The organism is Pseudomonas sp. FDAARGOS_380 (genome assembly GCF_002591235.1).
Classification (GTDB): Bacteria; Pseudomonadota; Gammaproteobacteria; order Pseudomonadales; family Pseudomonadaceae; genus Aquipseudomonas; species Aquipseudomonas salmasensis.
The window spans coordinates 396,658-627,343 of record NZ_CP023969.1 but is presented as its reverse complement, the minus strand read 5'-3'; the positions used below and the strand labels follow the sequence as shown (position 1 = coordinate 627,343).

Annotated in this window: 177 protein-coding genes, 1 other RNA gene and 2 pseudogenes (2 of these 180 running past the window's edge); 93 read left to right on the top strand and 87 right to left on the bottom strand. The window is 60.7% G+C overall.

The genetic code is table 11. The annotated features are described in order from the left end of the window. Positions 1-343, bottom strand: the 5' portion of a protein-coding gene (locus tag CRN80_RS03015) for a YraN family protein (protein WP_003188656.1). The gene continues 29 nt to the left of window position 1, outside the view; 343 of the gene's 372 nt are visible here — the first part of the coding sequence; its start codon is at positions 341-343; its stop codon lies off the left edge, out of view. Beyond that, complete coding sequence (locus CRN80_RS03010; RefSeq protein WP_098949548.1) at positions 343-2,154, bottom strand: penicillin-binding protein activator; 1,812 nt, start codon at positions 2,152-2,154, stop codon at positions 343-345. Before CRN80_RS03010 ends, CRN80_RS03015 begins: the two co-directional genes overlap by 1 nt. A 176-nt stretch (positions 2,155-2,330) precedes the next feature. On the opposite strand from CRN80_RS03010, the gene rsmI reads away from it, so the two are divergent. The 18 genes from rsmI to lpxC all read left to right on the top strand — a co-directional run bounded on the left by rsmI (position 2,331) and on the right by lpxC (position 21,852). Next, on the top strand, positions 2,331-3,236 hold the full coding sequence (rsmI, locus tag CRN80_RS03005; protein WP_098949547.1) for a 16S rRNA (cytidine(1402)-2'-O)-methyltransferase: 906 nt from the start codon (positions 2,331-2,333) through the stop codon (positions 3,234-3,236). 96 nt (positions 3,237-3,332) lie between these two features. Next, positions 3,333-3,686, top strand: an RNA gene (gene rnpB / locus CRN80_RS03000) — RNase P RNA component class A. Between the two features lie 354 nt (positions 3,687-4,040). After that, positions 4,041-4,496 (top strand): division/cell wall cluster transcriptional repressor MraZ, encoded by a 456-nt coding sequence (gene mraZ / locus CRN80_RS02995; RefSeq protein WP_003171868.1) that lies wholly within the window; start codon positions 4,041-4,043, stop codon positions 4,494-4,496. Further along, positions 4,493-5,440, top strand: coding sequence for a 16S rRNA (cytosine(1402)-N(4))-methyltransferase RsmH (gene rsmH / locus CRN80_RS02990; protein ID WP_371861790.1), 948 nt, complete (start codon positions 4,493-4,495; stop codon positions 5,438-5,440). Before mraZ ends, rsmH begins: the two co-directional genes overlap by 4 nt. Further along, a complete protein-coding gene (gene ftsL / locus CRN80_RS02985; protein ID WP_003188663.1) occupies positions 5,437-5,730 on the top strand; it encodes a cell division protein FtsL in 294 nt (97 codons plus the stop codon). Before rsmH ends, ftsL begins: the two co-directional genes overlap by 4 nt. After that, positions 5,730-7,472 carry a penicillin-binding protein 2 gene (locus CRN80_RS02980; RefSeq protein ID WP_169918656.1) on the top strand — a complete coding sequence of 581 codons (1,743 nt, stop codon included), beginning with the start codon at positions 5,730-5,732 and terminating at the stop codon, positions 7,470-7,472. The genes ftsL and CRN80_RS02980 overlap by 1 nt, the downstream gene beginning before the upstream one ends. Beyond that, positions 7,472-8,935 carry a UDP-N-acetylmuramoyl-L-alanyl-D-glutamate--2,6-diaminopimelate ligase gene (locus CRN80_RS02975; RefSeq protein ID WP_032893523.1) on the top strand — a complete coding sequence of 488 codons (1,464 nt, stop codon included), beginning with the start codon at positions 7,472-7,474 and terminating at the stop codon, positions 8,933-8,935. The genes CRN80_RS02980 and CRN80_RS02975 overlap by 1 nt, the downstream gene beginning before the upstream one ends. Next, entirely contained in the window at positions 8,928-10,298 is a 1,371-nt protein-coding gene (gene murF, locus CRN80_RS02970; protein WP_098949546.1) for a UDP-N-acetylmuramoyl-tripeptide--D-alanyl-D-alanine ligase, read from the top strand. The genes CRN80_RS02975 and murF overlap by 8 nt, the downstream gene beginning before the upstream one ends. Continuing rightward, positions 10,298-11,380: a phospho-N-acetylmuramoyl-pentapeptide-transferase gene (gene mraY, locus CRN80_RS02965; protein WP_003188670.1), complete on the top strand. Its 1,083-nt coding sequence runs from the start codon at positions 10,298-10,300 to the stop codon at positions 11,378-11,380. Before murF ends, mraY begins: the two co-directional genes overlap by 1 nt. 6 nt (positions 11,381-11,386) lie before the next feature. Next, positions 11,387-12,733 (top strand): UDP-N-acetylmuramoyl-L-alanine--D-glutamate ligase, encoded by a 1,347-nt coding sequence (gene murD / locus CRN80_RS02960; protein ID WP_032893520.1) that lies wholly within the window; start codon positions 11,387-11,389, stop codon positions 12,731-12,733. Next, on the top strand, positions 12,730-13,953 hold the full coding sequence (gene ftsW / locus CRN80_RS02955; RefSeq protein WP_098949545.1) for a putative lipid II flippase FtsW: 1,224 nt from the start codon (positions 12,730-12,732) through the stop codon (positions 13,951-13,953). Before murD ends, ftsW begins: the two co-directional genes overlap by 4 nt. After that, positions 13,943-15,013, top strand: coding sequence for an undecaprenyldiphospho-muramoylpentapeptide beta-N-acetylglucosaminyltransferase (gene murG, locus CRN80_RS02950; RefSeq protein ID WP_003188675.1), 1,071 nt, complete (start codon positions 13,943-13,945; stop codon positions 15,011-15,013). Before ftsW ends, murG begins: the two co-directional genes overlap by 11 nt. Next, positions 15,006-16,451, top strand: a complete 1,446-nt coding sequence (gene murC, locus CRN80_RS02945) for a UDP-N-acetylmuramate--L-alanine ligase (protein WP_032893517.1) — start codon at positions 15,006-15,008, stop codon at positions 16,449-16,451. The genes murG and murC overlap by 8 nt, the downstream gene beginning before the upstream one ends. Beyond that, positions 16,448-17,404, top strand: coding sequence for a D-alanine--D-alanine ligase (locus CRN80_RS02940; protein ID WP_014716974.1), 957 nt, complete (start codon positions 16,448-16,450; stop codon positions 17,402-17,404). Before murC ends, CRN80_RS02940 begins: the two co-directional genes overlap by 4 nt. 4 nt (positions 17,405-17,408) lie before the next feature. After that, on the top strand, positions 17,409-18,278 hold the full coding sequence (locus CRN80_RS02935; protein ID WP_032893516.1) for a cell division protein FtsQ/DivIB: 870 nt from the start codon (positions 17,409-17,411) through the stop codon (positions 18,276-18,278). A 15-nt stretch (positions 18,279-18,293) separates the two neighbouring features. After that, positions 18,294-19,556: a cell division protein FtsA gene (gene ftsA / locus CRN80_RS02930; RefSeq protein WP_003188682.1), complete on the top strand. Its 1,263-nt coding sequence runs from the start codon at positions 18,294-18,296 to the stop codon at positions 19,554-19,556. A 75-nt stretch (positions 19,557-19,631) separates the two neighbouring features. Beyond that, complete coding sequence (ftsZ, locus tag CRN80_RS02925; protein ID WP_032893515.1) at positions 19,632-20,828, top strand: cell division protein FtsZ; 1,197 nt, start codon at positions 19,632-19,634, stop codon at positions 20,826-20,828. Between the two features lie 112 nt (positions 20,829-20,940). Further along, the gene (gene lpxC, locus CRN80_RS02920; RefSeq protein ID WP_003171886.1) at positions 20,941-21,852 is read left to right on the top strand and encodes a UDP-3-O-acyl-N-acetylglucosamine deacetylase; all 912 of its coding nucleotides are present in this window, start codon (positions 20,941-20,943) and stop codon (positions 21,850-21,852) included. A gap of 73 nt (positions 21,853-21,925) precedes the next feature. On the opposite strand, the pseudogene CRN80_RS31455 reads toward lpxC, so the two are convergent. The 7 genes and pseudogenes from CRN80_RS31455 to CRN80_RS02885 form a co-directional block, all read right to left on the bottom strand. Beyond that, a pseudogene (locus tag CRN80_RS31455) lies at positions 21,926-22,012 on the bottom strand (outer membrane lipoprotein carrier protein LolA); the annotation flags it as partial. An 8-nt stretch (positions 22,013-22,020) separates the two neighbouring features. Beyond that, entirely contained in the window at positions 22,021-23,517 is a 1,497-nt protein-coding gene (locus tag CRN80_RS02910; RefSeq protein ID WP_098949544.1) for a sensor domain-containing diguanylate cyclase, read from the bottom strand. Between the two features lie 162 nt (positions 23,518-23,679). Then, the gene (locus CRN80_RS02905) at positions 23,680-25,002 is read right to left on the bottom strand and encodes an OprD family porin (protein ID WP_032893513.1); all 1,323 of its coding nucleotides are present in this window, start codon (positions 25,000-25,002) and stop codon (positions 23,680-23,682) included. 396 nt (positions 25,003-25,398) lie between these two features. Further along, the gene (locus CRN80_RS02900) at positions 25,399-26,763 is read right to left on the bottom strand and encodes a heavy metal sensor histidine kinase (RefSeq protein WP_098949543.1); all 1,365 of its coding nucleotides are present in this window, start codon (positions 26,761-26,763) and stop codon (positions 25,399-25,401) included. Continuing rightward, positions 26,753-27,445: a heavy metal response regulator transcription factor gene (locus CRN80_RS02895; protein WP_098949542.1), complete on the bottom strand. Its 693-nt coding sequence runs from the start codon at positions 27,443-27,445 to the stop codon at positions 26,753-26,755. Before CRN80_RS02895 ends, CRN80_RS02900 begins: the two co-directional genes overlap by 11 nt. Positions 27,446-27,452: 7 nt before the next feature. Next, positions 27,453-30,548, bottom strand: coding sequence for a multidrug efflux RND transporter permease subunit (locus tag CRN80_RS02890; RefSeq protein WP_098949541.1), 3,096 nt, complete (start codon positions 30,546-30,548; stop codon positions 27,453-27,455). After that, positions 30,545-31,711 (bottom strand): efflux RND transporter periplasmic adaptor subunit, encoded by a 1,167-nt coding sequence (locus tag CRN80_RS02885; RefSeq protein ID WP_098949540.1) that lies wholly within the window; start codon positions 31,709-31,711, stop codon positions 30,545-30,547. The genes CRN80_RS02890 and CRN80_RS02885 overlap by 4 nt, the downstream gene beginning before the upstream one ends. 193 nt (positions 31,712-31,904) lie before the next feature. On the opposite strand from CRN80_RS02885, the gene CRN80_RS02880 reads away from it, so the two are divergent. After that, a complete protein-coding gene (locus CRN80_RS02880; protein WP_098949539.1) occupies positions 31,905-32,138 on the top strand; it encodes a hypothetical protein in 234 nt (77 codons plus the stop codon). Positions 32,139-32,299: 161 nt separating this feature from the next. After that, the gene (locus tag CRN80_RS02875) at positions 32,300-33,082 is read left to right on the top strand and encodes a transporter substrate-binding domain-containing protein (RefSeq protein ID WP_098952573.1); all 783 of its coding nucleotides are present in this window, start codon (positions 32,300-32,302) and stop codon (positions 33,080-33,082) included. Positions 33,083-33,584: 502 nt separating this feature from the next. Here CRN80_RS02875 and CRN80_RS02865 read toward each other — a convergent pair. The 5 genes from CRN80_RS02865 to CRN80_RS02845 form a co-directional block, all read right to left on the bottom strand. Next, the gene (locus tag CRN80_RS02865; RefSeq protein WP_098949537.1) at positions 33,585-34,328 is read right to left on the bottom strand and encodes a YkgJ family cysteine cluster protein; all 744 of its coding nucleotides are present in this window, start codon (positions 34,326-34,328) and stop codon (positions 33,585-33,587) included. Between the two features lie 108 nt (positions 34,329-34,436). Further along, positions 34,437-34,919 (bottom strand): N-acetyltransferase, encoded by a 483-nt coding sequence (locus CRN80_RS02860; protein WP_098949536.1) that lies wholly within the window; start codon positions 34,917-34,919, stop codon positions 34,437-34,439. 4 nt (positions 34,920-34,923) lie between these two features. Then, positions 34,924-35,826, bottom strand: coding sequence for a chemotaxis protein CheV (locus tag CRN80_RS02855; RefSeq protein ID WP_098949535.1), 903 nt, complete (start codon positions 35,824-35,826; stop codon positions 34,924-34,926). Positions 35,827-36,275: 449 nt separating this feature from the next. Beyond that, positions 36,276-37,250 carry a D-glycerate dehydrogenase gene (locus tag CRN80_RS02850; RefSeq protein WP_098949534.1) on the bottom strand — a complete coding sequence of 325 codons (975 nt, stop codon included), beginning with the start codon at positions 37,248-37,250 and terminating at the stop codon, positions 36,276-36,278. Positions 37,251-37,437: 187 nt separating this feature from the next. Beyond that, the gene (locus tag CRN80_RS02845) at positions 37,438-38,406 is read right to left on the bottom strand and encodes a LysR family transcriptional regulator (protein WP_032893503.1); all 969 of its coding nucleotides are present in this window, start codon (positions 38,404-38,406) and stop codon (positions 37,438-37,440) included. Positions 38,407-38,587: 181 nt separating this feature from the next. Here CRN80_RS02845 and CRN80_RS02840 point away from each other — a divergent pair, with 181 nt between their 5' ends. The 5 genes from CRN80_RS02840 (at position 38,588) to CRN80_RS02820 (ending at position 44,935) form a co-directional block, all read left to right on the top strand. Further along, entirely contained in the window at positions 38,588-40,099 is a 1,512-nt protein-coding gene (locus CRN80_RS02840; RefSeq protein WP_098949533.1) for an efflux transporter outer membrane subunit, read from the top strand. A 10-nt stretch (positions 40,100-40,109) separates the two neighbouring features. Next, entirely contained in the window at positions 40,110-42,287 is a 2,178-nt protein-coding gene (locus tag CRN80_RS02835; protein ID WP_098949532.1) for an FUSC family protein, read from the top strand. Beyond that, positions 42,277-42,477: a DUF1656 domain-containing protein gene (locus CRN80_RS02830; RefSeq protein WP_003188711.1), complete on the top strand. Its 201-nt coding sequence runs from the start codon at positions 42,277-42,279 to the stop codon at positions 42,475-42,477. The genes CRN80_RS02835 and CRN80_RS02830 overlap by 11 nt, the downstream gene beginning before the upstream one ends. Positions 42,478-42,487: 10 nt before the next feature. Continuing rightward, complete coding sequence (locus CRN80_RS02825) at positions 42,488-43,348, top strand: HlyD family secretion protein (RefSeq protein WP_098949531.1); 861 nt, start codon at positions 42,488-42,490, stop codon at positions 43,346-43,348. A gap of 285 nt (positions 43,349-43,633) precedes the next feature. Further along, complete coding sequence (locus tag CRN80_RS02820; RefSeq protein WP_098952559.1) at positions 43,634-44,935, top strand: IS4 family transposase; 1,302 nt, start codon at positions 43,634-43,636, stop codon at positions 44,933-44,935. A gap of 325 nt (positions 44,936-45,260) precedes the next feature. On the opposite strand, the gene CRN80_RS02810 is transcribed toward CRN80_RS02820, so the two are convergent. After that, positions 45,261-45,662, bottom strand: coding sequence for a nuclear transport factor 2 family protein (locus CRN80_RS02810; protein WP_098949529.1), 402 nt, complete (start codon positions 45,660-45,662; stop codon positions 45,261-45,263). After that, positions 45,655-46,842 (bottom strand): MFS transporter, encoded by a 1,188-nt coding sequence (locus CRN80_RS02805; RefSeq protein WP_098949528.1) that lies wholly within the window; start codon positions 46,840-46,842, stop codon positions 45,655-45,657. Before CRN80_RS02805 ends, CRN80_RS02810 begins: the two co-directional genes overlap by 8 nt. A gap of 111 nt (positions 46,843-46,953) precedes the next feature. On the opposite strand from CRN80_RS02805, the gene CRN80_RS02800 reads away from it, so the two are divergent. After that, the gene (locus tag CRN80_RS02800) at positions 46,954-47,811 is read left to right on the top strand and encodes a LysR family transcriptional regulator (RefSeq protein WP_098949527.1); all 858 of its coding nucleotides are present in this window, start codon (positions 46,954-46,956) and stop codon (positions 47,809-47,811) included. On the opposite strand, the gene CRN80_RS02795 is transcribed toward CRN80_RS02800, so the two are convergent. The 23 genes from CRN80_RS02795 to CRN80_RS02670 form a co-directional block, all read right to left on the bottom strand. Next, positions 47,808-48,620, bottom strand: coding sequence for an SDR family oxidoreductase (locus CRN80_RS02795; RefSeq protein WP_098949526.1), 813 nt, complete (start codon positions 48,618-48,620; stop codon positions 47,808-47,810). The two genes, CRN80_RS02800 and CRN80_RS02795, sit on opposite strands and share 4 nt — an antisense overlap. 14 nt (positions 48,621-48,634) lie before the next feature. After that, positions 48,635-49,099, bottom strand: a complete 465-nt coding sequence (locus tag CRN80_RS02790; protein ID WP_032893495.1) for a hypothetical protein — start codon at positions 49,097-49,099, stop codon at positions 48,635-48,637. 723 nt (positions 49,100-49,822) lie between these two features. Beyond that, on the bottom strand, positions 49,823-51,274 hold the full coding sequence (locus tag CRN80_RS02780; protein WP_032893494.1) for a mannose-1-phosphate guanylyltransferase/mannose-6-phosphate isomerase: 1,452 nt from the start codon (positions 51,272-51,274) through the stop codon (positions 49,823-49,825). Between the two features lie 223 nt (positions 51,275-51,497). Then, entirely contained in the window at positions 51,498-52,154 is a 657-nt protein-coding gene (locus CRN80_RS02775; RefSeq protein ID WP_003188726.1) for an alginate O-acetyltransferase AlgF, read from the bottom strand. A gap of 17 nt (positions 52,155-52,171) precedes the next feature. Continuing rightward, positions 52,172-53,344: an alginate O-acetyltransferase gene (locus tag CRN80_RS02770; RefSeq protein ID WP_032893492.1), complete on the bottom strand. Its 1,173-nt coding sequence runs from the start codon at positions 53,342-53,344 to the stop codon at positions 52,172-52,174. Between the two features lie 11 nt (positions 53,345-53,355). After that, a complete protein-coding gene (locus tag CRN80_RS02765) occupies positions 53,356-54,888 on the bottom strand; it encodes an MBOAT family protein (RefSeq protein WP_032893491.1) in 1,533 nt (510 codons plus the stop codon). Positions 54,889-55,104: 216 nt separating this feature from the next. Then, the gene (locus CRN80_RS02755) at positions 55,105-56,214 is read right to left on the bottom strand and encodes a mannuronate-specific alginate lyase (protein ID WP_032893490.1); all 1,110 of its coding nucleotides are present in this window, start codon (positions 56,212-56,214) and stop codon (positions 55,105-55,107) included. A gap of 8 nt (positions 56,215-56,222) precedes the next feature. After that, positions 56,223-57,671, bottom strand: coding sequence for an alginate O-acetyltransferase (locus tag CRN80_RS02750; RefSeq protein ID WP_098952571.1), 1,449 nt, complete (start codon positions 57,669-57,671; stop codon positions 56,223-56,225). Positions 57,672-57,682: 11 nt separating this feature from the next. Beyond that, on the bottom strand, positions 57,683-59,251 hold the full coding sequence (algG, locus tag CRN80_RS02745; RefSeq protein ID WP_078802514.1) for a mannuronan 5-epimerase AlgG: 1,569 nt from the start codon (positions 59,249-59,251) through the stop codon (positions 57,683-57,685). Next, entirely contained in the window at positions 59,251-60,741 is a 1,491-nt protein-coding gene (locus CRN80_RS02740; RefSeq protein WP_032893487.1) for an alginate export family protein, read from the bottom strand. Before CRN80_RS02740 ends, algG begins: the two co-directional genes overlap by 1 nt. Then, positions 60,738-62,258, bottom strand: coding sequence for an alginate biosynthesis TPR repeat lipoprotein AlgK (gene algK / locus CRN80_RS02735; protein ID WP_371861789.1), 1,521 nt, complete (start codon positions 62,256-62,258; stop codon positions 60,738-60,740). The genes CRN80_RS02740 and algK overlap by 4 nt, the downstream gene beginning before the upstream one ends. 8 nt (positions 62,259-62,266) lie before the next feature. Continuing rightward, a complete protein-coding gene (locus CRN80_RS02730; protein ID WP_032893484.1) occupies positions 62,267-63,433 on the bottom strand; it encodes an alginate biosynthesis protein Alg44 in 1,167 nt (388 codons plus the stop codon). A 37-nt stretch (positions 63,434-63,470) separates the two neighbouring features. Continuing rightward, positions 63,471-64,952 (bottom strand): mannuronan synthase, encoded by a 1,482-nt coding sequence (alg8, locus tag CRN80_RS02720; RefSeq protein WP_003188740.1) that lies wholly within the window; start codon positions 64,950-64,952, stop codon positions 63,471-63,473. A gap of 83 nt (positions 64,953-65,035) precedes the next feature. Beyond that, complete coding sequence (locus CRN80_RS02715; protein WP_032893483.1) at positions 65,036-66,352, bottom strand: nucleotide sugar dehydrogenase; 1,317 nt, start codon at positions 66,350-66,352, stop codon at positions 65,036-65,038. Between the two features lie 877 nt (positions 66,353-67,229). Then, complete coding sequence (gene yaaA, locus CRN80_RS02710) at positions 67,230-68,009, bottom strand: peroxide stress protein YaaA (RefSeq protein WP_044271969.1); 780 nt, start codon at positions 68,007-68,009, stop codon at positions 67,230-67,232. Positions 68,010-68,143: 134 nt separating this feature from the next. Further along, a complete protein-coding gene (gene icmH, locus CRN80_RS02705; RefSeq protein ID WP_098949525.1) occupies positions 68,144-68,992 on the bottom strand; it encodes a type IVB secretion system protein IcmH/DotU in 849 nt (282 codons plus the stop codon). A gap of 136 nt (positions 68,993-69,128) precedes the next feature. Beyond that, complete coding sequence (locus tag CRN80_RS02700) at positions 69,129-70,235, bottom strand: type VI immunity family protein (protein ID WP_098949524.1); 1,107 nt, start codon at positions 70,233-70,235, stop codon at positions 69,129-69,131. 70 nt (positions 70,236-70,305) lie between these two features. Beyond that, positions 70,306-71,286: a hypothetical protein gene (locus tag CRN80_RS02695; protein ID WP_098949523.1), complete on the bottom strand. Its 981-nt coding sequence runs from the start codon at positions 71,284-71,286 to the stop codon at positions 70,306-70,308. Between the two features lie 415 nt (positions 71,287-71,701). Continuing rightward, positions 71,702-72,604, bottom strand: a complete 903-nt coding sequence (locus CRN80_RS02690; protein ID WP_057710963.1) for a hypothetical protein — start codon at positions 72,602-72,604, stop codon at positions 71,702-71,704. 26 nt (positions 72,605-72,630) lie between these two features. Further along, complete coding sequence (locus CRN80_RS02685) at positions 72,631-73,827, bottom strand: hypothetical protein (RefSeq protein WP_098949522.1); 1,197 nt, start codon at positions 73,825-73,827, stop codon at positions 72,631-72,633. 3 nt (positions 73,828-73,830) lie between these two features. Beyond that, positions 73,831-74,187 carry a DUF4150 domain-containing protein gene (locus CRN80_RS02680; RefSeq protein ID WP_098949521.1) on the bottom strand — a complete coding sequence of 119 codons (357 nt, stop codon included), beginning with the start codon at positions 74,185-74,187 and terminating at the stop codon, positions 73,831-73,833. A 1-nt stretch (position 74,188) separates the two neighbouring features. Further along, positions 74,189-75,538, bottom strand: coding sequence for a DUF2169 domain-containing protein (locus CRN80_RS02675; RefSeq protein ID WP_098949520.1), 1,350 nt, complete (start codon positions 75,536-75,538; stop codon positions 74,189-74,191). Positions 75,539-75,546: 8 nt separating this feature from the next. Continuing rightward, positions 75,547-77,559: a type VI secretion system Vgr family protein gene (locus tag CRN80_RS02670; protein WP_098949519.1), complete on the bottom strand. Its 2,013-nt coding sequence runs from the start codon at positions 77,557-77,559 to the stop codon at positions 75,547-75,549. 287 nt (positions 77,560-77,846) lie between these two features. Here CRN80_RS02670 and CRN80_RS02665 point away from each other — a divergent pair, with 287 nt between their 5' ends. The 8 genes from CRN80_RS02665 (at position 77,847) to CRN80_RS02625 (ending at position 93,101) form a co-directional block, all read left to right on the top strand. After that, on the top strand, positions 77,847-78,971 hold the full coding sequence (locus CRN80_RS02665) for a polysaccharide deacetylase family protein (RefSeq protein ID WP_098949518.1): 1,125 nt from the start codon (positions 77,847-77,849) through the stop codon (positions 78,969-78,971). A gap of 340 nt (positions 78,972-79,311) precedes the next feature. After that, entirely contained in the window at positions 79,312-80,706 is a 1,395-nt protein-coding gene (locus tag CRN80_RS02660) for a PhoH family protein (RefSeq protein ID WP_003188745.1), read from the top strand. Between the two features lie 296 nt (positions 80,707-81,002). Then, positions 81,003-84,731 (top strand): autotransporter domain-containing protein, encoded by a 3,729-nt coding sequence (locus CRN80_RS02655; RefSeq protein WP_098949517.1) that lies wholly within the window; start codon positions 81,003-81,005, stop codon positions 84,729-84,731. Between the two features lie 181 nt (positions 84,732-84,912). Then, positions 84,913-85,386, top strand: coding sequence for a cyclic pyranopterin monophosphate synthase MoaC (gene moaC, locus CRN80_RS02650; protein ID WP_032893473.1), 474 nt, complete (start codon positions 84,913-84,915; stop codon positions 85,384-85,386). After that, entirely contained in the window at positions 85,383-85,625 is a 243-nt protein-coding gene (moaD, locus tag CRN80_RS02645; RefSeq protein WP_014717016.1) for a molybdopterin converting factor subunit 1, read from the top strand. The genes moaC and moaD overlap by 4 nt, the downstream gene beginning before the upstream one ends. Before the next feature lie 2 nt (positions 85,626-85,627). Further along, positions 85,628-86,080 (top strand): molybdopterin synthase catalytic subunit MoaE, encoded by a 453-nt coding sequence (gene moaE, locus CRN80_RS02640; protein ID WP_098949516.1) that lies wholly within the window; start codon positions 85,628-85,630, stop codon positions 86,078-86,080. 304 nt (positions 86,081-86,384) lie between these two features. Then, entirely contained in the window at positions 86,385-88,310 is a 1,926-nt protein-coding gene (locus CRN80_RS02630) for a hypothetical protein (RefSeq protein WP_138183490.1), read from the top strand. 57 nt (positions 88,311-88,367) lie between these two features. Continuing rightward, positions 88,368-93,101 (top strand): RHS repeat domain-containing protein, encoded by a 4,734-nt coding sequence (locus tag CRN80_RS02625; RefSeq protein WP_098949513.1) that lies wholly within the window; start codon positions 88,368-88,370, stop codon positions 93,099-93,101. A 64-nt stretch (positions 93,102-93,165) separates the two neighbouring features. On the opposite strand, the gene rhlB is transcribed toward CRN80_RS02625, so the two are convergent. Together rhlB and CRN80_RS02615 are read right to left on the bottom strand one after the other, a co-directional pair. After that, entirely contained in the window at positions 93,166-94,632 is a 1,467-nt protein-coding gene (gene rhlB, locus CRN80_RS02620; protein ID WP_098949512.1) for an ATP-dependent RNA helicase RhlB, read from the bottom strand. A gap of 95 nt (positions 94,633-94,727) precedes the next feature. Further along, positions 94,728-95,384, bottom strand: a complete 657-nt coding sequence (locus CRN80_RS02615) for an alpha/beta hydrolase (RefSeq protein ID WP_098949511.1) — start codon at positions 95,382-95,384, stop codon at positions 94,728-94,730. A gap of 346 nt (positions 95,385-95,730) precedes the next feature. Here CRN80_RS02615 and CRN80_RS02610 point away from each other — a divergent pair, with 346 nt between their 5' ends. The 6 genes from CRN80_RS02610 (at position 95,731) to CRN80_RS02585 (ending at position 102,179) form a co-directional block, all read left to right on the top strand. Then, a complete protein-coding gene (locus CRN80_RS02610; RefSeq protein WP_057701502.1) occupies positions 95,731-96,762 on the top strand; it encodes an amino acid ABC transporter substrate-binding protein in 1,032 nt (343 codons plus the stop codon). A gap of 72 nt (positions 96,763-96,834) precedes the next feature. Further along, positions 96,835-98,016, top strand: coding sequence for an amino acid ABC transporter permease (locus CRN80_RS02605; RefSeq protein WP_098949510.1), 1,182 nt, complete (start codon positions 96,835-96,837; stop codon positions 98,014-98,016). A gap of 10 nt (positions 98,017-98,026) precedes the next feature. Beyond that, positions 98,027-99,124, top strand: coding sequence for an amino acid ABC transporter permease (locus CRN80_RS02600; RefSeq protein WP_003188758.1), 1,098 nt, complete (start codon positions 98,027-98,029; stop codon positions 99,122-99,124). 10 nt (positions 99,125-99,134) lie between these two features. Next, positions 99,135-99,899, top strand: coding sequence for an amino acid ABC transporter ATP-binding protein (locus CRN80_RS02595; RefSeq protein WP_003188759.1), 765 nt, complete (start codon positions 99,135-99,137; stop codon positions 99,897-99,899). A 365-nt stretch (positions 99,900-100,264) separates the two neighbouring features. Beyond that, entirely contained in the window at positions 100,265-100,924 is a 660-nt protein-coding gene (locus CRN80_RS02590; RefSeq protein ID WP_098949509.1) for a FadR/GntR family transcriptional regulator, read from the top strand. Next, on the top strand, positions 100,914-102,179 hold the full coding sequence (locus CRN80_RS02585) for a CynX/NimT family MFS transporter (protein ID WP_098949508.1): 1,266 nt from the start codon (positions 100,914-100,916) through the stop codon (positions 102,177-102,179). The genes CRN80_RS02590 and CRN80_RS02585 overlap by 11 nt, the downstream gene beginning before the upstream one ends. On the opposite strand, the gene CRN80_RS02580 is transcribed toward CRN80_RS02585, so the two are convergent. The 9 genes from CRN80_RS02580 to CRN80_RS02540 all read right to left on the bottom strand — a co-directional run bounded on the left by CRN80_RS02580 (position 102,176) and on the right by CRN80_RS02540 (position 110,524). Continuing rightward, complete coding sequence (locus CRN80_RS02580; RefSeq protein WP_032893461.1) at positions 102,176-102,820, bottom strand: DUF1120 domain-containing protein; 645 nt, start codon at positions 102,818-102,820, stop codon at positions 102,176-102,178. The two genes, CRN80_RS02585 and CRN80_RS02580, sit on opposite strands and share 4 nt — an antisense overlap. Before the next feature lie 23 nt (positions 102,821-102,843). After that, positions 102,844-103,983: a DUF1120 domain-containing protein gene (locus CRN80_RS02575; protein WP_169918528.1), complete on the bottom strand. Its 1,140-nt coding sequence runs from the start codon at positions 103,981-103,983 to the stop codon at positions 102,844-102,846. An 11-nt stretch (positions 103,984-103,994) separates the two neighbouring features. Continuing rightward, positions 103,995-106,430 carry a fimbria/pilus outer membrane usher protein gene (locus CRN80_RS02570; RefSeq protein WP_178081017.1) on the bottom strand — a complete coding sequence of 812 codons (2,436 nt, stop codon included), beginning with the start codon at positions 106,428-106,430 and terminating at the stop codon, positions 103,995-103,997. A 119-nt stretch (positions 106,431-106,549) separates the two neighbouring features. Then, positions 106,550-107,254: a fimbria/pilus chaperone family protein gene (locus CRN80_RS02565; protein WP_044271993.1), complete on the bottom strand. Its 705-nt coding sequence runs from the start codon at positions 107,252-107,254 to the stop codon at positions 106,550-106,552. A 33-nt stretch (positions 107,255-107,287) separates the two neighbouring features. Then, entirely contained in the window at positions 107,288-107,971 is a 684-nt protein-coding gene (locus CRN80_RS02560; RefSeq protein ID WP_098949506.1) for a DUF1120 domain-containing protein, read from the bottom strand. Between the two features lie 3 nt (positions 107,972-107,974). Next, positions 107,975-108,595 carry a DUF1120 domain-containing protein gene (locus CRN80_RS02555; protein ID WP_098949505.1) on the bottom strand — a complete coding sequence of 207 codons (621 nt, stop codon included), beginning with the start codon at positions 108,593-108,595 and terminating at the stop codon, positions 107,975-107,977. A gap of 11 nt (positions 108,596-108,606) precedes the next feature. After that, positions 108,607-109,227: a DUF1120 domain-containing protein gene (locus CRN80_RS02550; RefSeq protein ID WP_098949504.1), complete on the bottom strand. Its 621-nt coding sequence runs from the start codon at positions 109,225-109,227 to the stop codon at positions 108,607-108,609. 28 nt (positions 109,228-109,255) lie between these two features. Beyond that, positions 109,256-109,885 (bottom strand): DUF1120 domain-containing protein, encoded by a 630-nt coding sequence (locus CRN80_RS02545; protein ID WP_098949503.1) that lies wholly within the window; start codon positions 109,883-109,885, stop codon positions 109,256-109,258. A gap of 15 nt (positions 109,886-109,900) precedes the next feature. Next, entirely contained in the window at positions 109,901-110,524 is a 624-nt protein-coding gene (locus CRN80_RS02540) for a DUF1120 domain-containing protein (protein WP_032893448.1), read from the bottom strand. Between the two features lie 384 nt (positions 110,525-110,908). Between CRN80_RS02540 and CRN80_RS02535 the strand changes: the two genes are divergently transcribed. The 7 genes from CRN80_RS02535 to dacB all read left to right on the top strand — a co-directional run bounded on the left by CRN80_RS02535 (position 110,909) and on the right by dacB (position 119,595). Next, positions 110,909-111,727 (top strand): response regulator, encoded by an 819-nt coding sequence (locus tag CRN80_RS02535; RefSeq protein WP_098949502.1) that lies wholly within the window; start codon positions 110,909-110,911, stop codon positions 111,725-111,727. 198 nt (positions 111,728-111,925) lie between these two features. Then, a complete protein-coding gene (locus tag CRN80_RS02530) occupies positions 111,926-112,561 on the top strand; it encodes a response regulator transcription factor (protein ID WP_032893444.1) in 636 nt (211 codons plus the stop codon). 90 nt (positions 112,562-112,651) lie between these two features. Continuing rightward, entirely contained in the window at positions 112,652-113,122 is a 471-nt protein-coding gene (locus tag CRN80_RS02525; protein ID WP_003188784.1) for a nuclear transport factor 2 family protein, read from the top strand. 36 nt (positions 113,123-113,158) lie between these two features. Beyond that, positions 113,159-113,431 (top strand): GIY-YIG nuclease family protein, encoded by a 273-nt coding sequence (locus CRN80_RS02520; protein WP_032897605.1) that lies wholly within the window; start codon positions 113,159-113,161, stop codon positions 113,429-113,431. Between the two features lie 75 nt (positions 113,432-113,506). Beyond that, the gene (locus CRN80_RS02515) at positions 113,507-114,448 is read left to right on the top strand and encodes a glutathione S-transferase family protein (protein WP_098949501.1); all 942 of its coding nucleotides are present in this window, start codon (positions 113,507-113,509) and stop codon (positions 114,446-114,448) included. A gap of 663 nt (positions 114,449-115,111) precedes the next feature. Beyond that, the gene (locus CRN80_RS02510; protein WP_098949500.1) at positions 115,112-117,526 is read left to right on the top strand and encodes a TonB-dependent receptor; all 2,415 of its coding nucleotides are present in this window, start codon (positions 115,112-115,114) and stop codon (positions 117,524-117,526) included. A gap of 611 nt (positions 117,527-118,137) precedes the next feature. Further along, on the top strand, positions 118,138-119,595 hold the full coding sequence (dacB, locus tag CRN80_RS02505) for a D-alanyl-D-alanine carboxypeptidase/D-alanyl-D-alanine-endopeptidase (RefSeq protein WP_098949499.1): 1,458 nt from the start codon (positions 118,138-118,140) through the stop codon (positions 119,593-119,595). A 1-nt stretch (position 119,596) separates the two neighbouring features. On the opposite strand, the gene CRN80_RS02500 is transcribed toward dacB, so the two are convergent. Further along, entirely contained in the window at positions 119,597-120,376 is a 780-nt protein-coding gene (locus CRN80_RS02500) for an IclR family transcriptional regulator (RefSeq protein ID WP_098949498.1), read from the bottom strand. 120 nt (positions 120,377-120,496) lie between these two features. Between CRN80_RS02500 and hmgA the strand changes: the two genes are divergently transcribed. The 4 genes from hmgA to CRN80_RS02480 all read left to right on the top strand — a co-directional run bounded on the left by hmgA (position 120,497) and on the right by CRN80_RS02480 (position 125,219). Next, on the top strand, positions 120,497-121,780 hold the full coding sequence (hmgA, locus tag CRN80_RS02495) for a homogentisate 1,2-dioxygenase (protein ID WP_098949497.1): 1,284 nt from the start codon (positions 120,497-120,499) through the stop codon (positions 121,778-121,780). A 3-nt stretch (positions 121,781-121,783) separates the two neighbouring features. After that, positions 121,784-123,070: a fumarylacetoacetase gene (gene fahA / locus CRN80_RS02490; protein WP_098949496.1), complete on the top strand. Its 1,287-nt coding sequence runs from the start codon at positions 121,784-121,786 to the stop codon at positions 123,068-123,070. Positions 123,071-123,082: 12 nt separating this feature from the next. Further along, positions 123,083-123,718 carry a maleylacetoacetate isomerase gene (gene maiA / locus CRN80_RS02485; RefSeq protein ID WP_032893438.1) on the top strand — a complete coding sequence of 212 codons (636 nt, stop codon included), beginning with the start codon at positions 123,083-123,085 and terminating at the stop codon, positions 123,716-123,718. Between the two features lie 148 nt (positions 123,719-123,866). Next, a complete protein-coding gene (locus CRN80_RS02480; RefSeq protein WP_098949495.1) occupies positions 123,867-125,219 on the top strand; it encodes an aromatic acid/H+ symport family MFS transporter in 1,353 nt (450 codons plus the stop codon). A gap of 108 nt (positions 125,220-125,327) precedes the next feature. On the opposite strand, the gene CRN80_RS02475 is transcribed toward CRN80_RS02480, so the two are convergent. Beyond that, positions 125,328-126,131 (bottom strand): SirB1 family protein, encoded by an 804-nt coding sequence (locus tag CRN80_RS02475; RefSeq protein WP_032893436.1) that lies wholly within the window; start codon positions 126,129-126,131, stop codon positions 125,328-125,330. 187 nt (positions 126,132-126,318) lie between these two features. On the opposite strand from CRN80_RS02475, the gene CRN80_RS02470 reads away from it, so the two are divergent. Continuing rightward, a complete protein-coding gene (locus CRN80_RS02470) occupies positions 126,319-127,338 on the top strand; it encodes a Glu/Leu/Phe/Val dehydrogenase dimerization domain-containing protein (RefSeq protein ID WP_098949494.1) in 1,020 nt (339 codons plus the stop codon). Positions 127,339-127,393: 55 nt separating this feature from the next. On the opposite strand, the gene CRN80_RS02465 is transcribed toward CRN80_RS02470, so the two are convergent. Continuing rightward, positions 127,394-127,654 (bottom strand): YebG family protein, encoded by a 261-nt coding sequence (locus CRN80_RS02465; RefSeq protein ID WP_003188807.1) that lies wholly within the window; start codon positions 127,652-127,654, stop codon positions 127,394-127,396. 402 nt (positions 127,655-128,056) lie between these two features. Here CRN80_RS02465 and CRN80_RS02460 point away from each other — a divergent pair, with 402 nt between their 5' ends. Next, on the top strand, positions 128,057-128,545 hold the full coding sequence (locus CRN80_RS02460; RefSeq protein ID WP_014717052.1) for a phosphate-starvation-inducible protein PsiE: 489 nt from the start codon (positions 128,057-128,059) through the stop codon (positions 128,543-128,545). Here the strand turns inward: CRN80_RS02460 and CRN80_RS02455 are convergent. The 3 genes from CRN80_RS02455 to CRN80_RS02445 all read right to left on the bottom strand — a co-directional run bounded on the left by CRN80_RS02455 (position 128,542) and on the right by CRN80_RS02445 (position 131,864). Next, complete coding sequence (locus CRN80_RS02455; RefSeq protein WP_078466754.1) at positions 128,542-128,859, bottom strand: DUF3509 domain-containing protein; 318 nt, start codon at positions 128,857-128,859, stop codon at positions 128,542-128,544. The two genes, CRN80_RS02460 and CRN80_RS02455, sit on opposite strands and share 4 nt — an antisense overlap. 277 nt (positions 128,860-129,136) lie before the next feature. Continuing rightward, entirely contained in the window at positions 129,137-130,426 is a 1,290-nt protein-coding gene (locus CRN80_RS02450) for a serine/threonine transporter (RefSeq protein WP_098949493.1), read from the bottom strand. A gap of 61 nt (positions 130,427-130,487) precedes the next feature. Further along, positions 130,488-131,864, bottom strand: a complete 1,377-nt coding sequence (locus CRN80_RS02445; protein ID WP_098949492.1) for an L-serine ammonia-lyase — start codon at positions 131,862-131,864, stop codon at positions 130,488-130,490. A 137-nt stretch (positions 131,865-132,001) separates the two neighbouring features. Between CRN80_RS02445 and CRN80_RS02440 the strand changes: the two genes are divergently transcribed. Continuing rightward, entirely contained in the window at positions 132,002-132,949 is a 948-nt protein-coding gene (locus CRN80_RS02440) for a LysR substrate-binding domain-containing protein (protein ID WP_032893426.1), read from the top strand. A gap of 213 nt (positions 132,950-133,162) precedes the next feature. Further along, positions 133,163-133,573 (top strand): HPF/RaiA family ribosome-associated protein, encoded by a 411-nt coding sequence (locus CRN80_RS02435; RefSeq protein WP_003188815.1) that lies wholly within the window; start codon positions 133,163-133,165, stop codon positions 133,571-133,573. A 56-nt stretch (positions 133,574-133,629) separates the two neighbouring features. Here CRN80_RS02435 and CRN80_RS02430 read toward each other — a convergent pair whose 3' ends face one another. Next, on the bottom strand, positions 133,630-135,141 hold the full coding sequence (locus CRN80_RS02430) for an MFS transporter (RefSeq protein WP_098949491.1): 1,512 nt from the start codon (positions 135,139-135,141) through the stop codon (positions 133,630-133,632). Between the two features lie 104 nt (positions 135,142-135,245). Here CRN80_RS02430 and CRN80_RS02425 point away from each other — a divergent pair, with 104 nt between their 5' ends. Beyond that, on the top strand, positions 135,246-136,118 hold the full coding sequence (locus CRN80_RS02425; RefSeq protein WP_098949490.1) for a LysR family transcriptional regulator: 873 nt from the start codon (positions 135,246-135,248) through the stop codon (positions 136,116-136,118). Between the two features lie 132 nt (positions 136,119-136,250). Here CRN80_RS02425 and fecA read toward each other — a convergent pair whose 3' ends face one another. From fecA to CRN80_RS02405, 3 genes are all read right to left on the bottom strand, one after another. Continuing rightward, positions 136,251-138,587, bottom strand: coding sequence for a TonB-dependent Fe(3+) dicitrate receptor FecA (gene fecA / locus CRN80_RS02415; protein ID WP_098949489.1), 2,337 nt, complete (start codon positions 138,585-138,587; stop codon positions 136,251-136,253). Between the two features lie 203 nt (positions 138,588-138,790). Further along, on the bottom strand, positions 138,791-139,732 hold the full coding sequence (locus CRN80_RS02410; RefSeq protein ID WP_098949488.1) for a FecR domain-containing protein: 942 nt from the start codon (positions 139,730-139,732) through the stop codon (positions 138,791-138,793). Next, complete coding sequence (locus CRN80_RS02405) at positions 139,729-140,217, bottom strand: sigma-70 family RNA polymerase sigma factor (protein ID WP_032897602.1); 489 nt, start codon at positions 140,215-140,217, stop codon at positions 139,729-139,731. The genes CRN80_RS02410 and CRN80_RS02405 overlap by 4 nt, the downstream gene beginning before the upstream one ends. A gap of 171 nt (positions 140,218-140,388) precedes the next feature. Here CRN80_RS02405 and CRN80_RS02400 point away from each other — a divergent pair, with 171 nt between their 5' ends. The 5 genes from CRN80_RS02400 to CRN80_RS02380 are packed head-to-tail and all read left to right on the top strand — an operon-like array spanning position 140,389 to position 144,151. Then, the gene (locus tag CRN80_RS02400; protein WP_032893419.1) at positions 140,389-140,691 is read left to right on the top strand and encodes a DUF3649 domain-containing protein; all 303 of its coding nucleotides are present in this window, start codon (positions 140,389-140,391) and stop codon (positions 140,689-140,691) included. Continuing rightward, positions 140,688-142,262, top strand: a complete 1,575-nt coding sequence (locus tag CRN80_RS02395; RefSeq protein ID WP_098949487.1) for a PepSY domain-containing protein — start codon at positions 140,688-140,690, stop codon at positions 142,260-142,262. The genes CRN80_RS02400 and CRN80_RS02395 overlap by 4 nt, the downstream gene beginning before the upstream one ends. Continuing rightward, positions 142,262-142,588 (top strand): DUF3325 domain-containing protein, encoded by a 327-nt coding sequence (locus CRN80_RS02390; protein ID WP_098949486.1) that lies wholly within the window; start codon positions 142,262-142,264, stop codon positions 142,586-142,588. The genes CRN80_RS02395 and CRN80_RS02390 overlap by 1 nt, the downstream gene beginning before the upstream one ends. A gap of 10 nt (positions 142,589-142,598) precedes the next feature. Continuing rightward, positions 142,599-143,177: an RNA polymerase sigma factor gene (locus CRN80_RS02385; protein ID WP_032897601.1), complete on the top strand. Its 579-nt coding sequence runs from the start codon at positions 142,599-142,601 to the stop codon at positions 143,175-143,177. Beyond that, positions 143,174-144,151 carry a FecR family protein gene (locus CRN80_RS02380; RefSeq protein ID WP_098949485.1) on the top strand — a complete coding sequence of 326 codons (978 nt, stop codon included), beginning with the start codon at positions 143,174-143,176 and terminating at the stop codon, positions 144,149-144,151. Before CRN80_RS02385 ends, CRN80_RS02380 begins: the two co-directional genes overlap by 4 nt. 773 nt (positions 144,152-144,924) lie before the next feature. Here CRN80_RS02380 and CRN80_RS02370 read toward each other — a convergent pair. Beyond that, a complete protein-coding gene (locus tag CRN80_RS02370; protein WP_032893414.1) occupies positions 144,925-145,275 on the bottom strand; it encodes a glutaredoxin family protein in 351 nt (116 codons plus the stop codon). Further along, positions 145,275-146,279, bottom strand: a complete 1,005-nt coding sequence (gene yejK / locus CRN80_RS02365) for a nucleoid-associated protein YejK (protein WP_032893412.1) — start codon at positions 146,277-146,279, stop codon at positions 145,275-145,277. Before yejK ends, CRN80_RS02370 begins: the two co-directional genes overlap by 1 nt. 397 nt (positions 146,280-146,676) lie before the next feature. On the opposite strand from yejK, the gene CRN80_RS02360 reads away from it, so the two are divergent. Further along, positions 146,677-146,958 (top strand): HU family DNA-binding protein, encoded by a 282-nt coding sequence (locus CRN80_RS02360; protein ID WP_003188840.1) that lies wholly within the window; start codon positions 146,677-146,679, stop codon positions 146,956-146,958. Positions 146,959-147,036: 78 nt separating this feature from the next. Here CRN80_RS02360 and rlmF read toward each other — a convergent pair whose 3' ends face one another. The 5 genes from rlmF to CRN80_RS02335 form a co-directional block, all read right to left on the bottom strand. Next, on the bottom strand, positions 147,037-148,053 hold the full coding sequence (gene rlmF, locus CRN80_RS02355) for a 23S rRNA (adenine(1618)-N(6))-methyltransferase RlmF (RefSeq protein ID WP_098949483.1): 1,017 nt from the start codon (positions 148,051-148,053) through the stop codon (positions 147,037-147,039). Between the two features lie 228 nt (positions 148,054-148,281). Then, positions 148,282-151,128, bottom strand: coding sequence for a valine--tRNA ligase (locus CRN80_RS02350; protein WP_032893408.1), 2,847 nt, complete (start codon positions 151,126-151,128; stop codon positions 148,282-148,284). Between the two features lie 214 nt (positions 151,129-151,342). Beyond that, a complete protein-coding gene (locus tag CRN80_RS02345; protein WP_098949482.1) occupies positions 151,343-151,717 on the bottom strand; it encodes a DNA polymerase III subunit chi in 375 nt (124 codons plus the stop codon). 7 nt (positions 151,718-151,724) lie between these two features. Next, positions 151,725-152,153, bottom strand: coding sequence for a DNA polymerase III subunit chi (locus CRN80_RS02340; RefSeq protein WP_003188845.1), 429 nt, complete (start codon positions 152,151-152,153; stop codon positions 151,725-151,727). A 147-nt stretch (positions 152,154-152,300) separates the two neighbouring features. Continuing rightward, on the bottom strand, positions 152,301-153,791 hold the full coding sequence (locus CRN80_RS02335) for a leucyl aminopeptidase (protein WP_034128658.1): 1,491 nt from the start codon (positions 153,789-153,791) through the stop codon (positions 152,301-152,303). Between the two features lie 284 nt (positions 153,792-154,075). Here CRN80_RS02335 and lptF point away from each other — a divergent pair, with 284 nt between their 5' ends. The 10 genes from lptF (at position 154,076) to tadA (ending at position 164,676) form a co-directional block, all read left to right on the top strand. After that, on the top strand, positions 154,076-155,194 hold the full coding sequence (gene lptF / locus CRN80_RS02330) for an LPS export ABC transporter permease LptF (RefSeq protein WP_003188848.1): 1,119 nt from the start codon (positions 154,076-154,078) through the stop codon (positions 155,192-155,194). Further along, on the top strand, positions 155,187-156,266 hold the full coding sequence (gene lptG, locus CRN80_RS02325; protein WP_003188851.1) for an LPS export ABC transporter permease LptG: 1,080 nt from the start codon (positions 155,187-155,189) through the stop codon (positions 156,264-156,266). Before lptF ends, lptG begins: the two co-directional genes overlap by 8 nt. 257 nt (positions 156,267-156,523) lie before the next feature. Beyond that, entirely contained in the window at positions 156,524-158,323 is a 1,800-nt protein-coding gene (gene lepA / locus CRN80_RS02320; RefSeq protein WP_029297480.1) for a translation elongation factor 4, read from the top strand. 5 nt (positions 158,324-158,328) lie between these two features. Next, positions 158,329-159,183, top strand: coding sequence for a signal peptidase I (lepB, locus tag CRN80_RS02315; RefSeq protein ID WP_003188855.1), 855 nt, complete (start codon positions 158,329-158,331; stop codon positions 159,181-159,183). A gap of 144 nt (positions 159,184-159,327) precedes the next feature. After that, on the top strand, positions 159,328-160,017 hold the full coding sequence (gene rnc, locus CRN80_RS02310; RefSeq protein ID WP_003188856.1) for a ribonuclease III: 690 nt from the start codon (positions 159,328-159,330) through the stop codon (positions 160,015-160,017). Further along, positions 160,010-160,912: a GTPase Era gene (gene era, locus CRN80_RS02305; RefSeq protein WP_028618988.1), complete on the top strand. Its 903-nt coding sequence runs from the start codon at positions 160,010-160,012 to the stop codon at positions 160,910-160,912. Before rnc ends, era begins: the two co-directional genes overlap by 8 nt. Positions 160,913-161,079: 167 nt before the next feature. Beyond that, positions 161,080-161,769 carry a DNA repair protein RecO gene (gene recO / locus CRN80_RS02300; protein ID WP_098949481.1) on the top strand — a complete coding sequence of 230 codons (690 nt, stop codon included), beginning with the start codon at positions 161,080-161,082 and terminating at the stop codon, positions 161,767-161,769. 51 nt (positions 161,770-161,820) lie between these two features. Beyond that, entirely contained in the window at positions 161,821-162,564 is a 744-nt protein-coding gene (pdxJ, locus tag CRN80_RS02295; RefSeq protein ID WP_069558075.1) for a pyridoxine 5'-phosphate synthase, read from the top strand. 229 nt (positions 162,565-162,793) lie between these two features. Beyond that, a complete protein-coding gene (locus CRN80_RS02285) occupies positions 162,794-164,176 on the top strand; it encodes a multicopper oxidase family protein (protein ID WP_098949479.1) in 1,383 nt (460 codons plus the stop codon). After that, positions 164,176-164,676 carry a tRNA adenosine(34) deaminase TadA gene (gene tadA / locus CRN80_RS02280; protein ID WP_098949478.1) on the top strand — a complete coding sequence of 167 codons (501 nt, stop codon included), beginning with the start codon at positions 164,176-164,178 and terminating at the stop codon, positions 164,674-164,676. The genes CRN80_RS02285 and tadA overlap by 1 nt, the downstream gene beginning before the upstream one ends. A gap of 138 nt (positions 164,677-164,814) precedes the next feature. Here the strand turns inward: tadA and cmoB are convergent, their stop codons facing one another. The 6 genes from cmoB to CRN80_RS02250 all read right to left on the bottom strand — a co-directional run bounded on the left by cmoB (position 164,815) and on the right by CRN80_RS02250 (position 171,336). Beyond that, a complete protein-coding gene (cmoB, locus tag CRN80_RS02275) occupies positions 164,815-165,771 on the bottom strand; it encodes a tRNA 5-methoxyuridine(34)/uridine 5-oxyacetic acid(34) synthase CmoB (RefSeq protein ID WP_098949477.1) in 957 nt (318 codons plus the stop codon). Next, positions 165,768-166,511 carry a carboxy-S-adenosyl-L-methionine synthase CmoA gene (gene cmoA / locus CRN80_RS02270; protein WP_014717080.1) on the bottom strand — a complete coding sequence of 248 codons (744 nt, stop codon included), beginning with the start codon at positions 166,509-166,511 and terminating at the stop codon, positions 165,768-165,770. The genes cmoB and cmoA overlap by 4 nt, the downstream gene beginning before the upstream one ends. Positions 166,512-166,547: 36 nt before the next feature. Then, positions 166,548-167,204: a lysoplasmalogenase gene (locus CRN80_RS02265; protein WP_032893400.1), complete on the bottom strand. Its 657-nt coding sequence runs from the start codon at positions 167,202-167,204 to the stop codon at positions 166,548-166,550. Between the two features lies 1 nt (position 167,205). After that, positions 167,206-167,595 (bottom strand): protease inhibitor I42 family protein, encoded by a 390-nt coding sequence (locus CRN80_RS02260; protein ID WP_003188871.1) that lies wholly within the window; start codon positions 167,593-167,595, stop codon positions 167,206-167,208. Between the two features lie 185 nt (positions 167,596-167,780). After that, the gene (lon, locus tag CRN80_RS02255; RefSeq protein WP_047712670.1) at positions 167,781-170,201 is read right to left on the bottom strand and encodes an endopeptidase La; all 2,421 of its coding nucleotides are present in this window, start codon (positions 170,199-170,201) and stop codon (positions 167,781-167,783) included. 145 nt (positions 170,202-170,346) lie between these two features. Then, positions 170,347-171,336 carry a GntR family transcriptional regulator gene (locus tag CRN80_RS02250; protein ID WP_032893397.1) on the bottom strand — a complete coding sequence of 330 codons (990 nt, stop codon included), beginning with the start codon at positions 171,334-171,336 and terminating at the stop codon, positions 170,347-170,349. A gap of 347 nt (positions 171,337-171,683) precedes the next feature. On the opposite strand from CRN80_RS02250, the gene CRN80_RS02245 reads away from it, so the two are divergent. From CRN80_RS02245 to CRN80_RS02205, 9 genes and pseudogenes are all read left to right on the top strand, one after another. Next, complete coding sequence (locus CRN80_RS02245) at positions 171,684-173,015, top strand: amidase (RefSeq protein ID WP_032893395.1); 1,332 nt, start codon at positions 171,684-171,686, stop codon at positions 173,013-173,015. 11 nt (positions 173,016-173,026) lie between these two features. Beyond that, positions 173,027-173,905: a polysaccharide deacetylase gene (locus CRN80_RS02240; protein WP_032893393.1), complete on the top strand. Its 879-nt coding sequence runs from the start codon at positions 173,027-173,029 to the stop codon at positions 173,903-173,905. Between the two features lie 142 nt (positions 173,906-174,047). Next, positions 174,048-175,388: an MFS transporter gene (locus CRN80_RS02235; RefSeq protein ID WP_032893391.1), complete on the top strand. Its 1,341-nt coding sequence runs from the start codon at positions 174,048-174,050 to the stop codon at positions 175,386-175,388. A gap of 10 nt (positions 175,389-175,398) precedes the next feature. Then, a complete protein-coding gene (locus CRN80_RS02230) occupies positions 175,399-176,160 on the top strand; it encodes an SDR family NAD(P)-dependent oxidoreductase (RefSeq protein ID WP_032893390.1) in 762 nt (253 codons plus the stop codon). 69 nt (positions 176,161-176,229) lie between these two features. Beyond that, positions 176,230-176,979, top strand: a complete 750-nt coding sequence (locus tag CRN80_RS02225; protein WP_032893388.1) for an SDR family NAD(P)-dependent oxidoreductase — start codon at positions 176,230-176,232, stop codon at positions 176,977-176,979. Between the two features lie 13 nt (positions 176,980-176,992). Then, the gene (locus CRN80_RS02220) at positions 176,993-177,295 is read left to right on the top strand and encodes a hypothetical protein (RefSeq protein ID WP_056789941.1); all 303 of its coding nucleotides are present in this window, start codon (positions 176,993-176,995) and stop codon (positions 177,293-177,295) included. 110 nt (positions 177,296-177,405) lie between these two features. Then, entirely contained in the window at positions 177,406-178,380 is a 975-nt protein-coding gene (locus CRN80_RS02215; protein ID WP_032893385.1) for a GTP-binding protein, read from the top strand. Continuing rightward, positions 178,377-179,552 carry a PotD/PotF family extracellular solute-binding protein gene (locus tag CRN80_RS02210; RefSeq protein ID WP_032893382.1) on the top strand — a complete coding sequence of 392 codons (1,176 nt, stop codon included), beginning with the start codon at positions 178,377-178,379 and terminating at the stop codon, positions 179,550-179,552. Before CRN80_RS02215 ends, CRN80_RS02210 begins: the two co-directional genes overlap by 4 nt. 207 nt (positions 179,553-179,759) lie before the next feature. After that, positions 179,760-182,096: pseudogene (locus CRN80_RS02205) on the top strand (putative bifunctional diguanylate cyclase/phosphodiesterase). On the opposite strand, the gene CRN80_RS02200 reads toward CRN80_RS02205, so the two are convergent. The 4 genes from CRN80_RS02200 to CRN80_RS02185 form a co-directional block, all read right to left on the bottom strand. Beyond that, positions 182,093-183,499 carry a pyridoxal-dependent decarboxylase gene (locus CRN80_RS02200; RefSeq protein WP_098949476.1) on the bottom strand — a complete coding sequence of 469 codons (1,407 nt, stop codon included), beginning with the start codon at positions 183,497-183,499 and terminating at the stop codon, positions 182,093-182,095. The pseudogene CRN80_RS02205 and the gene CRN80_RS02200 sit on opposite strands and share 4 nt — an antisense overlap. 34 nt (positions 183,500-183,533) lie before the next feature. Then, positions 183,534-184,379 carry a 2OG-Fe(II) oxygenase gene (locus CRN80_RS02195; RefSeq protein WP_098949475.1) on the bottom strand — a complete coding sequence of 282 codons (846 nt, stop codon included), beginning with the start codon at positions 184,377-184,379 and terminating at the stop codon, positions 183,534-183,536. Between the two features lie 170 nt (positions 184,380-184,549). Next, entirely contained in the window at positions 184,550-186,967 is a 2,418-nt protein-coding gene (locus CRN80_RS02190; RefSeq protein ID WP_098949474.1) for a glucose/quinate/shikimate family membrane-bound PQQ-dependent dehydrogenase, read from the bottom strand. Between the two features lie 466 nt (positions 186,968-187,433). After that, positions 187,434-189,452: a TonB-dependent receptor gene (locus CRN80_RS02185; protein ID WP_098949473.1), complete on the bottom strand. Its 2,019-nt coding sequence runs from the start codon at positions 189,450-189,452 to the stop codon at positions 187,434-187,436. 170 nt (positions 189,453-189,622) lie between these two features. Here CRN80_RS02185 and CRN80_RS02180 point away from each other — a divergent pair, with 170 nt between their 5' ends. Continuing rightward, complete coding sequence (locus CRN80_RS02180) at positions 189,623-189,856, top strand: VF530 family DNA-binding protein (protein ID WP_032893373.1); 234 nt, start codon at positions 189,623-189,625, stop codon at positions 189,854-189,856. Between the two features lie 4 nt (positions 189,857-189,860). Further along, on the top strand, positions 189,861-190,487 hold the full coding sequence (locus tag CRN80_RS02175; RefSeq protein WP_032893371.1) for a Pr6Pr family membrane protein: 627 nt from the start codon (positions 189,861-189,863) through the stop codon (positions 190,485-190,487). A gap of 636 nt (positions 190,488-191,123) precedes the next feature. Here the strand turns inward: CRN80_RS02175 and CRN80_RS02160 are convergent. Together CRN80_RS02160 and CRN80_RS02155 are read right to left on the bottom strand one after the other, a co-directional pair. Beyond that, on the bottom strand, positions 191,124-191,891 hold the full coding sequence (locus tag CRN80_RS02160; protein ID WP_098949471.1) for a siderophore-interacting protein: 768 nt from the start codon (positions 191,889-191,891) through the stop codon (positions 191,124-191,126). After that, complete coding sequence (locus CRN80_RS02155) at positions 191,888-192,397, bottom strand: PadR family transcriptional regulator (RefSeq protein WP_078802544.1); 510 nt, start codon at positions 192,395-192,397, stop codon at positions 191,888-191,890. Before CRN80_RS02155 ends, CRN80_RS02160 begins: the two co-directional genes overlap by 4 nt. A 493-nt stretch (positions 192,398-192,890) precedes the next feature. Between CRN80_RS02155 and CRN80_RS02150 the strand changes: the two genes are divergently transcribed. The 6 genes from CRN80_RS02150 (at position 192,891) to CRN80_RS02125 (ending at position 199,892) form a co-directional block, all read left to right on the top strand. Beyond that, positions 192,891-193,388: a CS1 type fimbrial major subunit gene (locus CRN80_RS02150; protein ID WP_032893367.1), complete on the top strand. Its 498-nt coding sequence runs from the start codon at positions 192,891-192,893 to the stop codon at positions 193,386-193,388. 115 nt (positions 193,389-193,503) lie between these two features. After that, on the top strand, positions 193,504-196,026 hold the full coding sequence (locus CRN80_RS02145; RefSeq protein ID WP_098949470.1) for a CS1-pili formation C-terminal domain-containing protein: 2,523 nt from the start codon (positions 193,504-193,506) through the stop codon (positions 196,024-196,026). 176 nt (positions 196,027-196,202) lie between these two features. Continuing rightward, complete coding sequence (locus tag CRN80_RS02140) at positions 196,203-197,297, top strand: hypothetical protein (protein WP_098952567.1); 1,095 nt, start codon at positions 196,203-196,205, stop codon at positions 197,295-197,297. Positions 197,298-197,357: 60 nt separating this feature from the next. Continuing rightward, positions 197,358-198,116: a pilus assembly protein gene (locus CRN80_RS02135; protein WP_098949469.1), complete on the top strand. Its 759-nt coding sequence runs from the start codon at positions 197,358-197,360 to the stop codon at positions 198,114-198,116. A 5-nt stretch (positions 198,117-198,121) separates the two neighbouring features. Continuing rightward, a complete protein-coding gene (locus CRN80_RS02130; protein WP_032893364.1) occupies positions 198,122-198,604 on the top strand; it encodes a CS1 type fimbrial major subunit in 483 nt (160 codons plus the stop codon). A gap of 43 nt (positions 198,605-198,647) precedes the next feature. Further along, positions 198,648-199,892: a hypothetical protein gene (locus CRN80_RS02125; protein ID WP_098949468.1), complete on the top strand. Its 1,245-nt coding sequence runs from the start codon at positions 198,648-198,650 to the stop codon at positions 199,890-199,892. 375 nt (positions 199,893-200,267) lie between these two features. On the opposite strand, the gene CRN80_RS02120 is transcribed toward CRN80_RS02125, so the two are convergent. Continuing rightward, entirely contained in the window at positions 200,268-205,127 is a 4,860-nt protein-coding gene (locus CRN80_RS02120; RefSeq protein ID WP_098949467.1) for a dermonecrotic toxin domain-containing protein, read from the bottom strand. Positions 205,128-205,273: 146 nt separating this feature from the next. Next, positions 205,274-208,372, bottom strand: a complete 3,099-nt coding sequence (locus tag CRN80_RS02115) for a transglycosylase domain-containing protein (RefSeq protein ID WP_098949466.1) — start codon at positions 208,370-208,372, stop codon at positions 205,274-205,276. A 711-nt stretch (positions 208,373-209,083) separates the two neighbouring features. Between CRN80_RS02115 and CRN80_RS02105 the strand changes: the two genes are divergently transcribed. Together CRN80_RS02105 and CRN80_RS02100 are read left to right on the top strand one after the other, a co-directional pair. Next, the gene (locus CRN80_RS02105) at positions 209,084-213,682 is read left to right on the top strand and encodes a hypothetical protein (RefSeq protein ID WP_098949464.1); all 4,599 of its coding nucleotides are present in this window, start codon (positions 209,084-209,086) and stop codon (positions 213,680-213,682) included. 318 nt (positions 213,683-214,000) lie between these two features. Beyond that, positions 214,001-215,413: an amino acid permease gene (locus CRN80_RS02100; protein ID WP_044272099.1), complete on the top strand. Its 1,413-nt coding sequence runs from the start codon at positions 214,001-214,003 to the stop codon at positions 215,411-215,413. Positions 215,414-216,025: 612 nt separating this feature from the next. Here the strand turns inward: CRN80_RS02100 and CRN80_RS02085 are convergent. From CRN80_RS02085 to CRN80_RS02060, 4 genes are all read right to left on the bottom strand, one after another. Further along, positions 216,026-221,134 (bottom strand): hypothetical protein, encoded by a 5,109-nt coding sequence (locus CRN80_RS02085; RefSeq protein ID WP_098949462.1) that lies wholly within the window; start codon positions 221,132-221,134, stop codon positions 216,026-216,028. A 99-nt stretch (positions 221,135-221,233) separates the two neighbouring features. Further along, positions 221,234-222,364 (bottom strand): OpgC family protein, encoded by a 1,131-nt coding sequence (locus CRN80_RS02080; RefSeq protein ID WP_098949461.1) that lies wholly within the window; start codon positions 222,362-222,364, stop codon positions 221,234-221,236. 286 nt (positions 222,365-222,650) lie between these two features. After that, positions 222,651-224,909, bottom strand: a complete 2,259-nt coding sequence (locus CRN80_RS02070) for a glycoside hydrolase family 3 N-terminal domain-containing protein (protein WP_098949460.1) — start codon at positions 224,907-224,909, stop codon at positions 222,651-222,653. 240 nt (positions 224,910-225,149) lie between these two features. After that, complete coding sequence (locus CRN80_RS02060) at positions 225,150-226,769, bottom strand: FMN-binding glutamate synthase family protein (protein WP_032893353.1); 1,620 nt, start codon at positions 226,767-226,769, stop codon at positions 225,150-225,152. A gap of 185 nt (positions 226,770-226,954) precedes the next feature. On the opposite strand from CRN80_RS02060, the gene CRN80_RS02055 reads away from it, so the two are divergent. Together CRN80_RS02055 and CRN80_RS02045 are read left to right on the top strand one after the other, a co-directional pair. Next, complete coding sequence (locus CRN80_RS02055) at positions 226,955-227,908, top strand: hypothetical protein (RefSeq protein WP_256588656.1); 954 nt, start codon at positions 226,955-226,957, stop codon at positions 227,906-227,908. A 693-nt stretch (positions 227,909-228,601) separates the two neighbouring features. Next, complete coding sequence (locus tag CRN80_RS02045; RefSeq protein ID WP_003188912.1) at positions 228,602-228,874, top strand: type B 50S ribosomal protein L31; 273 nt, start codon at positions 228,602-228,604, stop codon at positions 228,872-228,874. Positions 228,875-228,894: 20 nt separating this feature from the next. Here CRN80_RS02045 and CRN80_RS02040 read toward each other — a convergent pair whose 3' ends face one another. Together CRN80_RS02040 and CRN80_RS02035 are read right to left on the bottom strand one after the other, a co-directional pair. Next, positions 228,895-230,274 carry an ATP-binding protein gene (locus CRN80_RS02040; RefSeq protein WP_032893352.1) on the bottom strand — a complete coding sequence of 460 codons (1,380 nt, stop codon included), beginning with the start codon at positions 230,272-230,274 and terminating at the stop codon, positions 228,895-228,897. After that, positions 230,271-230,686, bottom strand: partial view of a DAHL domain-containing protein gene (locus CRN80_RS02035; RefSeq protein WP_098952563.1) — the final stretch only. Its footprint extends 1,402 nt past the window's final position; only the last 416 of its 1,818 coding nucleotides appear in the window; its start codon lies beyond the right edge, outside the window; the stop codon is at positions 230,271-230,273. The genes CRN80_RS02040 and CRN80_RS02035 overlap by 4 nt, the downstream gene beginning before the upstream one ends.

The following is a 230,686-nucleotide window of genomic DNA, read 5'->3' as shown; positions in this document are numbered from 1 at the left end:
TCAGATCAGCTGTGCCTGACGGGGTGCTTTCCATGGCAACCACATCGAAACGGCAGGGGCAGTCAGCCCAGCGATGCTCTTTTTGCAGAAAAAACTGCGCAGCGAGTATCAGCTTTTGACGCTTGCGCCCGTCGATACTGGCGAGCGCGCCACCCCATTGTGCGTGTTTTCTGTAGCGGACTTCGACGAATACTACTGTATCGCCGTCAAGCATGACCAGATCAAGCTCGCCGCGTTTACATAACCAGTTCTGCGCCAGAAGGCGCAGACCCTGTTGTTGCAGGTAGTTGAGAGCATGCAGTTCGGCATCCTTGCCGCTTTGTGCGCTGGACCGCTCGGGCATCAGCGTGGGGTATCGGGCAGGCGCTGAATGTCGCCGCCAACGAACTTCGCCCACGGCATCTGGCGATCGACGCGCTGGTTGGCGCTGATGCCCAGGTTGCCCGAGAGGCCGTCGACACGGGTGTCCGGCAGTGCCTTGAGCTGGCCCAGGCGTGGCGCCAGGCGGTAGGCATCCACGCCCATTGCGTAGAGGCGGCCCAGGCTGCCATTGGCTTGCGGCCATTGCGCGGCGACCTGGTTGCGCAGCGGGTCGGTGGTGTTAAGCAGCCAAGGGGTTTCGCAGAACATCACATTGGTCATGTCCAGGTACTGGTTGCGGTCACCGCTGGCACTGAACACGTGAGAGGTCGCGTACACCGGCACATCGCCAGCGTATTGGAAGTTCAGGGTCGGCTTGATCTGCTGGGCCAGTTGCGGCGTGACGGCCAGGAAGATGAACTCGATGTCCTGGCGACGCGAAGGCTGGGCGGCAACGTCGGTGCCGACCGTGTTTTGCAGGCTCTTGGCGCGGCCTTCGCTCTTGCGCAGTTGGAATAGATCGGCGATCTGCTGGGCCAGGGCCACAGGCTGATCGACATACTCAACGCCCATGACGGTGCCGCCATTGGCTTCCCAATCCTGGCGGAACGCCTTGTACACGCGCTCACCCCATTCGCCACGGGGCACCATGGCGGCGGCGCGATGCAGGCCATCAGCACGGGCACGGCGCGACACTTCGCGGGCTTCGTCTTCAGCGGCCAGGCCGAACTGGAACAACTGCGCGGGGCCTTGATCGGTCTCGCTGTAGTTCAGGGCCAGGGTGGTGATCGGCAATTGCGGGCGTGCGCTGAGTTGCTTGACCAGCGGTTTTTCCAGCGGGCCGACCACCAGTTGCACGCCAGCGGCCTGGGCCTTGGCGTAGAAGTCGTCGAGGGAGGTCAGGCGCGAACTGTCATAGAACTCGATAACCGGTGGCTTCTGCCCGGCTTGCTCAGCCTGGTAGTGAGCCGCCATGAAGCCTTCGCGCAGCGCTTTGCCCACAGCGGCCAGCGGGCCTTCCTGGGGCAGCAGCAGGGCGATCTTGTTCAGGGGCTGGCTGGCCAGTTCCTTGAGCTTGGTCAGCGGCGCTGGCAGTTGCACCGCCGCCGGGTGGCCCGGGTTCTGTGCGCGCCAGGTGTCGATGGCGGCTTGTTGTTGCTCCAGCGTACCGGCGCCCTTGACCGCCTGGGCCAGGGTGATCCAGCCATCGAGTGTCGGGTTGCCGGTGGCTTGCAGCTGTTCGGCTGGCAGCGCGGCAATCAATACCCAAATGGCTTCGTGGTTGCTGCTGGCAGCCTCACCCGTCAGCAGCGGCGCCATGGCCACGCGCTCGCGAGCGGCGGCGAGGGTCTGGCCGTCGGCTTCATAGGCGCGCGCATGCACGGTGCCGGTGCGGATCTGCTGGTCGGTCGGCAGTTCCTTCAGGCTTTGCAGGCTGGGGTGGTTCAGCGCTGCCAAGGCCGCCTTGGGCTGGTTGCGGCCCATTGCCAGTTCTGCGGCCAGGGTGCTGGCAAATACTTGCGCGGCTGGCTTCAGGGCATCCAGGGGCACTTGCGCAAGGATCTGCGAGGAGCGGCCGGGATTGTTCTGTTGGTAGGCCAGGTCTGCCGCGCTCAGGCGCAGCAACGCGGCTTTTTCTGGCGTCTTGGCGTTCGTCGCCTGTTCGAGCAGTTGCTCGATACTGGCATCGGGCGTGCGTGGCAGTTCGCCAAGACTGGAGGAGGGCGAACTGGCGCAAGCAGCCAGCAAGGCAGCGAGGCAGAGGGCGGAGAGCAGCCGCAGGCAAGCGATCATGTAAGTGTTCCTGATACCGATCAAATTAGCGTGGAAGTGTACCCAAGCACTGGCCCAGGCGCGATGTTCATGGCGTTAAACCGTGGATTTAGGTCGTGCAAATGTTGCTAATAGCTGACGGTGGCTGAAACGGCATCGGCCGTGATGGCATATTTTCAAGGCGTCTACGCGCTACAATGTGGCTTTTGCCAACCATCGAGGTGTGCGCTTTGACTGCTCCAGGTCCTTTGAATTCCACTGCTGGCTCGCTTTTTGTGGTGGCGACGCCCATTGGCAACCTGGACGACATCAGTGCCCGGGCGCTGAAGGTGTTGCGCGAGGTGAAATTGATCGCGGCAGAAGACACGCGGCACTCCCAACGGTTGATTCAGCATTTTGGTATCAGCACGCCATTAGCCGCCTGCCACGAACACAACGAACGTGAAGAGGGTAGCCGCTTTATCACGCGTCTTTTGGCGGGTGATGACGTCGCGCTGATTTCCGACGCGGGCACGCCGCTGATTTCCGATCCTGGTTACCACCTGGTCCGCCAGGCGCGCGCCGCTGGTATCAATGTAGTGCCTGTTCCAGGAGCCTGCGCACTGATTGCGGCATTATCGGCCGCCGGGTTGCCCTCGGACCGCTTTATCTTCGAAGGCTTCCTGCCCGCCAAGGCTGTAGGGCGTCGGGCGCGTCTGCAGGCGCTTAAAGAAGAGCCGCGCACCTTGATCTTCTATGAGGCCCCGCATCGCATCCTTGAATGCTTGCAGGATATGGAGCTGGTGTTTGGCGGCGAGCGCCTGGCCTTGCTGGCCCGGGAGTTGACCAAGACCTTCGAAACCCTCAAGGGGCTGCCGCTGGAGGCGTTGCGGGCGTTTGTCGAGGGCGACAGCAATCAGCAGCGCGGCGAATGCGTGGTGCTGGTAGCCGGCTGGACCGCGCCGGAGAATGAGGACGCGGTGGGCAGCGAGGCCATGCGCGTCCTCGATTTGTTGCTCAAGGAAATGCCACTCAAGCGCGCCGCCGCCCTGGCTGCCGAAATTACCGGGGTGCGCAAGAATGTGTTGTATCAGGTCGCGCTCGATAAACAGAAGGCCGAATAGTTCCGGGCCCAAAACTGTATTTCGTCTGAACGTGATGGCAATGCTGCACTTTTAATACTTGTCCTCAAGCCGCCGTGCCGTTAACCTTCGCGGCGGAGAGTCGATTGGACAGTCGCTGCCCTCTATGAAAATTAGGGGGGGGAGGAAAGTCCGGGCTCCATAGGGCGAAGTGCCAGGTAATGCCTGGGAGGCGTGAGCCTACGGAAAGTGCCACAGAAAATAACCGCCTAAGCACTTCGGTGCCGGTAAGGGTGAAAAGGTGCGGTAAGAGCGCACCGCACGACTGGCAACAGTTCGTGGCTAGGTAAACCCCACTTGGAGCAAGACCAAATAGGGTCCCAAGGCGTGGCCCGCGCTGGGACCGGGTAGGTTGCTAAAGATGTCCAGTGATGGCCATCGTAGACGAATGACTGTTCAAGACAGAACCCGGCTTACAGATCGACTCTCCACCTTTTTTCCTTGTGTTCGAATCTCGTGCGCAAACCGGTAGTAACGCAAGAATCCCTCCCTGCCAAATCATTGGCAGATGCATCTTCGTAATACCAAAAAAATCTTACTCTTAATAAATCACTTTAACTTTAAGCCCTAGCTCTTTGAGCTGTTTGCTGTTGTTGAGTCAAAAACATCGCAAAACTCTCGTTTCTCCTCCCTTTACCTTCCTAAATCTCCGTTCTGTAAGGCTTTTCCTTGTATACGCGCCTTGACGGTGTGGTGGGCGCATTCCTATAGTGTGCGCAAGTGGCGGAAAGTGGCACAAAGTGGGTTTTTTGAACGTAAAACGCTAAAATTTGGAGAAACGCATCTGTGTTTCGCGGAGCTAACGCTATCAGTCTCGATGCAAAAGGCCGTCTCGCCATGCCGAGCCGGTATCGTGACGAGCTCATTTCGCGAAGTTCAGGGCAGTTAATCATCACGATTGACGCCGTTGACCCTTGTTTGTGTGTTTACCCTCTCGACGAGTGGGAGTTGATTGAAACCAAGTTGCGCGCGCTGCCTTCATTGCGTGAAGAAAACCGCCGCCTTCAGCGTTTGCTGATCGGTAATGCCGTCGACCTTGAGCTCGATGGCAGCGGTCGTTTCCTGGTGCCTCCGCGGCTGCGCGAGTACGCCAAGCTGGACAAGCGCGCAATGCTGGTAGGCCAACTGAACAAGTTCCAATTGTGGGACGAAGATGCCTGGGATGCTGTGTCTGCAGCGGACCTGGCTGCTATTCAACAACCGGGCGCCATGCCTGATGAACTGCGTGATTTGATCCTGTGACTATTGATAGCGGCTTTAACCACATCACCGTACTGCTTGACGAAGCCGTTGAGGCTCTCGCCGTACGTGCCGATGGCTGCTATGTCGATGGCACATTCGGCAGGGGCGGGCATAGCCGGTTGATACTCAGCCAGCTCGGGTCCGACGGCAAACTCCTCGGGTTCGACAAAGACCCTCAAGCGATTGCCACCGGGCAAGCGCTAGCGGCCGAAGACGGCCGCTTTGTCGTTGTGCAGCGCAGCTTTGCCGAGCTGGGTGCCGAAGTTGCCGAACGCGGCATGGCGGGCAAGGTGGCTGGGGTTCTGCTCGACCTGGGCGTATCTTCGCCACAGCTCGATGACCCGGAGCGCGGCTTCAGTTTCATGAACGACGGCCCCCTCGACATGCGCATGGACCCCACCCGTGGGGTCAGTGCCGCACAGTTCATCGCCACCGCGCCGGTGGAAGAAATCGCCCGTGTGTTCAAGGAATACGGTGAAGAGCGTTTCGCCGGTCGCATGGCGCGTGCCGTGGTCGAGCGCCGCGAAATCCAGCCGTTCGAACGCACCGCTGACCTGGCCGAAGTGCTGAAGGTCGCCAACCCGGCCTGGGAAAAGGGCAAGAACCCGGCGACCCGTGCGTTCCAAGGCCTGCGCATTCACGTCAACAACGAATTGGGCGATCTGGAAGCCGGCCTCGAAGCCGCTCTGGATGCTTTGGAAGTGGGCGGTCACCTGGTGGTGATCAGCTTCCACTCCCTGGAAGACCGCATCGTCAAACTCTTCATGCGTCGTCTGGTCAAGGGCGAATCCGACAACCTGCCGCGTAACCTGCCGGTGCGTTTCGAAGCCTTTGTGCCGAAAATCAAAATCCATGGCAAAGCGCAGTTCGCTTCCGAAGCCGAACTCAAGGCCAACCCACGTTCCCGTAGCGCCGTCATGCGCGTCGCGGAGAAGTTGCGGTGAGCAAGCTTTTCGCCAAGCCCCTTCCGGGCGGCAGCTTCTTTATGTTGCTGCTGTTTGTCGGCGTGCTGGTGTCCGCGATTGCGGTGTCCTACAGCGCCCACTGGAACCGTCAGTTGCTCAATACCCTGTACGGGGAATTGAGCGTGCGTGATAAAGCCCAGGCAGAGTGGGGCCGGTTGATCCTTGAGCAAAGCACCTGGACGGCCCACAGCCGTATCGAAGTGCTGGCCACCGAACAGTTGAAGATGCACATCCCTGGCGCGGCGGAAGTCCGCATGGTGGCGCCATGATGAAACTCGAAGGGGCACTCTACCCATGGCGCTTCCGCCTGATGCTCGGCTTGCTGGCATTGATGGTGGGCGCGATCGTCTGGCGCATCTTCGACCTGCAGGTGGTCGATCGCGACTTCCTGATCGGCCAGGGTGACGCCCGCAGCCTGCGGCATATTCCGATTCCTGCACACCGCGGCCTGATCACCGACCGTAACGGCGAGCCCCTGGCCGTCAGTACCCCGGTGACCACCCTATGGGCCAACGCCAAGGAACTGCAAGTTGCCAAGGACAAGTGGCCTGAACTGGCCGCTGCCCTGGGGCAAGACCGCAAAGCCCTGACCGAACGCCTGGAAGCCCAGGCCAATAAAGAATTCATCTACCTGGTGCGCGGGCTTACCCCTGAGCAAGGCCAGCAAGTGCTCGACCTTAAAATCCCCGGTGTCTATGGCATCGAGGAGTTTCGGCGTTTCTACCCGGCCGGTGAAACCACCGCGCACATGGTCGGCTTTACCGATATCGATGACCACGGCCGCGAAGGGGTCGAACTGGCCTATGACGAATGGCTGGCTGGGGTTCCGGGCAAACGTCAGGTCATCAAGGATCGGCGCGGCAGATTGATCAAGGACGTCCAGGTCACCAAAAACGCCAAGGCCGGCAAGCCTCTGGCGTTGTCGATCGATTTGCGCCTGCAATACCTGGCCAACCGCGAACTGCGTAACGCGATCATCGAGAACGGCGCCAAGGCCGGCAGCCTGGTGATCATGGACGTGAAGACCGGCGAGATCCTCGCCATGGTCAACCAGCCGACCTATAACCCCAACAACCGTCGCAACCTGCAACCGGCGATGATGCGTAACCGCGCAATGATCGACGTGTTCGAGCCGGGTTCGACCATGAAAGCCATCTCCATGAGCGCTGCCCTGGAAACCGGCCGCTGGAAACCCAGCGACAAGGTCGAGGTTTATCCAGGCACCTTGCAGTTGGGCAAATACACCATTCGTGACGTATCCCGCACTGAAGGTCCGGTGTTGGATCTGACAGGCATCCTGATCAACTCCAGTAACGTGGGCATGAGTAAAGTTGCCTTCGATATCGGCGGCGAGACCATCTATCACCTGGCGCAAAAAATCGGCCTGGGGCAACCCACCGGTCTCGATTTCCCAGGTGAGCGCGTGGGCAACCTGCCGAACTACCGCGAGTGGAGAAAAGCCGAGACTGCAACGCTGTCCTACGGCTACGGCCTGTCGGTGACCGCCATCCAGTTGGCCCACGCTTTCTCGGTATTGGCCAATAACGGCCGCATGGTTCCACTGAGCCTGATCCATGTCGACGAAGCGCCAAAAGCCACCCAGGTGATCCCGGAAAAAGTCGCCAAGACCATGCAAGGCATGCTGCAACAAGTGATCGAAGCACCGCGTGGCGTTTTCCGCGCTCAGGTGCCGGCGTACCACGTTGCGGGCAAGTCGGGTACGGCGCGTAAGACTTCGGTGGGCACCAAGGGCTATGCCGAAAACTCCTACCGTTCGCTGTTCGCCGGCTTCGGTCCAATGAGCGACCCGCGCTACGCCATCGTCGTGGTCATCGACGAGCCTAGTAAAGCCGGCTACTTCGGTGGCCTGGTTTCGGCGCCGGTGTTCAGCAAAGTGATGTCCGGCACCCTGCGCCTGATGAACATCACGCCGGACAACCTGCCGCCGACCCAACAAGCCAACGCCGGCCCACCGGCCGCCGCGGTCAAAGCCAATGGAGGGCGCGGCTGATGTCTCTTAGCCTGAACAAGATTTTTGCCCATGCCGGCCACGATCTGCTGATTCGTGAGCTGACCCTGGACAGCCGTAATGTGCGCGCCGGTGACCTGTTCCTGGCGGTACCTGGCGGCAAGCTCGATGGCCGTGCGCATATCGCCGATGCCCTGCAACGTGGTGCGGCTGCGGTTGCGTATGAAGTGGAAGGCGCCACCGTGCTGCCGATCACCGATGTGCCGTTGATTCCGGTCAAGGGCCTGGCTGCGCAGCTGTCCGACATCGCCGGGCGTTTCTACGGTGACCCGAGCCGCCAACTCAACCTGGTTGGCGTGACGGGCACCAACGGCAAGACCAGCGTGACCCAATTGGTCGCCCAGGCGTTGGACCTGCTGGGTCAGCACTGCGGCATCGTTGGCACCCTGGGCACCGGTTTCTATGGCGCGCTGCAAAGCGGCCTGCACACCACGCCAAACCCGATAGCCGTGCAAGCGACCTTGGCCGACCTGAAAAAGGCCGGCGCCAAGGCGGTTGCCATGGAAGTGTCGTCCCATGGCCTGGACCAAGGGCGTGTCACTGCCCTGGCCTTTGACGTGGCGGTGATGACCAACCTGTCCCGCGATCACCTCGACTACCACGGCACCATGGAGGCGTACGCCGCCGCCAAGGCCAAGCTGTTTGCCTGGAATGACCTGAAGTGCCGGGTCGTCAATCTCGACGACGCATTTGGCCGCCAACTGGCGGAGCAAGACAGCGATGCGCGCTTGATCAGCTATAGCCTGCAAGATGCCAGCGCCTACCTGTATTGCCGCGAAGCCCAATTCAATGACGAAGGCGTGCGCGCCACGTTGGTGACGCCGCAGGGCGAGCACCACCTGCGCAGCACCTTGCTCGGGCGGTTCAACCTGAGCAACGTGCTCGCCGCTATCGGCGCACTGCTGGGCCTGGATTACGCCCTGGATGAAATCCTGCGCGTACTGCCGAAGCTGGAAGGCCCGGCCGGTCGTATGCAGCGCCTGGGTGGCGGCACGCAACCGTTGGTGGTGGTCGATTACGCCCACACCCCGGATGCCCTGGAAAAAGTCCTCGAAGCCCTGCGCCCACATGCCAAGGGCAAACTGCTGTGCCTGTTCGGGTGTGGCGGTGATCGCGATCGCGGCAAGCGCCCATTGATGGCCGAGATTGTCGAGCGCTTGGCCGATGGCGTACTCGTCACCGACGACAACCCGCGCAGCGAAGACCCCAGCCAGATTTTCGATGACATCCGTGTCGGCTTCAAAGACGCCTCCAAGGTCACCTTCGTCGCGGGCCGTGGCGCTGCCATCGCGCAGTTGATCGCCAGTGCCGGCGCGGACGACGTAGTGGTGCTCGCGGGCAAAGGCCACGAGGACTATCAGGAAATCAACGGTGAGCGCCATGCCTTCTCCGATCTGGTCGAGGCGGATCACGCCTTGACCGCCTGGGAGGTCGCCCATGCTTAAAGCGATGACATTCAGCGAGCTGGCCCAGGCCCTGTCGGCCCGTGTGCTGTCGAGCGACTGCACATTCAACGGCGTGAGTATCGACAGCCGTAACATCCAGCCGGGGCAACTGTTTGTCGCCCTGGCCGGTCCGCGTTTCGATGGTCACGACTACCTCAACGACGTTGCCGCCAAAGGTGCTGTCGGTGCCCTGGTACAGCGTGAAGTGGCCGATTCTGCCTTGCCGCAATTGCTGGTAGCCGACACCCGCCTGGCCCTGGGCCAACTGGGTGCGCTTAACCGTGCCGCTTTTGATAAGCCGGTGGCGGCCATTACCGGTTCCAGCGGCAAGACCACGGTCAAGGAACTGCTTGCCGGCATCTTGCGTACGCGCGGGCCTGTACTCGCCACCCGTGGCAACCTGAACAATGATTTCGGCGCACCGCTGACCCTGCTCGAACTGGCCCCGGAACACACGGCGGCAGTGATTGAACTGGGGGCTTCGCGCATCGGCGAAATCGCCTACACCGTGGCGCTGACCCAGCCGCACGTGGCGATCATCAACAACGCCGGTACCGCCCATGTCGGCGAGTTCGGCGGCCCGGAAAAAATCGTCGAAGCCAAGGGCGAAATCCTTGAAGGCCTCGATGCTTCGGGCACTGCGGTACTGAACCTGGATGACAAGGCCTTCGAGACCTGGCGTGTACGCGCCGCCGGTCGCAAGGTCCTGACGTTTGCCGTGCTGAATGCCGCAGCCGACTTCCATGCTTCCCACATCAATGTCGATGCCCGTGGCTGCCCGTCCTTCACCTTGCACACCCCGCAGGGTGACGAGCACGTGCAGTTGAACCTGCTGGGCAATCATAACGTCGCCAACGCCTTGGCCGCCGCCGCTGCCGCCCATGCCCTGGGTGTGTCGCTGTTCGGTATTGCCACAGGCCTGGGCGCGGTGCAGCCGGTCAAGGGCCGCACCGTGGCGCAACTGGCCGGCAACGGCATGCGCGTGATTGATGACACGTACAACGCCAACCCGTCCTCCATCAATGCCGCTGTGGACCTGCTCAAAGGCTTTGAGGGGCGCAAGGTGCTGGTGCTGGGCGACATCGGCGAATTGGGCGATTGGGCTGAACAAGGTCACCGTGAAGTCGGCGCCTATGCCGCTGGCAAAGTGGACGCGCTCTACGCCGTTGGCACGAACATGGCCCATGCGGTCAACGCTTTCGGCCCTGGCGCGCGGCATTTCGCCAGCCAGGCCGAGCTGATCCAGGCGTTGACGGCGGCTGAACATGACAAACACACAACCATTTTGATCAAGGGATCGCGCAGCGCGGTGATGGAAAACGTCGTCGCAGCCTTGTGTGGCTCAAGTACGGAGAAACATTAATGCTGCTGCTGCTGGCTGAGTATCTGCAACAGTTCCACAAAGGCTTCGCGGTCTTCCAGTACCTGACCCTGCGCGGGATCCTGGGTGTGCTGACCGCGCTGTCTTTGTCGCTGTTTTTAGGGCCGTGGATGATCCGCACCCTGCAGAACCTGCAAATTGGTCAATCGGTTCGTAACGACGGCCCGCAGTCGCACCTGTCCAAGTCCGGCACGCCCACCATGGGCGGTGCGCTGATCCTGTCGTCCATCGGCGTCAGCACCTTGCTCTGGGCCGATCTGCACAACCGCTATGTGTGGGTGGTGCTGCTGGTGACCCTGCTGTTCGGTGCCATCGGCTGGGTGGATGACTACCGCAAAGTGATCGAGAAAAACTCCAAGGGGCTGCCAAGCCGCTGGAAGTATTTCTGGCAGTCGGTGTTCGGCCTGGCCGCCGCGATCTTCCTGTACACCACCGCGCCAAGCGCCGTGGAAACCACCTTGATCATCCCGATGCTCAAGGATGTGAGCATCCCGCTGGGTGTCGGATTTGTGGTGCTGACCTACTTCGTAATCGTCGGCTCCAGCAACGCGGTGAACCTGACCGACGGCCTCGACGGCCTGGCGATCATGCCGACGGTGATGGTGGGCGGCGCGCTCGGCATCTTCTGCTACCTGTCGGGTAACGTGAAATTCGCTGAATACTTGCTGATTCCGTATGTACCGGGCGCTGGTGAACTGATCGTGTTCTGCGGCGCGCTGATCGGTGCCGGCCTGGGGTTCCTGTGGTTCAACACCTACCCGGCACAAGTCTTCATGGGCGACGTCGGCGCACTGGCGCTGGGCGCGGCCTTGGGCACCATCGCGGTGATCGTTCGCCAGGAAATCGTGCTGTTCATCATGGGCGGCGTGTTCGTGATGGAAACCCTGTCGGTGGTCATCCAGGTGGCGTCCTTCAAGTTGACCGGGCGCCGCGTGTTCCGCATGGCGCCGATTCACCACCACTTTGAACTCAAGGGCTGGCCTGAGCCACGCGTGATTGTCCGCTTCTGGATCATCACCGTGATTCTGGTACTGGTCGGCCTTGCCACCCTGAAACTGAGGTAGAAACGAGTGTCCCTGATCGCTTCTGACCACTTCCGCATCGTTGTCGGCCTCGGCAAGAGCGGCATGTCCCTGGTTCGCTTCCTGGCGAACCGGGGCACGTCGTTTGCCGTGGCCGATACGCGGGAAAATCCACCGGAGCTGGTCACGCTGCGCCGTGACTACCCGCACGTGGAAGTGCGTTGTGGCGAGCTGGATGTCGAGTTTCTGTGCCGTGCCGATGAGCTCTACGTGAGCCCGGGCCTGGCCCTGGCGACACCGGCCCTGCAAGCGGCGGCGGCCCGTGGCGTGAAGCTGTCTGGCGATATCGACCTGTTCGCGCGCAACGCCAAGGCACCGATCGTGGCCATCAGCGGCTCCAACGCCAAAAGCACCGTCACCACCCTGGTGGGCGAGATGGCAGCGGCGGCGGGCAAGCGTGTGGCTGTCGGCGGCAATCTTGGCGTGCCGGCGCTCGACCTGCTCAGCGACGACGTCGAGCTGTACGTGATGGAATTGTCGAGCTTCCAGCTGGAAACCACCCACGACCTGGGCGCCGAAGTGGCGACAGTATTGAACGTCAGCGAAGACCATATGGACCGCTACAGCGGCCTGCCGGCTTATCACCTGGCCAAGCACCGGATCTTCCGTGGCGCCAAGCAATTTGTAGTCAACCGCCAGGATGCCCTGAGCCGTCCGCTGATGGGCGAGGGCATGCCCTGCTGGACTTTCGGCCTGGGCAAACCGGACTTCAAAGGCTTCGGCATTCGTGAAGAGAACGGCGAGAAGTACCTGGCGTTCGAATTCCAGAACCTGATGCCGGTACGCGAACTGAAGATCCGTGGCGCACACAACCAGTCCAATGCCCTGGCGGCCTTGGCGCTCGGTCACGCGGTTGGCCTGCCATTCGACGCCATGCTTGCCAGCCTGCGCACCTTTGCCGGGCTTGAGCATCGCTGCCAGTGGGTGCGCGACCTCAATGGCGTCAGCTATTACAACGACTCCAAAGCCACCAACGTCGGTGCGGCCCTGGCGGCCATCGAAGGCCTGGGTGCCGATATCGACGGCAAGCTGGTGCTGATCGCCGGTGGCGATGGCAAGGGTGCCGACTTCAAGGACCTTAAAGCGCCAGTGGCCGCCCATTGCCGTGCCGTGGTGCTGATGGGCCGCGATTCGGACCTGATCGCCGCCGCCCTCGGTGACGCTGTACCGCAAGTACGCGCAGCTTCCCTGGACGATGCGATTGCCCAGTGCAAAGCCCTGGCTCAGCCCGGCGATGCGGTGTTGCTGTCGCCCGCGTGCGCCAGCTTCGACATGTTCAAGAACTATGAAGAGCGCGGCCACCTGTTCGCCCGCGCCGTGGAGGCTTTGGCATGAGCCTCAACCTGAGAAACATCATCAAGCCATACCCGTCGCCGATCATTACCGGGCGCGGCATTGACCTTGATTTCCCTATGCTCGCCGGTTGCCTGGCGCTGCTCGGCCTGGGCCTGGTGATGATCACCTCGGCGTCCTCCGAAGTGGCTGCCGTGCAGTCGGGCAACACGCTGTACATGATGATCCGTCACCTGGTGTACCTGGTCATCGGCCTGGGCGCCTGCATCGTCACCATGATGATCCCGATTGCCACCTGGCAGCGTCTGGGTTGGCTGATGCTGATCGGTGCGTTCGGCTTGCTGGTCATGGTGATCGTGCCGGGCATTGGCCGCGAGGTGAATGGTTCGATGCGCTGGATCGGCTTCGGCGCGTTCAACGTGCAGCCTTCGGAAATCGCCAAGGTGTTCGTGGTGATCTACCTCGCCGGTTACCTGGTGCGCCGTCAGAAAGAAGTACGCGAAAGCTGGATGGGCTTCTTCAAGCCGTTCGTCGTGCTGCTGCCCATGGCTGGCCTGTTGCTGATGGAGCCCGACTTCGGCGCCACGGTGGTAATGATGGGCGCCGCCGCCGCGATGCTGTTCCTGGGTGGGGTCGGGCTGTTCCGCTTCACCTTGATGGTGGTGCTGGCGGTGGCGGCCGTGACCATCCTGGTGCAGGCGCAACCCTACCGGATGGCGCGTTTGATCACCTTTACCGACCCCTGGTCCGACCAGTTCGGCTCCGGCTACCAGTTGACCCAGGCGCTGATCGCCTTCGGTCGCGGCGAGTGGCTGGGCGTGGGCCTGGGCAACAGTGTGCAGAAGCAGTTCTACCTGCCGGAAGCCCACACCGACTTCGTGTTCTCGGTATTGGCCGAGGAGTTGGGTGTGGTGGGTTCGCTGTGCACCGTTGCGCTGTTTGTATTCGTCTGCGTGCGCGCCATGTACATCGGCTTGTGGGCCGAGAAGGCCAAGCAGTTCTTCGCTGCCTACGTGGCTTATGGGTTGGCCTTCCTGTGGATCGGCCAGTTCCTGATCAACATCGGCGTGAACGTCGGCCTGCTGCCGACCAAGGGCTTGACCTTGCCGTTCCTCAGTTATGGCGGCAGTTCGTTGGTGATTTGCTGCGCCTGTCTCGGCTTGTTGCTGCGTATCGAGTGGGAGAGCCGTACCCACCTGGGCAGCGAAGAGATGGAGTTCAGCGAGAGCGACTTCGCCGAGGAGCCGACCCATGGGCGCTAACGTGCTGATCATGGCGGGCGGCACCGGGGGCCATGTGTTCCCGGCCCTGGCTTGCGCCCGTGAATTCCAGAACCGTGGCTACACCGTGCACTGGCTGGGTACGCCCCGTGGCATCGAAAACGAATTGGTGCCCAATGCCGGCTTGCCGTTGCATTTGATCAACGTCACCGGTTTGCGTGGCAAGAGCAAGTTGTCCCTGCTTAAGGCGCCGTTCGTGTTGCTCAAGGCGGTCATGCAGGCGCGCAAGATCATTCGCGAGCTCAAGCCAGTGTGTGTGCTCGGCTTTGGCGGTTATGTGACCGGCCCCGGTGGCGTCGCGGCGAAACTCGCGGGCGTGCCGGTGATCGTTCACGAACAGAATGCCGTCGCCGGTACCGCTAACCGTCTGCTGGTGCCGTTGGCTGCGCGGGTGTGTGAAGCCTTCCCGAAAACCTTCGCCGCCTCCGACAAGCTGCGCACCACCGGCAACCCGGTGCGTACCGAACTGTTCATGGCCATTGCGCGTGACGCGCTGGCGGGGCGCAAGGCTCACCTGCTGATCCTGGGCGGAAGCCTGGGCGCCGAGCCACTGAATAAATTGCTGCCTGAAGCCGTTGCGCAACTTCCTGAGGATGTGCGCCCGGAGATCTTCCACCAGGCCGGCAAGAACCACGATGAAGTCACCGCCGCGCGTTATCGCGAGGCCGGTGTAGAGGCCAACGTACAGCCCTTCATCAAAGACATGGCCCAAGCCTATGGCTGGGCCGACCTGGTGGTCTGCCGCGCTGGTGCGCTGACCGTCAGTGAACTGGCGGCCGCCGGTCTGCCGTCCTTGCTGGTGCCTTTGCCCCACGCTATCGACGATCACCAGACCCGCAACGCCGAATATTTGGCCGGGGAGGGCGCTGCCTTCCTGCTGCCGCAAAGAACGACTGGCGCCGCCGATTTGGCCGCACGCCTGACCGAGGTTTTGATGCAACCGGAACGACTCAACAGCATGGCGAGCACCGCAAGCCGCCTGGCCAAACCTGACGCAACCCGCACCGTGGTCGATATCTGCCTGGAGGTGGCCCATGGTTGAGAATCAGAAAGCCATGCCGCAACCCGAGATGCGCCGCATCCGTCGTATTCACTTCGTCGGTATCGGTGGCGTGGGCATGTGCGGCATCGCCGAAGTGTTGCTGAACCTGGGCTACCAGGTGTCCGGCTCGGACTTGAAAGAGTCGCCGGTCACCGAGCGCCTGAAGTCCTTCGGCGCGCAGATCTTTATCGGCCACCGTGCCGAGAACGCCGCCGAGGCCGATGTGCTGGTGGTGTCCAGCGCCGTGAACACCTCCAACCCGGAAGTGGCCACCGCCCTTGAGCGCCGTATCCCTGTGGTGCCGCGTGCCGAGATGCTCGCCGAGCTGATGCGCTATCGCCACGGCATCGCCGTCGCCGGTACCCATGGCAAGACCACCACCACCAGCCTGATCGCCTCGGTGTTCGCCGCCGGTGGCCTGGACCCGACCTTCGTCATCGGTGGCCGCCTGAATGCAGCTGGCACCAATGCCCAGCTCGGCACCAGCCGCTACCTGATCGCCGAAGCCGATGAAAGTGATGCGAGCTTCCTGCACCTGCAACCGCTGGTCGCCGTCGTCACCAACATCGACGAAGACCATATGGCCACCTACGACGGCGACTTCAACAAGTTGAAGAAAACCTTCGTCGACTTCCTGCACAACCTGCCGTTTTACGGGTTGGCGGTGGTGTGCCTGGACGACCCGGTAGTGCGTGAAATCCTGCCCCAGGTCAAGCGCCCGACCGTGACCTACGGCTTCAGCGAAGACGCCGACGTGCGCGCAATCAATGTGCGCCAGAAAGGCATGCAAACCTTCTTTACCGTGCTGCGTCCTGATCGCGAGCCGCTGGACGTGTCGGTGAACATGCCGGGCAACCACAACGTGCTGAACTCCCTGGCGACCATCTGCATTGCCACCGATGAGGGCGTCAGCGATGAAGCCATCGTCGAGGGCCTGTCGCGCTTTGCCGGTGTGGGCCGTCGCTTCCAGGTCTACGGCCAACTGCCGGTTGAAGGCGGTGACGTGATGCTGGTGGACGACTACGGTCACCACCCGACCGAAGTTGCGGCCGTGATCAAGGCCGTGCGCGGTGGCTGGCCGGAGCGCCGGCTGGTGATGGTGTACCAGCCGCACCGCTACAGCCGTACCCGCGACTTGTACGACGATTTCGTCAATGTACTGGCCGATGCCAACGTGCTGCTGCTGATGGAAGTCTACCCGGCCGGTGAAGAACCGATCCCGGGCGCTGACAGCCGCAAGCTGTGCAACAGCATCCGCCAGCGCGGCCAGTTGGACCCGATCTACATCGAGCGTGGCGTGGACCTGGCGCCTATCGTCAAGCCGCTGCTGCGTGCCGGCGACATCCTGCTGTGCCAGGGCGCCGGTGATATCGGTGGCCTTGCGCCCAAGTTGCTGGCGAGCCCGCTGTTTGCTGCCGCCAAGGGGAAGTCGAAATGACCACTGACTACGGCTCCCTGTTTTCCACCCTTGCGCCTGCCGACTTCGGTCGCGTGGCCGTGCTGTTCGGCGGCAAGAGCGCCGAGCGCGAAGTGTCGCTCAAGTCCGGCAATGCGGTGCTTGAGGCGCTGCAAAGTGCTGGCGTGAACGCGTTCGGTATCGATGTGGGCGATGATTTCCTTGCCCGCCTGCAGGCCGAGAAGATCGACCGCGCCTTTCTCATTCTTCACGGCCGTGGCGGTGAAGACGGCAGCATGCAGGGCCTGCTCGAATGCGCCGGCATCCCTTACACCGGCAGCGGCATCCTCGCCTCGGCCCTGGCGATGGACAAGTTGCGCACCAAGCAGGTGTGGCACAGCCTGGGCATTCCGACCCCGCGTCACGCCGTATTGTGCAGCGAAGACGATTGTATTTCTGCGGCCAAGGAACTGGGCCTGCCTTTGATCGTCAAACCAGCCCATGAAGGCTCCAGTATCGGCATGGCCAAAGTGAACTCGGCCGCCGAATTGATCGACGCATGGAAAGCGGCAAGTACCTACGATTCGCAAGTGTTGGTGGAACAGTGGATTTCCGGTCCCGAGTACACCATCGCCACCCTGCGTGGCCAGGTATTGCCGCCCATCGCTTTGGGCACGCCCCACACCTTTTATGACTACGACGCCAAGTACCTGGCTTCCGATACTCAGTACCGGATCCCATGCGGCCTCGAAGCAACCAAGGAACAAGAATTGATGGACCTCACGGCGAAAGCCTGTGAGGCGCTGGGTATCGCCGGTTGGGCGCGGGCAGACGTGATGCAGGATGACCAAGGGAATTTCTGGTTCCTTGAAGTCAACACCGCACCGGGCATGACCGACCACAGCCTGGTTCCCATGGCAGCCCGTGCCGCCGGTCTGGATTTCCAGCAGTTAGTGCTGGCGATCCTGGCCGACAGCATTGAGCCAAGAGGCTAAACACATGAACGGCGCATCGCTTCGTCATCAGCCCCCACAAGCACCGAGCCGCAAGCCGGTGCCACGGGGTGCAAGCCGAATGGTGGCTAAAGAGCCGATGTCTTCGCGCCTGCCAAAAGCCAACTTTGGTTTTATCAAGGCGCTGTTCTGGCCGGTGCTGCTGGTGGTGTTGGGCTTTGGTACGTACGAAGGCGCGCAGCGCCTGTTGCCGTATGCCGACCGGCCGATCACCAAGATCAGTGTGCAGGGCGACCTGAGCTACATCAGCCAGCAAGCGGTACAGCAGCGCATCGGCCCATACCTGGCGGCGAGCTTCTTTACCATCGACCTGGCGGGCATGCGCTCGGAGCTGGAACAGATGCCGTGGATCGCCCATGCCGAAGTTCGCCGTGTATGGCCGGACCAGGTGACGATCCGCCTGGAAGAACAACTGCCCGTGGCCCGTTGGGGCGATGAAGCGCTGTTGAACAACCAGGGCCAGGCGTTCACCCCGCGTGAGCTGGCCAACTATGAACACCTGCCGCAGCTGTTCGGGCCGCAGCGGGCGCAGCAGCAAGTGATGCAGCAGTACCAGGCCTTGAGCCAGATGCTGCGGCCACTGGGCTTCTCCATTGCACGCCTGGAATTGCGTGAGCGGGGCAGTTGGTTTTTGACGACCGGGGCAGGCAGTTCCGGCCCGGGCATCGAGTTGTTGCTGGGACGCGACCGCTTGGTGGAAAAGATGCGCCGCTTTATTGCCATCTATGAAAAAACCTTGAAAGAACAGATTACGAACATTGCGAGCGTCGACCTGCGTTACGCCAACGGCCTGGCCGTCGGCTGGCGTACACCGGCTGCGCCCACGGCAGCACAACCCGCTGTCGCGAAGAATTAAGAAGAGGCAGGACCCATGGCAAACGTGCAAAGCGGCAAAATGATCGTCGGTCTCGATATCGGCACCTCCAAGGTGGTGGCGCTGGTGGGCGAGGTCGGGGAAGACGGCGCGATCGAAATCGTCGGTATTGGCACGCATCCGTCCCGGGGCCTGAAGAAGGGCGTGGTGGTGAACATCGAGTCCACCGTGCAATCGATCCAGCGCGCTATCGAAGAAGCGCAGCTGATGGCCGGTTGCCGGATTCACTCGGCGTTCGTCGGCGTGGCCGGCAACCACATCCGCAGCCTGAACTCCCACGGCATCGTGGCGATCCGCGACCGTGAAGTCAGCTCGGCCGACCTTGAGCGCGTGCTCGACGCTGCCCAGGCCGTGGCGATCCCAGCGGACCAGCGCGTGCTGCACACCCTGCCGCAGGACTACGTGATCGACAACCAGGAAGGCGTTCGCGAGCCCCTGGGCATGTCGGGCGTGCGTCTGGAAGCCAAGGTTCACGTGGTGACCTGCGCCGTCAACGCTGCACAGAACATTGAAAAATGCGTGCGTCGCTGCGGCCTGGAAATCGATGACATCATTCTCGAGCAGTTGGCCTCGGCCTACTCGGTACTCACCGACGACGAAAAAGAGCTGGGCGTGTGCCTGGTGGACATCGGCGGCGGCACCACCGACATCGCGATCTTCACCGAGGGTGCGATCCGTCACACCGCGGTGATCCCGATTGCCGGCGACCAGGTCACCAACGACATCGCCATGGCGCTGCGCACACCGACCCAGTACGCCGAAGAAATCAAGATCCGCTACGCCTGCGCCCTGGCCAAGCTGGCCGGTGCCGGCGAGACCATCAAGGTGCCAAGCGTGGGTGATCGTCCACCCCGCGAGCTGTCGCGCCAGGCCCTGGCCGAAGTGGTCGAGCCACGCTACGACGAGCTGTTCACCCTGATCCAGGCTGAACTGCGCCGCAGCGGCTACGAAGATTTGATCCCGGCCGGCATCGTGCTGACCGGTGGCACCTCGAAGATGGAAGGCGCGGTCGAGTTGGCCGAAGAGATCTTCCACATGCCGGTGCGCCTGGGCGTGCCCCATGGCGTGAAGGGCCTGGGCGACGTGGTGCGCAACCCGATTTATTCCACCGGTGTGGGCTTGCTGTTGTACGGGCTGCAAAAACAGACCGACGGCATTTCCCTGTCGGGCCCGAGCATCCGTGACAGCTACCGCAGCGATGACGAAGCCAAAGCGCCGTTGTTCGAGCGGCTGCAGGCTTGGGTAAAAGGCAATTTCTAAAGATTTACCGCGACACCGCAACACCCGCAACAAGCAGTAGGCGAAAAAACTAGAGAAAATGAAAGGAGAGGGAACATGTTCGAACTCGTAGACAATATCCCCGCTAGCCCGGTTATCAAAGTAATCGGTGTCGGCGGTGGCGGCGGCAACGCTGTCAACCACATGGTCAAGAGCAACATTGAAGGCGTTGAGTTCATCTGCGCCAACACTGATGCCCAGGCGCTCAAAAGCATCGGCGCGCGGACCATCCTGCAATTGGGCACCGCGGTGACCAAAGGCCTCGGCGCTGGCGCCAATCCGGAAGTCGGCCGTCAAGCCGCCCTGGAAGACCGCGAGCGTATTGCCGAAGTGCTGCAAGGCACCAACATGGTGTTCATCACCACCGGCATGGGCGGCGGTACCGGTACCGGTGCTGCACCGATCATTGCCGAAGTGGCCAAGGAAATGGGGATTCTGACCGTTGCTGTCGTGACGCGTCCGTTCCCGTTCGAAGGCCGCAAGCGCATGCAGATCGCCGACGAAGGTATCCGTCTGCTGTCTGAAAGCGTCGACTCGTTGATCACCATCCCCAACGAGAAGCTGCTGACCATCCTGGGCAAGGATGCCAGCCTGCTGTCCGCCTTCGCCAAGGCTGACGATGTACTGGCCGGTGCCGTTCGCGGTATCTCCGACATCATCAAGCGCCCAGGCATGATCAACGTCGACTTTGCCGACGTACGTACGGTCATGAGCGAAATGGGCATGGCGATGATGGGCACTGGCTGCGCCAGCGGTCCGAACCGTGCGCGCGAAGCCACCGAAGCGGCCATCCGCAACCCGTTGCTCGAAGACGTGAACCTGCAAGGTGCACGCGGCATTCTGGTGAACATCACCGCAGGTCCCGACCTGTCCCTGGGTGAGTACTCCGACGTGGGTAGCATCATCGAAGCCTTCGCTTCCGAGCACGCCATGGTCAAAGTCGGTACCGTTATCGATCCGGACATGCGCGATGAGCTGCATGTAACCGTGGTCGCTACCGGCCTGGGTGCGAAAATCGAGAAGCCTGTGAAGGTCATCGACAACACCCTGCACACCACCCAGGCCAGCCAGGCAGCTGCCGCTCCAGCCCCTGCTCGCCAGGAACTGCCGTCGGTGAACTACCGTGACCTGGACCGTCCGACCGTGATGCGCAACCAGGCTCAGGCCGGTGCTGCGGCGTCCCGTAGCCCGAATCCGCAAGATGACTTGGACTACCTGGACATCCCGGCATTCCTGCGTCGTCAGGCCGATTAATGGAATGTATCAGGGCTATGAAGGTGATTGGTGTTCAGCAAAGGTCTGGTCTGCTATTATCGCCAGCCTTTGTTGATACCAGTTCGCAATTTGCGCTGAAGCGGTCCAAGCCATGATTAAACAACGCACCCTGAAGAATATTATTCGTGCCACAGGTGTAGGTCTGCACTCCGGGGAGAAGGTATACCTGACCCTCAAGCCTGCACCTGTCGACACCGGCATCGTGTTTGTGCGTGCCGACCTGGACCCTGTGGTGCAGATTCCTGCTCGCGCGGAAAACGTTGGCGAAACCACTATGTCGACCACATTGGTCAACGGTGACGTCAAAGTGGACACGGTGGAGCACTTGCTCTCGGCCATGGCTGGCCTGGGCATCGATAACGCCTACGTCGAGCTCTCCGCGTCCGAAGTCCCGATCATGGATGGCAGCGCTGGCCCCTTCGTATTCTTGATTCAATCTGCCGGCCTGGAAGAACAGGACGCAGCCAAGAAGTTCATTCGCATTCTGCGGGAAGTGACAGTAGAAGACGGCGACAAGCGCGCCACCTTCGTCCCGTTCGAAGGCTTTAAAGTGAGCTTTGAGATCGATTTCGATCACCCGGTATTCCGTGACCGCACCCAAAGTGCAAGCGTGGATTTTTCCAGCACTTCGTTCGTAAAAGAAGTCAGCCGCGCCCGTACCTTTGGTTTCATGAGTGACATCGAGTACCTGCGCAAGCACAACCTCGCACTCGGCGGCAGCGTGGAAAACGCCATCGTGGTCGACGCGGATGGTGTACTGAACGAAGACGGCCTTCGCTATGAAGACGAATTCGTGAAGCACAAGATCCTCGATGCAATCGGTGACCTCTACCTGCTGGGCAATAGCCTGATAGGCGAGTTCAAAGGCTTCAAGTCGGGCCACGCCCTTAACAACCAGCTGCTGCGCAAGTTGATTGAGCAGACAGACGCTTGGGAAGTCGTGACCTTCGAAGATGCCAGCACCGCACCGATCTCTTACATGCGTCCCGTTGCGGCGGTGTAAGTAACAACTCTCTTTCTTTAGTTTTGAAAGGCTGCCTTCGGGTGGCCTTTTTTTATGTCCGACGTTTGCCCCCTGTAGGAGCGAGCTTGCTCGCGAAAAACCTGAGAGCACCCTGCGCATTCAGGAATCCCTCGTTATCGTTGACGTTCTTCGCGAGCAAGCTCGCTCCTACAGGGGGTGGGTTGTGGTATCCATTGTCCGGTTACGGCCGCTGTGCTTGGCCTGATACAACGCTTGGTCAGCCTTGAGCAGCAGGTCCTCAAGGGAAATACGGCTGTGCTTCTGCCAGGTACTCAAGCCGATGCTTACGGTGATCGGTTGCTCGTCCCCGGCCACTTTTGGCAAGTACTGGACCCCCTCGCGGATATGCTCGGCGATTACCCACGCCCCCTTGGTGTCGGTATTGGGCAGTACCACCGCGAACTCTTCACCGCCATACCGCGCCGCCAGGTCGGCAGGGCGGCGGATATGGCTGGCGATCACCTGCGCAACTACACGCAAGGCCTCATCGCCGCCCTGGTGACCATGGCGGTCGTTGAAGGCCTTGAAGTTGTCTACATCGATCATCAGCACGCTCAACGACTCGGTGGAGCGTTGTGCCCGGTCCCATTCCAGCCGCAAGCGTTCGTCCAGGGTGCGGCGGTTGGCCAGGCCGGTAAGGGCGTCGGTGGCTGCCAGTTCTGACAGCACCTGTTCGGCGCGATGGCGACGGCGCAGCTCCATGCACAGCGCCCAGGTCAGCCACAACAGGCCCACGCACAACACTCCGGTCGCGATGCTGACCAACCACGCCGCACGCCGCCAGGGTGCGAACATTTCATCGCTGGACAAGGCCACTGCCACGATCAGCGGCAAGTCGCCCACATTAGAAAAGCTGTAGAGCCGTGCGTGGCGATCGACGCTGGAGATGCTTTGGAAGCTGCCATCCCGTTCGCGCAGCATGCGCGCCACATTCGGGCGCTGGCTCAGGTCCTTGTCGATGATATCCACTTCCAGCAAAGGCTCTTGCGCCAGCAGGATGCCTTGGTGGTTGAGCAGGTTGATGGTGCTGTTGTTGCCAATGTTCAAGCTGCTGAATAACTGATGAAAGTACGACAGGCGCATGGACGCGACCGCCACGCCCAGAAAACGCCCATCCGGTGACGAAACGCGACGGCTGAACGCGATGCGCCAGGGGGCGGCACACTGGCAGCGCGCCATGAACGGACGGCTGATATACAAGCCCAGGTCGGGGTTGGTGCGGTGTGCCTGAAAATAATCCCGGTCGGCAAAGTTACCCAGCTTGGGCGTCAGCAGGGACGAATCGGCAATCACCTCGCCAGCCGGGTCCAACAGTAGGATATCGCCCTTGTAGGGCGCCGCAGCGGAACGATCGAACAGCACCAGGTGCCGGATGCTTTCGGAAACGTCCTGCAGGTCAGTGCGCTCGGTGGCAGTGATCAAGCCTTTGAGGGCCATGTCGTACAGTTCAACATTGCGCAGCACGTCAGCGTCGATCAATTGCGTGATGGTGTTGGCGGTGCGCTTGGCCGTCTGCAGGGTGTTGGCATGTTCACGAATCAGCAGCGCAGTGACGACCCCCACGATCAGCAACACCGTGAGCGTGCTGCCCAAGATCAGCAGGCGCTCCGGGCGGCGGTTGGGGCGGGTAGGGCTTGAACTCATCGGGCACACTTTTGCGTTGAGAATGCCCTTAGCGTAGTAGCAACTCTTAAATATGGCTGTAGGAGCGAGCTTGCTCGCAAAAAACTCACAGACGCCGCGTTTATTCAGGATGCCCGCGTCATCGTTAACGTTTTTCGCGAGCAAGCTCGCTCCTACCTGTATTCAGAACACGTTGATTGGGTAGTCCACGATCACGCGGTACTCATCCACATCGCGGTCCACCGCCGAGTAGCCATTGCTGCCACGGTTGGTCGCCCATTGCAGGCGCACGGCCAAGTCCTTGGCCTTGCCGCCCTGCACCACATATTTCAGGTCGATATCGCGCTCCCAGTGCTTGGCGTCCTTGCCATCGGCGCTGTACCAGTTGCTGTAGCCGCGACTGTTCGGGTCGACCTTGGTCAGGTCGGTCTTGCCGCTGATGTACGACACTGCGGAGGTCAGGCCGGGCACGCCGAGGCCGGCGAAGTCGTAGGCGTACTTGAGCTTCCAGGAGCGCTCGTTGGGCCCGTTGAAATCCGAGTACTGCTGGGAGTTGTCCAGGTACACGCTGTCGCCCTGGGTGATGTAGTCGAACGGCGTGTTGCCATTGACCCGCTGATACGTCGCCGTGACGCTGTGGTTGCCCACGCCCACGGTGAAATGCAGGCTGTAGGTGTTGTTGTCGATATCCCCCAGCAGCGATTGGCCGGTGTCCTGGGTATGGTAGTAGTGAAGGCCGGGGGTCAGGCTGACCAGGTCGTTCAGGGCGTAGGTGTATTCCAGGTCGTAGTAATACTGATGCCAGACGTCCTTGAGTTCGGAGGCGTACAGGTTGCTGGTCAGCCCCTCAATCGCGCTGAACGACACACCGGCCCAGTCCAGGTGCTGGCTGTCGCTGTTGGCGGGCAGCGTGCCGTAGCTGGTGCCGATGCGCCGGTGGCCGCTCTGGTTGTAGAGCTTGGTGAAGCTGGCCTGGCCGCCTTCGAACATCCAGCCGTCGAAGCTGTGGTTGGTCAGGCTCACGCCACGGAAGGTCTGCGGCAACATGCGCGTCATGCCGCCGGCGATCACCGGGTTGTTGAGGAACAGGTCGCCGGCTTTCAGTTCGGTGTCGAAGGCGCGCAGCTTCAACGTGCCGCCGGCCGTCGAGAACGACCCCGGCGCCTTGCCGTTGCCGCTGCCATACGGAAGGATGCTGGAGCCATCCGTACCGCCACCGCCGTCGAGCTTGAGGCCGAGCATGGCGTTGACATCCAGGCCGAAGCCGACGGTGCCCTGGGTGTAGCCGGATTCGAAGGTACCGATAAAGCCCTGGCCCCATTCCTTGCTGTCATCCTGGTGAATATCGCGTCGGTCGCGGTTCATGTAGTAGTTGCGGGTGTTGATCGTGAGGTGGGAGCCTTCGACGAAACCGTCGTTGGGGGTAGTGTCTGCCGCGTGGGCCAGCGGGGCGATCGTTGCTGCAATCGCGAGGAATAACGGGGTGAACGTCAGCGAGTTCTTCACCGGTAAAGCTCCTTTGGTCAATCCATAACGGCCAGTGTCGTGAGGGTATGCCCGGCCTTTTTTTACGGCAAAAAAAAGCCGCTGAAAGTCAGCGGCTTTAAGACAGATTCCCAGTGTAGAGCCCTGGAAAAAAGTCGAGGGAAATTCGGGTAAGCGGGTCAGCTGTCTTTGCCGTCGCGCTCATCGATGCGTCAAAGTAACGCAGGCGAGCGGTGCGATACAGAGTGTAACAAGATAATAACTATTGCCCAAATCGCAACAGTGCGGATGTACGTCGATCTAAGTGTGGGAGCGGGCTTGCTCGCGAATTCGGTGTGTCAGTCAATATATCTGTAACTGATACACCGAATTCGCGAGCAAGCCCGCTCCCACATGTGACTCAAGCGTTCTTACGATTTAGACCGGCAGGGTAATACCAAAGGTATTGCCACCGCCCTCACTGCGCACAAACACATCCCCCCCATGCATCAACGCAATCGCCTTGACGATCGCCAGCCCCAGCCCGTGATTGGCCCCGCTGTTGCTGCGCGAGGCATCCACTCGATAGAAGCGTTCGAACAGGCGTGGCAAGTGTTCGCTGGCAATCGCCTCGCCGGGGTTGGTCACGCCAATCGTCACCTGGTGTGCCTGCATTTCAATGCACACGTCGATGACGTGCCCCGGCGCGGTGTGTTGTACGGCATTGCTCAGTAGATTGATCAGTGCGCGCCGCAGGTGGGCTTTTTCGATCTGCACCACAGCATCGCCGTGCACGCGCACTTCGACCTGGGCGTCTTCGAGGATGAAGTCCAGGTAGTCGAGGGTGGTGGCCACTTCATCGGCCAGGGCGCTTTCGATCAGCTTGGTGGCCTTGCTGCCTTGGTCGGCGCTGGCGAGGAACAGCATGTCATTGATGATCGAGCGCAGCCGTTCCAGCTCTTCCAGGTTCGATTGCAGCACTTCGAAATATTGCTCTGCCGAACGGCCGCGAGTGAGGGCCACCTGGGTCTGGCCGATCAAATTGGTGAGCGGCGAACGCAGTTCATGGGCGACGTCGGCGTTGAACGATTCCAGGCGCGAATACGCCTGCTCGACCCGGTCGAGGGTGGCGTTGAACGAGTTGACGAACTGGCTCAGTTCCGGCGGCAAGGGTGACAATTGCAGGCGCCCGGAGAGTTTCGGCGGCGCAAGTTTTTGCGCCTCATCCGAGAGTTTGCCCAGGGGCTTGAGGCCGATACGCGCGACCCAGAACCCCAACAGCGCCGCCAGTATCACACCCACCAATGCCAGGCTGATCAATGCCACCAGCAGGTGATGCTGGGTGGCGCGGAAGTTCTCCGTGTCGATGGCGATCATGAAACGCAACGCCGGGCGCTGGTCCTTGGCTGCAAACTGGCTGACCAGCACCTTGAACGGATAATCGTGACCCGGCAGGCGCAGGTCGCGCTTACCCGTGGCGCCCTCGGCAAAGGCGCGAACTTGTGCGTTGGGCTCACCGTATTCGTAGCTCGGGTCGCTGCTGACCACCCAGAAACGGATGCGCTTGTCTTCTTCGCCCAACAGCTTGAGCTTGGACCTGATCTTGGCCCAATGCTCCGGCGTGCCGAAGCGATTGATCGACGACTCCAGCACGCTGTAGCGCGCATCCAACTCGGCCCCAGGCAACAACCCCAGGCCACGGTCGACCTGCTGGTACAGCGCGCCGCCGATCAACAGAAAGATCAGCAGCGCCACCAGGGTGAACATGCCGCTCAGGCGCAGGGCGATGGAATTAGCGACCACTGGGGTTTTCCTGCATGCGGTTCTCCAGCACATAGCCCATGCCACGTATGGTGTGCAGCAGCTTGTGTTCGAACGGCCCATCGAGCTTGGCGCGCAGGCGCTTGATCGCCACTTCCACCACGTTGGCATCGCTGTCGAAATTGATGTCCCAGACCATCTCGGCAATCGCGGTCTTGGACAGGATCTCACCCTGGCGCCGCGCCAATACGCTGAGCAGCGAGAACTCCTTGGCGGTCAGGTCCAGGCGCAGGCCGTTGCGGCTGGCTTTGCGGCTGATCAGGTCGATCCACAGGTCGGCGACGGTGACCTGCACCGGTTCATGGCCGCCGCTGCGACGGGTCAGGGCTTGCAGGCGGGCCACCAGTTCCAGGAACGAAAACGGTTTGCCCAGATAATCGTCGGCGCCTTCGCGCAGGCCGCGGATGCGGTCTTCCACACGCTCACGCGCGGTGAGCATGATCACCGGCGTCTGCTTGCGGGCGCGTAAGGCGCGCAATACACCGAAGCCATCCAGGCCGGGCAGCATCACGTCGAGCACGATCACCGCGTAATCGTTCTCCAGCGCCAGGTGCAGGCCCTCGATGCCTTCACGGGCCACATCGACGGTGTAGCCTTGCTCGGTCAGGCCACGGTGCAGGTAGTCTGCGGTTTTTTCTTCATCTTCAATAATCAGGACGCGCATGACCGCCTCAGTGTGTGGTCGCCAGCGCCAGCGCTGGTTTGGGCCTGTGGAAAAAACGTTCAAGGTACAAGTATATGACCGGCGTGGTGAATAGCGTCAGCGCCTGGCTCACCAGCAAGCCCCCGACCACCGCGATGCCCAGCGGCTGGCGCAGTTCCGCCCCCGGGCCTGCGCCGAGCATCAACGGCACCGCGCCGAGCAACGCGGCAAGGGTGGTCATGATGATCGGTCGGAACCGCGTGACGCAGGCTTCATAAATCGCATCCTCCGGCGGCAGCCCGCGCACACGTTGGGCCTCCAGGGCGAAGTCGATCATCAAGATACCGTTTTTCTTCACGATGCCGATCAGCAGCACCAGGCCGATCAAGGCCATGATCGAAAAGTCCTGGCCCAGCAGCCACAGCATGATCAGCGCACCGAGGCCCGCCGAGGGCAGGGTGGAAATGATCGTCAGCGGGTGTACAAAACTTTCATACAGCACGCCCAATATAATGTAGACCGCCACCAGCGCCGCGAGGATCAGCCACGGCTGGCTGGCCAGCGAGCTCTGGAACGCCTGCGCCGCGCCCTGGAAGTTGCCGATGATCGTACTCGGCATCCCGATTTCGTTCTTGGCCTGGTCGAGCATAATCACCGCGTCGCCCAGGGCCACGCCGGGCGCGAGGTTGAACGACAGGTTGGCAGCAGGGAACATGCCGTCATGGCTGATGGACAACGGCCCGACTGTGGGCGGGTCGACTTTGGCCAGTGCCGACAGCGGCACCATTTCATTGGTCAGTGGCGAGCGCAGGTAAAAATAGTCGAGGCTTTCGGCCTTGCCGCGCTGTTGGCTGTCCAGTTCGAGTATCACTTGGTACTGGTTGATCTCGGTCTGGAACTCGTTGATCTGGCGCTGACCGAAGGCGTCGTACAGCGCCTGGTCGACATCGGTGGCGGTCAGCCCGAAGCGCGCGGCGGCCTGACGATCGATACTGATATGGGTGATGCTGCCGCCCAGTTGCAGGTCGTTGGACAGGTCACGAAACGCCGGGTTGGCGCGCAGTTTTTCGGTGAGGCGTTGGGTCCAGGTGTTCAGCGTCGGGCCGTCGTTGCTCTTGAGCACATATTGGTACTGGGCGCGGCTGGGGCCGGAGCTCAGGTTGATGTCCTGGCCGGCGCGCAGGTACAGCACGATGCCCGGCACCTTCGCCAACTGCGGGCGGATGCGGTCTATGAACTGGCTGGCGGATACGTCGCGCTTACTGCGGTCTTTCAAGGCGATCCAGAAGCGGCCATTGGCGATGGTCTGGTTGCTGCCGGTGACGCCGACCGAATGGGAAAACGCCTGCACCGCCGGGTCGGCCTTGACGATCTCGGCCAGGGCCTTGTGCTTGGCGACCATGTCCTTGTACGACACATCGGCCGCCGCTTCGCTGGTGCCGAGCACGAAACCGGTGTCCTGCACCGGGAAGAACCCCTTGGGGATGAACACATAGCCGATCACCGCCAGCGCCAGGGTCACCACGAAGATCGCGGCCATGCTGCGTTGGTGCGCCAGGGCACGGCGCAGGTTGCGCGCATAGCCGGCCAGCAGGCGTTCGCTGAAGCTGGGCTTGGCGTGGGCAGGGTGGGTGGGGGCACGCATGAACAAGGCGGCTAAGGTCGGTGCCAACGTCAGCGACACCACCACTGAAATCAGAATGGTCGCGGTGGCCGTCAATGCAAATTCCTTGAACAATCGCCCGACCACGCCGCCCATGAACAGCAGCGGAATAAACGCCGCCACCAGCGAGAAGCTGATGGACACCACGGTAAAGCCAATTTCGCCGGAGCCCTTGATCGCCGCTTCGCGCTTATCCAGGCCAGCCTCCAGGTGACGATGGATGTTCTCCACCACCACAATCGCATCGTCCACCACAAAGCCCACGGCGATCACGATGGCCACCAGGGTCAGGTTGTTCAGGCTGAACCCCATCACGTACATCAGGGCGAAACTGGCCACCAGCGAGACACCCAGCACCGCAGACACAATCAGCGTCGCCGACAGTTGGCGCAGGAACAACGCCATCACCGCCACCACCAGCAGGATGGCGATCAGCAGGGTCATTTCCACTTCATGCAGTGAAGCGCGGATGGTCTTGGTGCGGTCGGTCAACACGCTGACCTGCACCGAGGCCGGCAACATGCCTTGCAGGCGCGGCAACTCGGCCTGGATGCGGTCCACGGTGTCGACGATGTTGGCGCCGGGCTGGCGCGAAATCACCAGGTTCACCCCGGGGGTATCGCCGGACCAGGCTTGTACGTAGGCGTTTTCCGAGCCGTTGATGACCTTGGCGATATCGCGCAGTTGAACCGGCGCACCGTCCTTGTAGGAAACGATCAGTTGGCCGTATTCCTCCGGGTGAAACAGCTGGTCGTTGGTCGACAGGGTGGACACGCTGTTTTCGCCATAGATCGCGCCCTTGGCCAGGTTGAGGCTCGACTGCTGGATGGCCAGGCGTATATCGGCGAGGGTCAGGCCGATGGCCGCGAGCTTGTCGGGGGACGCCTGCACGCGAATCGCCGGGCGTTGCTGGCCGGTGATGTTGATCTGGCCGACGCCGTCGATCTGGCTGATCTGGCGTGCCAGCAGGGTTTCCACATAGTCGCTCAGCTCGGTGCTGGGCATGCTGCTGGAACTGACGCTGAGGATCAGCACCGGGCTGTCTGCCGGGTTGACCTTCCTCCAGGTGGGCAAGCTCGGCATGTCGCTGGGCAACTTGCCGGACGCGGTGTTGATCGCGGCCTGCACTTCCTGGGCGGCGGTATCGATGCTTTTTTCCAGAGTGAATTGCAGGGTCAAGAGGCTGGAGCCCAAGGCGCTGCTGGAGGTCATCTGGGTCATTCCGGGGATGGCGCTGAACTGCACCTCCAGGGGCGTGGCCACTGAGGAGGCCATGGTGTCCGGGCTGGCGCCGGGCAGTTGCGCGGTGACCTGAATCGTCGGGAATTCCGCTTCCGGCAGTGGCGCGACGGCCAGGTTGGGGAAGGCAATGATCCCCAGCAACACCAGGGCGAAGGTCAGCAGCAGGGTGGCGACCGGGTGATCAACGCACCAGGCCGAGGGCGACCGGCTGGCGCTCATGGTTGCACCTGGGCGTCGGCGGTGTGGATCACTTGCGGCGGCTCCTTGAGCACCTCCACCTGCGCACCGGCCTTGAGCCGCGATTGCCCATCGCTGACCAGCACATCGCCGGCCTGCACGCCTTTGATGATGTTGATGTCGCTGTTCTGGTAGGCGACCTGCACCGGCACCAGCTCGACTTTGTCAGCGCTTACGCGGTACACGAAATGTGAGTCCAGGCCGCGCTGCACCACGGTGGGCGGTACCACCAGGGCGTTCTTGTCGAGGGCCGTCTGGATCTTGATGGTCACCAATTGCCCCGGCCATAGCTTATGCGCCGGGTTGCTGAACTCGGCCTTGGCCCGCAGGGTGCCGGTGGTGGAGCTGATCTGGTTGTCGATCAGGCTCAGGTGGCCTTCACCGAGCAGGTCGCCGGTCTGGCCATCGGTGTCGGCGCCCAGGTACGCATCGACGGTGGCCCGGGTGGGGGCGGCGATCAGGCCCTGCAAGGTTGGCAGCATTTGCTGAGGCAGGGAGAACTCAACGGCAATCGGGTCGAGCTGGCTGACGGTAAACAGCCCCTGGGTATCGCTCATGCGCAGGAAGTTGCCTTCGTCCACATTGCGGATGCCCACGCGGCCGCTGACCGGAGAGCGGATCTGGGTATAGGAAAGTTGTACTTGAGCCGCATCAATGGCCGCTTGATTACCTTGCGCCGTGGCCTTGAGCTGGTTGACCAGTGCCTGTTGCTGGTCATAGGTCTGTTTGGACACGCCGTCGTCGACGCTCAGCGCTTTGTAGCGCTTGAGGTTGACCAACGCCACTTGCAACTGCGCCTGGCTTTCACCGAGTTGCGCCCTGGCCTGGTCGAGGTTGGCTCGGATCGAGCGGTCATCAATGGTGGCCAGCAGGTCGCCGGCCTTCACCGATTGGCCTTCCTTGACCAGCAGTTGGGTGAGAATGCCGTCGATCTGCGGGCGAATCACCACGCTGTGCAATGACAACACCGAGCCGATGCCGCTGACAAACCGAGGCACATCCTGTTGCGTCACGCTCACCACCCGCACAGGAATGGCGGTAGGCGCTGCCAGGCGGGTCTTGGCCGGCCGGGTTAACGCCCAGGCTGCAACGGCCAGTATCAGGAGAGCACCCAGCATCAGGGCCACGTTTCGTTTGATCTGCATAGGAGGACGCCGGCGCAAACTGCAAGTTGGAGTTCGGAACGTCCTTTATAGCGCTGTTCCGCCGTCAGCACGGTGACGGCAAACTGACAGCCGTGACAGTTAGGCCATGTGAGCTTGTCGCTTGAAGTTACTGCTGACCACTCAGGCCCCGTATACTCGCGCTTTTACACCTATTAGCTGTGCCGGAGCCCTTATGACTTCCCCAACCCAACCCGCTGTCGACGCGGCCGACCTCGTCGATCCGGCCACCGCCGACGGCGTTGAAAAAGCCGAGATCCCGGCGTTCAAGTTCCCTTTCAACCCAGGTGAACTGGCTGGCGCCAAGAATGCCAGCCAGCCTTGGTACAAAGGCGGCGCCAAGAACGGCCATACCAAGACGCCAGGCATGGCGCCGCCGGGCACTCGCCGCTCGATGGGTAAACGCTGAGATTAAAGCGTTGAGTGCGTTATAGGCAGTTGCCTACATCGTGCGTAGACATTTCTGCTTGTAGGGCCGTCACCGATTCTTGAAAGCTGCACAGCGTTTGCTTCGTCCCGATGACGCTCATCGGGGCGTGGCGAGTCAGCTTTCCGGAAAAGGACATTCCCGTGGCCCTGATACACCTCTGTGCAGTGCTTGCTCTCTTGCTCTCGACGAGTGCCGTCGCCGCCGACGTTCAACCGCGGCGTGAAATCCGTTTCGCCGTTGCTGCGCATTTTCCGCCCTTTCAAAGCCGCAATGCCCAAGGGCAATTGGTGGGGTTGAATATCGAACTGGGCAATGCCCTGTGCGAGCAGCTCAACGTGCGCTGTACTTGGGTTGACCAAATCGTCATGGAAAACTTCCCGGCTCTCGAGGCCAGGCAGTTCGACGCGATCATGGGCATGGCGACCACCTGCCGTCGGCGGCAACGGGTGAGCTTCACCGATGACCTCTACCCGATCACCACCCGGCTGGTGGCGCGTAAAACCTCGGGCCTGCGTCCTGATCGACCGTCCCTCAAGGGCAAGCGTGTCGGGGTGCTGGTGCGCAGTAATCGTGAAGCCTTTGCCCTGTCGCAATGGGCGCCGGCGGGGGTGATCATCAGGAGTTTCTGGCTCAACGACCAACTGGTGCAGAGCCTGGTTTCGGGCGATATCGACGCGACCCTGCAAGGCGCGGTGGAGATCCGTGAAGCCCTGCTCGACACGCCCCAGGGGCTGGACTTCGATTACATGGGGCCGCCTGTGTCGTCGGGCCTGCTGGGTAATAGCGTGGCGATTGCGGTGCGAAAAACCGATACTGCGTTGCGTAATGAGCTTAATCATGCGCTTGAGCAATTGATGCAGAATGGCGAGTACCAGCGCATTCTCCAGCCGTATCGGCTCGATGTATTGCCGCCCCATTCATGATCGCGAATGTGTGAGTGCCGCTCTGCACCCGTGAGGCGCCTATCGACCTGACACCCCGCAGTCCAAATGTGGGAGCTGGCTTGCCTGCGATAGCTGCCTGCCAGTCGACACAGTTATATCGAGTACATATCCATTGTTGCGGTAACGGCCACCTAGGGTTCCGCTCTGACAGCGGGTCACTTTTGGAAAAGAGCCCCAAAAGTAACCAAAAGGGCTCTTGCCCCACCACTCGGCACCTCGCTTAGGCTCGGTGTGCCCGTAATCCGCCAGCGATTTGGGGGGCCGCCGCCACGCGCCATCCATGGCGCGGGGCGGCTAAACCGGCATCCCTGCCGGTTTACCCCCCAAATCCCTGTCGAATTCCGGCCAGCGTGGTTTGACGGGGCGCCTGAAATCAAAAGCAGATCAAGATCAAGAGCGGCTCGCTTCGCATCGTGGTTAGCGTTGGTTGCTGCGAACTACAGTTGTGTCGCTCCCTATGCCGCCATGAGGCCCCAGCGGCCTAGGCCGCTCTCAACGAGATAAACGCGTAATTGGCCGGCACTTCGGTGGCAATTTGTGCCCCGGCATCCAGCACCTGTTCGGCGATGTCCATCCCGGACACATGGAACACCCATTCATTGGTCACCGCTGGCTGTTCAATCGCCTGTTCAATGGCCTGGGCAAACGCCTGCATGTCCGGCAAGTACGCGGTAAACCCGTCGCCCTTGAGGGCGGTCGTGCGGATGCCGAGCAACGCGCATACGGCTTCCTTGGTCTGTACGTCATCACGGTCGGCCTGGCGCGAACGGCGAATCAGTTCGGCCAGTTGCGCGTCCATCAACTCACCACCGACGATCAGCGCGGGGCCTTGCTCCCAGGATTCCGGCGGGCAGTCTTTGGCGCTTGGGTTCAGTGGGATATGCGGGTTGATCTCCATCGGGTAAATGCGGCACACCAGCGGGCGCCGTTCGTAGATGCGGCAGCGGTTGTCTTCGTCAAGATTCCGGCAGCGTCCGGCGTTGTAGGCGGCAAAGGTGATTGCCACAAATGCCTCGGTAGTGCCGCTGGGCACGATCACTGAACGGCGCTCGGCGTGTTCCCGTTGTTGCAGGGGCAGGCCCAGGCCGTTGCCAAGAAAGCCCTCGACCAGAACGATGACGTTGCCGCCGTCCGCCGCCCAGCTGCGGGCTTCTTCGAGGGTCAGGGGCACGTGATGGTCACTGCAGCATTTGCCGCAACCGACGCAGGAAAAGTGTGTGTTCATGGCGGATCTGTCACCAGGCAAGGTCAGAGGGCACGCTTGAGGGGTGACGGGTTTTTGCCTCTATCTACCGCTCAGGGGCTCTGGAAGCAAGTTATGCGCCAGTGAGGGTTAGCCGTTGGATAGGATGTCGCGCAGCACAAACCGCATGCCCGCACTTTCATACAGGCGCCGGGCGCGCAGGTTGCTCTCCAGCACCTTGAGGTCCACATAGGGTTCGCCGCGCTGCTTGAACACCTGGAAGCTGTGCAGCAGCAAGGCGCGGCCCAGTCCTTGGCCTTGGGCACAGGGGTGGACGGCCAGGTTCTTGATAAAGGCGCTGGTCCAGCATTGCGCCACCGCGAGAATACCGTCGCGGTTACTGGCCACCAGGCACAGCGTCGGGTCGTACTCGGCATCGGTGACGAACTGCCGGCGCCACTCATCCAGATGGCCGACACGGCCGCCGCCTTGGTCCTGGGTCATGCGCAGTACGGCATGGATCGCCGGGGCCAGTTCATCGCGATAATGATCCAGCCGGGTATCCGCTGGCCATTGCGGGGCGGGCAGGCTGCCGGTGAGGTCGCGACGCAGCAGTTGGTAATACTCGGCCAAGGGCTTACAGGCCCTTTTGCGCCACGGTTTGCGCGGCGATGACCAGGCATTTGGTCAATTCGGGGGATGAGAATTTGGTGAGTACCGAGTCGGCACCTGCCAGGCGTGCTTTTTCGCTGTTCATCGCGCTGTCCAGGGAGGTGTGCAACAGCACGTAGAGGTCCTTGAAATCCGGAGTTTCGCGCAAGGTGCGGGTGAGGGCGTAGCCGTCCATCTCAGACATCTCGATGTCCGACACCACCACGTTGATCTGTTCAACCGTGCCTTGCAGCTCCAGCAACACGTCGATGGCTTCCTTGGCGCTGCGGGCGGTGTGGCAGGTCAGGCCGAGGTTGCGCAGGGTGTGTACCGATTGCTGCAAAGCCACCTGGCTGTCGTCCACCACCAGGATGCGGGCGTTGCCCAGCACTTCGGCTTCTTCCATGGTCAGGTCGGTCGGCGCCGCTTCAACCGGTGCCGGGGCGATGCCATGGATGACTTTCTCGATATCCAGCACCTGCACCAGGCCACCTTCCACCTGAGTAACCCCGGTGATAAACGCCCGATTGCCGCCGGAGCCGTAGGGCGGCGGGCGGATATCGGTGGTCAGGCAATGCACGATCTTACTCACCGCCTGCACATGCAGGCCCTGCTTGGAACGGCTGACATCGGTGACGATCAGGCAGCCGCCGTCCGGGTTTTGCAAGGGCATTTCACCCAGGGCGCGGCTCAGGTCGATCACCGACAATGACGCGCCGCGCAAGGTGGCGATGCCTTTGACGTGCGGGTGTGACTCCGGCAGCTTGGTCAGCGGCGGGCAGGGGATGATCTCGCTGACTTTCAACAGGTTGATGGCCATCAGCTTGCCGCTGCGCAAGGTAAAGAGCAGAAGCGAGAGTGAGTCTGCGCGGGCTTTGGTGGTGGACATAAAAACCTTCTGTGGATCAGGAATGACGATCTATAGAGAGTTATCGACTTGGCTGGCCGGGGCTTTAACCGGATTTTGTGTCGGCCACTGTTTATGTGCAAGCTGGCTTGCCTGCGATGGCCATAGGTATCTACACAACTGTGCAGTTCGCCGCAGCCACCGCTAACCACGATGCGAAGCGAGCCGCACTTGATCTGCTCTTGATCTGCTTTTGATCTTAGGCGCCCCGTCAAACCACGCTGGCGGATTCCGGGCACACCGAGCCTAAGCGAGGTGCCGAGTGGTGGGGCAAGAGCGTTTTGCTTACTTTTGCGCTGTTCAAAAGTGAGCCGCCGTCAGGGCGGAACCCTAAGTGGCCGTTACCCCAGCAATGGATATATACACAATCCAACTGTGTTGACTGTCAGGCCGCCTTCGCGAGCAAGCCAGCTCCCACATTAAGTCCAGTATCAGCCCTTCCAAACCTGTGGATTCACCAAGTCCTGCGGGCGTTGGCCCAGCAGCGCGCTGCGCAGGTTGTCCAACGCGCGGTTGGCCATGGCTTCGCGGGTTTCACCGGTTGCCGAACCAATATGCGGCAGGGTCACCGCATTGCTCAGTTGGAACAACGGCGATTCAGCCAACGGTTCCTTTTCATACACATCCAGCCCGGCACCACGAATCCGTTGGGTTTGCAGGGCTTCGACCAGCGCCGGTTCATCCACCACCGGCCCACGGGAGATATTGATCAGGATCGCGCTGGACTTCATCAACGCCAGCTCCCGCGTGCTGATCAGGTGACGGGTCTTGTCGCTCAACGGCACCACCAGGCACACGAAATCCGCCTCGGCCAGCAGCTGATCCAGGCTGCGAAACTGCGCGCCCAGTTCTTGCTCCAGCGCGGTCTTGCGGCTGTTGCCGCTGTAAAGGATCGGCATATTGAAGCCCAGGCGCCCACGCCGGGCCACGGCTGCGCCGATATTGCCCATGCCGACGATGCCCAGGGTCTTGCCGTGCACATCGCAACCAAACAACGGCGCGCCCACGCTGGCTTTCCATTGGCCGGCCTTGGTCCAGGCATCCAATTCGGCCACGCGGCGTGCGCTGCTCATCAGCAACGCAAAGGCCAGGTCGGCAGTGCTTTCGGTGAGCACATCGGGGGTGTTGGTGAGCATGATCCCGCGCTCGTTGAAGTACGGCACATCGTAGTTGTCGTAGCCCACCGACACGCTGGACACCACCTCCAGCTTGCTCGCGCTTTCCAGTTGCTCGCGGCCCAACTTGCGTCCCACGCCGATCAAACCGTGGACATGGGGCAGGGCTTCGTTGAACTGTGCGTTGATGTCACCCAGCTTGGGGTTAGGCGCGATCACCTCGAAATCCTGTTGCAGGCGTTCGATCATCGGCGGGGTAATACGGCTGAAGGCCAGGACAGTCTTTTTCATGGCAGGCGGGCTCATCGACTACGGGAGAATGCTGAGCACGCTAACATTTATCCCCTCAGCACAAAACCTGTAGGAGCGAGCTTGCTCGCGAAAAACGTCAACGATAACGCGTTGATCCAGATTGAATGCGTTGCCCTCAGGTTTTTCGCGAGCAAGCTCGCTCCTACAGGGGCTGTTAAAGGGGTTGTTAGGTCGCCATCCGCACGCCACCCACACCACCACTCAACTCATACGCCACCAACTCCGCCTGGTGCGCCGCCAGAATCTCCGGCAACGAACCGCGCAGGTATTCCACCCAGGTCTTGATCTTTGCATCCAGGTATTGGCGCGAGGGGTAGATGGCGTACAGGTTCAGCTCCTGGGAGCGGTAGGTCGGCATCACCCGTACCAGCGTGCCGTTGCGCAGCCCTTCGATGGCGGCGTACACCGGCAGCAGGCCGACGCCCATGCCGCTGGTGATCGCGGTTTTCATCGCGTCGGCCGAATTCACCAGAAACGGCGAGCTGTTGATCGCCACGCTTTCCTGGCCTTCCGGGCCGTTGAAGGTCCATTTGTCCAGCTGGACCACCGGGCTGACCAGGCGCAGGCACGCATGGTTGAGCAAATCCTGGGGGCGTTGCGCGCAGCCCTTGGCCTTGACGTAGTCCGGCGAAGCGCAGGCGATGCTGTAGGTGATGCCCAGGCGCTGGGACACGAAACCTGAGTCCGGCAGTTCGCTGGCCAGCACGATGGACACGTCGTAGCCCTCGTCGAGCAGGTCCGGCACGCGGTTGGCCAGGGTCAGGTCGAAGGTCACGTCGGGATGGGTGCGGCGGTAGCGGGCAATTGCGTCAATGACGAAATGCTGGCCGATGCCGGTCATGGTGTGCACTTTCAACTGCCCGGCGGGGCGTGCGTGGGCGTCGCTGGCTTCGGCCTCGGCTTCCTCGACATAGGCGAGGATCTGCTCGCAGCGCAGCAAATAGCGTTTGCCGGCTTCGGTCAGCGCGATGCGTCGGGTGGTGCGGTTGAGCAAGCGGGTTTGCAGGTGGGCCTCAAGGTTGGAGACCGCGCGCGAGACGTTGGCCGTGGTGGTGTCCAGTTGCACGGCGGCGGCGGTGAAGCTGCCGGCCTCGGCCACACAACTGAAGGCGCGCATGTTTTGCAAAGTGTCCATGGAGTGTTCTCAAGGGAGATAGCAAATTGTGACAGAAAGTTACGCTTTGAGTGATCCCTACCAACGGATTATCGCCTGAACGGTAACAAAGATTCACAGGAATGCCAGCTTATCGTCCTCCCTGCCGCCGCCTAGAATTGCGCCACCTCTTGCGCAACACCCTCTCAGGAATTCGCTTGCCGTGCCGCGTCGCATCAGCAGAGAGCTGAAGACTCTCAGTGTTTGGGCTTTAACGTCAGTCATCAGCGGTTGCATCGGAACCGGAGGAATCGCCCCCCAAGGCCAGGCGATCAACGCCAACACCCTGGCCACCGACGCCGCGATCCAGAGCGCCGCCCGCGACGCCCACTGGCCCACCGCCCAATGGTGGCAGGCCTACGGCGACCCGCAGCTCAACCGTTGGGTCGAACTCGCCACCCGCAACAGCCCCAGCCTGGCCGTGGCCGCCGCCCGCGTGCGCCAAGCCCGGGCGCTGGCCGGGGTGGCCGAGTCGGCCGAGTCGCTGCAGATCAACAGCGACACCACCCTCAAGCGCCACAACTGGCCCAAGGATCAGTTCTACGGCCCCGGTGAACTGAGCGGCGCCAACACTTGGGACAACAATTCGTCCCTGGGCCTGAGCTACGCTCTCGACCTGTGGGGCCGGGAAAGCAACAGCACCGAACGCGCCGTCGACCTGGCACACGTGAGCGCCGCCGAAGCGCGCCTGGCCCAGCTCGAACTGCAAAACAATGTGGTGCGCGCATACATTCAGCTGTCGTTGCACTACGCCAACCGCGACATCGCGGCCGCCACCCTGGCCCAGCAACAGCAGATCCTGGACCTGGCCAACAAACGCCTGAGCGCCGGGATCGGCACTCACTTTGACGTCAGCCAGGCCGAAACCCCGCTGCCGGAAACCCACCGCCAACTGGATGCCCTGGACGAGGAAATCGCCCTGAGCCGTAACCAACTGGCGGCGTTGGCCGGCAAAGGCCCGGGGGAGGGCGCGCAATTGCAGCGCCCGACCCTGGCTCTCGCCGCGCCGTTGAAACTGCCCTCCAGCCTGCCCGCGCAGTTGCTCGGCCAACGCCCGGACGTGGTCGCCAGCCGCTGGCAGGTAGCGGCCCAGGCGCGGGGTATCGATGTGGCTCATGCAGGCTTCTACCCCAACGTCGACCTGGTCGGCAGCCTCGGCTACATGGCCACCGGCGGCGGTATGCTGGAATTTCTGGCCGGCAAGAAATTCAACTACAACGTCGGCCCGGCGATCACCTTGCCGATCTTCGACGGCGGCCGCCTGCGTGCGCAATTGGGTGAAGCCAGTGCCGGCTACGACATCGCGGTGGCCCAGTACAACCAGACCCTGGTCAATGCGCTCAAGGGCATCAGCGACCAGTTGATCCGTCGCGAGTCAATGGACAAGCAATCGGCCTTCGCCGCGCAGTCGGTGGCCTCGGCGCAGAAAACCTACGACATCGCCATGATCTCCTATCAGCGTGGCCTCACGGACTACCTCAACGTGCTCAACGCCCAAACCTTGTTGTTTCGCCAGCAGCAGATCGAACAACAGGTGCAGGCGGCGCGCCTGAGTGCCCATGCCGAACTGGTGACCGCCCTGGGCGGCGGCCTCGGCGCTGGCGACGATGTGCCCACGGCTGCCAAGACACGCCCAAGCAAGACCCCGGCGGCGCTCGCCGTGTTTGATCACTGAGTAGGATTCGATGACTCCCTTGCCTGCACCGCTGCGCTGGCTGCATTCCCTTGAGTGGCGCCGTGGTTTCTTCGACTGGGCACGCAGCGATGGCGTGACCTGGGTGTATATCTTCAAAGTGCTGGTCGCCGCATTCCTGACGCTGTGGCTGGCCATGCGTCTGGAACTGCCGCAACCGCGCACGGCGATGATCACCGTATTTATCGTGATGCAGCCCCAGAGCGGCCAGGTGTTCGCCAAGAGTTTTTATCGCTTCCTCGGGACCTTGGCGGGCTCGGCGGTGATGGTGCTGTTGATCGCCCTGTTTGCGCAGAACACCGAACTGTTCCTCGGTGCGCTGGCGATCTGGGTGGGCATTTGCACCGCTGGCGCCACGCGCAACCGCAACTTTCGCGCCTATGGGTTTGTGCTCGCCGGCTACACCGCGGCAATGGTCGGCCTGCCGGCCCTGGCCCACCCGGACGGCGCCTTTATGGCTGCGGTGTGGAGGGTGCTGGAAATTTCCCTGGGGATACTGTGCTCGACACTGGTCAGCGCCGCCATCCTGCCGCAAACCTCAAGCGCCGCCATGCGCAACGCGTTGTACCAGCGCTTTGGCGTGTTCGCGCTGTTCGTGACCGACGGCCTGCGCGGGCGCAGCCAACGCGAAGGCTTCGAGGCCAGCAACGTGCGCTTTATTGCCGAAGCTGTGGGCCTGGAAGGCTTGCGCAGTGTCACCGTGTTCGAAGACCCGCACATGCGTCGGCGCAATGGGCGGCTCAGTCGCCTCAACAGCGAATTCATGAGCATCACCACACGCTTCAACGCCTTGCATCAATTGCTTGAACGCTTGCGCGCCGATGAGGCCGACCATGTGGTGGCAGCGATCAAGCCCGGCCTGCAAGACCTGGCCGAAGTGCTCGACAGCTTCTCTGGCCGCGCCCTCACCAGCCCCGATGCCGCGCGCCTGGTCAACCAGCTGAGCGCCTACAAGGACGGCCTGCCCGCCAAGGTGCGCAGCCTGCGGGCGAGCTTTCAGGAAGACAACCCGACGGACGCCGAGCAGTTGGATTTCCACACCGCCTACGAGCTGCTGTACCGCTTCGTCGACGACCTGCACAACTACGCGCAAACCCACGCGTCCCTGGCCGAGCATCGCCATGCGCGGGAGGATTGGCACGAAGCCTACACGCCAAAAACCAACTGGTTGGCCTGTGCCGCGGCCGGTGTGCGCGCCTCGTTTATCCTGGTTGTGCTGGGCAGTTACTGGGTGGCCACGGCCTGGCCCAGCGGCGCCACCATGACCTTGATCGCGGCGGCCACCGTGGGCCTGTCTGCCGCCACGCCCAACCCCAAGCGCATGGCGTTCCAGATGGCCTGCGGCACCTTGATCGGCGCGTTGGTCGGCTTTGTCGAAATGTTCTTCGTGTTCCCCTGGATCGACGGTTTCCCGCTGCTGTGCGTGATGCTCGCACCGGTGATTATCTTCGGTGCCTTTCTGTCGTCACGCCCCCAATACGCCGGCGTGGGCGTGGGCCTGCTGATCTTCTTCAGCACCGGTTCGGTGCCGGATAACCTCACGGTCTACAACCCCTACACCTTTATCAACGATTACATCGCCATGGTCATTGGCATGCTGGTGTGCGCGGCGGCGGGGGCGATCATTCTGCCGCCCAACAGCCGCTGGTTGTGGCGCCGTATGGAGCAAGACCTGCGTGAGCAAGTGGTGTATGCCATCAGCGGCAAGCTCAAGGGCCTGGCGTCGAGCTTTGAAAGCCGCACCCGCGACCTGCTGCACCAGGCCTACGGGCTTGCGGTCGGCCAGCCGCAGGTGCAGCGCGATTTGCTGCGCTGGATGTTCGTGGTGCTGGAGGTCGGCCACGCGATCATCGAGCTGCGCAAGGAGCAGGCGATCTTGCCGGTGCACCCGGCGTATGCCGAGTCCCAGCCGTGGCGCCAGGCGATCCGTGTGATGGGGCGCTCGCTGGTGCGGCTGTTCCTGCAGCCCAGCGCCAGCAACCTGGAGCGCGGGTTGATTGCTGTCGACCATGCGATCAGTCGCGTGCAGGCCACCGACGAACCCTTCGCCCCGCACTTCGACACCTCGGCCCTGCGCCGGGTGAAGAGCTACCTGCACTTTATTCGCACCTCGTTGCTGGACCCGCAATCGCCTCTGGCCGCCCTCAAAGGAGCCCCGAATGCCGCGTGAAATTGCATTCCACGGCATCTATATGCCGACCATGACCCTGATGTTCTTGATCGCAGCGGGGCTGGCCTGGGCGGTTGACCGCTTCCTGGCCGGGTTCGACCTGTATCGGTTTTTCTGGCACCCGGCGCTGCTGCGCCTGAGCCTGTTCGCTTGCCTGTTCGGCGCCCTGGCGCTGAGCGTCTACCGTTGAGAATGCCCCGATGAAAAAGTTTTTCAGCCTGCTCGCCACCTTGCTGGTTCTGGCCTTGGCGATCTGGATTGGCCGCACGTTGTGGGTGCACTACATGCAAACGCCGTGGACCCGCGATGGCCGGGTACGCGCCGACATCATCAATGTGGCGGCTGACGTTACCGGTGAAGTGGTGGACGTGCCGGTACGCGATAACCAGTTGGTGAAAAAAGGCGACCTGCTGATGCAGATCGACCCCGAGCACTACCGCATTGCCGTCAAGCAAGCGCAATCGCTGGTGGCCTCACGCAAGGCCACCTGGGAAATGCGCAAGGTCAACGCCCACCGCCGTGCCGACCTGGACGCGATGGTGATCTCCAAGGAAAACCGCGACGACGCCAGCAACATCGCCGACTCGGCCCTGGCCGATTATCAGCACGCCTTGGCGCAACTGGAGGCCGCCGAACTCAACCTGAAACGTACCCGTGTGCTGGCGGCGGTTGACGGTTATGTCACCAACCTCAACGTGCATCGCGGCGACTATGCGCGTATTGGCGAGGCGAAGATGGCTGTGGTGGATATGAATTCGTTCTGGGTCTATGGCTTCTTCGAAGAAACCAAGCTGCCCCATGTGAAGGTGGGTGACACAGCCGATATGCAATTGATGAGCGGCGAGACCTTGAAGGGCCATGTGGAAAGCATCTCCCGCGGTATCTACGACCGTGATAACCCCGAGAGCCGTGAACTGATCGCCGATGTGAACCCGACCTTCAACTGGGTGCGGTTGGCCCAGCGTGTGCCGGTGCGGATTCACATTGATGAAGTGCCGGAGGGCGTGTTGTTGGCGGCAGGCATTACCTGCACTGTCATCGTGAACCCAACGCAAAACTAAACTGTGGGAGGCTGGCTTGCCTGCGATGGCGGCCTGACAGCCGACACTGATCTACCTGACACAGCACCATCCAAATGTGTGGCTTGCCTGCGAAGACTGCCTAACAGTCAACACAGTTGGACCGTGTACATATCCGTTATTTAGGTAACGGCCACCTAGGGTTCCGCTCTGACAGCCATCCCTTTCAAGGTCTTCGGTAAAATCCCCTGAAATTTCATTCAGGGATCCCAAACGATGTGGGCCGATGTTCTAGCGCGTTTCGAGAAAAAAGCACCTGCCAGCGTCATGGCCAAATTGGCGCTGGAACAAGCTATTGCCCCTGAGTGGGTCGATCAGGTCTTCGAAGAACATCGGCAACGGCAGTATTCTCGTGAACTACTGTTCTCGACCATAATCAAGCTGATGTCCCTTGTTTCATTGGGCTTGAAGCCATCCCTGCACGCCGCCGCGCGGCAACTGGAAGATCTCCCTGTCAGCTTGGCGGCGCTCTACGACAAAATCAGTCGTACTGAACCCGCGCTATTGCGCGCTCTGGTCACCGGTAGTGCGCAACGACTGACTCCAACAATCAAAGAACTGGGTTGCACGACGATGCTGCCGGACTGGCAGGTTCGCGTGGTAGATGGCAATCACCTGGCATCCACTGAGAAGCGTCTGGGGGCTTTACGCCAGGAGCGAGGTGCGGCTCGTCCCGGTTTTTCGGTAGTGGTCTACGATCCTGATCTCGATCAGGTCATCGACCTTCAGGCATGTGAGGATGCCTACGCCAGCGAGCGCGTTTGCGTGTTGCCTCTGTTGGCTAATGCTGAACCGGGCCAGGTGTGGCTGGCTGACCGACTCTACTGCACGCTTCCGGTAATGGAAGCTTGTGAGCAGGTCCAGACGTCCTTTGTCATTCGCCAGCAAGCCAAACATCCACGCCTGATTCAAGAGGGTGAGTGGCAAGAACCCGTGCCTGTGGAAACAGGCTCTGTGCGTGAGCAGATCATCCAGGTCAGAGGCGGTTACCAATGTCGGCGCGTCGAACTGACGCTTCATTCGCCAACAGACTCGGGTGACAGCAGCTTGATGTTCTGGAGCAACCTGCCTGAAAGCGTCAGCGCTGAGCAGATCGCGCAACTCTATCGCCGCCGCTGGAGCATTGAAGGTATGTTCCAGCGACTGGAAGCGATCCTGGAAAGTGAAATCGAAACTCTCGGCAGCCCAAAGGCCGCCTTGCTCGGGTTCACTACGGCAGTGTTGGCCTACAACGTCCTGGCCGTACTCAAGCGAAGCGTGGAGCAAGCCCATCGGGAGACCCAGCCTGATGGCTGGGAAGCCTCGATCTATCACTTGGCGGTCCAGGTCAGGAGTGGTTATGAGGGAATGCAGATTGCACTTCCCTCGGAATATCTTCCCGCCATCCCTGTGGAAAAGTTGGCCCAGCGTTTGTTGGAGCTGGCCAGAAACATCCAACCCAAACAAGTTGCGAAAAGTCCCCGCGGCCCCAAGGTGCCTAAACCCAAGACATGGGTGCAAGGCAAGGCGGTGAATGCGCATGTTTCAACGGACAGGGTAATCAAGGCTGCCAAAACGAAAAGACCTTGAAAGGGCTGGCTCTGACAGCGGCTCACTTTTGAAAAGCGCAAAAGTAAGCAAAACGCTCTTGCCCCACCACTCGGCACCTCGCTTGGGCTCGGTGTGCCCGTAATCCGCCAGTGATTTGGGGGGCCGCCGCCACGCGCCATCCATGGCGCGGGGCGGCTAAACCGGCATCCCTGCCGGTTTACCCCCCAAATCCCTGTCGAATTCCGGCCAGCGTGGTTTAACGGGGCGCCTGAGATCAAGATCAAAAGCAGATCAAGAGCGACTCGCTTCGCATCGTGGTTACCGTTGCCCATCGCAGGCAAGCCAGCTCCCACATTTGACTGCGTCAGGCTTTGATAAAGGTCTCGTGCAAGTGCCGCCAAAGCAGCGCGCCACTGGCCTGTTTCTCAAACACCACCGTGGCGCGGCGGTCGGTGTGGGTGCCGCTGTCATCCACCTGATGCTCGCGATACGTCACCGTGGCGCCGCGTGCATGGCGGTCGATGCCGGTCATTTCACTCAGAGTGATTTTCAATCCTGGGCGCATTCCGCCCAGGCGCGTAAACAACGCATTGACCCCGGCCCTGTTGACCCGCGTTCCGGTGGCGGGCGCGATCATGCTGAACTCCGGTGAGAAGCGCGCGAGCAGATTTTCCAGCGTGCCCTGAGGCGCAACCCCGGCAAACCATTGCTCGATCTCGACGTGGGTCTGGATCACTTCTTCAAAAAAATCGCTGTAGTCAATCATGCTTGGGCTCGCTGCAAGGGTGAAGCAGCATGCGTACTCTGGAAGCATCCAGGCGCAACACTGCGAAAAGCGGCAACAGGGTCAGAGTTGCCGCCATCGTGAAGGTTATGGCGAAGGAATCCAAGGCCGACAGGATTGCACTGAGCACGGCGGCGCCGACGCAGAAGCTTACTTGACGGTTCATGTTCCACAACGCACTGGCGTGGCCCATGCGCTCGGCGGCAATATCCAGAAAGGCCAGGGTTTGCGCGGTGCTGCTGCACAGGCTGCCGCCCAGGCCCATCAAGACGTAGGCCGCAATAATCAGCGCGGGCTCGTTGAGCAACAGGATCCCAGCGCATTGCAGCGCCATGCCCGCCAGCAACAGGGGTTTGGGGCCGCAGCGATTGAAGAGTTGCTTGCTCAGGTAGATTGCCACTGCCGAGGCCAGCGCCCAGGGCAACATCAGTGCGCCGGTTTGAGTGGCGTCATAGCCCAGGCTGCGCACATAAAGGATGGCGATCAGGCTGGTGCCGATAAACACGCCGGGGATGCATAGGTAGACCAGCATCGCCACGCGCAGCATCGGGCTGGCAACCTGTTTGAAAATACTGCTCAGGTCCAGAGGTGGGCGCACGCGGGTGGGCGCATCGGGTTTTATCCACAGCAAGGCCAGCAGCAGGGTGATCAGGGCCAGGGGCAGGTTGGCGTAGAAAATCCAGCGCCAGGACACACTGTCGACGATCACTCCACCCAACGTCGGCGACAGCGCTGGCACCAGCAACGCCACCGACATCACCCGCGCCGTCAGCTGGCTGCGCTCGGCGGCGGGAAAGTGCCGGTACGCCATGGCCTGGCCCACGGGAATCAGCAAGCCGCCGCCGAGCCCTTGCACCGCGCGCCAGCCTATCAACGCCTCGATGGAACCGGCCTGGCCCACCAGCACCGAGGCGCCGGCGAACAGCAGCAGGCTGGTGGCGATCAGCGTGCGTTCGCCCATGATCGCTGCCAGCCAGACACTCAAGGGAATGATCAGGGTCAGCCCGAGCATGTAAGCGTTGCTGATCCACGCCAGTTGCGTGACCGAGGCGTGCAGCTCGCGGGCAATGTCCGGGTAGGCGACGGTGGCGACAAACATGTTCACCAGGTCCAGGGCAAAACCCAATAAAAAGATCCAGGCGACTTTCGAGCGGTAGGTCATGAACGCGTTCCTGCGAGTGAAGCCGGCAGGGTAGGCCGCACGCAGGGGTTGGGATACGTCGGTTTGCCTGCTAGTTTGTCAAAAATATTTTGACAAAGGAGGGCGTCCACCATGGTCAGCCTGGACCGTTTTGACACCTTCAAGGCCGTGGTCGAGGCCGGCTCGCTCACCGCCGCCGCGGACCTGCTCGGCCAGACCCGCGCCGTGGTCAGCTTCAACCTCAAGCGCCTGGAGGCGGAACTCGGCGTCACCCTGCTGACCCGCAACACCCGCCAACTGGCGCTCACCGACGCCGGCGAACGCTTCTACCTGCGCTGCACGCGCATGCTTGAAGAGGCACGCCTGGCGGTAGAAGAGGCCCGCAGTGAGCATGCCCAACTCAAGGGCACCCTGCGCATCACTACCACCGTCGAATATGCCCTGGCTGTGGTCGGCCCTGCGGTGGAAGCCTTTCGGCGCCTGCATCCGGACCTGAACATCCACTTATCCACATCCTCCACCCACGCGGATCTGATCTCCGAGCGTTTTGACGTGGCGATACGGCTGGGGCGCTTGCTGGACTCCAATCATCGGGCGGTGCAGTTATCGACGTTCGAGGTGTTTGCCGTCGCGGCGCCGCAGTTTGCCGGGTTGCAGACCCTGGAGGAGTTAGAGCAGGTGCCCAGGCTGGGCCATGGCCGCTTGAGCGAATTGAGGGTGACCGACCCGGCAGGTCTCGAACACCCTTATCGAGCCGGCCCGGCAGCCTTGGTGGCCGACAGCGCGGCGGTGCTCCAGGCGTTTGCGGTACGTGGCCACGGTGTGGCGGTTTTACCGCAATGGTTGGTGCAGGAGGATCTGGACGCGGGACGCTTGGTGCGCCTGTTGACTGACCACCGTTTTGCCCCGCAAGGGGTTTACGCGATGTATCCGGACACGCGGCATTTGCCGCTGAAGGTGCGGGCGTTTATTGATTTCATGAAGCGTTAGAGCGTACCGCCCAGGCCAAAGCGCTTCTTCAACACCTTCTCCAACAGCCCCTTGGGCAACAGCGCCGCCATCAACGGCAGCGCTCGGCTGCCGTTGCCCGAGCGCAGCAGGCGCGGTGGTTGTCCTTGCTGCACCGCCTTGAGCACGTCTGCGGCAAATTCACTGGCTGGAGTGGGTTTGTCCTGGGACGCCTGGCTGCGTGCACGAATGCCCTCGCGCAATGGCCACCATGGCGACTGCTCGTGGATCAGCAATTCGGCCTGGGCGCCGGCATTCTTTGCAAAACTGGTATTGATCGCACCCGGCTGGACTTCCATCACGCGCACGCCAAACGGTGCAAGCTCCATGCGCAGGGCGTCGCTCAACGCATGCACAGCGGCTTTGGACGCGCAGTAGGCGCCGGCGAACGGCGTCACCAATACGCCGGAAACGCTGCCGATATTCACCACCAGGCCCTTGCTGCGACGCAAGGCCGGAAACAGCGCCTGGGTCACGCCGACGATGGAAAACACATTGGTCTCAAATTGGCGCTGCATCGCCTCGGTGCCGCCGTCGAGCAATGGGCCCATGGCGCCGTAGCCGGCGTTGTTGATCAGTACATCCACCTCGCCCCACTGCTCCGACAAGCGTTGCAGGGCGGCGCTGTCGTTGACGTCCAGTTGTAGGGCATTAAAGCCTGCGGCGGTAAGCGCGGCGACGTCATCGGGTTGGCGGGCGCTGGCCCATACCTCAAAGCCTGCGGCTTTGAATGCATCGGCGAGGGCGCGGCCGATGCCGCTGGAGCAACCGGTGATCAGTACATTGGGCATGGGTCCATCCTTTGTCAGTCCGAGAAACTGCCTTGCAGGTGCTCGGCGCGAAATTCCAGGGTTTGTGGGCGATAGCCAGGGCGCAGCGGCGGGGTGGGCAGGCAGTCATCCCAGGTGGCACCTGCCTGCAACTCGCCGGGGCCACGATAGCGCGGGGCGGCGTAGACATTGTCGGCCAGGTTGACCGTATCGCCCGGTGCATAGGCAGCGACGCGCCAGCGCAGTTCGGTGAGCGGTACGTCGTTGCCGTTGTTGAGGGTCAGTTTGAGCGGTCGGTCGGCGGGGCAGTCTTGCGGCGCGTAGGTGATGCGCAGCTCAAGGCGCGCCAGTTGCGACGCTTCGCGGTTGTCCAGCCATACCACCCACACTGCGACAAACCCCAGGCCGACGGCAGCGGCCAACGATACCGGCAGCGCCTTGGCGGGGTAGCGCAGCAGCAGGACCAGCCAGGTGATGATCAGGAGAACGCCGAAGAACATGGAGACCACCTCGAGTAGGGAACCAGCATCCTAACTTAAGCTTAGGTGGGATTGGTTACCTTGAGCATTGTGTTGGCCGGGCGGACGCTATCGCAGGCAAGCCAGCTCCCACATTCGACCGCATTCTAAAGTGGGTACGCGGTCAACTGTGGGAGCTGGCTTGCCTGCGATGACGGCCTGGCAGCCGACACTTATCTACCTGATGCCCCGCGATCCAACTGTGGGAGCGGGCTTGCTCGCGAAGGCGGCCTGACAGTCAACACAGTTGGATTGTGTACATATCCATTGCTGCGGTAACGGCCACTTAGGGTTCCGCCCTGACGGCGGCTCACTTTTGAAAAGAGCCCAAAAGTAAGCAAAAGGCTCTTGCCCCACCACTCGGCACCTCGCTTAGGCTCGGTGTGCCCGTAATCCGCCAGCGATTTGGGGGGGCGCCGCCACGCGCCATCCATGGCGCGGGGCGGCTAAACCGGCATCCCTGCCGGTTTACCCCCCAAATCCCTGTCGAATTCCGGCCAGCGTGGTTTAACGGGGCGCCTAAGATCAAGATCAAGAGCGGCTCGCTTCGCATCGTGGTTACCGTTGAGCGCTACAGAGTTGTGTAGATACTGATGCTGCGATGAGGCCTGTAAAGGCACCACAAACCCCAAAAAAAAGCCCCCACCCAACCCACTGCGGATAGGGGACGCAATGGGCTGGGCGAGGGCTTCTTGTACGACTGTTTTACTGCGCGATAGTTTTCACCGATACGCCACGTTCAACCGGTGTCGAGCGACCGTAGATATCTTCGAAGCGCTCGATATCGTCCTCGCCCAAGTAGCTGCCCGATTGCACCTCGATGATCTCCAGCGGGATCTTGCCCGGGTTGCGCAGGCGGTGCACCGAGGCGATCGGGATGTAGGTGGACTGGTTTTCGCAAAGCAGGAACACGTTCTCGTCACAGGTGACTTCGGCAGTGCCGCTGACCACGATCCAGTGTTCGGCGCGGTGGTGGTGCATCTGCAGCGACAGGCACGCGCCCGGCTTGACCGAGATGTGCTTGACCTGGAAGCGCCCGCCCATGTCCACCGAGTCGTAGGAGCCCCACGGGCGATAGACTTCGCAGTGGTTCTGGGTTTCGCTGCGGCCTTGCTCGTTGAGGGTGTTGACCATCTGCTTGACGCCCTGGACCTTGTCCTTGTGGGCAATCATCATCGCGTCCTTGGTTTCCACCACCACGATGTTATCCAGGCCGATCACCGACACCAGTTTGCCGTTGCCGTGCACCATGCAGTTGCGGCTGTCCTGGATCACCACGTCGCCTTTGCTCACGTTGCCGTTGGCGTCTTTATCGTTGACCGCCCACAGCGAGGCCCAGCAGCCCACGTCGCTCCAACCGGCGGCCAATGGCACGACGCAAGCGCGTTGGGTTTTTTCCATCACGGCGTAGTCGATGGAGTTGTCCGGGCAGCAGGCGAAGGTGGCGTCGTCGAAGGTCACGGTGTCGGCGGTCTGCTCGCTGCGCTCCAGGGTCAGCACGCAGGTGTCGTAGATGTCCGGATCATGCTTTTTCAGCTCTTCGAGGAAGCGGCTGGCGCGGAACAGGAACATGCCGCTGTTCCAGAAGTAGCCGCCGCTTTTGACGAACTCGACCGCACGTTTTTCATCGGGTTTTTCCACGAACTGCTGCACGCGGCTCACGCCTTCGGGCAGCAACGAGTCGTTGGTGGACTTGATGTAGCCGTAGCCGGTTTCCGGGCGGGTGGCCGGCACGCCGAACAGCACCATCTCGCCACGCTCGGCGGCCACGGTGGCCAGGGCCAGGGCGCGTTGCAGGGCTTTCTGGTCGTCGATCACGTGGTCGGCGGGCAGCACCAGCATCAAGTCGTCACGGCCTTCGTTGACCAGCATCATCGCGGTCAGGGCCACGGCCGGCGCAGTGTTGCGGCCGAAAGGCTCCATCAGGATGCGTTGGCAGTCGAGCTTACGCGCGCTCAGTTGCTCGTTGACGATGAAACGGTGGTCTTTGTTGCAGACCACGATGGGGGCGTCCATGCCTTCGAACACCAGGCGCTCCAGGGTTTGCTGGAACAAGGTGTGCTCGCCGGTCAGAGCCAGGAACTGCTTGGGGAACTGTTTGCGGGAAAGCGGCCAAAGACGTGAGCCGCTACCACCGGAAAGGATTACTGGGATCATGGGTGTTTCTCCTTGAATCAGTTTGGGTCAGAGCTACGAAGGTTTGTCGTTTCACTCTTGTTTTTGTCTCGGTCCGAACTGAAAGCCCTGCCCCCTGTAGGAGCGAGCTTGCTCGCGAAGCACTTCCAGTCAACGCGTTCATCCAGAATGCCCGCGTCATCGTTGGCGATTTTCGCGAGCAAGCTCGCTCCTACAGTGGGGGGGCGTTCAGTCCGGGAAATAGTTAGCGGGTCGACACTGGGCGTTTCACCCACACTGGCGACAGGCTTGAACCAGAACCGGTGACATACAGCACCGCCGCTTCACCGCGTTCCAACGCAACCGGCTTCACATCGCCGACTTTCTTGTCACCGTCATACAACGCCAGGCTCACTTTCACCGGGTTGATCTCACGCTCGCCACGGCCCTTGGCGGCCACCGACTTGACCACATCGGTCTTGCCGTCGGCAGTCTTCAAGGTCAGGGCCTTGTCGCTGAGGTTCTGTACGCGCACCAGGGATTTTTGCTTGTTCTTGAACGGCGGTTCTTCGATCAACTGCGGCTGGCCGCTGCCGCTGTTGACCAGGGTGTAGTAGTGGTCGGCGGCCAGCTTGACCGGCAGGGTCTGGCTGCCGACCTTGGCGCTGTAGTCACCGCCGGGCATGAAGCTGAAGTCGCTGCTGGCCAGTGGCGCAACGTCGCTGAGGTTGGTGCTGCCAACGGTGGCGCTGACTTCCTGATTACTGGCGTTGTAGATACGCACAAAGCTGGAGCCTTTTGGCGCAGTCGGGCCGTACAGGGCGGCGTCACCGCCAGCGAAGGCCGACAGGGATACGACGCTCAGGCCCGCAGCGATAGCCAGGGTTTTAGCGAGACGACGAGGAGTAGTAGTGAAAGTCATTGTGAGTTACCTCTCTTTCAGTTTTGCGCCCGGTCGGGCGTCTCGGATTTAGATGTGTTGATTGCCATGTTCTGTTGGCGCGAACCGGCTTGTTTAAGCTGCGCAACCCAGGCCGGGTCGGCATCACCGATTTCGTTGTTAACGGGCAGATAACGTTCAGGAAACTCCCAGATCAGCACCTGCGGCGGGCTGTTCTTGAAGTCATCACTTTTGAGGTAGCTGAGCATCGGCAGGATCGGGCCGTGGCCGTCTTCGGCGTAGCTGACCACGTCGCTGTGCAAGGCTTGCTTGAGCGCACCGACGAAGTTCCAGTTGGGGTTGGCGCTGTAGCTGGTGCCCACCAATGCCACCGGGGTTTCGCTGTCGCTGAACAGCGCGTCGTCACCTTTCTCTTCGGCCAGGTGGGTGACGCGTTTTTCCAGCGGCTCTTTAGGCGGCATCAGGTTTTCGAACAGCGGGTCCAGGGGCAGGAACAAACGCAAGTCGCCTTTATGCGGCTCGGTTTTCTCGGCTTCGGTGACAAAGCGCTGCGGCTCGCCGCTCAATGGGGTCTTGTCGGCAATCGCCTTGGCCAATTGCTTGGCGGCGACTTCGGCACCGTCTGGGGTCCAGTGGGTGTCGGTGCGCAGGAACACTTGCTTGCCACTCAGCTTGGCCTGTTGCAGCGGGCCAAGCAGGTCCGGAGCCGGGATGTTATCGGCAGCCACTCGGGCGTGGAAATCCTGGTACAGATTGGCGTGCACGCTGGCCGGTTTTACTTCACCCAGATGCTCCGGATACAGGCGCACCTTGGCCGGCACGATCGCCATCACCAGTTGGATACCCTGGGCCTTGAGCTTCTGGCGCACGCCTTCGACCAGCGCGTAGTTGCCTTGCAGGTTCTGGTCCTCGTTGACGGCTGGGTTGAATTCCTCGTCGCTGTACAACCAGTGATCACGGCCCAGCACCACGCCAGGACGGCCTTCATTGAACAGCTTGTAGTCCAGCGCCGCCCACAGGTTGGTGCCCAGACGCTTGATCGGGAACTCGTCGTCGTAGTGGGTCTCGACGGCTTTGGTCCAGCGACCATTAAGCACGGTGGCATCGGCGTTGGTGCTGAAGCCAAAGAAGCTGCGCAGCGACCAGGCGCCAAGTGCCAGCAACAGCACCAAGAACAGGCTTATGTAGAGGACGCGTAATGAACGGGTCATGGTCGGCTCCCTCAGAATTGGAAGTAAAGGAACGGCGAGAAACTCTGCGCCGACAGTTTGAGAATCGACGCCACGAACAGCAGCAGCACCGCGCCGCGCATGGCGTAGCGTGGCCAGTCAGCGGTCCAGTAGGCCGGTTGCACGGCAGCGTCACGGCCCACGCTGAAACCGGGCTCGTGGATGCTGCCAGGGTTGTCGCCGGGTACGGCCTTGATCAGGCTCGGGTCGGCTGGCTTGGTCTTGTCGGCAGGGCGGTTGGTGTAGAAGTCGCGCAGGCCGAAGAACGCCAACGTTGCATAGGCCACCACCAGGGTTGCCACTTGCAGGCCGGTGAGGTTGGCGCGGTTGAGTTCCGACAGCGACCATTCGCCAAAGCTGAACATCGCACCGTACATACGCCCGGCGACGTGCAGGTTTTCGGCGCGGAAGATCACCCAGCCCATCACCACCAGCAGGAAGGTGAAGGCCCAGCGCAACACATTGAAACTGCGCGGCGCGGTGTTCAGGCCGATGGCTTTTTCAATCGCCAGCCACATGCCGTGCCAGGCACCCCACACGATGTAGGTGATGTTGGCGCCGTGCCACAGGCCACCGAGCAGCATGGTCAGGAACAGGTTGCGGTAGGTGGTCAGCGTGCCTTTGCGGTTGCCGCCCAGGGTGATGTACAGGTAGTCACGCAGCCAGGTGGACAGGCTGATGTGCCAGCGCCGCCAGAACTCGGTGATCGACTGGCTGATGTAGGGCTGCTTGAAGTTTTCCATGAAGCGGAAACCCATCATCAAGCCCAAGCCAATGGCCATGTCGCTGTAGCCGGAGAAGTCAAAATACAGTTGCGCTGTGTAGGCCAGCGCGCCGAGCCAGGCATCGCCTGTGGTGGGGTTTTGCAGGGCGAAGCAATGGTCGGCCACCACCGCGAGGGTGTCGGCAATAAAGACCTTCTTGATGAAACCCTGCATGAACCGCGTGCAGCCCTCGGAGAATTTATCCAGGGTGTGGGTGCGGTTGTTGAACTGGTCGGCCAGGTCGCGAAAGCGCAGCACGGGACCGGCGATCAGGTGCGGGAAGATCGCCACGAACGCCGCGAAGTCGATGAGGTTGCGGGTTGCCGGCGTGTCACCACGGTACACGTCGATGATGTAGCTGATGGACTCGAAGATGTAGAACGAGATCCCGATCGGCAACAGCACGTGGGTGAGGATGAACGGCTCCAGGCCTGCCGACTTCATCATCACGTTGATGCTGTCGACGCCGAAGTTGGCGTACTTGAAGTAGCCGAGGATGCACAGGTCGACCGCCACGCCGAGCAACAGCCAGCGCTGCGCCGGCTTGGTGCGAACGCCCGCGGCACCGACCTTGAGGCCGATCCAGTAGTTCCACAGCGTGACGGCCGCGAACAGCGCCAGGAAGTCCACTCGCCACCAGGCGTAGAACACGTAGCTGGCAATCAGCAGCAGCAGATTGCGATAGCGTTGCCCGCTCAAATAGTACAAGCCGAGGAAGATCGGCAAGAACAGAAACAGGAACACATTGGACGAGAAAACCATCCCGATCTCTCCATGTTTAACCAACAGTCAAGGGCCAGAGCCCCCCCAAAACCCCCCCACGATTTCGGGGGAGGCTGTATTGCATTCACACCCGACCCCTGTAGGAGCGAGCTTGCTCGCGAAGGTCGTTAACGATGACGCTGGGCACCTGAAAAATCTCGGTGCCTATGGGTTCTTCGCGAGCAAGCTCGCTCCTACAGTTCAGGTAGTGCTTTGTCAGGAACCTTTGTTGCCTTTTTCATGCGCCGGGTCGTAGACCTTGGTCAGGTCACCCCCCAGGCGGAAGGTCTTGAACGGTTGCATGCCATGCTTGCGTTCGATCACATCCGGGGCGCAGGTGTAGAGGGTGCAGAAGGGCTCAAGCCAGGCAAATTTCATGTCCTCCTTGAGGTCCTTCATGTCCTGCTCTTTGCCGTTCTTCTGTTCGAAGATGTCCGGGTCTTTCACCCCGGCCAGCACCTTGTCACCCAGGCGCTTGAGCGCGCTGTTGTTTTCCTGGCGCAGGTCCACGCCGTTGACCAGGGCAAAACTGGCGATCATCGACAGCGGCGGCAGCGCGTAGTTGTGGTACGACAGGGCGCGTTGCTGACGCTTCAATTCGTTCGGCAGGAAGCCCTGGTCATCGACCTGGTTCACGCCGACCTTGTATTCCTTCACCGCCCAATCAAACAGGTCGCGGCGGTTGGTGGCGATGGACGTTGCCATCACCGACCAGGCGGCCCAGTAGGAGTGGTTGTTGGTTTTTTCCAGGGGCAGGTTGTCCCAGTCGCTCACCACCTGGTCGGCCAGCTTGTTGAACCAGGCTTCGATCTGCTGGGCTTCCTGCGGGTGCTTGGCCAGCGGCTGCGACTCGGAGAACTTCAGGCGCACATAGGCCGAGGCCATGCTGCCCAATGCCCATTTGCGCATGGACTTGCCGGTGTGGTTGAAGTCCTTGGACATCAACGCATCGGCCTTGGCCCATGACACCAGCCAGTTGAGCGTGCATTCAAGCTGCTGCGGGCGGCCGTCACGCATGAACTGCATCACGCGCTTGCTGGTGTCTTTTTCCAGCTTGGTGATGTCGGCGGTGCTGTCGCGAAAGGCTTTTTCCGACTGCACATTCAGGGTCGAACGGGCCTTGTCGGAGCCTTCGTACTTGCTGCGAAACTGCAACGGTCCGGTGTAGGGCGTTGGCATGGCGTCGCAGTTTTCCTTGAAGTCGCCGGTCTTGAACGCTTCGATCGGTGCGAAATAGCCCTGGGGCGGACGCAACGGCGCCGCCGCATTGACGGAACCTGCGAACATGGCCAGGCCCAGCAGGCCAGGGAGCAATAACTTTTGCATAGGTAACCTCACTTCCCGAGTTGGGCGGTCTGCTGACCACCGCTTGGAAATACGTTGCGTGTGCAAATTTTCGCTTCAACCTTCTGCGCCGCAGCGCCCGCTTCGGGGCCCTGCACTTCCACGGCCAGCAAGTTCTGCGAGGCCCAGTCTTCATCGGTGCGCAGTTCAAAGGCGAAACGCCCGTCTGTATCGGATGTTTCGGGTTTCTCGATCTTGATGTCCTCGTGGCGCCCGTTCATGTACCAGAGGGTGGCTTGCAAGGTTTTCACCGACGGATCGGCGAAGCGGATATCCACTTGGTGGTTGGCGTTGCGCAGGTCTTTGTTGGCGCTGTTGACCATCAGTTCGTTTTTGCCGGGTTTGAGCGTGGTGCTCGCCGACATCTGCGCGGTCTTGCCTTCGCAGCCGTTGTCCAGCAGCGCCATCATCTGGCGGTAGATGGTTTCCTGGTCGAGGCGGTACAGCGGCGAGAATTCCCAGATCAGGATCTTCGGCGGGCTTTTCTGAAATTCATCGCTGCCCAGGTACTGCAGCATCGAACCTTCCAGGCCACCGCCGGGGAAGGCGACGTTGAGGATGTCGGCACCGATTTCTTCTTCCAGGAAGCCGGCGAAGTTGTAGTTCTTGCCGCTGTGGCTGGTGCCCACCAGGGTGATCTGCGGGTTGCCCGAATCGCCGAACAGGTCGCCGTCACCGGCTTCGCCCTTGGGTTCGGTGGTGAACTGGTCCATGTACTGGATCGCATAGCTGGTGCCACACAGTTGCCCGGCCATGTTGTGCAGGGTGCCGGTCTTGCCCATGCGGCCCGAGCGCTTGGTCTCGAATTCACGCTTGGGAATCTCGGCATATTCCGGCATCTGCTTGACCTTGGCCGCGACGATTTTTGCGGTGCGCTGGGCGCCGTACGGGGTCCAGTGCTGGTCGCCACGGAAGTAGAAATCGTGGGCCGGCAATTCATCCGGCAGTTGTTCGTTGGTCAGCGGCGACAGGTCTGGCACCACGTAGCCCATTTTGGCGAAGCGGCCGAGCATGGTCTTGTAGTTGCCCAGGGCTTTGTCGAAGTCGAACGCGGCTTTCTCCGCCGGGTTGAGCTTGTTGCGGTTCACCAAGCCACGGGTTGGCTGGTAGACCACCACCAGTTCCACGCCCTTGCTCTTGAACGCATCGTGCAACTGTTGCATGCGCTTGTAGCCGGCCGGGGTGGTGTCGAACTCGGTGCGCAGGTCTTCCTGGGTACGGAACAGCCAGTCGCCCTGGGCTTGTACCAGGGTAGTGAAGTTCTGCTGGTAGCGCGTGGTGTAGTTCTTCGCGTCATGGGCGGCCGGGCACAGGCTGCAGCACGGTTCGGCGGTGAAGGTTGGGGCTTTGACCTCATCGGCGCGTAAGCCCTGGCTGGCCGCCAGCAGGCCGAGGGTCAGACCCGAGAGGCTCAGCAGTTTGATCATGTGTGGGTGCATAAGGGTCATCCTCAGTCCTGCAATTCGGTCTGGCGTTCGACGGGGTCGATCAGCACGGCTTTCTGCTGGCGTACCAGCAGGTCGAGAATTTCTTCCTGGCGGTCACCCAGGATGCCGGAGAAGCTGATGCCGCTGGATTTGGTCGGCGCCAGCATCGACACGCGATACAGCTCGATACTCAACGGCGAGTCGATAGACAGCGGCCCGCTGCCGTTACCCGCCAGTTCCCCGCCAACCACGATCAGCGAGACCTTGGCATCGAACGGGTCGAGGGCGATGTCGCGGTCGGTGTCGGTCAAGTCTTTGATGTGGCCGTACACGCCGGTCAGCCCGTTGGCCATCGAGGTGTTTTCGTAGAGCTTGATGTTTACGCTGTTACGCACGCGGATCCCGTGGCGACGGTTGCTGATCACCTTGTTGCCCCACAGCAGGTTGTCACCGCTCTCATAGAGGGTGATGCCGTCGGTGTGGTTGCGGTAGATCTCGTTGTCGGCGATCAGGTTGTTCACGCTGTTACGGTCGATCACCAGGCCCGAGAGCTTGTTGTCATAGCTGCGGTTGTTGAAGATGAAACTGTCGTTCACTTCCCGGGAAATGATGATGCCGTGCTTCTTCTTGGTGCCGTACACGGTGTTGTCCGCGATGATCAGGCCGTGGGAACGGTCATGGGGGTCAATGCCGTAGACGATGTTGTCTTTGTAGGTATTGCCCTTGATCACAAAGCCTGTGGTCTCGTAGCAGTAGAAGCCGTACCACATGTCCGAGAACTCGGAATCGATGATCCAACCGGTCGGCTCAGGGCGCTTGAGCACTTTGGCCATGTTCGGCGTGTACTGGGAAATACTCACCCCGTACGACTTACTGTTGGCGTAACCGAAGCTGGCCATCTTGGTTTTGGAGATATAGGTCTCGGTGCCGCCCCAGGCCAGCAGGAACGGGCGGAACTCCTTGGCCGACTTGAACAGCGCCGGGCCGTTGGCTTTTTCATCCCAGCCGGTGACCTTGGTATCGCGCACGAACAGCTGGCCGTCGTTGATCAAAAACGAACCGGCTTGCTGGGACAGGCGCAGCTCCTGGGTGTTTTTGTCGATATCGAGGATGCCTTTACGGCCTACCACGATCGGCAACTTGGCCAGGAACACCCCCGGCGACGTTTCGCTGAAGTACTGCTTGGGCACCTTGCCCAGCAGGTCCTTGAGGTTCATGTAGCCGTCGTCGACGAAGATCGCCTGGGGAATGCCATGCTGGCGCACCACCCATTCGGCCATCTTGTTATCGCCGCCGATAAAGTCCTTTAGCGCGTCTTCCTGCATCATGCGGCGGATGCTGATTTTGCCCGCCTTGGTCTTGACGATTTTCTTTTCCATGGCCTGCGCGGTGTAGCCCGACAGATCGGGCAGCGCCGGCTTGGCCATTTCCAGCGGCGCGGTGGGCGGGCTGGAAATGGTGTAGGTCTTGGCCTGTTGCAGTTCCTTGGCGATGGTCGGCGCCTTGGCCGCCGTATCGGCGAACGCTGTGGCGCTGGCCATCAGCATTGCCGCGACGAGTAGGCTTTGAGCATTCATGGCGCGGGCTCCCATCAGAATTTCCAGACCACGTCGACAAACGCGCGGTGCATGTAGGAGTCGACCTGGCTGCCATAGGCATCGCCGGGCTTGAACACGCCGGCACGCAAACGCACCAGGGCTGAAGGCTCGTCGATCGACTGGCTCAGCGCCGCAGGCAGCAAGCCTTTCTTGAAGTACTTGGTGACCACCAGGTCCATCTCTTGGCCGAGGTCTTTCTTGCCGTCTTCAAGGGGCAGGGAGGTGCTGGAGAGGATCGCGCCGGTGACGTCGTCGGTGTTGTTCTGCACCGCGTCGATACCGTTGCTGCCCACCGGCTTGTTGCCGTCCACGCGCCAGAACTTGTGGTACACCAGGCTGGCGTCGTAGTCCTCGCGCAGCTGCCAGGAACCGAACAGGCTCATGGACTGCATGTTGTTCATCTCGCCGCGAAACGCTTCACCGAAGCGATGCACGCGCGATTGGGTGCCGGTCCAGTTCGAACGGTTGCTTTGCAGGCCGTTCTGCTCGTACTCGGCACTGGCGCGCGAATAGGCCGCGCCGACTTGCCACTGCGGGTCCAGGCGCAGGCGCACGCCGATGTCGGTGGCCCAGCCGCTCAGGTCATCGCTGCGCTTGGCGCTGGTGGGGCGCGTGCCGTCGGCGTTCAAGGCGTTGACCTTGTCGCGGTCGCCGCGCATGCCGGTGATGCTGGCCCAGTAGTTGACGGTGTTGGTGTTGCGCCAGTTGTAGGCGTCGCTGTTGGCTTCGATGCCCAGCCAGGTCAGGTCGCCGTTTTCGCGCTTGTCCAACGGGTCGCTGGCCACACCCGGTTCGGCGTAGTCGAGCTTGCCGTCGTCGTGGGTGTGGTGGCCGCGCACGCCGATCCACTGGCCCGGCGTCCACTGGTAGGCGGCGTCGGCGTAGAAGTGCTGGCGGTCTTTGTCGACCGGTGACAGTTCCTTGAGGTCCGTGCGGTATTCACTGAAGCGTTCGGCGGCGCCGACATTGGCCTTGAGCAAGGTGGTGTCAAAGGTCCAGTTCAGCGCTTCGATGTTGGTGTCGCGCCATTGGCCGTCGTCATTGCGCAGGCGCTGGCGGCCGAACTTGAGGATCTCGCCGGGGTATGGCGTGAAGCCGCTGTAGCCGACCCAGAACTCACGCAGGGCCAAGTAGTTTTTCTTGGCCTTGCGGTCGTCGTTGCTCGACTGCTGTTCGGTGGTGTCATCGGCCGACTGTTGCAGGGTGTCGGTCTCGATGATGTCGCTGGACACCACCGCCTGGCCCATGGCGTAGGCGCTCCACGCGCCGCTTTCGCCGTAGATCCAGGGGCGCAGGTCCAGACCGATGCCGTTGACGTCGCCGCCTTTCTGGGTGCCGAGGTCGCGGTCATCTTCAGACTGCGCGGTGGCTTTGACTTCCAGGCCGAAGTTCTTGGCTTCGGTGAGCGCGGCCAGGGTCGGGCACGACCACAGCAGGGCGAAGGACAGGCCGATGCCGGCCTTGACGAATGGGTTGAGCTTCATAGGGATTCCTCGCCGTCTTCTTCTTGCAGGGCGTGCAGTTGCAGCGTGCTTTGGGCCAGGGTGCCGCGGGCGGCCAGTTCCTGTTGCACCAGGCGTTGGCCTTCGGCGCGTTGCGCAGGGGTCAGCGGCGCTTCGAGCTGGGTGGCCAGGTCATTGGCTTCTGGCGTGTCCTGGGCCTTGGCCAACTGGCTGAAGACATAGGCGTTCAATGGGTCGGGCTTGGTGCCCTTGCCTTGGGAAAACAGTTGGGCGATGGCGAAGTCGGCGCTGTTCTGGCCGTTGCGCGCTGCGGTCAGCAGGTGGTCCAGGGCTTTTTGCGGGTAAACCTTGCCCAGGTAGCCACGGCGGTAGATCTGGCCGAGGTAGTAATCGGCGGCCACTTCACGGCCCACGGCTTTCTCGAAATGCGCCTCGGCGGCCTTGGCATCGGCGGGCACCCACTTGCCTTCGTAGTAGAGCTTGCCCAGCAACAATTCGGCGCGTGGTTGGTCGGCGGCGCGGCCGTTGTCCAAGTACTTCATCATCTGGTCGACGTCGCCCAGTTCGGGGAAGTCGTAGAGCAGTTGCGCCAGGCTGACCCAGGACGCCGGGTAGCCGGGGGCGATTTTTTCAAGCAACGCCTGGGCGGTTTTCTCGTCCGGGGTGCCAAGGGTGGCATCGCCGAGTACGCGGGCGACGCTGTCGACGCGCTGGGCGGTGACGGTGCCACGGCTTACGCCTGCTTCCATCTGCTTGAGCAGTTCGGCCTGTTGTTCCGGCTGCTGTTTTTTCTGATAGACCGTGGCCAGCTCGACGTAGCAGATATCGGTGGTGTTCAGCGCGGCTTTGCAGATGCGCTCCACGTCATCCAGATGCTGGTCGTAGGTACCCTGGGTGCGATACAGCAGCACCTGGGCCAGGCCGGCTTCCGGGTAACCGGCTGCCTGCCATTGGCTGATCTGCTGCTGGGCATTCACGTTGGGAAAGCTGTGGGGGTATTGCAGGTACAGCATTGCCAGCGGGATCAAGGTATTGCCTTCGCCATTGGCAAAGGCTTTTTTCAGTAGGCTTTCGGCTTCGTGGTGTTCGGCCTCGGTGGCGCCGGGCTTGGCCACCAACAGGCGGCCGAGGCGTGCCTGGGCGCGGGGCGAGGTGTCTGCCGCTGCACGGTAGGTGGCTTCGGCCTGCTTGATTTGCGCCGGGTCGCGGGTGCCGACCTGGATATCGGCCAGGCCCACTTGGGCCTCGCTGTAACCCAGTTCTGCCAGTTGCTGGTAATTCTGCTGCGCGGTGACGGTGTCGCCGCGCTTGAGGGCTTCGTTGGCCAGGCGTTGGTCGGGCAGGCCGGCGCAACCGGCCAGGCTCACGGCCAGTGCCAGCGCGCAGTACGCAGAGGCCAAGTGAAATCTGCTCTGTGTGGGAGCTGGCTTGCCTGCGATGGCATCGCTGCGGTGCAACTGATGCACCGAGTCGCCTGCATCGCGGGCAAGCCCGGCTCCCACATGGGTCAACGGTGTATTTGGAAGAGTCACAGGCATGTCCTCGCTTACAGACCGTGAGCCATGGCTTTGTCGATCAGCCAGTTCAGCGATGGGCCACGGTCGCTGGTGACTTCCACCGGGCGGCCGGCATAGGTGCTGTCCAGCGGTGCATCAGGCTTGATCTGCACGCGGATGTCAGAAGACAGGTCGGCGCTGTTCAGGCTGGTGCTGCTGACGATGGTGCCGGTGCGCACTTGTTCTTCGTCGGCGACCTGGAAGTTCACCTGCGTACCTGGGCGCACATCACCGAACTGGCGATAGCTGAAGCGCGCTTCCACATTGGCCTGGCTGCCGCGTGGCACCAGTTGGAAGATCACATCACCCTTGCTGGCGTACTGGCCGTCGGCGACCAGTTGCTGGGCCACCACGCAATCGCACGGCGAGGTCAGGGTGCCGGTCATTTGCTTGCCGAACAGTTCCTCGACCTTGGCCGGTTGCAACTGGTCTTCGTCCAGGTGGCCCTTGAGCACATCGAGCATGCTGGTGCTGAAGGTCGCCAACGGCGCGCCTTTGGCCGCTACCGAATCACCTTTGAGCAGGCTTTGTACGGTGCCGTCACGGGGCATGGTCACGTTCATGCCCGGTACGCTGACGAGGCCGGCCTGGGCGTGGCTGACGAAGTACATGCCGTAGAGCGACTTGACCACAAAACCGAAGGCCGCCAGGCCCACCAAAAAGATCGCCAGGCTGAAGGTCACGGCGCGCAGGCGACCGAACGCGGTCATGCCGCTGCCGCCGTCCTTGACCTTGCGTGCCTTGGTGAAGTTGTCGCGTTGCAGGGTCGCGAGCACGTCGCCCATGGTCACGATGTCGCCGGACAGGTGCGAGGTGATCAGGTGGCGCAGGGTGGAAATATCCTGGGCATCGAGGTTCTGGAACTGGCAACCGGTGCGGCCGGTCTGGCGGTCGTAGGAGCGAATCTGCAGCTCCACGTCCATGGCCAGGCCGAGGTTATCGATCACGAACTGCAGGCGGCCTTTGTGCACTTGGCCGATGGTGAGCGGCTGGGTGGCGGTGAAGGCCAGGCCGCCGGCGGACAGGTCGATAACCTTCGCCTCAGTCGGCGTGCGGTCGCTGTTGAAGAAGCGCAGCTTGGCCGGGATTTTCACCCGGGCGTGTTGGCGCTGGGCTTCGGATTCGTGGACAACGTTGGCGTTTACTTGGCTGTTCATAGTATTCGATTTCCTAGTTAATTCAGGCTTGGCAGGGTCAGACCATCATCAGCAACACGGCAACGAAGATGCTGCCGGCGGAGAAGGTCATGGTCCGAGACGACCAGGTGTTGAACCAACGTTGAAAGCTGGCCAAATCGCGGGTCAGTTTGGTGTCCTGGCGTGTCCAGGACTGTTGATCAAGGCGGAAGAACACGTAGATCTTCACCAACGCGCCCATGATCTGGTTGTAATAGAGAATCAGCGGGTAGGCCGGGCCGATCTTGTGGCCGGAGCACGACAACAGCAGGGTGAGGATCAGGCGGGTGATGCCGATCCACAGCAGGTAGGCGAGGATGAACGCGCCGCCGTACTTGAAGGTGGCGATCATGGCCACGGTCAGGCCGAGCAAGGAGGTCCACATCGACACGCGCTGGTCGAACAACACCACGCTGGTGAACAGGCCGAGGCGACGTACGCCCAGGCCGAGCGCGCGGGAGTTCTGGCGCAGGTTGTTGCCGTACCAGCGGAACATCAGCTTGCGGCTGGCCTTGATGAAGCTCTTTTCCGGCGGGTGTTCCACGGTGTTGATCGCCGCATCCGGCACGTAGAAGGTGTCGTAGCCCAGGCGCATCAGGCTGAACCAGCTGGACTTGTCATCCCCGGTGAGGAACTTGAACCGGCCCAGGCGCCAGTGTTGCAGCGAGTCACTTTCCACATCGGCGATAAAGCCCGGGTCGGTCACTACGCTGGCACGGAACACCGACATGCGCCCGGTCATGGTCAGCACGCGCTTGGACAGGGCCATGGAGCACATGTTGATGTGGCGTTGGGCGAAGCGCAGTTTGTGCCATTCGCTCATGATGTAGCCGCCGCGCACTTCGCAGAATTCGTTGGTGGTCAGGCCACCGACATTGCCGAACAGCTGGAACCACGGCACGGTTTTGCGCACCACGCCTTCGGCCAGCACGGTGTCGCCATCGATCACGGCGACCACGGCGCGGTCGTCGGGCAAGTGGCGGGAGATGGCGCGGAAACCAAACGCCAGGCCGTCACGCTTGCCGGTACCGGCGATGCGCACGAAGTCGAGCTTGACGTGAGCCGGCGGGTTGAGCTTTTCCCAGAGGCTTTTGACCAGCAGCTCATCGGACATTTCCACCAGCGAGCACACCACGGTGGTGGGGAAGCCGCAGTCGATGGCTTCGCGAATCACCGAGCTGTAGACCTGGGCGGTGGTCAGCGCGTCGATACGAAAACTGGTGACCATCAGGAACACATGGGACGGGTCGGCGGCTTTGCCCAGCTTGCGCACTTTGCGGCGCAGGTGCGGGTACACCACGTACAGGAACAGCATGCCGCGAAAGAAATGCGTCGCGCCCATCGAGTAGCGCCAGATACCCACGGCACCAATCAGGAAAATAAAATTCTTCGATTGCGAATCGAAGGTGCTCGCCGGCAACAGCAGGGCGAGACCCATCAGCAGGCTGAGAAAGAACAGCCAGCCGGCCGATTGCAGAAATACATGTTTTAACTTGGACATAAGCGTCATCCGCAAGGTGAGGAGGCTTCAGGCTGCAAGCGCTGGGGATAAAGCCATTTGCAGCCTGAAACTTGCCGTTGCTGTTACCAGCAAATACCTTCGGTACGGCCGCTCACGCTGGTGGCCTTGGACATGAAGCCCACCAGGTCGACCACTTGTTTGCCTTCCGGAGCGTTATGCGCCAGGGCACGGAACTTCTCGTCACGGTTACCGAGGATGATCACGTCGGAGTTGTTGATCACATCATCGAAATCCGAGTTGAGCAGGGACGACACGTGGGGGATCTTGCCCTCGATGTAGTCCTTGTTCGCGCCGTGCACACGGGCGTATTCGACGTTGCTGTCGTAGATGCTCAGGTCGTAGCCCTTGCCGATCAGCATTTCTGCCAGTTCTACCAGCGGGCTTTCGCGCAGGTCGTCGGTGCCGGCCTTGAAGCTCAGGCCCAGCAGCGCAACTTTGCGTTTTTCGTGGCTGGAGACGATGTCGAAGGCGTTCTGTACCTGGGACTCGTTGCTGCGCATCAGCGAGTTGAGCAGTGGCGCTTCCACGTCCAGGGAGCCGGCGCGGTAGGTGAGGGCGCGCACGTCTTTTGGCAGGCACGAGCCACCGAAGGCGAAGCCTGGGCGCATGTAGTACTGGGACAGGTTGAGGGTCTTGTCCTGGCAGACCACTTCCATCACTTCGCGACCGTCGACGCCGACAGCCTTGGCAATGTTGCCGATCTCGTTGGCGAAGGTGACTTTGGTGGCGTGCCACACGTTGCAGGTGTACTTGATCATTTCGGCGACGGCGATGTCCTTGCGGATGATCGGCGCATCGAGTTCTTCGTACAGCGACTGCAGGACATCGCCGGAGGCGGTGTCGAACTCACCGATGACGGTCATCGGCGGCAGGTCGTAGTCGGCGATGGCGGTGGATTCACGCAGGAACTCCGGGTTGACCGCGACGCCGAAATCAACGCCGGCTTTCTTGCCGGAACAGTCTTCGAGGATCGGGATCACCACGTTGGCCACGGTGCCTGGCAGTACGGTGCTGCGCACCACGATGGTGTGGCGGGTGGTCTTGTCGCGCAGTACAAAACCGATTTCGCGGCATACTGACTCGATGTAGTTCAGTTCCAGGTCGCCGTTTTTCTTGCTCGGCGTACCCACGCAGATCATCGACAGGTCGGTGTCGCGGATGGCTTCGGCGAAGTTGGTGGTACCGCGCAGTCGACCGGTTGCGATGCCTTGGCTCAACAGTTCGCCCAGACCTGGTTCAACGATGGGGGATTTACCCGCATTGATCAGGTCGATCTTTTCCTTGGAGATGTCTACGCCGACCACTTCATGGCCACGGGCAGACAGGCAACCGGCACACACGGCGCCAACGTAACCCAAACCAAATATGCTGATGCGCATCGCAATTACCTCTATGTTTAAATCATGCCATTAGATGGCCGGAGTTCATGTTTGCAAGCGTCACTGATGCCGCGAAAGTTAGGCGAATAGACGCCGACTTACCGCGTGCAGGCATGTTAAATAGCGAGTGACTAACTATTGCACTCAAGTTGTGCGCAACGTGGCCTTGTTATTGGGGCTTGCCCTGAAATGCAGCCGGTTTTCCGTGGCGGAAGGGTCCGGCGCCAGTGCCGCTGGGCTTTGATACAGGCAAGAAGCCTTTTGATATCAATGCCTTGGGTGTTAACACTGGCTCATTTAGGTCAGCGCTGCCTTGGCCTTTAGGGGGTTGGCAATGAGTCCTTATCGCCGCCCTCAACTCAATCAGTTGATGATATGACCCTCGAGCCAAAGTGCTTTATGACAACTTGGCTACTTCCATTGGTCGGTATGTAAGTCATCTCTTACGTAAACAGAGAATTTCGTTACCGGTGGTATGAGCGGTGCTTCAGGACGAAGTTCCGGGCCGCTCATCCCCTTTCCGGAAATTTTTTGAAATATTAGAAAAGATGGCACTGGTACTATATTGATAGCACTTGCTATTTAGGCCAGTAGTTATGGGGAGTTGGTGCGAGAGGATAGTTTTGTGCCACTACCGTTAAAAAAAAGTGGTGCCACTACGAAAAAAACCGACGAGTGTCGAGTGAAGAAATTGTTAGGGATGTGTCTGGATATTTTTGACGCCAAATAAATGACGATCCCGGGGCTGAAATGCAGACAAAAATGTGGGAGCTGGCTTGCCTGCGATAGCGGTGTATCAGCAACAGGTGAGTCGGATGACCCACCGCTATCGCAGGCAAGCCAGCTCCCACAGTTGATGTGGGTGGCTGTACAGGCCTTATTCCGGTGCGTGATCGCGCAAAAACACCAAGTTGTCCGGCTTGGACTGCTCCGCATTGAAGCGGTAACCCTGCACATCGAACTGCTTGAGCTTCGCCGGGTCGTTGATGCGTTCTTCAATCACAAACCGGCTCATCATGCCTCGGGCTTTTTTCGCGTAGAAGCTGATGATCTTGTACTGACCGTTCTTCAGGTCCTTGAACTCGGTATTGATGATCCGCGCCTTCAACGCCGTGCGCTTGACCGCCGAAAAATACTCATTGGACGCCAAGTTGAGCAGCACATCGTCGCCTTGCTCGGCCAGTGCTTCATTCAACCACTCGCTGATGCGCGTACCCCAGAAGGCATAGAGGTCCTTGCCACGGGCATTGGCCAGCTTGGTGCCCATCTCCAAGCGGTACGGCATCATCAAATCCAACGGGCGCAGCAAGCCGTAGAGCCCCGAGAGCATGCGCAGGTGGTCCTGGGCGTAGCTGAAATCGGCATCGCTGAACGTCTCGGCATTCAAGCCGGTATACACATCGCCCTTGAACGCCAGCAGCGCCTGCTTGGCGTTGTCTGCAGTGAAGGCCGGTGTCCAGCTGCCGAAGCGCGCGGCGTTGAGGCCACCGATCTTGTCGGAGACGTGCATCAACTCACTGATTTGCGCCGGGCTCAGTTCGCGCAGTTGCTCGATCAGTTCCTGGGAGTGGTCCAGGTACTGCGGCTGGGTGAAGCGCGCAGTGACCGGCTTGGACTCGAAGTCGAGGGTTTTGGCGGGGGAAATCACCATCAGCATGAAGTTGGCTCCTGGAATCGTGGCGTGTAGCGTGGGCGCGATTCTAGGGGGTTGGGCGTTTTGACTCCACCTATGATGGTGATAGGCACATGTTGGCGCCGATACGACCGCTGGACGAGCGCTCTGGAAAACGACTAGAGGCTGAGGATCCGCTCCAGAGACGCCAATACTTGCTGGGTGATGGTGTTCAAGCGAATCGAGTAGACCGCGTAGGCGACCGTCAGTACTACGGCAGCCATCGCCCAGGGCGTCCACAATGGCCAGGCGCGTTTGATCCGGTAGTTGCGCGGCGCGACGTTGGTCAGCGGGTCGGTCAGGCGCTTGGGTGTTTCGCCACGAAGAGGGCGCAGCAGACCGTGCAACTGGTCGATGATTTTGTGTATTTCGTCATCGCCCTTGCTATGGGCGCCGTATTTGCCTTTGAGGCCGGAGATCAGGCATTGGTACATGAACTCCAGCACATGCTGGTACTTGGCGGCGTCGGGAATCATGTTGTTCATGATGGTGAAGAATTTTTCGCCGCCTTGGGTCTCGCCGTGGAATTGACTGAGCAATGAGCGGCCGCTCCAGGTAGAGAGCCTGCCCCAGGTGGTGCGCATGACCACTTCGTCCACCAACAGGCACAGGCTGTAGGAGTAGGCCTTGAGCATGCTGGCGTCGTAGTCGAGCTGGCGGACTTCTTCCATGATCGCGATGATCTGGTTGCTGACGCTTTGGTACAGCGCCGGTACGTCATCGTGGTGGTCCAGACGGCGCAGGCGGATGACCAGGCCGATCAGCGGCGTGGCGGCGTCGCACAGCGGGTTCCAGGCCACGCCGCGTATATCGTATTCAGGGTCTGCCAGCAGTACGGGCGGCTTCGGCTTGGCTTGCTCCACGCTGAGGGCGGCCTCTTCGTTACTGGCGTCCTGTGGCAAGTAGTTGAAGAGCTGATTGTTATGTCCTGTTGCAGGCATGTTTTTGCTGGGTGTGGGCTCACTCATTTTTTTCTCCAGTCGTGCACAACTGCTCCAAATCCGGTAATTAATCACTGAGGTCGACGCCGACCCCGTTGCCGATGCTCAGGCCTTGCCAGTGAAGGCGACAGAGCCTGTATTAGCTGAAGCCAGAAGGGGTTGATTACAGTTTGAATTTACCGTCAGGGGCTTGGCTGAAAAGGTCACCAAGCATCTGCCTGCTAGCGTTCAACTGTTGTTGCTCCGCTGCTGATACACGGCGATAAAGCGGTGAAGGCGGGTGCTTCGGCGAGTCGCTGGGAAGGTCAAAACGGCGCATCCATTGGTTGCTGGTGCGCTCGTTGAGGCGCACTTCACCGGCAATCGAGCCGTAGTGCAGCGAGCCAATATTGCTGACTCGCAAGGGTTTGAGCACTTCATTGACCATCACATACAGCTCGGGGCGAGGGTCGACATCCGCTTTGCCCAAGGCAGGCCAGTCTCCAGCACGAAAAATGGTGCCCCATTCGTAAGGCAAAATGCCTATGCGTATGTCGTTGAGTTGTTCGAGCAAATCCTCGGTTGTCCCTAATTTGCTTACCCAATGGTGGGCAAGGTAGGTATACCAGTTGAGGTTGCTGTAGCCGGTGCGCCAGCTCTCGTTTGCAATCAAGAGCGTTAAATCCAAGCCCCTATAGTTTTCTAATAGCTCATATTCGACGTGCTGATAATTTTGTATTTCGTAACTATTTTGAATGCCCAGTCCTGCGGATCCATGCAAAGGGCGTAAAATATTGCACATGTCTACAATGAGTTTTTCAAAGTTAATGCCTTCCTTGTTTTTTAGTTCTTCTACTGGGAGGTGGAATCTTATTGTTGTTAGCGCACTGTGAATTCGCTCTAACCATTCCACTGGAAGTAGTGCTTCGAACATGTATTTCCCTGGATGCTCGAACCCTTGTTGTGATGACCACATAAAAGACGCCGAGTCAGAAAATCCATCAGATTGAATGTAAGAAAGGCAGCTGTTCATCGTTTCTGAGCAAAAATCTTGCTTTATTATTTTTTCACTGCCCATGTATCCCCAAATCAGGTTTTCACCGAAATGCCTACAGTAAAGCTCAAACGCCTCAGCAATGTGTTTTCGGCGAGCTGGAAGGTAAGCATCTGCTAGGTAAAAAGTTACCACTAACCCAACCTGAAGGACCGGCTGCTCTTCGTCTTCTTGGTCGACAATGGTGAAGTCCCAGCGATGGGCATCGAAGTCTTTGAAAAACTGCTCTTCATTCATGGTTTGCCTCCGGTATATCTTCCAAAAAAATACATAGTTTTGGAGGGGGTCATTAAATTTATAGGCGTGGTTAGTTGTCTATGTGGACGAACTCGTCCCAGCGAACCCCATCAAAACGCAGTAATTTTTCAGATGAAAGTGCCCACATGACACCGTCTTTTGATTCGATGGAGCTGACCTCTTTAGCGGTAATGTCGACCTTTTTGATTGTATTGTCGATGACTTTGTAAATGCCGTTATTGGCTCCGATGTAGATATTGTTTTGGAACTCAGTTGCTGAATAAAAGTCAGCATCTGTTTTCTTTCGGGCGAGCACTTTAAAACCCAATCGTGCGCTCCCATTGATTATTGTCCCCTGTGAACCAACGACCCAGACAATTCCAGAGGATGAAATATATATACAATGAAGGTCCGCGGCTGTGAGGCGAGGTAATTTGTGCCATTGAACCCCATCGTGATTTGCAAGAAAGCCATCAGTTCCGACAACGTAGATATCGCCCGTTGAACCGTCTATATCAAACAAGTCAAGGGTTTCGTCTATGGAAAGCTTTACGCTCTCCATAAAGCTCATGTCAGTGTTTGCTATGATTAACTTATTTTTTTGAAGTATGCCATCATCAAAATGCTCCCAGGTGGACTCGTTTCTTCTATAAATCTGTCCTCTGTGGCCGCAGCTATACAACTGACCATCTATATGCTTTATCTTGTTGACGTATCCATACATTTTACTGGATGGGTCGAGGCCAGCATCTTGTATCTTCTCAACGCTAATTGCATCTCTGCTAAAGCACTCAACGTAGCCTTCTTCGCTGAGTGCGTAGATTTTACGTGTTGCTCCTGAGGTTGGCGGAGGGAAGCAGGTTGAGACCACATGCAAGTCTGGCAGGTCATGATAGAACCACTTGTCCTTATTTTTGTCTTGGTAGAAAAAAAGTCGAGAATAAGGTTCGTCAAAAGTGCGATCTACGAATGAGCATGACATGTAATACATGTCCCTGTTGATTGCTGATCCAGTATTCATAATCAGCGAATTAGGTTGTTTTAAGGACATCTTTAACTTCCTTTAGAAGTCACCCGCGCCGACTGTCCCACGGGACCCTGGTGGGATACCTTCAGGGATTCGTTTTCTGTTGGGGCCTTGGCGTGGACCTCGTCTGAATGCGGGGTCTGGTACGACATGATGGCCTGTCAAACCTTTTGCTTTGCATGTGCCTGGTTTGTAAGGTCGTAATAAAGACTTTTCACACCTGAAAATTTCCCGCCATTTTTCCCTTTAGGTAAAGGTAGATCTATTGCCTTTTTTCCAACGACAAGTGCAGCTCTTCCGAATATCTCCCTGCCACCCCGAGCTCCGGCTTTGTTGATGCCTTTTTCAATAAGTACACCGCCTTTTAGCGCATCACCTGCAAAGGGAATAGCGGCAACTTCTTAGAGGCTAGCGTGCAAGGATTTCTTCCTTGTGGCTTTCAATTATCAATAGGAAACTCTTTTTTGAATTTATCAATTACATTACTAAAGTGTTCATTATCTTGTTCGATGAGAGTAGCAGGTAGCTGAGCTAGTGGGTGTTGCATTAGCGGGTGATCAAAGCTTGACGGATTTTTAAGGTTAGCCCACTCTCGAATTCTGAGAAATGCAAGAATTTCGTATGGGAAGAGCATACGTTCTTCATAATCAAATTCAAGCACGTTATCCTGTGGTGGCGTTCTTGCATTTGAAAGGTGAAAGTCCGCCATTGAAGAAATTAATACTTGTAAGAGTGCCTGGTCTGCAGTGTCCCAGTTGTTGAGGGCTTGCTGGTAAGGGGAGAGTTCTGGCGGGTACGAGTATGGTGATGTATCTATGTCTTTGTTAGTGCTTTTTGCGTAGAGCTCTATCAGAAACCAGAAGTGGCGAAATAGCGTTCCTGTTTCATGTTTTTCATTGTTTTGGAGATTTAGTAGCGGCGTATCTAGGCCCCTTCTTATTATGTTGAATCGTAGCGCGCATTGATTCTTCCAGCCCAAAATTGCTGCCAGGGAAAATGAAAGTGCCGACACTGCCGGGAGAACTGATCCGCCTTTTCCGCTATTGGCCAATGTTTCTTTTAGCTCAAGCATTTGGCCATAATAGAACGATGCATTTGCCAGTTCTCTAAAGTCATGATTGTTGTTAAGTGCAGTGCTTTCATAATGAATTAGATGCCAGGTTGCTAAATTTTCGGCCTGATCTCCAAGAGTGTGCGCAATATCTTGCCCATTCAGATAGTCGGTAAATGCGCTTACCGGCTCATCTAGGAATAATTCTTTTGGCGTGGGGGTGCTGATCCAGTTGTATATCCATTTTCTGACTTTTTTATCAAGTTTAATTATGTGTGTAGTCGAATTCATTTGTTATGCCCTTATTGCTTCTCTTGTTACCAAGTTGTAGGTTTTGCCGGTCGGTTGGGATGCTTGCTGCACCCTTTCTCTAGATCATCTATAAATACATCATACTTTTCGTATGTCGGAGGAAGTTTATTTTTTCTTGCATCTTGTAACCAGCCTTGTGCTTTTCGAGCATTGCGCATCGCGGCCGGAACTTTGCCGTAGTTGCCACTCCCTCTGGCAGCTTTCGCAAGTCGATCATTTGTAAAGCCTTCACCTCCTAGGCTCCTCTGAGCCTCGCTGAGACGACCTGGAGCGGTGCCGTCGGTGGTTTTGACCTCCCATACTTTGACTTCTCCCGTCCTACTATTTCTTCCGATGAGGTCCACGCCGTGACCGGAGTTATTTTCAACACTGATCACCTCATCGAAACCATCCGCAATCATGTCCATAGATGCGAGCCATTCGCCGCATTTTCCTTTCTCTTTGCTATTTTTACGTGTTTTTACTTTTGCTCCGTTTTGTCCATCCTTAGTTTCTAAATCGCGTTTATATGCTGCCTCTTCCCTTGCTCTCTTTTCCGCCGCCTCTTTTGCCCTCTTTTCGACCGCTTCCTTTGTCTCTCTCTCAACAACCTCCTTACCCGTTTTGCCCGACGCTTCGGCCATCTTCGCACTGTATCGGGCGGCCTTGCCAGCGGCGCCCGCGTAGCCAACAAACGGGATTGCCGAGAGCAGCGAAAGACCTGCGCCCACGTAGTCACCGCGAAAAAGGCTAATGATACCGCTCGCAATATCGGCCACTTCCCCGACCACGGGGATCAGACCCACCACATCCAAGCCCAGCTGGATGCCATCTAGGATCTGTTCTCCGGTGATGGCTTCTTCTTCGGTTTCAGCCTCAATCGGTGGATTGGCCTCGCTGACCGACACCTGAGCCGGCACCGTCTCACCCACCACCCGCCCAATGGTGTTGCCACTCTTGAACGAACTGAACGGCGGCATCGTCGCCAATTCGGCGCGCAAGTAGCGTTTGCGCATTTCCTCGTATTCATACTCCTGCATTTCCCGGCTTTCGTGCAGTTCATTACCTTGTGTATCCCGCCCAAACAGGTCGACTTGCACGCCGCCGTTCTCGCCGAGCTGTAGCATCATTTCGTCCGGGCCGGCGATGCTGTCGGCAGGACGTCGGACGGGTACACTGACCGCATGCACCCGCACCGGTGCCAAGTTGATTGGTTCGGCCATGCGCTAAGCCCCATTCATCCAGAACTTGTCGTCATGGCGCACTACCAACTTGCCTTCGGCGCGTACGCTGCTGCTCTTCTCCAACGGGTAGCATTTGCCGCCGACTGTGTTGCTCTTGATACCTTTGGCGGCGCCAGCTCCATCCCCCTTGGTGGTCGGTACCAGGCTCTTGTCGAACACCACCACGGGATTGCCGTTGGCACGTACCGATTTGGCCACGCCGGTAGCGGTTTTCAGCTCGGCGGTGACCGGGTAGGGCACCGGCGGGATGGCACTGCCCATCGGCGTCTTGCACACGTCGGGGACGAGGCTGACCACCTTCCATTTGCCTTGTTTGCGAGCGATGACGTTATCGGCCATGTCAGAGCACCTCCTTTGCAGCACGCTTTATCAGCGGTGCATTTGGATCCGTTTCGAAGCGCCCTTCCAATACGCGAATGCCCAGGTGATTGGGCAGGCTGATGCGGTGGGTCAGCGCCAAGGTCATGGCTTCGGTGTCGATGCGCAGGGTATCGGTGAGCATGGGCAGCGGCAGCATGGCGCCGTTGTGCAGGCGCATTAGGACAAACGGGCGATGGCCGGGCAGTTCGACGCACAATGTGCCGTCGGGCGTAAGGCCAGGGGCGGTCAGGTTGAACAGTTCAAGACGAAACGCGGGCGGCGGAAATTCGATCTGTTGATCAACCGGCGCACCGTTCCAGTAGGCAAAGTCGAAATCCCGTGGCAAGCCCGGCCAGCATTCCCGCTGCCAAACCTCGTCATAGCTCCCGGCCAAGGGCAGGCGAGGCGCCCAGGCACGCCCAACCACGCCGAATCCAACCGGTTGGTTTTTGTAGCTGGCCGCGAGCTGTGCCATGCCACGGGCGTCCGGTTCATCCTGGGGGTGTTTGACCCGATCCAGACGCCACACCGGTTTGTCGATGGGCTCTATCTGTGGCGCGCGGAGTTCGCGCAGCGGCTTGTCCAGTTGATAGCCAAGGTCTTCTTGACGCTTGTCGATCCAGCCGCAGCCCAGTGGGTTGCTGTAGCAAACTTCGTTGAGCAGATAGGGCGCAGTGTTTGCATCAACCGCATGCTCGGGATTAGGCACTACGCTGCTGCCACCGAAGGCATATTCCCAGCGCAGCGGAACACACGTTGCGGGCTGAGGTTCGGACAATTGCCAGCCGCCGAACAAGCTGTGACGGAATTGGCGAGGGCCGGTGAATTTGAGTTGCTTGTCCAGCAAGTAATGGCGCCTCGGCGCATCGGCCCGACGCTTAGAAGCTTCTTGCCGGGCGGCTTGCCATTCCATTAGCTGGTACTCGGTCAGTCGTTCGCCGGGACTCAGCGGCGTCGGCAGGGGCACCTCGATGTTGGGCGGTGGCGCCAGCGGCGCACTGATGCGCAGCCCGGCGGTCCACTGCGTTGCTGGTTGGCCTTGTGGCGCATGAGCATGGCCCGCAACGATCACATCACAGCGTGGTTTGAATGGCGCCAGGTCGCTTTCCTCGCAGACGCTGCTTGCCCCTTCCTCGCCGTAGTAGCGATCAGCGGTGCATAGGGCCAACGGATCCTCATCCAGTACCTCGGCCCGAAACTGCCCCGGCTGCTCGTCAATGGGTATCAACCGATAGCCCACCTTCAAAACCAGCACCGGGTACTCTTGGTCGTCCATGCCCAGGGCGCTGAAACACAGCGCATCAAAAGGCGTCAGATTGCGAAATTCCATGACGCCCCCTAGTTGATATCCACGTCTTTGCCGTTGATCTGCACCGCGCCGCTGGCGCTGAAATCGAAGGTGCGGCCATTGATCAGTACGGTGCCGTCGGACTTCATCACCAAGGTGGATTTGCCCACCGTGACCTTGAATTCATCCCCGGCGTCGATGGTGAATTTCTTGCCCACCGCCACCGATTTATGGATGCCGACCTGCTCGCTTTGGCTCAGGCCCACGGTGGTGTTCATGGCCGCGCCAACGCTGGTCTGGTAGGCCGCGCCAATCGTTAATGCCTTGGCTAAACCGATGGTTTCAGCTTTGGCCAGCTTGATGGTCTCGGCCTTGTTGCCACCGATGGTTACGCTGCGGTTGGCACCGATGCTGATGGTTTCGTTCTGGCCGACGTCCTCGGTGCGGTGGTCGCCGATGGAGATGGTTTCGTTGTGCTCGACTCGCTCCTTGCGGTCGTTGCCGACAAAGATGCCGTTGTTGTTTTTGATGTGGACGTTCTTGTCCTTTTCGGCATGGATGAACACTTCCTGATGCCCGAGTTCATCCTCAAAACGCAGCTCATTGAAGCCTTCGCCTTTATGAGTTCGGCTTTTGATGGTCATCCGTGTCTTGTGCTTGGGCAGCTCATACGGTGGCAGGTTGGTTTGCCGGTATGCCCGACCGATAGCGATAGGCTGATCGGCATCGCCATCAAGGTAGCCGATGATCAGTTCCTGACCCACACGTGGGATGGCCATGGCGCCCCAAAGCTCTCCCGCCCAGCCTTGAGCCACACGAATCCAGCATGAGCTGTGATCGTTGTTTTTGTCCGTGCGATCCCACGGAAACTGCACTTTCACCCGGCCCCATTCATCGCAGTAAATCTCTTCCCCTGGCGGCCCGACCACCGTGGCGATCTGCGGGCCGTCGATGCAGGGTTTGGGGCGCAGCGGCGCTTTCCAATCTGAGGTCCAGCGGATGGCGCTGGCGGTCATTTCATAAGAGGTGCCGTGGCCGCTGCCGAACGCCTCTGCCTCCAAGCTGGTGTGCTGTTTGCCTTCGTGGGTGATGGCGATGGTGCGCCAACGGTCGTTGAAGTCTTCGCGGGGATGCTCGTTGAGGTCGAACGCCAGCCCCGGTTGCAGGCGCGCGTCGTCACCGGCCAGGTGCGCCAGTTTGGCGTCATTGCGCAGGGCGGTCAGCCGGGTCTTGGTGAAGGGTTTGCCGGCGATGTCGCGTTTGTAGCGGCCAGGGTAGTCGTAGCGCTCGTAGTCCTTGTGCTGGTTTTTCAGGTCCTGGTCGCCGGTGGCGGTGTGCTGTTGGTCGTAGCGCGGGTGGGTGAAGGTGTAGTCGCGTTGTACCTGGCGGGCGGTGCGTACTTGTTCGGTGTAGTGAAAACGGGTCAAGGCCGGTTCCGTGGCATCGCCGCCGGCCATGGGTTGGTAGATCACGGGGCAATGTTTGTGCGTGCCGATGGTACCCAGGCCGCCGACGCGGTCGGCGAGGACGAGGGTGTGGCCGTCGTCGCGGTGTTCGAAGGTGTAGAGCAGGCCTTCCTCGGCCGCGAGGCGGGCGATGAAATCGAGGTCGGTTTCGCCGGCCTGTACGCAGTATTCGCGGCGCTGATGATCGAAGCAGATTTCGCGGCGGATGTCGGTTAGCCGATGCTCGGCAAGCACGTTGGTGATGATGTCGGGCACGGTCTGGCCCTGAAAGATGCGCCAGTTGGAGCGCAGGTCGAAACGCGCCAGGGTCGGTTCGATGACGGCGGTGTAGCGGGTGCGATGGAAGCCGGTGTCTCCCTGGGTGAACAGGCTGACCAGGCCGTGTACGTAGCGCACCGGCATTTCGCCGCGCCAGATCGTGAACAGCCCTGCCAGGTCGAGCACGTTATTGAAGTCGATGGCGGCGTTGTGGCTGGCCAGTTCCAAATGCAGTTTGAACGGCTGGGACAGGCCTTCTTCAAGCGTGAAGGACACCACATCGAAGGCATCGCCTTTCAAGGGCTCGAACGTGAATCGCAGGTCGCTTTGGCGGGGCATGGAGCTTCCTTTTTTCCTGTTGCCCCGCCAATTGCAATTGCCGTCAGCCGGGACACGATGGGGAACATGCTGCTCGCAGAGCCGCAGGTAGGGGCCGATCTTAGGAAGCCGTAAGCGAGCCCTTCAATAGGGTGGAGGGAATCAAGAGGTCTCTTACTTATTGGAGGGGCAATAGCTGTAGGACTTATCCGTCATGGCCAGCCAGAGGCCCGTCGAACCTGGCCAATGCCATCTGGGCGGACGTGATCAGCTATAGTGGCCGACGACTCTGCAGAGGGAGACCCCGCGTGCGATTAGCGCTTTTATTGTCCGCTTGCCTGCTGTGCCTGAATGCCCAGGCCGCGCCGGTGGATGTCGCCAGCCTGGACCGTGGTACCTGGCCGGAAAAACTCACCAGCCCGGCGCTGTTCGATGTGGCTTCGCGTGCGGAGATTCTGATGTTTGCCCACGGCCTGCTCGCCAGCGAAGCCCTGGACGACGCCGCGCTCAAGCAGCGCTTGGGGTTGAAGATCATCAACCTGGCCGCCATCGACGACCTGCGTCGCCAGCTCTGGCAACGGCTGTTGGAGAACTACACATTCGCCCAGCAGAGCTGCGAAGAAGACGCCTCGTTCTGCTACCTGGTGGAAAACATGGACGACCTGCGTGAGCAGGCCGGCAAGTTCGAGGTCAGTGACAACTCTTTCTATATAGGCTGGGCCGCCCCTAGCCGGCACTTTCATGAGCGCTATCTGGACGAGCTGTTGCGCAAGGCCGCGCTGTTTCCGCAGATCAGCAGTGAAGTGGCGCGCTTTGGCGATCATGAGCGCAACGGTGATGAACTCAATGACCGGATGTTTTTGCTGACCTTTGACGGTGGCCCTGCACCGGTCAGCGGCAATACCGACTGGCTCACCGATTACCTGCGCAAGCAAAAGATGAACGCGACGTTCTTTGTCCTTGGCAGCAGCTTGCAAACCCGCGTGGAGCGCAGTTCCGCCGCCGATGTGCAGGCGCTGTACCAAGGGCAGTGCGTGGGGCTTCAGGGCTGGCAGTACCGCTCCCACAGCCATTGGGTCGACTGGCAAAGCTCCATCACCCGCAGTGCCGGGCTGGTACAGAACCTGATGCCGGAAAATTATGTGCCCTTGTTCCGCCCACCGTATGGGCAGCGCCGCGCAGACAGCCAGGGCTTCTTCCAGCAACAGGGCCTGCAAGTGGCGTTATGGGACATCGATTCCCAGGACGAGCCGGGCAAGCTCAAGGCCGATGAGTCGGCGCAACGGGTGCTGACGTTGATGCTGCTGTGGCGCAAAGGCGTGATCGTGTTTCACGACACTCAGGACAAGGCGCGGGTGGCATTGCCGATGGTATTGCAGGCGACGGCGCAGAGTGGCTTGGGTTGGCAGGAGTGCCGCGAGGCATTTCGATGAAGTGCCCGTTTTTGTTGGGGGAGGGGTGTTTTCGGGGCGATTTGCTGCGACATTTCGATGCAGGCGGACTTCCGACTTTAACGGGGTACATGGCACTCGGCTAGTGCTATTCGTCATCCTGAAAAATAAACTTCAAAAAAGCGTCAAAGTGCTTTTTCCTGTCATGGGTTTTGCGGTATTACGAAGTCAGATCGCCGAAACCTGCAGCACAGGTGGCGTCTTCCAAGACTCCTCCTGTGGGCACTGCACTTGACCTTACTCAAGGTGCAATCGGTGGTCGAATCGAGGCGCAGCACCGCCCAGGTATTGCGTCGAATGGCTCCCACAAAGGTGACCGAGTATGGATGATCATGGACGTAACCCTTCTTCCGACCAGCCAATCCTTTATGTGCTTGATACCAACGTATTGATCCACGATCCAAACGCACTGCTGAACTTCGAAGAACACCACGTCGCCATCCCGATGATCGTGCTTGAGGAGCTCGACAAACTCAAAAGCGGCCACCACAGCGTTGCCGCCGAATGCCGCCAGGCCATCCGCCTGATCGACAAGACCCTGGGTGAAGCCTCGCCCGAGGACGTTGAAGTTGGCGTACCGATCCAGCGTGGCAAGGGCGGCCCGAAGGGCTTGCTGTCGATCCTGATGAGCAAGCGCAGCGAGCCCAACAGCCTGCTGCCGGAAAACCTGAACGACAACAAAATCATCAACCAATTGATCGACCTGCATGCGCGCGACAAGGACCTGCGCGTGGTGCTGGTGACCAAAGACATCAATATGCGCCTCAAGGCACGAGCGTGTGGGATCGCTGCCGAGGACTACAGCACCGACCAACTGGTCGACGACGTGTCGATGTTGTCCCGTGGTTATCACATGATGACCGGCTCGTTCTGGGACCGTGTGAGCAAGGTCGAAACCCGTCAGGACCACGGCCGTACCTGGCACCAGGTACAGCTGATCGACAACCTGCCGGCCGTGCATATCAATGAGTTCATCGTCGATGAACAGGGCTTTGTGGGCTGGATCAAAGAGATCCAGGTCGACAAGCTGCTGATCCTCGACCTGCATCAGGAACCCCTGTTGCACCAGGAAGCCTGGGGCCTGAAACCACGTGATATCTACCAGAGCCTGGCGCTCTACGCGCTGCTCGACCCGGACATCCACCTGGTCAACCTGACCGGCGCCGCAGGTTCAGGCAAAACCATCCTGGCCCTGGCCGCCGCCATCGAACAGACCATGGTCACCAAACGCTATCGCCGCATCATCGCCACCCGCAGCGTGCAGGGCCTGGATCAGGAAATCGGCTTTCTGCCCGGTACCGAGGCGGAAAAAATGGAGCCGTGGCTGGGGGCGATTACCGACAACCTCGAAGCCTTGCACATGGATGACGAAAACACCCATGGCAGCGTCGACTACATCCTCAGCAAAGTGCCGTTGCAGTTCAAATCCCTCAACTACATCCGAGGTCGCAGCTTCCAGCAAAGCCTGATTCTGATCGATGAATGCCAGAACCTTACGCCGCACCAGATGAAAACCATCATCACCCGTGCGGGCGCCGGTTCCAAAGTGGTGTGCCTGGGCAACCTGGCGCAGATCGACACCCCTTACCTGTCCGCGACCAGCTCCGGGCTGACTTACCTGACGGAACGCTTCAAAGACTTCCCGAACGGCGTGCACATTGCGCTGCAAGGGGTACCCCGTTCGATTCTGGCTGAATACGCCGAGTCCCATCTGTAACTGCAGCGAACCTGCGACGAAAAGCCCCGGATTTTTCACGAAGTCCGGGGTTTTTGTTTTGTGCGACATTTGCCTGCGTTAACGCGTCCCGGGTGCTTGTGGTCTCTGTAATTATTTTGTTACATTTTTTCTTGCGGTAAAAACTATAAGAACACTGCAAGACCCCGTCGGAACACCACCTCCTTGATTCGACGAACGTTTAGAAAACCTGTCCAGGGTTTTCACCGTGACCCTGCCTATTACAAAAGCCCGAAACACCGCTCATTGATGACGCACATATCCAAAGGGAAAGGAAAATGGACGTAGCAGGTAATGGCTTCACTGTGTCGCAACGCAATCGCACCCCCCGTTTCAAGACCACACCCCTCACACCCATAGCACTCGGCCTGGCCTTATGGCTGGGCCACGGTTCCGTGGCCAGGGCAGACGACAACCCTTACACCCCGCAGGTGTTGGAATCGGCGTTCAGGACAGCCGTCGCCTCATTCGGCCCTGAGACTGCCGTGTACAAAAACCTCAGGTTTGCCTACGCGGATATTGTCGATCTTGCGGCCAAGGACTTCGCGGCCCAGTCCGGCAAGTTCGATTCGGCCCTCAAGCAAAACTATGAGCTGCAACCCGAAAACTTGACCATTGGCGCCATGCTCGGCGACACCCGTCGGCCACTGGACTACGCCTCGCGCCTGGATTACTACCGCAGCCGGCTGTTCAGCAACAGCGGCCGCTACACCACCAATATTCTGGACTTCTCCAAGGCCATTATCGCCAACCTGCCGGCCGCCAAGCCTTACACCTACGTCGAGCCGGGCGTGAGCAGCAACCTGAGCGGGCAATTGAACGCAGGCCAGTCTTGGGCTGGCGCAACCCGTGACTGGAGTGCCAACGCGCAAACCTGGAAGACCCCGGAAGCTCAGGTCAATTCCGGCCTGGACCGCACCAACGCGTATTACGCCTATGCCTTGGGCATCACCGGCAAGGGGGTGAATGTCGGCGTACTCGACTCTGGCATCCTCACCGAACACTCCGAGTTCCAGGGCAAAAATGCCCAGGGCCAGGACCGGGTGCAGGCGGTGACCTCCACGGGCGAGTACTACGCCACCCATCCGCGCTACCGCCTTGAAGTGCCCAGCGGCGAGTTCAAGCAGGGTGAGCCTTTCAGTATCCCAGGGGAATACGACCCGGCGTTCAACGACGGGCATGGCACGGAAATGTCTGGGGTGCTGGGCGCCAACCGCAACGGCACCGGTATGCACGGCATTGCTTTTGACGCCAATCTGTTTGTCGCCAACACCGGCGGCAGCGACAACGACCGCTACCAAGGCTCCAACGACCTCGACTACAACGCATTCATGGCCAGCTACAACGCCCTGGCGGCGAAGAGCGTGGCGATCGTCAACCAGAGTTGGGGGCAGAGCTCGCGCGATGACGTGGAGAACCACTTCGGCAACGTCGGCGACAGCGCCGCGCAAAACCTGCAGGACATGACCGCCGCCTATCGCCCGTTCTGGGACAAGGCCCACGCCGGGCACAAAACCTGGATGGACGCCATGGCCGATGCGGCCCGGCAAAACACGTTCATCCAGATCATCTCGGCGGGCAACGACAGCCACGGCGCCAACCCGGACACCAACGCGAACCTGCCGTTTTTCAAGCCGGATATCGAAGGCAAGTTTCTCTCGATCACGGGCTATGACGAGACCAGTGCCCAGGTCTACAACCGCTGCGGTACCTCAAAATGGTGGTGTGTGATGGGCGTGTCGGGCATTCCATCTGCCGGCCCCGAGGGCGAAATTATCCCGAATGCCAACGGCACCTCGGCCGCCGCGCCGAGCGTTTCCGGGGCCTTGGCGTTGGTGATGCAGCGCTTCCCCTATATGACGCCCAGCCAAGCGCGGGACGTGTTGCTGACCACCTCCAGCCTGCAAGCGCCGGATGGCCCGGACACGCCGGTTGGCACGCTGACCGGTGGCCGCACCTACGACAACCTGCAACCGGTGCACGATGCGCCGCCGGGTACGCCGCAAGTGCCAGGTGTGGTCAGTGGTTGGGGCTTGCCCAACCTGCAAAAAGCCATGCAGGGGCCGGGGCAGTTCCTCGGTGCGGTGGCAGTGGCGTTGCCCAGCGGTACCCGCGATATCTGGGCCAACCCGATTTCCGATGAAGCCATTCGCGCCCGTCGCATAGAAGACGCTGCCGAACAGGCGAGCTGGGCCGCCACTAAAGCGCAGAAAGGCTGGCTCAATGGTCTGCCCGCCGATGCCTCGGCCGATGATCAGTTCGAATACGACATCGGTCATGCTCGCGAGCAGGCAACACTCACCCGCGGCCAGGACCTGCTCACTGGCAGCACCTACGTCGGTAGCCTGGTCAAGTCCGGGGATGGCGAGTTGGTGCTGGAAGGCCATAACAGCTATTCGGGCAGCACTTGGGTACGCGGTGGCAAATTGTCGGTGGACGGCGCGTTGACCTCTGCCGTGACGGTAGATGGCAGCGCCGTGGGCATGCGCAATGCCGATAACGGCGTGATGACCACACTGGGCGGCACCCTGGCCGGCAACGGCACGGTGGGCGCTTTGACCGTCAACAACGGTGGGCGCGTGGCCCCGGGGCATTCGATTGGCACGCTGCGCACCGGCGATGTCACGTTCAATCCGGGTTCGGTGTATGCCGTCGAAGTCGGCGCCAATGGTCAGAGCGACCAGCTCCAGAGCAATGGCGTGGCGACTCTCAACGGTGGTGTGGTGAACGTGTCCCTGGAGAACAGCCCCAATCTGTTGACCGTCACCGAGGCGCGCAGCTTGCTGGGCCAGCAGTTCACTATCCTCAGCGCCAGCCAAGGTATCCAGGGGCAGTTTGCGGCGTTCGCCCCCAACTACCTGTTCATTGGCACTGCGCTCAACTATCAACCGAACCAGTTGACCCTGGCGATAGCCCGCAACCAGACCACCTTCGCCAGCGTCGCGCAAACCCGCAATGAGCGGTCGGTGGCGACGGTAGCCGAGACATTGGGCGCTGGCAGCCCGGTCTATGAAAGCCTGCTGGCGTCGGATTCCGCCGCTCAGGCGCGGGAAGGGTTCAGGCAACTGTCGGGGCAACTGCACTCGGATGTGGCGGCGGCGCAAATGGCCGACAGTCGCTACCTGCGTGAAGCGGTCAACGCTCGCCTGCAACAAGCGCAGGCACTGGACTCCAGCGCGCAGATCGACAGCCGTGACAACGGCGGCTGGGTACAGCTACTCGGTGGACGCAACAACGTCAGTGGTGACAACAACGCCAGCGGCTACTCCTCGTCCACCAGCGGCGTACTGCTGGGCCTGGACACCGAGGTGAACGACGGCTGGCGCGTGGGCGCGGCGACCGGTTATACCCAAAGCCACCTCAACGGCCAGTCGGCGTCGGCGGACAGCGACAATTATCACCTGTCGGTCTATGGCGGCAAACGCTTCGAGGCGATTGCCCTGCGCCTGGGCGGTGCCAGCACCTGGCACCGTCTGGACACTTCGCGACGGGTGGCCTATGCCAATCAGTCGGACCATGCCAAGGCCGACTACAACGCGCGTACCGACCAAGTGTTTGCCGAGATCGGTTACACCCAATGGACCGTGTTTGAACCCTTCGCCAACCTCACGTACCTGAACTATCAAAGCGACTCGTTCAAGGAAAAAGGCGGTGCCGCAGCCTTGCATGCCAGCCAGCAAAGCCAGGACGCGACACTCTCCACCCTGGGCGTGCGTGGCCATACCCAGCTGCCGCTCACGTCCACCTCGGCGGTGACCCTGCGCGGTGAGCTGGGTTGGGAGCACCAGTTTGGTGATACCGATCGTGAAGCTTCTCTGAAGTTTGCCGGCAGTGACACGGCCTTCGCCGTCAACAGCGTGCCTGTGGCCAGGGATGGCGCGGTGATCAAGGCCAGTGCGCAAATGGCGCTGACCAAGGACACCCTGGTGTCGTTGAACTACAGCGGCTTGCTGTCCAACCGCGGTAACAACAACGGGATCAATGCCGGGTTTACCTTCCTGTTCTAACCTTGAATGTAGGAGCGAGCTTGCTCGCGAAAAACGTCAACGATAACGCGTGCACCCTGGGTAAACGCGGCGCCTGTGAGTTTTTCGCGAGCAAGCTCGCTCCTACAGGGTGGGATAAACAGCCCTGCGCAAATTTTGACCCACAGGTTTACAATCGCTGCTCCTGATCAGGAGTATCCCTGTGCTGACTCATCTCGATTCCCAAGGTCGCGCCCATATGGTCGACGTCACCGACAAAGCCGTGACGTTCCGTGAGGCGGTGGCCGAAGCGCGGGTGCGCATGCTGCCCGACACCCTGCAAATGATTGTCGACGGCGCCCACCCCAAGGGCGACGTGTTTGCCGTGGCCCGCATTGCCGGGATCCAGGCAGCGAAAAAAACCAGTGACTTGATCCCCCTGTGCCACCCGTTGATGCTCACCGGCGTCAAGGTGGAACTGCGTGCCGACGGCGCGGACGCTGTGCATATCCTCGCGCGCTGCAAGCTCTCCGGCCAGACCGGCGTGGAGATGGAAGCCCTGACCGCCGCCAGTGTCGCGGCGCTGACCATCTACGACATGTGCAAGGCGGTGGATCGCGGCATGACCATTGAGAGTATTCGCCTGCTGGAAAAGCTGGGCGGTAAGAGTGGGCATTTCAAGGCGGATGAACAATGAGTATCAACGTGCTGTTTTTTGCGCGCTACGCTGAAGCGGTGGGCTTCGATTCGCTGGAAATGGAAGGTGAATTCGCCACCGTTGATGCCGTACGCCTCGCGCTGGCTGCTGACCCGGAGTTCGCCGTGCTCAACGAAGCGAGCCTGATGTGTGCGCGCAACGAAGAGCTGTGTAGCCTCGACGAGCCGGTGCAAGCCGGCGATGAAGTCGCCTTCTTTCCCCCCGTGACCGGAGGCTGAACATGGTCATTCGTGTGCAGGTCGAAGCCTTTGATCCCGGTGCCGAAGTCAACGCCATGCATGCGGCCAACGTGGGCGTGGGCGCGGTGGTGAGCTTTGTCGGCTATGTGCGCGACTTCAATGACGGGCGCGACGTGTCAGGGATGTTCCTGGAACACTACCCCGGCATGACGGAAAAAGCCTTGGCCAAGATTGCCGTGGAAGCCGAACAGCGCTGGCCGTTGCTCAAGCTGGAAGTGCTGCATCGTGTTGGCGCGCTGGAACCGGGTGAGCCGATTGTGTTTGTCGGCGCGGCCAGTGCGCACCGGCAAGCGGCGTTTGAGGCGTGTGCGTTTGTGATGGATTACCTGAAGACGCGGGCGCCGTTTTGGAAGAAGGAAAATACACCGGAGGGGCCGCGGTGGGTGGAGGGGCGCGACAGTGATTACGCGGCGGCTGACCGCTGGAAGCCCTGAGCAGATGCAGTGCCGGCTTTCAATAGTTTGTCTTTGTTCCATTGTTTTTTGACTGGGTATTGTTAGGTTTATTCGGAATTAATATATAAGACTGTCAGATCTGACAGTTGTTGCTGGCTACCGTTATAGGCTTTGATGGTGTTAGGGCGCCAATGTGGTTTTCACGTGAGATAAATTCGCTGAGACATTGGCCACATCACCAACAAGCAATAGCGGAAGGTAGGGTATGGTCGCGCACGAGCATGCAAGCAGATTATTGAGTTTCAGTATCAGGCGCCCAAATAGAACGAATAGGGCCAATGGCTTGTATGCCAATGGTAATCATCAATGTGAAGTTATCATTGATATTGTCAAGCAGCTCCGCGCCGCAGATGGTACGTGGATCGTTGCCCTCTTGACTGATGAAGAGCGTAGCAGTGTGGCCGTCGTTGAATGGTCTGAGCAGCATAATGAAAAACTTCCGCGCGGGTGGAGTTGTGATACGCAGAAAAATCGATATGACATTGGGCTCTGGACGAAAGATTCAGACAATGAATATTCAAAAAGTACCGTAACTGAATTCGCCTGCCATCCACAGAGCGAGTCTGTAATCCGTTATTTGCGTTGTGATTTAGATGTCGCGATGGGGCCGGTGCGCTTTATGGCGCGGATAGTTATTGATGGGAAAGTTTATACAACGCACTTTTCCCAAGGCGGAGCGGCCTTTGATTCATCGGTTACCCTCGTGCCTGAGCAACCGTTTTATCTGGATGTTCGAGATCTTGAAGTCTATGAAGATAATGGCGCGTATTTCGCTTCTAGTTCGAATGCGGTAGTGATGGCTGCGGTCTACTATTGGCAACCTCCAGCAGGGGTGTTTTTTGTCGAAAATAGAGGTATTGCGGAACCGATTAATTTACCGGGTGATGGAGCTGCTTTCGACTCTTCATTGTCGCGAACGGTAGAGGGCTGGGTTGGGCTGTCTTATAAAGCAGGAACGCTTACCAATAAAAATGAAATTGGACAAACGTTGGAGATAGGAGAACTCCATCAGGGTTTGGGTGTGCCCGATGAACATGCGCTGGTGAGATTTAATGAGCGACCTACCATCATGCGTGCGATCAGGGTTGTCAGTAATCTCTTTGTTTTTCCCGAATGCTATGAACGTAGGTCTTGGCGGTTGTTGGACAACTTTGGAACAGAGCATACGTTTACGTTGGAGGGTGACAGTCAAGGGAATCTGTACCTGCGGAATGCATCGGAAGTGGGGTCGTACTACTTGGAGCATTTCGAGATTATGCTCCCAAATGGTCAGACATTGACCGACGCTCTTTATTCCAATGGCCGTCATCAGTGCCAGGTGGAAGTGGAGGTCATCATGATGCAGCGTCGCCCTGATGGCAGTACGGTGCAAGCCAAATTGACGGATGCACAGCGCAACAGTCTGACGTTAACACGCTTTTCGCTGAATGATCATGAACCGCTTCCTAGCGGTTGGAGTTGCGATAAAGGAAAAAACATATATGACCTCGGTTTGAGAAGCGCGGGTGCTGAAGCTGTGCGTGAGACGGCAACCTCAAAACGACAAAACGCCATCGGCCCGCCAAAGGAAGTGATCAATCGATACCTGCGGGTTAACGCAGGAACCCCTCATGAAAGGGTTCGGTTCATGGCCGTTATTGACGTGGATGGGATTCGATATACGACTAACTATGATCATGATGATATTAGCTTTATTTCGTATGTAACGATTGGCTTCGTTCCCCCGTATAGGTTATGGGTCAGTGATCTCATACAATACGATGATCAGGGCGCATATCAAGATTTTTTTTGCGATGTTGATGTATATTATTGGACCCCCAGATCGGGGGAGAGGTTTCTTGTTAATCGGGGTCTTGATTCGCCGCTTTTTCTTCATCAGGAAGGGAAAAGTTCCACTTCGTCCTACTGCAAAGGGTATTTGCCCAATCGCACTTATAAGGGCGGCATCGTATACGGTAAGGATGTCGCCAATCCCAAGGTGGTGATATCCGATATCTCTAAAAGCCACCCAGATGGAGACCATAAGGTTGTCAGGTTCGACAGGCGCTCTACCATTATGCGTGCGGTCAGGTATCGTGATAATCAATTTTGGGGTATGCAATTAGATCACCAAAGCAAATGGCGCTTGTGGGATAACTATGGGTGTGAGCAGGTTTATGTTATCGACTACTCAGATGGTGGCAATCTTCTGGGGTTAAAGGATGGTTGACGTCATTGGGTGGGTGGTTCGATACCTAATGATATTGGTCGGCGAGTGGTGGTTGATATGGATGTCTATTCCCAAGCTTTCAATTTTAGTGCTTATTTAAGTGGTGCGGTCGACACGCGTACGGGGCACTACAGTGTCCGAATTAATCTGATGACGTTATATCCTGTGGGGCCACTAGAGGTAAGCCGTGATATTGCATTATCGTTCTCCATGCTCAATACGGCGTCAAGCGTGTACGGTACAGGATGGCGGATAAGTAATACTGAGTTCGACAGTGCACGCTTGCGACTAACGCTGCTTACCGGGGAGCAGTTCAAAACCCAAAGCTTGCCCGCTGTTGGCGGCACGTTAATTATTAAGGATAACAAGCTCAAAAACCTGGTGGTTCGGCGGCCTGATACGAGTACGCTGCATGTGATTTACAAAGACGGCACTGTTGAAGTGTTGCAGCGTACCAGCAGTTCCATGCCTTATCGAATCGTGGCGATTGAGTTTGAGAACGGCGAGCGCATGAAGTGGGAATATACGCTGGGCGGATCGCTCGAGCGGGTTCTGGGGCACAATCAGGAAGTGTTGTTGCAGCTGTCCTATTCCAGCGGGCGCCTGGCAGCGGTTGACTCACGGGTAGACGGCGGTCGATATGCACGTACTCGTTTCACGTATACCAGTGATAAGTTGACCGCTATCACGGCCCCTTATGATCGGGATGAGCCGTTTGAGAGTGTTGGGTTCGCTTTTGGCTATACGCCCGCGTTTCGCAATGGATTGATTGGCATCAACCGTGTGAAGTCGCCGATGGGAGGCGAGGAGCTAATCAGGTACGTCGAGAACGGTCATCAGTATGGCAATGGTCAATATATCCCACGGGTTTACAGTTGGGTTCAGACACCCGCGAGCAGTCAGTTGCCCATTACCCGAACTTACACCTACAGCACGGGCAGTAATTTTACGGGTTACCCCTATTCTGGCGGCTTTCGTGAAGGTGAGGACAACCTGTACGTGATTGGTGGGGACTATAACTATTGGGTTGAAGAGAGATATATCGACTCGCAAGACAGTACCGTACTGAGCAGTACCCGCAGCACGTTCAACAAATTCCACCTGCTGATTGAAGAACAAACCTTGCGTGAAGGCGCACGAGCCACCACGACCATTGCTTACAACACCGCCCCAGGGCTCTTTCCGGCGCAGCCCGCCAATCTCCAACTGCCCAGGCTTATCACCACTCGTTATGAGTTGGTGGCTGGCGGTACGACGAGAGAAGTGCAGGTTGCGATCGAAACCGATGAATACGGCAACGAGTTGAGTCGCACCGAGGCTTCCGGCGTTCGCACCGAGTTCAGCTATTACCCGATCAATGGTGAAAGCGGAAAATGTCCAGCCGACCCTCATGGGCTTTTTCAGCGTTACTTAAAGCAAGAGCGCTTGATCCCCGTAGCAGGCAACCCCACAGACCGCCTTACCGAGTACACCCACACTCGAATACCTGCGACAGGCAGCAGTTACTGTGTTCTTCTGGCGAGCTCTCAGGACGCCAGGGTCAGTCAGCAGCAAAGCTATTACGACGCCCCCTTGGAACTGCTTGGGCGATTGAAAAGCAGCACTTCTGCCATCGACGGACAATCGTTAGTCAGCCATTTCAGTTACACCATGAGCGGCGATACGCTCAGTGAAACTCATCGGCTGTTGGGCCGTGAAGGCCACTGGCTGGAATCGGTACGCACGCTCTCTCTGGTCAACCGGCGCCTGCTGTCGATGAGCCGCGACGGGGAGGCAACGCTGGTCATGACGTATGATGTTGCGGGGCGTTTGACGGCGGAAACGGCTTCGCCAGGTAAACCGCAGGAAGCTGGGCGTCATTTTTTCTATCACTATGCAACGCCCACGAAACGCGCCCATTTGGTGACTACGGATGCGCAAGGCCGCAGCACCGTCACTTACTACGATGGGATGGGACGGCAGGTTGCACAAGCGTTGCTGCTGGAGGGCGGAACAAACGAGCAGCCCCTCGGCACCTGGCGTTATGACGCGCTTGGGCAGACGGTGGAAAAGACGCGTATTGATTATCTGCCGGATGGCGAGCGCGTCTTGACCACGCGCTACGTCTATAACCCTTGGGGTAACGCCAGTCGTGTGACACGCGCCGATGGCCGCGAGACGATCGATGACTATGACCCTCGGCTGCATCTGCGTGTAACCGGAGTCGAGGGCGGCGAGCTTCTGGAAACTCATCTGAATGCTCATCATCAGCCGTTCCAGGTGAACCGGATGGACGCCCTCGGGCAGCTCACTGAGGTGGAGTCGCGCACCTATGACGGCCTGGGGCGTTGCCTGTCACGTCTGGACGTGGATAAGCATCGCACCGATTACTCTTATGACCTGTTCGACCGCGTGGTGACGACCGTCCAAACGCCTTCCGATGGCAGCCCTTCGCGGCAGCGCACCGTGGCCTACGCGCCAGGCAACAGTGAGCCGCACACGAGTTCAATCGAGATTGATGGCAGGCAGGTGGGATCGCGCACCTACGACAGCCTGGGCCGATTGACAGCGCAGTCCAGGGGGACGGCGTCCGCCACTACTTGGGATTATGAGACCGGTTGGACTGAACCTGTGGCCGTGGTCTCCGGCGCCGGGAAGCGCCAGCAATGGGCTTATGACAAGGAGTTGGGCGTGCTGAGCACGGTCAAGATGGCGGGGCATCCGGACAGGCTGTACCGGCATGACCCGGTCAGTGGTCAACCCACTTATTCGGAGAGTGGCACGTTCAAACATGAGTTATTCCACGATGTGAACGGTTACCCGGAAAGAGAAGTGCAAACGGTGCTCGGCATGCCATTGACCGCCCGCTATGGCCACTCACTGGAGGGGCGCCTGCTGCACCACACGTCCCCTGAGGGGCAGCGCAGCGACTTTGAATATGACGCCAACGGCAGGTTCCGCAAGATGGTGGCTGGGGAGGTGCTGGTTGAACAGCACTATGACCGGTTTGCGCGGCCCGAAGTGCTGACCACCCGCTATGCCAATACCGAGGTGGTCACCCGTTTGGGCTATGACGCCCTGGGGCGCGAGGCTGAGCGGCGCTTTGAGCAAAACGGCGCGCTGCTGCAAGTGATGACCAGCACTTATCATCCCAATAGCTTGCTGGCCAGCCGTTTTGTGCGTGATGCAGCTGCGCAATTGGTGATTGGCGAAACGTTCACCTATGACGCCTTCTTGCGACTGACCACTTATCGTTGTGAGGGGCGTGAGTACCCTCAGGATTCTCTGGGACGGAACATTGCAGGGCAGCAATTCAGTTTCGACAGCCTGGACAACATCACCCGCGTCGTAACGTCTTTCGCTGACGGTACGCAGGACATCAGTGAACGGTTTTTCACCGATGCCGACCCCACTCGCCTGACCCGTGTAACCCACTCCAACCCGGCGCAGGATGATGCCTTGGCCTATGATGCTGCGGGTAATTTGACCGGTGGGCCGGCAGGGCGAATCTATACCTACAATGGCTTTGACCAGTTGACCCACGTGCAGGAGGGCTCGCTGCAATGCAGCTACCAGTACGACGCTCAATCTCGCCAAGTCGTGGCGGCCCGGGGTAACGAAACACCGGTGGTCATGGCCTACGCGGGGCATCGCCTGGATACGTTGGTGGAGGGCAGCAGGACACTGCGTTACTTCAATGCAGTTGGCCACGTGCAGGCACGCACTGGCGGGGTAGACGGGCCGCAACTGCATCTGAATGACGGGGCCGGCACCGTGCGCGGCGTCGTGGCACCGGGGCAGGCTACTGTGCAGCGCCATTATGCTCCGTATGGCGAAGGCAACGTGGTTGCGCGGGACGGCAATGTGCGCTCGATGGCGGATCTGCAATCGCCGGCGTTTACCGGCGAGCGTCTGGATGCAGCGGTCGGTCTGTACCATTTAGGGCCGCGTGCTTACGACCCACGCTTGATAGTGTTTCTTTCGGCTGACCCATTGGCGCCTTTTGATGAAGGTGGGATAAACAGCTACGCCTACTGTGCCGGGAATCCGGTCAATCTCATCGACCCTAGCGGGTTGTTGCCGAAGTGGTTGGCTTGGACGCTTACCGGCGTTGCGTTGGCCTTGTCGTTGGTGGCGTTCAAGGTTGCAGTGGTGGGGCTCGCGGCCGGGATCGGCAAACTTACAGGGCTGGCGCTGGCAGGGAAGGTGCTGGCTACGGTTGCTACCTCAGCGAGCAGCATAGGCGGTACATTGGGGATTACAGGGCTGAGTATCGAAGCGGTCGACAAGCAGATGGGCTGGGATCGTTCCCAGCACATCAAGAATCTGGGATGGGCGTCGTTCGGGTTTTCCACCGTCGGTGTCCTTTCCAGTGTCAGCCTTTCGGCCACGGTGGGTGTTAAAGCCTTTAGAGATGCCTCAATGCTCAAAGCCTCTGAACATACAACAGGCTTCTTCTCCAGTTCCCTTGGCAAAGGCCTCGTTGCGGCAGGCAAGAATGCGACAGGGAGATCTTACTCGTTCGCCGGCCCGAAAGAGATTACCCCCGCCAGCCAACTATTCGGGCGCGCGCGCTCGGTGCTCAGATGGACTAACTTCGGCCGTGGCCTGGATGCTCGACTCAAAAGCACACAAGCGCAGCCAGTGGCTCAGGACGAGCAGCCCCAATGGCAGCAGCAACCACAGCCACGACCAATGAGCCTGGGACTGGTGGACATGTCAGGGAGTAGTTTTCAGTTTTACGGGGAGTTTCGACGGGAGGTAACGCGTATTCGTCAGTCTGTTCTGAGTGACCTGGATCGCGATGACTGATCGGCAATATTGGCCGAGGCCGTAAAGATGCCAGTCAGGTTCGCTGACTGGCATTGACTCGCGCTTAAGGCCGCTTGCGCTCCACCGCCCGCAACAAATGCGTCGGCGGCGTCTCACAGCTGATCTTGCGCCCCAGCAACGTCTCGATGGACGGGAGCTGGTACGAGTCATCTTCGCCTGCAAAGCTGATCGACACACCCGCAGCCCCCGCACGCCCGGTACGGCCGATGCGGTGTACGTAGTCGTCCGGCACTTCCGGCAGGGTGAAGTTGATCACGTGGCTGATGCCGTCGATGTGAATACCACGACCGGCCACGTCGGTGGCTACCAGCACGCGGATCTTGCCTTCACGGAAGCCTTCCAGGGTCTTGATGCGCTTGTGCTGCGGCACGTCGCCCGACAGTTGCGCGGCGTTGACGCCGTCGCGCACCAGGCGTTCTTCGATGCGGCGCACCTCGTCCTTGCGGTTGGCGAACACCATTACGCGCTCCCAGCCGTTATCGTTGACCAGGTTGTAGAGCAGCTTGTACTTGTCGGCACCGGCGACGGCGTAGATATGCTGCTCGACGTTTTCGCTGGCGACGTTGAGTGCTTCGATCTCGACGATGGACGGGTCTGTGGTCCACTGCTTGGCGAGGTTCATCACGTCTTCGGTGAAGGTCGCGGAGAACAGCAGTGTCTGGCGCTCGGTTTTCGGCGGGGTCTGGCGAATGATCTGGCGTACTTGTGGGATAAAGCCCATGTCGAGCATGCGGTCGGCTTCGTCCAGCACCATCACTTCGACCATGTCCAGGTGCACGTCGCCGCGCTGGTTGAAGTCGAGCAGGCGGCCCGGGGTGGCGACGAGGATGTCGCAATGGCGGGCTTCAAGGTGCTTGAGCTGCTTGTCGAAGTCCATGCCACCCACGAACGTCATGACGTTGAGGCCGGTGTACTTGGTCAGGTCGGCGGCGTCCTTGGCGATCTGCACCACCAGTTCACGGGTCGGCGCGATGATCAGCGCACGCGGTTCACCCATGTAGCGCTCTTTGGGCGGCGGCGTTTGCAGCAGTTGGGTGATGATCGAGATCAGGAACGCGGCGGTCTTGCCGGTGCCGGTCTGGGCGCGGCCGATGGCGTCTTTGCCCGCGAGGGTGAAGCCCAGCACTTGCGCCTGGATCGGCGTGCAGTACGGGAAACCCAGGTCCTGGATGGCGTGCATCAGTTCCGGGGCCAGTTTGAAATCGTGGAAGCGGGTCTTGCCTTCCTGAGGTTCGACGACGAAGTCTTCGAGCTTCCATGGGGCCACGGGCGGCTTGGGCGCACGTTCGCGACGGGGCTTGGCCACAGGCATCGGGGCCGGCTCGGCAGGCTTTACCTGTTCAGGCGGCGTCACCGTGGTTGTGTTCGGTGAGGCGGCGGGCGCGTTCCGGCCGGGCTGTTGACCGTCATTGCGGTTGCCGGGCTTGGGGGCAGGTGCACTGGGAACAGGCGCGAGCGGCTCAGCCTCGCTTTTGCCGAACATCTTCTTGAGTGCTTTGAGCACGGTCATCTCATTAATTGATTAAGGAATGTACGCCGGCCAGTGTAATGCAAGAATCGGGCGCGGCGTAGTGCGTCTGTCATACGGCTACATAAACACGGGGTTCAGCGCAGGCGTTCAGTCAGCCAGGTGCCGATATCGTGTATCTCTTGGGGTAACACTTCGTGGCCCATTGGGTATTCCTGCCATGTCACGGTGACACCACGGCCCTTCAAATGCTCGTAGGCGCTGCGGCCCATGGTGTTTTGCACCACTTCATCGTACTGGCCGTGCAGGCACAACGTCGGAATACGCTGCTGGCTGGCGGATAACTCCAGTTCATTATCGAAGGTTGGCGCATAGGTGGAGAGGGCGATCACACCGCCCAAGGGTCCCTCCCATTTCTTGAACGCGGTGTGGAAAACCACCGCGCCACCTTGAGAAAAACCGGCGAGGAAAATTCGCGAAGTGTCTATTCCGGTTCTCTGTTGTGTCTCGATCAGGTCTGTGACCATTTTTGCCGACGTTTCCAGTTCTTCCAGGCTGATCGAACGGGCCGGGCTCATGGCCTTGATGTCGTACCAGCTCGGCATCTCGTAGCCGCCATTAATCGTCACCGGGCGGGTGGGCGCTTGCGGCAAAACAAAGCGGGTGCTCAGCAAGGTTTCCTGCAGGGCTTCAGCCACCGGCAGGAAGTCATAGCGATCGGCGCCCAGGCCATGCAGCCAGATAACGCAGGCGTCTGCGGGCTTGGCAGGCTGAAGAATCAAGGGTTCGGTCATGTTTGCTCCATAGATGTGCGGGCGCTCCGATTAGGTGCGTCGGAACGGTGCGCGACAGGTTGATCTGTTAAGAGAATGTCGCAAGGCTGAATCTTTTGCCATTGAACCGCAGTTGCAGCCACTCGGCCAAGACTCTGGTACGCGCCTTGCTATGTGTATCTCGATGTCAGAACTCTCCTAGGACGGTAACACTATCAGTGACTGCCGCTCGTGGGAAAGCAACTGGAATTACCGCAAAAACCTCATGCTGCTTGGCCCCAAAAAAAACCAACACGGGTCGATATCGCCTCATAAGGGTGCGCTGAGGTTGGAGCTCCGACACAACAAGAGCAATTGGAGGTTTGTAATGAAGGTATTGAAATCCACCCTGGCCATCGTCACTGCGGCGGCTGTACTGGGTGTCAGTGGTTTTGCCCAGGCGGGCGCCACCCTGGACGCCGTGCAGAAGAAAGGCTTCGTGCAGTGCGGTGTGAGTGACGGCCTGCCGGGTTTCTCGGTGCCGGATGCCAGCGGCAAGATCCTCGGGATCGACGCTGACTATTGCCGCGCTGTGGCGGCTGCCGTGTTTGGCGATGCCACCAAGGTCAAGTTCAGCCAGTTGAACGCCAAGGAGCGTTTCACCGCGCTTCAGTCAGGCGAAGTCGACATCTTGTCGCGCAACACCACCATGACCAGCTCCCGCGACGCGGGCATGGGCCTGAAATTCCCGGGCTTCATTACCTACTACGACGGCATCGGCTTCCTGGTGAACAACAAGCTGGGCGTCAAGAGCGCCAAGGAACTGGACGGTGCAACCATCTGCATCCAGGCCGGTACCACCACCGAGCTGAACGTTTCCGACTACTTCCGCGCCAACAACCTCAAATACACCCCGATCACCTTCGACACCTCCGATGAAAGCGCCAAGTCGCTGGAGTCCGGGCGTTGCGACGTACTGACGTCCGACAAATCCCAGCTGTTCGCCCAGCGCAGCAAGCTGGCTTCGCCGAAAGACTACGTGGTGCTGCCGGAAACCATTTCCAAGGAGCCACTGGGCCCGGTCGTGCGTAATGGCGACGACGAGTGGCTGGCCATCGTGCGCTGGGTGGGCTACGCCATGCTCAACGCGGAAGAGGCCGGTGTGACCTCCAAAAACGTCGAAGCTGAAGCCAAGGCCACCAAGAACCCGGACGTTGCGCGTCTGCTCGGTGCCGACGGCGAATACGGCAAAGACCTGAAAGTGAAGAAGGACTGGGTAGTACAGATCGTCAAGCAAGTGGGTAACTACGGCGAGATGTTCGAGCGCAACCTGGGCAAGAGCACGCCATTGGAAATCGACCGTGGCCTGAACGCCCTGTGGAACAACGGCGGCATTCAATACGCACCCCCTGTGCGCTGATCGCTGATGGTTCTGTCACCCGGTAGGCCAACTGCCGGGTGATGTTCTGTTCCATTATTTTCGGGGCACTTCATGCAAAATCAAATCGGCGCACCCAAGCAGAAGCTCAGCTTCAGCGACCCCAAAGTGCGTGCGTGGCTGTTCCAGATCATCACGATCGTGGCAGTGGTCTCGCTGGGCTGGTACCTGTTCCATAACACCCAGACCAACCTGCAACACCGGGGCATCACCTCGGGTTTCGACTTTCTTGAGCGCAGTGCCGGCTTTGGCATCGCGCAGCACTTGATCGACTACACCGAATCGGACAGCTATGCCCGGGTGTTTGTGATCGGCCTGCTCAATACCTTGCTGGTGACCGTCATCGGTGTGGTGCTGGCAACGCTGCTTGGCTTCATCATCGGCGTGGCGCGCTTGTCGCCCAACTGGATGATCAACAAGCTGGCGACGGTGTACGTGGAGGTGTTCCGCAACATTCCGCCGCTGCTGCAAATCCTGTTCTGGTACTTCGCGGTGTTCCTGACCATGCCAGGGCCGCGCAACAGCCATAACTTCGGTGACACCTTCTTTGTCAGCAGCCGTGGCCTGAACATGCCGGCAGCGCTGGCGTCCGACGGGTTCTGGCCGTTTGTGGCCAGCCTGGCGGTCGCCATCGTTGCCATCGTGCTGATGACCCGCTGGGCCAACAAGCGCTTTGAAGCGACGGGGGTTCCTTTCCATAAATTCTGGGCGGGCCTGGCGCTGCTGGTGGTGATCCCGACGCTGTGCGTGTTGCTCTTCGGCACGCCGCTGCATTGGGAAATGCCCAAGCTTGCGGGCTTCAACTTTGTGGGTGGCTGGGTGCTGATCCCGGAACTGCTGGCGTTGACCTTGGCGCTGACGGTGTACACCGCGGCGTTCATTGCCGAGATCGTGCGCTCGGGCATCAAGTCCGTCAGCCATGGCCAGACCGAAGCGGCACGTTCGCTGGGCCTGCGCCCCGGGCCGACGCTGCGCAAGGTCATCATCCCGCAAGCGTTGCGCGTGATCATTCCGCCGCTGACCAGCCAATACCTGAACCTGGCGAAAAACTCGTCGTTGGCCGCCGGTATCGGTTATCCGGAAATGGTTTCGCTGTTTGCCGGCACGGTGCTCAACCAGACCGGCCAAGCCATTGAAGTCATTGCCATCACCATGAGCGTGTACCTGGCGATCAGCATCAGCATTTCCCTGCTGATGAACTGGTACAACAAGCGCATTGCGCTGATCGAGCGGTGAGGACACCCCCATGACTACGCATACGTTCAAACCTGACATGCCACCGCCGAGCAAAGTCTTCGGGCCGGTGGCCTGGATGCGCGCCAACTTGTTCTCGAGCTGGCTCAATACACTGCTGACCTTGCTGGCGATCTACCTGGTGTACCTGGTGGTGCCACCGATCCTGCACTGGGCCATCCTCGATGCCAACTGGGTGGGCACCACCCGCGCCGACTGCACCAAGGAGGGCGCCTGCTGGGTGTTTATCCAACAGCGCTTCGGGCAGTTCATGTATGGCTACTACCCCGTCGACCTGCGCTGGCGCGTGGACATGACGGTATGGCTGGCCATCGTCGGCGTGGCGCCGTTGTTCATCTCGCGTTTCCCACGCAAGGCGATCTACGGCCTGGGCTTTCTGGTGTTGTATCCGATCATTGCCTACTGCTTGCTGCACGGCGGCGTGTTTGGCCTGAGCAACGTGGCGACCAGCCAATGGGGCGGCCTGATGCTGACCCTGGTGATCGCCACGGTCGGCATCGCCGGCGCCTTGCCGCTGGGCATTGTGCTGGCGCTGGGACGGCGTTCGAACATGCCGGCCATTCGGGTGGTCTGCGTGACCTTCATCGAGTTCTGGCGCGGCGTGCCGTTGATCACCGTGCTGTTCATGTCGTCGGTGATGCTGCCGCTGTTTCTGCCCGAGGGCATGAACTTCGACAAGCTGCTGCGGGCGCTGATCGGTGTGATCCTGTTCCAGTCGGCCTATGTGGCCGAAGTGGTGCGCGGTGGTCTGCAGGCGATTCCCAAGGGGCAATACGAAGCCGCTGCGGCGATGGGCCTGGGCTACTGGCGCAGCATGGGCCTGGTGATTTTGCCGCAGGCCTTGAAGTTGGTGATCCCTGGGATCGTCAACACCTTCATTGCCCTGTTCAAGGACACCAGCCTTGTGATCATTATCGGCCTGTTCGACCTGCTCAACAGCGTCAAGCAAGCCGCCGCCGACCCCAAATGGCTGGGCATGGCCACTGAAGGCTACGTGTTCGCCGCTTTGGTGTTCTGGATTTTCTGTTTTGGTATGTCGCGCTATTCCATGCATCTGGAACGCAAGCTCGACACTGGCCACAAGCGTTAGGAGTTTTTTGATGAGCGAAGCAATCAAACAGCCTGTGAGCCCTGAAGGCATTATCCAGATGCAGGGCGTCAACAAGTGGTACGGCCAGTTCCACGTGTTGAAAGACATCAACCTCAACGTCAAGCAGGGCGAGCGCATCGTGCTGTGCGGCCCGTCGGGCTCGGGCAAGTCCACCACCATCCGCTGCCTCAACCGCCTGGAAGAACACCAGCAAGGCCGCATCGTGGTCGATGGCGTGGAGCTGACCAACGACCTCAAGCAGATCGAAGCGATCCGCCGTGAAGTCGGCATGGTGTTCCAGCACTTCAACCTGTTCCCGCATTTGACCATCCTGCAAAACTGCACGCTGGCGCCGATGTGGGTGCGCAAGATGCCCAAGCGCAAGGCCGAGGAAATCGCCATGCATTACCTGGAGCGCGTGCGCATTCCGGAGCAGGCCCACAAGTTTCCGGGTCAGCTTTCAGGTGGCCAGCAACAGCGCGTGGCGATTGCTCGCGCGCTGTGCATGAAGCCAAAAATCATGCTGTTCGATGAGCCGACGTCGGCGCTGGACCCGGAGATGGTGAAAGAGGTACTGGACACCATGATCGGCCTGGCCGAAGACGGCATGACCATGTTGTGCGTGACCCACGAAATGGGCTTTGCCCGCACCGTGGCCAACCGCGTGATCTTCATGGACAAGGGTGAGATCGTCGAGCAGGCGGCGCCGAATGACTTCTTTGACAACCCGCAGAATGAGCGGACCCGGTTGTTCTTGAGCCAGATACTGCATTGATGGAGCGTTAAAAAATAAACCCGGCCTGGTAGCCTAATGCCGTTCAGTCAAGGATTTTTGTAGGAGCGAGCTTGCTCGCGAGAAACTCACAGGCGCCGCGTTCAATCAGGAAACACGCGTTCTCGTTGACGTTTTTCGCGAGCAAGCTCGCTCCTACACGGCATGGTTCAGGAGGCTTGGGCCGCCATAAGGTTTTCTACTTTTCCATAAGACACCTGCGTCCAATAATTACCCTCTGAGGGTAATTTTCAATCGAAAATACTGCTCCTTTTCCTGCCTAAGAACCCTAGTGCGTTGCCTTTGTAGGCAACTCCGAATAGCCTGTAGGAAAATTCATCCTATGATTGGACGAAAGCGCAAATCCCATGACAGACATCGCCCCGCTGATCAAACGCTCCCTGGTTGACCAGGCCCTGGAGCAACTGCGCCGGCGCATTTCTCAGGGCGTATGGGCGATCGGCGAGCGCCTGCCCACCGAGCCCGAGTTGTCCGCCGAGCTGGGGATCAGCCGGAACACCGTGCGTGAAGCCATGCGGGTGTTGGCCTTTTCGGGCTTGATCGACATTCGCCAGGGCGACGGTAGCTATTTGCGCTCGATGACCGATCCGCTGGGCACGATGCGGGCGCTGTCTCATTGCACGCTGGAGCAAGCGCAGGAGACGCGTCAGATTCTGGAAGTGGAGGCCATCGGCCTTGCGGCATTGCGTCGTACCGAAGCGGACCTTACGGCATTGCGCAAGGCGCTCGCTCTCAGCGCCGAGCGGTATCACGGTGACCTGGAGGCCTATATCAGCGCCGACCTGGCGTTCCACCAGCACGTGGTGGACGCGGCGCACAACCCGGCCTTGAGCGAGCTGTACCACTATTTCTCCGCCATTGTCGGCGCGCAACTGCGCCAGACCCTGAACCGCTCACCGCGACGCCAGGCGGTGTTCGACCTGCATGGAGCGCTGCTCGATGCGGTGGAACAACAAGACCCGGACCGCGCCAAATCCCTCTGCCGGCAGTTGATCAATGAACCCTGAAGCCCCACGCAAGACCGAACTCGAAGAACTGTTGATCGACGCCGAAGCTGACGACGACAGCGTGCAGCAGGCGCCGCCGAGCGTGGTTCGGCCATGGCTGCTGTTGCTGGGCCTGGTGTTGGTGGCCTTGAACCTTCGCCCGGCCTTGTCGAGCCTGTCGCCGTTACTGTCAGAGGTTTCGAGCAGTTTGGGCTTGTCTGCCGCCAAGGCCGGTTTACTGACCACCTTGCCGGTGCTGTGCCTGGGCCTGTTCGCGCCCACCGCGCCGATGCTGGCGCGACGTTTCGGCGCCGAGCGCGTGGTGCTCGGTATCCTGCTGACCCTGGCCGGCGGGATCATCCTGCGCAGTTCGTTCGGTGAGGTGGGGCTGTTCCTCGGTAGCCTGGTTGCCGGGGCGAGCATTGGCATCATCGGCGTGTTGCTGCCGGGTATCGTCAAGCGCGATTTCGCCCGGCAGGCCGGGGCCATGACCGGTGTTTACACCATGGCGTTGTGCTTGGGCGCCGCCATGGCGGCTGGCGCCTCCGTACCTCTGAGCCACGCCTTTGGCGACAGTTGGAAAATCGGCCTGGGCTTCTGGATCCTGCCGGCCCTGGTGGCGGCCCTGGTCTGGTTGCCCCAGATTGGGCAGAAGCACGGAGCCCATCGTGTGGCCTATCGTGTAAAGGGTTTATTGCGCGATCCCCTGGCCTGGCAGGTCACCCTGTACATGGGTCTGCAATCGTCTCTGGCCTACATCGTGTTCGGCTGGTTGCCGTCGATCCTGATCGGCCGTGGCCTGAGCGCGACCGAAGCCGGGTTGGCGCTGTCGGGCTCGATCATCGTGCAACTGCTCAGCTCCCTGGCCGCACCGTGGCTGGCAACGCGCGGCAAGGACCAGCGCCTGGCGATTGTGGTGGTGATGCTGCTGACCCTCGGCGGGCTGTTCGGTTGCCTGTATGCACCGCTGGAGGGCCTGTGGGGTTGGGCGATTTTGCTCGGCCTGGGGCAGGGCGGTACCTTCAGCCTGGCACTGACCTTGATCGTGTTGCGCTCGCGCGATTCCCATGTGGCGGCCAACCTGTCGAGCATGGCCCAGGGCATCGGGTACACCCTGGCGTCGATGGGCCCGTTCGCGGTCGGCCTGGTGCATGACTGGACCGGCGGCTGGACGGCCATTGGCTGGATCTTCGCCGTGATCGGCCTGGGTGCCATCGTGGCCGGCCTGGGTGCCGGGCGTGCGCGCTATGTGCAGGTCACCAGCGAGAAGGTCTAGAGGTACACCACTTCCAGCGTGGCCGAGCCATCGAGCGGGGTTTCCACGCTCAGGTCCAGGTTCTGGCGGGCATTGATCACGGTCTGCACCGTGACATTGCCCCCCAGGGTACCGATGGCCGTGGGCCCACTGACGCTGCCCTCCACGTCGGTAAAGCCCAGGTAGCTTCGCGAGCCAATATCGATGGGGTTGAGATTGGAGGTGCGCCACGCCAGGCCACCGGTGGTGGACTCGGTGCCATAGACCTGCGCGGTGTTGCTGGCCTGGGTTTGCCGCGGGTCGAAGGTCATGGAGTAAACCCCCAGGCGGTTGCCGCTGCTATCAAACCCCAGCCCGTAGTAAATCTCGCTGTTGACCATGGCCGAACCGTCGCGGTTGTCGCGCATGCGAAGGGCGTAGCGGACGGGGCCATTGCAGGCGATGCCGACATGCAGCGTCTTCAAGGGCAGGCGCGTGGCGGTCTCCAGGTTCAGGTCTTGCTGGGCAACCTTGCCGTAGTCGATCAGGCCACCGCTGGAAAGCTGCGGCATGCAGGCGGCGGGGACGATCAGGCCGTGGACGCTCAGGTCTACCGTCGAGGCGGCCAGCACCGAGGGCGCGCAGGCCAGTGACAACAGGCTGGAAAGGATGCGGGTTTTCATGGGAGGGACTCCTTACAGGGGGCTCAGGGGTAGACGATTTCGAGCGTGCCGGAACCGTTGATGTGCACCACGTCACGCAAGTCCAGGGTTTGCATCGGCGCCAGGTACGTCTTGATGCGCATCGTGCCGGTCAGGGTCTGCAGGGCGACTGGCCCTGTGGTAACGCCGGTTTTGTCGCTAAAGCCCATGATGCTGTTGGCCGCCATGGGGATCTGCCGTGCGGTGGAACTGCTCCACGCCACGCCATTGCTGGTGGAGTCGGTGCGGTACAGCGTGGGGAGGGCATCGGCGCTGAATTCGGCCGGGTCGATGGTCAGATAAAAGCGCCCGATCTTGTTGCGGCTGGCATCCAGGTCCACTCCATAGGCCGTTTCATCGGTGCCGCCCGTGGCCGAACCGTCGCGGTTGTCCTTCATGCGCAGGGCGAAGCGGATGGGCGCGTCGCAGCTCACGTTCAGGCGCAAGGTGCGGGTGGGCAGCGGTGTTTCAGTGCTGGCGTTGAGGTCTTTGGCGTACAGGGTGCCGTAGTCCACCACGCCTTGGTCGGACAAGCTCGGCAGGCAGGCGATAGGCGCGAAGTGCGCGCGCAGTGTCAGTTCCCGATAGCGCCCGTGGCGCGCGCCGTACAACATGCCGGCGACTTCCCAGGTGGTCGCATCGCGTACTTGGGTGGCGGCAGGGTCGGCCCAGGCGCGCAGGGTCAATTGCAGCGCCAGGGTTTTTCCGTTGAGCACCACGCCCCGTTCCACCGGTGCGATGCCGTGGTCGGGTCGCCATTGCATGACGCTGCCGGTGGCTACGGGCGCCTGCCCCACGGCGGGCAGCACACCCAGCTCCACCGCGCGGCCGTCGAGCAGCGCATTCCCGACTTCAATGGCGTAGCTGCCGTGCTCGGTAAACTGCCAGCGCTGTGGGTTGGCAGCTTGCGCCCGGTAGAACAGGCTGAGGTCTTCGGCCTGGGGGCAACTGACGGTCACACTCAGTCGACGCTCGCCGAGCAGGCGTTGCGGTGCGCTGTCGTTCTGGGCCAGGCGGCTCATCAGGCTCAAATCCAGCAAGGGTTCACTGACGTTCAGTTGGCATTCTTCAAAAGCCTGGGCTGTGCCGGCGACGCCGACCAACAGCCCCAGGCACAGTTGACGCAAACAGCTTGCAAGGGGCATGGCGGGAATCCTCAAGGTGCGTGACAGCGTGCGGGGGCCGTTTCGAAGTACACCGAGGGGTCGGCTTTTTCCGGCAGCGAATAACGCAATTGGCAACGACTGCCCTGGGGCGTAGTTATCCACAGCGTCGATTGGCCCAGCACATTGGGTAGAAACACCTGGCTGCCTTCCTGCACCAGGGTGATGAACTCGCCGTCGGCACTGCTGACCGAGGCACCCGCCGGCAGCGGCGCGCCCTGGTCGTTGCTGACGGTGAGCAGCAGGCGGCGGGTCAGGCCGACACCGAACTCGACGCGGTCCACGGCGCCACGGCCGGCCGAAATCATGGCCAGGCCATTGTTGATATCGGCATTGCGCGGCAATGAACGCGTTTGCACTTCCACCGGGCTGCGCCCGTAGGCGGCGACCTGCGGCACCACTGCCTGGCCTTGCCAGTCGGTCCACACCGGGCCGCTGGGGGTGCTGAGCTTGATGCCGCTCATGTCGCCGACCGACACCAGCGCGAAGGTGTCGCGCACCGGGTAGGGGGAAAAGGTCACGCCGTCGCCATGCAGCACCACACCGCCGCGCGCACCGCCTTGATAGCTGGAACGCTCGGCGTCGGAGCGGCTGTAGCTGACATCCAGCTGGCTGTAGCGTGGCAGCGCGGAGATGCCCAGGGTGGTTTCCACTTGATGGTCGCTGCTGTCGTGTTCGGCGCTGACGCGGTAGCTGAGTTGGTCGTCGATCTGTTCGGTGAGGCCCAGGCCGGTGCGGTTTTCGCCGCCGGAATTGCGCACCCAGCTGCGCAGCCGACGACTCTCGCCCAGCGGTACGCTGATATTCAGGTACACCGCGTTGTCCTGCTGCTGGTCGCCGCCCATTTGCCATTCGGCGCTGGCCGACAACGACACCGCACCGATGCTCGTGCCCCAGGAGGCCAGCGCCCGGCTGCTGCTGTCACCGGCAAAATTGGCCGAGCGCGAAACCCCGGCGCTGAACGCTCCCAGACGTGGATGGGACCAGCCCAGGTTGAGGCTTTGCTGGTCGCGGTAGCGCGAATCCCGGTTGTTGTCGTCGCGCGCGTAAGTGCTTTCTTCAAGTTCGCGATAGCCGATGCTGCGCCAGGAATTGGCGGCGCTGATCGACCACTGCTCACCCAGGCGCTGGGACCACGACAGATCGGTCTGTACGCCGGAGACTTTTTCTTGCGCCTGGCTGTTGGACACTTGCGTGGACAGTTGGATCTGACTGTCCAGCCACGGCAACCAGCCCAGGCTGGCGCCCACCGAGCGGTATTGACTGGCCGCCAGCACGCCCGTGCCGAGGGTCAATTGCGGGTGCAAGGTGCCGGTCCAGCCGCCACTGACTACCCACGGATCCTCGCCTTTGGCATCGCCCACATTACGCACTCGGCCCGCTGCCACGGAGTAACCCGGGGCTGGTAACCCGAGCCCGAGCATGGCCGCTGGCACGGTGAAGCGTCGTTCAGCGCCGACGCTTTCCTTGACCGTGACTTCAACGTCCGAGCGGGTGTTCAAGCGACGCACATCGGTGAGGGTAAAGGGCCCGGCGGGCACCACGGTGGAATGAATCAACGCGCCGTTCTGGCGAACCTCTACCTGGGCCGGGCTGTTGGCGATGCCCTGGATCAGCGCGCCCTGGCCCTGTTCTTGAAGGGCGTGCTCGGTGAGCACTTGCACGCCGGTGATCTGCGCGCCGGACAGCACCGGGTTGTACAGGTTGATTTGCCCGGCTTGCAGCACCGTCTGGTGGCTGGCGAAGGTACGTTGGGCATAGGCTTCCAGGTGGGTGCTGCGTGACAGGCCATCCTGCCAGGTCTGCACTTGGCGGCTGCGCACGTTCCAGTCGCCGGCATTGAACCCCACCTCGGTATTGGCCGAGCCAAACCGGCTGGCGTCATCGCCGAAGCGGTTGTAGAAGCCGCTGAGGTCGTAGTTGAGCAGCCCGGCAAAGCCGCCGGTTTCGTAGCCGGAGATATCCTGCTGCACGGGGCGCAGGGCGTCGGTGGGCACCACCAGCGACACCGTCAGTGTCGACGGGTCTGGCTCCACAAGGGTTTGCGGGTAGCGCGCAAGAAAATCATCGCAGCCCTCGATTTCACCGAGCGGCAGCAGATTGGCGGCGTCCAGCAAGGCGCGGTCAAAGCACAGCTTGCCTTGCTGATCGAAGTTCACCGCCAGCCGGCCACGGCGCTGGCCGTTGACGCGCAGGTTGACGGTGTGTTGCCCGGCCGCGTAACGCGGTGCGGAGAGCAACAGGCTGGCCAGCTGTGGGTCGATACCACGTTGTTGCAAGGTCTGGGCATCGAAGCTGGACGGGCTGGAAACTTCGGCGCACACCTTGGCCGGTATGAGCGCACACAGCAGCAACGCCAGCACCAGGGCAGGGCTGGCAGAGGGAGCGGGCACGGCTTCGCCGTCACGGTAACTCAATACTGTTTTCACGCAAGGTACTCGAGTAGTGAACGCACAGGCCTTGTGGGCCGGGCGTTCTGGTGACGATCAATAAGCCGTCACTTCGTTACTCAGGCGGCGCAGGGTGGTACGCCGCCTGGGGTGTTCGGTCAGAAGCTGATCGGTGCGTCGTAAGCCTTGACCGCAAACCCGTACACCGTGGCCGGTTGCAGCCTGACCGTCTTGGCCTGGCTGCTGCTGGCCGGCACGCTCAAGGCTTCGCCGGGCAGCACATACGTACGCGGCAGCAGGGCCTTGCCGTCGCCTGGCAGCAGTAACAACTCCTGCGCCAGACGCACCACGTACGGCGTGTCGTTGCGCACCTGCAACTGGCCGTCGCGCAGTGTCCAGGTCAGGTCGGTCCAGGGCGTGCGGTTGGGCGCCAGGCCCTTGGGGTGCACGATCACCGGCAGGTTCTGGCGCACGGTCACGCCCACGCGGGCATGCCCGGCGGCGGTGGCGGCGCGGCCCTGGGGCATGCCTTCGAACACCGCGCGTTTAAGCCGCTGGGTCAGTAACGGTTGCTGGTTTTGCAGAATGAAACGCACCAGCTGGGATTTGGACGCTTCGACGCGTGACAGCGGCGGTGTCACCACCAGCAGCGGTTCGGTGTCTTCCGGAATGTCCTGCAAGGTCACATGCAACAGGGCGAGTTGGCTGTCGGTGTTGGTCACCGACACGGCCGCTTCGCCTTCGGCCTCGTGCACGATCACCACGGAGGTGTCCGGGACCATGCCGTCGGCTTTAACCTGGTCGCCGAGCATCAAGAGCAAGGCAATCAGGCCGACAGCGGTGTTTGAGAATGTCGTCGTCATGACGGGTTTCCATTAGCCAATAAAGAGGGGCGGTCAGAGGTAGCGCAGGTCCAGGACGATGGCGCCGTCGAGCGGGACTTCCTGGTCCAGGGTCAGGTACTGGGAAAAGTTGATGGCGGTGCTCACCTGAAGCTGGACGGTCAGTTGGCCGATGAAGTCCGGTTGGCGGTCGCCGACTGGCGCAAAGGCCATGTACGTGCGGGGGTAGGCATTGGGCTCCTGGGACCAGGTTTCACCGTTGTCGCTGGACGCCATTACCTGCATGGCCTGCGCATCGCCCACCGCGTTGCGATAGGCCAACGCCACAGAACCCAGGCGCTCTTCGGGGACGTGGATATTCCTGCCCAGCCCGTAGAAATAAGCCGGGGCCGACGAGGAGTCGGCGCGCTCGTCAATGCCCACCAACGCAAACAGCATGGGCCTGGCGCACTGCACACGCAGGTCGAGCGTCTGGATGGGCAGCACGGTGAACTCGTCGGCGTTGAGGCTGTGAGCAGGAATCTTGCCGTGATCGACGGTGCCGTCATGGGTCAGCTCGATATGGCAGGCGTCCGGGGTGACCCGGCCGGTAACCGTAAGGTCGACAGCCGACGCTGCGTGGGCATCGGTCATCGCGGCCAGGCCAAGCACCATGACCACATTTCGCCCCCATGCCATCAGCACGGGCAACGCCAGACGCCGCCCATGCCTGCCACTATTCAAGGACGGGGCGGCCATGGGTCAGAGGTACTTCACTTCAAGGGTGGCGGAGCCGTCGATGGTGACTTCGTTGCTGAGGTCCAGGCCGGCAGTGCCCATAATGAAGGTCTGCACCTGCAAATCGACCGTCAGGTCTTTGACCGCCAGCGGCTGGCTGTCGTCGTCCATTGCGGCGACCGACATGTACAGGCCCGGATCCCAGAACGTTTCTTTAAACCAGGTATTGCCTTGGTCGTTCGATGCAATGGGTTGCACCACTACGCCATCCTCGGCAATCGGGTTGGCAAGCGTGAGGCTATATCCACCCAATTTCTGGGTATCGTTGACAAAGCCCAGGCCGTAATTCGACGTGATACCTGAAGAGGCGCGGTTATCGATCGAGTGCACGGCGAACTGGATCGCAGCGTCGCAATTGACCGCCATGACCAGGGTATGGTTGCCGATAACTGTCGGGTTGTCCGGGTTCAGATCCTTGGCGGAGATCTTGCCATGGTCGATCACGCCCCCACCTGACAGGCTCGGCGTACAGGCGCTGGGCACGATCAGGCCCTTGACGGTCAGGTCCACGCTGGAGGCGGCGAAGGTGGCGGCCGAGTGGAGCAGCAGGGCGCTGGCGGCCAGGGTGGTCAATCGGGTTTTCATCGGGAGGCTCCTTAGAGGTAATTGACTTGCACAGTGGCGTGGCCGTCGATGGGCACTTCGTCGGTCAGCGTCAGGTTGCTGGCGGGGGCGATGTGGGTAATCAGGCGTATTTCGGCGTCCAGTTCCTGGATCGCAATCGGCGCCAGGCCGTCGCTGTCGGCGACGGCCGTCAACAAGGTGTGGCTGAGCATCACCGAGGGGATCCAGGTCACGCCGCCATCCCGGGAGGTGATGGTGCGCACCGGGACGCCATCGGCCACCGGGCTATACAGGCCAAGCCCGGCATCGCCGACTTTTTCATCGCTGGGCGTCATGCCCAGGCCGTGCCAGCTGAAGTGGCTGGCGGCAGTGCCCGCACGGTTGTCGATGGTGTTCAGGGTGAAAATGGTCGGCCCTTCGCAACGCACACTCAGCAGCAGGGTTTCCCTGGGCAGGTCGGTGTAGGTGTCGGCATTGAGGTCTTTGACCGACACCTTGCCGAAGTCGACGGTGCCGCCGCCGGAGACCACGGGCGCGCAGGCGCTGGGGGTGATGACCCCTTTGACCGTCAAGTCCTGGCTACTGGCGGCCCATACCGGGCCGGCGCCGATCAGCAACAATGTCGCGGTGAGGGTGGTGAGGGGGCTAACCATGGGTCACGTCCTGTGGGTGGGTTGGCGGTTACAGGTATTTCACTTCAAGGGTGGCGGAGCCGTTGATCGGCACTTCTGTGCTCAGGTCCATGCCGGCAGTGGGAGCGATGAGGGTGTGCACCATCAGGTCTGCCGTGACCTGCTGGACCGGGGAGGGTGCCCAACTGCCGGAGGAGCGATCGCCAAACGAAGCGTGGGAGGTAACCGGCCAGGCGTCACCTGGGTAACTTTCATGCCAGGTGAGACCGTTATCCACAGATTCAATCGTGGAGATCACCGCGCCGTCAGCCATAGCATTACTTAGCGTCAGTAGGTATTCGCCCAATTTCTTGTCGCCGACCAACTCCAAGCCATAGCTGTTTCGTGAGTCAAACGCGTTACCGATATTATCGATGCCCTTTAGAGCCAACAGGGTTGGCGCATCACAGGTAATCGCCAGTTGCAGGGTGTGGTTGTCCAGCATTGTCCAGTGGTCGGGCTTCAAATCCTTGGCTGCGACTTTGCCGTGGTCGACGAGGCCGCCGCTGGAAAGGCTGGGCGCACAGGCGCTGGGCGTGATCAGGCCCTTGACGGTCAGGTCTACGCTGCTGGCGGCGCACACGGCGTTGGACAGGGCGAGCAGCAGGGCACCGCCCAGCAGGGGCATGCAGGTTTTCATGTGGGAGGCGTCCATTTACAGGTACTTGACTTCAAAGGTCGCGGAACCGTCGATCGCGACTTCGTCGGTCAATGTCAGGTCTTTTGCGGGGTTAATCGTCGCTTCGAGCGTGACATCCATGACCGCGTCCTTGATAGGGTGAGGCGCCCAACCGCTGTCGCCCCGACTGCCCAGCGCCACCAGTACGTGGGGGCCAATGACTTCGTCAGACAGCAGCGTCACCCAGAACCCGTCAGCGTTGTACATGGCCAACAGGGTGGAGGGGGTTTCGGCCACCGGGTTGGTGAACGCCAGCAGATACCGCCCCAGCTTCTGGTTTTCGTTGGTCATGCCCAGGCCAAAGTAAAACCTGTTAACCGCAGAGCCGGCTCGATTGTCGATGGGCTGGATGGCAAACAGCGTTGCTGCATCGCAGTTCACGCTCAGTGGCACGGTCTTGCGTTCAAGCAAGGTACCGGTGTCGATATTCAGGTCTTTTGCCGCGATTTTTCCGAAGTCGATATCACCTGGCAGGCTTGGTGTACAAGCGCTGGGCGTGATCAACCCTTTGACACTCAGGTCGACGCTGCTGGCGGCAAACACCGAGGATGTCATGGTGAGCAGCAGGGCACTGCTCAACAGGGATACAGGGGTTTTCATTTCCAATTGTTCCATTGCAGTCTGGCAGATAGAGACGCGTACAGGTCAGCGCTCGGCCCTGTGTGGGCGAGTGGTTGGCGTGGTGGCGTTCTCACTGTTTTTTTGCGTTGCCGGGAAGTGGCAAGCCGTCCCTCTTTTGGGGTGGGCACAATTTAGCGAGGGGGCTTTGAGGGGGAAATACAACTAATACGACATTGGCGGGTTGGGCTGTAAACGCGGTGCGGGACGGTAGATTTTCGCGGCGTTTTTCGTAGTTGTTGTATCGGCGTAAGGCCATTCAAAAGGTTATAGGTTGAAAGCCGATAACAATCAAAAGGGTGCGCCTGGCATTGCTGTATCAGTGCCCTGGATGGCTGCCGAATTAATCACCACGAAGAGGTACTGATGGGTTCGCCAGGAGGTTCAACCGCAGGAGCGAGCCGGACAGTCAAACCGCCTTTTTCTCCCCCGCCTCATTGGCAGGACTTGAATGTTCTGGTCGTGGAGGATCATTCAGCCTATCGCCTGTTGCTGGGTTGGTTGTTGCAAAAACTGGGGCTCGGACACGCGTTGGCCACCGATGGCTTTATGGGATTGGACGCCTTTACCAACCGGCCCTTCGACCTGGTGATCAGTGATTGCCGGATGCCCTTCATGGACGGTTACAGCATGGCCCGTGCGATTCGCCAGCATGAGCGCAAGCACGGGTTGAAGCGGGTGCCCATCATTGCCTTGACCGCCAACCTGCAAAACGACAGCCCCCAACGTTGCTGCAAGGCCGGCATGGATGCCTGGCTGCTCAAACCCCTGACCCTTGAACAACTGCACGCCGTGCTGGTGCGCTGGTTACCAGACGGGGAAGGCCGTTCTGTCGAGCCATACGCTGCTGCTGCGGTGGCGAACTGGCCCACCCGTGCCACGCTTGTGACCACGTTTGGTAGCGACCTGGTCGTCGACCAAATGCTGGAAACCCTGTTGATGGAGGCCTGGGAAGACCAGCGGGTGTTACGTCATGCCCGTGTGACGTTGAACGCGCCATTGACCGCCGAGCGTCTGCATCGGCTGGTGGGCAGCCTGGTATTTCTGGGCGGCACGGGGTTGGAATCCAGTGCCGTGAGCTTGATCGAACAGGTCCAGGACAAGGGTGTCGCTACGCACAAGGCGCAACTGGAAGTGTTTGAAGCACGGCTGTGCGCTTATCTGGAGTATCTGTCTGAGTTGTGAAGAATGCTGTTGCAGAGCGTTTTACCTGGTCGTTGGTCTAAGTTTGGCTGTAGGTATTTTCCTATTGTGTTGTAGTCCAAAAAACAGCCACTACTGAACATTGGGTTCGGCCGCAAGCGCCTCTTTGTTAGCAGTTGTTGATGATCGCAGGCAGAGGTATTTTGCGCGGATTCAAGTTGCCATCATTCGTGGGTGCCTATGCTTCGAGTAATTATTGCTGACGATCATCCTATTGTCCGGGTCGGACAGAAAGTTGTGATCGAGGCGAATGGCAAGTGCAAAGTGGTCGGTGAGGCCGACGGTCCCGATCAGTTACTCGACGTGCTCAGTCGCACGCCGTGCGACGTACTGGTCACGGACTTCGCCATGCCAGGCGGCCAGCAGGCCGATGGCTACTGCTTGTTGGGCCTGTTGCAGCGCCAGTATCCGCAGTTGCCGGTGGTACTGGTCACCATGTTCGCCAACGTCGCCACGTTACGCGCAGCCTTTGCCCACGGCGCCAGGGCAGTGGTCGCCAAAAGTGCTTCGGCCAAGGAGTTGCCCTTGGCGATCAAGGCGGTGTGTGCTGGCCAGACCTTCGCCAGTGAATGCCTGCGGGTACAACTGGTGGAAGCCGGCACTGGCGATCAATCCCAGGAGCCGCAGTTGTCCGGCAAGGAACGCGAAGTGGTGCGCATGCTGGCCAGCGGCATGACCGTCAGCCAGATTGCAGCCCAGGTCAACCGCAGCATCTCCACCATCAGCAAGCAAAAAAGCACGGCGATGCAGCGCCTGAGTATTTCCACCGACGTTGACTTGTTCGCCTATGCCCGCAGTACCGGGATAGCGCCGTAGCGCGCTTATTTGCGTGGCGAATGACAGTAGCCATGACGGCCTGGGCGGCTTATCGTGCGCCTACTCTTTTGACGCCTGCGGAGCCTGCCCATGAGTGATGCCCATAATGCCCTGATCAGCCAGTTCTACAGCGCCTTCCAGCGTCTGGATGCCGAGGCCATGGTCGCCTGCTACAGCGATGACGTGGTGTTCAGCGACCCGGCCTTTGGAGAACTGCGAGGCCGTGACGCAGGGGACATGTGGCGCATGCTCACCACCCGTGCCAAGGATTTTTCGTTGACCTTCGACCAAGTGCGCAGCGACGAGCGCACCGGCAGTGCGCATTGGGTAGCCACCTACCTGTTCAGTGCAACCGGCAATACGGTGGTCAACGATATCCAGGCGCGCTTTGTATTGCGTGACGGCAAGATCTGCGAGCACCACGACCACTTCGACCTGTGGCGCTGGTCGCGCCAGGCGTTGGGCACCAAGGGCCTGCTGTTGGGCTGGACGCCGCTGGTACGCAACGCCGTGCGCGCCCAGGCGAACAAAGGCCTGAAGGCATTCCAGGCCAGTCGTTGATAAACTGCGCGCCCCTTTGCCTTGCCGAACCTGTCCGTGAGTACGCCTGAACCCAAGCCTTGGTATGTCTACCTGGTGCGCGCCGCCAATGGCGCGCTGTATTGCGGCATCAGCAACGACCCGGTACGCCGGTTCGCTTCGCACCAAAGCGGCAAGGGCGCGCGGTTTTTTCTGTCCAGCCCGGCAGTGGCGCTGGTGTACACCGAGCAGTGTGCGAGCAAGGGGGAGGCGTTGCGTCAGGAACGCCTGATCAAAAAGTTGAAGAAGAGCGCCAAGGAATGCCTGGCCGCAAATGGCTCATCACTCTGACTGATAGGTTCCCATCACGCAGTCAGGACCGTTTGCGCGGTAATCTGCTCGCTCACTCGCCAAGCGGAAACCCGTATGTCTGAGCTCATCCTGCACCATTACCCGACCTCACCCTTTGCGGAAAAAGCGCGGCTGTTGCTGGGCTTTAAAGGCCTGTCCTGGCATTCCGTACACATCTCGCCGGTGATGCCCAAGCCCGACTTGACGGCCTTGACCGGCGGTTACCGCAAAACTCCGGTGCTGCAGGTGGGAGCGGATATCTATTGCGACACCGCCCTGATCGCTCGCCGTCTGGAGCAGGAAAAGTCCTCGCCGGCCCTGTTTCCGCTGGGCCAGGAAATGATCACCCAGACCTTCGCCACCTGGGCCGACAGCGTGGTGTTCGCCCATGCCGTCAGCCTGGTGTTCCAGCCCGAGTCGGTGGCGGTGCGCTTTGGCAAGTTACCGCCCGAGGCCATCAAGGCCTTTATCGCTGACCGCGCCGCGCTGTTCAGTGGCGGCACGGCGAGCAAGCTCCCGGCTGAGTTGGCCAAGCACCAATGGCCGGCGATCATGGCGCGGTTGGAGCAACAGCTGCAGCGGGAGTCCGGCGACTTCCTGTTCGGCGCGCCGTCGATTGCCGACTTTGCCTTGGCCCACTCGCTGTGGTTCCTCAAGGCCACGCCTGTCACCGCGCCTTTGGTGGATGCTTACCCGGCTGTGCTGGCCTGGCTGGGGCGCGTGCTGGGTTTTGGTCATGGAACCGCCAGTCAGATGACCGCGGAGCAGGCTTTGGATATCGCCCGCAATGCTACACCGGCACCTTTGCCGGATGAGGTGTTCGAGGATTTGAACGGCTTTAAGGTGGGTCAGGAGGTGACCATTGCGGCTATCGACTATGGTGTTGATCCGGTGGCCGGGGAGTTGCTGTTCGCTGGGCGTGAAGAGCTGATCCTGCGTCGCACGGATGAGCGTGGTGGTACGGTGCATGTGCATTTTCCGCGCTGGGGGTTTCGTATCCAGGGCATCGCTGCCTGAAGGGTGAACGAATCACCTCTGTAGGCACTATGTGGCCAGTGTGGGAGCTGGCTTGCCTGCGATGGCGGCCTGACAGCCGACACTGATCTACCTGACACACCACCATCCAAATGTGGGAGCGGGCTTGCCTGCGAAGACGGCCTAACAGTCAACACAGCTGGACCGGGTACATATCCGTTATTTAGGTAACGGCCACTTAGGGTTCCGCCCTGACGGCGGCTCACTTTCGAAAAGCGCGAAAGTAAGCAAAGCGCTCTTGCCCCACCACTCGGCACCTCGCTTAGGCTCGGTGTGCCCGTAATCCGCCAGTGATTTGGGGGGCCGCCGCCACGCGCCATCCATGGCGCGGGGCGGCTAAACCGGCATCCCTGCCGGTTTACCCCCCAAATCACTGTCGAATTACGGCCAGCGTGGTTTGACGGGGCGCCTAAGATCAAAAGCAGATCAAGATCAAGAGCGGCTCGCTTCGCATCGTGGTTACTGTCTGCTGCTACAGCCCAGAAAGTGATGTAGATACCTATGCTGTGATAACGGTGGGACCCAGATGCAGTAAATAAAAAATAATTGCCAGCAGAGGTGAGGTAAATCGTCGGCTCATCCGTGTAGTGCATGAAACTGCGATCAATTCGCATTAACAGCGTTTTCTACACGGGTGCTCACAGCATGAAATCGACGGCGGGCGGTTGGGTCAAACAGTGGCTGGGAGCCTCGGTATTCACGGTGTCTGGGTTGGCCTTGCTGCCCCTGGCGATGGCGCAGGCGCAGGAGCAGCACAGCGCCCAGTTCAATTTTGCCCTGGCGGCCAAGCCGTTGCCCCAGGCGTTGAGCGATTTCAGCCGGGTTACCGGGATCAGTGTGATCTACACCGATGAAGCGCCCTACGGCATCAACGCCCCGGCGGTCAGTGGGCAGATGAGCGCGAGCCAGGCCCTGCAACGTCTGCTGGGCCGTTCCGGCTTCACCTTTCGCCAGATCGACGCCCGTACTCTGGCGCTGGAACCGGTGCCCACCGATGGCGCGGTCAATCTGGGCGCTACCACCATCAGCGGCATCGACTTGACCCAAGCCAGCACCAGCTACCAGCCACCGCCCACCAGTTCGGTGATGCGCTCCCGTGGCTTGCTGCTGGAAACCCCGCAAACCGTGAATGTGGTGCCCGCCCAAGTATTGCGCGATCAACAGCCGCGTAACCTGGATGACGCCCTGGGCAATATCAGTGGTATTACCCAGTCCAACACCCTCGGCAGCACCCAGGACGCGGTGATGCTGCGTGGCTTTGGCGACAACCGTAATGGCTCGATCATGAAAGACGGCATGCCGGTGGTGCAGGGCCGGGCGTTGAACGCCACCGCTGATCGTGTCGAAGTGCTCAAGGGGCCGTCATCGTTGCTGTACGGCATCCAGGACCCGGGTGGCGTGGTCAATATCGTCAGCAAAAAGCCTGAGCTGGTACAGTCCACGGCTCTGACCGCGCGTGGTTCAACCTTTGGCAGCGGCAAAAACGGCAGTGGCGGCAACCTCGACACCACCGGGCCCCTCGGTGACAGCGGCTTGGCCTATCGTCTGATCGTCGATCATGAAGACGAAGACTACTGGCGCAACTACGGTACCCACCGCGAGACGCTGGTGGCGCCGTCCCTGGCCTGGTACGGTGATACCACCCAGGTGGTTGTCGCCTATGAACACCGCGAGTTTCTCTCGCCCTTTGACCGTGGCACTGCCATCGACCCCAAGACCCGCCACCCGCTGAACATCCCCGCGACCCGCCGCCTGGATGAGCCGTTCAACAATATGGAAGGGCGCTCCGACCTGTATCGCCTGACCGTCGACCACGACCTGAATGACGACTGGAAAGCCCACTTCGGCTACAGCTGGAACCGCGAAACCTACGACGCCAGCCAGGTGCGGGTGGTCAAGGTCAACCCCAACGGCACCCTGACCCGCAGCATGGACGGCACCCAGGGCGCGCTGACCACCGACCGTTTCGCAACCGCAAGCCTTGAAGGCAAGCTGAATGTGGCGGGTATGCAACACGACCTGGTGTTCGGCCTAGACGACGAGTACCGCAAGATCTACCGCGCCGACTTGATCCGCCAGGCACCGCGCGGTGTCTTCAATTACAACAACCCGGTGTACGGCAACGAAGTGGCAGGCTCCAACGTCAGCGCGCCGGACAGCAACCAGACGGACCTGCTGCGCAGCGACTCGCTGTTCTTCCAGGATGCGATTCATCTCAACGACCAGTGGATTCTGGTCGGCGGTGCACGCTATCAAATGTACGATCAATACGCCGGCAAAGGCGTGCCGTTCACCGCCAACACCGATGGCAACGGCCAGAAATGGGTGCCGCGGGCCGGGCTGGTGTACCGCTACACCGATGAACTGTCGTTCTACGGCAGCTACACCGAGTCGTTCAAACCCAACTCCACCATCGCGCCGCTGGCCAACAAAACCGTGCTGGATGGCAGCCTCGACCCTGAAGAATCCAAGGCCTGGGAGCTGGGCACCAAGTTCGACCTGCCGGGGCGTATCACCGCCAGTGCGGCCTTGTTCAACATCGACAAACGCAACGTACTCGTACAGGTGGGCGAAGGGCTAACCTCGGTCTACAGCGTGGCGGGCAAGGTGCGCTCCCGTGGCCTGGAGCTGGATGCCAGCGGGCAATTGACCGACAAGTGGAGCCTGATCGGCAGCTATGCCTACACCGATGCCGAGGTCACCGACGACCCGACGCTCAAAGGCAAGCGCCTGCAGAACGTGGCGAAAAACACCGGTTCGCTGTCGGCGGTGTATGACTTCGGCACTATCCTGGGCGGCGATCAACTACGGGTCGGCGCCGGTGCGCGCTATGTGGGCGAGCGCGCTGGGGATGCGGCCAACAGTTTTGAGCTGCCGAGCTATACCGTGGCGGATGTATTTGCCAGCTACGACACCCAACTTGATGGGCAGAAGGTCAAGTTTCAGCTCAATGTGAAGAACCTGTTCGACCGCACCTATTACACCTCTTCGGTGAACACGCAGTTCGTGTCCATTGGCGATGCGCGGCAGGTGTCGGTCTCAAGCACGTTGACCTTCTGATTCCGGGTTGGTGGCATTCTTCTGTGGGAGCTGGCTTGCCTGCGATGGTCATAGGGATTTAACAACTCTGAAGCTATCGACGGTAACCACGATGCGAAGCGAGTCGCTCTTGATCTTGATCTGCTTTTGATCTTAGGCGCCCCGTTAAACCACGCTGGCCGGAATTCGACAGGGATTTGGGGGGTAAACCGGCAGGGATGCCGGTTTAGCCGCCCCGCGCCATGGATGGCGCGTGGCGGCGGCCCCCCAAATCACTGACGGATTACGGGCACACCGAGCCTAAGCGAGGTGCCGAGTGGTGGGGCAAGAGCGTTTTGCTTACTTTTGCGCTTTTCAAAAGTGAGCCGCCGTCAGGGCGGAACCCTAAGTGGCCGTTGCCTAAATAACGGATATGTACCCGGTCCAACTGTGTGGACTGCCAGGCCGCCTTCGCGAGCAAGCCCGCTCCCACATTGGGACCGTGGGGTGTCAGGTAGTAGGCGTCGGCTGGCAGGCCGCCATCGCAGGCAAGCCAGCTCCCACAGGAAAGCGGAGAGCATTCAGTGCCCTCGCCACATTGATAGCGAGCTGTTAGCGTTGCCGCCATTGCAGGCTTATGGAAAACGCTACTGATGCACTTTGGAAAATGGTTTCACACCAGCACCCTGCTGGTCGGCTTGAGTTTTTTATTGGGCGGCTGCGCCAGCGTCTCCCAAACCTCCACCCCGGCAACCCTGGATAAGCTGTTGAGCGACCCGGCGCTGCAAGGCGCCACGGTCTCGCTGATGGTACGTGACGCCCGCACAGGCACCACGCTGTATCAGCACAACCCACGCACCCGGCTGGTGCCCGCGTCCAACCTCAAGCTGTTGACCACGGCGGCGGCCATGGATGTGTTGGGGCCGCACTACCGCTTCGCCACCCAACTGCTGAGCAATGGCATACGCCAGGGCAACCGGCTGACTGGCAACCTGTACCTGCGTGGCTTGGGCGACCCGAGTATTCAGTTTGCCGACTACCAGGCGCTGGCCGCGCAATTGGCCAGCCAGGGCGTGCGCCAGGTGCAGGGTGACCTGGTGTTCGACGACACCTGGTTCGATGCCGAGCGGCTGGGCGTGGACTGGTCCCATGATGATGAAACCACTTACTACGGCGCGCAGATTTCAGCGTTGACCGTGGCGCCCAATACCGACTTTGATGCCGGCAGCGTGCTGGTCACCGCCAAGGCGCCGTTGCGCGTCGGCTCGCCGGTCGGCGTGGAGATCTACCCGCCCACCGATTACCTGCAACTGAATAACCGCGCCGTCAGCGGGCCGGGTAACAGTTATGGGATCAACCGTCGCCATGGCACCAACCTGCTGCAGCTCAGCGGCGCGGTGGCGCCGGGCCGGCAGAGCCAGCAATTGATCAGCGTGTGGGAGCCGACGCAACTGGTGGCCAACCTGTTTGAGCAAGCCTTGGCGCAGCAGGGCATCAAGGTGCTGGGGCATCGGGTGATGGGCGGGGCGAGTCCTGCTGGGGTAGCGGTGCTGGCTGAACACCAATCGGCGCCGTTGCAGGAACTGATCGTGCCGCTGCTCAAGCTCTCGAACAACGCCATGTCCGAAGCCTTGCTCAAGGCCATGGGTCGCCAGACGGCCAACAATGGCACGGCAGCGGCGGGCGCCGTGGCGGTGGCCGGCTTTCTCAAGCGCCAGGGGCTGGACACCAGCGCTTTGAGCCAAGTGGACGGCTCCGGCCTGTCGCGGCGTAACCTGGTGTCGTCGCAAACCCTCACCGACCTGCTGCTGGCGGCCAGCAAACAGCCGTGGTTCGACGCCTGGTACAACGCGCTGCCGGTTGCCGGCAATGCCGACCGCATGACCGGCGGCAGCCTGGGTTACCGCCTGCGCGGCACCCCGGCGGAAAATAACCTGCATGCCAAGACCGGCTCCATGGCCGGCGTGTCGTCATTGAGTGGTTACATCACCGATGCTCACGGGCGCAAGCTGGTGTTCGCGATGTTGACCAACAACTACGTGGTCGCCGGCGCACAGGTAAAAGCCGTGGAAAACCGCGTCGCTGCGGCCCTGTCCCGCAGCGAAGACTGATTCAGGGCTGATAGCCCATGCGCCAACTCACGGCCCGGGTCGCCGCCAGCAAGCGCTGCGCCGCCGGGCCATCTTCATCGGCATGGAACAGTGAGGTCGGGCCGACCACGGTCATCACCGCCGCAACGTGCCCGACCGCATTGAACACCGGCGCTGATAATGCATCCACGCCAGGCATCAGCAGCCCATGCACAAAGTGCAGGCCGCGGCTGCGGATTTGCTCGCACACGCTGGCATAGGCCTGATCGTCCGCCAAGGTGTGGGCGGTGCCGGCTTGAACCTCGCGCTCGCGCAGTTCCACGGTTTCCCGCGACGGCAGGTAGGCGCTGAACACCAGCCCGGTGGACGAGCTGAGCAGCGGTAATACCGAGCCCAATTGCGTCACCACGGTGACGGCACGCACCGCTGGCTCGATGTGCACCACCGTCGCGCCCTGGTTGCCCCACACTGCCAAAAAGCAGGTTTCATTCAATTCATCGCGCAGCTCGGCCAGGGGCAGGGCGCCGACCTTCAACACATCCAGGCTGCCCAGCGCCGCCAACCCTACACGCAACGCTTCGCGGCCCAGGCCGTAATGGTTGGTGGCGCTGTTCTGTTCGGCAAAACCCGAAGCGATCAGGGCCTGCAAATAGCGGTGCACCTTGCTCGCCGGCATCTGCACATGTTCGGCCAGGCGTGACAACGAGGTGGCCGGGGACAGTTCGGCCAGGGCCTTGAGGATATCGGTGCCGACTTCCGCCGAGCGGACTTTCTGTTTACCGGTGTCGCGGGGCTTTTCCATGGAAGGGCGAGAATCCGAGAGATGAATGGGCGTCTTTATAGCTTGACGGTCGAGAGTGATCAAATTACGTTATGCGTAACTGGATTACGATAAATACAACTGACCCTTAGAGGACGATCCATGAACCTCGAATACCTGTCGGGCTTCGGCAATGAATTCGCCAGCGAAGCCTTGCCCGGCGCGCTGCCGGTCGGCCAGAACTCGCCGCAAAAAGCCCCTTACGGGCTCTATACCGAGCTGTTTTCCGGCACCGCCTTCACCATGGCTCGCAGCGAAGCCCGTCGCACCTGGCTGTACCGCATCCAGCCGTCGGCCAACCACCCGGCATTCGCCAAGCTTGCGCGGCAATTGGCCGGTGGCCCTCTGGGCGCGGTAACGCCGAACCGCTTGCGCTGGAACCCGCTGGATATCCCGAGTGAGCCGACGGACTTTATTGACGGCCTGGTGGGCATGGTCGCCAATGCGGGGGCAGAGAAACCTTCGGGCATCAGCATCTATAACTACCGCGCCAACCGCTCCATGGAGCGCGTGTTCTTCAATGCCGACGGCGAACTGCTGATCGTCCCCGAGCAGGGCCGCCTGCGCATCGCCACCGAGTTGGGTGTGCTTGACGTCGAGCCGCTGGAAATCGTGGTGCTGCCCCGTGGTCTCAAGTTCCGTGTCGAACTGCTGGACACGCAAGCACGCGGTTACGTCGCTGAGAACCACGGCGCCCCGCTGCGCCTGCCCGACCTGGGCCCTATTGGCAGCAACGGACTGGCCAACCCGCGCGACTTTCTTACGCCGGTTGCCCACTACGAAGACCTCAAGCAACCGACCACGCTGGTACAGAAATTCCTCGGTGAGCTGTGGGGCTGCGAGCTGGACCACTCACCGCTCAACGTGGTCGCCTGGCACGGTAACAACGTGCCGTATAAATATGACCTGCGCCGTTTCAATACCATCGGCACGGTGAGTTTCGATCACCCGGACCCGTCGATCTTCACGGTTTTGACCTCACCTACCAGCGTGCACGGCCTGGCCAACCTCGACTTCGTGATCTTCCCGCCACGCTGGATGGTGGCCGAGAACACCTTCCGTCCGCCGTGGTTCCACCGCAACCTGATGAACGAATACATGGGCCTGATCCAGGGCGCCTACGACGCCAAGGCCGAAGGCTTCCTGCCGGGCGGCGCATCGCTGCACAGTTGCATGAGCGCCCACGGCCCGGATGGCGAGACCTGCACCAAGGCCATCAACGCCGACCTGGCGCCGCACAAGATCGATAACACCATGGCGTTCATGTTCGAGACCAGCCAAGTGCTGCGCCCGACCCAGTTCGCCCTGGAGTGCCCGCAACTGCAACCTGCTTACGACGCGTGCTGGGCCGCGCTGCCCGCCACCTTCAACCCGAACCGGAGATAACCCATGACTCAACCAACGCAGACCCGCAGCTGGGTATCCTCGGCCAATGGTCACGCGGATTTCCCCCTGCAGAACTTGCCCCTGGGCGTGTTCAGTATCAATGGCTCGGCACCGCGCAGTGGCGTGGCGATTGGCGATGCGATTCTCGACTTGCATGCCGCGCTGGACGCGTTTGAAGGTGAAGCCCGGCGCGCCGTTGAAGCCACTGCGGGCGGGCAGTTGAACGGGTTTTTCGAGCTGGGCCGTGGCCCCCGCGTTGCCCTGCGCGAGCGCCTGCTGGAACTGCTGGCCGAAGGCAGCGAGCTGCAAACCCGCGAAGCGCAAGTACTGCACCGCGCTGTCGATTGCCAGATGCACCTGCCGGCCAAGATCAATGACTACACCGACTTCTACGTCGGCATCGAGCACGCGCAAAACGTCGGCAAATTGTTCCGCCCCGATAACCCCTTGTTGCCCAACTACAAGTACGTGCCCATTGGTTACCACGGCCGTGCCTCGACCATTCGTCCCTCGGGTACAGAGGTGCGACGCCCTAAAGGCCAGACCCTCCCGGCCGGCCAGACCGAGCCGACCTTTGGCCCCTGCGCACGCCTGGACTATGAGTTGGAGCTGGGCATCTGGATCGGCCAGGGCAATGCCATGGGCGATGCGATTGCCATTGGCGATGCCGCCGAGCATATCGCCGGTTTCTGCCTGCTCAACGACTGGTCGGCGCGGGACATCCAGGCTTGGGAATATCAGCCGCTGGGGCCGTTTTTGTCGAAAAGCTTTATCACCAGCATCTCGCCGTGGGTGGTGACTGCCGAAGCTTTAGAACCTTTCCGCAAGGCCCAGCCGCCGCGCCCCGAGGGTGATCCGCAACCGCTGCCTTACCTGCTGGATAAGCGTGATCAGAACGCGGGCGCCTTTGATATCGAACTGGAAGTGCTGCTCACCACGGCCTCGATGCGTGAACAAAACCTGCCCGCCCATCGCCTGACCTTGAGCAATACCGAGCATATGTACTGGACCGTGGCGCAAATGGTGGCGCACCACAGCGTCAACGGTTGCCAGTTGCAGGCCGGCGACCTGTTTGGTTCGGGCACGTTGTCTGGCCCGCAGCCTGGGCAGTTCGGCAGCCTGTTGGAGATTACCGAAGGCGGTAAAAAGCCGATTGAATTGGCTTGCGGTGAGGTGCGTAAATTCCTTGAAGATGGCGACGAAATCATCCTGCGTGCCCGTTGCAGCCGCGAGGGCTTTGCCTCCATCGGCTTCGGCGAATGCCGCGGCACCGTGGTCGCGGCGCGCTGAGAGGGCAGGGCCATGGAACTCTATACCTACTACCGCTCTACTGCGTCGTATCGAGTACGTATTGCCCTGGCCCTCAAAGGCTTGGATTTCACCGCGCTGCCGGTCAACCTGCTGGTGCCGGCCGGCGGCGCCAACCGCCAGCCTGACTACCTGGCGATCAACCCCCAAGGGCGCGTGCCGGCGTTGCGTAGCGATGAAGGGGCGTTGTTGATCCAGTCACAGGCGATCATCGAGTACCTGGAAGAGCGTTATCCACAGGCGCCGCTGCTCGCCAAGGATTTGGTCGCCAGGGCTCACGAGCGGGCGGTGGCATCGATCATCGCCTGTGATATCCACCCGTTGCATAACTCCAGCACCCAGAACTTGCTGCGCAAGTGGGGGCACGACGAGGCGCAATTGCTGGAATGGATCGGGCATTGGATCAGCCAGGGCCTGGGCGCGGTGGAGCAGTTGATTGGCGACACCGGGTTTTGCTTTGGCGAACAACCGGGCCTGGCCGATGCGTTTCTGATCCCGCAGTTGTACGCGGCCGAACGTTTCAAGGTGCCCTTGGCGGCATACCCACGCATCGGGCGGGTGGCAGCGTTGGCAGCCCAACATCCGGCCTTCATGCAGGCCCACCCCGCCAATCAACCTGACACCCCCTGAACCACCTTTAATGATCGTTCCCACGCTCTGCGTGGGAACGCCTCATGTGACGCTCCGCGTCACGGTTCTAAAAACGGACGCGGAGCGTCCAGGGCTGTATTCCCACGCAGAGCGTGGGAACCATCATAAAAAAAACAGGTACCTTGCGATGCACAATCAGATTGCCAGCTTTCGCGCGGCACTCGACGCCCGTCCGGTGTCGCGCTATCAATGGTTGATTCTCCTGCTGCTGGCACTGCTACTGGTCACCGATGGCTATGACGCCCAGGTGCTGGGCTATGTAGTGCCGGCGCTGGCCCAGGATTGGGGCCTGGAAAAATCCGCGTTCGGCCCCGTGTTCAGCGCCAACCTGCTGGGCCTCACCCTGGGCTCGCTGCTGGTGACACCGCTGGCGGATCGGTTTGGTGTGCGACGCATTCTGCTGGCGTGCGTGCTGATCTACGCCAGCCTCACGGTATTGATGGTGTTCGCCAATTCCCTGACCACGTTGATGGCGGCGCGGTTTATCTGCGGGATCGGCATGGGCGGTGCGATGCCCAGTGCCATGGCGTTGATGTCGGAGTATTCGCCACCACGCCTGCGCACCTTGATGGTGACGCTGGCCGCCTGTGGCTTTTCGTTCGGCGGCGCGGCGGGTGGCTTTGTGGCGGCCGGGTTTATCGACAGTTTTGGCTGGCAGGCGGTGTTCCTGGCGGGCGGTGTGACGCCGTTGCTGCTGTTCCCGTTTCTGGTATGGCTGTTGCCCGAATCCTTGCCGCGTCTGTTGCGCGATGCGCCGCCCTATCTGCGTTTGCGCAGAGTCACGGCGCGGATGCTGCCCGACTGGCAGCCACCGCCCGCGACCGAAGCGGAAAGCTTGAAGGAGCAAGGCAGCAAACTGACGGTGGTGGAGCTGTTTCGCAACGGCTACGCGCGCCCGACGCTGCTGATCTGGGCGACTTTCTTTGTCAGCCTGATCCTGCTGTATTTCATGATCAGCTGGCTGCCTTCGCTATTGCTCGAAAGCGGCCTGGCGTTGAACGAAGCCAACCTGGTCACCTCCATGTTCCTGTTCGCCGGCACCTTGGGCGCCATTCTCATGGCCTGGTTTGCCGACCGCCTGAAAAGCAAAGTACGGTTGCTGTCCGGCGTGTTGGCGGCGGCAGCGTTGTGCACCATCTTGCTGGGCTTGAACCACGACAACCCACGCTACCTGGTGGCCTGCGTGTTCGCTGCCGGGTTCTGCATCATCGGCGGGCAACTGACCCTCAATGCCTTCGCGAGCAACTTCTACCCGGCGCACGTGCGCGCCACCGGCACGGGCTGGGCGTTGGGGGTGGGGCGATTCGGGTCGATTCTGGGGCCGCTGTTTGGCAGCCTGTTGCTGGCGATGCATATACCGGTCGAGCAGATTTTCTTCTTCTGCGCGATTCCGGCGGTGATTGCAGCGTTGTTGATTATTCAAGTGCGGGCGCCGGGAGCTAACACGCTGCACAGCGACGTTCTCAAACCCTCACTGTAGGAGCGAGCTTGCTCGCTAAGCACGTCAACGATAATGCGGGCATCCTGGTTTAACGCGGTGCCCTTGCGTTCTTCGCGAGCAAGCTCGCTCCTACAGTTGGGAGTTGGGTCAGTGCATTACTGAGTTGGGCGGCAGGTGCCCGAGCCGCTCGGTCAGGCGCAGACGCTGGATCGGGTCATCGCTGAGCATCAGGGCGTGTTCCAGGTCGAAGCGTTCGGCGCTGGGGCAATCCAGGCGTTGATACAGGCTGGCGCGCGCCAGGTAGTCGGAGGCGCTGGCGTTGCCCAGTTCCAGTACGCGCTCGGCGTCCACCAGGGCCGCCAACGGTTCGTCGTTGGCAAGGTAGAGTTGGCGCAGGTTGCGCGACAGCCGTTGCAGGATCGCCCGTGGCTCGGCAGTCAGCAGGTGGTCGGCCTGCAATTTCAGCTTCTCCCCGTATTGGCGCGCCAGCAACTCGCGACAGTCGTTAGGGTACAGGCGCCGGCCGCCGCAAGGGTCCAGCAGGTGATCGGCACCCGGTACCCGCAGCAGGAAGTGCCCGGGGAAGTTCACGCCGACCATGGGGATATCCAGGCGTCGTGCCATCTCCAGGGCGATCAGGCCCATGGCCAAGGGTTGCCCGCGTTTGCGTTGCAGCACTTTGTCCAGCAGCGCGGCGGCGGGGCGCAATGGCGTATGGTCATCCTGGGCAAACCCAAGGTCATTCAGGCGTCGCAGCAGCGGTTGGCCGAGTTCATCCGCCGGTAGCAGGGGCATGCCCAGGCTGACCTGTTGTTGCAGCGCGCCAAGCTCGTGCAGGATCAGCGCCGGCTGCACGCTGGCGTCATGCTCGGCAGCAATCCACAGCGCGGCTTCGAACAGCGCGGGGGGTGAACGGTCCAGGCAGGCGAAAAAAGCTGTGCGGGGGTTCATCGAGTTCTCCGGCGTATGCCCCCGTTTTAGCCTTGCTGAGAATTTTCGTCCAGCACCTTGAGAGATATCCCACGCGCTTATGTCGTAGATCCCACGAAAACGCGCGGCTTATTCCAGCGCAATCCAGCAGTTTTCTGCCGCAAGCCTATACTTGGCCCACTACCAGAAGTGATTCGGGAGCTCATTGATGTTTGCGCTCATGCACAGCACCCGCCTTGAATCGCTGCACCTGAGCGTTGATCCGGTGACCGGCTTGAAGGCGATCATCGCCATCCACAACAGTCGCCTGGGCCCAGCGTTGGGTGGCTGTCGTTACCTGGCTTACCCTAATGATGAAACCGCCGTAGCCGATGCTGCGCGCCTGGCGCAAGGCATGAGCTACAAAGCCGCACTGGCCGGGCTGCCGGTGGGCGGTGGCACGGCGGTGATCATCCGCCCCGTGCACGTGGAAAGCCGTGCGGCGCTGTTCGAGGCGTTTGGCCGTTGTGTGGAAAAACTCGACGGCCGCTTCATCACCTCGATCGACAGCGGCACCTCGGTCGCCGACATGGACTGCATCGCCCAGAACACCCGCTTTGTCACCAGCACCACCGCCGCCGGCGACCCCGCGCCCCATGCTGCCATGGGCGTGTTCGCCGGTATCCGCACCACCGCTATGGTGCGCCTGGGCAGCGACAACCTCGAGGGCCTGCGCGTCGCGGTACAGGGCCTGGGCAATGTCGGTTACGCCCTTGCCGAGCAACTGCATGCCGCCGGTGCCGAGCTGCTGGTCAGCGACATCGATCACGGCAAGGTGCAACTGGCCATGCAGCAACTGGGCGCCCACCCGATTGCCAACGACGCCTTGCTCAGCACCCCGTGCGACATTCTTGCGCCCTGCGGCGTCGGCGCCGTGTTCAACCGTAACAGCGTCGGCCAGTTGCGTTGCGCCGCCGTGGCGGGTTCGGCCAGCGCGCAACTGACCAACCTGGACATCGCCGACCAATTGGAAGGCCGCGGCATCCTCTACGCACCGGACTATGTGATCAACTCTGGCGGGCTGATCTACGTCGCCCTCAAACACGCCGGCACCGACCTGCCCGGCATCACCGCGCACCTGTCAAACATCGGCAGCCGCCTGACCGAAATCTTCGCCCACGCCCAAGCCGAAAAACGCTCGCCCGCACGGGTGGCTGATGAGCTGGCCGAACGCCTGCTGTACAAATAGGCCAGGCATTAAAAAGGCCCTGAATCCATGATTCAGGGCCTGTTCAATTCGGGCTTTACTCCGCCGCCGGGTTCAGCAACTCGGACAATGCGTCCGGCTGGCTCTTGAACGCCTTGGCAAACACATCGCGGTTCTTCGCCATGTAGATCCCGGCTTCTTCCACCTGCTGCTCGCTCAACGACGGCACGGCTTTTTGCAACACCTCTGCCAGCAACTCAGCGAGTTCAAGCATCTTGTCATGACGGTCAGCTTCGGCTTTATCCATGAACAAACGCTCCAGATCTCGGCTGCTGCGGTATACCACTTCGACGGCCATTCACCACCTCACATGCCTTCACGATAGTTGTCTTTTGCGACTACTGTATTTATATACAGCTAAAAGGATAAGCCAAACGTCGGGGTTTGGATAGTAGGTTTTTAATGTAGTTGGGAAATGGGGGGCTGAACCGGAAATTTCGCACAGCACGCTGAGGTCGATGGTTCCCACGCTCGATCGTTCCCACGCTCCGCGTGGGAATGCATGCAGGTCTGAGGGACGCGGAGCGTTCCAGGCGGCGTTCCCACGCGGAGCGTGGGAACGATCGGGGGGGGTAATTTAAGTGCCTCGTGTCACACGGCCACCATCTTATGCTCCAGCCCTGGCCTTTTTTCTGCATGCAGAATAACCGTCACGTCCACCCCGCATTATCCGGTCGAGCCGACCTAAGGAAGCATCATCGTGAAAATCAACTGGGCCGAAAGGCTGCGTCAGCAAGTACATGGGCTGGCCGAGTCGCTGGGTAATCTGTTTGTCGAGTCGTTCCATTACCTGGCGCTGTTCGCCATTGGTGCGGTGACCGCCTGGGCGGCGGTGATGGAGTTCCTGGGGATGCTGGAGAACGGGCACATCAAGATCGATGACATCTTGCTGCTGTTCATCTACCTGGAATTGGGCGCGATGGTCGGGATTTACTTCAAGACCAACCACATGCCGGTGCGCTTCCTGATCTACGTGGCGATCACCGCGCTCACGCGTTTGCTGATCTCCAACGTGTCCCATCACAACCCGCCAGACCTGGGCATCATCTACCTGTGCGGCGGCATTTTGCTGTTGGCGTTTGCGATCCTGGTGGTGCGCTACGCCTCGTCGGCCTTCCCTTCGGTAAAGGTCGAAAGCCCGCGTCGCAAGGGCGAGGCGAGCCTGGAGACCGAGAAGGGCGAGCTTTAAAGCCCGACGCTGAAGGGCAGGGTACGGGCGGGCGGGCGCTGCAGGAGTTTGTGGCTGTCGCCGTCCGTCATCAGCTCCAGGATTTGCACGGCGCTGTGGCCCTGTTCGATGGCAATGCCGAACTGGATGCTTTGCACCAGGCGCTTGAGGCGTTGCGGGTCGTTGCGTTGTTCGGCGCTGATCATGCGCTTGGCCACTACACCGGTCTCGTCAGAGAGGGTGAGCATGATGCTGCCGTCCAGCCTTTGGATACTCAGGTTGACGCGGTATTGGGGGCTGAACGTGTCGGTGATGATCTGAAAAGGATTGTCCATGGTGCGTTACCGCCTGATAAGAACATGCAGTCATTGACGGCCGGTGTCGGGATTAGTTCGCATTGCCTGACCACTGGCCAAATTCCGTTTTCCTCAAAAGCTCTACAGCAAGGGCCGTGCCGTACAGCGATTTACCCCGCACAGATATCCAAATGTGGGAGCGGGCTTGCTCGCGAAAGCGGTCCTTCAGCCAAGTATTTGTTGGCTGATACACCGCATTCGCGAGCAAGCCCGCTCCCACATTATTTTGGGCTGTTTTTGAGATCAGTGAGCTAATTCAGGGCATCACGGAAAAAACGATCGCAGACAGCGCAATCAGCCCGATGACCACCACAAACACATTCGATGCCTGGCCTGAATACTGGCGCAAAGATGGCACTCGGCGGATCGCGTACATCGGCATCAGGAACAGCAGGCACGCGATGATCGGCCCGCCCATGGTTTCGATCATGCCCAGGATGCTCGGGTTGAAGGTGGCCACGGCCCAGCAGGTGAGCACCATGAACAACGCGGTGCAACGTTCCAGCCATTTCGCCGACATCGAACGGTTGCGCCCGCGCAGGGATTTGACGATCAAGCCTTGGAAGCCTTCGCTGGCGCCGATGTAGTGGCCCAGGAAGGATTTGGTGATCGCCACCAGCGCGATCAACGGTGCGGCGTAGGCGATCACCGGCGTCTGGAAGTGGTTGGCCAGGTACGACAGGATCGAGATGTTCTGCGCCTTGGCCGCGGCCAGGTCAGCCGGTGACAGCGCCAGTACGCAGCTGAAGCAGAAGAACATCACGGTCAGCACCATCATGCCGTGGGCGGTGGCCAGGATGCCGCTGCTTTTGCGTTCGGCCTGGGCGCCGTAGACGCGCTTTTGGTCCACGGCAAAGGCGGAGATGATCGGCGAATGGTTGAACGAGAACACCATCACCGGGATCGCCAGCCACAACGTCTTGAAGAACAGCGGCAACGGCATGCCCTCGCTGGCCGAGGCGAAGAACGCGCCGTTCCAGTTGGGAATCAGGCTGAATGCAAGCAGTAGCAGGGCGGCCACGAACGGGTACACCAGCACGCTCATGGCCTTGACGATCACGCCCTGGCCACACCGCACAATAGCCATCAGGCCGAGGATCAGCACCAGCGACAGAATCGCCCGGGGCGGCGGCGCCATGTGCAATTGGTGCTCCATGAAACTGCCCAGGGTGTTGGTCAGCGCCACGCTGTACACCAGCAGGATCGGGAAGATCGCAAAGAAGTAGAGCAGGGTGATCAACTTGCCTGCGCCGACACCAAAGTGTTCCTCGACCACTTCGGTGATGTCGCCGGATTTGCCTGACAACACAAAACGCGTCAGCCCACGGTGGGCGAAGAAAGTCATCGGGAAGGCCAGCAGTGCCAGCACGATCAGCGGCCAGAAACCGCCGACGCCGGCATTGATCGGCAGGAACAGGGTGCCCGCGCCGATGGCGGTGCCATAGAGGCCGAGCATCCAGGTGGTGTCGTGTTTGGTCCAGCCGGTGGTTACTGTGTTTTCTCTGACATCGGGATTTTCGGCAGCAGGTGTACGTACATCAGTCATCGGTATTGCCTCGTTATTATTTTTGCGCGGGCTCACGTTGGGGCGGGTAGCAGTGCTCCGATCAGCACTCCACCCAGCTGACCGCCAGGCCGCCCCGTGAAGTTTCTTTGTATTTGTCATGCATATCGGCGCCGGTATCGCGCATGGTGCGGATCACCCGGTCGAGGGAGATGAAGTGTTTGCCGTCGCCGCGCAGGGCCATCTGCGTGGCGTTGATCGCCTTGACTGCCGCAATGGCATTGCGCTCGATGCACGGCACCTGCACCAAGCCACCGACCGGGTCGCAGGTCAGGCCGAGGTTGTGTTCCAGGCCGATTTCGGCGGCGTTTTCCAGTTGCTCCGGGGTGGCGCCGAGGATATCGGCCAGGCCGGCAGCGGCCATGGCGCAGGCCGAGCCTACTTCGCCCTGGCAGCCGACTTCGGCGCCGGAGATGGAGGCGTTTTTCTTGCAGAGGATGCCGACGGCAGCAGCGGCCAGGAAGAAGTTGACCACGTCGTCGTCCGACGCGTCGGCGTTGAATTTCATGTAGTAGTGCAGCACGGCGGGGATGATCCCGGCCGCGCCATTGGTCGGCGCGGTGACCATGCGCCCGCCGGCGGCGTTTTCTTCGTTGACGGCGAGGGCGAACAGGTTGACCCATTCCATGGCCGACAAGGTCGAGGTGATCACGTTGGGCTTGCCGATTTCCAGCAGGCTGCGGTGCAATTTCGCGGCGCGACGCGGCACATCCAGGCCACCGGGCAGGATGCCTTCATCGCGCAGGCCCTGTTCCACGCATTCGCGCATCACCGACCAGATATGCAGCAGGCCGCTGCGGATCTCTTCGTCGCTGCGCCACGCCCGTTCATTGGCCATCATCAGTTCGGATACCCGCAGGCCGTGCTTGTTGCACAAGGCCAGCAGTTCCACGGCGCTGGAAAAATCATAGGGCAATTGCACATCGCTGGTAGGCGCAACGCCTGATGCGGCTTCAGCGGCTTCGATGATGAAACCACCGCCCACCGAGTAATAGGTTTGTTCGCTCAGTAGGCCGCTGTCGCCATAGGCGTGCAGGGACATGGCATTGGGGTGGTAGGGCAGGCTTTCCTCCAGCAGTAACAGGTCGGTGTGCCAGTTGAAGGCAATGTCCTGTTGGCCGGCCAGCAACAGCCGGCCGGACTCGCGCAATTGCTGGATACGCCCGTTGATCGAGGTGGGGTCGACGCGGTCTGGCCATTCGCCCATCAAGCCCATGACACAGGCACGGTCGGTGGCATGGCCGACGCCGGTAGCGGACAGCGAGCCATACAGGCGCACTTCGACGCGACGGGTTTGGCTGAGCACATGCTGGTCGGTCAGGGCTTGGGCGAACGTCGCGGCAGCGCGCATCGGGCCGACGGTGTGGGAGCTGGAAGGACCGATGCCCACCTTGAATAGATCGAAAACACTGATAGCCATGCTAAAGCCTTACAAGCAATGGAGTAGAAATCGCTGCCATGTTTTGTAGAGCAGGCGGAATTGGCGCGATACTGAGCCTCTGGCTCGGCACTGACCAACGAATTATCCTAAGACACCCTTTAGCAGGACTAAACGCTATGACCCGCCCCCTCCACGGCCAGACCTATGTCTGGTTGCACGTGTTTTCCTGCGCTGCACGGCATCTATCGTTCACCCGCTGCGCCGAAGAACTGCACATCACGCCGGGAGCGGTGAGCCAGCAAATTCGCCAGTTGGAGGAGCGCCTGGGCTTTCGGCTGTTTCATCGGCGCGCGCGGGGGGTGGAACTCAGCGCCGAGGGGCAGCGCCTGGCGGCCGTGGTGGGGGAGGCTTACGGCAGCATTGATGCAGAGTTGCAGCGCCTGGACGCCGGGATGATCAGCGGTACCTTGCGCCTGCGTTCGATCCCCTCGTTTCTGGGCAAGTGGCTGACCCCGCGTCTGCCGCGCTTTCAGCAACGTTTTCCGGACATTCAACTGCGCATGGTCGCCGAAGACAGCAGCATCGCCCTGCATGAAGGCGACTTCGACCTGGCCATCGACCTCAACGACGGCAGCTACCCGGGGTTGTTATCCACAGCCCTGTTGGATGAACAGATATTCCCGGTGTGCGCCCCCAGCCTGTTGCGTGGTCGCCCGCCTTTGCATGGCCCGGCGGACCTGGCGCATTTCCCGCTGCTGCACGACATCACGGCCTGGCGTGGGAGTTATGAATATGCCGAGTGGGAGTTTTACCTCAATGCCATCGGCTACCACGGTGCCGACGTGCGGCGCGGGCACACCTTCAACCGCAACCACCTGACCATCGAAGCCGCCATTGCCGGCATGGGCGTGGCGATTGCCCGGCGTACCTTGCTGAACGATGAACTGGAGCGCGGCACTTTGATCGTGCCGTTCGGCCTGGCGGTGCCCAACCATAAACGCTACGTGCTGTTGTATGCGCCGGGGGCGTTGAACCATCCGGGCGTGCGCGCAGTGCATGACTGGCTGGTGGAGGAAGCGGGGATTTTTCGCGGATTGCACCCGTTGGGAGAGGGGCAATTGTGAGTTTGGCAGGGCGTAAGAAGATGTAACTAACTCCCCACCCTAACAGCGTTTTTGCTCGTCGTCAGGGTTAATTTGTAATGTAGGATTTATCTTTGCAAAGGACTTGAATTGTTTCAGCAGGTGCTCAATTGTGTAATCAAGAGGTCATGGTTTCACCACCCCGGTGTTGCAGTTTGTGACCTCTGGCGAGCTAGCTGAAATAAGGGAAGAACTATGCAAATCCAAGTCAATAGCGATAACCATATTGAAAGCAGCATCCGACTGGAGGAGTGGGTACGTACTACCATTGAGAGCACGCTCGAACGCTACGAAGAAGACCTGACCCGTGTAGAGGTCTACCTGCGGGACGAGAACGGCGACAAGCCCGGCCCCCACGATTTGAGTTGCCGTCTGGAAGCACGGCCAAAGGGCCATCAACCAGTTTCCGTGTGCCATAAAGCCGATACGCTGGAACAGGCGATCGATGGCGCCGCAGTCAAGCTCGACCACGCACTGGAACATCTGTTTGGCAAACTGCAAGGCAAGCCGCGCGCTGCCGGTAAAAACCAGCCAATCAACAAAGTGAACGAAGACGCGTTGGAAGAGGAATTCCTGGAAAACGAGAACGCTGCCATTAACGGCTGATTGTTTTTTCATTCCCCCACTGAAAACGGGCCTGCATTTGCAGGCCCGTTTTTCGTTCAGCGCTCGCGCCGGAAGAAATGCCGGCTCAACAGCGCCAACCCGCTAGCGCCCAAGCCCGCAAACAGCATGGCCCAGCCGGCGCCGCTGCGTAGCGCTGTTTGCGCATCATGAACGGTCAGCCCCGGCGCATCCAACTTGCCGGCGGCAATATGCTGGCTGAGGCTTGCCCACTCCAACGTCGTGCTGGCAGGCAGCACATGGGCCAGGTGATGGCTGATTCCCAACAACAGCACCAGGCCCATCAACGCGATATTGAGCGCGAGGGTGATCAGCCGTGCGCTGAAGTCGATGCCCGAGGCCATGCCGGCGCGGTCAGCCGAGACTGAACCGGTGGTGGTATTGGTGGTGGGGGAGTTCGTCAGCCCCAGTCCTATGCCTGCTATCACGCAACTGAGCAGCACCAGCGCGATGCTGGGTTGTTCGGCAACATTGACGATGGCCATTGCCACGAATCCCGCGCCCATCGTGCCCAGGCCCAGGGGGATGATGCGTTCGGCGCCAAAACGCAGGGCCAGGCGTTCGGCCAGCGGTGGCACCAGCAAAGTGGGCAAGGTGTACGCGAGCAAGGCGGCGCCGGTGATCAGCGTGTCGTAACCCAGGCCCGCCTGGAAATACAATGGCAGGTAGATCATGAACGGCCAGAAGCTGAAGTTCATGCCGATCGAGCCCATCAACGCGCCGTTGAAACGTTGGATGCGCAATACCGAGAAGTCAAACATCGGGTGGGCACTGCGCCGCTCAATCCAGATAAACAGCAGCAGCCCGAAGACCGACAGGCCAGCCCAGCCGAGCATCGCCGGGGCGCAAAAGCCGATTTCGCTGCCCTGGGTGATGAAATAGACCAGCGCAAACACCGTGAGTGTCATGGTCAGCATGCCGGCGATGTCGAGGCGATGGCTGGCCGGGTCGCGGGATTCCTGCACGCTGATGTGCAACAACGCCAAGGTGAACAGGGTCAGCGGCACGTGCACCAGGAACACCCAGCGCCAGTCCGCCACGGCCAGGATCAACGCCCCCACCATCGGCCCGAAACCCAGGCCCACGCCAGCGATCACGCCCCATATCGCAAAGGCCCGCGCACGCGTCGCCGGTTCGCGGAACTGGTGGGACAAGATCGCGAACTGGCAAATCATCATTGCTCCGGCGCCGATACCTTGAACAAACCGCGCGACGATCAGCGTGGCGGCGCTGTCGGCCAGCCCACAGGCCAATGAAGCTAGCCCGAACAGCCATAGGCACACCACCAATACGCGCCGACGACCAAAGCGATCCGCCAAGGTGCCCGCCGCCATCAGCACGCTGGTACAGGCCAGGGTGTAGGCATTCATGATCCATTGGGCGTCTTGAAAGCCCGTGCCCAGTTCCTGTTCCAGCGTCGGCAGGATGACCGGCACGCTGGAGATTTCCAGGCCGAACATCAGGGCCACCAGGCAGACGGCGGTGAGGGCCAGGCCGTTTCTGGCGGTACGCGGGGGAGTGAGGGCCGAGAGTGCGGCGGCGCGGGGCATACGACATTCCTTTCGAGAGCGGGAGGGGCTATTCTCTCGGGAATAAGGTTCTTTATTGGCGACAACTTTTCCATTGATAAGGGAACAAAGGGCGACAATTAAGCATGGCTACCCCACGTTTTGATGGCGTCGAACTCTTTTTGCAGATTGTCGAAAGCGGCAATCTCACCGAAGCCGCCGAACGCCTGAACCTCACGCGCTCGGCGGTGGGCAAGGGCCTGGCGCGGCTGGAAGCGCGCTTGGGCACTTGCCTGTTACAGCGCTCCACTCGGCGCCAGCGGTTGACCGAGGACGGGCAGGCGTACTACGAGCATTGCCTGCGCGCCTTGGCGGAGCTGGAGGCGGCCGAGTCGGTGCTGGAAAGTGGCCGTCAGCAACCCCGCGGGCGTTTGCGAGTGAGCGTGCCCCTGGCGTTTGGTCATCACTATGCCGCGCCAGCGTTGTGGGCCCTGATGGACAGCTATCCGGAACTGGAAATCGACCTTTGTTTTTCCGACCGCGTGATCGACTTGGTGCAGGAAGGCTTCGATATCGCTGTGCGCATCGGGCCGTTGCCCGACACCGACCGTCTGAGTGCACGGCGCTTGGGAGAGCAGGCCATGGGGCTGGCGGCGTCACCGGCGTATTTGCAGCGCAAGGGCGCCATTGAAAGTATCGAAGACCTGGCCGTTCATCGTGGCATTGCTTACCGCAGCAACACCGCGCAGCGTTCGCGCCTGGCTTCGCCCTTGATCGTGGACGACCTCCAGGCCGTGGCCGATGCCGCCATCGCGGGCGTGGGCCTGGCCTGGTTGCCGAGTTGGTTGATTGCCCACTATGCGCTACGTGGGCAGTTGCAGGCCGTGCTGCCCAGCTACCGTGAGCAACCTGCGCCGATCCATGTGATCTGGCCGACGGCGGCGCATATGCCGGCCAAGACGCGGTGTGCCATTGACGCGTTGGTGGCCGCTACCCCCAGTTGCCTGGCGGGCAGTTAGATCCTGAACACACTGAAAACCATCTGTAGGAGCGAGCTTGCTCGCGAAAAACATCAACGATAACGCGTGTTTGCTGAATGAACGCGGCGCCTGTGAGTTTTTCGCGAGCAAGCTCGCTCCTACAAAATGCGGTCAGAACGCGATAGAGGTTTGCACATACACCGTGCGCGGCTCACCCACGTACTTGCCCTTGTTGTTGTCGTCAAACGAGCGGGTGTAGTACTGCTTGTTGAAGATGTTCTTCACCCCCACCGCCAAATTCAAATCCGACAACTGCGGGCCGAAGTCATAGGCTGCGCGGCTGCTGAACAGCATGTAGCCGGGGATGCGGCCATTGGCGCCGTCGGCGCTTTCGGCCTGGGTGTTGGCGTTGTCGGCGAACTGGCTGCTCTGGTAGCTGCTGTCGAGGTTGAGCTTCCAAGGGCCTTCGGTGTAACCCACGCCGAGGGTACCTTTGTGCTTGGAGGAGAAGGGCACGCGGTTGCCTTTGTTCGGGCCGTCTTCGCGGATGGTCGCGTCGACATAGGCATAGGTGGCGTACACATCAAACCCTGCCAGCGCCGGGCTCAGGCCGTCGAGGGCGTAGTTGATGCTCGACTCGATGCCCTGGTGACGCGTTTCACCGCGGGCGATCACCGTGTCGTTGGTCTGGTTGCTGTCGTACTGGTTGTCGAAGTTGATCAGGAACGCACCGATTTCCGCGCGCAGGTTGCCGTTGTCATAGCGCGTGCCGAGTTCCCAGGTGCGGGCTTTTTCCGGTTTCACTTCGCCGCTGTTCACACGGTTGGGCATCTGGCTGTATTGCACGCTGCCGAACGAGCCTTCGGTGTTGGCGTACAGGTTCCAGTCGTCGGTGAGGTGGTAGAGCACGTTCAGCGCCGGGAGTGCGGTGTTGTAGTCGCCCTTGTATTTGACGTTGCTCAGGTTGTTGGTCTGCTGGGACTCGATCATCTCGTAGCGAATGCCTGGGGTGATGGTCCACTTGCCGATGTCGATGCGGTCGTCGATGAAGAACGCATTGGCTTCGGTGCCGCCGCGTGTGTCGCGGTCGTTGCGGCTGTTGGTGGTGGGGATTTGCTGGTTGGCGGCAATCGGCGTGCGGTAACGCAGCTCATGGCCGGCTTCATTGATGTAGCGGTAGCCCACGCCGACTTCATGGCTGGTAGGGCCGAGGTCAAAGCCTTGGGCGAAGCGCGTCTCCAGGCCGCGTACCCAATATTCCCGTGGCGACAGTGACAGGAAACTGCCCTGGTCCAGGTAACCGCTGCGCAGGGTCTTGGTGAAGAAACTGTTGACCGTGAATTCGCGGCGGTCCTGCTCGTAGCGATAGCCGACGTTGAACATCGTACGGCGGCCCCAGAACTTGTCGTAGGGGCGTGTGGACTGGTACGGATCAGCCTTGTAGTCCTTGACGTTCAAACCGCCCGGCATATCGGCCTGGCCTTCGTAGTACTGCGCCATGGCGTTGAAGCTGTTGGCGTCGTCCAGCTGGTATTTGCCCTTGAGGATCAGGTCGTCGATGCGCGTGTTGCTGTTTTCCCGCCAATCGCCGCCGCGGGTGCCGGAGTACAGCAGCGCACCGCCCACGCCATTGTCGGCGGTGCCGCCGGCCAGCAGGTTACCGGTGGTCTTGAAGCCGTCGTGGCTGGAGGAGGGGCTGGTCTCGGTCTGCAAGCCACCCTTGACCGTCGGCGCATCCGGGATAGCCCGGGTGACGAAGTTGACGATGCCACCCACGTTTTGCGGGCCGTAGCGCACCGCACCGCCGCCGCGTACTACATCCACCGCGTCCATGTTGCCCATGCTGATCGGCGCAAAGGAGAGTTGTGGCTGGCCGTACGGCGCGAAGGGCACCGGGATGCCATCCATCAGCACGGTGGAGCGCGACGCCAGGCGTGGGTTGAGCCCGCGAATGCCGAAGTTCAGCGCCATGTCGTGGCTACCGGTGCCGTTGTTGTCCGGGGCGTTGACGCCGGGGATGCGGTTGAGCACATCGCGGGCCTGGGTGGCGCCCTGGCGTTCGAATTCTTCGCGGCGGATCACATCACGGGCGCCGGGGTGCTCGAACACGTTGGTTTGCGCCGCGTCACCGAGCCAGTCGCCTACCACGTTGGAGGTCTGCAGCTCCAGGGTCGCAGGGGCGCCAGCCGGTTGCAGGCTGTAGGCGTTATCCCCCTCGGCGCGGGCTTGCAGGCCGGTGCCTTCCAGCAGTTTCTGCAAGCCTTCGGCTGCGCTGTAGTTGCCGGACAAACCGGGGCTTTGCATACCGGCTGTCACTCCCGAACCGAAGGACACCAGCACACCGGCTTCACGCCCGAATTGATTCAAGGCCGCTTCCAAAGTGGTTGGCGCAATGTGGTACGCCTTGGCATCGGCCGCCATCACCGCCGGCAGTGCGGTCAGGCTGAGGCTGGCGCCGAGTAGGAGTTGGCGTAGGGTACGGGCGAGCAGGGTCGGTTGCTGGGGCATGAAGGGCGGTCCTGAGAAGGAAGGATCAAGGGGGCTTTCCTTCTCTGTCACGCCAGGTGCGGAAAACGGCTCACAGTTGCAAAAAATATTTCAAGTTCACTGCCACTGTAGGAGCGAGCTTGCTCGCGAAAATCGTCAACGATAACGCGGGTTGTCCGTTTAACGCGGTAGGTTGGGGGGCGCGAGCAAGAAAGCGCTATGCATCACGCTCGTGCCTGCACGGTCACCCAATAACGCGTAAAACGCCGCACTTTCACCGGCAGGCTGATCTCCAGCAGGTCGAGGATGCGTTCGCTGTCATCCAATGGGTAACTGCCGGACAGCAGCAGGTTGGCCACTTGTGGATCGCAATGGAGCTGGCCGCGACGATAGCGCCCCAGTTCACTCAAGAAGTCTTCAAGGCGCATATGTGCGGCCACCAGCATGCCGTCGGCCCAGGCGCCGCTGTTGGCGTCGGTGGCGCGCGGGGTGTCCCAGCCTTTGCGGGTGAAATTGACTTGGTGCGCGGCGTCGACGCTCAGCGCCAAGCCGTTGTAGCGGTTGGGCATTACCTCAACCTGGCCGGCCAGCACCGCCAGTTGGGTGTGGTCGTTGAACTGGCGCACATTCAAGCGCGCCGCCTGGCTGCTGAGCAGGCCCTGGCCGGTCAGCACGTGCAACGGCGCCTGGCCTGCGCGGGCGGTGAGCAGGATTTCACCTTCAAGCAGGCGCACCAGGCGCTGTTGGCCGTCGAAATGCACATCCACGGCGCTGCCGGTGTTGAGTTGCAACTGGCTGCCGTCGGCCAATTGCACCGTGCGGCGTTGGCCCACCGGGCTGCGATAGTCTGCCGTGAGCGGCGGCAGGATATGTTGCTGGCGCAGGCTCCAGGCGGCGGCCGAACCGGCACCCAGAATCAACAGCAATTTAAGCGCCTGACGCCGGCTGCTGGAGGTGGGCGCGTTCAACGCCGCATGGGCCAGGGGCGAGGGCACGCCGCGTAGGCGTTGGTTGACGCGCTGGATCTGCTCCCACGCGCGTTGGTGTTCGCTGTGGGCATTCAACCATTGCTGCCAGGCCGCCTGCTGGCGTGGGTTGAGCGCGCCTTGCTGCATTTCCAGCAACCAGTGCACGGCTTGTTCGGCGACTTGGCTGGAGACGTTCATAGGGCGAAGTAGCAGCGCATGGCCGCTTTGGTCAGGTGGCGTTTGACGGTGGCGATGGAGATGCCCAGTTGCGCGCCGATTTGCGCGTAGGTCAGGCCGTCGAGTTGGGCCAGCAGGAAGGCGCGTTTGACCTGCTTGGGCAAGCCGTCAAGCAGTTGGTCGAGTTCCAGCAAGGTTTGCAGGATGATTGCGCGGTCTTCTTCCGACGGCGCCACGTGTTCGGGCATCTGCGCCAAGGCTTCGAGGTAGGCGCGTTCCAGGTCCTGGCGACGGTAGAAGTTGAACAGTACGCGCTTGGCCACGGTGGTGAGGAAGGCGCGCGGTTCGATCAGCGTTGGCGTATCCCGGGCACTGAGCACGCGGATAAAGGTGTCTTGCGCCAGGTCGGCCGCGTTGTCCGGGCAGCCGAGCTTGCGTCGCAACCAGCCGGTGAGCCAGTGGTGATGGTCGTTGTACAACACTTCGACGGGATTGGACGGCTGCAACGCGATCACTCCGCAAGCATTCGATATGCTTTAGAGAACAAGAATTGTTCGCATTGTAGGGCCCGTGACCAGGTTCGGCAATCGGCCAAGGCAGGTGATTCATCCGTTCTCTTTTGCATATGAGAATATTTATCATTAATATTGCGCGCTGATGAACCAGGCGCCTGCCGCATGAAAAGTAAAACCTCATTGCCCGCTTCCTACCGCCTCGCTGTCACCTCGCGCGTGCTGGCGGCGGTGATTGGCGGTTACCTGATGGCCTCACTGGCCGCCATTTGCCTGGCGCTGTGGCTGCCCACTACCCGTGCCGATGCGGTGGTCACCGGCATGATGAGTTCCTTTGTGTTCTACCTGCTGGCGGTGCTTTGGTGTTTTGCCTGCCGCACGGCATGGCGCGCCTGGGCAGGGGTGATGGTGCCGAGTGCGCTGTTGGCCACCCTGGCCGGCATTGGTTTCTGGATGGCTCGCACATGAAAGAGGGCTTTCGCCAGGCCATGGCCTGGTTGCACACCTGGGCGGGCTTGATCTTCGGTTGGCTGCTGTTCGCGATTTTCCTGACCGGCACCCTGGCCTATTTCAAAGACGAAATTACCCATTGGATGCAGCCCGAAGTGCAGGCCCATCCCCTGGACGATGGGCGCAGCCTCGCCGTGGCGCAAAATTACCTGCAACAGCAGGCGCCTACCGCCGCGCGCTGGTTCATTACCTTGCCAACCCGACGCGACCCCGGCCTATCGGTAATGTGGCAAGACAAGCTCGAGCCCGGCAAGCGCGGCACCTTTATCCAGAAAGTCCTCGACCCCGTCACCGGCCAACCGGTGCAGGCGCGCGAAAGCAAGGGCGGCGAGTTCTTCTATCGTTTCCACTTCCAGCTGCAAATGCCTTACCCCTGGGGCCGCTGGCTGTCGACCATCGCCGCCATGGTGATGTTCGTCGCGCTGATCACCGGCATCATTACCCACAAGAAAATCTTCAAAGACTTCTTCACCTTCCGCCCACGCAAAGGCCAGCGCTCCTGGCTGGACGGGCACAACGCGGTGGGTGTGCTGGTGCTGCCGTTTCATCTGATGATCACCTACAGCAGCCTGGTGATATTCATGAGCATGGTCATGCCCGCGCCCATCGTGGCGTCCTATGGCGACGACAGCCGGGCGTTCTTCAGCGAGTTGTTCCCAGCTACCGACAATCCGCCAGCCCTCGGCCAGCCGGGCAAACTGCTGCCGTTGATGCCGATGTACCAGCAGGCGCGGGAACAGTGGGCGGGCGGGCATGTGGGGCGCCTGGCGGTCAATAACCCCGGCGACGTCAACGCTTCGGTCAACGTGTCGCGCGCCGGCTCCGACAGCGTGGTGCATGCCTCCGGCAGTACGCTGTCGTTCAACGGCACCACCGGCGAGCTATTGCGAGGCAGTGCCGAGCCGTCATTGGCGACGGCCATCGGTGGCAGTTTCTACGGTTTGCACATGGGCCATTTCGCCGGCCCGGTACTGCGCTGGCTGTACTTTATCTGCGGCCTGGCGGGCACGGCGATGATCGGCACGGGCCTGGTGATCTGGCTGGGCAAACGCCAGCTCAAACACGCTAAGGCCGCGGTCATGCCCTTTGAACTGCGCCTGGTGGAGGTGCTGAATATTGCCAGCATGTCCGGATTGATGATCGCCATTGCGGCGTTTTTCTGGGCCAACCGCCTGTTGCCGGTAAGCTTCGCTGCGCGTTCCGACTGGGAAGTGCAGGCGTTCTTTATCGCCTGGGGCCTGAGCCTGTTGCACGCCTTGCTGCGGCGCGGTCGCCAGGGTTGGGTTGAGCAACTGAGCCTCGGCGCGCTGTTGTTTGCCGCCATTCCACTGCTTAACGCCATCACCACCTCGCACCACTTGGGCGTCTCCGTGCCAAGCGGCGACTGGGCCATGGCCGGCTTCGACCTCACCTGCCTGGCCAGCGGCATGTTCCTGGCGTGGGCGGCGTGGAAGATGCACCACCGCACCGCGCCGCAACCCAAGGCTGAACGTGCCCGCGGGTTGGCACTCAAGCAGCAGGCCCACTGATGCTCCTCGCGCTATTGATATGCTACGCCGGGTTTACCGCGCTGTGTTTGTCCACCGACCGTCACCACGGCGAATTGCTGCACAGCAAACCCACGCCCAGGCGGCGCCTGGGGCTGCGGGTGGGCGGCTGGTTGCTGTTGGCCGTGTCGATCTGGCCGGCGGTGCTTGGCGCCGGTTGGGGCCAGGGCCTGGTGGAGTGGTGCGCGGTGTTGATGCTCAGCGCCTTGCTGCTGGTGTTGCTGCTGCCGTATCGGCCAAGGCTGGCCTTGATCCTGGCGGGCCTCGGCCTGTTGGCCAGCCCTGTTGCGGCGTTCGCCCTATCTTGAGCCGGCCATGATCAGGATCAACCCACCGCCCAATCCCCAGGATAATCCGCACGCGGAGGCGGCCGGTGGGCGTGCGCATTTTTTGCAGGTGTTTTTGTCCCAGCGTTCGCAAATGGAGGCGTTGGTCAGCCGCCGTGTGGGGTGTCGCGCTACGGCAGCCGACTTGGTGCAGGATTTGTTCCTGCGCTTCTGGCGTCGCCCGCTGGTGCAGGTCGAAGAGCTCAGCACCTACCTGCTGCGCTGCGCTGGCAACATCGCCATCGACCACCTGCGCAGCGAAGGCGCTCGGGCGCGCAGCAGTGAAGGCTGGCTGCCCGAGCAGTCAGACAATCAAGGCTGCGAACCCCAGGCGGCGCTGGAGGCGGGCAATGATCTGCGCCATGTGGAAGCCGCCTTGCGCAGCTTGCCCGAGCGTACCCGCCAGATTTTCCTGCTTAACCGCATTCACGGGCGCAAGTACGCCGAAATCGCCAAGGCCATGGGCCTGTCCCAAAGCGCCGTAGAAAAACATATGATGCGTGCCCTCGAAGCCTGCAAGGCCAGCCTTCGCGAACCCTCGCCGCCACGCACGCCAGGGAAAGCCCCGTGAACGTCACGCCCACGCCCGCCCAGGAACAGGCCGCGCTCGACTGGCTGAGCCTGCTGCATGACCAGCCCAGCAGCGGCGACCAGGCCACGTTCAGCCGCTGGTTGCGCGCAGATCCCGCACACGTCGAGGCGTACTCCCAAGCCCAGGTGCTCTGGGAGTTAAGCGAAGTGCCAGCGCGCCAACTGGCCGACGAGGACGCACTCGCCTTGCAGGGCTACCTCAATACGATCAACGCCTCCAAACGCTCCCGGGTAGCGCGTTGGTCCGGTGCCTTGGCCGTCGCCGCCTGCCTGCTGCTGATGGTATCGATGGGTGCCGGTTGGCAGCCGTCACGCTGGGTCGATGAATGGGGCGCCGATTATGTGACGGCGCCAGGGCAGGTGAGGACCTTCACCCTGGCCGATCAATCCAAGGTCACCCTCGATGCCGACAGCGCCATCGCCGTGGATTTCAGCCAGGGCGAACGGCACATCCAACTGCGCCGTGGTGCAGGTTTTTTCAGCGTGACCCACACCGGCGACCCCTTCGTGGTGGAGGCGAGCGGCGGTGAAACGCGGGTACTGGGAACGCAGTTTGAAGTGCGCCTGCAACCTGACGGCGCCGAGGTCACTGTGCTGTCCGGCCGTGTCGGCGTGACGCCCTCAAAACAGGGCCAGCAACAGGTGCTGACCGCGGGCCAGCAAGTGGCCTACGCCCATGGCATTGCCGCTCCTTTGCATGGCGTCGACAGCGCCTCACACCTTGCCTGGCGCGAGGGTTGGCTCAACTACTACAAGGCACCCCTGGCCGAGGTGGTCCAGGACCTGCGGCGTTATTACCCCGGCCGCATTCTTCTGCTGAACGAGGACATGGCCGCCAAACGCGTCAGCGGCAGCTTTCCGAGCCAGGACCCAGTCGCGGTCTTGAACGCCTTGCAAGCGGTGCTGGGTTTTGAACAGCACATACTTTTAGGTCGCATGATTGTGCTGCGCTAGGCTTGCGTCGCGGTTTTCGCTGCTGAACCCGTTAGGCAAGGAATACCTCAGCTCGACACGCACGGCGATGATGTCGCTGGTGGCCAACTTCTAAGCCCACCCCCAAGCCCAATGTGCAGAGCTGACGTGTGTGGGAGCTGGCTTGCCTGCGATAGCCATAGGCATCTACACAATTTTGTAGGTTGTAGCAGCCAACGGTAACCACGATGCGAAGCGAGCCGCTCTTGATCTTGCTCTTGATCTGCTTGTGATCTTGATCTTAGGCGCCCCGTTAAACCACGCTGGCCGGAATTCGACAGGGATTTGGGGGGTAAACCGGCAGGGATGCCGGTTTAGCCGCCCCGCGCCATGGATGGCGCGTGGCGGCGGCCCCCCAAATCACTGGCGGATTACGGGCACACCGAGCCTAAGCGAGGTGCCGAGTGGTGGGGCAAGAGCGTTTTGCTTACTTTTGCGCTTTTCAAAAGTGAGCCGCCGTCAGGGCGGAACCCTAAGTGGCCGTTACCGCAGCAATGGATATGTACACAATCCAACTGTGTTGACTGTCAGGCCGCCTTCGCGAGCAAGCCCGCTCCCACATTTGGATCGCGTTGTATCATTTAGAGAGTCGCTGGCAGTCAGGCCGTCACGGGAGCAAGCTCCCTCGCCACAGGTTCGGCGCAATACCCGAAGTTGTGTAGATACCTATGCTGCGATAGCAGTATGTCAGTCACAGGTATTGAACCTGTTACACCGCCATCGCAGGCAAGCCAGCTTCCACATTTGATAGTGTGTTACTTCAATGCAGCCATGATCGCTTCAGGGTTGTAGTCGCGAATCAAGGTGCCGTTCACATCCACAAACGGAATCCCACCACCGCCCAGCGCCTCATACGCCCTGCGCACCTGGGCATCCTTCTCGATATCGACGGTCTGGTACGGGATACCCTTCTGGTCCAGAAAACGCCGGATCTGCTTGCAGTACCCACACCACTCGGTGGCATAGAGCACCACCCGCGCTGAGGCGCGTACCTGCTCCGGCGCTACCTGGGACGGGTTGAACAGCCGCTCGACCTTGCCCCAGTTCTGGATCGCAACCACCACCAGCAATACCAGCAGGACTTTCTTGAGCACCCCGCCCAGCATCAGTTACGTCGCTTGAGCTGGTCGGTCAGTTGGGTCGGCAGGCCCTTGATGATCAAGGTGCCGGCGGCTTCGTCATACTCGATCTTGTCGCCCAGCAGGTGCGCTTCAAAGCTGATGGACAGGCCCTCGGCGCGCCCGGTGAAGCGGCGGAACTGGTTGAGGGTGCGTTTGTCGGCCGGGATTTCCGGCGACAGGCCGTAATCCTTGTTGCGGATATGGTCGTAGAAGGCTTTTGGCCGATCTTCATCGATCAACCCGGAGAGCTCTTCCAGGCCCATGGGTTCGCCGAGCTTGGCCTGGCTGCTGGCGTAGTCCACCAGGGTCTTGGTTTTCTCGCGGGCGGACTCGTCGGGCAGGTCTTCGCTTTCTACGAAGTCACTGAACGCCTTGAGCAGGGTGCGGGTTTCGCCCGGGCCGTCGACGCCTTCCTGGCAGCCGATAAAATCGCGGAAATACTCCGAGACCTTCTTGCCGTTCTTGCCTTTGATGAAGGAGATGTACTGCTTGGACTGCTTGTTGTTCTGCCACTCGGAGACGTTGATACGCGCCGCCAGGTGCAACTGGCCCAGGTCCAGGTGGCGCGAGGGCGTCACGTCCAGCTCGTCGGTCACCGCCACGCCTTCGCTGTGGTGCAGCAGGGCGATGGCCAGGTAGTCGGTCATGCCTTGCTGGTAGTGGGCAAACAGCACGTGGCCGCCGGTGGAGAGGTTGGATTCCTCCATCAGCTTTTGCAGGTGCTCAACCGCCGTGCGGCTGAAGGTGGTGAAGTCCTGGCCACCGTCAAAGTAGTCCTTCAACCAGCCACTGAACGGGTGCGCGCCGGACTCGGCATGGAAGAAACCCCAGGCCTTGCCTTGTTTGGCGTTGTAGCTTTCGTTGAGGTCGGCAAGCATGTTCTCGATGGCGGCGGACTCGGCCAGTTCCGTGTCGCGGGCGTGAAGAACTGCGGGTGTGCCGTCGGGTTTTTTGTCGATCAGGTGGACGATGCAATGACGGATCGGCATAGGCTTCTCGGCTGGTTGAAGGGGGAGCGGTTGGCCTCCCCGAAAAGTCGCCCAGTGTACCGCACCCATTGGTCAAGACGTGCCCCGAACGGCATTTTGCACGCCCTCCGACTGGCCATATGCCTTTTTTTCACGGTTTAGAGCGATAAAGCTGACCAAATGGGTATGTTGAGGCGGATATTTCCCCGTCTCTGTGCTAGTTTTGCCCCGTCTTACGCCACGTCTCGGCGTTAAGCGTGCATTCAGCATTTGTCAGGTCGAACCAATCCCCGTTTCAAGCATCTATAACCCCGATCTCCGTGGTTATGGCCGGGGATGCCAGGCCATGACGGTCGGGCTCGACGGCTGACACTGCACTCTGCAATCCATATGAATTTGATAGGGAAGGAACACCACAATGGCTATTACTAAAGACCAACTGATCGCTGACCTGGCTGAAGCAGTAGACGCACCGAAAACTACCGTGCGTGCTCTGCTGGACCAACTGAGCCAAGTTGTTGCTGATCAGCTGGAAAATGGCGGCGAAATCACTCTGCCAGGCGTTGGCAAACTGAAAGTGACCGAGCGTCCTGCCCGTACTGGCCGTAATCCTTCGACTGGCGCTGCCATCGAAATCGCTGCCAAGAAAGTTATCAAGCTGGTTGTGGCTAAAGGCCTGACCGACGCTGTTAACAAGTAAGACGCAGCAAAAAAAACCGTGCTTCGGAGTGATCCGGGCACGGTTTTTTATTGCCTGCGATTTTATTGTGTGGCGGGCTTATCGAACCCAGCGCTGGCGCCAGATCTGCTGCTCGTTCTTGGTCTGGAACGTCCAGGCCACAAAGCGGCTCTGCTTCTGCCCCTGGGACATCTCCACCACCTGGCTTTCCAGCACGCCGGCTTTTTTCAGCGCCGTTTCGATCGCCGGCAAGTTGGAGGCTTTGGACACCAGGGTGCTGAACCACAGCACTTTATGCGCAAAGTGCGCGCTTTCGGCGATCAACTGCGTCACAAACCGCGCCTCGCCGCCCTCACACCACAGTTCGGCCGATTGACCACCGAAGTTGAGCACCGGCAATTTGCGTTTCGGGTCGGCCTTGCCCAAGGCGCGCCATTTACGCTCGCTGCCTTTGGTGGCTTCGTCCATGGACGCATGGAAGGGCGGGTTGCACATCGTAAGGTCAAAGCGCTCACCCGGTTCCAGCAGGCCCAACAGGATCTGCTTGGGGTTGGGTTGCTGGCGCAGTTGGATGACCTTGCTCAGGTCGTTGGATTGCACGATGGCCTTGGCGGCGGACACAGCGATCGGGTCGACCTCCGAGCCGAGGAAGTTCCAGCGGTACTCCATATAGCCAATCAGTGGGTAGACGCAGTTGGCGCCCATACCGACGTCCAGCACCTTGACGATAGAACCGCGCGGGATCTTGCCGTCGTTGACGCTGGCGAGCAGGTCGGCGAGGAAATGCACGTAGTCAGCACGCCCCGGCACCGGCGGGCACAGGTAATCGGCCGGGATATCCCAATGCTGGATGCCATAGAACGACTTGAGCAACGCCCGGTTGAACACCCGCACCGCATCCGGGCTGGCGAAGTCGATGCTCTCTTTGCCGTAGGGATTGATGATCACGAATTTGGCCAATTCAGGCGTGGTCTTGATCAGCGCCGGGAAGTCGTAACGGCCCGTGTGGCGGTTGCGCGGGTGCAGGGTGGCCTCTTTGCGCGGCGCGACGGGTTTGGCCGTGGCGGCGGTTTTAGGCTTCTTGCGCGGTGGTTTGGGCGTGCTGGGGGCGGTCATTGTCTGCGTCGATTCTGGGGTTATTTCAAAAGTGACGAGTATTGTCACACATTCCGATGTTCGCCTCGGTTAAATGTGGGAGCGGGCTTGCTCGCGAAGGCGGGGTGTCAGTCACCGAATGGGCTTCTGATACACCGTATTCGCGAGCAAGCCCGCTCCCACAATGATTGGGTTTCAAACTCCAAAAAAAAGAGACCCGAAGGTCTCTTTTTTCACACGGCGCCAGCCTTACAGGCTGGAAATCCGCGCATGTTGCTCCGCCAGCTTGCCCAAGGCCTGTTCAGCCTCGGCCAGTTTGGCGCGTTCCTTCTCGATCACTTCAGCCGGCGCCTTGTCGACGAACGCCGCGTTGGACAGCTTGCCGCCCACTCGTTGCACTTCGCCTTGCAGGCGCGCAATTTCCTTGTCGAGACGGGCCAGTTCCGCACCCTTGTCGATCAGCCCGGCCATTGGCACCAGCACTTCCATTTCACCCACCAACGCAGTGGCGGACAGCGGTGCTTCGGCACCGGCAGCCAATACGGTGATCGACTCCAGCTTGGCCAGCTTCTTGAGCAGCGCATCGTTCTCGCTGAGGCGACGCTGGTCTTCGGCACTGGCGTTCTTGACGAACACGGCCAACGGCTTGCCCGGCCCGATGTTCATCTCGGCGCGGATGTTACGTGTGCCGAGCATCAGGGTCTTGAGCCATTCGATATCGCTTTCGGCTGCCTCATCGATGCGCGCTTCGTTGGCCACCGGCCAAGGTTGCAGCATGATGGTCTTGCCTTCGATACCGGCCAGCGGCGCCAGGCGCTGCCAGATTTCTTCGGTGATGAACGGCATGAACGGGTGCGCCAGGCGCAACGCCACTTCCAGCACACGCACCAGGGTGCGACGGGTGCCGCGCTGGCGCTCGACCGGCGCGTTTTCGTCCCACAGCACCGGCTTGGACAGTTCCAGGTACCAGTCGCAATACTGGTTCCAGATGAACTCGTACAGGGCCTGGGCGGCCAGGTCGAAACGGAACTGGTCGAGCTGGCGGGTCACTTCGGCTTCGGTGCGCTGCAACTGCGAGATGATCCAGCGATCCGCCAGGCTCAGTTCAACGGCTTCGCCGTTCTGGCCGCAGTCTTCGCCTTTGTCCAGCACGTAGCGCGCCGCGTTCCAGATCTTGTTGCAGAAGTTGCGATAGCCTTCGACGCGGCCCATGTCGAACTTGATGTCGCGACCGGTGGAGGCCAGCGAGCAGAAGGTGAAGCGCAGGGCGTCGGTGCCGTAGCTGGCGATGCCGTCGGCGAACTCGTCGCGGGTCTGCTTCTCGATCTTTTTCGCCAGTTTCGGCTGCATCAGGCCCGAGGTGCGTTTCTGCACCAGGGTTTCCAGGTCGATGCCGTCGATGATATCCAGTGGGTCCAGGACGTTGCCCTTGGACTTGGACATCTTCTGGCCCTGACCATCGCGTACCAGGCCGTGTACGTACACGGTCTTGAACGGTACCTGCGGGGTGCCGTCTTCGTTCTTCACCAGGTGCATGGTGAGCATGATCATCCGGGCAACCCAGAAGAAAATGATGTCGAAGCCGGTGACCAGCACGTCGGTGGAGTGGAATTTCTTCAGGAACTCGGTCTGCTGCGGCCAGCCCAGGGTAGAGAAGGTCCACAGGCCCGAACTGAACCAGGTGTCCAGTACGTCGTTGTCCTGTTGCAGCGCGATGTCCGCGCCGAGGTTGTGCTTGGCGCGCACTTCGGCTTCGTCGCGGCCTACATAGACCTTGCCCGACTCGTCGTACCAGGCCGGAATACGGTGGCCCCACCACAGCTGACGGCTGATGCACCAGTCCTGGATGTCACGCATCCACGAGAAGTACATGTTTTCGTACTGTTTAGGCACGAACTGGATGCGGCCATCTTCGACGGCAGCAATCGCAGGCTCGGCCAGCGGCTTGGTGGACACGTACCACTGGTCGGTCAGCCACGGCTCGATCACGGTGCCGGAGCGGTCGCCCTTGGGCACTTTGAGGCCGTGGTCGTCGACGCTGACCAGCAAACCGGCGGCGTCGAAGGCGGCAACGATCTGCTTGCGCGCTTCAAAACGGTCGAGGCCTGCGTATTCAGCCGGGATCTTGCCGTCGATGCTGTCGTTGAGCGAGCCGTCCAGGTTGAACACCTGGCAGGCCGGCAATACGGCGGCATTTTTGTCGAAGATGTTCAGCAGCGGCAGGTTGTGGCGCTTGCCGACTTCATAGTCGTTGAAATCGTGGGCCGGGGTGATTTTCACGCAGCCGGTGCCGAATTCAGGATCGCAATAGTCGTCCGCGATGATCGGGATACGGCGGCCAACCAAGGGCAGTTCGACGAACTTGCCGATCAGCGCCTGGTAGCGCTCGTCGTTCGGGTTAACGGCGACGGCGGCATCGCCGAGCATGGTTTCCGGACGGGTGGTGGCGACGATCAGGTAATCGTTGCCTTCAGCGGTCTTGGCACCGTCGGCCAGCGGATACTTGAGGTTCCACAGGAAGCCTTTCTCGTCGTGGTTTTCCACTTCGAGGTCGGAAATCGCCGTGTGCAACTTGGTGTCCCAGTTGACCAGGCGCTTGCCGCGGTAGATCAGGCCGTCTTCGTGCAGGCGCACGAAGGCTTCTTTTACGGCTTCGGACAGGCCGTCGTCCATGGTGAAACGCTCGCGGCTCCAGTCTACGGACGAACCCAGGCGACGGATCTGACGGCTGATATTGCCGCCGGACTGGTCTTTCCATTCCCAGACTTTCTCCAGGAATTTCTCGCGACCCAGGTCGTGACGGTTCTGGCCGGTGGCTTCCAGTTGGCGTTCCACCAGCATCTGGGTGGCGATACCGGCGTGGTCGGTGCCCGGTTGCCACAGGGTGTCGCGACCCTGCATGCGGCGGAAGCGGATCAACGCATCCATGATCGCATTGTTGAAGCCATGGCCCATGTGCAGGCTGCCAGTGACGTTCGGTGGCGGAATCATGATGGTGTACGAGTCGCCCGCACCTTGTGGGGCGAAATAGTTCTCGGACTCCCAGGTGTTGTACCAGGAAGTTTCGATAGCGTGGGGCTGGTAGGTCTTATCCATGCGCGGCGGGACCCTAGTTGGCATTTATTCAGGAAAGCCGGCAAGTATAACGGGGGATAGGGCGTAGGGCGAGGTGAAGACTGGGCTTGAGTCATACACATGACAAATGTGGGAGCGGGCTTGCTCGCGAAAGCGGTATGTCAGCCAGTACTTTTGTTGACTGTCACACCGCTTTCGCGAGCAAGCCCGCTCCCACAAGGGATCTTTGACTGGTTCAGTTCTGGTATTGGCCGAGCAACCGCTCCATCCGCGCATCCATCCGACGCTTGATCTCAGCCTCGATATGCGGGGCAAAGTCATCGATCACATCCTGCATGATCAATTGCGCAGCGGCGCGCAGTTCGTTGTCCAGGTGCAGCAACAGCGCGTCCGGGGCTTTTTCGGCGGCGGGAGCGGGTTCTGCAACCACAGGTTCCGGAGCGGCAGGCTTGCCGCCGACCATGTCGAACAACAGCGGAATCTGTACCTCGCCCTCGACCGTGTCGGTCAGCAGCGGCGGTTGCAGGTTGTCATCACCCAGCAACTGACGGATCGACTCCAGGTCATCCAGCAGGTGGTCGTCTTTTTTCAGCGGGTTGGGAGTGTCCATCATGTACTCAAAGTCGTTGTAGCCGGTGATCTTGCAGAGGATAGCCCTGTTCACGGTAGAAACGGAAACTCTCCCGCGCGGCCTGACGAATAGCCGGGTCTTCGACCACCACTTCCGCCACACGGGCGAACGCTTGGGCAAAGGCCGGTACTTTCAGGTCGAGGTTGACCAGCAAATCATGGTGATCGCCGCAATTATCCCCCAAACCCAGCACCACCAGGCTTTCGGGTTCGGATTCGGCGGGGCCGTGGGGCACGAAGCTCTCGCCCTTGAAGCGCCACAGGCGGGCATCGAGTTCGTCACGTTGGGCGGCATCGCTGCAATGCAGGTAGATGCGATGGCCCATGCGCCAGGCTTTTTCGGTGAGTTTGCAGGCAAAGTCCAGGCGCGCGAGAGGATCGGCGCTGGGCAATATATAGAAGTCGACTTGGGGCATTGGAAATCCTGAGGCTGACCTGATTACCCCCTGTAGGAGCGAGCTTGCTCGCGAAAAACCAGAGGACACCGCGTTCATCCAGAATGAACGCGTTGTCAAAGGCGATCTTCGCGAGCAAGCTCGCTCCTACAAAAGGGCCGGGGCCGCTTAAGCTTTGGCGCGATCCAGCAGGTATTGGGTCAGCAGGGGTACCGGACGGCCAGTGGCGCCCTTGTCCTTGCCGCCGCTGGTCCAGGCCGTGCCGGCGATGTCCAGGTGAGCCCAGTTGAAGTTCTTGGCAAAGCGCGACAGGAAGCAGGCCGCGGTGATGGTGCCGGCTTTCGGGCCACCGATGTTGGCGATGTCAGCGAACGGGCTGTCGAGCTGTTCCTGGTACTCATCGAACAGCGGCAGTTGCCAGGCGCGGTCGTCGGCAGCCTTGCCAGCGCTGAGCAGTTGCTCGATCAGTTCGTCGTTGTTGCCCAGTAGGCCTGAGGTGTGGGAGCCCAGGGCCACGATGCAGGCACCGGTCAGAGTGGCGATGTCGATCACGGCCTGGGGCTTGAAGCGCTCGGCGTAGGTGAGGGCGTCGCACAGCACCAGACGGCCTTCGGCGTCGGTGTTGAGGATCTCCACAGTCTGGCCGCTCATGGTGGTGACGATATCGCCCGGGCGCGCAGCACCGCCGCTCGGCATATTCTCGGCACAGGCCAAAATGCACACCAGGTTGATCGGCAGCTTGAGCTCAAGCACCGCACGCAAGGTACCGAACACGCTGGCGGCGCCGCCCATGTCGTACTTCATTTCGTCCATGCCGGCGCCCGGCTTGAGGCTGATGCCGCCGGTGTCGAAGGTGATGCCTTTACCTACCAGGGCGTAAGGCTTCTCGGACTTCTTGCCGCCGTTGTATTGCATCACGATCAGGCGTGGCGGCTGGTCGCTGCCCTGGCCCACGGCATAGAACGAGCCCATGCCCAGGTCTTTGATCTTCTTCTCGTCCAGCACTTCAACCTTCAAGCCCTTGAACTCTTTGCCCAAGGCCTTGGCCTGTTCGCCCAAGAATGTCGGGTGGCAGATGTTCGGCGGCAGGTTGCCCAGGTCGCGAGTGAACGACATGCCGTTGGCGATGGCCTGGGCGTGGGTGACGGCGCGCTGAACTTCAGCCTGGGCGGCCTTGATGGTCAGCAGGGTGATTTTCTTCAGGGCGCGGGGTTCGGCTTTCTGGCTCTTGAACTGGTCGAAAATATAGCCGCCGTCTACCAGCGACTCGGCCAGCAGGCGGGTCTTGCCGTAGCTGTCGCGGCCCTTGACCACGATTTCATCCAGTGCCAGCACCGCATCGCTGCCGCCCAGGCCCTTGAGGGTGGTGAGGATGCCGCTGACGATCTTGCGAAACGGACGGTCGCCCAGTTCGGCATCCTTGCCCACGCCCACCAGCAAAACGCGCTCGGCCTTAAGGTTGGGCAGGCTCTGCAGCAGCAGGCTCTGGCCGACTTTGCCGGCCAGGTCGCCGCGCTTGAGCACCGCGCTGATAGCGCCGCCGCTCAGTTCATCCAGTTGCTTGGCGGCGACGCCGAGTGTGCGGCCTTCGCCGACAGCGACCACGAGGGTGGCGGTTTTCAACGTTTCGGGGCTAACGCTTTTTACAACCAATTCCATTTTCGGGTCCCTTATCAAGGTCTGTGAGCCGGGAGCTTGTACTCCGGCTTTAAAGCTCGGCAGCGTTGTAAACCGCCAGCGACAAAGGCCGCAGTTTGAACCTCGCCAGCGGAGCCTGACAACCCTTGGCGCACGCTTTGTGCGTGCGCATGAGTAAGCTCCGTGACAGGCGCGGTCAATCACAGGATAATGCGCCATCTTTTTAGCCGGCCCGTGGTAAACGGGTCGACTCGGTATGCTTGCTTGTTTGGCCGCCTTAGCCTGACAACCCTGGAGTGTCTGGTTTGATTGTCTTCCGTTATCTGTCCCGCGAAGTCCTGTTGACCCTGAGTGCCGTGAGTGCGGTGTTGCTGGTCATCATCATGAGTGGTCGTTTCGTCAAGTTCCTGGCCCAAGCCGCCGCTGGCGCCCTGGATCCGGGCTCACTGTTCCTGATCATGGGCTACCGGATGCCCGGCATGCTCCAGTTGATCCTGCCGCTTGGCCTGTTTCTTGGCATATTGCTGGCCTATGGCCGGCTGTACCTGGAAAGCGAGATGACCGTGCTGTCGGCCACCGGCATGAGCCAGCAGCGCCTGCTGGCCATGACCATGGTGCCTGCCGCCGGTGTCGCCCTGGTGGTGGCCTGGTTGAGCATGAGCCTGGCGCCCCAGGGGGCCATGCAATTCCAGCTGCTGCTGAACAAACAGGATGCGATGACGGAGTTCGACACCCTCGAGCCCGGTCGCTTCCAGGCGCTCAGCGACGGTTCGCGGGTGACCTACACCGAAACCATGACCGACGACCGTTCCAACCTCGGCGGCGTGTTCATTTCCCAGAAGAACCTCGGCCAGAACCAGAAAGACCGTGGCATTACCATTCTGGTGGCCGACAGCGGGCGCCAGGAAATCCGCCCCGATGGCAACCGCTACCTGATCCTGGAAAACGGCTACCGCTACGACGGCAGCCCGGGCCTGGCGGATTATCGCGCCATCAAGTACGACACCTATGGCGTCATGCTGCCCAAGGCCGAGATCAGTGACGAGGTCACCGACCGCGACGCACTGCCCACCTCATCGCTGTTCGGCAGCCCGGAACTGCGCTCCATCGCCGAGCTGCAATGGCGCCTGTCCCTGCCGCTGCTGGTGTTTATCGTGACCCTGATGGCCGTGCCGCTGTCGCGCGTCAACCCGCGCCAGGGGCGTTTCCTCAAGTTGCTGCCGGCGATCCTGCTGTACATGGCCTACCTGACCATCCTGATTTCTGCCCGTGGCTCCCTGGAGAAGGGCAAGTTGCCGCCGGCCCTGGGCCTGTGGTGGGTGCACGGGGTTTTCCTGATGATCGGCCTGGGGCTGCTCTATTGGGAACCTATCCGTTTGAAAATGAAGAGCCGTCGTGGCCTGAAGGAGTTGGCTCGTGGCTAAGCTTGATCGCTACATCGGCATTAGCGTACTGATCGCCATCCTGGCGGTACTGGGCATCATCCTTGGCCTGGCCTTGCTGTTCGCCTTCATTGATGAAGTGGGCAACGTCACCGACACCTACACGGTCACGGACGTGCTGAGCTACGTGGCACTGACCGCACCGCGTCGTCTCTACGACATGATGCCAATGGCCGCGCTGATTGGCTGCCTGATCGGCCTGGGCACCCTGGCCAGCAACAGCGAGCTGACCATCATGCGCGCCGCTGGGGTTTCCATCGGCCGTATCGTCTGGGCGGTCATGAAACCGATGCTGCTGCTGATGGCGTGCAGCGTGCTGATCGGTGAATACGTCGCGCCACCGGCCGAAGCCACCGCCCAGGCCAATCGCGCCCTGGCCCAGGGTTCGGGCGATGCGCAAAGCGCCAAGCACGGCCTGTGGCACCGCCAGGGTGACGAGTTCATCCACATCAACGCCGTGCAACCGGGTGGCTTGTTGATCGGGGTGACCCGCTACACCTTCGACAAAGAGCGGCACATGTTGTCGTCCAGCTTCGCCAAGCGCGCGCAGTACAGTGGCGAACAATGGCAACTGAGCGACGTCACCACCACGCACTTTCGTAACGTGGGCCAGGGCACCCAGTCCAGCACCGAAGTGGTGAATGTGCCGACTGAGCAGTGGGATATCGCCCTCAAGCCGGAATTGCTCAATACCGTGGTGATGGTGCCGGAAGCCCTGCCGATCTCCGGGTTGTGGAGCTATATCCACTACCTCAAGGAGCAGGGTTTGAACAATGGCCGTTACTGGCTGGCGTTCTGGGTGAAAGTCTTGCAACCAGTGGTTACCGCCGCCTTGGTGTTGATGGCGATCTCCTTCATTTTCGGGCCATTGCGCTCCGTGACCCTGGGCCAGCGGGTATTTACCGGTGTGCTGGTGGGCTTCACCTTCCGCATCGCCCAGGATTTGCTCGGGCCTTCAAGCCTGGTATTCGGCTTCTCGCCGCTGTTTGCGGTGCTGGTGCCAACAGCTATTTGTGCCGTGGCCGGGTTCTGGCTGCTGCGCCGGGCCGGTTGAAGCCGCGCTCGCATAATGCCCCTCCCTGTAGGAGCGAGCTTGCTCGCGAAAATCTACGAAACGCCGCGTTTATCCAGGATAAGCGCGTTATCGTTGGTGATCTTCGCGAGCAAGCTCGCTCCTACAGTAACAAGCCCCGTGGAAACGGGGCTTTTTTGTATTGGTCAGCAAAGATGACGTCTGGCCTGAGCATCAGGTACAATTCCCGGCTATTTTTCAGCGGGCAATCTGCCTGCAGCCTTTTTGAGTGTTGATCCGTGAGTGATTTGAGTCATATCCGCAATTTCTCCATCATCGCCCACATTGACCATGGCAAGTCGACGCTGGCCGATCGATTTATCCAGATGTGCGGTGGCCTTGCCGAGCGTGAAATGGAAGCCCAGGTACTGGATTCCATGGACCTCGAACGCGAGCGCGGGATCACCATCAAGGCCCACAGCGTTACTCTGTATTACACCGCCAAAGACGGTATCAAGTACCAGCTGAACTTCATTGACACCCCGGGCCACGTTGACTTCACCTACGAAGTCAGCCGTTCGCTGGCGGCCTGCGAAGGCGCGTTGCTGGTAGTGGACGCAGGCCAGGGCGTTGAAGCCCAGTCCGTGGCCAACTGCTACACCGCCATCGAGCAAGGCCTGGAAGTGATGCCGGTGCTGAACAAAATCGACTTGCCACAAGCCGATCCGGACCGGGTGAAGGAAGAAATCGAAAAAATCATCGGTATTGACGCCACCGACGCCGTCGAGTGCAGCGCCAAGACCGGCCTGGGCGTCGACGAAGTGCTCGAGCGCCTGGTCAAGACCATTCCGGCCCCCACCGGCAACATCGAAGATCCGCTGCAAGCGTTGATCATCGACTCCTGGTTCGACAACTACCTGGGCGTTGTCTCCCTGGTACGTGTGCGCCATGGCCGGGTGAAGAAGGGCGACAAGATTTTGGTCAAGTCCACCGGCAAGATCCACCTGGTGGACAGCGTCGGTGTATTCAACCCGAAACACACCGCCACCGTTGACCTGAAAGCCGGTGAAGTAGGCTTCATCATCGCCGGTATCAAGGACATCCATGGTGCGCCGGTCGGTGACACCCTGACCTTGAGCTCCACCCCTGACGTCGATGTGCTGCCGGGTTTCAAGCGCATTCAGCCTCAGGTCTATGCCGGTCTGTTCCCGGTCAGCTCCGATGACTTCGAAGATTTCCGCGAAGCCCTGCAAAAACTGACCCTCAACGACTCGTCGTTGCAGTACACCCCGGAAAGCTCCGACGCCCTGGGCTTCGGCTTCCGCTGCGGGTTCCTGGGCATGCTGCACATGGAAATCATCCAGGAGCGCCTTGAGCGCGAATACGACCTGGACCTGATCACCACTGCACCGACCGTTATTTTTGAGCTGGCGCTGAAAACCGGTGAAACGATTTACGTCGACAACCCGTCCAAGCTCCCAGACCTGTCTTCCATTGAAGACATGCGCGAGCCCATCGTGCGCGCCAATATCCTTGTGCCGCAGGAACACCTGGGCAACGTGATTACCTTGTGTATCGAAAAGCGTGGCGTACAGCACGACATGCTGTTCCTCGGTACCCAGGTGCAAGTGACCTACGATTTGCCGATGAACGAAGTGGTCCTGGACTTCTTCGACCGTCTCAAGTCCACCAGTCGCGGCTATGCTTCGCTGGACTACCATTTCGATCGTTACCAATCGGCTAATCTGGTGAAACTGGATGTGCTGATCAACGGCGACAAGGTAGATGCCTTGGCACTGATCGTGCACAAGGACAACGCGCACTACAAAGGTCGCCAACTGACCGAGAAGATGAAGGAACTGATTCCGCGCCAGATGTTCGACGTCGCGATCCAGGCCGCCATTGGCGGGCAGATCATTGCGCGGACTTCCGTCAAGGCTCTCAGAAAGAACGTACTGGCCAAATGCTACGGCGGTGACGTAAGCCGTAAGCGCAAGCTGCTTGAGAAGCAAAAGGCCGGTAAAAAACGCATGAAGCAAGTAGGCAACGTGGAAATTCCACAAGAAGCCTTCCTTGCGGTGCTCAGGTTGGATAGTTAGGTCCTATGTCACTAAATTTCCCGCTGTTGCTGGTCATTGCCGTTGCCGTCTGTGGTCTCCTGGCGTTGCTCGATCTGGTGTTCTTCGCCCCGCGTCGTCGGGCGGCCATCGCTTCCTATCAGGGCAGCGTCAGCCAGCCCGATGCGGTGGTGGTCGAGAAGCTGAACAAAGAGCCCTTGCTGGTTGAGTACGGCAAGTCGTTCTTTCCGGTGTTGTTCATCGTGCTGGTACTGCGCTCGTTTCTGGTAGAGCCGTTCCAGATCCCTTCGGGGTCGATGAAACCGACCCTGGACGTGGGCGACTTCATCCTGGTGAACAAGTTTTCCTACGGCATTCGCCTGCCGGTGATCGACAAGAAAGTCATCCCGGTGGGTGACCCGCAGCGCGGCGATGTGATGGTATTCCGCTACCCAAGCGACCCGAACGTCAACTACATCAAGCGTGTGGTCGGCCTGCCGGGCGACGTGGTGCGCTACACCAGCGACAAGCGCCTGTTCATCAACGGTGAGTCGGTGGCCGAGAAACTGTTGGGCGCCGAGCCGAATACCTTGGGCAGCGCCGAGCTGTACCAGGAAAAACTCGGCGCGGTGGAGCACCAGATCCGCAAGGAAATGAGCCGCTACCGTGCGATGCCGGATGGCCAGTGGAAAGTGCCTGCCGGGCACTACTTCATGATGGGCGACAACCGCGACAACTCCAACGACAGCCGCTATTGGGATGACCCCAACATTCCCAAGGACCTGCTGGGCATGGTGCCCGACGAGAACATTGTCGGCAAAGCCTTCGCGGTCTGGATGAGTTGGCCGGAACCCAAGCTCAGCCACCTGCCGAACTTCTCGCGGGTCGGGCTGATCAAGTAATACAAGCGGCGCTGTGAACACAGCGCCGAATGCTTTTCTGGGGCTTGGACATTTTCCGATGCCCGGTACCCATCAGGATTTTAATTTGAACACTGCGTCAATCGTCGATGGCCGCCGGTGCCATCAACTAGATATGGATAAACCGTGACCGTTTCTCTAAGTCGTCTCGAGCGTCAGCTCGGCTACACCTTCAAGGACCAGGAATTGATGGTCCTTGCCCTCACACACCGCAGCTTTGCAGGGCGTAATAACGAGCGCCTGGAATTTCTCGGTGACGCTATCCTCAATTTCGCCGCCGGCGAGGCGCTGTTCGAGCGCTTCCCCCAAGCGCGAGAAGGCCAGCTTTCGCGCCTGCGCGCACGCCTTGTAAAAGGCGAGACCCTGGCCGTGCTGGCCCGAGGCTTCGGCCTGGGCGAGTACCTGCGGCTGGGTTCCGGCGAGTTGAAAAGCGGCGGTTTCCGTCGCGAGTCAATCCTGGCTGATGCCCTGGAAGCCTTGATCGGTGCGATCTACCTCGATGCAGGCATGGAGACGGCCAAGGAGCGCGTTGTCGCCTGGCTGGCCTCGGAAATCGAAAGCCTGACGCTGGTAGATACCAACAAGGATCCCAAGACCCGCCTGCAAGAGTACCTGCAGTCGCGCGGTTGCGAACTGCCACGCTACGAAGTGGTGGATATCCAGGGAGAGCCCCATTGCCGGGTGTTCTTCGTGGAATGCGAAATCACCTTATTGAACGAAAAAAGCCGAGGTCAGGGTGTGAGCCGTCGTATTGCCGAACAGGTAGCGGCCGCTGCAGCACTGATTGCCCTGGGCGTGGAGAATGGCCATGACTGATTCAACCGCAACACGCTGTGGCTATGTTGCCATCGTCGGCCGCCCGAACGTGGGCAAGTCCACGCTGCTCAACCACATTCTCGGCCAGAAGCTCGCGATCACCTCGCGCAAGCCCCAGACCACCCGCCACAACATGCTGGGCATCAAGACCGAAGGCAACGTGCAAGCGGTGTATGTCGATACCCCAGGCATGCACAAAGGCGGCGAGAAAGCCCTGAACCGCTACATGAACAAGACCGCCTCGGCGGCGTTGAAAGACGTCGACGTGGTGATCTTCGTGGTCGACCGCACCAAGTGGACCGACGAAGACCAGATGGTTCTCGAGCGTGTGCAGTACGTGACCGGCCCGTTGATCGTCGCGCTGAACAAGACCGACCGTATCGAAGACAAAGCCGAGCTGATGCCGCACCTGAGCTGGCTGCAGGAACAACTGCCGAACGCCCAGATCATCCCGATCTCGGCCCAGCACGGCCATAACCTTGAAGCCCTGGAGCGCGTGATCGCCGAGCACCTGCCGGAGAACGAGCATTTCTTCCCGGAAGACCAGATCACCGACCGCAGCAGCCGCTTCCTCGCCGCCGAGCTGGTGCGTGAGAAAATCATGCGCCAGATGGGCGCCGAACTGCCGTACCAGATCACCGTCGAAATCGAAGAGTTCAAGCAGCAGGGCAAGACCTTGCACATTCATGCGCTGATCCTCGTCGAACGTGACGGCCAGAAGAAGATCATCATTGGCGACAAGGGCGAGCGCATCAAGCGCATCGGCACCGAAGCGCGCAAGGACATGGAGTTGCTGTTCGACTCCAAGATCATGCTCAACCTGTGGGTGAAGGTGAAGGGTGGCTGGTCCGATGATGAGCGTGCGTTGCGCTCCCTGGGCTACGGCGACCTGTAATCGGCCTCCAGTCACACAGCAGGACGAAAAATGTGGGAGCGGGCTTGCTCGCGAAGACGGTTCTTCAGTCGGTACATGTATTGGCTGACCCACCGCTTTCGCGAGCAAGCCCGCTCCCACATTAGGTTTATGTTGTTGTCACAATCGCATTCCAGCAGCGAGAGCCTATGTCCTCAACTCAAGCCCCCAGCCAACTCGCCTACGTCCTGCACAGCCGCGCCTACCGCGAAACCAGTGCGCTGGTGGACTTCCTCACGCCCCAAGGCCGCCTGCGCGCAGTCTTGCGCAGCGCGCGCGGTAAGGCTGGCACCTTGGCGCGGCCGTTCGTGGCGCTGGACGTGGAGTTTCGCGGCAAGGGCGAGCTGAAAAACGTCGGGCGCCTGGAAAGCGTCGGCACCTCGGCCTGGCTGAATGGCGATGCGCTGTTCAGCGGCCTTTACCTCAATGAACTGCTGATTCGCCTGTTGCCCGCCGAAGACCCGCACCCGACAGTCTTCGATCACTACGCTGCCACTTTGCTGGCCCTCGCTGAAGGCCGTCCGTTGGAGCCGTTGCTGCGCGCTTTCGAATGGCGTTTGCTCGACGACCTTGGCTACGGCTTCGAACTGGCCAACGACTTGCACGGCCAGCCCATCGCCGCCGACGGCATGTATCGCCTGCAAGTCGATGCGGGGCTTGAGCGTGTGTACCTGCTGCAGCCCGGTCTGTTCCAGGGCACCGAACTGTTGGCCATGAGCGAAGCCGACTGGCACGCTCCCGGCGCGCTGTCTGCGGCCAAGCGCCTGATGCGCCAGGCCCTGGCCGTGCATCTGGGCGGGCGGCCGCTGGTCAGTCGCGAGTTGTTTCGAAAGCCCTGACATCCCCGTGTATGCTGTGCACCGATTCTTTCCCTTTTCAGGAGCGCTTCCGTGACCACCAGCAATCGCATTCTTCTTGGCGTCAACATCGACCACGTCGCCACCCTGCGCCAGGCCCGGGGCACCCGTTACCCTGACCCGGTCAAGGCCGCGCTGGACGCCGAAGAAGCGGGCGCCGACGGCATCACCGTGCACCTGCGCGAAGACCGCCGTCACATCCAGGAGCGTGACGTATTGCTGCTCAAGGACGTGCTGCAAACCCGCATGAACTTCGAAATGGGCGTCACCGAAGAAATGATGGCGTTCGCCGAGCGCATCCGCCCGGCGCATATCTGCCTGGTACCGGAAACCCGCCAGGAACTGACCACCGAAGGCGGCCTCGACGTCGCGGGCCAGGAAGCGCGGATCAAGGCGGCGGTGGAACGCCTGTCGCGGATCGGCAGTGAAGTCTCGCTGTTTATCGACGCCGACGAACGCCAGATCGAAGCCTCCCGCCGTGTCGGCGCCCCGGCCATCGAGCTGCACACTGGCCGTTATGCCGATGCGACCACGCCGACCGAAGTGGCCGACGAGTTGCAACGCATCATCGACGGCGTGAACTGCGGCCTCAACGAAGGCTTGATCGTCAACGCCGGCCATGGCCTGCACTATCACAACGTCGAAGCCGTAGCCGCAATCAAAGGCATCAACGAGCTGAACATCGGCCATGCGCTGGTGGCCCACGCGTTGTTCGTCGGTTTCAAAGGCGCGGTAGCCGAGATGAAAGCCCTGATTTTGGCTGCTGCCAAGGCCTGATCGCACATTAACCTGTAGGAGCGAGCTTGCTCGCGAAGGTCGTTAACGATGACGCGGGGAGTCTGGCTCCCTGCGTTGTTCTCAGGTCTTTCGCGAGCAAGCTCGCTCCTACAGGTTTGAGCCATGTTTCATCTGTGCGGCAATGCGAAGCCTTACTGTTTAGCCGGCGCAGGTGTATCGTATCTGCCCTTTGCGGGCCCTTGGCCTGCGGCAGATACGCGAGGTTGTTGTGTCCCGATCCTTTTCCCGTCGACAAATCCTGGGTGGTCTTGCTGGCCTGGCCGTAGTAGGCGTCGGTGCCGGCGGTGGCTACCGCTACTGGCTGGGGAAAGTCGCTGAGTCCGAGGCCGGGCACGATTACGAGCTGATCGCCGCCCCCCTGGACGTAGAGTTGGTGCCGGGGCACAAGACCCAGGCCTGGGCGTTCGGTCCTTCGGCGCCGGGCACTGAGTTGCGGGTGCGCCAAGGCGAATGGCTGCGGGTACGCTTTATCAATCACCTGCCAGTCGCCACCACCATCCACTGGCACGGTATCCGCCTGCCGTTGGAAATGGACGGCGTGCCCTACGTCTCGCAATTACCGGTGCTGCCTGGCGAATACTTCGACTATAAATTCCGCGTGCCCGATGCCGGCAGTTACTGGTACCACCCCCATGTCAGCAGCAGTGAAGAACTCGGCCGTGGCCTGGTCGGCCCGTTGATCGTGGAAGAGCGCGAACCCACCGGCTTCAAGTACGAACGCACCTTGAGCCTGAAGAACTGGCACATCGATGAGGAGGGTGCGTTCGTCGAGTTCAGCATCCCCCGTGAGGCAGCGCGTGGCGGCACGGCTGGGCGTCTGTCGACCATCAACGGCGTGCCCCAGGCGGTCATCGATCTGCCTGCCGGGCAAATCACCCGCGTGCGCCTGCTCAACCTCGACAACACCCTGACCTATCGCCTCAATATCCCTGGCGTCGAAGCGCAGATCTATGCTCTGGACGGCAACCCCATCGAGCCGCGCCCGCTGGGCAAGGAATATTGGCTGGGCCCGGGCATGCGCATTTGCCTGGCGATCAAGGCACCGCCGGCGGGCGAAGAACTGTCGCTGCGCAACGGTCCGGTGCGCCTTGGCACCTTCCGCTCGGTCGTCAATACCGACGCGCCTACCGTGTGGCCGCCGGCATTGCCGGCCAACCCGGTTGCCGAGCCAGACCTGGCCAATGCCGAGAAACTCAACTTCAATTTCGAATGGGTCGGCTCGGTGTCGGTCAATGTCGAGAACGGCAAGCCGCCGAGCCTGTGGCAGATCAACGGCCAGGCCTGGGACATCACCGACAAGACCTGCGCCGACCGCCCGATTGCCAAGCTGGAAAAGGGCAAGAGCTATATTTTCGAATTGAAGAACATGACCCAGTACCAGCACCCGATCCACCTGCACGGCATGAGCTTCAAGGTGCTCGCATCCAACCGCCACAAGGTGATCCCGTATTTCACCGACACCTACCTGCTGGGCAAGAACGAACGCGCCCGTGTGGCCTTGGTGGCGGATAACCCTGGGGTGTGGATGTTCCATTGCCATGTGATCGACCACATGGAAACCGGCCTGATGGCCGCCATCGAGGTGGCGTGATGCGCCAGATTCGCCCCGCCACGATTATCGACCGCAGCCGCGACCAGGACTTTATGCGCGAAGCCCTGGCGCTCGCCGCCCAAGGCGCGGCCTTGGGCGAGGTGCCGGTGGGCGCCGTGCTGGTGCAGGACGGTGAAATCATCGGCCGCGGCTTCAACTGCCCCATCAGCGGCAACGACCCTAGCGCCCATGCCGAAATGGTCGCGATCCGCGCCGCTGCGCAAGCGATCAGCAACTATCGGCTGGTGGGCAGCACGCTGTACGTGACGCTGGAACCGTGCAGCATGTGTGCGGGGTTGATCGTGCATTCGCGGGTGGCGCGGGTAGTGTATGGCGCGTTGGAGCCGAAGGCGGGAATCGTGCAAAGCCAGGGGCAGTTTTTTACCCAGGGTTTTCTTAACCATCGGGTGTTGTTTGAAGGTGGGGTGTTGGCCGAGGAGTGTGGGGCTGTCCTCAGCGAGTTCTTCAAAGCCCGCCGAGCCAAGCCACAATCTAACTAACGCTGAAAAAACCCATGTGGGAGCGGGCTTGCTCGCGAATGCGGTGTTTCAGTCACATTATCTTTGACTGACACACCGCATTCGCGAGTAAGCCCGCTCCCACAGTTTGATCTCCCTTTATTCAAGAAGATCGGCGGGTTATTTGCGAGCGATGATCACTGCCCGCATCGGCGCCGGCAGCCCTTCGATGGTCTTGCTGTGATCTTCGGGGTCGAGAAAGTCACTGAGCGACTGGTACTTCATCCACTCTGTTCCACGCTGTTCCTCAACCGTGGTCACGCTCACATCCACGCACCGCACATCACTGAAACCGGCACGGCGCAGCCACCGCATCAACGCCGGCACCGACGGCAGGAACCACACGTTGCGCATCTGCGCGTAACGGTCTTCCGGCACCAGTACTTGTTGCTGATCGCCTTCCACCACCAATGTTTCCAACACCAGCTCGCCGCCCTTGACCAGGGTGTCCTTCAACGCCAGCAAATGCTCGATGGGCGAGCGGCGGTGGTAGAACACGCCCATGGAAAATACCGTGTCAAAGCCTTCCAGGTTCGCCGGCAAGTCTTCGAACGGGAACGGCAAGTGCCAGGCCTTGGGCTCGGACAGGTAACGCTGCACCGCCTGGAACTGGCAGAAGAACAGCCAGTTGGGGTCCACGCCAATCACGCTGTCGGCCCCGGCGCCGAGCATGCGCCACATGTAGTAGCCGTTGCCGCAGCCCACATCGAGGATGCGCTTGCCTTTGAGGTTCAGGTGCGGCGCCACCCGCGACCACTTCCAGTCCGAACGCCACTCGGTGTCCACATGCACACCGAACAGATGGAACGGGCCTTTGCGCCACGGGCTTAGGCCCATCAAGGCGGTGTGCATTTGCTCACGGGTGGCGTCGTCGCAATCGGTATCCAGCACCAGGCCTTTGAGCAAATCTACGCTGTTGGGCTGGATCTTCGGCAGTGCATCCAACGCACTCTGCCAGCGCTCCAGGTCGCCATGACCCTTTTCCATCTTGCTATCGAGCTGCGCTTGCAGGCCCTGGGCCCACACGGCCAGGGGAGTGCCGACCAGGTGGCGGGCGAGGGGGGACAAATCAATCATGGCAAGGCAATCAACGAGGCAAAGTTAAGACACTGGAACCACGGCACGACTTTCGAGAACCCGGCCGCCAGCAGGCGTTCGCGGTGTTCTTCGAGGCTGTCGGGCTTCATGACGTTTTCGATGGCGCTGCGCTTCTGGGCGATTTCCAGTTCGCTGTAGCCGTTGGCGCGCTTGAAGGCGATATGCAGGTCGGTCAGCAGTGCGTGTTCTTCAACATCGTTAAAGCGCAGCTTTTCCGACAGGATCAACGCCCCGCCCGGCAGCAGCGCCTGGCGAATGCGCCCCAGCAACGCCAGGCGCTCCTGGGGGGCGATAAATTGCAGGGTAAAGTTCAGCGCCACCACCGAGGCAGGCTTGAATTGTAAGGCAAGGATATCGCCCTCGATCACCTCCACGGGCAGCAACTCCTGGAACATCGAGTCTTGGCCATTGAGGTATTCGCGGCAGCGCTCGACCATCGCGGCCGAGTTATCCACAGCGATTACCCGGCAGCCCTCGGTGCGTACATGGCGACGCAGGGCTTGGGTCACGGCGCCCAGGGAAGAACCCAGGTCATACAGCACGCTACCCGGCTGGGCAAATTGCGCGGCCAGCACGCCGAGGTTTTCGACGATGGTGGGGTAACCCGGCACCGAGCGCTTGATCATGTCCGGGAACACCCGCACCACATCCTCGTTAAAGGCGAAGTCCGGCACCTGGGGCAGGGGCTGGGCGAATAGGCGATCGGGTTCTTTGCTCACGGCTGTTCCGGCGACGATGGGGGAAAGGCCGGCATTTTAGCCAAGTTGCTCCTCGGATGCGCGGGTTGTCTGATGGAAAGCAGAGGCGGTGATGCCCCACTGCCCGAGCCAGTAGGTGGCGATCAGTAAATACGGCGCCGCCTCGAACGCCAGCACGAACCGGTTGATGCCGATCAGCGCATCGGATACCACAAACGACACCGCACCCGCCGCCGCCAGCCACGCCGAACGTTTGGGCACCTGGCTGCCCAGTCGCGCCAACGCACGCCAGAGCATGGCGCTGATCACCAGCGCGTAAACCACCACCGGTATCAGCAATTCACCGAGGCCGTGGGCGATCAGGATGCTCAGCAAGATTGCGCCCACGCCGAGGGCCAGCACCAGCGGCAGCAGCGCCAAGCGCCGACAGTCACTGAAATAGGCTTTGAGATAGGCCAGATGCGCGAACAGAAACGCGCCCAGGCCAAAGATAAACAAGTCGCCCGGCCAGGCGAGCAACACGTCGCCCACCAGGGAGAAAATCAACCCCAGGCTGATCCAGCGTCGATACTCGGTGGGCGGCGCGTCATGCAGCCAACCCAGCAGCGCCAGCACCGGCAGTGGCTTGACCAGCAGGCACAGCAGCGTCGCATGGGTCGCCAAGCCATAGACAAAGGTGCCGGCGCCCATCAAGGCAAGGATCAGCCATGGCATATCAGTTCACCGTAATGGCGCAGTCAAACGTTTCGACAGGTTCGGCCTCCGGCTCCCAAGGTTGCTGGGACGTCAGGCGCAAACGCCCTTGCCCTGGGGCAAACGCCTGGAAGCGCCAGGTGGACTGGCCGCCACCGCCGATCACGCCGGACTCGGTGCTGCTGTAGACCTCGGGGCTCAAGGCGCGCAACACGCCGCCCGCGGAGTCCTGGATGGCCCAGCGGTAACCGGTGGTGGGGTTGCTGGGCAGGGTGAGGATCAGGTTTTGCCCGTTTTCAAGCTGGAGCGGGCAGGCGCTCTGGTTGTCCACGCTGACGTTTTGCTTGGGGGCACTGGCGCATCCGGCCAGCAGGGCAAGGCTCAAGGGGAGAAACAGGCGGGCAGCGGTCATGAAGGCTCCGTTAATACACGACGAAGGGGGAGCATAACCGAAGATGAGACAAGGTGTGGCAAGGCGGGGTTTTGCGTTGATCCGGCTGGCCTCTTCGCGAGCAAGCCCGCTCCCACATTTGGAATGCGACCAAATGTGGGAGCGGGCTTGCTCGCGAAAGGGCCAGCTCAGGCACTACATAACCGTCAGAAGAGCACCTTCGCCACATCCGCAAACCGCTTGGCAAAATGCACCGTCATGCCTTCCTTCAGGTAATCCGGCAACTCTTCAAAGCTGCCACGGTTGGGCTCCGGCAAGATCAATTCGTGAATCTTCTGGCGCCGCGCCGCGATCACCTTTTCGCGTACCCCGCCAATCGGCAGTACATGCCCGGTCAACGTCAGTTCGCCAGTCATCGCCACGCCTTTTTTCGGCGGTTGGTTGCGGGCCAGAGACAGCAACGCACTGGCCATGGTCACGCCGGCACTCGGGCCGTCTTTGGGGGTGGCGCCTTCTGGTACGTGCAGGTGCACGAAGGCTTCATCGAAGAACTTCGCATCGCCGCCAAACGACTTCAGGTTGGAACTGATGTAGCTGTAGGCGATTTCGGCGGACTCTTTCATCACTTCACCCAACTGCCCGGTGAGCTTGAAGCCACGGTTGAGCGTATGGATGCGCGTCGCTTCAATCGGCAAGGTGGCGCCGCCCATGCTGGTCCAGGCCAGGCCGGTAATCACGCCGGTGCCAGACAGTACTTGCTCATTGCGGAACACGGGCGTGCCCAGGGAGCTTTCCAAGTCTTTGTTGCCGATCTTGATCACCGAGTCCGGCTCATCCAGCAGCTTGACCACCGCCTTGCGCACCAGCTTGCCCAGTTGCTTCTCCAACTGACGCACGCCGGCCTCTCGCGCATAACCGTCGATCAAGGCGCGCAAGGCACCGTCGCTGATGGTCAGGCTGTTTTTGGCCACGCCGGCTTTTTCCAATTGCTTGGGCCACAGGTGACGTTTGGCGATGGCGACTTTTTCTTCGGTGATATAGCCCGACAGGCGAATCACTTCCATGCGGTCCAGCAACGGGCCCGGGATCGAGTCCAGGGTGTTGGCGGTGCACACGAACAGCACTTTGGACAGGTCCAGGCGCAGGTCCAGGTAATGGTCGAGGAATTCGACGTTCTGCTCCGGGTCCAGGGTTTCGAGCAGCGCCGACGCCGGGTCGCCCTGGAAGCTCTGGCCCATCTTGTCGATCTCGTCGAGCATGATCACCGGGTTCATCACTTCCACGTCTTTCAACGCCTGCACCAGCTTGCCGGGCAGGGCGCCGATGTAGGTACGGCGGTGGCCCTTGATCTCGGCCTCGTCGCGCATGCCGCCGACGCTGAAGCGATAGAACGGCCGCCCCAGGGATTCGGCGATGGACTTGCCCACACTGGTCTTGCCCACGCCCGGCGGGCCTACCAGCAATACGATGGAACCGGCGACTTCGCCCTTGTAGGCGCCCACGGCGAGGAATTCGAGGATGCGGCTTTTGATGTCATCCAGGCCCGCATGGTGCTTGTCGAGTACCTTGCGCGCGTGCTTGAGGTCGAGTTTGTCTGCGCCGTACACGCCCCACGGCACCGAGGTGGCCCAGTCCAGGTAGTTGCGCGTGACGGCATATTCCGGCGAACCGGTTTCCAGGATCGACAGTTTGTTCAGCTCTTCATCGATGCGCTTCTGTGCCTGGGCCGGCAACACCTTGCCTTGCAGGCGTTGTTCGAACTGTTCGACGTCGGCGCTGCGATCGTCCTTGGTCAGGCCCAGCTCCTGCTGGATGACCTTGAGTTGTTCCTTGAGGAAGAACTCACGCTGGTGCTCGCCGATCTTTCGGTTCACTTCGGCGGAGAGTTCTTTTTGCAGGCGCGCGACTTCCACCTCTTTGCGCAGCATGGGCAGCACTTTTTCCATGCGCTTGAGCATGGGCACGCAGTCCAGCACTTCCTGCAGCTCATTACCGGTGGCCGAGGTGAGGGCGGCGGCGAAGTCGGTGAGCGGCGACGGGTCGTTGGGGCTGAAGCGGTTGAGGTAGTTCTTCAACTCTTCGCTGTACAGCGGGTTGAGGGGCAGCAGTTCCTTGATCGCATTGATCAGCGCCATCCCGTAGGCCTTGACCTCATCGGTCGGCTCGCTGGGCTGGTGCGGGTATTCGACTTCCACCAGGTACGGTGGGCGGTGGTGCTTGAGCCAGGTCTTGATGCGCACGCGGGTCAGGCCCTGGGCCACGAACTGCAGCTTGCCGTTCTCGCGGCTGGCGTGGTGCACCTTCACCAGGGTGCCGTACAGCGGCAGGGCGGAGGTGTCGAAGTGCCGTGGGTCTTCGGGCGGCGTGTCCATGAAAAACAGCGCAAGGGAATGGTGGTCGGATTTGCTCACCAACTCCAGGGTTTCGGCCCAGGGCTCTTCATTGACGATCACCGGCAACACTTGGGCCGGGAAAAACGGCCGGTTGTGGATCGGGATGATGTAGACCTTGTCTGGCAGGTTTTGCCCAGGCAGCGCCAGGCCAGTATTGGACGAGGGGGTTTCAGCGTTTTCGGGGTCGGCGTAATCGTTGAGGTCGTAATCTGGAAATTCTTGCTGGTCGCTCATGGGGCACCTGCATCAGTAAGTATGCAGGTTAGATGGGGCGGGGTTGCGGTGGTTTCAATGGCGGGGCGTCGTTAGCAACAATTTGCATGAAATAACGGGAGAGGTGCGGCCAAGGTGGGGGAGGGAGCAAGCCTCACTCACCTTCTCAGCTGATTTTGTGCAGGTAGGCAGGCAGCGGTTGTTCGGGGAGTACCGAGAGCACTTTCAGGCGCTGCAACATGCGCTGGCTGGCCCGCTGCAAATGCTCGCGCAGGTTCAGCGCCGCAGCATCAAATGCCCCATGCAGCAACAGCTCAAGTATCAGCCGATGTTCGGCCAACATGGCAGGATCGGCGCCGATCCCCAGTAAACGGTAGAAGATTCGACTGATGATCATCGGGCTCTGGCCCTGGCGGATCAGTGCGGCGATCTTGCGGTTTTGCAGGCCGGCCAGGCAGCGCTGGTGCAAGTCTTCTTCAATTTGTTCGATGGCTTCCAGTCTGCAATGGGGGCTGGCCTGGGCGTCGAGTACGCGCTGCAACATTGCCTGGAGCAGGTCGCGGTCAAGGTCAGGCGCGCTCTGGCGCAGGGCTTCGGGCTCCAGGCAGGCACGCAGCTCGTAGTCTTCGGTGACTTCGCGGGCGGTCAAGGGCCCGGCCAGCCATTGGGAGTACGGCTCCTTTTCTACCAGGCCGCGGTCGCGCAGGCGCATCAGCGCTTCGCGCACTACGGCGCGGCTGACGCCGTAGTGGTCAGCCGCGGCTTGCTCGTCCAGGCGGTAATGGCCGAACGCGATGCAGGTGGACAGCGCCGCGCCGATCTCCTCGACAATTCGCTCGCCCAATGGCCGGGTGTCCACCAGCTCATCATCGTGGTTGAGGCCCAGGTGCCCATGACTCAAGGGCAGGCGCAGAGGCTCCATGTTTAGGCCGTCAGGATTGATCAGGTAACCGCGGCCATTGAAGCGGCAAATCAGCCCTTCGGCATGCAACAGGTCCAGCGCCTTGCGCACCGGCACACGGCTGGTGCCGAACAGTTCAGCCAGCGGCGCTTCAAGCAATACCAACCCGTGACGGGCGGTGCCGTTGACGATCGCGTCGCGCAAAATCTGGTGAATCATCGCGTAACGGGAGGCCGAGGCGGACACTGTTTTCATCTGTTTCTCTAAGTAAAAAGCTCTGGGCTTGCAGGACGCTGGCCGGGGATTCTCTCATAGATGGGCTGTCACTCTGCGCCACGTCGGCGGCACATTTTTGGGGCTGTGCAGGACAGGATGTTACTTTTCTGCACCAAAATGTATTTTATAATAAAAGATACATTATTTCATTCGGGACGCATGTCCATCCCTTCGTCAATTTTTTTCACCTTATCAAAAGGTATCTAGCCCGTACCTCAGCAGATAAAACCTGAAGCGTGGGGACCACGCCTCGATGAGACTGGCACGAAAGCTGCCTTTATAAAATGTACATTTTATTAATTTGTACGTTTTAGAGGGTCATCTTGATGTCAGATGCCACTTCCATGGCCGAAGCCTTCGCCAGTGGTCGCAGTGATCCGGTGCAGGTGCTTGAGCAAGCCCTTCTTCATGCAAGCATGGCCCCCAGCGTTTTCATCTCTCTGACGGCTGAGCGTGCTCGGCGTGAGGCTCAAGCATCCGCCGCACGCTGGCGCGCCGGGCAGCCTTTGAGCCAGTTCGACGGCGTGCCTCTGGCTTGGAAAGATTTGTTCGACATGGCCGGCAGTGTCACCACGGCCGGTGCTGCCTACCGTCGCCATGCGCCGGCTGCCGTGCAAGATGCGCCCTGTGTTGAACGGTTGTGTCGCGCCGGTATGGTCAGCCTGGGCAAGACCAACCTCAGCGAACTGGCCTACTCCGGTCTGGGCCTGAACCCGCATTTCGGAACACCCCATAACCCGAGCAGCAGCGATCAGCCACGCATTCCCGGCGGTTCGTCCTCGGGGTCGGCGGTCGCCGTGGCGGCGGGCATTGTGCCGATTGCCATGGGCACCGACACCGCGGGCTCGATCCGTATCCCTGCGGCACTCAATGGCGTGGTGGGGTATCGCAGCAGTTGCCAGCGCTACAGTCGCGAGGGCGTTTTTCCTCTGGCGCACAGCCTCGACAGCCTCGGGCCGCTGACGCGCAGTGTGCGTGATGCCTTGGCCCTCGACGACGTGCTCCATGGCCGAAGCCAGCGCCATGTCGCCACTAGCCTCAAGGGCCTGCGCCTGGTCTTGGAGCAAGGCGCGCTGGAAGGTATCGAGCCGGCCGTGCGCGATAACCTGCTGCACGCCGCCGACCAGCTGAGGGCGTCTGGTGCGTTGATCGAGGTGCGCCCATCCGCCACGTTCCAGGCCACCCTGGCGCTGATCAAAGAGCACGGCTGGCTCGGTTCATTCGAAGCGTTTGCCCTGCACGAAGCCTTGCTGAAAAGCACCGACGCCGAGCAACTCGACCCCCGTGTGCGCCGCCGCCTCGAAGCCGCACGCGCGCTGCCGGCCAGTCAACGCCTGCACGTGATCGACGCGCGTCGGCGGCTGCAACAGCAATTGCTCGATGACCTCGACGGTGCCCTGTTGATAACACCGACCGTCGCCCACGTCGCCCCGCCTTTGGCAGCGTTGGAGGCCGACGACGAGCTGTTCGTCACCACCAACCTCGCCACCCTGCGCCTGACCATGCCGGGCAGTTTGCTCGACATGCCAGGCGTCAGCTTGCCCAGCGGCCGCGACGCCCTGGGCTTGCCCACCGGGTTGCTGCTCAGCGCCCCGACTGGCGAAGACGCACGCCTGTTAGGCGCGGCGTTGGCCGTTGAATCCGTACTGACTCGTTAAGGAGACACACCATGGCTAAAGATATTCTCTGTGCATTTGGCGTTGACGTGGACGCCGTCGCCGGTTGGCTCGGTTCCTATGGCGGCGAAGATTCGCCCGACGACATCTCCCGTGGCCTGTTCGCCGGTGAAGTCGGCGCGCCGCGCCTGCTCAAATTGTTTGAACGCTACGGCTTGCGCACCACCTGGTTTATCCCGGGCCACTCGATGGAAACCTTTCCCGAGCAGATGAAGGCTGTGGCCGACGCTGGCCACGAAATCGGTGTGCATGGCTACAGCCACGAAAACCCCATCGCCATGACCGCCGAGCAAGAAGAGATCGTGCTCGACAAATCCATCGACCTGATCACCCAGGTCACCGGCAAACGTCCCACCGGCTACGTTGCGCCATGGTGGGAATTCAGCAAGGTCACCAACGAGCTGCTGCTGAAAAAAGGCATCAAGTACGACCACAGCTTGATGCACAACGACTTCCACCCCTACTACGTGCGCAAGGGGGATAGCTGGACCAAGATCGACTACAGCCAGCACCCCGACACCTGGATGAAGCCTTTGGTGCGCGGCGAAGAAACCGACCTGGTGGAGATCCCGGCGAACTGGTACCTGGACGACCTGCCGCCAATGATGTTCATCAAGAAAGCCCCCAACAGCCACGGCTTCGTCAACCCGCGCCATCTGGAAGAAATGTGGCGTGACCAGTTCGACTGGGTCTACCGCGAACACGAACATGCCGTGTTCACCATGACCATCCACCCCGACGTGTCTGGCCGCCCGCAAGTGCTGTTGATGCTGGAGCGCTTGATCGAACACATCCAGAGCCATGCCGGCGTGCGCTTCGTCACCTTCAACGAAATCGCCGACGATTTTATTCGCCGCCAACCGCGTACCTGACGTCCACCCGGTAGGCGCGAGCTTGCTCGCGAAGGTCGTCAACGATAACGCAGGCCACCTGGTTTTACGCAGTGCCTGTGCGTTCTTCGCGAGCAAGCACGCTCTTACAGAAGGGCAACCCCTATCCCTTGAGGCGCGATTCATGTCTATCTACAACAAGCTTGACCTGACTGGCTGGAAACCCCGGCAACTGACATCCAAGGAAGTGCGCTTTGCCACCTGGATCGCGTTTTTTGCCTGGGTGTTTGCGGTGTATGACTTCATTCTGTTCGGCACCTTGCTGCCGGAAATTGGCCGGCACTTCGGTTGGGGTGAAGTCGAGCAAGCTGAGATTGCGACCTGGGTGGCAGTGGGCACGGCGGTGGTGGCCTTTGCCATTGGCCCCGTGGTCGATAAATTGGGGCGGCGCACCGGCATTATCTTCACCGTGGCCGGCTCCGCGTTGTGCTCGGCACTCACCGCCATTGGCGGCGCGTGGGGCAAGTCGCCGCTGATTCTGATCCGTTCGTTGGGCGGCCTGGGTTATGCCGAGGAAACCGTCAACGCCACCTACTTGAGCGAACTGTATGGCGCCTCAGAGGATCCGCGGCTGACCAAGCGGCGCGGGTTTATCTACAGCCTGGTGCAGGGCGGCTGGCCGGTCGGTGCATTGATCGCCGCAGGTTTGACCGCGCTGTTGCTGCCGATTGTCGGCTGGCAGGGCTGCTTTATCTTCGCCGCCGTCCCGGCCATTGTGATCGCGATCATGGCGCGCAAGCTCAAGGAGAGCCCGCAGTTCCAGATCCACCAGCGCATCAGTCAACTGCGCAAAAGCGGTGCGGTAAAAGAAGCACAGAACGTCGCTGAAACTTACGGCGTGGACTACGACGAGCACAGCAAAGCCGGCCTCAAAGCCGCGTTCCGTGGCCCGGCGCGCCGTGCCACCCTGGTGATCGGTGCCGCGCTGCTGCTCAACTGGGCGGCCATCCAGGTGTTCAGCGTGTTGGGAACGTCGGTCATTGTCAGCGTGCACCACATCTCGTTTGAGAATTCGCTGATCATCCTGGTGCTGTCGAACCTGGTGGGTTACTGCGGCTACCTCAGCCACGGCTGGATGGGCGACAAGATCGGCCGCCGCAATGTGATCGGCCTTGGCTGGATGCTCGGCGGCCTGGCGTTCGCCGGCATGCTGTTTGGGCCCAGCAATATGCCGATGGTGGTCGGGCTGTATAGCCTGGGCCTGTTCTTTTTGATCGGACCGTACTCGGCGGCGCTGTTTTTTATCAGCGAAAGTTTTCCCACCAGCATCCGCGCCACCGGCGGCGCGATCATCCATGCCATGGGCCCGATTGGTGCAGTGATCGCAGGCTTTGGTGCCACCCAAGTATTGGCCGCCGGCAGTGACTGGCAGACCGCCGCGCTGTGGTTCGGTGCGTTGCCGTGCTTCCTGTCCGGAGCCCTGATGTTCGCCGCGCGCCACGTACGCCCGGAAACTGTCCAGTAAGGAGTGTTCGATGAAACGCAAAGTTGCCTTGATTACCGGTGCCGCCAGCGGCATCGGCCAAGCCCTCGCCGTGGCATATGCGCGCAATGGCGTGGCGGTGGTGGGCGGGTATTACCCGGCTGACCCCCATGACCCGCAGGACACCGTGTCGCAGGTGCAAGCGGCGGGCGGCGAGTGCGTGATGCTGCCCTTGGACGTGGGCAATAGCGCCTCGGTTGACGCCCTGGCCGAGCAGGCCGTGCAGCATTTCGGACGCCTGGATTACGCGGTGGCCAACGCCGGGTTGTTGCGCCGCGCGCCGTTGCTGGAGATGACCGACGCGCTGTGGGACGAGATGCTCAATGTCGACTTGACCGGGGTAATGCGCACCTTCCGCGCCGCGACTCGGCACATGAACGAAGGCGGTGCGCTGGTGGCGATATCGTCGATTGCCGGTGGGGTGTATGGCTGGCAGGAACACAGCCATTACGCGGCGGCCAAGGCCGGCGTGCCGGGGCTGTGTCGTTCATTGGCGGTGGAGTTGGCGCCCTTGGGGATTCGCTGCAATGCGGTGATTCCCGGCTTGATCGAGACGCCGCAGTCGTTGGATGCGCAGAACTCGTTGGGGCCTGAGGGCCTGGCGAAAGCGGCGCGGGCGATCCCGCTGGGGCGAGTCGGGCGGGCGGATGAGGTGGCGTCGCTGGTGCAGTTCTTGACCAGTGATGCGTCGAGCTACCTGACGGGCCAAAGCATTGTGATCGACGGTGGCCTGACCGTGCGCTGGCCGGACTGACGTGCTCAACCTAAATGTGGGAGGGGGCAAGCCCCTCCCACAGGGAACCGTGTTTTTTCAGGAGTTTTTATGAGTCAACTCACTCACCGCCGCGCCGTCATCACCGGCGCCGGCAGCGGCATCGGTGCCGCCATCGCCCGCGCCTACGCCACTGAAGGCGCACGCCTGCTGCTGGCCGACCGTAATGCCGCGAGTCTGGCTGAAACCGCGATCACCTGCCGCAACCTGGGGGCCGAGGTGGTCGAATGCCTGGCCGACGTCGGCAGCGTCGAAGGCGCCCAGGCCAGTGTCGACCGCTGCGTCGAACACTTTGGCGGCATCGACATCCTGGTCAACAACGCCGGCATGCTCACCCAGGCGCGTTGTGTCGACCTGAGCATTGAGATGTGGAACGACATGCTGCGCGTCGATCTCACCAGCGTCTTTATCGCCAGCCAGCGCGCCTTGCCGCATATGCTTGCGCAGCGCTGGGGGCGGATCATTAACGTTGCCTCGCAACTGGGTATCAAGGGCGGCGCCGAGCTGACCCATTATGCTGCAGCCAAGGCCGGGGTGATCGGCTTTACCAAATCCCTGGCATTGGAAGTGGCCAAGGACAATGTGCTGGTCAACGCCATCGCCCCCGGGCCCATCGAAACGCCGTTGGTGGGCGGCATCAGCGACACCTGGAAACGCGCCAAGGCCGCCGAGCTGCCGCTGGGCCGCTTCGGCCTGGCGGATGAAGTCGCGCCGGTGGCGGTACTGCTGGCCAGCGAGCCCGGCGGCAACCTGTTCGTGGGCCAGACCCTGGGGCCGAATTCCGGCGACGTCATGCCATGAGCGGGGTGTAGCCATGTGTGGACTCTGCGGGCTGTTGGGTGAAGACCTGCATTGGAGCGACCCTTTGGGCGACGCCTTGCCGCGACGGCGTGAGCGCCTGCGCCGCATTGCGGCGATCAACCAGGTGCTGGCGGTGTTCCGGCTCAAGGTCGAAGACTTTCAAGGTGCCTCTTACCTGCTAATCGGTGCCACCGGTAAACAGGCACTGGCGAGCGGTTTAGACCCACTCTGGCAAGCAGCTGAAAGCATGCTGGGGCGGCCCTTGGATCCCCTCGATCCCACCCTGCTCGACCATTTGGAACACAACCCATTGTAGGCGCGAGCGTGCTCGCGAAAAACGTTAACGATAACGCGCTGCCTGGATGAACGCGGCGCTCTCAGGTTTTTCGCGAGCAAGCTCGCTCCTACAGTGAGTGGAGGTAGAAAATGAGCATCGCCCTGAATGTAATCACCGGCTTCCTCGGCAGTGGCAAAACCACTTTGCTTACCCGCCTGCTGCAAGGCGAGAGCCTCGGTGACACCGCTTTGCTGATCAATGAATTCGGCGACGTCGGGATCGATCATCTGCTGGTGGAAGAGGTCGCGCCCGACACCGTGCTGCTGCCCAGCGGCTGCGTGTGCTGCTCGATTCGCGGTGAGTTGAAAGATGCGCTGCTTGGCCTGCTGCAGCGTCGCGAGCGCGGGGAGATTCCGGCGTTCAAACGGGTGATCCTGGAAACCACCGGCCTGGCCGACCCGGCGCCGATCCTTGCAACTTTGAACAACGACATGCAGTTGCGCGGGCGCTTTCATATCGGCCTGGTCATCACGCTGGTCGATGCCAGCCATGCCGCTCTGCAAGAGCGCCTGCACCCGGAGTGGTTGGCGCAAGTGGCGGCAGCGGATCGTTTGCTGCTGAGCAAGACCGACCTGGTCGACGACTGCGAGCCCCTGCGCACGCACCTGCGGGCCCTCAACGCCGGTACTCCGATCCTCGATACCCAGGCTGTCCACAGCGGTGAGCAACTGCTGCTGGGGGAAGGCTTGCGCAGCGCCGAGCCGGCCCTGGAAGTCAGCCGCTGGCAACTGCATCAAACCACCACGGCCTGCCACGGCGCCGCGCAGGTGTGCTGTTTGACCTTCGATCAGCCGCTGGACTGGGTCGGTTTCGGGGTGTGGCTGTCGATGCTGCTAAGATGCCACGGCGAACGAATCCTTCGTGTCAAAGGGCTGCTCAACGTGAACGCCAGTAACGCTCCCATCGTCATTCATGGTGTGCAGCACTGCCTGCATACCCCGACCCATTTGCCCGCGTGGCCGGGAAGCGACCGGCAATCGCGGTTGGTGTTTATTTTGCGCGGCCTTGACCCGGCATTGTTGCGCCGCTCCTTTGAGGTGTTCTCCCGGCGGTTCGCGGCATGATCACCTTACGCGTCCTCGGCACTTCCGTGACCCTGCTCGAAACGTTGCGTAGACGCGCCGAGCAGGAGTTGGGCATTCGCCTGGTGTACCAAGTGCATGACGTCGAGCAGGCCCAGCGCATTGCAGTGATGCAGCCCGATAGCTACGACCTGTATGACCAATGGTTCCATAACGTGGACTTTGTGTGGCCGGCGCGGGCGATTCAGCCCATCGACACGCGGCGTATCGCCCTGTGGCACGAGATCAATGACCTGCCCAAGCGCGGCCGCCTCTCGGCCGATGACCGCCTGGGCGGCGGCAGTGTGCCCAGTGAGCGGCTGTTCGTGCAGCACGATGGCAGCCTGGGCAGCACCGTCACTGAGCGCATCAGTATGTTGCCGTTGACCCACAACGCCGACAGCTTCGCCTACCGCCCTGAACGTTTGCCCGATGGTTTCTGTCATGGCAATGAAAGCTGGGGCTGGTTGCTCGACCCGGCCTGGGGCGCCCGCACTGCGCTGCAAAGCGACGCCGCCATCGGCGCCCTGGATGCAGCGTTGGCAGTGCAGGGCGCCGGCCTCGCCACGTTCAAGGACATCGGCAACATGAGCATCGAAGAGATCGACGTGCTGGCCGACATTCTGGTGCGCAAGCAGAAACAAGGGCACTTCGCCGCGTTCTGGTCGGATGATGAAGAGGCCGCGCAATTGATGCTCAGCCCGAGCATCGATATCCAGAGCCTTTGGTCGCCGACCTTGATGCGTCTGCACCGCGCGGGGGTGAAATACCGCTTGGCCGTGCCTCGCGAGGGCTACCGCGCCTGGTTCGGCGGCCTGTCCCTGTCACGGCATGCCAAGGGGCCGGTGCTGGATGCGGCCTACGCATATTTGAATTGGTGGCTGTCCGGCTGGCCTGGCGCGGTGATGGCCCGCCAGGGTTACTACATCGGCAACCCGGCGCGTACGCGAGACCACTTGAGCAGTGCCGAATGGGATTACTGGTACGCGGGCAAACCCGCGCGCGAAGAGTTGCTGGGCAGCGATGGCTTGCCGTTGATTGATATTGGAGAGGTGCGCGATGGAGGCTCTTATGAGCAACGCATGGGGCATATTGCGGTGTGGAACTCGGTGATGGATGAACACAACTATCTGGTGAGGCGTTGGGGGGATTTCATGCGGGCACGAGGTAACTAGTCGGCTTGGTGAAAATCGAGTCAATAATGTGACGCTAAACCCCCTCTATTTATTGGGTTTACTTATCCCCAGTCCCAGCTAACCTGCTTTAATAAAATCCCCCATAAAAAAGGATGTTTTTTTGACGCCGGTTAGCAGTCGGCAGGGACGCGTATGACATCAGGAAAGCACGGCCAAGAGCGACGAGCACGGCCCGAGGGTACGGCCATGCACTGGCGCCACACGTTTCAGACCCGTATTGCCGGGGTGCTGGCGCTGTTGTTGCTGGTGGTCGTGGCCGCCACCTATTTTGCTGTGAAGGCCGCCACCACCCGCGCGGTGGAGAATCAGGCCGACGTATAGCTGAACACGGGGCGGCAGGTGTTCGAGCGCCTGCTGGACCTGCGCGGGCGGCGCTTGCAGTACGGGTTGGACTGGCTCACCGCCGATGGGCCGTTCAAGCAGGCGGTGGCCGGTGGCCGCACGGTGCCTATCCTGGAGGCGCTGGGTACCCATGGTACCGGGGTCAGTTCCAGCGAAGTGGTGGTGCTGGGCCTGGATGACAAGGTCATGGTCAGTACCCTGCTGGTGCAGACGCGCGGCCAGTTGTTCCCGTATGCCGATGCTTTGCGCAAGGCGCGGCGCAGCGGCCAGCAAATGTTGATCGTCGCCATGGCCGGGCGCCCCTATTTGCTGGTGCAAAAGGATGTGCTCGGGCCTGTGCCTATCGCCCGCGTGGTCATGGGCTTTCCCATGGATACGCAATTTGCCCATGAACTGCGTTCCATGAGCAACCTGGAGGTGTCGTTTCTCAGCGTGCAGGACGGCCATCTGGGGCAACTGTTCAGCACCCACCCTGGCAATTGGCGCCCAAGCATTATCAGCCTCTTGCATGGCACGCAGGTCGATCCCGAGGCGAAGATCCAGCTGTTCCATGGCCAGCGTGTGCTCAGCCAGGTGTTGCCCTTGGCCAATAGCGGCGAGGGCGATGAAGTGCGCGTATTGCTGCAAAGCCCGCTGGACCATGCGCTGGAATCCTTCGCGCCGCTGGACCGGCAGTTCATGGGGATTGCCCTGGGGGTGCTGCTGGTGTCCCTGGCGGTGGCGTTATTCCTGGCGCGGCGCGTGTCACGCCCGCTCAATGCGCTGGTGCAAGCCGCTGAACGGATCGGGGCCGGTGACTACCGCACCCCGGTGCGGGTGCGTAGCCACGACGAGTTCGGCCTGCTGGCGCGTGCGTTCAATGCCATGCAAAGCGGCATCGCCCTGCGCGAACGGCAACTGGCCCATAATGCCTTGCATGACCCGCTCACCGGCCTGCCCAACCGCGCCCTGGCCATGGAGCGCCTGGGCAGTGCGATCAGCGCACGGCGGCCGGTGGTATTGCTGTACGTAGGCATTGAAAACTACCGGCTCATCAACGAAGGGTTTGGCCCTGAAGGTGTCGAGCACATGTTGTGCGAGGCCAGCCGCTGCTTGTCCAGCAGCCTGCTGGCCAGCGACACCGCGGCGCGCATCGCCGGCAGTGAGTTTCTGTTATTGCTGGAAAACACCGAGATCGACTCTGCCGTAGCCCGCGCCGACCAACTGCATGGGGCGTTGACCGAACCCCTGCGCATCGGCAATGACGAAGTGCGCCATGAGGTGAGCATCGGCATCGCCGCGTACCCTGCTGACGGGCAGCAGGTGGAAGAATTGATCAACCGCGCGGCCATCGCCCGGCACGACGCGGCTAACCTGCCGGGGCATTTGCAGATCTACCAACCGGACCGCGACCTCGCCTACCAACGCCAGATCAGCCTGATTCGCGACCTGCGCCGCGCCGTGATCGAAGGCGAGTTGTTCCTGTGCTACCAGCCCAAGCTTGACCTGCGGCACGGAAATGTTAGCCAGGCCGAAGCCTTGCTGCGCTGGCAACACCCGACGCTGGGGCAAGTATCCCCAGCAGAGTTCATTCCCCTGGCCGAACGCACCGGCAGCATGGGCGCGCTAACGCTGTGGGTGATCGAGGAAGCCATCCGCCAGATTGCCGAATGGGCGCAGCGCGGGCTGGTTATCCAGCTGTCGGTGAATATCTCGGTGAACGACTTGGCGGATGACGACTTGGCCATTCGCGTCACTGCGCTATTGGCCCAATACCACGTGGGCGCCGAGCATTTGATTTTTGAAATCACCGAGAGCGCTATCATGCACAACCCGCAGCAGGCCCTCAGCGTGCTGGAGCAGTTGCGCAACTGCGGGATCAGCCTGTCGGTGGATGATTTCGGCACCGGTTACTCCTCCCTCGCACAGCTGCAGCGCCTGCCGGTGCAAGAACTGAAGATCGACCAGTCCTTTATACGCAACCTCGACAGCACCAGCGGCGACGGCGTGATCGTGCGTTCCACCATCGAGATGAGCCATAGCCTGGGGCTCAAGGTGGTGGCCGAGGGCGTGGAGTTCGAACACAGCCTCACCTTGCTCAAACGCTGGAACTGCGACACCGCCCAAGGCTACCTGATCAGCCGGCCGCTCAATGCCATGGCGTTCGAGCGGTGGATGCGGCGTGAGCGGGTGCCTACTTAGACCAGTGTTTGCAGTCGCGCCCACAACCTTTGGACATGCTGGCGTTCGGTGCCCAGCGCGCCGATGGACACCCGCACCATCCAGCGCTCATCGAGGAGGGCGGGGGTGACGTAGGCATCGCCTGACTGATTGAGTTTTTCTGCCCAGGCTCGGGTGTGAGTATCCAGCGCCTGGCCTTCCAACCCCGGCGGTTCGTGGCGAATGCACAGGGTTTGCAAGGCGGGCGTGGCCACCAGTGTCCAGTGTTCAGTGGCTTCGATCTGCTCTGCCAGCCAGCGCGCATTGGCCAGGTCTCGCCGCAGCCGCGCTTGCAGGCCGCTGACGCCTTGCTCGCGTATCAGGAACCACAGCTTCAAGGCGCGAAAGCGGCTGCCCAGGGAGATCCGCCAGTCACGGTAGTTTCGCACTTGGCCGTCTGCGCTGGACTGCAGGTAGCTCGGGTTGGTGGTCATGATGCGAATCAAATGCTCGGGGTCACGTACAAAATACACCGAGCAATCGAAGGCCGCGCCCAGCCATTTATGCGGGTTGAGCACCAGCGAGTCGGCCTTTTCGATGCCATCCCACAGGGCCCGGCATTCCGGCAGGATCATTGCCGCGCCAGCCATGGCCGAGTCCACGTGCAGCCACAGGCCATGGCGTTGGGTGAGCTCGCCAATCGCATCCAGAGGGTCGATCGCCATGGCCGCCGTGGTGCCGGTGGTGGCAATCACCACGCAGGGCGTGTTGCCGGCGGCCAGGTCCTGTTCGATGGCGTGCGCCAGTGCCTGGGGCGACATTGCATTGTGTGCATCGGTGGCGATGGTGCGGATATGGTTCTGGCCGAACCCGGCCAGGATCGCCGCCTTGTTGACCGAGCTGTGGGCATGGGCTGAGGTGTAGACGATCAGGGGCGCGCCGCTGTTTTGCAGGCCGTTGTGCATCAGCGCGTAATCGGAGCTGCGTTCCCGGGCGCTGATAAGCGCCACCAGCGTGGAGGTGGACGCCGAGTCCTGAATCACACCGCTCCATGTGTTGCCCAGGCCGAGCATGTCGCGCAGCCAGTCGGTGGTGACTTCCTCGATTTCGGTGAGGGCCGGGCTGGATTGCCAGGACAACCCAATCACGCCCAGGCCGGTGCTCAGGCAATCGCCGAGCACTGAGGACAGTTCCACATTGGAAGGGAAGAACCCGAAGAAACTGGGATGCTGCCAATGCAGCAAGCCGGGCATGATCAGTTTTTCGACGTCGCCCATGATCTGTTCGAAGGGTTCGGCGGTGTCAGGCGGGCTGGCCGGCAGGGCAGCTTTGATCTCGCCAGGCTGGGTGGTGGGCTGCACGCCGCGTTGTTCGATGTTCTGTCGGTAGTCTGCAATCAGGTCGATCATGGCATAGCCATGTTGGCGGAATTCTTCGGGGGTCATAGATAAACGTCCATGTGCACGAGCGATAAAAGTATTAGCACCAGAAGTAAAACGGTTCACCGGGTGTATAGCCGATAAACGACTGCATGCTCACGCGTTTTCCCGAATCGAACCCGCAGATGGCGTGGGGGCGGCGGGTATTGATCAGCACCAGTTCGTTCTGGCGCGGGCGGATGCGCAGCGGTTTTTGTAAACACTGTTCGGGCAGTTGGGCACCCTCGAAGCGCTGGACCTCGTCATAGCTAAAGGCTTGGGTATCCCAGATGATCAATTCGCCTCCCGAAGGCGGCGTTTCAAGATAGATATTGGCGCTGAATTGCTGCTGCAACTCCACGATTGAACGGGGCAGACAATCCACATGGGGCACCGTTTCCGAGAGGTGCGCCGTCTCCGGGAACATGACGCGGATGATCCCGCAAAACATCGGTTGGCCCTGGAACGCAGCGGCTGTTGCACCTTGCGGCCAGAGCGCCTGGAACTGTTCCATCAGCTGTTGAATGGGCGGTTTTTGCGGTGCACAGAGGCTGTCGATAAGGCCACGCATACGGGCCGCGTCAGCATAATATTTCTCTTGGGCATCACTGCCGGCGGCCTTGCCGTACGTGGAGTTGAACGGGGTGCCCCAGCGATGCACACCATAGAAGTGCTGAACCACGCGCCCCTCTTCGTAGGTTTCATGGCCGTAGTGTTCCAGGGTGGCGGTGTCGTCGATGGCCTGAATCAACCGTGCGCTGGTGGTTGCGTTGGCAAATTCAGGTACGCGAATGGCAAGCACTTCGCCACTGATGAGTTTTTTCAGACTGGCAGTAGTGAGGTGTTCAAGTTCCAGGATTTTTGTGGGGGTGGAAAGAATCGGTTTTGTAGCGACATGGTCCGTCATGCAGTGAAGCTCCCTTTAAAGTGTTATCCGTACGCCTTTTTGTATTACGCAGGGCGTGCGCTCTAAATTAGTTTTAAAGGGCAGAGGGGAAACCGCCGGGGCATTTTCGACAGGCAAAAAAAAGCGGCTGCCCATCTGGGCAGCCGCCTTTGTGTTACCGCCAGTGCTACTTAATCCGGCAGTTTGAACGCCATTACATAATCACCCTGCTTGGTGCCCAGGGAACCGTGACCGCCCGCCATGACCAGCACGTATTGCTTGCCGTCCTTGCCGGTGTAGGTCATCGGGGTGGTTTGCGCGCCTGCAGGCAGGCGGCCTTCCCACAGTTGCTTGCCGTTTTTCACGTCATAGGCACGCAGGTACTGGTCCAGGGTGCCGCTGAGGAACGCAACGCCACCGGCGGTGGTGAACGTACCGCCCAGGCTAGGCACGCCCATGGTCAGCGGGATTGGAACCGGCGAGCTGTCACGCACGGTGCCGTTCTTGTGCATCCAGATGGTCTGGTGGGTGGTCAGGTCGAGCGCGGCCACGTAGCCCCAGGCTGGTGCCTGGCACGGCAGGCCCATCGGCGACAGCAACGCCTCAAGGATCACACCATACGGCGCGCCTTTGTTCGGTTGCACGCCTTCGGTTTCGCTGACGCGTGGGCCTTGCTTGGCGATGTCGGCCGCCGGGATCAGCTTGGATTTGAACGCCATGTAGCTTGGGTTCACGAAGGCGATCTGGCGCACTGGGTCAACCGAGATGCCGCCCCAGTCGAACACGCCGAAGTTGCCTGGGTACACGATCGAACCTTGCAGGGACGGCGGCGTGAACGGGCCGTCGTAGCGCATGGATTTGAAGTCGATCCGGCACAGCATCTGGTCGAACGGTGTCACGCCCCACATGTCGCGTTCTTTCAACGGCGGCGGCATGAAGTTCAGGTCGGACTTGGGTTGGGTAGGGGAGGTGCGGTCGCCCGCCACTGCGCCCTGTGGCACCGGAATCTCATTGACCGGCACCACGGGTTGGCCAGTGGCGCGGTCGAGCACGTAGATGCTGCCTTGCTTGGTCGACGCCATCACGGCCTGCTTCACGCCCGCAGCGGTCTTGATGTCGATCAGCGAAGGCTGGCCGCCCACGTCCATGTCCCACAGGTCGTGGTGGGTGAACTGGAAGGTCCACTTCACGTGGCCGGTGTCGATGTCCAGGGCGGTCAGGCCCGCGGCGTACTTCTCGGAGTCATCGGTACGGTCGCCGCCGTACTGGTCGGGCATCTGGTTGCCCATCGGCAGGTAGAGCATGCCGAGTTTTTCATCCACGGCGAACATGGACCACATGTTCGGCGAGTTGCGGGTGTAAGTCTTGCCTTCGGCCAACGGGGTGGTGTCGTCCGGGTTGCCGCTGTCCCAGTTCCACACCAGCTTGCCGGTGTGCACGTCGAACGCACGGATCACGCCGCTTGGCTCGTCGATGGAAACGTTGTCGGTGACGTGACCGCCGATCACGACCAGGTTCTTGGTCACGGCCGGTGGCGAGGTGGAGTAGTAACCGCCTGGGGCGAAGCTGCCGATGTTGGCACGCAGGTCGACCTGGCCTTTGTCACCGAAGTCTTCGCACATCTTGCCGGTGTCGGCGTTCAGGGCGATCAGACGGGTGTCGGCGGTCGGCACGAAGATGCGTTTCGGGCAGGCATTCGGTGCGGCGGCCGGGCTGGCTGTGCCAGTCGGGCTTTGCTCGGAAGCGTAGGCAGCGTCATCGTGGTACGACACGCCACGGCAGGTCATGTGCGCCCAACCTTTGAAGCTCTCAGCACCCTGGGTGGTGATCTTCGGGTCGAAACGCCAGATTTCCTTGCCGGTGTCCGGGTCCAGGGCAATCACTTGGCTGTGCGGTGTGCACACATACAGCATGCCGTTGACTTTCAGCGGGGTGTTTTCCGCGGTGGTTTCACCGGGGTCGCCCGGGCCAGGGATGTCGCCAGTGCGATAGGTCCACGCCGGCACCAGCTTGTGGGCGTTTTCCGGGGTGATCTGTGCCAGCGGCGAGTAACGGTCACCGAAGGCCGAACGGCCATAGGAGTTCCAGTCGCCATCGGCTTGAGTCGGCGCAGCACTGGCCATGCCCGGTACCGCGTCGCGGTCCAGTTGGCCGGTCTTGACCATTTCACCTGGGTTGGTGAATTGGCTGGCCAGGGCAGTAGCGCCCGCCAGCACCACGGCCACGCTCAGCGCGCCAGTGCCCAGCGGCGCGGCTTGGCCACGCAGCAACGGACGGCGAAACCACGGCAGCAGCATGACGATGCCCAGGGCGAACAGCAGGGCCAGGCGCGGTACCAACTGCCACCAGTCCAGGCCGACTTCCCACAGTGCCCACACGGTGCTAGCGAACAACACCAGTGCGTACAAGCCCAGCGCAGCGCGGCGGGTGGCCAGCAGCAACACGCCGGTCAGGGTGATGCCGATACCGGCGAGCAGGTAGTACAGCGACCCGCCGAGCATGCTCAGCTTGACGCCGCCAGCCAGCAAGGCCAGCCCCATGATCAGCAGCAAGACGCCTAGCAGCCTGGGCAGCAGGCGGCTTGGGCTTGAAGCACCATCAGTGCTCATAGTGTGTTTCTCCGTGACGTTGGAATAATTATGTAACCCCGTGCTTCACTGTAGATGACGATTCGGCACGGGCTTGGTTCATCGTTATTTTCGGGTTTTTCTGTGGATAACCGGGTTATCCACAGGCGGGCAACAGATTCCCCAGCGCAGGTCGGTTTAAGACAGCGCTGTCTTTGCGTGCAGGGAAATTCAGCAAATGGGATCGACCCGGAGGTGAAGCGTTTCAGATTGTTGCGAAGGATAATGCGGCGGGGCGTTTTGAGAAAGGGTGAATCGCAAGATGCATCATTTCAGTTTTGGTAACAGTGACAGATAGTCGCTGCAAAAATAGGGGTTGGGCACGCCCCCCTGTAGGAGCGAGCTTGCTCGCGAAAAACACCCAGGCGCCGCGTTTATTCGGGAAGTGCGCGTCATCGTTGACGTTTTTCGCGAGCAAGCTCGCTCCTACAGGGGAGCTGAGTGACGGTCAGAAAGTGGTGCGGATGCCGAACTGCACACTGCGCCCCGGCGCCGGCGCGATATCGCGCAGGATCGAGCTGGCATAGCGCACGGTCTGGTTGGTCAGGTTTTCACCGTTGACGAAGGCCAGCCACTGGCTGCCGCCCACATTGAAGCGATACCCCGCGCTGGCGCCAAGAGTGGTGTAGCCGTCGGTGCCGCTTTCGTTATCCGGCACACGCCCTTGGCCTGCCGCATGTTCCACGTCGATACGCGCCTGCCAGCGGTCCAGTTCCCACAGCAGGCCGCTGCTCATGCGCAGGGGGGCAATGCGTGGCAAGGCTTCGCCGGTGTCCAGGTTGGTGGCACGGGTGTAATCGCCCGACAGTTCCAGCGCAAACTTGCCGTAGGCGCCTTCGCCGAGCTTCCAGTGATCCTGGGCTTCGAAGCCGGCGAAACGTGCGCGCACGCCAGAATATTCATACTCGGGAATACCACCCGCGTCCTCTTCGCCTTCATCGTTCAGGGTGCGACCCGTGCCCAACAAACCGATGTAATTGGAGAAGCGGCTGTAGAACACGCCAAAGCTGCCCTTGTGGGTGCCATTGTCAAAGCGCAGGGCCAGGTCGCTGGACACGGCTTTTTCTTTCTTCAGGTTGGCATCGCCCAACTCATAGGTACCGGTAGCGACGTGGGCGCCGTTGGCGTACAGCTCGTAGAAGGTCGGCGCACGTTCGGTGTAGCCCAGGGTGGCGGCCAGGGACCAGATCGGCGTGAGGGTGTACACCGCGCCGGATGACAGGCTGCCGGCGGTGAAGTTACTGCTCTTGTCGGCATTGGCAAAGCGCTCGTTGCCTTTGGCGTTCGGGTCGACGCTGGTGTGTTCCAGGCGTGCGCCGAGGCTGAGTTTGAGGCGCTCGGTGGCTTGCATTTCTTCGAGGATAAACAGCGCGCCGGCGTTGGTGTCGGTCTGCGGTACGAAGGCTTCTTCGCCCAGGGCCGAGAACTCGTTGCGCGTCACTTGGGCGCCGACCACGCCATCGAACGGGCCAATGGGCTGGTGACGCGCTTCCACCCGCGCTTCATAGCCTTTGTTCTTGAAGGTGGTGCCGGTTTCGCCGCCTTCGATTTCGCGGTGTTCGTAGTCGGTGTAACCGGCGTCGAGTTTCACCGAGGTAAACGGCCCTTGCAGGTTGCGGATCTCGGACGCAAAGGCGTAGTGGTCCTGTTTCATGCGGATGCGCACATCCTGCTCTGCCGGCGAGCCGTAGTTACTGTCGTAATTGCTGTAGGACAGCCCGGCATAACCATCGTCCCAGGTGTAGGAGCCGCCCACCGCACCGCCGTCCTGGCGCCCATTGCTGTTGCCCAGGCGCCCGTTTTTGCCGGGGCCGTTCTCGCTCTCCGGGGCATGCCGGCTGCGCGCATAACCTGGGATTTTCAGGTCGTTGAACTCGCGCGCATTGGCGTCCAGATGCAAGGCGAAGGTGCCGTTGCCGGCTTCCAGCTTGCCTGCGCTGCTGCGAGTGGTGTCGGCGCCGCCGTAGCGCAACTCGCCCGCGCCATGGATGCCCTCGATGGCTTCGGTGGGGATGCGGTTGTCGAAGGTATTGACCACCCCGCCGATGGCGCTGCCGCCATACAGCAGGGCGGCCGGGCCGCGCACGATTTCAATGCGGTCAACGTTGACCGGGTCCAGCGGCACCGCGTGGTCATAGGACAGCGACGAGGCGTCCAGCGCGCCCACACCGTTGCGCAGGATGCGAATACGGTCGCCGTCCTGGCCACGAATGATCGGGCGGCTGGCCCCCGGGCCAAAGTACGAAGACGACACGCCCGGCTGCTTGTTCAGGGTTTCACCGAGGCTGCCTTTTTGTTGCAGGGTCAGGTCATCGCCTTCCAGCACGGTGGTGGGCGAGGCCAGCTGTTCGCTGCCCAGCGGGTTGCCGGTGACCACTTGGGGTGGCAGTTCCAGGGCATGGGCCTGGGAGCCGATCAACAGGGCGGCGGCGAGGGGCGACAAGCACCAGAGAGAAGGCAGCGACATCGGATATTCCTAGGCAAAAAGGTTGTTAAGTAAAGTTACAATATAACATCTCTTTTTTGCGAAAAAGGGGAACTTTTCTTCACTGGCTATATTCAATGCGATGCTTCCACCTGCAGGCCTCGTCGGCTAAGGTGCGCGGCTGTGTTTCCTCTTTTTGCAAAAGGCCCGGCATGACCGCGACAAGCAACGACCCGCTCCACGGTGTGACCCTGCAACACGTGCTCACCACCCTGGTGGACCATTACGAGTGGAGCGGCTTGGCCGAGCGCATTGATATCCGCTGCTTCAAGAGTGACCCGAGCATCAAGTCGAGCCTGACCTTCCTGCGCAAAACCCCTTGGGCGCGGGAAAAAGTCGAAGGCTTGTACGTCAAACTGATGCGTACCAAGCGCCCCCTGGATTGAAAGCATGAAGCGCTTTGTCGCGGCGGCCGCCTTGGCCGGTTGGGTGGGGTTGGCGATCCAGCAATACCTGATTCTCTATTCGCGCTGGACCAGCGGCGCGAGCTTGCTGGGCGGCTTGATCAGTTTTTTCAGCTTCTTCACCGTGCTGACCAATACCCTGGTGGTCGTGGTGCTCAGCTACTCACTGGTCGAGCGCGACTCTGGCGCCAAGCGGTTTTTCCTCGCGCCCCGCATCAGTAGTGCGATAGCGGCGAGCATCGTGGTGGTGAGCCTGGCCTACAACCTGCTGCTGCGGCATCTGTGGAGCCCGCAAGGCTTTCAATTTATCGCCGATGAGTTGCTGCACGACGTCATGCCGTTGCTGTTTGTGGTGTATTGGTGGCGGTGTGTGCCCAAGGGCACCTTGCGGTTCAAGCACATTGCCGGCTGGGTGATTTACCCATTGGTGTACTTCGGTTATGTGCTGCTGCGCGGGCATATGCTCGGGCAGTATCAGTACCCGTTCATGGATGTGGACAGCCTCGGTTATCCACAGGTGTTTGTGAATGCCGCAGGTATTTTGGCAGGGTTCATCGTCATCGCGCTGGCGATCATTGGCCTGGACAAGCACCTCAAATCCCCCTCGATTTAAAGTGAGCACCATTAATGTGGGAGCTGGCTTGCCTGTGATAGCCATAGGTATCCACACAATTCTGGTGCGACGCTGAACCTGTGGCGAGGGAGCTTGCTCCCGTGACGACCTGACAGCTGACACTTATCTACCTGCCGCCCCGCGATCAAACTGTGGGAGCTGGCTTGCCTGCGATGACGGCCTGGCAGGCAACACAGTTGGATTGTGGACATATCCATTGCTGCGGTAACGGCCCCTTAGGGTTCCGCCCTGACGGCGGCTCACTTTCGAAAAGCGCGAAAGTAAGCAAAGCGCTCTTGCCCCAACACTCGGCACCTCGCTTAGGCTCGGTGTGCCCGTAATCCGCCAGTGATTTGGGGGGCCGCCGCCACGCGCCATCCATGGCGCGGGGCGGCTAAACCGGCATCCCTGCCGGTTTACCCCCCAAATCCCTGTCGAATTACGGCCAGCGTGGTTTGACGGGGCGCTTAAGATCAAAAGCAGATCAAGATCAAGAGCGGCTCGCTTCGCATCGTGGTTACCGTCGGCTGCTAAAGCCCACAAAGTTATGTAGATACCTATGCTGCGATAGCATCACCTCGGTGTAACTGATAAACCGAGGTGTTTGCATCGCAGGCAAGCCAGCTCCCACATTATTTATTCTTCCTCGCTGCCCTCGGCACGCCAGTAACCCACGGCCTTGAGGTATTGCTCGTCGACCTTGTGCGTGTCCAGCAGCACCCGCCGTACCTGGCGCGACAGCTTGGTTTCGGTGGCGACGAAGCTGTACAGCGTGCCGCTGGGCAGCGTCAGGTTGCGCACCACGTCGAGCAGGTTATCCTGGCCGCGCAGCACCCAGATCACTTCCACCTTGGCTGCGCTGCTGAGCACCTGCTGTTCCGCCGCATCCGCGATTTCAATCACCGCCAATACCTTGCGCCCCGCGGGCAGCTCTTCCAGGCGCCGAGCGATGGCCGGGATCGCCGTCTCATCGCCAATCAGCAGGTAGCTGTCGAAGATATCCGGCACGATCATCGAGCCACGTGGCCCGCCTATGTACAGATGCTGGCCGACCTGTACCTGCTCGGCCCAGGTGGAGGCAGGGCCATCGCCGTGCAGCACAAAGTCGATGTCCAACTCGCCAATGCTCAGGTCGTAACGCCGTGGCGTGTAGTCGCGCATCGCCGGTTGCGGGCCGTCGCCCTTGATGTTGAAGGTCGGGCTTTCCAGCGCCGCTTGCTCTTGGGCGTTCTGCGGGAACAACAGCTTGATGTGGTCGTCGCTGCCTAGGCTGATAAAACCCGCCAGTTCCGGGCCGCCCAGGGTGACGCGGCGCATGCGTGGGGTGATATCGACTACCCGCAGTACTTGCAGGCGGCGGCGTTTGATTTCGTGGGTTACGCGATGAATGGTTTGAGTGTTCATTGGTCTGTCCCGTCGGCAATGGCTTGGGCGGTGCGATTGAGCAGCGCCGCGACACGAATGATTTCTTCCGGGCTCCAGTGCCCGTTATGCGAATGCAAGGCGTGGCGCAGGTTGTGCACCGCCTCATGAATCTCGGGTGGGCGGTCGTGGCCACGCAGCGAGCGCTTGCTGACATCCAGGCGCATGCGCACACCGTCCAGGGCAACGGCTTGCTCGCTCAAGAAGAGACGACCGGGGTCGGTGATTGTGTAGCGTTTTTTTCCGCCATCGGCGTCGCCGCTGATCAGCTCGCTCTCTTCAAGGAAGGTCAGGGTGGGGTAGATCACGCCGGGGCTGGGGCTGTAGGCGCCGTCGAACAGGCCCTCGATGCGCCGGATCAGGTCGTAGCCATGGCAAGGTTGCTCGGCGATCAGTGACAACAGCAGCAGCTTCAGGTCGCCAGGGGCGAACACCCGTGGGCCGCGGCCGCCGCGTTTTTCAAACTCGCCGCGATGTTCGTGTTTCATGGGCAGGTCCTCTGTGCAGATTTAGATATAACGTAAGATATATCTTAATGCCAAGGATAGTGCCTGGCGACCAACGGTCGTTGGCGGTTGCACAGGCTTGGTCCGCAAAGCAACTAACAACTATTGGACCCGATTGGATTTTAGAGCTATAACTTTAATTAGAGTTGTGGCTCGAATTTATATCTGGACTTGTTGTTTGCCAGGCGCTGCTTAGTCTTGTGGTACGCTTCTTACAGCAACTTCTTTAGCGCATTTTTAGCGTGTAGCTTATTTCCTACGGATACTTTTAAAGTTTTGGCGAAATGCCATCTTTTTCGCTCAAGCCTTGTTTACAAGGGCTACGTGCGTTTTCGAATGTGCCTGCATACCTGCTTTTAGTTTCGGTTGATCATTGTCTGGCAGTGCGTAGTTCAACTAACCCCGCCTGCTAATTCTTTGTTAGGGACCTCCTTGGCAATGAACCACTCAATGTTGTCAACTACAGGTATTGACCATGTTCAAGAAGTTTGCTGTTGCTGTTCCCCTGGCTGTACTCGCGCTGTCTTCCTCGGTAACGGCTATCGCTGCCGGTGAAGCCAGCCACACCGTCAACCTCAAGGCAAACATCCCCACCACCGTGTTCCACGCCCAGCCACGTGACCCGAACTGGGGCCGTGACGAAACCATGACCTACAACCTGGTCAGCGGTGAGTTGGCGCCCCTGAGCGCTATCTACGACGTCAAGAACACCAACGGTTCGGTTGCTGCCTACATCGAAGGTGGCCCGGCTGTACTGTTCAACGGTGATGCCGCGCAAAACATTGCGCTGACCACCACCTTCAATGGCGTGACCCTGACCGGCTCGCCGCAGGAAGTGGTCAACGAAGCCGACTCCACCCCAGGTATTGGCGCTGAAATGCGCATCGTCGCGGCCAAGCCTTCGGCGAATCAACGCGGTTCCTACACCGCGGTGATGCCGGTGGTATTCGACGCGGTATTGCCAACGCCTTGATGCCAATGAATGCCCGTTGAACACGGGCATTTGCTTGCAGGTCGGCTGACTTTCCCTCCTCGGTCCGCCGGCCTGATTTTCTCTCCAGTCTTTTGGCATACAGAGTGTTCCGTTCATGTTTCCGATGACGCCTATCGCGGCTGCGCTTGCGCTGTTGATGTGTACGAGTGCCCTGGCCGCACCTGCTGCCTCGGGCGCTTTGACGACGGGCAGCCTGCTGAGCCAGGCCCAAGGCCTGCCGGCTGGTTTTACCGATCACTTTTTCGACGTGCCGCTGGCCGTGCGCATAGACCTTGACCAGCAGTTGCTGGGCGAGGCGCTGATTGTGTTGACCCGGGATGATCGCGTCACCTTGCTCGAATTCACCGACACCGCTGACAGCAAAGTGCCCGCCGCTACCCGCGACACCTGGCAAGCGCTGTTGGAAAAAGGCGTGGCGCTGGGCACCTGTACCCAGTCCTGCCCGGAAAAAATGCTCTCGGCGTTCTACAACCTGGAAAACTCCCAGTTGGCGATCATCACCCAGAATGTCGAGCTCAACGACGATGCACCGCGCTTCTACGCGCAACCGGAAGGCGGCAGCCTCGGGCTGATCGTCAACAACCAGCTCAACCTCAACGGTGGCCAGGACAACAAACTGGGCGGGCGCTACGGGTTGCAAGCCAGTTCCAGCGTCGGCAACTGGAGCCAGGTATTCAACCTGCAACTGGCGCGACAGAGTGGCGATAACGAACAGATGCGCCACGCGATCCATGAGCTGTACACCCAACGAGAAATGCAAGGGCAGTTTTTCCGCCTGGGCCATTTCACCCCCAATTCCGATGGCCTGACCCGTCAACTGCGCAGCTTCGGCGCCAGCCCCGATACGGCGCTGGGCCTGATGTATGGCAGTTCCGACAGCCTGGCCATCAACAATGCCAAGCCCAGCGTGTACCCGATCTACGTCACCGCCAACCGCCAGGCGGCGGTGGAGATCTACCGCAACGGCCTGTTGATCAACACTCAAGCCGTGGCGGCTGGCCTGCAAACCCTGGACACCCGGCCATTGCCCGGCGGCATCTATGAAGTGGAAGTGCGCCTGGTAGAAGACGGCCTGACCACCAGCACCACCCAGGAGCTGGTGTACAAGCCCAGCAACTGGCGCAACGCCGAAGACCCATGGCGCTACAACCTGTTCGCCGGGCGCGAGACCAAGCTGTTCAGTAACTGGGACGAACAAGCCTCTGGCGCAATGACCGCCGGTGCCTCCATCAACTACCTGCTGCACCCACGGGTGATCCTCGGCCTGTCGGCGCGCCAAGTGCGTGAACAATTGCAATACGGCGGTTCGGTGGACTGGACGGTGGCCAACAACACCAGCCTCTACACCAACCTGTATCAAACCCAGGACCACGGCACCGGCATGGACCTGCAAGCGCTCTACACCTTGGGCGCCACCAACCTGGTGTTCAGCCACAACCGCAGTTGGCTCGACACCCGCGACACCTACGAAACCCTGCCGGACGGCACCCGCCTGCGCCGTAATACCTTCGTGGGCGAGGCCAGCAACACGGCGCTGTCGGTCAACCACCGGCTCGATGCGAAAAACACCCTGAACATGCGCCTGTCCCACAGCGAAGGCAATGTCGAGGGCGCCGGTATCGACCTGGGCTGGAGCCGCCACGACAACCTGTTCGGCAGCGATGCCAACTGGCGTTTCTCGGTGTTCGACCGGCCCGGCAGCGCGGGTACCAACGACCGGCGCAACCGAGGCGTGGATGTGAGCGTCAGCGTCAATCTGGGCCGTGACGGTCGGCAGATCTCCGGCAGCATCGGCACCCGCACCGCCCGTGATGGCGGGCGCGACAACAACGCTTCGGTGACCCTGCGCCAAGACCTCACCGACCACTTCCTGCAAAGCGTCTCGGCCACGGCGATCACCGACACCTATGGCGTTGGCCTGTCCGGCATGGCCAGCTTCAGTACGGACGCGGTCAGCGGCGACGGTTTTGTGCAGCGCAGCTCCTTCAACGGCGACCTCAGCGGCGGCTTGAACCTCAACAGCACCCTGGTTGCCGGGGCCGGCAAGGTATTGCTGAGCAGCCAGTACCAGGGCAACGGCGCCGGCATGATCATCGATGTAGAAACCGACCTCGACGAGATCGCCCTGCGCGCCGACGACATGGGCGGCGGCAGCACCCTGCTGAGGCCTGGGCGCAACTACGTGCCGGTCTCGGCCTACAAGAGCAGCAGTGTGGCGTTCGACTTTGAAGGCAACCACCCACCGGCGGCCAATATCCAGCCGGCACGTTCCAGTTACCACCTGAACAAGGGCGGCGTGGACTATCGCAAGGTCAGCGTGATGAAAACCGTCACCGTGCTGGGCCGATTGCTGGATGAACGCGGCGCACCCTTGCGCGGCCATCACGTGATCAACCATGCCAGCCGCGGGGTCAGCGAAGTGGACGGGTTCTTCTCCATGGAAATGAGCTCCAGCTCGCCCACCCTGCAAGTGCGCTACCAGAACCAGTTGCTGTGCCAGTTCCGTCTGGACCCGAGCAACGCACCGAGTGAAAGCGACGTGTTGATGATCGGTGATCTGCGCTGTACGCCGGATACCTTGGCCGAAGTCGCCCATGCGTCAGAGGCGGCCGGATGAATTTTTCACCCACAACAACCTGTGTTCGCAGCAACGAGTTGATGAGCATGAACAAGCCTGGCAACACAACGTGGCGCGCTGTCGTATTGGCCGCTTTGTTGTGTTCGTTCACCCCTTTGAGCCTTGCGGCCACGCAAGACATCACCGCTGAATTCCGACCGGATCCCAGCAATCCCATGGTGAACAGGTTCACCAATACCACCCCACAGAGCGGGGTGTGCCCCGGGCATATGCCGGCACGCTGTGAGGCGTTGGGGATTTTCAGTATCCGCACCTGGGACATCAACTTTGTCGCCAGCGGCCCGATAGCCGCCAACCATGCGGATCCGCGTCAAGGCCTGATGTTCAAGGTTCCCTCCGAGTGGCGCAGTTTCGAGGTGGTCTCACCCAAGGGCGACCGTAAAACCGTGGAGATGCGCATCTCTGGTATTGGCAGCCGTTTCAATACAACCAACCCTCCGGGCGTTTATGCCTGGAGCCCATTGCCCGCCAACTGGACGCATGCACCTTCCCCATGCCAATACACCGGCATGTGGGCGGCGGCCCCCACGTTGAGGCTGTGGTTCTGGCTGGTACCGGAAGGTGCCGGTGCGTGCAATTTAGTGACGCCGTTCGATGTTCCCTCCTCCAGTTTCAGCATGCTTGAGTACACGTATGAGCTGAGGACGCCTAATCCTCTGGACATGGACGCTGGGCAATACAGAGGGTCGATTACTTACGGAGTCGGGCCGCATCAGGATTTCGATTTTGGTGACATTTACCAGCCAAACGATGATGTGTTGACCTTCAACTTCGACCTTCGGGTAGAGCACAACCTCAAGGTGGACCTACCACCGGGGGGCAACCGTGTCGAGCTGTTGCCCGAGGGGGGCTGGCAGGCGTGGCTCAATCGCGGGCGGCAACCGGCGCGGCTGTTTCGCGACCAGACCGTCGTCATCTCCGCCAGTACCCGCTTCAAGATGCAACTGGAATGCAGCCTGGCCATCGGCAACACCTGTGGCCTGCGTAATGACGCAGGGGATGAGGTGCCGTTGCAGGTCGGCGTAACCCTGCCTTTCGGCCTGCGTGATCAGTACGGCCAGGCGGTGGACAAGCTGCCCCTGCGCCTGGACGGCAGCGGCTCCGAGCTGTTCCAGCCCGGCCACTACGTTAATAACCGCCCGGCCAGCCTGCACTTTGCCGTGGAGCGCGACGACGTCAAGGAGATGCTCAAACACCCGGGCAGCACCTACAACGGCGTGGTCACCGTGATCTGGGATTCGGAAGTCTAGGCGGGCATTTACCGCATATCAGCCCCTGGGCTGGGTTCAATCATTGAGGCGTAATCAAACATGAAACATGCAGTGTTATCGGTCGGGCTGTTGCTGCTGTCGTTGACCGCTCAGGCGGGGCCGGCAATCAATGTCGGCGTGGTGTATGACTACCTGGAAGGTGATCGCAGTTCCTACCTCAAGCGTGTCTACAACGGTGGCACCAGCACCGCGTTTATCAAGGTCAATGTGCTGGAGATCGTCTACAACGCCGATGGCACGTCCAGGGAAGTGCCCGTTGCCTCGATGACCGACGCCAAGGGCGCCGCCACCAACCGCGACGGCCTGATGGCCAGCCCGGCGCGGCTGATCGTGCCGGCCGGCGGGCGCCAGGGCACGCGGTTGCTGTACATGGGCCAGCGTGACAAGGAGCGGTATTTCCGCGTGCGCTTCATTCCGGTGGTGCCGGAAAAAGAAGACGACTTTGCCGTCACCGACGAAGAGCGGGCCGATTACAAGGACGCGCTGGCGGCCGGGGTCAACGTCATGGCCGGTTACGGCACGGTGTTCTTCGTACGCCCACAGAACACCCGTTTCGACACGCAGATCAGCCAGACCGCCAACCAGTACACCTTGCGTAACGCTGGCAACAGTGTGGTGGTGCTCGATGAATTCAGGGATTGCTCGGTGGTGAAGAAAACCGACTGTGAAGCCACCACCAAGCACCACATCCTGCCCGGCCGCCAGCTGGTGTTCGAGAAAAAGCCCGAGCGCCAGTTCAGTTTCCAGCTGATCGAAGGCCGCGACAAAAAACCGATGACGGTCAACAGCAACGGGTGATGACAATGTTCAAGCAACTGACGGCACTGGCGGTACTGATGACCCCTGTGTTCCTGGGCGAGCCGGCGCAGGCGTTCCAGGAGCGGCACAGCTTCGATGTGTCGGTGACCATCCCGATCGAAGAGGCCTATGTGCTGCCCTCCGAACCTGACTGGATGGGCCATGACCAGGTTTTGGCGTGGGACTTGGCGACGGCGCGTCTGGGCCGCCTGCGCAAGAATTTCGACGTCAAGAACATCAATGGCGGCGTGACCGCGCGCCTGGGCGACATGCCGTATTTGCTGAGTGGGCGCAACCGTATCGACTTGCAGGTGCTGTTCAATCGGGTGCCGTTGACGTTGGACTCGACCCAGGTACTCAACGCCGACGAGGCGCGCACGGGCCGGCGCGCCGAACTGGAGATCTCAGCCATCGAGCCGCAGGACGGTTACAAGGGCGGGGATTATTACGGCACGGTGCACTTGATGTTCGATTTCCCCGCGCCGTGAGCCCGGTGTGTGAAACCCCCAGCGCCGCAGATTCGGAGTGTTTATGCAGTTGATCACCGCAACCAAAAAATGGCTGGGGCCTTGGGCGCTGGCGCTAGGCGTCGGGTGGGCGAGCCTGCCCGTGCAGGCGCTGGAACAACATATCTCGGCGGTGTTTCGCCCGGACCCGACCAACCCCATGGTCAATAAATTCCAGAACACCACACCCCATAGTGGCATCTGCGCCTGGCACGTGCCGGCGCTTTGCGAGTCACTCAACACCTTCAGTATTCGTACCGACGCGTTGGCGTTCGACTCGATCGCGCCCATCGAGGCGAACCATGAAGACCCGCGTAAAGGCGCGTACTTCAAGGTGCCCTCTGCCTGGCGCGACGTGCAGGTGCGCCACGTCGCGACCGGCGAAATCGAAACGGTGCAGGTGCGCATCGCCGGCTTCGGCGGCCGATGGAGCCTGGGCGGTGGCGCCAGGGTGAGCGTGTGGACAAACAATGGGTACGCTTGGAACTATCCCTGGCTGTACGGTATGGGGCCTTGCCAGGGTGTCAGGTACATCGCCGCTGCCAGTACTTACGCGCTGTATTTCTGGACCATTCCGGAAAATGCCGGAGCGTGCAATGTGGTCCCAGGCGCGCCTATTCCGCGGATGAGGTATAACCCCGTCGAGTATGGCTATGAGCTCAAGACCCCCAACCCGTTGGGCATGGCCAGTGGTGAATACCGCGGTTCGGTCACGTACAGCATCGGGCCAGGCGGGGACTTTGACCTCGGCGATGTGATGATGCCCAACGACAATACGTTGACCTTCAACTTCACCCTGTCGGTCGAGCACAACCTCAAGGTAGATCTGCCACCGGGAGGCAATCGCATCGAACTACTGCCCGAAGGCGGCTGGCAAGCCTGGCTCAATCGCGGGCGACAACCGGCGAAACTGTTCCGTGACCAGACCTTCGTCATCTCCGCCAGCGGACGTTTCAAGATGCAGCTCGAATGCAGCCTGGCCATCGGCAACACCTGCGGCCTGCGCAACGGCGCGGGCGACGAGGTGCCGCTGCAGGTCGGGGTGACCTTGCCTTATGGCTTGCAAGACCAGTACGGCCAAGCCGTGAACAAGCTGCCCTTGCGCCTGGACGGTAGCGGCACCGAGCTGTTCCAACCCGGCTATTACGTCAACAACCGCCCCGCGAGCCTGCATTTTGCCGTGGAGCGAGATGACGTGAAGGAAATGCTCAAACAACCCGGCAGCACCTACACGGGGGTGGTCACGGTGATCTGGGATTCGGAGGTCTAGGTTCCCCGTCCCCCTCCCTTGCAGAGAGGGGGCAACCTCTGATCACGGTGTTATAAAGCGGCGTTCAAACCCACGTCTTTTATGAGGGCATCAATCAAGTCATCCAGCGTTGAGTAACGTTTATTTTGCAACTGCGCCAACGATCAATATAGAACTTCCCTTGAGCATTAGTTTGAATAGGGGTGGACACTATTCGCGCATTATTGGAACGGTAGAGCAAAGTGGCTTGAATCGGTAAAGCCTGTGGGTCAACCACGAAACGACGGGAGGCTTGGCTTGAGCGCGCAGGCCGGAGTCGATTTCAAGCAGGTGGCTGCGTATCTCTTGAAGCGTCGGTGGTGTGGCTGGCAAGGGAGCCGTCGTTCCGGGCCGGGTTCAGACCAGGGGCTGGGCGGAGGTGCCTGCCCGTGAGTAGTCAATAGGGGTTGTTTGCGCTGGTGTAACGGGAATGCCCAAGCGCTCTAGGCGCTTTACCTGTGTGGGGTTGTGCCTGAGGAATGTGCCGTCTTTGGGAGATACGTATTTCATCCAGGAGTCGATGTGAATGTGGTTATCAAAGGCATATGTAGTGACGTCCGCTTTGGTGACCGGTGTTGTTCTCGGAGTTTGCGGCCGCAGGTATAACTTGTCCCAGTCCAGAAGATGTTGGTCCGTGATCTGGCTTCTCTTGCCCGATGGAAGGTTGGCCAGCCTTATCGATCGGGTCAGGCCGACTGGGGTCAATTTACCTTTCGTGGTTATGTAGATTTTCCACACCGTTGGATTAATACGATGTGCTCTGAAAAAAGCGTCCGCAGCTGCCTGGGTTTCATCGCCGAGCCCTACCCAGGTATTGAACAGGTCGTCTGTAAACTTTGCGTACCCTTGCGTGGGCACGGGCCTGAGCCTGGCTATCCCCGCCGTGTTTATCTCGCCGGTCAGCCTTACTACTTTATTCCACGTCTTGAGCGGGATCGCTCGGTTTCTAAAAAAAGTTGTAGGGTCTAGGGTTGTCAGCGGGTTGGCTGCCTGGGCAGCGACATGCGCCTCCCACTCCCTGAGTGCAAGTGTGAGTGCACTCTCGACTTTTGGCGTGCCGCCGGGCAAACGGTTCAACGTGTCCAACTCCCAGCGTTGGTTGGCCAGTTTACGCAGCTTGAAAGGCGTAAACCCACCACTCGGCGTGAGTACCGGGGCAACCAGCCCATTGGGGTCGTAGAGGTTGAACGAGTCCTGAATCCGAAACACCTGCTCTTTGCCTTTTCCATCGACGCCGCGGACCAACAAGGTGCGCAGAGCGTCGGGCGTGCGATAGATACCGGTGCCTTCGGACAGCGATGAGCCGGCCGGAATGCCGCCCTTGACCACCAGGTTGGGGCTCGCTTGTTGGAAGGCTCTCTCATAGGTCGTCAGGTCGGGCTTGGGCATGTTTCTCGCGGGTCGAAGCAGTATCTGCAAAGGCTTGATGCCAATACCGGCGGTGCGTGCAGCGCCGGTGGCCGTGGTAGTGGCCGTTGCGATCTCGAACAGGACACGCTCCTTACCTGCGTGGCGTGCAATTAACCCTGCAACGTTTTGCCCCACTTTGCGTAGGGACTGCACCGTGGTTTGCCCCATCCGGCCCAGCCATCTGAAGGCGGAAGATGTCAACTGACCGCCCCAGGGGAACCCGCTCAGAACAGTCGTAGCCACTTCAACGCCGAACATCACTTTGTTGAACAGGGATTGGTAAGCCAACTCCTCATTGGTCACGCTTTCAGTATCGGTTTTTTCCAGTAGATACAGGTAGTTTTGCCGGTACAGCCCCGCCAGCACATCGCCTGTATAGGCGACCAGGCGATGATTGAGCAGTCGTGTGCCTGCCGGTAGACGCGCCTTGAGATAAGCCTGCCAGGCGGAACTGTGCATCAGCTTGATCAGTGCCGCTTCGTTGGCTATTTCCCTGAGCTCCAGGCCGTCGGGTGCATGCGGGGTATAGAGCACCAGCGTTGCATCGGCGGCGGTGGAAAGTAGCAAAATGCCGTTTACGGTCTGCCCACCGCGCCCGTCGGGCGCGGTGCCGGTCGGATTGAATACCAGGGCATTGGCGATGATTGTCTGTCCATCGACCGGTTGCCGTACCTTGGGGTCTGGCGCGGCGAGCACTGCCGCCATCCAGGCAGCGGCTTTTTTTTGAAGGTTGTCACTGGCCAATGCTGTGCTATAGGCATCCGGGCTCAAGCGGGCCAACATGGCCGCATAGTCCAGGGCGGCCGCCTGGCTTGCCATCCAGGCTTTTTTCAAGGCTTGGGCATCGGCCGTCGTGGCCTGCGGATCGAGGTGTTTTTTGAGGATGTTCTCGGTGTACTCGTGGCCGATGTTCAGCTCTTCGACCCACTGTTCAAGGCGTTCTTTGCCCACGGTAATGGCTTTACCCTTTTCATCGGTCACCCACTTACCTTGCGAGGTGATCAGCGTTGCTTCCAGCAGGTCGTCTTCGGTCCAGGTGAGGCTCTGCTCCCAGGGTTTATTATTTTTCAACAGCAGGTTGGTCAGGCTTATGCGGGTGCTCGCCACAGCTTCATGCGTTGAGCCAAAACCGGCGCCGGCACTGACACGGGTTCGGGTGGTACGAATGACCATCGTCTGGTCCGGGTCAATGCCTTGTGCGGGGTAGTCTGGCAGGAAGGCGCGTATCTTAAGCAGTACCTGTTGCTTGGCATACGCTGCCAGTGTGGGGATCAGAGCGTGCCATTGCTTGCCCAGTTCATTTTGTTTCTCGTCCGTGATGCGGGCTTGGTCTTGCAATGCCTTCTTGTCCTGCGGACTCAAGCGTTTTTCCCAGTCCGGCCGCCAATGTTTCAGCAGTCGCTGGTTGCGCGCCACAAATGCCTCTGCCATGTCCAACAACTCGACCAGTTCCGCAAGGCCATTGCTTTGGGTATCCGGTTCGCCCTCGGTCAGGCTCAGGATGGCTTCGATGTCAGACTGCTGTTTGTCCAGCAACGCTTGAATGTTGTCGGCGACAAAATCGCTTTCTATCGGTGCAAAGGTGTCGCGCAGGTCACTGCCCCATAACCCGGTTTTGCTACGCAGCACCAGCAGCGGTAAACCGGTGACCAATAGCCTGCCGGTGTCCTCGCCGGTATTGATGCGTGTTTTTAGCGTGTCGTGCAGCGCTTGCAGGCTTGCGAACTCTTCAAAGCCTTGGTTCGGGGTATACAGCACTATCGTGCCTGCTACAGTCCTGCGGGTACTGAGGTTTTTGTGCCCGTAGGGCCAGCGGGGAAGTGTCGGGCGGGAGTCGTCGCTTGCGGTCAGGACGAAGCTGCCGGCCAGGCGTACACCCTCTGCGTCACCGGTGTTCAGGGTCAATTGATACACCCCAGGTCGGTTTCCGTGGCCGAAGGCGGCTTCACGCCGAGCCAGGGTCGGGTAGCGCAGCGCACGATCAATCAGCAGTTTGGCCTGCGGGCTCAAGGTATTGTCGGCCATGCCCAGGCGCGCTTGCACATCCAGAACTTGACGGTGCACCTCTGTCAGCCTGGCTTGGGGGCAGGCCAATTCAGGCGCTATGGGGGTATGCCAGTAAGTGGTGATGTGTGTGGTCAACTTGGCCAGCAGGGTTTCCGCCAGGGTGGTCAGTGTGCCGGTATACGGGATCTGGTCGGCAGCGCTGAAGGCTGTGGCGCTGCTGAAGACGCCTTCGGTGTGGCTCGCTTGGTCCTGGGGTTCATCTGCCCCGCGCAATAGGGTGCAAAGCGCCTCCAACAGGGTCTGCGAGGATTCAAAATGGCGCTGGCCGCCGCTGTCGGTGCGGTAGCGGTTGACATACAAACCGGACGGTTTGGTCTCGGGGGGCAGCTGTGCAAAGGTTTCCTTGAGCAGGGCTGACAACACACCCTCCAGTGAAGGATGTTTGTGTGGGGCCAGTATGTAGTCGATCTGCTGGTTGAGGGAGTTCCAAAGCTGTATCAACTGCGCCTGCTGTTCAGGGACCGGCGAGGTATGGGCGAGGGCGGGCGTGGTCATTGGGTCTACGGGTTCAGGCAAGCGGGCTCTCAAGCCGGGGCCGCCCTTGAGTGGCAGTGCCAGGGTTGCACTCAGCTCGGTCGCCAAGGCCTCGAACGTGGTATGGGCGGTACTGAAGGCTCGGTCAATATCGGCATCTTGCTGGTCGCGCTGGGCTTGCAGGCTCGCGCTGAATACAGGGCCGGTGATAGGCGTGTAGCGCAAGTTCTGCCCACTGCGTAACCCCTCGTCGACTACACCTCGTTGGCTGAGTGCGATGTTGGTGAGCAGCCGACTTTTTTCGGCGCCGGCTACCAGGCGCCTGCGCAGGGTGTTCTCCATAGCGGGGAAATGCTGGAATACCTCCACCCCAAATTGCGGGGTGTAAAGCACAGTCGCTCGGCTCCCGTGCAAGCGCTCGGTGAGTACGAAGCAGCCGTTCAGCGTCGCAGACCATTCGGGCGAGCCCGTCGAGTACAGGGTGATCGTTACCGCCTGCGGGCGTGTGGCGGTGCCCGAGGTCTCATGGAGCACCAAGTTGTCGATTAACTGCCGGCCCTCGGTGTGTACCTTCAGGTGGGCCTTGGCTGTGGTAACGTCCGCCAGGGCTTGAGCGTCGGTGGGTTTGTCCTGCAACGCCTGCTCGGCCTGTGCGACCTGTTGCAGGGCATCGTGTGTTTTCAGATCCGACTCCAGTACAAACACCTCACGTTGTTTTTGACTGATGGCTTCAAACACGCTCAGGGCGCCGGTGGCGGCCTGGACAGACGTCCAGAACACCTCCAGCCTGCGTGAGTAGAGTGCCAGACTGTCGTGCCGCAGATTGTCGATCAATTGGTTGAAAGCTGTGACCTCAAGTGCAGTTATTTCGCCGTTGCGGCCAGTATCGAGGGGGCGTGAGTAGAAGCCCACTGCCTGCTCGATCGTGCCGGTTTGCGGTTCTTTGGTACGCTCGGTCGGTTTTCTTCCGGTGGCAATAGCCTCCTCAAGCACCTGCCTCAGGTTGCGTGCGCGGGTGAGGCGAGGTTCCCGTGTGAGGCTTTCCGAGGCGTCCGTCGCCGGGGGCGCGTACTCATACTCGTTAAGAAAAACCGCGTCGGGATCAAGCGGGTTGCCGGGCACAAGGTTGGCCAGTGCCTGGCGTAACTCGGCGGCCATCAATGTGGCGACGTTTGGCTGGGCATCCAGCAGATGCTCGATGGCGGTGAGGCAGACGGGTAACCGGCGTAGCAGGTCTTCGGTGGGGGGAAGTGGGAGTAAAGACATAACCTGGGTTTCCTGTAGAAATAGGGTGAGGGCACCCCTCGTGAGTCGAACAATCGACTCCACCTAAACTACTAACCCTGAGCAAAGGGGCGACCCTACATAACCACCGCATGGACCTTTTATCGCTACGTTGAATTGTTGCCTACTCAGTGCGTGCTTACACTGGGCTGGCACAGGGTCTGGTTGCCCGGCTTCAAATACGGCATCAACATCGGCGCCATGCCTTTGAGCACTTGCACCGGCAACGCCGAGGTGAACTTGAAACCTTGCGCCGAACTGCCAGGCACAAATGCGGTGAGCGTGCCGAAGTGATGGTCGCCAATAAAAAACACAAACGTGGCGGTGCGGTTGATCGACTTGGAACTGATCAAACGCCCGCCCGCGCCCATTGCCTGGATGCGGTTATCGCCCGTGCCGGTCTTGCCGCCCATGGCCATTGGCGTGCCGTCGGCCTGGGTGAAACTGCCCGACACGCGCTTGGCCGTGCCAGCGTCCACCACCCGTGACAACGCCCCGCGCAAGGCACTGGCGACTTCGGACGGCATCACCCGTTTGCCGGGGTCGGGTGTGTTGACCACGCGGGTCTCGTAAGGGGTGCCGGCGGCAAAATGCAGGCTGTCGATGCGCAGCACTTTGCCGCGCACCCCGTCGTTGAGGATGATGCCCATCAGTTCGGCAAGCGCGGCGGGGCGGTCTCCCGAGCTGCCAATGGCGGTGGCCAGTGACGGCACCAGATGATCGAAAGGGTACCCCACCGCTTGCCAGCGCTGATGAATGTCCAGGAATGCTTCGACTTCCAGCATGGTGCGGATCCGGCTGTCACGCGCGCCTTGATGACGGCTCTTGAACAGCCAGCTGTACACCTCCTGGCGCTCGAACTGACTGGCCTTGACCACCTCGGTGAAGGTGGCTTGCGGATGGTTGAGCAGGTAACCGAGCAACCACAGGTCCAGGGGGTGGACCTTGGCGATATAGCCCTGGTCGGGCAGGTCGTAGGTGCCGGGGCCGTAATCCTTGTACAGGCGTTGCAGGCGCTCGTCGCTGAGGGCACCGTTGGTTTTTACGCCGGTCAGGTGGGAGCGCACGAAGCGGTTGAAGGTGTCCGGGGTTGCTTCAGGAAACAGGTAGCGATGTACCGCCGCCAAGCGGATCGCGGTGGGATGCAGGCTGTCGAGGAAGGTTTCCAGGCGCGCCTGGGTGTCTTTTTTCTGGTACTTCTTCCAGAACTTGAGCAGGAAGGTGGTGCCTTCGCGGTCGGCGAATCGGGCCAGGTATTCCTGGCGGCGTGGGTCGCCGTCATCCTTGAGCAATTGTGCGCTGTTGTTGGCGCCCGCGTAGGTGACGTAGCGCGTCAGGTCGCGCATGAGGCGAATGAACGGCAGGTTGATCGACTCGCGCAGCGCGTCACGCAATGTGGGGCTGCGGCCGTTGTCTTCGTTGCGAAAGTTGTGAAAGTAATGCATCCCGCCACCCGTGAAAAACCCTTCGTTGGGGCTGGCCGAATAGGTGCGGTCCAGGGCCGCCTCTAGCATGGCTGCCAGGGATTTATCCGGGGCCTGCAGCAAGTAATCGATGGCCCAGCGACTGAGCCGGTCCTGCTCGGCGATGTCGGCTTTTTTCAACGTCGCCGGGGTTTGGGTGGCGTAGCGATCATGCAGTTCGCTGATGATTTGCAGGTAGGTGGTGAGCACCCGCAACTTGGCGGTGGAGCCCAGTTCCAGCTTGCTGCCTTCGTTGATATCGAAGGGCTGGTCGGTGTTGTCGGTTTGCACCCGCACCCGTGAGCCGTCGGCGGTGCGTTCGAACAGCGTAAAGCTGTAGCGCACTTGCGGCGTGCTGGCAGGCGTCAGCAGGCGTTCGCCGAGCAGGCCGATGTTGCCCGCGAATACCGGGTCGGCCAGTTGCTTGAGGTAGGCGGTGACCTGGGTTTGCAGCTCGGCCTGCAAGGTGCTGGTGGCTGCGAGGTCAAGGCGGTCGAGGTCGTACAGGGGCCGGTTGAGCAGGGCCGCCAGGCGGCTGCGGGCCACGCTCACGCCCTTGTTGCTGTCGATCGGTTGCAGTGTGGGCTGTTGCAGCCAGTCGCGATAAGTGACGCGCGCGGCCAGGGCGGCCTTGAGCAGCGGCGGGTCGATCACCGCGTTCTGCGCCAGCAGCCGCAGGTGGCTGTCGGTAAGTTGCTTGAGTTCGTCGCGACCGTTGGCCAGGTAATGGGAAGGGCGGCGCTGGGCGATCATCAACGACAACACCTCTCGCAGCGCCAAGCCCCGCGCCGCCAGGCTGGCCGGTGTGGTGGCGGTGTCCTGAAGAGCGCGGTTGACCTGGGCGAAATCGGCGCCGTACCACACCCGCAACCCTTCGGCCATGCCATGCACTTCGCCATGGCCCGGCACGGCCGACAGAGGCACGCTGTTGAGGTAATCGCGCACTATGTTGCGCCGCGCCGCAAGCGTATCGGGGCCATGCTGGTAAGCACGCACGCTGGCGGAGAGCATCTGGCGGATTTTCTCGCTGCCCGACAGGGTCAGGCCGTCGGGGGAGTGGCGGTACTTTTCCAGCTGGGTGGCCAGGGTGCTACCGCCCGCCGCCTGCCCCGGCAGGTGCAACTGGCGCGCCACCTGCGACCACGCCGCCTTGGCAAAGCGCGGCCAGTCCACGGCCGGGTTGGCTTGCGCGGGCTCGGGATCGAGCAGCGTACGGTTTTCGATAAACAGCAGGCTGTGGATCATCAGCGGCGGAATGTCATCGAAGCGGGCGTAAAGCTGGGTCGGGTAATTGAATTGATACAGCGGTGCTGCGCGGCAATCGGTGAGGGTCAAGCCGGCCTGGATTTTCTCGGCGTAGGGGATAAACAGGCCATGACGGCTGTAGTCCATCAACGCCTCGGAAAAGCGCGCCTGGGATTCGATCATGTAGTTGCGCTTGAGCAAGCGCGGCAGGAACTCGCCCAGGGCGCTGTAGCCCAACCGCTGATCGAAGGGGCCTGCGCCTGGGTACACCATTGCATCGCTGGCGCCGGGGGCCACCTGGTAGGTCAGCTTCGCCGCCCAATCGCTGAATACGCGGGCCTGCCAGCGTGAGGTCTGCACCTCCCGATGCACGGCGAAAGCCAGGGCGATCAAGGCCATCAACACAATCAGCCAGCCCACGCGACGCCAGGGTCTGGTTTTTTTTGGCAAAGGCGCTGGTGACGGGCTGTCGGGGTCGAGGTCAGCCTGGGTGGCATTGGTGTGCTGCAGAGCGCCCATAGTCGATTGATCCATTCCTACAGATTGATCGGACTTGTCTGAAGCGTAGACGCAGTTTGCCTGCGTCACGAGGTTTGTCGGGCAGAGGATTTTTCTGTGGGAGCTGGCTTGCCTGCGAAGGCGGCATGCCAGTCGACACTCATCTACCTGCCGCCCGGCGATCAAACTGTGGGAGCTGGCTTGCCTGCGATAGCGGCCTGACAGCCAATACAGGTGGACAGTGTACGTATTCATTCCTGCGGTAACGGCTACTTAGGGTTCCGCCTGACGGCGGCTCACTTTTGAAAAGCGCAAAAGTAAGCAAAACGCTCTTGCCCCACCACTCGGCACCTCGCTTAGGCTCGGTGTGCCCGTAATCCGCCAGTGATTTGGGGGGCCGCCGCCACGCGCCATCCATGGCGCGGGGCGGCTAAACCGGCATCCCTGCCGGTTTACCCCCCAAATCTCTGCCGAATTCCGGCCAGCGTGGTTTAACGGGGCGCTTAAGATCAAGATCAAAAGCAGATCAAGAGCGACTCGCTTCGCATCGTGGTTACCGTTGAGCGCTGCACAGTTGTGTAGATACCTATGCAAGCAAGCCAGCTCCCGCAGTGGTCATGTATGGCTCACAAAATTAGCGCCTGGCACATCTCCTGTAGAGCTAACTGTTTACTGCCGCCAACGCTGCGCCAGCCAGTAGCGTCTGCGGTTTAGCCGCATACCGAGCCCTCCATGATGCCCCTCGATACTTCTGCAGACTCACCCCGCCAAACCACCCTCGAGCAAATCGAAACCCTGTTTCGCGAGCCGCCCTCATTGCTAGTGGTTGCGCAAGACAGCGCCCAGGCGTACTTGGACCAGCACCTGGGTACCGGCATATGGCGAGCCGGCCTGATCTACATCGGCACTCCCAACGACAGCGACGGCACGCTGGCTTACCAATCCCTGGCCGAGCGTGTGGTGCAGCGGCTGGCCAGCGCGAAAACCATGTTGCTGGTGCCGGAGTTTCATAAGGTCGTGCAGCGGCGTCGCGAGGTCTTCGAGCCGGGCGGGCCGGCCCTTGCGCAGCTTGAGCCGCTGATCAACCGCTGCGGCGCGCTCTTGCTCGGCGCCTATGCGCAACGGCTGCAAGCCTGGTGGCGTGAAGCATTGCCGGTGGAGATGACGCGCTGGGGTTACCTCTCGGACGACCTGCTGGCCTTGCTGTACGACTCACCCAAACCGCCTGGCTTGAGCCAAGTGCAATTTGCCACGCTGTTCCCCAGGCATCTGCTGCACCCCGTGCGGCCAGACCGACAATGGAATGCTCAGGGTGAAGCCTTGCGCGTACAGGCGTTGTACCAGCCAGGCCCGGACGGGCCGCAGATGCTGCCGGTGCTGGTGCTCAGCCATGGGCAGCAAGCCCTGGTGTTCAGCCCCGCCAGTGGTATCCACCCGCTAGCCCGCCTGGACGACGTCGCCGCGCTATTACCGGCCTATGGTGCGGTAGGCCAATGGTTTGTCCAGGACGTTGAGGGCGATCCCTTCGATGCCCTGGCGGCCAGTTACCTGGCGCAGCAATTGCGCGACATCGACAGCATCGACCGCCACCAACCCCTGTTGTCGGGGCAGCATCAGAGGCTGTTGGACCACATCACCGACCCACGTCGCTGGTTCGTTGCCAGCCTGACTCCCTTGCAACAGACCCTGCGCAGCGCCATGCCAAACTGGCTTGCCCAGGCCGACGATGCCGACAGCATCGCCTATGCGCGCCTGCTCCAGAACCTGGTGCTGGCCCGCCAGCGCAGCAACGGCCAGCACTTTCTGGACGGCATTGACTCGATCCGGCAGTTTGCCGACAACGCCTTGCAAACCTGTCTGCACACTGAGCCCGCTGCCCAGAAGCTGCGCGCGCAAGATATCCAACTGACATTCAATCGCGAGGTTGCCGCCGCCGTCCCGGTGGAGGGAGGCTTTATCGCCGGCGAAGTGGACCCGGTCACCCTGACCTTGACCGAACTGGCCCTGGAAAACCTGGCCGGCTTTCCCCATACCGCCAGCGACATCACCCTCAAGGGCGCCAAAGCTCCCAAGTGGCTGACCTACAGCCTGCTCCAACGCTGTGTGACCAAGGCCGACGTGGGCCAGGCCTACCCGGACCTGCTGAAGAAAAAACTGCTGGATGACCCGCAAGAGTCGGCGCGCCGTTTGCAGTTGTTCCAGGCCCAGTTGCGGGTGCAACTGCCGATGCTGGCGCTGGCGTTGAAGATCAAGGCCGAACAGGGCCTGACCGAAGCTGGCTTTCAATGTGTGCACGCCGCGTTGCAAGCCTCGGCTGCTCAACGCAAAGTGCAAGGCCGGGCCATGGCCGTGTGGCCGTTGGCGTTCAAGGCTGCGCCCGGTGCGGTGACGGACGAGGTGACCAACCAGTTCATCATCGGGCCTCGGGATGAAAGTGTTGGCGTGCACCTGTTGTACCGACCTTTGCTGACGCCGACGCTGCAGGCGTTCGTGTCCATCCGGGCACTGCTTGACGCGATCAAGGCCCCGGGTGCCTTGCAAGACCAGGTACTGGCGTGGCTGGCCCCGGCGCGGCAAGCGGTGTATGCCCACGGTGGTTTCAACGAGCCGCATATCCGCCACTTTTTGCCTGGCGATGAGTTCACCGCTTATGAAAAACCGGCGCCGGTGCAACTCAGCAAGCAACTGAGTACCGAGGACCCCGCCCGCCTGATTTTCCACGGCACTGCCAAGGCGCTGGTGGCGTTGGCCGACCGGCAATCGGTGTCGAATGCCGAGCAACGCTGGGTGCAGTTGAAACAGGCCGGCTGGTTGCTGTTGGGGGCCGTGCTGCCGTTTGCCGGCGAGCCGTTGATGCTGGGCGGGTGGTTGCTGCAACTGGTGGACAGCCTGCAAAGCGATATCCAGCGCCTGGCCAGCGATGATCCGCAGGCCAAGAGCGCGGCGGTGATGGATGTGTTGACCAACCTCATGGTGATCCTCGCTCATCAGGCGGCGCCCCACGACCCCCTGCGGCCTCTGCAGCTGGAGGCGCCGGTGTTTGCCTCGCTGGCGCGGCCAGAATCGAGCCCGCCAGTGCCGACGCAGGTGCCGGTGCCCATGCGCTTCACTGCGCCGGCCGGCTGGGCCAATGCCCGCGGCAATCTGAATGCCGCACAGATCGCACGGGCGCGCGGCCTCAGTCTCCGGGCTTTCTCCGGTTCATGGGCCGGGGCCGAGCAAAGCGGACCGCAGCGTGGCTTGCTGCGCGATACCTCGCACACCCCGGCGCAGTGGCAGGCGCTGATACGCGGGCACCTGTACCGCGTCACGGTCAAAGCCGGTGCGGTGCGGGTAGTCAGCGCCGATGGCAGCACCCTGGGGCCCTGGTTGAAACCTTTGGGCGAGGGGCAATGGGATTTCGATGGGCAGTTGCGCCTGGCGGGCGGCAATGCCGACGCCGCCGTCGACGCCAAGTTGAAGGCCGGCGAGGCGTCGCTGTCGAGCCTTGCGCAGCAATACCGCGAGGCAGGTCGCAGGCGGGCAAGGGCCAACGCGACGATGGAAGTGGCACGTCATCTGGCGCGGGAGACAACCAGCAAGGTCAGCGAGGAACAACGGGCCACGTTGCGCGAGCGTTACCGCAAGGAGCTGCAAAACAAGGTGCAATGTTCCCAAGAGGAGCTGCAATTGCTGATGCGCATGCGTGAAATCAAGCCACGCCCCCATTATGAGCAGGAGCTGTGTGAAGTCCTTGAGTCGCTGATTTTGAGCCTGCGTTTGCTGGATGTGCACATGCGTGAGCAGATGGCGCAGATCAATGATCGCATCAAGCCGTTGCTGGAGGTGCTGGAGAACGAGAGCGAAGACGAAGCCGGCTCCGACCTCAACCGCCAGGCCCACGCCGACCTTGACTTGCGCATGCGTGAACAGGTCGACGCCGAAGAGTCTGCGATCCATTGGCGCACCCTGGAGCGCGCCTACCTGGACCAACTGCAAGCGGTGCCACGCCTGGGGCGTAACAAGGCGCGTGCGCTGGCGGCGGATGTACCGGCGCGCCCATCGATCCTCGACCTGCAAGCCTTGCAACTGGTCACCTTGTGGGGCATCACCATCAGTATCGAGGGCCCGCCCTTGGAGGAAGAGTTTTTCGACAGCTTTAACCAAGTGATCAATCGTGCCCGCTGGGCCAGTCGCTCCCTGGCCGAGCTGGAAAACATGCCCGCCACCCATGAAGAGCGGGTCGAACTGCTCAAGAGCTTCAGCCATGTCTACGCCACGACCGATGACCATATTCATTTCTGGCGCGCCATGGCCCCGGACACCTTCGACCTGGCCAACCTGGAAAAACTCCAGGCCTTGCTGGCCAGCCTGCATCAGCATGTGGAGCAAGCGCTGGCCGATTTGCTCGCGCCGCCACCAGGCACCAGGCCGGCTAAGCCAGCCCAGGCGACGGGTGCACGACAGAAAAAGATCATTCGTACCCGCAACCGTGATGTGTACGTCGCCCGTATCAAAGCGCCGACCCAGGTCGGCGACACCGGCACGGCGGAACTGGTGGATAACAAAGGCACTGTGATTGCCACCTTCACCGAGGCGCAGGACGGTGTTTGGGAACCGCTGGAGCCGCCGGCCAGGCCGCGTGTGGCCAACCCGCAATTGGGTGCGTTGATGAACAAGGGGCAACGCTTGCTGGCAGATGTCGACAAGGCCATCGACAACGTGCAGGCCATGACTGGCAAGTGTGAGCCGCAGTCGCTGCAGGCCTTGCTCGCGGCGCAGGCCAACAGCCGGCGGATGCTCGCCGCCGATATCGACAGCAAACTGCGCCAGCTGGACGTGTCGAGGTTGGCGGCGACGCAACAGGTCAACGCCCGCGTCCGAGCCAGCGACCTTCGGGCCGCGGCGGTGCGCCTGGATGCAGCGGGCGTACAGGCGCGGGTGCATGCCAGCAAGCTCAAGTTGAGCAGCGCGGAAGATGTGGATTTTCTGCACTCACTCAATGAGGTACGCATTGTGAGGCAGGGCGCACGCGTGCCGATCAAAGGCAAGCCTCGGGATTTCTTGCAGGTGTACGCCGTCGTGGACAGCCACACCGGCCAGCCACTGTGCTACGCGCATTTTCACTACGACAGCCGCGTAGGACCGGACGACCATTACAAAGACGATGCTGCCCACCTCAAGAGCCCCGAGCAGGAACGGTTGGGGCGCCAGGCCCAGGCCGAGGTGGAGGCCCAGGCGTTCGCGCGCATCCGCACCGGCCAGACCGGGCGCGTGCGACAAACCCTGGAAATCGAGCGCGCGAGTATTTCCCGACGCTTGGCCAGGCGCCTGTTTTTCAGTGTGGACTGAGGCGCGCTGGATAAGCCTGTGTTTTTAAAGTTATGTAATACTCTGCGCCGTTTTGCCCTGGCAGGGCCGGTCTAGACAGTGGGAAGCCGATCCGTCGAAGCCGATTTTTCCGGGGCTTATCGCCAAATTTTGCCGTTTATTGAGTGAAAAGCCCTATCGGTAGCTTTTTATACTGCACGCCCCGCTGTCCTGGCCGCGCATTTGCGCCAGGCGGGTTTGCCCACGAGGCAGGCCCGGTCCGGTCGGTGTATGAGCCCACCCGCTGATACGCCTGAGACTCGGTGGCTAAATCCAATAACAAAATGAGGTTGTATCCCTATGCCTGTTGGCAAACCACTGCCCCCTGGCGAGACCGCTCAAGGCGGCCCGCTCAAACGTGAACTGGGCGAGCGCCACATTCGCTTGATGGCCCTGGGCGCCTGTATCGGTGTCGGCCTGTTTCTCGGCTCGGCCAAGGCGATCGAAATGGCCGGCCCGGCCATCATGCTCTCGTACATCATTGGCGGCCTGGCGATCCTGGTGATCATGCGCGCCCTCGGTGAAATGGCGGTGCACAACCCCGTAGCCGGTTCGTTCAGTCGTTATGCCCAGGACTACCTGGGCCCCCTGGCAGGCTTTCTCACCGGTTGGAACTACTGGTTCCTGTGGCTGGTAACCTGCGTCGCAGAAATCACTGCCGTGGCGGTGTACATGGGCGTGTGGTTCCCCGACACGCCACGCTGGATCTGGGCCCTGGCGGCGCTGATCAGCATGGGCACTATCAACCTCATCGCAGTCAAGGCGTTCGGTGAGTTCGAGTTCTGGTTCGCGTTGATCAAGATCGTCACCATCATTGCGATGGTGATCGGTGGCGTGGGCATCATCGCCTTCGGCTTCGGCAATGACGGCGTGGCATTGGGCATTTCCAACCTGTGGACCCACGGCGGCTTCATGCCCAACGGTGTGCAGGGCGTGTTGATGTCGTTGCAGATGGTGATGTTCGCCTACCTGGGCGTGGAGATGATCGGCCTCACCGCTGGTGAAGCGCGCAACCCGCAGAAGACCATTCCCAGCGCCATCGGCTCGGTGTTCTGGCGCATCCTGCTGTTCTATGTGGGGGCATTGTTCGTGATCCTGTCGATCTACCCGTGGAATGAAATCGGCACCCAGGGCAGCCCGTTCGTGATGACCTTCGAGCGCTTGGGCATCAAGACCGCTGCGGGCATTATCAACTTCGTGGTGATCACCGCCGCGTTGTCGTCGTGCAACGGCGGCATCTTCAGCACCGGGCGCATGCTCTACAGCCTGGCGCAGAACGGCCAGGCGCCGGCGACGTTCGGCACCACCTCCAGTAACGGCGTGCCACGCAAGGCGTTGCTGTTGTCGATCTTTGCCTTGTTGCTGGGCGTACTGCTCAACTACCTGGTGCCAGACCAAGTGTTCGTGTGGGTGACTTCCATCGCTACCTTCGGTGCGATCTGGACCTGGCTGATGATCCTGCTGGCCCAGCTCAAATTCCGCAAAGGCCTGAGCCCGGCCGAGCAAGCGGGCCTCAAGTACCGCATGTGGTTGTACCCGGTCAGCTCCTACCTGGCGCTGGCGTTCCTGGTGCTGGTGGTGGGCCTGATGGCGTACTTCCCCGAGACCCGTGTGGCGCTGTATGTAGGGCCTGCGTTTCTGGTGTTGTTGACCGTGTTGTATTACGCGTTCAAGTTGCAGCCGAGCGATGCGGCGGTGCGTTCCGCTGGCTGATGCCGGCCTGGCCTCCGGAGCATCGGTATCTACATAACTTCGGTATGACGCCGAACCTGTGGCGAGGGAGCTTGCTCCCGCGATGGCCTGACAGCCGGAGCTGATCTAGCTGACGCTGCGCGATCCATATGTGGGAGCTGGCTTGCCTGCGATGGCGGCCTGACAGCCGCCCCATATCTACCTGATACCCCACGATCCAACTGTGGGAGCGGGCTTGCTCGCGAAGGCGGCCTGGCAGTCAACACAGTTGGATTGTGTACATATCCATTGTTGCGGTAACGGCCGCTTAGGGTTCCGCCCTGACGGCGGCTCACTTTTGAAAAGCGCAAAAGTAAGCAAAACGCTCTTGCCCCACCACTCGGCACCTCGCTTAGGCTCGGTGTGCCCGAACGCAGGCTTGAATCCGTGGGCCGCCGCCACGCGCCATCCATGGCGCGGGGCGGCTAACCCGGCGTCCTGCCGGGTTACCCACGAATTCAAGCCTGCGTTCGGCCAGCGTGGTTTAACGGGGCGCTTCAGATCAAAAGCAGATCAAGAGCAAGATCAAGAGCGGCTCGCTTCGCATCGTGGTTACCTGCATCAAAGACAGGGCTGCGTGCTTGCTCGCGACGGTTATGGCTTTGGGCTTTTAGTTGTGGTGAGTAACAACCGCAACCAGTCCGGGTGATTAGCCCGCTCCCAGCGATAGGCTTTCCCGTCGTAGAAAAACACCAGGATATCTTCCAGGTCCCAGGTAATCATCTTGATCTCCAGTGTCCTCATGTAGTCCTTTGCCGGGCAAGTGATGGCTGCCCAAGGGTCGCTGATCCATAGATCGGCCCACCCGGTCTCCTGGAAGTCCAGCGTCTGGCTCAAGCCTGTGGGGATCGTGCCCACCACCACAAAGGTATGAACCTGGCAGACCCAGACCTGGGCCGTACCGCCATTGGTTCGAATCATTTCACAGGCAACATGAGCCATCTGGTCGCAGTTGCCGGCACCGGTCTTGAGGATGATCTCCGTGTAGTTCGGCTGGCCGATCTTGCTGTACTCCCACATCACCACCGATTGTGCCTCTTGCACCCGGCGCAGCTCATCCAGCGTGGGACCCTGGACATTGGCGGACTTGAGCTGGGTTCTCTCAACCAGCGCCGCGGTGCTGGCGTTGGCTTGTTCGGCCAGGTAGCGATTGATTTGCGCGGGGCTGGGATGTGGCGTCGTGCCAGGCCGCGGTGGCCAGATGTCGAGCTGCACAGGCCGGGATACGAAGTTGATGTTCAGGCTGCGCCCTTGATCACTGAGGTTGAGCAGCAACTCGCGTTGCTTGATGGTTCGAAGGCCGCTGACACGCTTACGCAAGAGGGCAATTTTTTCGGCGCTGAAGCCACGGTGAGCTAACTGTCGATACAGGACTTCCAGCGTCGGCAGTGCCACCAACGGCTGGTCGGGTATGAGCTGTGCTGCTTTCAAAAACTGATTCTTGCGCTCACCGAAGGCATCGATCAGTGCGACGTGCTCGCCACCGACGCTGTAATCCAGTTGTTCAAAGTGCACAACGCTCGACCCTGTGGTTGTTGCGGGCGCTCGGTAAAAGACCCCAACATCGGCTTCGACCACCCAATGATCTTTGCCCGGCACACTGACCAGCAGCGCTCTGAGGGTACGGCTGTCGTTGATGCCATCAACGATGCCATTGAGTTCCACCACCTGGGTCTGTCGGCTGAGCACGTTGTCGAAGTCGTCTCCGGGCAGGCCGAACTGGGGCTCGTTATCAATGCGCCTGCCGATGACGTTGGTTTTGTAGGTCAGGGGCGTCGACGCAGGCAAGGGTGTCAGTTCGAACTCGGTAACGCGCGGTGTGACTTCATGGATGCGTCGGTGATAGACCAGCTGGCGCTTTTGTCCGTCGATCACCGGGGCTGGTATCAGTCGAACGTGGTCCAGTGCCTGGACCCGGCGCAAGTGAATCGAATGTGCAAACTCATACAGGCGTTTGGTGAAGCAAACGATGGGGATGAGGCTGCGTTTTTTTCTGCGGATCGCACACAGGTGATCGAAGGTGTCTACGTGCCAGGCATGTACCGGGGAGGTGAGTTCGTCCATGTGCGTTTGTGCGTCGTGGGGCAAGCGCCATACACGATTTTGGTCCAGCAGATCTGTAGCGTTGGCGCGCTGAATCAGCAGCGCAGGTTTTTTGAACAGCGGTTCGGTGATTCTGGCCTTATAGCCACCCACCGATTGGTGCGGGATGACTGTTATCGCCGTGTCCAGCCGCAGGTCTGCAAGCGGCGGCCCGTAAGGTCTTGCGCTGAAAGGGTCGAAGGCGTACCAGGCGCTGGAGCGCTTTATCGCCAGCACCTGCGCCACCCCATCGGCGCGCGTCAGGGTGGCCGGTGCGATGTCGGCGCTGTTGAGCAGGCGGGTGTAGTCAACGCTGGGGCCTGGGTTCAGCCGCAGGCGTGTATGCCGGATCGCTCCCTCCAACGCACGCATGCCGGCCTGATTCAGGTGTACCAGGCCATGGCGGCCCAGGCGTAGCACCGACGGCAAGCTGTCGAAAGGATTGAATACTGCATTCAGGTACGTGGCACCGAGCTTGGTCAGTTGCAGCAGCTTGATGTAGGCGGGTGCGCCTTTCCCCAGGCGCGCGATGCTGGAGAGCACTAAACCTTTGGTGGGTGCGAGCAGGCCAAACACATCGAAGAAGCATCCATAGGCGCCCTCGATCATGCGCTTGGTATCGCCCGAGGCCAAGTCCCGAGTGCATGACCACAGCGGGATCAGGCCCAGTAAAGCCTGATACACCGCTTCAGCAGTCTTTTGCCGGTCTTCCAGCAGGGTTGAGCCTCTAGCTTGTGCCACCAGGGTGTCGATGTCCTGGAAGAAGTGTTGATTGACGATGGCCTTCGCCAGGGTCAAGGCTCTTGGCGAATCGAAAGTCAGCGCCTGAGTGGTGGCCTCTGTGGCCTCGACACGCCACAACCGATCGATGATTACGCTTGAAGACTGATCTGCTCTGGGCGGGCTGCCGGTCAGGTAGGCTGTTTCGTCAAGGGCCAGCAAGCTGCCGATATGCAGCTGCGAGGTCGGCTGTGTGCTGTGGACATTGCCAGTCTGGATGGTAAATGGAGTGCCTCCCAGCTCCAGTGTGTGTGGAAGGCGGACGTTTTTATACGCCAGGTTCAACAGCGGGAACAGTTCGTAGTCATGGTGACCGTTCAAGGCCTCACACCGCAGGATCACGCCGAAGCGGCCGGTACGGGCCATTTTCTCCCCCGGTTGCTCTTCGATCTGGGGTTTGTTCGCCGGTCGCCTCACCACCAGCAGTTGCACGGCGGCCTTTTGCAAGTGCTCGCGGTCCGCCAAGGGTAATTGTGCGAGCAGGTAGCGGATGACGGTGGTGTAGGCCTCTTTGAGCTGTGCGACATGAGCGATGCTGGCTTCGTTGAATAAGGTGTTGACGTCGCCAAGGCGGCGAAAGTGCTGTTTCATTTCGGCCAGGTCCAGCGCCGGGTCTACAGAGTTCCACTGCTCGGCCAAAGGCTGTAATGCGCCACTCATGTGCAGGTCTACCAGCGATTGCAGGTGTGCGCCGGGGGCCGGAAGGTGAGAAGGTCTGCGTTGTGGCCCTTGTGCCCAGCGCAGGCATTTCTTCTTCAGTAGCCGGTTTCCCCGGAATATTTTTTTCAGGTCATTGAGCGCAATACGGCGGCGTGTAATGAGAGGGGTTCGTAAGGTTCTGGACGCGTCCCCCAACGTGTCGACACGTTCTATAAGCGTATTTTGAAGCGTGTTGATGCTCTGAAGGCTGTAAGTGCTGTGTTCATTCACAGGTGACAGTTGGCCTTGTGCGACAGCCCAGTCAATCAACGTGCTGGTGGTGTAGTGAGTACGCCACAGGGGTTGTTCGGCGGCGTCCAGCTCCTGGGTAGCGAGCGCTACGATATCGCTGAACCGCAGGTGCCGTGATGAGCCGCAGACGAGCGCTTCTGCGAGCATCACCCCTTGTTTTAAAAGCAGCCAGGCATGGGAGGTCATGAAGTAGAGCGAGTCGGGGAGCTGACCTACCAGAAACTCCGGGGCGATACCTGCCAGCAACAGGTGCGCGGCCAGTGCGGTGGAGCGCGAAGTGGCGACACCGCTCTGGATCAGGTGCAGTTCTACTGTGCGACGAAGGTCCGCATAGCGATGCCCCCAACAGTCACTCTGATTGAGGTTGAGGCCAACGATGGTGTAGCGGCTCTGACCGGCCTGGGGGTCGAGATCCAGGATCAGAGCGCTCAGGAGCAAGGTGTCACGACTGGACCGGTTGGCCAACTGACCAGGGCCATGACCGTACCATTGCAGCGCGTCGATCAATTGATCAGCCAGTTTTTGCGCGGTTGGTTGGGCCAATAGCTGCTGCAACTGTTCATCAGGTGGCGCGGGTAACGGGTCGTTGATCAACAGTTCGAGCAGCCCTTGATTGGGCTGTGGCAGAAACTTGCGGGTGATGTTCATCACCCTGAGGCGTTGCTCGGCCGAAAGCGTCAAGGCGCCGGGTTGGGGCAGGCCCAAGCCTTCCCAGTAATTGCCCAGGCGAGGTTTTACCGGCATGGCCCATTCGGGCTGGATGCCTTGGGCATGAGCCAGGTTGTCGCGCTCATGTTCCGCGGTGAACCATTGCCGATGCTCCTGTATGGCCATGTCGGAATCGGCCTGGTCGTCTATCGGCGGAACGTTGATGGGGGACGGGGTGCGTAATTGTTCTATCAGGTCCCAGGCCGCTTCGCGGGTATCGGGCAAAGGCAGTTCATGCAGGGTGAGCAGTTGAGCCAGGTTGAATTTTCCATCCAGGGAGATGGACAGTTGCATGGCGTTTGCGAGGTCTTGCAAACGTTCAAGAGCGCCTTCCAGAGGCAGCTGTGCCAGTTGCTCGTAGTGGATTTCGAGCGGCGTACCACTGGGCCCCGCCCCTTTGATCGACTGTCGGGTGACATCAAAAAAATAGTGCCCTGGGACCAGGTCCTGGGTTTGATCCAGGGCCAGGAACTGTGGATGTGCGGTAATGCCCTGGAGCAAAGCTGCGGCGGCTTCCATGCTCCTCGCCCAGAACGAGCCTGAGGTCAGCCAGCATCGGGTGCGGTACAGCGTGAACAGGCTGAATGGCCGGTCGTCCTCATCCTGCGCAGTGATCCCGGCCAGCAACTGTTGCGCCACTGTCTGACGGTCCTGTTCCAACTGCTGGAACGCTTCTGACAAAGGGGGTTCAGCACGCCAGAAAAACGATTGAAGGTGGCTCAGGGCATCTATCACTGCACCTCGTTGGGCACGGGTGCTTGGCTGTGGGTAACCGTAAAACCGCAGGATGTGCCGAACGCTCAATGCCAGGTGTTCGTCGGGAACGGGCAGCCCCAGCGCGTCGGGGTCGAGCACCTGGGTAATGGCCAGGACCGGCGGTGCGAGCCGGTACCAATCACTCTGGTCGTCAAGGGTGAAGGTTTTGCCTTGGGTATGCAGTGTGCCGTTGCGTACCCTGAGGTCGGCCAGGTTCAGCGACTGCCGTTGGGCCCAGTCCAGGAATCGTGGACGCTCCAACGCTTGGCGGTACACCTGCCACCAGTTGCCCAGCGAGCATTGTGCGGGGATCGATAGCGTCTCGGAGGGCGTGGAGTGGGGTGCCTTGAGATGTTCGATCAAGGCAGTGGTCATCAGCCTGTCGCCATCCTGGCGCAGGCTTTTGCTCAGATTCAGCGGGGTCATCCGTGGGTTTCCTGTCCAGAAGGGCAGCCCTCTTGGCTGCCCTTTCACTGCTTAAATAGACAGAAATGGAAACACCCCGGCGGATGGGCCAGGCGCTAATTATGTAGCGGGAGACTGGGGCAAGGTGGCTCGCCGCTGGTCCAATTGCTTGTTGAACTCCAGCCACGCGGCAAACAAGCTCATCACGGCGGCCCCCACCAGCGCTGTGAATACCTGCATGGCGAAGGTATCGCCGGTCAGGGCATTGACCATGTCCGCCAACGGCGCCAGCACCACACCCAGGCAAAACACCTCCAGGGAGTAGCGTCCCATCCGCACCAGTTGTCGCGCCAGCCCCTGTTGCGTCCAGCCGACACCGGGGAGCAATTTGGCGGTGACGTAGGCCAGGGCCAGAAAGTGCAGCAAGCGCACCGGTGACAGGTCGGTCTTGCTGATGGGGTACAGCCATTCGCCAATCACGCGCGGCATCCAGGCGTCGTGCACCTCGGGCCAGCGCCACGAGAGGGTGATCACGCAGGTCGTTAGCACATACGCCGCAGCCGCTATGAACAACGGTTGACGAAGCAGTGGCTGTCGTTCGGGAGGGGGCGTCGAACGCAAGGCCGCTGCGCCGCCGAGGATAAACAGGCACTGCCAGGTGATGGGGTTGAAGTACCAGACTCCGCCGTTGCTGGCCGGCAGGTTCCAGCCCTGCCATGGCGCCAGCAGGTATACGGCCAGCGAGATCGCCACGGTGATCGTGGGCGCACGCAACAGTAACGGCAGCGTAATGGGCAGGCTGAGAATCAGCACGATATACAGCGGCAGCGGGTCGGTCAGGTTGGGTTTGAAGCGCAGCAGCAACTCATCGACCAAGGCCTGTTGGGTATTGTTGAGGAAGTACTCCAGGCCCATCTCCTGCACCAGGTCGCGGGTTTCGATATGACTGTTGGCGAAAATCACGATGCCCATCAACAGCGCCAGCAGGAAAATGTGCACCACGTAGAGCGTCCACACCCGACGCAGGATTTTCAGGCAGGCAATGAAATAGCCATCGCGCTGCAGGATCTTGCCGTAGGCCAACACGGCTGCATAGCCGGCCAGGAATACGAAGATTTCCGCGGCGTCACTGAACCCGAAGTTCTGCACGGTGACGTTGGCCAAAGGGTTATGGGGCACGTGATCCCAGAAAATGAAGATCAACGCCAGGCCCCGAAAAAAATCGATGCGCGGGTCGCGTCCGTTCAGCATGGCAGCGGGCTCTTGAACAAGTAGTGGAATGACGATAGGTGAGCGCGGGCGTCGCCGCACGTCGGGCGGGCGCAGGTTGGCGGTATTTGTAAGCAATTGCAAAGGCTGGGTATTGCTGAATGTCTCAATTGCGCTGGGGGATAGCCCCGTTTCCTTGGGCCGCTACTTGCTGTTCATGACCTGCATGGGCGGCTTGAGCGTGGCCGTGGGATGGCTGGGCGACCATCTGCATATGCCAGGGATTGTCACTGTGCTGGTGTTTTCGCTGGTCAGCCTGGTGCGCGTTTTACTGCGCGCGCAATGGGCAACGCCGGTGGGACAGACTGCCCGCAATAGGCAACCCGCGCGTATCGCTCACCTCGAAATGCGCCTGGTTGGTAGTCGCCGAATCCGGCCCAACGAAGACGGTAAAACTGCCGGCCTCGACCTTCGGCGAAAAATGCTCGTCGAGCAAGGCAAAGTCCGGTTGGCCCAGGGTAAAGCTGACGCTGCGGCTTTCGCCCGGTGCTAAATGAATTTTGCGAAAACCCCGTAACCGGCGCACTGGTCGAGTGACGCTGGCAATATCATCGCGCAGGTACAACTGGACGATTTCATCACCGGCGCGTTTACCGGTATTGGTGACGGTGACTTCAACCGCCAGCGTCTGGGTGGAGGTCAGTCGAGGGCTACTCAGGCGAGGAGAGGAGTAGACGAAGGAGGTGTAGCTCAAGCCGAAGCCAAACGGATACAGGGGTGTCCAGGGCACATCAATGTAGGCGGATGCGTAACTGCCATCACCGCTGGGTGGGCGGCCGGTATTTTTATGCGCGTAGTAAATCGGTATCTGGCCCACATGACGTGGGAACGTCATTGGCAGCTTGCCGCTGGGGTTAACGTCACCAAAGAGCACGTCGGCCACGGCATTCCCGGTCTCGCTGCCCAGGAACCAGGTTTCGAGCAAGGCAGGCGCTTGTTGGACTGACTCATCGAGCACCAGCGGGCGGCCGTTCATCAGGACGATGACCAGCGGCTTTCCTGTGTTCAGCAATGTACTTAGCAGCGCATTCTGCCCACCCGGCAGGCCGAGTTCGGCGCGACTATGGGCTTCGCCGCTCTGTTCTGCGGTTTCTCCGAGCACGGCGATGAGCAGGTCGCTTTCACGCGCCGTGTGTTCGACCTGCTTGATGTCCTGGACATGCGGGCTGCTGGGCGAGGCGCCGGGCAGGTAAACAATCTCGCTGCCAGGTGCGACTGCATTGCGCAGTCCTTGCAGCACTGTGACGGACTCTTCGGCGCGTCCGGCCCCGGCCCATGGGCCGATCGTGGCGCTGGCGTCCGAAGCGAGGCTGCCGGTCACCAATACCTTGCCCGGCTGTTTGGAAAGCGGCAGCAACGGGCCGCTGTTTTTCAGTAAGACGATGGATTTCTGCGCCGCTTCTCGAGCCAGGGCGCGGTGTTGTGGCGTGAGCTGGTTGGCCCGCTCGCGGGCTTCGTCGCTGTACCGATAAGGGTCATCGAACAGCCCTAGGCGTTGCTTGGTCTTGAGTACGCGACGCACCGCGTCGTCCACGCTTTTGCGCGATACCTGACCGTTGCGCACCAGCGTCGGCAGGTGTTGGCGATAGGATTGACTGGCCATCTCGATATCCACCCCGGCAGTGAACGCCAGCCGTGCGGTGTCGGCTGCCGTGGCAGCAATGCCTTGTGGGCCCAGTTCCCAGACAGCATTGAAATCACTGACCAGCAAGCCGGTAAACCCCCATTGTTTGCGCAACAGACCGGCCAGCAGGGCGGTATGGCGGTGCATGGGAATGCCGGCCAACTCGTTGAAGGACGGCATGATTGCATCGACGCCGGCCGCGACGGCGGCCTGGAAGGGAGGTAAGTAAACCTCTCTCAACGTACGTTCCGACAAGTCGGCAACGTTATAGTCTCGACCGCCTTCAGCAGCGCCGTAGGCCACGAAATGTTTTGCCGTCGCGAGCATCGACGAGATGTCGGGGGCACCTGCGCCCTGAAAGCCATGCACGAGGGCAGCAGCCAGTGCAGAACCCAGAAACGGATCTTCACCTGCGCCTTCCACCACGCGCCCCCAGCGCGGATCACGGGTGACATCGACCATGGGCGCAAAGGTCCAATGCACGCCACTGGCGGTGGCTTCTACGGCTGCCGCGCGTGCGGTTCGTTGTGCCAGGTCCGGGTCCCAGGCCGAGGCTTGCGCCAATGGCACTGGAAACACCGTGCGAAAACCGTGCAGTACGTCATAGGCGAATAACAAGGGGATATGCAGGCGAGAGCCGTTGACCACCTGTTCTTGCAACTGGCGGGTCTGTTGCGCGGTACTCGCCCCCAGTACCGACCCCACCAGGGTGACGGGCATCTGTGTTTGCGTGCCTTGATCAATGGCGGGGCCGGTGGGCGTAGCCTGGATGCCAAGTTGGCTGAGCTGGCCAATTTTTTCTTCAAGGGTCATTTGCGTCAGCAAGCGTTCAACCGGATCGTCTTGGGCTAGCGCCAGCAGTGGGAGGCAGGCGAGCAGCAATGAAGCAACATGTATAGGCATGGTTCACCCGTCCATGGGTAAGGTTGATGCCTTCAAGTGTTTTGCATCAGAGCAAAATCATCTACTGTCAGAATTGACAGTGCGCACCCGTTTCAGACAAGCGGGGTATTCTCAGACAGCTCCATCAGCAAGACCCTGCACGGTTTGGCTTGATACGCATTGATCTGCGGTACCAAACGGGTGAAGTGCTCGGTCTGGCAATGCGCATCCAGCGATGACTTTCAACATGCTAGGTGTCCTTTAGGCCGCAGCGATTTCATGGGGCTCAAAACTATCCGCCCGCGCCATCTGCCACATCCGCGAATAAAACTCGCCGTTCACTTCTCCGGTGAGCAACTCGCCGGGCTTCAAGAACACATGCAGCTGTGAAAACAGCTTGATCTCAGTCGCCGACATGCGCCGTACCAAGTGCTTGGCTGACAATTGCGACGGGTGCTCCAGCCCTGCGGCAGCGAGCATTTCTGCCAGGGCGTGCAGGGTGTTGCGGTGGAAGTTGAATACCCGCTGGGCCTTGTCCGGCACCACCAGGGCGCGTTGACGCAGCGGGTCTTGAGTCGCCACGCCGGTCGGGCATTTGTTGGTGTGGCATGACTGAGACTGAATGCAGCCAATGGCGAACATAAAACCACGTGCCGAGTTGGCCCAGTCGGCGCCGATGGCCAGGACGCTGGCGATGTCGAAGGCGCTGACGATCTTCCCGCTGGCGCCGAGCTTGATCTTGTCGCGCAGGTTCAGGCCCACCAGGGTGTTGTGCACGAACAGCAGGCCCTCACGCAGCGGCACGCCTATATGGTCGGTGAACTCCACCGGCGCGGCGCCGGTGCCGCCTTCCTTGCCGTCGACCACGATAAAGTCCGGAAGGATGCCGGTTTCGAGCATGGCCTTGGCAATGCCCATGAACTCCCACGGGTGGCCCAAACAGAACTTGAAGCCCACCGGTTTGCCACCGGACAGTTCGCGCAACTGAGCGATGAACTGCATCAGCTCGATTGGCGTGGAAAACGCGCTGTGGCGCGACGGCGAGATGCAGTCTTCACCCATCATGATGCCGCGGGTGTCGGCGATTTCCTGGGTGACCTTGTGCTTGGGCAGAATTCCGCCATGGCCGGGCTTGGCGCCTTGGCTCATCTTGATTTCGATCATGCGCACTTGCGGGTCCTGGGCCTGCACGGCGAAGCGTTCGGGGTCGAAACGGCCGTCGCTGGTGCGGCAGCCGAAGTAACCGCTGCCCAGTTCCCAGGTGAGGTCGCCGCCGTTTTCTCGGTGGTAGGGGCTGATGCTGCCTTCGCCGGTGTCGTGGGCAAAGTTGCCGAGCTTGGCGCCGTGGTTGAGTGCGCGGATCGCGTTGGCGCTCAACGAGCCGAAGCTCATCGCCGAGATATTGAACACCGACGCCGAGTACGGCTGCGTGCACTGCGGGCCGCCGACCATCACGCGAAAGCTGCTGGGGTCGCTCAGGGGCGCAGGGCGCATGGAGTGGCCGATAAATTCGAAGCCTGACTGGTACACGTCAATCAGGGTGCCGAAGGGTTTGTCTGCTGTTTCGTTTTTAGCCCGCGAATACACCAGCGAGCGCTGGGCACGGGAGAAGGGTAGGGCGTCGCTGTCGGACTCCAGCAGGTACTGGCGGATTTCCGGGCGAATGGTTTCCACCAGGTAGCGGATATTGCCCAGGATCGGGTAGTTACGGCGCACCGCGTGGGGCGTTTGCAGCAGGTCGAAAATGCCGATCAGGCTGAGTACACCGGTGACTATCGTGATCGGCCACAGCCATTCATGTTCGATAAAGGGGAGGCTGGCGAGGGTGAAAATGACACACACAGCGAAGAAGGCGTAGCGGCTTAACAAGGACAGGCTCATACGGTTTCCTTGGGTTCGGACTCTTCAGGTCGATTGCCCATTCTGCACCTGTCGTCAAAGCACGGACAAGGATTGATCGCCCAGTCGTTTTTTTATACTTCGGCTTATTTGTACAGACAAAAATATCTATCAGCTTGATAGAGGAACGTATGACGCCCCCGACACCATTCATTGGGTGTCTGGTTGTGACCGGGCAATGGGAAAGTAAGGACACTTTTATCAAGACGGAATTTATAACGGCAAGAGCGAGTGACTTGCATATGACCATAACGGTAACGGCATCGAATAATTTATATACCGCCTCGGCTTCTATACCTTCCAACCCCCACTGGAGTAAAAGCCAGTTAACCGGCTTGCAACGCGAGCAAGTCGCTCAAGAGCATAAACGCATGCAAGGTATTGAGAAACCTGAGCAGGATGTGAGCCGAAAGCCGGAATTTGCCACGGGCCGTCCATCGGGTGATAACCGCATTGCGGAACAAATCATCAACGACAATCCGATCCTCAAAAACCTCGGTCATCAAAAAGATATTAATCGTCCATTGGCCTATAAACTTCTGGGTGATTGGACGAGCAATAACAAAGCCCCTGAAGCACGAGCGGATGCCGCCTTCAACGCTGCGCGGGTGCTCAACTATATTGATACGTCCTTATCGGCTGACGGCGAACATCGAGGCAAAGCCCATGGCAATGGCGACCTTGAAGGAATCACCCGTAGCGGTGATGCCCGGCGCGGAACTCCGGCTGGTATGTGGAAAGACTTTACGGAGCAGGGTTATTCCGCCTTGCGCGACCATCACCGCCTGGATAGCACCAGCGATACCCATGTGAAGGCCGACGGCACCAACAAAGACAACCTGCAGTGGGTTGCCGGTGAGGCTGGCAAGAGAACCTGGTTCATCCCAGGGCTCAGCAATGTTCTTCTGGGGATCGGCAATGCAGACCAGGGGGGGGGCGGGGCCCTCAAGGGGGCCAAGGATGGTTTTGACAAAACCCGGGTCGATGGTTTTGATCAAGCACTCGCCAGTGCTGCGCGGGGAAATATCTGGGGTGTCGTAAAAGGGTATGCCAGTGCTGTGAACAAAAATGAGGCCACGCCGGAACAGGTCAAGACTGTGTTGAATAAGGTGGGCAGCTGAAATCGGAGGGGGCTTAACCGTTGGCGTTCAACCAGATGGCTTTGATTCTTGGAAATTGATTTCCTACAAGCCCGATAAGTCCGTAGATATCTACACAACTCTGTAGCGCTCAACGGTAACCACGATGCGAAGCGAGTCGCTCTTGATCTGCTCTTGATCTTGATCTCAGGCGCCCCGTCAAACCACGCTGGCCGGAGTTCGACAGTGATTTGGGGGGTAAACCGGCAGGGATGCCGGTTTAGCCGCCCCGCGCCATGGATGGCGCGTGGCGGCGGCCCCCCAAATCACTGGCGGATTACGGGCACACCGAGCCTAAGCGAGGTGCCGAGTGGTGGGGCAAGAGCGTTTTGCTTACTTTGCCGCTTTTGCAAAGTGAGCCGCCGTCAGGGCGGAACCCTAAGTGGCCGTTACCGCAGCAATGGATATGTACACAATCCAGCTGCGTTGACTGTCAGGCCGCCTTCGCGAGCAAGCCCGCTCCCACAAGTTTAACCGCAGGGTGTCAGGTAGATAGGTGTCGACTGGGAGGCCGTCATCGCAGGCAAGCCAGCTCCCACATCTGGATCGCGGGGGGAGATACCTATATCCATAGATCTGCGCAATCTATTCTTATTGCAATAGGTTCTCGTTTGGCTGCTTGATCTTGTGTTACTGTATAACAAATCAACCACGCCCAAACGCCCCGGAGGCCTCATGAAAGCTGGTATCCACCCCGACTACCGCACCGTGCTGTTCCACGACACTGCCGCCGACGTGTTCTTCCTCATCGGTTCCACCGCCGACAGTGATCGCACCCATAAACACAGCGACGGCAACACCTATCCCTACATCCCGCTGGACGTCTCCAGCGCCTCGCACCCGGTCTACACCGGCCAGCAGCGCAAGACCCAGGCCGAAGGCCGGATTGCCGGGTTCAACAAGCGCTTTGCCTCGTTCGGGTCGAGCCCGAAAAAAGCGGATGAATGAGCATGATTCGGCGGCGTGTCCTACGCCGCCGTCTGCCGAATCGGCAGTACCACCCGAAACTTCGTACCCTTGCCCAGCTCACTGCTGACGCTGATATCGCCACGGTGTTTCTTGACGATCCCGTAGGACAACGACAACCCCAACCCCGTACCTTCGCCCACTGGTTTGGTGGTAAAGAATGGGTCGAATATCTTCTGCACGGTTTCAGGCGCAATCCCACAGCCGTTGTCCGCCACTTCCAGCCACACGTGTTCGCCTTCCACCCCGTTGCTGATGGTAATGGTGCCGCGCTCCGGGCCCATGGCTTGTGCGGCATTGATGACCAGGTTCATCACCACCTGATTGAGTTGGGAGGCCAGGCATTCGATTTCCGGCAGCGGCGCGTAGTGCTTGACCACATCGGCCTTGTACTTGAGTTCGCTGGCGACGATGTTCAGCGTCGAGTCGATGCCTTGCTGCAGGTTGGCAAATTGCCAGGTCTGGTCGTTATCCACCCGTGAGAAGTTCTTCAGGTCCTTGACGATCTGCACCACACGGCCGATGCCGTCTTTAGACTCGCGGATCAGGATCGGAATGTCGTCCTTGAGAAAATCCAGGTCCAGCTCGTTGCGCAAGGCCGTGAGTGGGTCGCGATGTTCTGGCTCAGCAATATGCGCTTCGCTGCGCTGGTAAGCATCGAGCATCTGTTGCAGCTGTTTGAAGTAGCCGTCGAGGGTGCTGAGGTTGGAGGAAATAAAGCCCACCGGGTTGTTGATCTCATGGGCGACACCCGCCGCGAGTTGCCCCAGTGAGGCGAGTTTTTCCGACTGCACCAGTTGGCTTTCCAGGTGCTTGCGCTCTTCAATTTCCAGTTGCAGCGCTTGGGTGCGTTCTTCCACCAACCGTTCCAGCTGCGAGGTTTGCAGGGAGGCGCGGCGGGCCATGTCCCATTTGTTGGCCAGAGTGTTGGCCATTTGCTGGACTTCGATGTTGTCGAACGGTTTTTTCAGGATCAGCAGGCGGTCGTGGGCGTGCAGGCGAAACAGCAGGTCATCCCAGGAATAGTCCGAGTAGGCGGTGCACACCACCACTTGCAAGTCGGGGGCGACTTTCCACAGTTCTTCAATGGTCTTGGCGCCGTCCCAGCCCTGGGGCATGCGCATGTCGACGAAGGCCAACGCATAGGGGCGCTGTTGCGCCATGGCGCTGGTCAGCAAGGCCAGGCCTTCCTCGCCGCCATACGCGCCGTGCAGTTCGAATGCCTGGGCTTGAGGTTTGGCCGCGTCGCCGAACAGTGCCGACTCCATCTCATCCAGCGCTTCGGTTGAGGCTTCGTCGGGCATCAGGATCTTGCGAAAATCCTCATGAATGGACGGTGTGTCATCGATCAGCAGGATGCGCCGGTTGGGAGGTTGGTTCATGAGCTGCTTCCGGCAAGGGTCAGGGGGATGGTCAAGGTGAAGACGGCGCCGAGGCCCGGCCCGTCGCTATGGGCGCTGAGTTGGCCGTTCATTTCCACGGCGGCCAGGGCGCAGCTGTGCAGGCCGAAGCCGTGGCCTTCCTTGCGGGTGGTAAAACCGTGGGTGAAGATGCGTGCCATGTTCTCGGGCGGTATGCCTTCGCCATCGTCCTTCACACTGATCTTCAGGGTCTCGTCGCCTACCGATTCCACCGCCAGGGTGATTTGCCGTGGCCGCTCCGACAGTTTGTCCATGGCGTATTTGGCGTTGCTGATCAGGTTGACCATGATCAGCAATAACCTGTGCTTGTCCGCCAAGATCTCCGGCACCGGGGAGTACGCCTTCACAACAGTGACATGGTGACGGCTCAGCG

What these genes read in the sequence shown, in the direction of transcription:
- CRN80_RS03010 (WP_098949548.1), bottom strand. Translation starts at nt 2,154, where the DNA reads ATGATCGCTTGCCTGCGGCTGCTCTCCGCCCTCTGCCTCGCTGCCTTG.
- rsmI (WP_098949547.1), top strand. Translation starts at nt 2,331, where the DNA reads ATGTGGCTTTTGCCAACCATCGAGGTGTGCGCTTTGACTGCTCCAGGT.
- CRN80_RS02980 (WP_169918656.1), top strand. Translation starts at nt 5,730, where the DNA reads ATGAAACTCGAAGGGGCACTCTACCCATGGCGCTTCCGCCTGATGCTC.
- CRN80_RS02975 (WP_032893523.1), top strand. Translation starts at nt 7,472, where the DNA reads ATGTCTCTTAGCCTGAACAAGATTTTTGCCCATGCCGGCCACGATCTG.
- murF (WP_098949546.1), top strand. Translation starts at nt 8,928, where the DNA reads ATGCTTAAAGCGATGACATTCAGCGAGCTGGCCCAGGCCCTGTCGGCC.
- mraY (WP_003188670.1), top strand. Translation starts at nt 10,298, where the DNA reads ATGCTGCTGCTGCTGGCTGAGTATCTGCAACAGTTCCACAAAGGCTTC.
- ftsW (WP_098949545.1), top strand. Translation starts at nt 12,730, where the DNA reads ATGAGCCTCAACCTGAGAAACATCATCAAGCCATACCCGTCGCCGATC.
- murG (WP_003188675.1), top strand. Translation starts at nt 13,943, where the DNA reads ATGGGCGCTAACGTGCTGATCATGGCGGGCGGCACCGGGGGCCATGTG.
- murC (WP_032893517.1), top strand. Translation starts at nt 15,006, where the DNA reads ATGGTTGAGAATCAGAAAGCCATGCCGCAACCCGAGATGCGCCGCATC.
- CRN80_RS02940 (WP_014716974.1), top strand. Translation starts at nt 16,448, where the DNA reads ATGACCACTGACTACGGCTCCCTGTTTTCCACCCTTGCGCCTGCCGAC.
- CRN80_RS02935 (WP_032893516.1), top strand. Translation starts at nt 17,409, where the DNA reads ATGAACGGCGCATCGCTTCGTCATCAGCCCCCACAAGCACCGAGCCGC.
- ftsA (WP_003188682.1), top strand. Translation starts at nt 18,294, where the DNA reads ATGGCAAACGTGCAAAGCGGCAAAATGATCGTCGGTCTCGATATCGGC.
- ftsZ (WP_032893515.1), top strand. Translation starts at nt 19,632, where the DNA reads ATGTTCGAACTCGTAGACAATATCCCCGCTAGCCCGGTTATCAAAGTA.
- lpxC (WP_003171886.1), top strand. Translation starts at nt 20,941, where the DNA reads ATGATTAAACAACGCACCCTGAAGAATATTATTCGTGCCACAGGTGTA.
- CRN80_RS02910 (WP_098949544.1), bottom strand. Translation starts at nt 23,517, where the DNA reads ATGAGTTCAAGCCCTACCCGCCCCAACCGCCGCCCGGAGCGCCTGCTG.
- CRN80_RS02895 (WP_098949542.1), bottom strand. Translation starts at nt 27,445, where the DNA reads ATGCGCGTCCTGATTATTGAAGATGAAGAAAAAACCGCAGACTACCTG.
- CRN80_RS02890 (WP_098949541.1), bottom strand. Translation starts at nt 30,548, where the DNA reads ATGAGCGCCAGCCGGTCGCCCTCGGCCTGGTGCGTTGATCACCCGGTC.
- CRN80_RS02885 (WP_098949540.1), bottom strand. Translation starts at nt 31,711, where the DNA reads ATGCAGATCAAACGAAACGTGGCCCTGATGCTGGGTGCTCTCCTGATA.
- CRN80_RS02880 (WP_098949539.1), top strand. Translation starts at nt 31,905, where the DNA reads ATGACTTCCCCAACCCAACCCGCTGTCGACGCGGCCGACCTCGTCGAT.
- CRN80_RS02865 (WP_098949537.1), bottom strand. Translation starts at nt 34,328, where the DNA reads ATGAACACACACTTTTCCTGCGTCGGTTGCGGCAAATGCTGCAGTGAC.
- CRN80_RS02855 (WP_098949535.1), bottom strand. Translation starts at nt 35,826, where the DNA reads ATGTCCACCACCAAAGCCCGCGCAGACTCACTCTCGCTTCTGCTCTTT.
- CRN80_RS02850 (WP_098949534.1), bottom strand. Translation starts at nt 37,250, where the DNA reads ATGAAAAAGACTGTCCTGGCCTTCAGCCGTATTACCCCGCCGATGATC.
- CRN80_RS02845 (WP_032893503.1), bottom strand. Translation starts at nt 38,406, where the DNA reads ATGGACACTTTGCAAAACATGCGCGCCTTCAGTTGTGTGGCCGAGGCC.
- CRN80_RS02835 (WP_098949532.1), top strand. Translation starts at nt 40,110, where the DNA reads ATGACTCCCTTGCCTGCACCGCTGCGCTGGCTGCATTCCCTTGAGTGG.
- CRN80_RS02830 (WP_003188711.1), top strand. Translation starts at nt 42,277, where the DNA reads ATGCCGCGTGAAATTGCATTCCACGGCATCTATATGCCGACCATGACC.
- CRN80_RS02825 (WP_098949531.1), top strand. Translation starts at nt 42,488, where the DNA reads ATGAAAAAGTTTTTCAGCCTGCTCGCCACCTTGCTGGTTCTGGCCTTG.
- CRN80_RS02820 (WP_098952559.1), top strand. Translation starts at nt 43,634, where the DNA reads ATGGCCAAATTGGCGCTGGAACAAGCTATTGCCCCTGAGTGGGTCGAT.
- CRN80_RS02810 (WP_098949529.1), bottom strand. Translation starts at nt 45,662, where the DNA reads ATGATTGACTACAGCGATTTTTTTGAAGAAGTGATCCAGACCCACGTC.
- CRN80_RS02805 (WP_098949528.1), bottom strand. Translation starts at nt 46,842, where the DNA reads ATGACCTACCGCTCGAAAGTCGCCTGGATCTTTTTATTGGGTTTTGCC.
- CRN80_RS02800 (WP_098949527.1), top strand. Translation starts at nt 46,954, where the DNA reads ATGGTCAGCCTGGACCGTTTTGACACCTTCAAGGCCGTGGTCGAGGCC.
- CRN80_RS02795 (WP_098949526.1), bottom strand. Translation starts at nt 48,620, where the DNA reads ATGCCCAATGTACTGATCACCGGTTGCTCCAGCGGCATCGGCCGCGCC.
- CRN80_RS02790 (WP_032893495.1), bottom strand. Translation starts at nt 49,099, where the DNA reads ATGTTCTTCGGCGTTCTCCTGATCATCACCTGGCTGGTCCTGCTGCTG.
- CRN80_RS02780 (WP_032893494.1), bottom strand. Translation starts at nt 51,274, where the DNA reads ATGATCCCAGTAATCCTTTCCGGTGGTAGCGGCTCACGTCTTTGGCCG.
- CRN80_RS02775 (WP_003188726.1), bottom strand. Translation starts at nt 52,154, where the DNA reads ATGACTTTCACTACTACTCCTCGTCGTCTCGCTAAAACCCTGGCTATC.
- CRN80_RS02770 (WP_032893492.1), bottom strand. Translation starts at nt 53,344, where the DNA reads ATGACCCGTTCATTACGCGTCCTCTACATAAGCCTGTTCTTGGTGCTG.
- CRN80_RS02765 (WP_032893491.1), bottom strand. Translation starts at nt 54,888, where the DNA reads ATGGTTTTCTCGTCCAATGTGTTCCTGTTTCTGTTCTTGCCGATCTTC.
- CRN80_RS02755 (WP_032893490.1), bottom strand. Translation starts at nt 56,214, where the DNA reads ATGCAAAAGTTATTGCTCCCTGGCCTGCTGGGCCTGGCCATGTTCGCA.
- CRN80_RS02750 (WP_098952571.1), bottom strand. Translation starts at nt 57,671, where the DNA reads ATGCACCCACACATGATCAAACTGCTGAGCCTCTCGGGTCTGACCCTC.
- algG (WP_078802514.1), bottom strand. Translation starts at nt 59,251, where the DNA reads ATGGGAGCCCGCGCCATGAATGCTCAAAGCCTACTCGTCGCGGCAATG.
- CRN80_RS02740 (WP_032893487.1), bottom strand. Translation starts at nt 60,741, where the DNA reads ATGAAGCTCAACCCATTCGTCAAGGCCGGCATCGGCCTGTCCTTCGCC.
- algK (WP_371861789.1), bottom strand. Translation starts at nt 62,258, where the DNA reads ATGCCTGTGACTCTTCCAAATACACCGTTGACCCATGTGGGAGCCGGG.
- CRN80_RS02730 (WP_032893484.1), bottom strand. Translation starts at nt 63,433, where the DNA reads ATGAACAGCCAAGTAAACGCCAACGTTGTCCACGAATCCGAAGCCCAG.
- alg8 (WP_003188740.1), bottom strand. Translation starts at nt 64,952, where the DNA reads ATGTCCAAGTTAAAACATGTATTTCTGCAATCGGCCGGCTGGCTGTTC.
- CRN80_RS02715 (WP_032893483.1), bottom strand. Translation starts at nt 66,352, where the DNA reads ATGCGCATCAGCATATTTGGTTTGGGTTACGTTGGCGCCGTGTGTGCC.
- yaaA (WP_044271969.1), bottom strand. Translation starts at nt 68,009, where the DNA reads ATGCTGATGGTGATTTCCCCCGCCAAAACCCTCGACTTCGAGTCCAAG.
- icmH (WP_098949525.1), bottom strand. Translation starts at nt 68,992, where the DNA reads ATGAGTGAGCCCACACCCAGCAAAAACATGCCTGCAACAGGACATAAC.
- CRN80_RS02700 (WP_098949524.1), bottom strand. Translation starts at nt 70,235, where the DNA reads ATGAATGAAGAGCAGTTTTTCAAAGACTTCGATGCCCATCGCTGGGAC.
- CRN80_RS02695 (WP_098949523.1), bottom strand. Translation starts at nt 71,286, where the DNA reads ATGTCCTTAAAACAACCTAATTCGCTGATTATGAATACTGGATCAGCA.
- CRN80_RS02690 (WP_057710963.1), bottom strand. Translation starts at nt 72,604, where the DNA reads ATGAATTCGACTACACACATAATTAAACTTGATAAAAAAGTCAGAAAA.
- CRN80_RS02685 (WP_098949522.1), bottom strand. Translation starts at nt 73,827, where the DNA reads ATGGCCGAACCAATCAACTTGGCACCGGTGCGGGTGCATGCGGTCAGT.
- CRN80_RS02680 (WP_098949521.1), bottom strand. Translation starts at nt 74,187, where the DNA reads ATGGCCGATAACGTCATCGCTCGCAAACAAGGCAAATGGAAGGTGGTC.
- CRN80_RS02675 (WP_098949520.1), bottom strand. Translation starts at nt 75,538, where the DNA reads ATGGAATTTCGCAATCTGACGCCTTTTGATGCGCTGTGTTTCAGCGCC.
- CRN80_RS02670 (WP_098949519.1), bottom strand. Translation starts at nt 77,559, where the DNA reads ATGCCCCGCCAAAGCGACCTGCGATTCACGTTCGAGCCCTTGAAAGGC.
- CRN80_RS02660 (WP_003188745.1), top strand. Translation starts at nt 79,312, where the DNA reads ATGGATGATCATGGACGTAACCCTTCTTCCGACCAGCCAATCCTTTAT.
- CRN80_RS02655 (WP_098949517.1), top strand. Translation starts at nt 81,003, where the DNA reads ATGGACGTAGCAGGTAATGGCTTCACTGTGTCGCAACGCAATCGCACC.
- moaD (WP_014717016.1), top strand. Translation starts at nt 85,383, where the DNA reads ATGAGTATCAACGTGCTGTTTTTTGCGCGCTACGCTGAAGCGGTGGGC.
- moaE (WP_098949516.1), top strand. Translation starts at nt 85,628, where the DNA reads ATGGTCATTCGTGTGCAGGTCGAAGCCTTTGATCCCGGTGCCGAAGTC.
- CRN80_RS02625 (WP_098949513.1), top strand. Translation starts at nt 88,368, where the DNA reads ATGGATGTCTATTCCCAAGCTTTCAATTTTAGTGCTTATTTAAGTGGT.
- rhlB (WP_098949512.1), bottom strand. Translation starts at nt 94,632, where the DNA reads ATGACCGTGCTCAAAGCACTCAAGAAGATGTTCGGCAAAAGCGAGGCT.
- CRN80_RS02615 (WP_098949511.1), bottom strand. Translation starts at nt 95,384, where the DNA reads ATGACCGAACCCTTGATTCTTCAGCCTGCCAAGCCCGCAGACGCCTGC.
- CRN80_RS02610 (WP_057701502.1), top strand. Translation starts at nt 95,731, where the DNA reads ATGAAGGTATTGAAATCCACCCTGGCCATCGTCACTGCGGCGGCTGTA.
- CRN80_RS02605 (WP_098949510.1), top strand. Translation starts at nt 96,835, where the DNA reads ATGCAAAATCAAATCGGCGCACCCAAGCAGAAGCTCAGCTTCAGCGAC.
- CRN80_RS02600 (WP_003188758.1), top strand. Translation starts at nt 98,027, where the DNA reads ATGACTACGCATACGTTCAAACCTGACATGCCACCGCCGAGCAAAGTC.
- CRN80_RS02595 (WP_003188759.1), top strand. Translation starts at nt 99,135, where the DNA reads ATGAGCGAAGCAATCAAACAGCCTGTGAGCCCTGAAGGCATTATCCAG.
- CRN80_RS02590 (WP_098949509.1), top strand. Translation starts at nt 100,265, where the DNA reads ATGACAGACATCGCCCCGCTGATCAAACGCTCCCTGGTTGACCAGGCC.
- CRN80_RS02585 (WP_098949508.1), top strand. Translation starts at nt 100,914, where the DNA reads ATGAACCCTGAAGCCCCACGCAAGACCGAACTCGAAGAACTGTTGATC.
- CRN80_RS02580 (WP_032893461.1), bottom strand. Translation starts at nt 102,820, where the DNA reads ATGAAAACCCGCATCCTTTCCAGCCTGTTGTCACTGGCCTGCGCGCCC.
- CRN80_RS02575 (WP_169918528.1), bottom strand. Translation starts at nt 103,983, where the DNA reads ATGCCCCTTGCAAGCTGTTTGCGTCAACTGTGCCTGGGGCTGTTGGTC.
- CRN80_RS02565 (WP_044271993.1), bottom strand. Translation starts at nt 107,254, where the DNA reads ATGACGACGACATTCTCAAACACCGCTGTCGGCCTGATTGCCTTGCTC.
- CRN80_RS02560 (WP_098949506.1), bottom strand. Translation starts at nt 107,971, where the DNA reads ATGGCCGCCCCGTCCTTGAATAGTGGCAGGCATGGGCGGCGTCTGGCG.
- CRN80_RS02555 (WP_098949505.1), bottom strand. Translation starts at nt 108,595, where the DNA reads ATGAAAACCCGATTGACCACCCTGGCCGCCAGCGCCCTGCTGCTCCAC.
- CRN80_RS02550 (WP_098949504.1), bottom strand. Translation starts at nt 109,227, where the DNA reads ATGGTTAGCCCCCTCACCACCCTCACCGCGACATTGTTGCTGATCGGC.
- CRN80_RS02545 (WP_098949503.1), bottom strand. Translation starts at nt 109,885, where the DNA reads ATGAAAACCTGCATGCCCCTGCTGGGCGGTGCCCTGCTGCTCGCCCTG.
- CRN80_RS02540 (WP_032893448.1), bottom strand. Translation starts at nt 110,524, where the DNA reads ATGAAAACCCCTGTATCCCTGTTGAGCAGTGCCCTGCTGCTCACCATG.
- CRN80_RS02535 (WP_098949502.1), top strand. Translation starts at nt 110,909, where the DNA reads ATGGGTTCGCCAGGAGGTTCAACCGCAGGAGCGAGCCGGACAGTCAAA.
- CRN80_RS02530 (WP_032893444.1), top strand. Translation starts at nt 111,926, where the DNA reads ATGCTTCGAGTAATTATTGCTGACGATCATCCTATTGTCCGGGTCGGA.
- CRN80_RS02525 (WP_003188784.1), top strand. Translation starts at nt 112,652, where the DNA reads ATGAGTGATGCCCATAATGCCCTGATCAGCCAGTTCTACAGCGCCTTC.
- CRN80_RS02515 (WP_098949501.1), top strand. Translation starts at nt 113,507, where the DNA reads ATGTCTGAGCTCATCCTGCACCATTACCCGACCTCACCCTTTGCGGAA.
- CRN80_RS02510 (WP_098949500.1), top strand. Translation starts at nt 115,112, where the DNA reads ATGAAATCGACGGCGGGCGGTTGGGTCAAACAGTGGCTGGGAGCCTCG.
- dacB (WP_098949499.1), top strand. Translation starts at nt 118,138, where the DNA reads ATGCACTTTGGAAAATGGTTTCACACCAGCACCCTGCTGGTCGGCTTG.
- CRN80_RS02500 (WP_098949498.1), bottom strand. Translation starts at nt 120,376, where the DNA reads ATGGAAAAGCCCCGCGACACCGGTAAACAGAAAGTCCGCTCGGCGGAA.
- hmgA (WP_098949497.1), top strand. Translation starts at nt 120,497, where the DNA reads ATGAACCTCGAATACCTGTCGGGCTTCGGCAATGAATTCGCCAGCGAA.
- fahA (WP_098949496.1), top strand. Translation starts at nt 121,784, where the DNA reads ATGACTCAACCAACGCAGACCCGCAGCTGGGTATCCTCGGCCAATGGT.
- maiA (WP_032893438.1), top strand. Translation starts at nt 123,083, where the DNA reads ATGGAACTCTATACCTACTACCGCTCTACTGCGTCGTATCGAGTACGT.
- CRN80_RS02480 (WP_098949495.1), top strand. Translation starts at nt 123,867, where the DNA reads ATGCACAATCAGATTGCCAGCTTTCGCGCGGCACTCGACGCCCGTCCG.
- CRN80_RS02475 (WP_032893436.1), bottom strand. Translation starts at nt 126,131, where the DNA reads ATGAACCCCCGCACAGCTTTTTTCGCCTGCCTGGACCGTTCACCCCCC.
- CRN80_RS02470 (WP_098949494.1), top strand. Translation starts at nt 126,319, where the DNA reads ATGTTTGCGCTCATGCACAGCACCCGCCTTGAATCGCTGCACCTGAGC.
- CRN80_RS02465 (WP_003188807.1), bottom strand. Translation starts at nt 127,654, where the DNA reads ATGGCCGTCGAAGTGGTATACCGCAGCAGCCGAGATCTGGAGCGTTTG.
- CRN80_RS02455 (WP_078466754.1), bottom strand. Translation starts at nt 128,859, where the DNA reads ATGGACAATCCTTTTCAGATCATCACCGACACGTTCAGCCCCCAATAC.
- CRN80_RS02450 (WP_098949493.1), bottom strand. Translation starts at nt 130,426, where the DNA reads ATGACTGATGTACGTACACCTGCTGCCGAAAATCCCGATGTCAGAGAA.
- CRN80_RS02445 (WP_098949492.1), bottom strand. Translation starts at nt 131,864, where the DNA reads ATGGCTATCAGTGTTTTCGATCTATTCAAGGTGGGCATCGGTCCTTCC.
- CRN80_RS02440 (WP_032893426.1), top strand. Translation starts at nt 132,002, where the DNA reads ATGACCCGCCCCCTCCACGGCCAGACCTATGTCTGGTTGCACGTGTTT.
- CRN80_RS02435 (WP_003188815.1), top strand. Translation starts at nt 133,163, where the DNA reads ATGCAAATCCAAGTCAATAGCGATAACCATATTGAAAGCAGCATCCGA.
- CRN80_RS02430 (WP_098949491.1), bottom strand. Translation starts at nt 135,141, where the DNA reads ATGCCCCGCGCCGCCGCACTCTCGGCCCTCACTCCCCCGCGTACCGCC.
- CRN80_RS02425 (WP_098949490.1), top strand. Translation starts at nt 135,246, where the DNA reads ATGGCTACCCCACGTTTTGATGGCGTCGAACTCTTTTTGCAGATTGTC.
- fecA (WP_098949489.1), bottom strand. Translation starts at nt 138,587, where the DNA reads ATGCCCCAGCAACCGACCCTGCTCGCCCGTACCCTACGCCAACTCCTA.
- CRN80_RS02410 (WP_098949488.1), bottom strand. Translation starts at nt 139,732, where the DNA reads ATGAACGTCTCCAGCCAAGTCGCCGAACAAGCCGTGCACTGGTTGCTG.
- CRN80_RS02400 (WP_032893419.1), top strand. Translation starts at nt 140,389, where the DNA reads ATGAAAAGTAAAACCTCATTGCCCGCTTCCTACCGCCTCGCTGTCACC.
- CRN80_RS02395 (WP_098949487.1), top strand. Translation starts at nt 140,688, where the DNA reads ATGAAAGAGGGCTTTCGCCAGGCCATGGCCTGGTTGCACACCTGGGCG.
- CRN80_RS02390 (WP_098949486.1), top strand. Translation starts at nt 142,262, where the DNA reads ATGCTCCTCGCGCTATTGATATGCTACGCCGGGTTTACCGCGCTGTGT.
- CRN80_RS02370 (WP_032893414.1), bottom strand. Translation starts at nt 145,275, where the DNA reads ATGCTGGGCGGGGTGCTCAAGAAAGTCCTGCTGGTATTGCTGGTGGTG.
- yejK (WP_032893412.1), bottom strand. Translation starts at nt 146,279, where the DNA reads ATGCCGATCCGTCATTGCATCGTCCACCTGATCGACAAAAAACCCGAC.
- CRN80_RS02360 (WP_003188840.1), top strand. Translation starts at nt 146,677, where the DNA reads ATGGCTATTACTAAAGACCAACTGATCGCTGACCTGGCTGAAGCAGTA.
- rlmF (WP_098949483.1), bottom strand. Translation starts at nt 148,053, where the DNA reads ATGACCGCCCCCAGCACGCCCAAACCACCGCGCAAGAAGCCTAAAACC.
- CRN80_RS02350 (WP_032893408.1), bottom strand. Translation starts at nt 151,128, where the DNA reads ATGGATAAGACCTACCAGCCCCACGCTATCGAAACTTCCTGGTACAAC.
- CRN80_RS02345 (WP_098949482.1), bottom strand. Translation starts at nt 151,717, where the DNA reads ATGGACACTCCCAACCCGCTGAAAAAAGACGACCACCTGCTGGATGAC.
- CRN80_RS02340 (WP_003188845.1), bottom strand. Translation starts at nt 152,153, where the DNA reads ATGCCCCAAGTCGACTTCTATATATTGCCCAGCGCCGATCCTCTCGCG.
- CRN80_RS02335 (WP_034128658.1), bottom strand. Translation starts at nt 153,791, where the DNA reads ATGGAATTGGTTGTAAAAAGCGTTAGCCCCGAAACGTTGAAAACCGCC.
- lepB (WP_003188855.1), top strand. Translation starts at nt 158,329, where the DNA reads ATGTCACTAAATTTCCCGCTGTTGCTGGTCATTGCCGTTGCCGTCTGT.
- era (WP_028618988.1), top strand. Translation starts at nt 160,010, where the DNA reads ATGACTGATTCAACCGCAACACGCTGTGGCTATGTTGCCATCGTCGGC.
- recO (WP_098949481.1), top strand. Translation starts at nt 161,080, where the DNA reads ATGTCCTCAACTCAAGCCCCCAGCCAACTCGCCTACGTCCTGCACAGC.
- tadA (WP_098949478.1), top strand. Translation starts at nt 164,176, where the DNA reads ATGCGCCAGATTCGCCCCGCCACGATTATCGACCGCAGCCGCGACCAG.
- cmoB (WP_098949477.1), bottom strand. Translation starts at nt 165,771, where the DNA reads ATGATTGATTTGTCCCCCCTCGCCCGCCACCTGGTCGGCACTCCCCTG.
- CRN80_RS02265 (WP_032893400.1), bottom strand. Translation starts at nt 167,204, where the DNA reads ATGCCATGGCTGATCCTTGCCTTGATGGGCGCCGGCACCTTTGTCTAT.
- CRN80_RS02260 (WP_003188871.1), bottom strand. Translation starts at nt 167,595, where the DNA reads ATGACCGCTGCCCGCCTGTTTCTCCCCTTGAGCCTTGCCCTGCTGGCC.
- lon (WP_047712670.1), bottom strand. Translation starts at nt 170,201, where the DNA reads ATGAGCGACCAGCAAGAATTTCCAGATTACGACCTCAACGATTACGCC.
- CRN80_RS02250 (WP_032893397.1), bottom strand. Translation starts at nt 171,336, where the DNA reads ATGAAAACAGTGTCCGCCTCGGCCTCCCGTTACGCGATGATTCACCAG.
- CRN80_RS02245 (WP_032893395.1), top strand. Translation starts at nt 171,684, where the DNA reads ATGTCAGATGCCACTTCCATGGCCGAAGCCTTCGCCAGTGGTCGCAGT.
- CRN80_RS02240 (WP_032893393.1), top strand. Translation starts at nt 173,027, where the DNA reads ATGGCTAAAGATATTCTCTGTGCATTTGGCGTTGACGTGGACGCCGTC.
- CRN80_RS02235 (WP_032893391.1), top strand. Translation starts at nt 174,048, where the DNA reads ATGTCTATCTACAACAAGCTTGACCTGACTGGCTGGAAACCCCGGCAA.
- CRN80_RS02230 (WP_032893390.1), top strand. Translation starts at nt 175,399, where the DNA reads ATGAAACGCAAAGTTGCCTTGATTACCGGTGCCGCCAGCGGCATCGGC.
- CRN80_RS02225 (WP_032893388.1), top strand. Translation starts at nt 176,230, where the DNA reads ATGAGTCAACTCACTCACCGCCGCGCCGTCATCACCGGCGCCGGCAGC.
- CRN80_RS02220 (WP_056789941.1), top strand. Translation starts at nt 176,993, where the DNA reads ATGTGTGGACTCTGCGGGCTGTTGGGTGAAGACCTGCATTGGAGCGAC.
- CRN80_RS02215 (WP_032893385.1), top strand. Translation starts at nt 177,406, where the DNA reads ATGAGCATCGCCCTGAATGTAATCACCGGCTTCCTCGGCAGTGGCAAA.
- CRN80_RS02210 (WP_032893382.1), top strand. Translation starts at nt 178,377, where the DNA reads ATGATCACCTTACGCGTCCTCGGCACTTCCGTGACCCTGCTCGAAACG.
- CRN80_RS02200 (WP_098949476.1), bottom strand. Translation starts at nt 183,499, where the DNA reads ATGACCCCCGAAGAATTCCGCCAACATGGCTATGCCATGATCGACCTG.
- CRN80_RS02195 (WP_098949475.1), bottom strand. Translation starts at nt 184,379, where the DNA reads ATGACGGACCATGTCGCTACAAAACCGATTCTTTCCACCCCCACAAAA.
- CRN80_RS02190 (WP_098949474.1), bottom strand. Translation starts at nt 186,967, where the DNA reads ATGAGCACTGATGGTGCTTCAAGCCCAAGCCGCCTGCTGCCCAGGCTG.
- CRN80_RS02185 (WP_098949473.1), bottom strand. Translation starts at nt 189,452, where the DNA reads ATGTCGCTGCCTTCTCTCTGGTGCTTGTCGCCCCTCGCCGCCGCCCTG.
- CRN80_RS02180 (WP_032893373.1), top strand. Translation starts at nt 189,623, where the DNA reads ATGACCGCGACAAGCAACGACCCGCTCCACGGTGTGACCCTGCAACAC.
- CRN80_RS02175 (WP_032893371.1), top strand. Translation starts at nt 189,861, where the DNA reads ATGAAGCGCTTTGTCGCGGCGGCCGCCTTGGCCGGTTGGGTGGGGTTG.
- CRN80_RS02160 (WP_098949471.1), bottom strand. Translation starts at nt 191,891, where the DNA reads ATGAACACTCAAACCATTCATCGCGTAACCCACGAAATCAAACGCCGC.
- CRN80_RS02155 (WP_078802544.1), bottom strand. Translation starts at nt 192,397, where the DNA reads ATGAAACACGAACATCGCGGCGAGTTTGAAAAACGCGGCGGCCGCGGC.
- CRN80_RS02150 (WP_032893367.1), top strand. Translation starts at nt 192,891, where the DNA reads ATGTTCAAGAAGTTTGCTGTTGCTGTTCCCCTGGCTGTACTCGCGCTG.
- CRN80_RS02145 (WP_098949470.1), top strand. Translation starts at nt 193,504, where the DNA reads ATGTTTCCGATGACGCCTATCGCGGCTGCGCTTGCGCTGTTGATGTGT.
- CRN80_RS02140 (WP_098952567.1), top strand. Translation starts at nt 196,203, where the DNA reads ATGGTGAACAGGTTCACCAATACCACCCCACAGAGCGGGGTGTGCCCC.
- CRN80_RS02135 (WP_098949469.1), top strand. Translation starts at nt 197,358, where the DNA reads ATGAAACATGCAGTGTTATCGGTCGGGCTGTTGCTGCTGTCGTTGACC.
- CRN80_RS02130 (WP_032893364.1), top strand. Translation starts at nt 198,122, where the DNA reads ATGTTCAAGCAACTGACGGCACTGGCGGTACTGATGACCCCTGTGTTC.
- CRN80_RS02125 (WP_098949468.1), top strand. Translation starts at nt 198,648, where the DNA reads ATGCAGTTGATCACCGCAACCAAAAAATGGCTGGGGCCTTGGGCGCTG.
- CRN80_RS02120 (WP_098949467.1), bottom strand. Translation starts at nt 205,127, where the DNA reads ATGTCTTTACTCCCACTTCCCCCCACCGAAGACCTGCTACGCCGGTTA.
- CRN80_RS02115 (WP_098949466.1), bottom strand. Translation starts at nt 208,372, where the DNA reads ATGGGCGCTCTGCAGCACACCAATGCCACCCAGGCTGACCTCGACCCC.
- CRN80_RS02105 (WP_098949464.1), top strand. Translation starts at nt 209,084, where the DNA reads ATGATGCCCCTCGATACTTCTGCAGACTCACCCCGCCAAACCACCCTC.
- CRN80_RS02100 (WP_044272099.1), top strand. Translation starts at nt 214,001, where the DNA reads ATGCCTGTTGGCAAACCACTGCCCCCTGGCGAGACCGCTCAAGGCGGC.
- CRN80_RS02085 (WP_098949462.1), bottom strand. Translation starts at nt 221,134, where the DNA reads ATGACCCCGCTGAATCTGAGCAAAAGCCTGCGCCAGGATGGCGACAGG.
- CRN80_RS02080 (WP_098949461.1), bottom strand. Translation starts at nt 222,364, where the DNA reads ATGCTGAACGGACGCGACCCGCGCATCGATTTTTTTCGGGGCCTGGCG.
- CRN80_RS02070 (WP_098949460.1), bottom strand. Translation starts at nt 224,909, where the DNA reads ATGCCTATACATGTTGCTTCATTGCTGCTCGCCTGCCTCCCACTGCTG.
- CRN80_RS02060 (WP_032893353.1), bottom strand. Translation starts at nt 226,769, where the DNA reads ATGAGCCTGTCCTTGTTAAGCCGCTACGCCTTCTTCGCTGTGTGTGTC.
- CRN80_RS02045 (WP_003188912.1), top strand. Translation starts at nt 228,602, where the DNA reads ATGAAAGCTGGTATCCACCCCGACTACCGCACCGTGCTGTTCCACGAC.
- CRN80_RS02040 (WP_032893352.1), bottom strand. Translation starts at nt 230,274, where the DNA reads ATGAACCAACCTCCCAACCGGCGCATCCTGCTGATCGATGACACACCG.